The organism is Variovorax sp. Root473, from assembly GCF_001426505.1.
GTDB lineage: Bacteria > Pseudomonadota > Gammaproteobacteria > Burkholderiales > Burkholderiaceae_C > Variovorax.
This window is the reverse complement of the sequence record NZ_LMEV01000001.1, coordinates 57,502-257,785: the sequence shown is the minus strand read 5'-3', so window position 1 is coordinate 257,785 and position 200,284 is coordinate 57,502. Positions and strand designations below refer to the sequence as shown.

The window sequence follows — 200,284 nt, the reverse complement described above, 5'->3', positions numbered from 1 at the left end:
CGTGAGCAGCTTGTCGACCTCCACGTCGTCGGGTCTGAGCACGGCCACGAGCAGCATCGACAGCCTGTCGACGTCTACGTCGAGCGGCCTGAGCACTGCAACCAGTGGTATCTCGAGCCTGTCCACGGGCCTGAGCACGACGAACAGCAACGTCAGCAGCCTGTCGGCTTCGACGTCGTCCGGTTTGAGCACCGCCACGAGCAGCATCGATAGCTTGTCGACGTCCACGTCGAGCGGCCTGAGCACAGCGACCAGCGGGATCGCGAGCCTGTCTACGGGCTTGAGCACCACGAACAGCAACCTGGACAGCCTGTCGACCTCAACGTCGAGCGGTCTCAGCACGGCCACGAGCAGCATCGATAGTCTTTCGACTTCGACTTCGTCGGGTCTGAGCACTGCGACGAGCGGTATCTCCAGCCTCTCGACCGGCCTGAGCACGACCAACAGCAGCGTCAGCAGCCTCTCGACCTCGTTCTCGTCCGGCCTGAGCACCGCCACCAGCGGCATCTTCAGCCTGTCGACGGGCCTGAGCACGACGAACAGCACTGTGAGCAGCTTGTCGACGTCCACGTCGAGCGGCCTGAGCACGGTGAACAGCGGCATCGGCAGCTTGTCGAGCGGCTTGAGCACCGCCACCAGCGGGATCTCCAGTCTCTCGACCGGCCTGAGCACGACCAACAGCAACGTGAGCAGCCTGTCGTCCGGCCTGAGCACGACCAACAGCAACGTGAGCAGCCTGTCGTCCGGCCTGAGCACCGTCACCAGCAGCGTGAGCAGCCTGTCCACCGGCCTGAGCACGACCAACAGCAGTGTCAGCAGCTTGTCGACCGGCCTGAGCACGACGAACAGCAACGTCGACAGCCTGTCGACGGGCTTGAGCACGACCAACAGCAGCGTCAGCAGCCTGTCGACGGGCCTGAGCACGACCAACAGCGCCGTCGGCAGCCTGTCGACGGGCCTGAGCACGACGAACAGCAACGTGAGCAGCCTGTCCACCGGGTTGAGCACGACCAACAGCACCGTCAACAGCCTGTCGACCGGCCTGAGCACCACCAACAGCAACCTGGACAGCCTGTCCACCAGCGTGGGCGGCGCGGCCAGCGGGCTCTCCAGCCTGTCGACCTCGACGTCGACCGGCCTGAGCACGGCGATGAGCGGCATCGGCAGCCTGAGCACGACGGTCAGCTCGATCTACAACGGAGGCACCAAGTACTTCCACGCGAATTCGACGAACACGGACTCCAACGCCAGCGGCCAGGAAGCGGTGGCGATCGGACCGCGCACGGAGGCCAGCGGCGCCAACGCCTTCGCAGCCGGCAACGGCGCGAAGGCCACGGCCGACGGCGCGGTGGCGGTGGGCTTCGGGGCGCAGGCCACGGGCACCAACGCAATCGCGATCGGCACCGGGGCGCTGGCCACGGGCTCGCAGGCGATCGGTGCCAACGCCCGGGCGGGCGGCGGTGGCGTGGCGCTGGGCGACCGGGCGGATGCCGGCGGCACGCCGCTGAGCCAGGCGAAGAACGTGGCGCAAGGCACGGCCATCGGCTTCGGCGCGGTGGTGCAGCAGACCGGCGGCGTGGCACTGGGTGCGAACTCGGTGGCCTCGACGGCGGCGGGCATGGTCGGCTACGTGCCGGGCAGCGCGACCGCGGAGCAGGCCGCGGCCATCCGGGCCACGACCGGCACGCAGGGCGCGGTGTCGGTGGGTGATGCCGCCAGCAACCAGTTCCGCCAGATCACGGGCGTGGCCGCCGGCACGGCCGACAGCGACGCGACCAACGTGGCGCAGCTGAAGGCGGCGTCGGCAGCGTCGAAGGCCAGCAGCGTGCAGTACGCGACCAACCCCGACGGGTCGGTCAACTACAACCAGATCACGCTGGGCGCCGGCGAAGCGGCAGGCGGCACGCGCATCAGCAACGTGGCGCCGGGCGTGCTGCCGGGCGATGCGGTCAACCTGGGCCAGTTGCAGCAGGTGCAAAAGCAGGTGGGCGACGTGGCACGCATCGCCTACTCGGGCACGGCGATGGCCTTCGCGATGTCGGGCACCTACCTGCCCACGCTGTACCCGGGCGAGAAGACGATCGGCGTCGGCCTGGGTTCGTACCAGGGCTACAGCGCCGTGGCGCTGACCTTCAAGGCCCTGTCGGACGACGGCAAGATGTCCTGGGGCGCGGGCCTGACCTCCACCGGCAAGGAGTGGGGCGTGAACGCAGGCATCGGCTGGAAGTGGAAGTAAAAGGCCGCTAGGCCGACGCCTCCCGATCCGGTGGCTCCCGCGCCCTGCGCGCGGGAGCCCTTGTTTTTTGGTACACACTTCGGCCATGCGCATCGGTATTTCAGTCCTCTCCCACACGGGGCAGAACATCTGGGAAAACGGCATGGGACAGAACGTCCTATTCCTGGCCCGGCTGCTGCAACGCATCGAATTCGTCGAGTCCGTCACGCTCATCGACGCGGGCGACCAGCAGGCGATGCCGCCGCAGGTCGACCTGTCGGGCATGGGGCTCACGCTGGGCCGTGCCCGCGAGCTGACCGACGCGCTCGACGTGGTCATCGAAATGGCGGGTGCGCTCGACGTGCAGTGGCTGTCGTACTTCCGCGCCTGCGGCGGGCGCGTGGCCTTCCACGGCGTGGGGCAGCCCTTCGCGGCACTGGCCGAGCCGATCATCTTCAGCGACAAGGGGCACTTCGGCGCGACCGACCGCTGCGACGAGATCTGGCTGCTGCCCAAGGACGCGGGCTTTGCGCCGATGATGCGCACGCTGCACCGCTGCCCGGTGCAGGAGGTGCCGTACCTCTGGTCGCCGCAGTTCCTGGCGCAGCGCGTCGACGAAGTGCAGGCGCAGGGCTTTCGCTTTGGCTACCAGCCGCGCACGGCGCAGCAGCCGGGTTTTCGGGTGGCGATCTTCGAGCCCAACATCTCGGTGGTGAAGTCGTGCAGCATCCCGATGCTGATCTGCGACGAGGCCTGCCGCGCCAACCCGGAGAGCATCGCGGCAATGCATGTGCTCAACACGCTGCATCTGAAAGACCATCCGACGATGCTCTACCTGGCGAACTCGCTGAACCTCGTGCGCCAGCACAAGGCCACCTTCCACGGGCGGCACGACTTCGCGGGCTTCATGGTGCAGCACGCCGACGCGGTGGTGTCGCACCAGTGGCAGAACGACCAGAACTACAGCTACCTCGACGCGCTGTACGGCAACTATCCGCTGGTGCACAACTCGCCGTGGCTGCGCGACGCCGGCTACTACTACCCCGACTTCGACATCGCCGTCGGTGCCGAGCAGCTGGCCGCCGCCGTGCGCGGGCACGACGCGCAACTCGACGACTACCGCGCGCGCAGCCAGCGCGTGTTCGACGCGATCGATCCGATGCATCCCGCCAACATCGGCGCCTACGCGCAGCGGCTGCTGCACCTGGTCGGTGGCGACCCGGCGTTCCGTGCCGGCAACGCAAAGGTGGCCGCATGAGCGACGCACCTCACACCGCAAGCCCGCGCGCGGCCGCTTCACCGACCCGCCTGAAGGTCGGCGTCTCCATCTTCATCCGCAAGGGCGAGCAGAGCTTGTGGGAAAACGGCGTCTACCAGAACTGCCTGTTCCTCGTGATGCTGCTGCTGCGCTCACCCTGCGTCGAGCGCACGGTGCTGGTGGCCGGCGGCGGCGACGGCGGCCCGGCCGACGCCACCAACTTCCTGGCCGACTCGCCGGTGCCGATCATCGACATGGCCACCGCCGCGCAGGAGCTCGACCTCATGATCGAGATGAGCGCGCAGCTCGGTCGCGACTGGTCGGTGGCGTTTCGCGAGCGCGGCGGAAAAATCGTCTCGATGCGCGTGGGCAACGACTACGTGATCGACATCGAGCGCATGACCTTCAACAAGCCGCACGGCATGCTGGTCAGCGGCGCGCCCTACGACGAGGTGTGGACGCTGCCCGAATACGAAACCTCCTGCAAGCCGTACTTCACGAGCACCTTCCGCGCGGCCACCAAGCTCATGCCGCACCTGTGGAGCCCGATGGTGATCGAGAAGGCGATGGCGCGCGGCGCCGGGGGCAAGCGCTTTGCCTACGAACCGGGGCGCACGCAGTGGCGCGTGGCCATCTTCGAGCCCAACATCTGCATGGTGAAGACCAGCTTCATTCCGATGCTGGGCTGCGAGTCGGCGCACCGCGCGCAGCCGCGGCTCATCGAGAAGATGTGGGTCTACAACAGCTTTCACCTGAAAGAGAAGCCGAACTTCATCGCCTTTGCCCAGAGCCTGGATCTGGTGCGGCACGGCCTGGCGACTTTCGAGGGGCGCTTTCCGCTGTACCAAGTGCTGCCGGGCGCGATCGACGCGGTCTTTGCGCACCACTGGGAGAACGCGCAGAACTATCTCTACTACGAGGCGCTGTACGGCGGCTGGCCGCTCATCCACAACTCGCACCTCATCGGCGACTGCGGCTACCGCTACCACGGCTTCGACTGCGAGGAGGGCGGGCAGGCGCTGCGGCGCGCGTTCGCCGAGCACGACGCCAACCTGCCGGCTTACCGCGAGCGCGCCCGCGCGCTCATCGCGAAACTGGACCCGGAAGGCGAAGAGAACGTGCGCCTCTATTCCGCGGCCATCGAGAGCCTCTACGCATGAAGGCGACACCGATGAGCGTCCTTGCCCGATTCATTGCTGCGGCCTGTGTGCTCGCGACCGGCAGCGCGCTGGCGCAAGGCGTGCTGGCCCCGCCCGCGGCGCCGCAGGACACGCTCACGCGCGCCGCCGCCAGCGTGGGCGTGCAGCGCTGCCTGCCGGCCATCACGCGGCTGGCCACGCTCACCGTGCAGGGCAGCCGCGCGCACGACGTGCTGCTCGACTGGGACCGCAAGCGCCCCGACGCCGGCCCGGTGTTCTCGCTGGTCGGCATCCAGTACCCGAACGCCGGCGTGGCCGCATCGATCACCGCCATCCCCGACGACAGCGGCGCCTGCACCGTGGCGGCCGAGCGCATCTCGGTGGCGCCGTTCACCTGCGCCAGCGTGGCCGAGCAGGAACTGAAGAATTACAAGCGCACGCCGCTGCTGCCGATCTACACGGTCTACACCGACGACAAGGAGCCGACCTCGTCGGTCTCGCTGATCGATTCGCCTCCGGGCTGCCTCGTGATCCGCCGCTATATCGAGTACGGCTGGCGCGACCCCGCTGCGCCGATGCCCGCCGCCGCACCGGCCGGCCAGGCGCCCAGGCGCCGCTGATCCAGGGCTGATTCACGGGCTTGCGCGAGCCCGTCTCCGACACGCGCGAACGCCCTTGACCGGCCCGGCGTGGGCCCCTGCGGTCCAAGAATGGACGCATGCCGCGCGATGCTTTGGCGCTTGTCTTGTGGGCGCGGCCTCCCAAGGAGACCCCATGTCATTCGCGTCCCTGATCGGCCGATGGGCGATGCAGCCTTTCTCCAATGCCCTGCCACCGCTGGGCGACACCGAACGTGCCGCGCTCGAGGCCGGCACGGTCGGGTTCGAGGGCCGGCTCTTTGCCGGGCGCCCCGATTTCGACGTGCTCACGGCCGTCGGCCCCAACCGGCTCAGCGCGCGCGAAGAAGCCTTCCTGTTGAACGAGGTACCCACGCTGTGCCGCATGCTCGACGACCACGCCATCGACCAGGCGCACGACCTGCCGCCCGAGGTGTGGCGCTTCCTGCGCGAGAAGCGCTTCTTCGGGATGATCATTCCCGAGGCTTTCGGCGGCCTGGGCTTCGGTCACTTCGCGCATGCCTCGGTGGTGGCGCGCATCGCGAGCGTCAACGTGGCAACGGCCGTCACGGTGATGGTGCCCAACTCGCTCGGCCCGGCCGAGCTGCTGCTGCGCTACGGCACCGGCGCGCAGAAAGGCCACTACCTGCCGCGCCTGGCCGACGGCCGCGAGCTGCCGTGCTTCGGCCTGACCTCGCCGTACGCGGGTTCCGACGCGGCCGCCATTCCTGATCGCGGCGTGCTCGTCGAGCGCGAGTTCCAGGGCCGACGCACGCGCGGCTTCCTGGTCGATTTCGACAAGCGCTACATCACGCTCGCACCGGTCGCCACCGTGGTCGGCCTCGCGTTCCATGCCATCGACGACAGCCGGCCCGAAGGCCAGCAAGAGCTGGGCATCACCTGCGCGCTGATTCCCGTGCCGCACGACGGCATGGAGATCGGCCGGCGCCACCGCCCGATGGACAGCGCCTTCATGAACGGCCCGATCCGCGGCCGGCAGGTGTTCGTGCCGATGGACTGGATCATCGGCGGCGAGGCGCAGGTGGGCCAGGGCTGGCGCATGCTGATGGAATGCCTGGCCGCGGGCCGCGCCATCTCGCTGCCCGCGCTGGGCTCGGCCATGCAGCAGACCGCGCTGTACGTGAGCAACGCCTACGGCCAGATCCGCGAGCAGTTCGGCCTGCCGGTGGGCAAGTTCCATGCGGTGGCGGGGCTGGTCGCGCAGATGTCGGCGCAGTTGTATGCGAGCGATGCGGCGCGGCGCTTCACCGCTGCCGCGCTCGACGCGGGCGAGCGGCCCAGCGTGGCCAGCGCGATCCTCAAGGTGCAGCTCACCGAGGCCGGGCGGCGTGCGGTGAACCGGGGCATGGACATCCTCGGCGGCAAGGGGATCATCTCGGGCCCGTCGAACCTGCTCGGCGTGGCCTACCGGCAGGCGCCGATCGCGATCACGGTGGAGGGCGCGAACATCCTCACGCGCGCGCTCATCGTGTTCGGCCAGGGCGCGGTGCGTTGCCATCCGCACGTGCTCGACGAGATGGCGGCGGTGCAGGCGAAGGACGAGACGGCGCTGGGCAAGGCGCTCATCGCGCACGGCAAGCATGTGGCCGTCAACCTGTGGCACAGCCTGTTCGGTGCGCCGGTGTTCGGCGATCCGCCCGAGGCGCTGGCCCATGAGGCGCGGCTCATCGCGCGCATGAGCGCCAAGTACGCGCTCACGGCCGACCTGGCGATGGGGCTGCTCGGTGGCAAGCTCAAGCGCATGGAGTTGCTGTCGGCGCGCCTGGGCGACGTGCTGGCCCACCTGTACCTGGCGAGCGCCTGCGTGTGGCGCTACCGCGTCGATGCGGCGCCCGAACTGCTCCCGTTTGCGCAGGCGGCCATCCGGCTTCAGCTGGACGAGGCCGGCAAGATCCTGCGCGACCTGTACGCCAACCTGCCGACGCCGGGGCGGCGCCTGCTGGGCGCGCTGGTGCTGCGCCGCACCGCGCACCTGGCGCCGCTGCGCGACGTGCAGCTGATGGCATTGGCCGAACTGCTGCGCACGCGCCCGGACGTGGTCGCGCGCCTCGTGCCCGATCTGGCCGAGCCCGGCCCGGGCGGCCTGCGCGACCTGATGCAGGCGATGGCGCTCGGCGCGAAACTCGGCGACGAAACGGCCACGCTCAACAAGGTGCTGCGCCGCACGCGCTCGCTCGACGAGGCCGCGCGCTCGGCCGCCGACCCCGCGCTGGCACGGGCCTACCTGCAGGCGGCCGACAAGGTGATCCAGGTCGACGACTTCGACGGACCGGCGCGTGAAGCAGAGACTGCGGACCTCAGCCGCGCGCCTGCTGCGCCGCCAGCGCTGTCAGGGCCGCCGCCGTCTGCTCGTCCGCTGGAAAGAACGACTCCACCGCGAGTTCCTGCAACGTGACGTCCACCGGCGTACCGAAGATCGTGATGGTGCTGATGAAACTCAGCACGCCACTGGGCATGACCACCTGGAACGGCACGGCCACCGCCGACAGCGCGGTGTCGAGCAGCGGCGCGTCGTGGCTCACGGCCGGCGGCGGGTAGCCTTCCAGCTCGTCGTGCAGCGCCTGCAGCACGGTGTCGCCGGTGGCGGCGATCTGCTGCTGCAGCCGTTCGAGCAGGTGCGTGCGCCATTGCGCGAGGTTCGCGATGCGCGGTGCCACGCCGTCGGGGTGCAGGCTCAGGCGCAGCACGTTGATGGGCGGCTTCAGCAGCTCGGCCGAGCAGCCTTCCATGAGCAGCGGCACCAGCGCGTTGTGCGCGACCAGGTTCCAGTGGCGGTCCACGGCCAGCGCGGGGAAGGGTTCGTGGCCCTTCAGCACCAGGTCGATGGCGCGGCGCGCCGAGGCCATGGCGGGATCGTCGAGCGAGCGCTGGCGGTACATGGGCGCGAAGCCGGCGGCCACCAGCAGCGCGTTGCGCTCGCGCAGCGGCACGTCCAGGCGCTCGGCCAGGCGCAGCACCATCTCGCGGCTGGGTGCGGCGCGGCCGGTTTCCACGTAGCTCAGGTGGCGGGTCGAGACCTCGGCCTCCTGCGCCAGGTCGAGCTGGCTCAGGCGGCGGTGGGTGCGCCAGTGCCGCAGGTGGGCGCCGAACGGATCGCGTGCGCCGGGCAGACCGGGCAGGTTGCCAGCCTTGGACGAATGGGGGCGGGAGGTGTTCATGGAGCCGCATTCTGGCGCGGCGGCGGCGCATCGCCATGACCTCCCAGGTCATCGACGCGATCCACGCCCGGCGGAATCATCGACCCCAACGCAGCAGGACTGGCCTGCAGCGTACCCACCCAGGAGATCCACATGTCTGTCTTCGCTTCCCCCCGCTTCCTGTCGAACGTGATGTGGGCCGATGCCGCTTCGTGCGCCGCGACTGGCGCGCTGCAGGTCGCGTTCACCGACGTTCTTGCCCACCTGACCGGCCTGCCGGCGTGGCTGCTCATGGGCACCGGCGTGTTCCTGCTGGCCTATGCGGCCGCCGCAGCCTTCATGGCCAGCCGCGCCACGCCTCCGCGCACGCTGATCGGCCTCGTGATCGTCGGCAACTTCGCCTGGGCCGTGGCCTGCGTGGCACTGCTGGTGAGCGGTGTGTTCGCGGTCACCGCGCTGGGCATGGCCTGGGTGCTGGCGCAGGCGCTGTGCGTGGTCGTGCTGGCCGAGTTGCAATGGACCGGCTTGCGCCGTACGCGAGGCAGTGCCCGCATGGCGATGGCCTGAGCAGGTGTATTTTCTGAGCGCCTGACCGTCGAATACACGCCCGCCGCACCTCGTGCAGCGGGCGTTTTCGCTATGAGAACCATAGTTTTGAGAGAACCCGGCAGGGAAGACTGACTACAGCGATTGACATTGAACCTCGCTATCCTTGAGAGGCTTCCACGAACACACAGGAGTCTTCTCATGGCCAAAGCCCCGGCGCACGCGTTTGCGTCCACCCTCAAGACCTTCAAGACCGCGTCGGGCACCTCCGGCAAGTACTGGTCGCTGAAGGAGCTGGCCAAGCAATACCCGTCCGTGGAACGCCTGCCGGTGTCGATCCGCATCGTGCTCGAGTCGGTGCTGCGCAACTGCGACGGCCAGAAGGTGTCGGCCAAGCACGTCGAAGAGCTGGCCCACTGGGCGCCCAATGCCGAGCGCACCGACGAGATTCCCTTTGTCGTCACCCGCGTGGTGCTGCAGGACTTCACCGGCGTGCCGCTGCTGGCCGATCTGGCCGCCATGCGCAGCGTGGCCAGCAAGCTGGGCAAGTCGCCCAAGACGATCGAGCCGCTGGTGCCCGTCGACCTGGTGGTCGACCACTCGGTGATGGTCGACTACTACGGCACGCCCAAGGCGCTCGACCTGAACATGAAGCTGGAGTTCCAGCGCAACAACGAGCGCTACCAGTTCATGAAGTGGGGCATGCAGGCCTTCGACACCTTCGGCGTCGTGCCGCCGGGCTTCGGCATCGTGCACCAGGTCAACCTCGAGTACTTTGCGCGCGGCGTCTACAAGAGCCCGGCCGACAAGAGCGACACGCCGGTGTACTACCCCGACTCGCTGGTGGGCACCGACAGCCACACCACCATGATCAACGGCATCGGCGTGGTCGGCTGGGGCGTGGGCGGCATCGAGGCCGAGGCCGCCATGCTGGGCCAGCCGGTCTACATGCTCACGCCCGACGTGGTGGGCTTCGAGCTCACCGGCAAGCTGCGCGAAGGCGTCACGGCCACCGACCTGGTGCTGTACGTCACCTCCATCCTGCGCGCCGAGAAGGTGGTGGGCAAGTTCGTCGAGTTCTTCGGCCCCGGCGCCGCGTCCATCGCCGTGCCCGACCGCGCCACCATCGGCAACATGGCACCCGAGTACGGCGCCACCATGGGCTTCTTCCCGGTCGACGAGATGACCGTCGCGTACTTCGAAGGCACCGGCCGCACGAAGGAAGAAGTCGAGCGCTTCGCCGCCTACTACAAGGCGCAGGGCCTGTTCGGCATGCCCGCGCCGGGCGACATCGACTACACCAAGGTCGTCAAGCTCGACCTGGGCACCGTTTCGCCCAGCCTGGCCGGCCCCAAGCGCCCGCAGGACCGCATCAACCTGGGCGACCTGTCGACCAAGTTCGCCGAGCTGTACAGCAAGCCCAACGATGCCAACGGCTTCAACCAGCCGGCCGACAAGCTCAAGCTGCGCTATGCGCTGCCGCGCAATGGCCAGGACGGCGACACCGACGTCGCGCCGCCGCCACCCGGTTCGCCGCGCCCGGTGATCGAGATGGTGGCCAACCGCCCGACCAAGGAAGCCGCGCACGTCGCGGGCAAGCCGCTGTCGGCCTCGGAAAGTGAAGTCACCGTCGGCAACGGCGACGTGCTGATCGCGGCCATCACCTCGTGCACCAACACCTCCAACCCGAGCGTGATGCTCGCGGCTGGCCTCTTGGCCAAGAAGGCGGTGGAAGCGGGCCTGAAGGTCAAGCCGCACGTCAAGACCTCGCTGGCGCCCGGCTCGCGCATCGTCACCGAATACCTGGAGAAGGCGGGACTGCTGCCGTACCTGGAGAAGCTGGGCTTCTACCTCGCGGGCTACGGCTGCACCACCTGCATCGGCAATGCCGGCGACCTCACGCCCGAGATCAACGAAGCCATCACCAAGAACGACCTCATCGGCGCGGCCGTGCTCTCGGGCAACCGCAACTTCGAGGCGCGCATCCACCCGAACCTGAAGGCCAACTTCCTGGCCTCGCCGCCGCTGGTGGTGGCCTTCGCCATCGCGGGCAACGTGCTGACCGACCTCATGACCCAGCCCGTGGGCAAGGGCAAGGGCGGCAAGGACGTGTACCTGGGCGACATCTGGCCCACGCCCAAGGAAATCGACGACAACCTGCGCTTCGCGATGAACGCCAAGTCGTTCCGCGCGAACTACGAGAAGGTCAAGACCGATCCGGGCAAGTTCTGGACGAGCATCAAGGGCACGACCGGCCAGGTCTACGACTGGCCCACCTCGACCTACATCGCCGAGCCGCCGTTCTTCGACGGCTTCCAGATGCAGCCGCACGCGTCGGACGCGGGCATCCAGGGCGCGCGCGTCATGGCGCTGTTCGGCGACTCGATCACCACCGACCACATCTCGCCGGCCGGCTCCATCAAGGAAAGCTCGCCCGCGGGCATCTGGCTCAAGGCCAACGGCGTGGCCAAGGCCGACTTCAACAGCTACGGCTCGCGCCGCGGCAACCATGACGTGATGGTGCGCGGCACTTTCGCCAACGTGCGCATCAAGAACCTGATGATTCCGCCGGACGCCAATGGCACGCAGGAAGAGGGCGGCGTCACGCTGTTCCAGCCGGGCGGCGAGAAGATGTTCATCTACGACGCGGCCATGAAGTACATGGCAGCGGGCACGCCGACCATCGTGTTCGGCGGCGAGGAGTACGGCACGGGCTCGTCGCGCGACTGGGCCGCCAAGGGCACGCAGCTGCTGGGCATCAAGGCCGTGGTGGCGCGCAGCTTCGAGCGCATCCACCGCGCCAACCTCGTCGGCATGGGCGTGCTGCCGCTGCAGTTCCGCGGCGCCGACTCGTGGCAGACGCTGGGCCTCACGGGCGAGGAAAAGATCGACGTCGTGATCGGCGGCGAACTCAAGCCGCAGATGGACGTGAAGCTGGTCGTGCACCGCGCCGACGGCACCCACCAGGAGGTGACGGTGCGCCTGCGCATCGACACGCCGATCGAGGTCGATTACTACAAGCACGGCGGCATCCTGCCGTTCGTGCTGCGGCAGCTGCTCGCGGCCTGATCGCTTGATCCGCGTCGGGCTCATCTCCGACACCCACGGCCTGCTGCGTCCGCAGGCCGTGGCGGCCTTGCGGGGCAGCGACTTCATCGTGCATGGCGGGGACATCGGCGACGCCGGCATCCTCGACGCCCTCGTCGCCATCGCGCCTTTGACGGTGGTGCGCGGCAACAACGACCGCGAGGCCTGGGCCGGGGCCATTCCAGAGACGGCATTCCTGAAGGTCGGCGACGTGCAGGTCTACGCGATCCATGACCTCTCTCAAATCGACATCGACCCCGCCGGCGCCGGCGTGCGTGTCGTGATCTCCGGCCATTCGCACCAACCCAAGGTCGAGGAGCGCGGCGGCGTGCTCTACGTCAACCCGGGCAGCGCCGGCCCGCGCCGATTCAAGCTGCCTATCGCCGTGGCCGAACTGATCGTCGACGGCGACACCGTCAGCGCGCGCATCGTCGAACTGCCCCTGTGAGCGGGGCGGGGTCGAATACCCCTAATTGAGAATAAATCTTATTTGATGGGGTATCCTCGGGCCGTTCTTTGAAAAATGCACCACATCGGGGCATTTTCAAAGGACATTCTTCTGCTCCGAGATGCTTATTCCCTTTCTCATCATGCTGCGCGAAGGCATCGAGGCCGCGCTCATCGTCGGTATCGTTGCCAGTTACCTGAAACAAAGCGGTCGCGGCCGGCTGATGCCCGCGGTGTGGGTCGGCGTGCTGCTGGCCACCGCGCTGTCGCTGTTCGCCGGCGCCGGCCTGCAACTGCTGGCGGCGGAGTTTCCGCAGAAGCAGCAGGAGCTGTTCGAAGGCGTGGTCGGGCTCATCGCCGTGGTCATGCTGACCTCGATGGTGTTCTGGATGCGCAGGGCGGCCCGCTCCATCAAGGGCGAGCTGCACGCGTCGATCGACAAGGCGCTCGCGCAGCATGCCGACGGGCAGGGCTGGGCGCTGATCGGCATGGTGTTCCTGGCCGTGGCGCGCGAGGGGCTGGAGTCGGTCTTCTTCCTGCTGGCCGTGTTCCAGCAGAGCACCGGCTGGGAAGCGCCCGTGGGCGCGCTCGCCGGCATCGCGGTGTCGGTGGTGGTCGGCTGGGGCATCTACTCGGGCGGCGTGCGGCTCGACCTGCGCCGCTTCTTCCGCTTCACGGGCCTGTTCATCCTGCTGGTTGCGGCCGGGTTGCTGGCCGGCGTGCTGCGCAAGTTGCACGAGGCCGGCGTGTGGAACCAGCTGCAGACCGTGGTGTTCGACATGAGCGAAACCCTGCCGATGGACAGCCCCGTGGGCGCCGTGCTGTCGGGCCTGCTGGGCTACCAGGCCGCACCCGTGGTGGGTGAGGTGATCGTCTACCTGGCCTTCCTGGCCGTGGCCCTGTTCTTCTTCCTGCGCCCGGCTGCTGCTGCGGCGCCGCGCACGGCGACCGCCGGCTGATCTTTTTTCCCGATGTCTTCTTCCTCTTCTTCTTCATCGACGCTCATGCGCGTCGCCGTGGGCGCCTCGGCGCTGCTGGTCGTCGCCGGCCTCGCGGCCTTCTGGTACGCCTCGAACGAGGCGCGCAAGGCGCCGCCCAAGGCGGTCGACCACGCCGTCACGGTCACGATCCAGGGCAACGCCTGCGAGCCGAACGAGATCACCGTGCCCGCGGGGCGCACGACCTTCACCATTGTCAACAAGTCGAACCGCGCGCTCGAGTGGGAAATTCTCGACGGCGTGATGGTGGTGGAAGAGCGCGAGAACATCGCGCCCGGCTTCTCGCAGACCCTGACGGTCAAGCTCTCGCCGGGCGACTTTGCCATCACCTGCGGCCTGCTGAGCAATCCGCGCGGCAAGCTGCACGTCACGCCGTCGGCGGCGTCGCTGGCCGAGGAGGCGCGGCCCTCGCTCGTCAACTACGTGGGCGCGCTGGCCGAGTACCAGGTGTTCCTGCGGCTGGAGGCCGGCACGCTCGACGACGCGGTGCGTGGCCTGGCCGACGCGGTCAAGGCGGGCGACCTGAAGCAGGCGCGCTTGCTCTATGCGCCGGCGCACCAGGCCTACAAGCGCATCGAGCCGATGGCCGAGCTGTTCGCCGACCTCGACACGCGCATCAACGCCCGCGCCGACTACTTCGAGAAGCGCGAGGCCGATCCGGGCTTCAGCGGCTTCCACCGCATCGAGTACGCGCTGTACGGCCAGGGCGACGCGAAGGCGCTGGCGCCGGTCCTCGACCAGCTGCTAGCCGACACCGAGACACTGCAGGCGCGCCTGCGCGCGCTGAGCGTGCCGCCCGAGCGCCTGGCCAGCGCCGCCTCGAAGCTGCTGCGTCGCGTGGCCGACAACCTGCCCGCCGGCGGCGAGGACCACTACGGCCATGCCGAACTCGTGAACCTGCAGGGCAGCTACGAAGGCACCAAGAAGATCGCCGACCTGCTGCAGCCGCTGCTGGTGAAGGCCGCGCCCGCGCAGCAGAAGGCCGTGGACGAGCGCTTTGCTGCCTTCGACGAAGCGCTGGCGCCGTACCGCGCCGGCGAGGGCTTCCAGCCCGCACCGCTGGACGACGCGCAGCGCCAGGCGCTGGCCGTGCCGGTGCGCGCGCTGGCCGAGGAACTGGGCAAGGTCAACGCCGCGCTCGGTCTGGAATGAGTTGAGAGAGAACGACGACCCCATGGAACCGACGAAGAAGAACGACACCGCTCCTGCCTCGCCGCACCGCCGCCGCATGCTCGGCGCCGCGGGCGTGGCCTTTGCCGGGCTCGCCGCCAGCGCGCGCGCCGGCGCGGCCATGCCGGGCCCGCCCGATACGGGGGCGCAGGTCACCGATGCCCCGCAGAGCACCCACACGCAAGACCGCGTGCCCTTCCGCGGCAAGCACCAGGCGGGCGTGGTCACGCCGCGCCCGACGGCCGGCATGGTCGCCTCGTTCTACGTGCTGGCCGAGAACCGCGCCGACCTGGAGCGGCTGATGCGCACGCTCACCGAGCGCATCGCTTTTCTCACGCAGGGTGGCCCGCAGACCGACCCCGACCCCAGGCTGCCGCCCGCGGGCTCCGGCATCCTCGGCCCGGTGGTGCAGCCCGACGGGCTGACCGTGACCGTGTCGGTCGGTGCGTCGCTGTTCGACGAGCGCTTCGGCCTCGCCGCGAAGAAGCCCAAGCGGCTGAACCAGATGCAGCGCCACCCCAACGACGCGCTCGATGCCGCGCTGTGCCACGGCGACCTGTCGATCCAGTTCTGCGCCAACACGCCCGACACCAACATCCACGCGCTGCGCGACATCATCAAGAACACGCCCGACCTGCTGGTGCTGCACTGGAAGCAGGAGGGCTCGGTGCCGCCGATTCCGGCGGTGGCGGGCCAGCCCGCGGAGAGCGCGCGCAACTTCCTCGGTTTTCGCGACGGCTCGGCCAACCCCGACTCGGCGGACGACACGCTCATGAACCAGCTCGTCTGGGTGCAGCCGAACGGCGACGAGCCCGCCTGGGCCGTGGGCGGCAGCTACCAGGCGGTGCGGATCATCCGCAACTTCGTCGAGCGCTGGGACCGCACGCCGCTGCAGGAGCAGGAGGCCATCATGGGCCGCCGCAAGCCCAGCGGCGCGCCGCTGGACGGCGGCAAGACCGAGCACGACGTGCCCGACTACACGAAGGACCCCGAAGGCAAGGCGACGCCGATGGACGCGCACATCCGCCTGGCGAACCCGCGCACCAGGGCCTCGGACGCCAACCTGATGCTGCGCCGGCCCTTCAACTACTCGAACGGCGTCACCAAGTCGGGCCAGCTCGAGATGGGCCTGCTGTTCATCTGCTACCAGGCCGACCTTGAAAAGGGCTTCATCGCCGTGCAGACGCGTCTCGATGGCGAGCCGCTCGAGGAATACATCAAGCCCATCGGCGGCGGTTTCTTCTTCACGCTGCCCGGCGTGCAGGGCGCCGACGACTGGCTCGGGCGCAGCCTGCTGGCCGCCTGAGCGCTCCCTTTTTCATCACCACCGCACCGCATCCAAGGAGATCCATGACCGTGCAGTTCCGCCGCCGCTTCCTCGCCGCTTTCGTCGCAGGCTTTGCCGGCCTTTATGCCGTGGGCGCGCAGGCCGCCGTGTCGCCGCTCGAGCTGGTCGGTCCGATCTCGGACTACAAGATCTACGTGACGCAGAACGTGCGCAAGCTGGCGGCCGACGTGCGCGTGTTCACCGCCGCTGTGAAGGCCGGCGACATCGAGAAGGCCAAGAAGCTCTACGCGCCCACGCGCACCAGCTACGAGCGCGTCGAGCCCGTGGCCGAGCTGTTCACCGACCTCGACCAGTCGATCGACTCGCGCGCGGACGACCACGAGAAGGCCGAGAAAGATCCAGCCTTCATCGGCTTTCACCGCATCGAGTACAGCCTGTGGACGCTCAAGACCACCAAGGACCTGAACCCCGTGGCCGACAAGCTGCTGGCCGACGTGCTCGAACTGCAAAAGCGCCTGGGCGCGCTGACCTTCCCGCCCGAGAAGGTCGTGGGCGGCGCTGCCGTGCTGATGGAAGAGGTGGCCGCCACGAAGATCTCCGGCGAGGAAAACCGCTACAGCCACACCGACCTGTGGGATTTCCAGTCGAACTTCGAGGGCGCCTACAAGATCGTCGAACTGCTGCGCCCGCTGGTCGTGAAGCAGGACAAGCCCTTCGCCGAGAAGGCCGACGCCAACTTCAAGGTGGTGTTCGACACGCTGGCCAAGTACCGCACGGCCGACGGCGGCTTCGAAACCTACTCGAAGCTCACCGAGCGCGACCGCAAGATGCTGGCCGGCCGGGTGAATACGCTGGCCGAAGACCTGTCCAAGCTGCGCGGCATGCTGGGACTGAACTGAGTCCGACCCGGAGGCACTCATTTCCGGCTGACCCGGGACTTTTTGGGGTTGGTCAGGTTTTCGCGAGTGAGAATTGCTAGCATCTGGCTTTTGCTTACTGGCGTGCCCCGGGGTTTCCGGGGGCGCACCCCCCCACCGTGCGAAACAACGACCTCGGCGCAGCGCCGACCACCACCGCGCTGAGCCTCGATCAGCTTCCGTCCCATCAGTGGGCCACCGTGCTCGATGTGGCCCGTCCCGACAATGCGGACGACCGCGAGCTGGTGCTGCGCCTGACCGAAATCGGCTTTGTGCCGGGCGAGGCCGTGCGCATCGTCGCCACCGGCACCCCGGGCCGCGAGCCGCTGGCCGTGCGCCTGGGCCACACCACCTTCGCGCTGCGCCGCCACGAGGCCGCGCTGATCCACGTCACGCCGGGAGCCGCGAACCATGGTTGAAGCCGTCATCCAGGGGCCGGGCCGTCTCGGCGCCACCACGCAGCCCGCGCGCATCGCGCTGCTGGGCAACCCCAACTGCGGCAAGACCGCGCTCTTCAACCTGCTGACCGGCAGCCGCCAGAAGGTGGCCAACTACGCCGGCGTGACCGTCGAGCGCAAGGAAGGCACGTTGCGTACGCCGACCGGCCGCCGCGTCTTCGTGCTCGACCTGCCGGGCGCTTACAGCCTGAATGCGCTGAGCGCCGATGAGGCCGTCACGCGCGACATCGTCACCGGCCAGAGCAAAGAGGACCTGCCCGACCTGCTCGTGTGCGTGACCGACGCCACCAACCTGCGGCTGAACCTGCGCCTGGTGCTCGAAGCGCGCCAGCTGGGCCTGCCGATGGTGGTGGCGCTCAACATGACCGACATGGCCAGGAAACAGGGCATCGCGGTCGACACCGCCGTGCTCTCGCGCGAACTCGGCGTGCCGGTGATCGAGACCGTGGGCGTCCACAGCGGCGGTGCGAAGCATCTGCTCGAAGCCCTCGACCAGCCCGTGGCCGCCGCGGCGCCCCAGCCGTGGCAGGCGCCGGGCCTGGACGACGTGCTCGCCACGCAGCGCGAGGTGCGCCGCATCCTCGGCCTGGCCGTGAAGGAGCCCGTGGGCAGCCTGGACACCAGCGACCGCATCGACCGCGTCGTGATGCACCCGGTGTGGGGCATGCTGGTGCTGGCCGTCACCATGTTCCTGATGTTCCAGGCCGTGTTCAGCTGGGCCAACGTGCCGATGGACGCCATCAAGGCCGCCACCGAAGGGCTGGGCAACGTCATCAAGACGCACATGCCCGAAGGCATGTTGCAGAGCCTGCTGGTCGACGGCGTGATTGCAGGCGTGGGCGGCGTGGTCGTGTTCCTGCCGCAGATCCTGATCCTGTTCCTGTTCATCCTCGCGCTGGAAGATTCCGGCTACCTGCCGCGCGCGGCCTTTTTGCTCGACCGCCTGATGGGCACCGTGGGACTGTCGGGCCGCTCGTTCATTCCGCTGCTGTCGAGCTTTGCCTGCGCCATTCCGGGCGTGATGGCCACGCGCACCATCAGCAACTGGCGCGACCGCATCACGACCATCATGATCGCGCCGCTCATGACCTGCTCGGCGCGGCTGCCGGTGTATGCGCTGCTCATCGCGGCCTTCATTCCGGCGCGCGACGTGGGCGGCATCTTCAACCTGCAGGGCGTGGTGCTGTTCGCGCTGTATGTGTTCGGCATCGTCTCGGCGATGGCCGTGGCCTGGGTCATGAAGCGCTTTCGCGACAGCACGAGGCACTCGCCGCTGCTGATGGAACTGCCGGCCTACCGCTGGCCGAATCCGCGCAACCTGCTGCTCGGCTTGTACGAGCGGGCGTGGATCTTTCTCCAGCGCGTGGGCACGATCATCCTCACGCTCACGATCCTGCTGTGGTTCCTGTCGACCTTCCCGTCGCCGCCTGAGGGCGCGACCGGCCCCGCCATCCAGTACAGCCTGGCCGGCATCATCGGCCGCGGGCTGGAGCACATCTTTGCGCCCATCGGCTTCAACTGGCAGATTTCCATCGCGCTGGTGCCGGGCATGGCCGCACGCGAAGTCGCGGTGGGCGCGCTGGGCACGGTGTACGCGCTCTCGGCCACCGGCGACGACGTGGCCGGCGCGCTGGAGCCGCTCATCGCCGGCAGCTGGTCGCTGGCGACCGCGCTGTCGCTGCTGGTCTGGTATGTGTTTGCGCCGCAATGCATCTCGACGCTGGCGGCCGTCAAGCGTGAAACGGGCTCGTGGAAATACGTGTGGATCATGGCGGGCTACCTGTTCGCCCTGGCATACGTGGCATGCTTCTTGACCTATCGCATTGCACTCGCTTTCGGCGCGGGGTAAAACCACGGGGAAAGGGTTGAAGAAGACATGACACAGCAATTGATCGTCGGATTGATCGTCGCGGCCGCCGCGCTCTACGCGGTCTGGCGCTGGATGCCTGCTGGCTGGCGCCGCGGCGCGGCGCGCAAGCTCGCGGCGGGCACGCAGCGCGCGGGCCTCATCGATCAGACCCGTGCCGATCAGCTCGCCGCTTCGCTCGCCAAGACCTCGGGCTGCGGCTCGTGCGACAGCTGCGGCAGCTGTGCCCCCAAGAAACCTGCTGGCGCTGAGCCGGCCGACCGCCACAGCCCCACGCCCAGCACCGGACGCTGAGTCCGATGCCCGCGCACATCCTCGTCGCAGGCGGCGGGATCGCAGGCCTGGCCACGGCGCTGGCGCTGTCCCGCGCCCACCACCGCGCCGACGTCTTCGAGCAGGCCGCCGACTTCGGCGAAATCGGCGCCGGTGTGCAGCTCGGCCCCAACGCCACCCGCCGCCTTCAGCAACTCGACCTCGGCCGCGGCCTCGCGGCCATCGCGGCGCGCCCCGAGGCGCTGGTGGTCCACAGCGCCGGCAGCGGCGCCGAACTGGCCCGCATGCCGCTGGGCGACGCCATGCAGCAGCGCTACGGCGCGCCGTACTGCTGCGTGCACCGTGCCGACCTTCACACGCTGCTGCTCGATGCCGTGCGCGCGCGCGGCACGGGCTCGCTGATCACGGCCGCGCGCATCCGGCAGGTCGAGACCAGTGACGACCTCGTCTGCGTCTCGAGCACCGACGCGCGCGCGTGGGAGGGCGAGGCGCTGGTGGGGGCTGACGGCCTGTGGAGCCTGGTGCGGGCGCAGCTTGAATCCGAATCCGCCGAAGCGCCGCCGCGCGTGACCGGGCACACGGCCTGGCGTGCGCTGGTGCGGCAGGCTGACCTGCCTGCGGCGCTGCGTCGTTCGCGCGTCGATGTGTGGCTCGGGCCGCGTTTGCATGCGGTTGCGTACCCGGTGCGCGCGGGGGATGCGCTCAACGTCGTTGTCATTGCCGAATCTGCACCTGCGGGCGATGCGCGCGATTGGGATCAGGCCAGCAGCCTTGCGGCGTTGAAGCAGGCGATGGGTCGCAGCTGTGCGAGCCTTCAGTCATTGCTCGACGCGATGCCAAGCTGGCGTGCGTGGACGTTGAGCGATCGTGCGCCGGTCGCTGGTCCTGCCGACATGGCGCATGAGCGTGTCGCGTTGGTGGGTGATGCAGCGCATCCGATGGTGCCGTACCTCGCGCAAGGCGCTGGCATGGCGATCGAAGATGCGGTCGCACTGGCGGATGCCTTGGGCGATACCTCGGCGTTGGGCGTGCCGGCTGCGTTCGCGCGCTATGCCGAGGCGCGCTGGGAACGCAACGCGCAAGTGCAGGCGCGTGCGCGCCGCAATGGCGAGATCTTTCATGCCACCGGTGCGGTGCGCTTCGGGCGCGACATGGCGATGCGCTTGCTGGGTTCCCGGTTGCTCGATCAGCCCTGGCTGTACGGCGGTTGATCCAGGGCGCGTGCCCAGGCCACCGGGTACAAGACAGCTGCTGGTGCTCGCTGATCCGCGAGCCCTGAAAAGCACCTCAGAGCCGAAACGTCTGCAGATGCTCGATGCGCTCGGCGAGACCTTCCTGCCCCAGGTAATGCCCCTGCGTCCCATCGCGCATCTGCGCGAGCGTGGTCTCCAGCTCGACCAGCATCGCGTCGCGATCGGCCACGAAGGCCGGCGGCACGTCGATGCCGATCTGCGTGCAGGCATCGGCGATCAGGTGTGCGCTGGCGGGCGCACCGCAGGCCGCGCATTTCACGATGGCGGCGACGGTCGGCTCGGCGCCGTTGTCCAGCAGGGCGCGCGTGAGCTCGGGCGAAATCTGGCCGTCGATGTTGCGCAGCACGTCGGATGCCACGGGTGCGCCCGCGCGCACCAGCGCTGCTGCGGCGGCGAAGGCGCTGTGTCCCACGGCCACGTCGGTGGCGAGCGCGCTGCCTTCATGCGGGCCTTCGAAGTTCAGGCCCGCGGCAGCGAGTTCGGCGACCAGCGCGGCGTCGTCGGTGGCAATCGCGTGGCGCAGCGCAGCGCGTGCGAGCGCTGGGTGATGGCGCAGCGTGCCATCGGCGAGCGGCGTGCGCCAGTCGACGATGGCGCGGCAATAGAAGGTGACCAGCTTGTCCATCAGGTCGAGGTCCAGCCCGAACCCTTCGTGGCGGTCGTCGAGGTAGGCGAGCAGCGCCTGCCCCGAGAAGTAGTCGCTCGTCGGCGCCAGCGGATCTTCGTCGAGGTGCAGCGCCGCGAAGGCGCCGTACAGGTCGGTGGCGATAGGGCTCAGGCCGTCCTCGTGCAGCGCGTGGGTCCAGGCCGGCGGCAGGCCCTGCTTCCACGCAATGATCTGGCCGTGCGCCTCGCCGGGTTCCACCACGGCGTAGATGCGGTCGCAGTATTCGAAGCCGCCGATGGGCAGGTGCGTGAGCTTGCCGCTCCAGGGCGTGCCGCTGTCTTCGGCCGCTTCTTCGGCGAGTTCCTGCTCGTGCTCGATCCAGCCCTGCAGATCGCGGTAGCCGTCGCTGCCGTCCCAGAACAGCTCCGACCAGCTGACGCTTTCGACATTGCCGTTCATCGGCAATGCGAGGTCGTAGTCGAGGCGCCCGCCCGCGGTGTGCTGCCACAGCGCGACCAGTGCCGCGGGCAGCGGGCCGGCGCACAGCGCCTGCACGGCATCGATCTGCTGCTGCGGCATCGGCGGCTGCGCGTCGAAGATCACGCGATCGGCGAACAGCACGACGCCGTGTTCGCGCAGGGTGGAGAGCTCTTCGGCAGAGAACGAGGTGTCGTTGTTCATGGCAGCAGCCTCCGTGTTCTCCAAAATGTAGCGCTTTGCGCCGATGGAGCAACCCTCATTCGCCCGGGGCCACTGCGAGCCCCGCATGTCGCGCTACAGGTCGGTGCGCAGCTTCCAGATTTCAGGGAACAACACCACGTCGAGCATCTTGCGCAGGTAGCTCACGCCGCCCGTGCCGCCGGTGCCGCGCTTGAAGCCGATCACGCGTTCGACGGTGGTCACATGGCGGAAGCGCCAGAGACGGAAGGCGTCTTCGAGGTCGGTGAGTTTTTCGCCGAGCTGGTACAGGTCCCAGTGGTCGTGCGGGTTGCGATAGACCGCAAGCCAGGCGGCCTCGACGCCGTCGCTCGATTCGTAGGGCTGGGTCCAGTCGCGATCGAGCCGGTCGGCGGGCACGGGCAGGCCGTGGCGTGCGAGCAGGCGCAGCGACTCGTCGTACAGCGAGGGCGCGCGGTAGGCGGCATCCACCTGCGCGAGCAGGTCGGCGCGGTGCGCGTGCGGCTTGAGCATGGCGGCGTTCTTGTTGCCGAGCAGGAACTCGATGCAGCGGTACTGCGCGCTCTGGAAGCCGCTGGAGTTGGCGAGGTAGGGGCGCATCGCCGTGTACTCGGGCGGCGTCATGGTGGAGAGCACGGTCCATGCACTCACCAGCTGTTCCATGATGCGGCTCACGCGCGCGAGCATCTTGAAGGCGTCAGGCAGGCGCTCTTGCGCGATGCACTGCACGGCGGCGTGCAGCTCGTGCAGCATGAGCTTCATCCAGAGCTCACTGGTCTGGTGCTGCACGATGAACAGCATCTCGTCGTGCGCGGGCGACAGCGGGTGCTGCGCGTTCAGGATCTCGTCGAGGTGCAGGTAGTCGCCGTAGCTCATGGACTTGCTGAAGTCCAGCTGCGCCTTCTCTTCGTGGACGATGGACTCGGGGGTCTTGTTGTTGTCGTTGTCGGTGCTCATGTCACTGCGTTCTTGCGGTTGAATTCGGCGCGTCGCCACTCGCCGGTTTCGAGCACCTGCACGAGGTGTTCGACCGAATGCCACACGTCCTCGAAGCCGAGGTACAGCGGCGTGAAGCCGAAGCGCAGGATGTCGGGCATCTGCGAATCGCCGGCGCGGTAGTCGCCGATCACGCCGCGTGCGATCAGCGCCTGCACGATGGCGTAGGCGCCTTCCTCGCGGCTGAGGCACACCTGCGAGCCGCGCAGTGCGTGGTCGCGCGGGGTGACGAGCGAGAGGCCTTGTCCGGCGCAGCGTTGCTCGACCAACTGGATGAACAGGTCGGTGAGCGCGAGCGACTTGGTGCGCAGCGCGGCCATCGCGCCGCTGGTGCCGTTGAAGGCTTCGGCGGCGAGCACGGTGTCCAGGCCGCATTCGAGCCCGGCCAGCGCGATGACCGGCTGGGTGCCGCACAGGTAGCGGCCGACGCCGGGGGCGGGGCGGTAGTGCGGCGTGAACTCGAAGGGCGCCGCGTGGCCCCACCAGCCCGACAGCGGCTGCTCGAACTGGCCTGCGTGCCTGGTGTTCACCCAGGCGAAGGCCGGCGCGCCGGGGCCGCCGTTGAGGTACTTGTAGCCGCAGCCGATGGCGTAGTCGGCGTTGCTGTCGTTGAGCGCCACGGGCACGGCGCCCGCGCTGTGCGCCAGGTCCCACACGGTGAGCGCGCCCGCGGCGTGGGCGGCGGCGGTGACGGCCTTCATGTCGTGCATGGCGCCGGTGCGGTAGTTGACGTGCGTGAGCATCAGCACGGCGACCTCGTCGGTCAGTGCGGTGGCCAGCTCGCTCGCATCGATCAGCTTCAGCGTGAAGCCGCGTTCACGGCACAGCGACTCGGCGATGTACAGGTCGGTGGGGAAGTTGCTGCGCTCGCTGATCACCAGCGTGCGGCCGCTGGCCTTCTGCTGCGAGAGCGCGGCGAACAGCACCTTGTAGAGATTGACCGACGTGCTGTCGGTGCACACCACCTCGCCGGGCGCGGCGCCGATGAGCCGGGCCACCTTGTCGCCGAGGCGCTGCGGCAGGTCGAACCAGCTCGCGGTGTTCCAGGAGCGGATCAGGCCTTCGCCCCATTCCTTGGCGACCACTTCGGCGATGCGCGCGGGCGCGGCCGTGGGCAGCACGCCGAGCGAATTGCCGTCGAGGTAGAGCACGCCCTCGGGCAGGGTGAATTGGTCGCGCAGAGCGCGCAGCGGGTCTTGCGCGTCGAGGGCGCGGCAGTCGGCGAGGGTCGTCGTCATGGAAGGGAAGGTTTCAGCGGGGAAGTTCGCGCAGCACGGCGCGCACGGGGGAGGCATCGGCGCTCGTCAGCTTCAGCGGCAGCGCGATGAGTTCGTAGTCGCCCTCGGGCACGGTGTCGAGCACGAGGTTCTCGAGCACGCGCAGGTCGAGGTGGCGGATGCGCTGGTGGCTGTCGAGCGTCTTGCTGTCGGCCGGGTCGATGCTGGCGGTGTCGATGCCGATGAGCTTGACGCCCATGGCCGCCAGGCGCTCGACGGTGGCGGGTTCGTAGGCTGCGAGCTGCGGGTCCCAGTGGTCGATCGGCATGGCGGGGTAGGTGCGCACGAGCACGCGCGGCGGCAGCGTGTCGGTCACGGCATGCGCGATGTGCTCCCAGGTGACCAGCGGGCCGCGGCCGATCGCGTGGATCACGCGGCACGGGCCAAGAAAGGGCGTGAGGTCGACCTGGCCGATGGTCTGGCCTTCGGGGGCGTAGTGCAGCGGCGCGTCGGCATGGGTGCCCACGTGCGGCGACAGCGTGATCGCGCTCACGTTGACCGGGCAGCCGGGGCCGATGGTGGCGCACCATTGCTGCGAATACGGCGTGTCGCCCGGGAACACCGGGCTGCCGGCGTGCACGGGGGCGGAGATGTCCCAGAGTCGGAGCGGGGCGGTCATGGCGGGGCGGCAGGGCGAAGGAAGAAAAAGGGCAGTGTGGGCCGGTTGGAGTCGGCTCACAAGGGGCCGGCTGGTGCCGAATGCTATGCGCAGTGACTGCCTTGAGTCGAGAAGTTATCCATCAATCATCGAAAGATTGAATAATCTATTCATTCAGCGGGAATTGGAGAACAAATCATGCAAGCCGACCTCGACCGAACCGACCTCGAGCTGCTGCGCGCGCTGCAGGACAACGCCCGCCTGACCTCGGGCGAGCTGGCGCAGATGGCGCACCTGTCGCAGTCGCCGTGCTGGCGGCGGGTGAAGAAACTGGAAGACGACGGCGTGATCGGCGGCTACCACGCGGGCCTGAACCGGCGCGCGCTGGGCTTCGGCGTGCTGGCCTTCGTGATGGTCGGCATCGACCACCAGACCGAGATTTCGTCGCGCGCCTTCGAGGACGCGGTGTGCGCCATTCCCGAGGTGGTGATGTTCCACGGCATCTCGGGGCCGGCGGATTTCATTCTCGTGGTGGTCGCGAAGGACCTCGACGCCTATTCCGATCTGCTGCAGCGCAAGCTGCACCGCCTGCCGGGCGTGCGCCACGTGCAGACGCATTTCTCGCTGCAGGAGTTCAAGGGTCAGCTCGGCGGCCTGCCGGTGCCCGTCGCCTGAACGGCGCTGTCGTCAGTGCATCTCGTCGGACAGCACCGCGAGCCCATGCCGCAGGCGCGCGCGCTGGCAGGCGTCGCTGCCGGCCTGCAGTTCGTGGCAGGGGTTCGGTCGCCATTCGTAGATGCCGCAGGCCACCGACTGGCCGATCTTGCCGGTGAGCGCGGCGCAGCGCGGGGGCGTGTGGTCGGTGCCGCGCATGCGGCAGATGGCGTCGTTCACGTCGACCGCCAGGCCCGAGGGCACGCGGCCGCCGTTGTCGTCGAGTTCGTACACGCTGAAGTCGACGCGATAGCTGGCGCAGCAGGCGCCGCAGGTCTGGCAGGGGTTCATGAGGCCAGTGCGGTGTGGGGGCCGCAGGGGATCAGAGCCGACCCAACAGCAGGAACTCCATCAGCGCCTTCTGTGCATGCAGGCGGTTCTCGGCCTCGTCCCACACCACCGACTGCGGACCGTCGATGACTTCGGCCTGCACTTCCTCGCCGCGGTGCGCGGGCAGGCAGTGCATGAAAAGGGCGTCGGGTTGCGCGATGCGCATCATGTCCTCGTCGACACACCAATCGGCAAAGGCCTTGCGGCGCGCTTCGTTCTCGGCTTCGTAGCCCATGCTGGTCCAGACGTCGGTCGTGACGAGGTCGGCGCCGCGGCAGGCTTCCATCGGGTCCTTGAAGACCTTGTAGCTGTCGCCCGAACGGATGCCGGCGATCGACTGGTCGACCTCGTAGCCGCTGGGCGTGCTCACGTGTACGGTGAAGCCCAAAATTTCAGCGGCCTGCAGCCAGGTGTTGGCCATGTTGTTGCCGTCGCCGACCCACGCCACGGTCTTGCCCTGGATCGAGCCGCGGTGCTCGATGTACGTGAAGATGTCCGCCAGGATCTGGCAGGGGTGGAACTCGTTGGTCAAGCCGTTGATGACGGGCACGCGCGAGTGCGCGGCGAAGGCGTCGATCTTGGTCTGCTCGTAGGTGCGGATCATCACCAGGTCGACCATCCGGCTGATGACCTTGGCGCTGTCCTCGATGGGCTCGGCGCGGCCGAGCTGGCTGTCGCCCGTGGTCAGGTGCACCACGCTGCCGCCGAGCTGGTACATGCCGGCCTCGAAGCTCACGCGGGTGCGCGTGCTGGCCTTCTCGAAGATCATGGCCAGCGTGCGGTCCGTCAGCGGCTGGTGCTTTTCGTAGGTCTTGAACTTCTTCTTGATGATCGCCATGCGATCGAAGAGGTAGACGTATTCGTCGGCCGTGAGGTCCGAGAACTGCAGATAGTGGCGCAGGGCGTTCGGTGCGGCGGCGGTCGTCATTGCGCAACAGGCTCCGAGAGGAAGGTCTTGACGATGGGCGCGAGGATCGCAACGATCTCGTCGGCTTCGGCAATGCTCAGGATGAGCGGCGGCACGAGGCGGATCACCTTGTCGGCCGTCACGCTAAGGAGCAGGCCGGCGTCGCAGGCGCGGTTCAGGATCGCGCCGCAGGGGCGGTCGAGCTCGATGCCCAGCATCAGGCCCTGGCCGCGGATGTCCTTGACGCCCGGCAGGCCGCCGATTTCGCGTTCCAGCGCGGCCTTGAGGTGCGCGCCCACGGTGGCGGCGTTCTCGAGCAGCTTGTGCTCTTCCATGATGCGGATGGTTTCCACACCGGCGCGCATGGCCAGCGGGTTGCCGCCGAAGGTGGTGCCGTGGTTGCCCGGGCCGAAGATGTGGGCGGCCTTGGGGCCGGCCACGACGGCGCCGATCGGCACGCCCGAGCCCAGGCCCTTGGCCAGCGGCATCACGTCAGGCTTGATGCCCGCCCACTGGTGCGCAAACCACTTGCCGGTGCGGCCCATGCCGCACTGCACTTCGTCGATCATCATGAGCCAGTCGCGCTCGTCGCACAGCTGGCGCACCTGCTTGAGGTAGTCGACGCGCATCGGGTTGATGCCGCCTTCGCCCTGGATGGTTTCGAAGAACACGGCGACCACGTTGGGGTTGCCTTCGGTGGCCTTCTTCAGCGCCTCGATGTCGTTCAGCGGCACGCGGATGAAGCCCTCGACCAGCGGGCCGAAGCCGGCCTGCACCTTGGGGTTGCCGGTGGCCGACAGCGTGGCGATGCTGCGGCCGTGGAAGGCGGCTTCGTAGACGACGATCTCGGGGCGCTCGATGCCCTTGTCATGGCCGTACTTGCGGGCCAGCTTCAGGGCGGCTTCGTTGGCTTCCAGACCGGTGCAGCAGAAGAAGGCGTTGGTCAGGCCCGACAGCTCGGTGAGCTTGGTGGCGAGCTGTTCCTGGCCGGTCACGTGGTAGTAGTTGGAGCTGTGGATCAGCTTGGTCAGCTGGTCCTGCAGGGCGGGCACCAGCTCGGGGTGGTTGTGGCCCAGCGTGTTGACGGCGATGCCGCCCAGGCCGTCGAGGTAGGCCTTGCCCGTGGTGTCCCAGACTCGGCAGCCCTGGCCGTGCGACAGCGCGATCGGCAGGCGACCGTAGGTGTTCATGACGTGGGGCGAGGTGGGTTGCTGGGCGGTGGCGCTCATTCGGTTCTCCAGATAGGGAACACGAATTCTAGGCGTGCGGTTTGACGGCTTCGTTGAGGATTCCGCATCACAGCAATGCCCCCCGTTCAGGATGCAAAAAGGGCCGCGGATACAATCGCTTGCTGCACCGCAGCACCTGTTCCGGTCGCCTCACTTCACGATGATTTCCCCCAACGCCAAAGAAATCTTCATCCAGGGCATCACCCACGATGGCCGCACTTTTCGCCCCAGCGACTGGGCCGAGCGCCTCGCCGGCGTCATGTGCTCCTTCCGCCCCGGCGGCGCCTACCCGGGCAGCCACCTGAGCTACTCGCCCTGGTGCATTCCCACGACCATCAACGGCGTGAAATGCGTGGTGGTGAACCGTGCCCTGCGCGACGCGGAACCCATGGCCTGGGACTTCTGCGTGAACTTCGCGAAAGACAACAACCTCCAGGTGGCCGAGGCCTGCCTGGTGCCCGACCCGGCGGACACGCCGCCCCCTCCCGCAAAGACCTGACTCCCAGGTCTTTTTTTTTGGGTTGCGCGGGTTGCTCGCCGCGCCTGGATGCTTTTCGAGCGCCCATGAAAAAACCGCCCGAAGGCGGTTTTTCACTTTTGCTTGCTGCAGCGCACCCCGATCAAACGGCGGACCGGAGAATTCCGGTCCGGGCTTGCCTGACAGGTGTCAGGCGGCGGCCTTTTCAGGCGCGAGGGCGAGGGCCTTGACCTTGGCCGACAGGCGGCTCTTGTCGCGGGCTGCCTTGTTCTTGTGGAAGATGCCCTTGTCGGCGACGGTGTCGACGATGCTCTGGGCCTTCGCGAACAGTTCGCTTGCCTTGGTCTTGTCGCCAGCCAGAACAGCCTTTTCGACGTTCTTGACAGCGGTACGGTATTTGGAGCGCAGCGAGGTGTTCGCAGCGTTGAGCTTGACGTCCTGGCGGACGCGCTTGCGGCCCGACGCGAGGCGCGGGTTCTTCTTCTTGGGCTTGGCGGATGCCATATTTAGTGTTCCTTAGGTGTCTGAGGATGATGCAGCAAAGCCCTCCATTATAGGCTGGGTTCCGGTTTTCGGCGAATCGGCCATTTTTGACCGCTTTGCGGGCCCTACACTCGCCCCCGTGTCCCTGTTCAAATCCGCCTCCACCGTCTCCCTGCTGACCCTCGCTTCGCGGATCACGGGTCTCGTGCGCGACGTGCTGTTTGCCTCGGTCTTCGGCGTCAGCGCGCTCACCGACGCTTTCAACGTCGCCTTTCGCATTCCCAACCTGTTTCGCCGCGTGTTCGGCGAGGGCGCCTTCAGCCAGGCCTTCGTGCCGGTGCTGGCCGCGCGCAAGACCGAGGCCGGGCAGGAGGGCGCCCAGGCGCTGATCGACCACGTCGCCACGCTGCTGACCTGGGCCCTGGTGGTGCTGTGCGTGGCCGGCGTGGCCGGCGCGCCGCTGCTGGTCTGGGCCATGGCCAGCGGCCTGCAGGGCTTCGACGCCGCCGTGGTCATGACGCGCTGGATGTTCCCCTACATCGGCTTCATGTCGCTGGTGGCGCTGGCGGGTGGCATCCTCAACACCTGGCGCAAGTTCGCAGTGCCGGCGGCGTCGCCGGTGCTGCTCAACATCGCGCTGATCCTGTCGATCTCCATCGGCGCGCCGCTGTTTCGCCGCTACGGCATCGAGCCGATCTACGCCCAGTGCGTGGGCGTGATGGTCGGCGGCGTGCTGCAGCTGGCCCTGCAGATCCCGGCGCTGCGCGCGCTGGGGCTCATGCCGCGCATCGGCGCCAGCTTCAGGGCGCTGCGCGCCGCGTGGACCGATCCGACCACCCGCAAGGTCATGAAGCTCATGCTGCCGGCGCTGCTGGGCGTGAGCGTGGCGCAGATATCGCTGCTCATCAACACGCAGATCGCCTCGCATCTGGCCACCGGCAGCGTGACCTGGGTCACCAACGCCGACCGGCTGATGGAATTTCCCACCGCCATGCTCGGCGTGGCCCTGGGCGTGGTGCTGATGCCGCAGCTCGCGGGCGCGCGCGCTGCCAAGGACGACGCACGCTACTCGTCGCTGCTCGACTGGGGCCTGCGGCTCGTGGTGCTGCTGGCGGCGCCGTGCGCCGTGGCGCTGCTGCTGTTCGCCAGGCCGCTGGTGGCGGTGCTGTTCCACAACGGCGCCTACACCGGCGAAGACGTCGGCCGCACCACCATGGCGCTCATGGGCTATGGCGTGGGGCTCGTCGGCCTCGTGGCGGTGAAGGTGCTCGCGCCCGGCTACTACGCCAAGCACGACACGCGCACACCCATGCTGATCGCCGTGAGCGTGCTGGTGCTCACCCAGGTGCTCAACTTCTTCCTGGTGCCGCTGCTGCAGCACGCGGCGCTCACGCTGACGATCGGCATCGGTGCATTGGTCAACGCGCTGTGGCTGCTGATCGGCCTGGTCCGGCGCGGCAGCTACACCCCCGAGCCCGGCTGGGGCAAGTTCGCGCTGCAGGTGCTGCTGGGCACGTTGGTGCTCGCAGCGTTGCTGGCCTGGGGCGCGCACTATTTCGACTGGGTCGGCCTGCGCGCGCAGCGCCTGCACCGCATCGGCCTGCTGGCCGCGCTCATCGCTGGCGCCGCGCTGCTCTATTTCGCCGTGCTCACCGCCGCGGGCGTGCGCCTGCGCAGTTTCATGCGCCGCTGAAGCGCCGTTGGCGAGCCGGAAAACACTGCCTTGACGCTCCCTGCGGGCTCCTCTACAAAGCCATATGACGTTCAGCTACCAGGTTCCCACGGCACTGGAATATTTCGAGTCGCTCGTCAGCAGCGATGACCACTTTCCGCTGCTCGAAGCGGCCGCCAGCATCGCGCAGGACGAATACCCCGAACTCGACGTGCAGCAGGTGCTGGGCGACGTCGACCAGCTGCTCGCGCGCCTCAAGCGCCGCCTGCCGGCCGACGCCGCGCCGCTGGCCCGGCTGCGCGCGCTGAACCAGTTCTTCTTCAGTGACCTGAATTTCGGCGGCAACGTTAACGACTACTACGACCCCGACAACAGCTACCTGAACGCCGTGTTGCGCACCCGTCGCGGCATTCCGATCTCGCTGGCCGTGCTGTGGATGGAACTGGCGCAGGGCCTTGGGCTGCAAACGCGCGGCGTCAGCTTCCCGGGGCATTTCATGGTCAAGGTCACGCTGCCCAAGGGGCAGGTCGTGATCGACCCGTTCACCGGCAAGTCGCTCTCGCGCGAAGAGCTGGGCGAGCGGCTCGAACCCTACAAGCGCGGCAACGGGCTGGTCGGCGAGTTCGACGTGCCGCTGGGCCTGTACCTGCAGCCCGCGAGCCCGCGCGAGATCATTGCGCGCATGCTGCGCAACCTGAAGGAAGTGCACCACGCGCAGGAAGACTGGCCGCGCTACATCGCGGTGCAGAACCGGCTGATCGCGCTGCTGCCTACCGCCTGGGGCGAGCACCGCGACCGCGGCGTGGCGCATGCCGAGCAGGGCCATGCGGCGCTGGCCGTGCGCGACCTCGAAACCTACCTCGCCAACGCCGAAGACGCGCTCGACATCGACGCGATCGCCGAGCGCGTGGCGCTGCTGCGGCGCCTGGCCAGCTAGCCCCAACGCCCATGACCGACACCCGCACCGGCGTGAGCGCGGCGCCCGACCTGGGCACGCTGCACGAATTCCATGGCGTGCAGCCGGTGCTGCCGGTGTCCGACGTCTCGCGCGCCGCGCGCTGGTTTTCCGAGGTGCTGGGTTTCGAGATCGACTTCATCGCCGGCGAGCCGCCCAGCTATGCGCGGGTGATGAAGGGCGACCGCAGCTACGGTGACCCGGTCTACCTGCGCCTGTGGCAGTGCGGCAGCCGCGAGGCCCGGCCCTGGCGCGGCGAGATCGTGATCCACGTCGGCAAGGACATCGACGGCCTGCACGCCGCCTATGTGAAGCGCGGCGTGACCATCATCGAGCCGCCCACGTCCCAGCCCTGGGGCCTGCGCGAATTCGCGATCCGCGAACCCGACGGCCACGTGCTGCGGTTCTGCGGCTATCTCTGAAACGCAAAATTACAAGCAGATCGATGCGGCCGTGTCGATCCGTGGCCCGCTCGCGCGACGTGTGAACAGGAGCACGCAGATTCCGGCGTCTCCCGATCCCCACCCACTTTCAGGAGAAACGACATGCGATTCATGGTTCTGGTCAAGGCGAGCCCCGATTCCGAAGCCGGCGTGATGCCGAGCACCGAGTTCCTCACCGAGATGGGCCGGTTCAACGAAGAACTGGTCAAGGCCGGCGTGCTGCTGGCGGGCGAGGGGCTGCACCCGTCGTCCAAGGGCGCGCGCGTGCGCTGCGAAGGCAAGAAGCGCACCGTCATCGACGGCCCCTTCACCGAGACCAAGGAACTGCTGGCGGGCTTCTGGCTGCTGCAGGTCAAGTCGAAGGAAGAGGCCATCGAGTGGATCAAGCGCAGCCCGTTCCAGGAAGGCGAGATCGAGATTCGGCAGGTCTTCGAGGCCACCGATTTCGGCGAGGCCATGACGCCCGAGCTGCTGGCCCAGGAAGATCGCCTGCGCGCCGAGTCGGCTGCCAAGGTCGGCCGCTGAACTTCATCCATTCCTCGAAGGAGAAACGATCATGCGATTCATGTTGCTGATGATTCCCCACGGCTACGAAAACGCCGCGCCCGGCACCGTGCCCGACGACGTCGAGCGCGTGGGGTCGATGATGGCCTTCAACGAGTCCCTGCAGAAGGCCGGCGTGCTGATCGGCTGCGAAGGTTTGCATCCGCCGTCGATGGGGGCGCGCGTGAGCTTTCCGGGCGGCAAGCCGAAGGTGGTCGACGGCCCCTTCGCCGAGGCCAAGGAAGTGCTGGGCGGCTACTGGCTGATCGATGTCGCCTCGCGCGCCGAGGCCATCGAATGGGCCAGCCGTTGCCCGGGCAGCGAGGACGAGGTCATCGAGATCCGCCAGGTGCAGGAACTCGAAGACTTCTCGTCCGAGGTGCAGGACGTGGCGAGCGAGTTCACGTCGATGCAGCAGACCCTGAAGAAGTGAGCGGGGCCTAGTCTTCCCGCACCAGCCGGATGCCCACCAGCGTGTAGCGCGTGTCCGGCGCATTCCAGTTGCGGTACGACGAGCGGGCATAGAAGGCCCAGGTGTGCCAGGAGCCGCCGCGGCGCACGCGCACGGTGCCCGTGGCCGGGCCCTGGGGGTCGTCGGCCGGTGAGCGCGCGTAGTATTCGTCGCCATGCCAGTCGGCCACCCACTCCCACGCATTGCCGTGCATGTCGTAGAGGCCCCAGGCGTTCGGCGCGAAGCTGCCGACCGGGGCGGTGAAGGCAAAACCGTCGTCGCCCGCGAGCGCCATCGCGCGCCAGCGCGGCCAATGCGCGGCGCTGCGCGTGTCGAACACGTTGGCCCCGCGCAGCAGCGTGGCCGGACCGTCCCCCGTGCTGTAGCGCGTGCGCGTGCCGGCCCGGCAGGCGTACTCCCACTCGGCCTCGGTCGGCAGGCGGTAGCGCCGGCCCTCCGTCTTGCTCAGCCAGGCGGCCAGCGCCTGCGCGTCGTTCCAGCTCACGTTGACGACCGGGTGGTCGTCGCCCTGCGCGAAGCCCGGGTTGCGCCACGAGTAGCGCGGGTCGCGGCCCTCGAAGGCGTCGCCGCGCCGTGTGGTGGCGGGGTCGTAGTCGGCGCGCCAGCCGTAGCCGCCGGTGCCGTCGGCCACCGATTCGGGCACGTGGCCCGAGGCCTCGAGGAAGCGCCGGAACTGGCCCACCGTCACCTCGTGCCGGCCCATCCAGAACGCTCGCGTGATGCGCACCTTGTGCACCGGCCCTTCGTCGGCCAGCTGGGTGAAGCGTTCCTTCGGCAATTCGGGGTAATCGCGCGCCAGTGCCTCGGGCGGCTCGTCGCTGCCCATGAGGAATTCGCCGGCCGGCAATCTCACGAGGGCCATGCCCAGGCTGTTGCGCTCCACGGTGAGGTCGTCCGCCCGGGCGCCGCCGCTGGCGAGGCCGAACGCGAAACCCAGGCTCCACAAGACGAGGCGTGGTGTCATGGCCGCATGCTATCCGGCCTGCCGGGCCGGAGCGAGGCCGCATGAGCAGCGGACCGGACACCGCCGCCATCCACCGCGCCATCGAGGCGGTCTGGCGCATCGAGTCCGCGAAGATCATCGCCGCGCTCGCGCGCAAGGTGCGCGACGTGGGCCTGGCCGAAGAGCTGGCGCAGGACGCGCTGGTGGCTGCGCTCGAACAGTGGCCCGTCGACGGCGTGCCCGACAACCCCGCCGCCTGGCTCACGCAGGTGGCCAAGCACCGCGCCCTCGACCGCCTGCGCCACGTGCAACTGGCCGAGCGCAAGGCGCCCGAGATCGGCCGCGAGCTCGATGCGCTGCACGCCATGGCGCAGGCCGACTTCGCGCAGGCGGTGGATGCGGCGCTCGACGACGACATCGGCGACGACCTGCTGCGCCTGGTGTTCACCGCCTGCCACCCGGTGCTCTCGACCGAGGCGCGCGTGGCGCTCACCTTGCGGCTGATGGGTGGCCTGACGACCGACGAGATCGCGCGCGCCTTTCTCGTGCCCGAAGCCACCGTGGCGCAGCGCATCGTGCGCGCCAAGCGCACGCTGGCCGAGGCGCGCGTGCCCTTCGAGGTGCCGCGCCGCCACGAGCTCGAAGCCCGGCTGGCCTCGGTGCTCGAGGTGCTCTACCTGATCTTCAACGAAGGCTACTCGGCCACCGCCGGCGACGACTGGATGCGCCCCGCGCTGTGCGACGAGGCGCTGCGCCTGGGCCGCATCGTGGCCGAACTGGTGCCCGGCGAAGCCGAGGTGCACGGGCTGGTCGCGCTGATGGAAATCCAGGCCTCGCGCACCGCCGCGCGCGTCGGCGCCTCAGGCGAGCCGGTGCTGCTGCTCGATCAGAACCGCGCGCTCTGGGACCCGATGCTGATCCGCCGTGGCCTGGCGGCGCTGGCGCGCGCCGAAGCGCTGGGCGGCGCGCTCGGCCCCTACGCACTGCAGGCCGCCATCGCCGCCTGCCACGCCCGTGCGCGCACCGCGGGCGAGACCGACTGGGCCCGCATCGCGGCGCTGTACGACGCGCTGGCTGCGCTGTCGCCGTCGCCCATCGTCGAGCTGAACCGCGCGGTCGCGCTGTCGATGGCCTTCGGGCCGGTGGCCGGGCTGGAGGTGGTCGATGCGCTGCAGGACGAGCCCGCGCTGAAGGGCTACCACCTGCTGCCGACCGTGCGCGGCGACCTGCTCTTCAAGCTGGGCCGCTACGGCGAGGCACGCCGCGAGTTCCAGCGCGCCGCCTCGCTCACGCGCAACACGCGCGAACAGGCGCTGCTGCGGGCGCGCGCCGACACCTGCGGCGACGCTACGCCTTAACGGACGGGCGCCGGCGTGCCCGCGGAGGGCGACCCGGGCAAGCCGAACTGGTGCCAGGCGCGGCGCAGTTGCGTGTCCGAGCCGAACCCCGACAACTCGGCCGCCCGCGTCACGCTGGCGCCCGAGGCCAGCGCCAGTTGCGCGGCGGCCAACCGCAGCCGGCGCAGGTAGGCCAGCGGCGCCACGCCCGCATGCTCGACGAACAGGCGCGTCAGGTGCCGCGCCGAGGTGTGGGCAACCTCGGCCATGCGCGGCACGCTCCAGTCGGCCTGCGGTTGTTCGCTGACCGCGTCCTGCACGCGGTGCAGCGCGGCGTGCAGATGGTTGCGGTACGCGAGAAAGGGCGACAGCTCCGGGTCGTGCGGGCCGCGCCGCAGCGCCACCACCATCGTCTGCGCGACCTGGGCCGCCAGCGCCTCGCCGCAGGTGTCGGCGATGCGGTGCAGCATCAGGTCGATGCCCGTCGTGACGCCCGCGCTGCTGTAGACCGGCGGGTCGATCACGAACACGCGGTTGCTCACCACCTCGCAGCGCGGCTCCACGGCGCGCAGCTCGTCCAGGTGATGGTGGTGCGTGGTGACGCGCCGGCCCGCGAGCGCGCCCGCGTGCGCCGCGAGCAGGGCGCCCGCGCACACCGTGACCAGCTCGACACCGGCGTGTGTGAAGCGCTGGCCGCGCAGCCAGTGCAACAGGTCTTGTGCCTGAGGGTTGTCGGTCGCGATGGTGTCGCCCGGCAAGCCGACCAGCACCACCCAGCCCGGGCCGTCCCACCGCGTCGGCAGCGGTGCCAGCCCTGAAAGCGCGACGCCGACCGAGCCCTTCATGCTCGGCTGCGGCCCCGCGAATTCGATGACGAAGCGCTCGGGCTGGCCCGCCGCGCGCAGCCGCTGGTTGGCGATGCGCAGCGCCTCGGCCGGCCCGGCCCAGTCAAGCACGAGGCTGTCGGGCAGCAATACGAAGACTACGCGGACAGGGGCTCGTTGCGGGTCCATGCGTAGTCCATCTGGCGCGCCGTGCGCTCGGCCAGTTCGAGTCCGGCCAGGCGTTCGACGAGGTGCAGGCTCATGTCGATGCCCGCGCTGATGCCGGCCGAGCTGACGATGCGGCCGGTGTCGACCCAACGCACGCCTTCGCGCACGTCGAGCTGCGGGAATTGGGCGCGCAGGTCGGCGAGGTCTTCCCAGTGCGTGGTGACCGGTTCGCGCGTCACGACACCGCTTTGCGCGAGCAGGAAGACGCCGGTGCAGACCGAGGCGACGAGCTGCGCGCCGGCCGCGCACCGCGCGATCCAGCGCAGGGTGTCGGGGCTCGCCATCGGCGCATCGACCACGCCGCCAGGGACGATCAGCACGTCGGCGGCTGCACTGGCGTCGGCCAGCGTGTGGTCGGCGAGCAGCCGCAGGCCGGCGCGCGCCTGCACCGGTTCTCCGGCGCGGGTGTGGGCGGCCGAGGCGACCTCGAACGGCGCGGGCGCACCTGGCTTCAGGCGCTGGTGGACGCGCGCGGCGGTGGTGAAGACTTCGAAGGGGCCGGCGAAGTCGAGCGCCTCGACGCCGTCGTAGGCCAGGATGCGCACGCGCAATGGGGTCATGCGGCTGCGCCTTCCGTGGCGCGCTCAAGTGCCTGCGCCACGCCGCAGACCGTGGCGAAGCGCCCGTCCAGCACGGTCGCGGTGCGTGCCTTGATGTCGGCGGCAGACAGCGGTTGACCGTCGGGCTGCACCATGTCGAAGGTGAGGGTGGCGTCGGTCACGTAGTCGACCTCCCAGCCCAGGTCCGAGGCGTGGCGCGTGGTGGTCTCGCAGCACTGCTCGGTGCGGATGCCGCTCACGATCAGGCGGCGGATGCCGTGCTGCGTGAGCCACACGTCCAGGCCGCTGTTGACCAGCGCACTGTGGCGGTGCTTGGTGAAGGTGGCGGCGGCCTCGAAAGGCGCGAGGCCGTCGATCGGGCGCACATGGCCCGATTCGATCGCGAAGGGGTTCGATTCGGCCTGTGGCGCATCGACGTGGAAGACGCGCACCACCGGCAGCCCGGCCGCCACGGCGCCGACGATCAGCGCGTTCTGGGCGTCGAGGTAAGGCGCGAGCAGGGCGGCGTTCCAGTACGGGCGGTGACGGAACGATTCCTGGGCGTCGATCACAATCAGACAGGTGGTCATGGCGGCGGCGGGCAAGGCAAAGTGGATGATGCCGCCTATTCTTGGACGCCGCCAGCGCTTCGTCCGCGCCGATGCGGACCGGAACCGATCAGATCAGGACATCAGCCGGCCGCTAGACCAGGCCGCCTGCGTGCAGTTCTTTTTTCAGGTACGCGTAGTACAGCGGCGCCGCCACCAGCCCGGCGGGGCCGAACACCGCCTCGGCCACGAACATCACCGACAGCAGTTCCCAGACGCGCATCTGCGTGCGCGCGCCGACCACCTTGGCGTTGATGACGTACTCGGCCTTGTGGATCAGGATCAGGAACGCCAGGCAGGCCGCCGCCGTGACCGGCGACACCGACAGTGCCACCAGCGTGATCACCGAGTTGCAGACCAGGTTGCCCACGATAGGCACCAGCCCGGCCACGAAGGTCAGCGTGATGAGCGCGGGCGTGTAGGGCAGTTCGAGGCCCCACAGCGGCATCAGGAACAGCAGGAAGATCGCGGTCAGCAGCGTGTTGAAGGCGGCGATCCAGAACTGCGCCGCCACGATCTGGCCGAAGGCCTCGCCGAAGGTGGTGATGCGCAGGAACATCTGCTGCGCCAGCGGCCGGCGCTGGGCCGGCGCCGGCGCCACGGCGGCCAGCGCGCCGATGATCAGGCCCACGTAGGCGAACAGCAGTCCGCCCAGCCAGGCGCGTCCGGCCATGGCGAGAGAGCCGGCCTGCGTGCGCAGGTAGTTGGCGACGATGCGCTGCACCTCGGCCGCGCCCTCGGGCAGGTAGACGGCGATGTCGGGCGGCAGCTTGGAGCGCAGCTCGAGCACCGTGCGGGCCGTGTAGTCGAGCAGCTCGCGGTACTGGTCGGGCGCGTCGAGCACGTATTCACGCGCCTGCGAGAACCCCAGCGTGATCAGACCGATCGGGCCCAGCAGCACCAGCGTGACTGCCACCACCCGGGCCAGGCTGTCGGCACCGGAGCGCAGGGGCTTCAGGCGCGACAGCCAGCCGCCCAGCAGCCGGGCGAACCAGCGCGCAACGAGGAAGCCGATGCACACGCACAGCAATCCCGGCAGCAGGTGCTGCCACATCACGAGCATCAGCCCCGCGAGCATCAGCAGGTAGCTGGCTACGACCACGTGGCGGGAGGTTGCGGCCTGGGGCGGGGCGGCGAGGGTGGCGTCGGGCAGCGGCGTGGCCATCCGGGGAGCGGGGCGTGCGGTGAGGAAAAGAAAAAAGAACGGGCGCGTGGTCAGGCGACGACCACGGCCGCGCCGTCGCCGCGCTCGGCGATCACGCCGATCTCGTGCACCGACTCACCGGCGGCGCGCAGCGTGGCGGCGCAGGCGGCGGCTTCGGCCGCGTCGATCACCACGACCATGCCGATGCCGTTGTTGAAGGTGCGGTTCATCTCGATGTCGTCGATGCCGGCCACCTTCTGCAGCCAGGCGAACAGCTCGGTCTGGGGCCAGCTGCCCTTCTTGAGGTGGGCGGCGGTGCCTTCGGGCAGCACGCGGGGAATGTTTTCGAGCAGGCCGCCGCCGGTGATGTGAGCCAGCGCCTTGATCGGGTGCTTGCCCAGCGCTTCGAGCACGGGCTTCACGTACAGGTGGGTAGGTTCCATCACGGCTTCGCGGAAGGGCTTGCCGTCGAGGGTGGCGGGCAGGTCGGCGCCGGCGCGCTCGATCACCTTGCGCACGAGGCTGAAACCGTTGGAATGCACGCCGGCCGAGGCCAGGCCCAGCACCACGTCGCCGGGCTTGACGTTCTGCCCCGTGAGGATCTTCGACTTTTCGACCGCGCCGACTGCGAAGCCGGCCAGGTCGTATTCGCCGGCGGGGTACATGCCGGGCATTTCGGCGGTTTCGCCGCCGATGAGGGCGCAACCCGAGAGTTCGCAGCCGCGGGCGATGCCGCCGACCACGGCCGCGGCCGTGTCCACGTCGAGCTTGCCGCAGGCGAAGTAATCCAGGAAGAACAGGGGCTCGGCGCCCTGGACCAGCACGTCGTTGACGCTCATGGCCACGAGGTCGATGCCGACCGTGTCGTGCATGTTCCATTCGAAGGCCAGCTTGAGCTTGGTGCCCACGCCGTCGGTGCCGCTCACCAGCACCGGTTCCTTGTAGCGCTTGGGCACTTCGAACAGCGCGCCGAAGCCGCCGATGCCGGCCAGCACGCCTTCGCGCATGGTTTTCTTCGCCAGGGGCTTGATGCGGTCGACCAGGGCGTCGCCTGCGTCGATGTCGACACCGGCGTCCTTGTAGCTGAGCGGGGTGGGCGTGGAGGAGGTCATGGGCGGGCGGTGTCGAGAAGAAGGAGCGAAAGGGTCGCGAAGCGGCGAGGCAGGGCGGGCAGGGGAGGCGCCGGCGACCGAGGCGGCCGGGCCGATAGAATTCCTCACGATTTTAAGGGCCCTCCGGGCCCCCTCCATGAACCTTCCCGGGATGAAACAGCTCGCGCTCGATATCGGCATTGCGACGGGCCCCAGCTTCGACGCCTTTTTTGCCGGCCCCAACGAGGCGGCGCTGCGACACCTGCAAGTGTGGGTGGGCGGCGCCGACGGCAGCCCTGCGCTGCACTCGCCGGTGCCGACCTACCTGTGGGGCGACAGCGGCAGCGGCAAGACCCACCTGCTCGAATCCGTGCGCGTTGCACTGGCCGAGCAGGGCGCCAGCGTGGGCTGGCTGCACGCCGGTCTGCTGGAGCCGCCCGAGTTCGACGAGCGCTGGGGCGCCGTCCTGCTCGACGACGTCCACCTCTACACCGCGGTGCAGCAGCACGCGGCCTTCAACTGGTTTGTCAACGCCCAGACCCTGCAGCGCGGCGTGGTCGCCGCCGGCGCCTTGCCGCCGGCCGACCTGCCGCTGCGCGAAGACCTGCGCACCCGCCTCGGCTGGGGCCATGTCTTCCACCTGCAGGTGCTCAGCGAAAGTGAACGCCGCGCGGTGCTGCGCCAGGCGGCCGACGCGCGCGGCGTGATGCTGTCCGACGACGTGCTCGACTTCATGCTGCACCGCTTCAGCCGCGACCTGGGCAGCCTGATGGAGCTGCTCTCGCAGCTCGACGGCTACGCCCTGCAGACCCAACGCGCGATCACCATTCCGCTGATCCGCTCCATGCTCGAAAACGAATAAGCGAATAAATAAGAAGAAGCGCCTGCTTCTCCTCGAAAAACAACCAATGATCAAGAAATTCATCGACAAGCTGCTCGGCAAGTCCGCCGGCGGCACGCAGGGCAAGAGCCGCTTCGGCAAGCGCCAGGAGGTGCCGGCAGAGGTTCACAAGATCGATCCCGCCCTGGTCGACGAGCGCGCCAAGAACGTGGTCACCACGCTGCAGCAGGCCGGCTACGAGGCCTACGTGGTGGGCGGCGCGGTGCGCGACCTGCTGCTGGGCCTGCGGCCGAAAGATTTCGACGTGGCCACCAACGCCACGCCCGAGCAGGTCAAGTCGCTGTTCCGGCGCGCCTTCATCATCGGGCGGCGCTTTCGCATCGTGCACGTGGTGTACGGCCGGGGTCGCGAGCACGAGGTGATCGAGGTCTCGACCTTCCGCGCCTACATGGACAGCGCCGCCGCCGAGCAGGTGGCCGGCAACGAGCGCACCAGCAAGGGTGAGCTCGCAAGCATGAAGCACGCCGTGGATGCCAGCGGCCGCGTGCTGCGCGACAACGTCTGGGGCCCGCAGGAGGAAGACGCGGCGCGCCGCGACTTCACCGTCAACGCCATGTACTACGACCCGGCCAACCAGGTGGTGGTCGACTATCACAACGGCATCAAGGACGCCCAGAAGCTCACGCTGCGCATGATCGGCGACCCGGTCACGCGCTACCGCGAAGACCCGGTGCGCATCATTCGCGCCATCCGCTTCTCGGCCAAGCTGGCCGCGCTCGGCTTCAAGATGGAAGCCAAGACCGCCGCGCCGCTGATCGAGTCGAGCAAGCTGCTGGCCGACGTGCCGCAAAGCCGCATGTTCGACGAGATGCTCAAGCTGCTGCAGACCGGCCATGCCATCGCCACGATCGAGCAACTGCGCAAGCTCGGGCTCGCCACCGGCATCTATCCGCTGCTGGACGTGGTGGTGGAGCGCGCCGACCAGCCCTTCGTGAAGGCCGCCCTGCAGGACACCGATCGCCGTGTCGGCGAAGGCAAACCTGTGGCGCCCAGCTTCCTGCTGGCCTGCGTGCTGTGGGCCGACGTGCGCGACGGCTGGGCCCAGCGCCAGGAAGGCCGCCACGGCCAGCGCCCGCAGCCGCCGTTCCCGGCGCTGCAGGACGCCATCGACGATGTGTTCAATTCGCGCATCGGCGACGTGTCGGGCCGCGGCAAGCTGGCCGCCGACATGCGCGAGATCTGGATGATGCAGCCGCGCTTCGACAAGCGCACCGGTTCCACGCCCTACAGCCTGGTGGAGCAGGCGCGCTTCCGCGCCGCCTTCGACTTCATGCGCCTGCGTGCCGACGTGGGCGAGGTCGGCGAAGCCATCGCTGAGTGGTGGCAAGAGTTCAGCACCGCCGACGACCTGCGTCGCCAGGACCTGCTCGAACAGGTGCGCGAAGAACAGAAGGTGCGCCAGCGCGTGCGCCTGCGTGATCCGGCGGCGCCTGCGCCCAAGCCGCGCAGCGAACAACCGGCGCGCCAGAAGCAGGCTGCAGCCGAGTCGGACGATGGAGATGGGCCCGACATCGAGGCCGGCGTCGTGCCCCCGGACGGCGAAGTGGCGGCCCCGCGCAAGCGCAAGCGCCGGCGCAAACCGCGCCCGGCGGGCGGCAATAGCGGTGGTGGCGGCAGCGAGGGCGGCGGGAGCGCTGCAGGCGAATGAGCACGCCCGACCGGCCGAAGGACGGCAAGAAGAGCGCCCCGGCTGCCAAGGCCGCAAAAAGGGGCAAGCCCGCGCCGCGTGCCGGAAGCAAGCCGCCATCGGCAGGCAGCAAGAGCGGACCGCCCGCACGCCGCGCGCCTTCGCGTCCACGCGGTCCGCGCGAGGACTACCCGACCGTGCAGGCCTTCGTCGCCATCGGCGCCAACCTGGGCGATGCCGAGGCCACCGTGAAGGACGCCATGGCCGCCATCGGCGCGCTGCAACGCACCCAGGTCACGGCCCGCTCGTCGCTCTATCGCAGCGCGCCGGTCGATGCCGAAGGCCCCGATTTCATCAACGCCGTGGTAGCGGTACGCACCGGGCTGGATGCGGAGCAATTTCTCATCGCGCTGCAGCGCCTGGAAACGCTGGCCGGCCGCGAGCGGCCCTTTCCCAATGCGCCGCGCACGCTCGATCTCGATCTGCTGATGCACGGCAATTCGGTGATCGAAAGCCCCACGCTGACCCTGCCACACCCGCGCATGCGCGAGCGCGCCTTCGTGCTCAAGCCGCTGGCCGAGATCGCGCCCGACAAGGTGCCACGCGCCGCGCTGGCCCGCGTGACCGGCCAGGTCATCCAGAAAATCCGCTGACCGGGCCCGTTAAACTCGGGAAGTTTTCACGAAGGCGTCATGAAATTGTGATTGGCGCGTCCCAGGAGTTTTTCCATGTTCGGCAAGCTGCTGCCCCGAGAGGGCAATTTTTTTGAGATGTTCAACCAGCATGCCGAGCGCATCGTGGAGGCGGCGCGTGCTTTCGAGCAGCTCGTTACCCACTATGCGGACGTACACCTGCGCGAACAGTACAACCGCGACGTCGACAACGCCGAGCGCGCCGCCGACCGTGTGACGCACGACGTCAACCGCCTGATCCACAAGACCTTCATCACGCCCATCGACCGCGAGCAGATCCACAAGCTCATCAACACGATGGACGACGTGGCCGACCTGATCCAGGATTCGGCCGAGACCATGGCGCTGTACGACGTGCGCCACATGACCGACGAGATCGTGCGCCTCACGGCCCTGAGCGTGAAGTGCTGCGACCGTCTCAAGGATGCCGTCAAGTACCTCGGCAAGATCGCCGACCCGGCCGTGGCCGAGGCCACGCTCAAGACCTGCGAGGAAATCGACCGCCTCGAATCCGACGCCGACCGCGTGATGCGCAGCGCCATGAGCAAGCTGTTCCGCGAAGAGCCGGACGTGCGCGAGGTCATCAAGCTCAAGGCGATCTACGAACTGCTTGAGACGATCACCGACAAGTGCGAGGACGTGGCCAACGTGATCGAGGGCATCGTCCTCGAGAATTCCTGAACGGGTAGCAACCGATGACAACGGTGCAGGTCGCCCTCTGGGTGGTGGTGGTGCTGGTCGCGCTCGCGATCCTGTTCGACTTCATGAACGGCTTCCACGATGCCGCCAATTCGATCGCGACGGTGGTGTCCACCGGCGTGCTGAAGCCGGGGCAGGCCGTGGTGTTCGCGGCTTTCTTCAACCTGATCGCGATCTTCGTCTTCCACCTGAGCGTGGCGGCCACCGTGGGCAAGGGCATCGCCCAGCCCGGGGTGGTTGATGTGCACGTGGTGTTCGGGGCGCTCATCGGCGCGATCAGCTGGAACCTCGTCACCTGGTATTACGGCATTCCGAGCAGCTCGTCGCATGCGCTGATCGGTGGCATCGTGGGCGCCGTGATCGCAAAGACGGGCACCAGTGGCCTCGTGGCCTCCGGCATCTGGAAGACCGTGGCCTTCATCTTCGTGTCGCCGCTGCTGGGCTTTTTGCTGGGCTCGCTGATGATGATCGTGGTGGCCTGGGGCTTCCGGCGCGCCACGCCGTCGCGCGTGGACCGATGGTTCCGGCGATTGCAGCTGGTGTCTGCCGGCGCCTACAGCCTGGGTCACGGCGGCAATGATGCGCAAAAGACCATCGGCATCATCTGGATGCTGCTGATTGCCACCGGCTATGCCTCGACCAGCGACGCGGTGCCACCGACCTGGGTCATCGTGAGCTGCTACACCGCCATTGCGCTGGGTACCATGTTTGGCGGCTGGCGCATCGTGAAGACCATGGGCCAGAAGATCACGAAGCTCAAGCCCGTGGGCGGCTTCTGCGCCGAAACCGGCGGGGCGCTGACCCTGTTCCTGGCCACTGCGCTGGGCATTCCGGTGTCGACGACCCACACCATCACGGGCGCCATCGTTGGCGTCGGTGCCACGCAGCGCGCCAGCGCGGTGCGCTGGGGCGTGGCGGGGAACATCGTCTGGGCCTGGGTCCTGACCATTCCCGCCTCGGCCTTCGTCGCGGCAATGGCTTACTGGTTCAGTTGGCAGATCTTCTGAAGCACTGAAGCGGCGCGCGCCTCGTTCGCAGAGGCTGCCGCGCCCGATTTGGCTACTGTGAAATCTTGCGACCTTCTTCGATCTGGTGTTCGAAGTAATGCTGGAAGCTGTACACGATGCTCGCCATCAGGATCGAGCTGCCGAAGAACAAAGACGCCACCACGGCACCGATCGTGAGCCAGTTGGTCTGGCCCGGTGCGGCGTCGGGCGATGCGCCGGCGTTGAAGCGGGCATTCCACTTCTCGGGCGTCATCAGGCCGTAGATGATGGCCATCAATGCGCAGCCCGCGATCGTGAAACCTAGCAGCGGGATCAGCGCCCAGCTTACGCCGTCGTCCACGCCGTACATGCGCAGGCGCTCGATGCCGTAGATGCCCAGCGCCGTGGGAATGGGCAGCAGCCAGCCGAGCCAGTCGCCCATGCCGCGCAGGTAGAAGCGGTGCAGGCCCAGCGGGCCACCGAGGAAGGAGAGCCAGGCGGCCACGGTCTTGCTTTTCATTTTCTTCATCACATCATTCGGGTTTGGTGCGGCTGCCTTCGCCGAGTACTTTTTCCATCAGGACCACGTCGCGCCAGGCGTCGAACTTCCAGCCGCAGTCTTTCAGCACGCCCACGTGCGTGAAGCCCTGGCTGCGATGCACGCCGACCGAACCGGCGTTGGCCGAATCGCCGATCACCGCGATCAGCTTGCGCACGCCGACCGCTTCGGCCGCCTGCGAAAGCGCCGCCAGCAGCTGCGCGCCCACGCCCTTGCCGCGGGCGGCCTCGGACATGTAGATCGAGTCTTCGGCCGAAAACCGGTAGGCCGGGCGGGGCTTGAACCAGTTGCAGTAGGCAAAACCCAACACTTCGCCGTTTGCTTCGGCCACGAGGTAGGGCAGGTTCTTGCCCAGCACATCGGCGCGCCGGGCGGCCATGTCGACCTCGGACGGGGGCTCGGTTTCGAAGGTGCCGGTGCCGTGCAGCACGTGGTGGGCGTAGATGGCCGTGATGGCTGCGATGTCTTCGTCGCGGCTGGGGCGGAGGGTGAGGGTCATGCGGGTGGGACGGTCGGCGCGGGGCCGGAATTCGGAGAAAAAGCCGGGTCGGGCTATAATCGTGGGCTTTTCAGCGTGCGCTGGCCGGGTGGCCATGTCGCGTGTCTCGACGCTGGAAGAACATCGTGAGCGGGCCTCTTTCTATTTGAACTGGCTCGCTGACCACCCAAGGATAAATCATGGTCGTCATTCGACTCTCCCGCGGCGGCTCCAAAGGCCGTCCGTTCTTCAACATCGTCGTGTCGGACAAGCGCGTTCGCCGCGATGGCCGTTTCATCGAGCGCCTGGGTTTCTACAACCCGACCGCCAAGGAAAACGAAGAAAGCATCCGCATCGCCCAGGACCGCCTCGCGTACTGGACGGGCGTCGGTGCCCAGGCGTCGCCCACGGTGCTGCGCCTGATCAAGCAAGCCGCTGCCGCGGCCCCCAAGGCGGCCGCCTAAGCCGCCCGCACGGCGATGCTGCCCACACTCGAAGCCGCCGAACTGCCGGCGGATGCGATCGAGGTCGGACGCATCGCCGATGCCTGGGGCATCAAGGGCTGGTTCAAGGTCCTGCCCCACAGCGCCCAACCTGAGGCGCTTTTTTCTTCCAAGCGCTGGTTCCTGCAGGCGCCCGGAGCCTCCACACCTGCCGCTTTCCGGCTCGCGGTCCGCGAAGCCAAAGAACATTCCGACTGCATCGTCGCCTCGTCCGAGGAGGTGCCCGACCGCAATGCGGCCGAGGCGCTGCGCGGCGCGCGCGTGTTCGTGCCGCGCTCGAGCTTCCCGACCGCTGGCGACGACGAGTACTACTGGGTCGACCTGATCGGCCTGTCGGTCGTCAACCGCGAAGGCGTCGTGCTCGGTGCGGTGCGCGAGCTGCTCGCCACCGGCCCACAGACCACGCTGGTGCTGACGGCCGAGGAAGACGGCAAGACCATCGAGCGCATGGTGCCGTTCGTCTCGGTCTTCGTCGATAAGGTCGACCTGGCCGGCCGCCTCATCACGGTCGACTGGCAACCCGAGTTCTGACTCGGGCCGCGCACGCATGCGCTTCGACGTCCTCACGCTTTTTCCCGAACTGTTTGCGCCCTTCATGGCCAGCGGCGTGACGCGCCGCGCCTACGAATCGAAGCAGGTCGAGGTCGTGCTGTGGAATCCGCGCGATTTCGCCCAGGGCAACTACAAGCGCGTGGACGACCGCCCGTTCGGCGGCGGGCCCGGCATGGTGATGATGGCCGAGCCCCTGGCGGCCTGCCTCGATGCCGCGCTGGCGGCCCGCGGCGCACCGGCGCCGGTGGTGCTGTTCTCGCCCATCGGCGAGGCGCTGCGCCACGAGGCCGTCGAGCGCTGGTCGACGAGCGAAGGTGCGGTGCTGGTCTGTGGCCGCTACGAGGGCATCGACCAGCGCTTCATCGACGCGCGTGTCACGCACCAGGTCAGCCTTGGCGACTTCGTGCTGTCCGGCGGCGAGATTGCGGCGATGGCGTTGCTTGACGCCGTGGCCCGCCTGCAGCCCGGTGTGCTGGGCGACGAGGCCAGCCATGTGCAGGACAGCTTCAATCCCGCGCTCGACGGCCTGCTCGACTGCCCGCACTACACGCGGCCCGAGCAGTGGAACGGGCAGGGCGTACCGGCGCCGCTGATGTCGGGCCACCATGCGCAGATCGAGCGCTGGCGGCGCGACCAGCGCCTGGCCATCACGGCCGCGCGGCGCCCCGAACTGATCAACGTCGCAAGGGGCGCTGGCAAGCTGAACAAGACCGATGAGGCCGCGCTGAAAAAAAAGCTATAATCCGCGGTTCCCCGATCCTCTGTCCGGCCGCGCCCGGTTTTCTGGCGGTTCTTCCGCCAAGGCCACGGCGCCTTTAGTGCAGCCCGAAACGATCGACTATCAGGAAATCATGAACCTCATCCAGACCCTCGAGCAGGAAGAAATTTCCCGTCTCGGCAAGACCATCCCCGATTTCATGCCCGGTGACACGGTCATCGTCAGCGTGAACGTCGTCGAAGGCAGCCGCAAGCGCGTGCAGGCCTACGAAGGCGTCGTGATCGCCAAGCGCAACCGTGGCCTCAACAGCGGCTTCACCGTGCGCAAGATCTCCAGCGGCGAAGGCGTGGAGCGTACGTTCCAGACCTACAGCCCGCTGATCGCCGGCATCGAAGTCAAGCGCCGCGGCGACGTGCGCCGTGCCAAGCTGTACTACCTGCGCGAGCGCAGCGGTCGTTCGGCACGCATCAAGGAAAAGCTGCCGGGCAAGTCGCAGAAGGCTGCGTCGGCCGCTTAATCAGCCGCCGTCCTTTCTGCTCAAAAAGCCGCCGCTCTGGCGGCTTTTTGCGTTGGCGCTGCGCTTGAAGACAGTTTTCCATTTTTACGCTCTACTCCTTTCATTCCGCCACAGGCCGCATCCTCTCTTGACCTCATCCACCTCCGCCCCCACGCCCTCCGCCGTCGTCGAACCCGTCAATGCCGTGGTGCCGCCCGCGTTGCTGCAGATCGACCCGCGCCAGGCGCCCTTCGTGGACGGAAGCGATGGTCTGCCGGCGGTGGCGCCGGCGCAGCTGACGGCAACCGCCTTGCGTGCACGCTTTGCCTCGCCACCCGTATGGACGCCCGAACTGCGCCGCGAGCCGCGCATGAGCGACCGGGTGCCGGCGCAGGCCGCCGTGCTGGTGCCGATCGTGCAGCGCCCGCAAGGCGCGACTGTGCTGCTCACCGAGCGCACCACGCACCTGTCGACCCATTCGGGGCAGGTCGCGTTTCCCGGCGGGCGCGTTGATCCTGAAGACGCCAACATCCAGGCCGCCGCATTGCGCGAAGCCTGGGAAGAAGTGGGCCTGTCGGCACAGTTCATCGAAGTGCTCGGCTCCCTGCCGACCTACACGACCGTCACCTCGTTCGTGGTGACCCCGGTGGTCGCGCTGGTGCAGCCCGACTTCGTGCTGGACATCAACCCGTTCGAGGTGGCCGAGGCCTTCGAGGTGCCGCTGGCCTGGCTCATGGATCCGGCCAACCACCGCCGCCATGCCGTCAGCGCCACCGATGGTGTCCGTCGCACGTGGTACTCGATGCCGTACGTCGACGGTCCCCACGAGCGCTTCGTCTGGGGCGCCACGGCGGGCATGCTGCGCAACCTCTACCGCTTCCTCGCTGCCTGAGACGGATGCGGCGCAACCTGGGGCCGAAACCTTCAGGGGCTCTCGCTATCATCGAAGGATGAGCTTCTTTGCCATCCTGTGCGCGTTGCTGATCGAGCAGGTGCGGCCGCTGGGCCCGCACAACCCCGTGTACGGCGGCGTCCTGGCGTGGACGCGCTGGACCAGCCGCAACTTCGATGCGGGCAAGCCGCACCACGGATGGATCGCCTGGGGGCTCGCGGTGTTCGTGCCCACGCTGCTGTCGCTGGGCGTGCACTGGCTGCTGGTGCTCACGCTGGGCCTGCCGTTCGCCGTGCTGTGGAGCGTCGCGGTGCTCTACATGACGCTGGGCTTTCGCCAGTTCAGCCACCATTTCACCGACATCCGCGATGCGCTCGACGAGGGCGACGAGCCGCTCGCGCGCTCGCTGCTGGCGCACTGGCAGGGCGTCGATGCCGCCGAACTGCCGCGCAGCGAAATCGTGCGCCATGTGATCGAGCATTCGGTCATTGCGGCACACCGCCATGTGTTCGGCGTGCTGGCCTGGTTCTCGGTGCTCGCCGCGCTCGGCCTGGGGCCGGCGGGCGCGGTGTTCTATCGCATGAACGAGTTCGTCGCGCGCTACTGGGCCCACAAGAACGGCGCGCCCGTGCAGCCTTCGAGCGTGGCGGTGCAGGACGCCGCCGAGCGCGCCTGGCATGCCGTCGACTGGCTGCCCGCGCGCATCACGGCGCTTGGCTTCGCCGTGGTCGGCAGCTTCGAAGAGGCCATCGACTGCTGGCGCAATGACGCGCGGCGCTTCCCCAACGAGAACGACGGCGTGATCCTCGCGGCCACGTCCGGCGCGGTGAACGTGCGCCTGGGCGGCGGCTCGCTGAGTCCGATCCCGGTGGCCGATCCGCTGCCGCGCGCACAGGCCGGCGAGTCGCCGAGCGTCGGGCGGCGCCTGGACAGCGGCAGCACGCCGGGCCGCGAGCCCGAGCCCGGCCACCTGCGCAGCGTGGTCGGCCTGGTCTGGCGATCGGTCGTGATGTGGATGGTGCTGCTGGCCTTGCTCACGCTCGCGCGGCTGCTGGGCTGAGGCCATGACCACGCCGCCCGCACCGGCCTTCTGGAGCCCGCGCATCGGCGCGCTCGAGCCTTACGTGCCCGGCGAGCAGCCGCGCATCACCAACCTCGTCAAGCTCAATACCAACGAGAACCCGTATCCGCCATCGCCGGACGTCATCGCGGCGATCCAGCGCGCGGCCGCCGACGGCCTGGAGCGCTACCCCGACCCCACGTCGCTCGCGCTGCGCGAAGCCGTGGCACGCCGCCACGGCCTGCAGGTGGGCGAAGTGTTCGCGGGCAACGGCTCGGACGAAGTGCTCGCGCACGCGTTCTTCGCCTTTTTCCAGCAGGCGCAGCCGCTGCTGATGCCCGACGTGAGCTACAGCTTTTACAAGGTCTATGCCCAGCTCTATGGCATCGCTTGTGAGCAGGTGCCGGTCGATGCCGGCTTGCGCATCGACATCGACGCTTTCGCGGCGCGCGCCCGCCAGGGCTGCGGCGGCATCGTCATCGCCAACCCGAACGCGCCAACCGGCATCGGCCAGCCGCTGGCGCGCATCGAGCAGCTGCTTGCGGCGTGCCCCGATCGCGTGGTGCTGGTCGACGAGGCGTATGTCGATTTCGGCGGCGAGAGCGCACTGTCGCTGATCGGCCGTTATCCGAACCTGCTCGTGGTGCAGACCCTGTCCAAGTCGCGCTCGCTGGCCGGCCTTCGCGTCGGTTTCGCCTGCGGGCAGGCGCACCTGATCGACGCGCTCGTGCGGGTCAAGGACAGCTTCAATTCGTACCCCATCGACCGGCTGGCGTCCGCTGGCGCCGTGGCCTCGCTCGACGACGAGGCGTGGTTTCGCCAAACGCGCGACCAGGTCGTCGACACGCGCGAAGGCCTGACTCTGCAGCTCGAGGACCTGGGTTTTGAGGTGCTGCCGTCGCAGGCCAACTTCGTGTTCGCACGCCATCCGCAGCGCGATGCGGCCGAGCTGGCCGCCTTGCTGCGCGAGCGTGCCGTGCTGGTGCGGCATTTCAGGCAGCCGCGCATCGTGCAGTATTTGCGCATCAGCATCGGCACGCGGGAGCAGTGCAGTGCGCTGGTGCACGCGCTGCAGGCCATCCTCGAGCCAGACGCCGCTCAGTAGCGCGTCTGGCTCAACTCGGCGAACAGCTCGCCGTAGATCTTGTAGCGCGAAGCGCTGATCGGTCCGGGTTGCGTCGGCGTCTCGACGTTCGAAATCACGCCGCAGCTGGGTTCGTGCAGGTGGGTGCAGTTGTAGAACTTGCAGTCGCCCGTGTGCTCGGCGATGTCGGGCATGAGGCCAGCGAGCTGCATCGGCTCGATGTGGTTCAGGCCGAATTCCTGGAAACCCGGCGAGTCGATGAGGCCCGTGGTGCGGGCCTCGTCGATCCAGTACCAGGTGGTGCTGGTGGTCGTGTGCTTGCCCGAGTTGAGGGCCTGCGAGATTTCTTGCGTCAGCACGCTTGCGCCAGGCACCAGCAGGTTGGTGAGCGTGCTCTTGCCCGAACCCGACGGGCCGAGCACCAGCGTGGACTTGCCCGCGAGCAGCTTCATCAGCGAGGCGTAGTCCGCCTCGCCCGAGGCCTTGAGCGACAGCGGCAGCACGCCGTGGTGCATGCGGCGGTAGGGCGCCAGCTTGGTCCAGGCGCGCGCGAAAGGTTCGACGAGGTCGCTCTTGTTGAGCGCGATGATGGGCGTGATGCGTTGGGCTTCGGCCGCGATCAGCGCGCGCGCCAACTGGTGTTCGGAAAACTCCGGCTCGGCGGCGATCAGGATCAGCACGTGGTCGAGGTTCGCTGCGAACGACTTGGTGCGGATCTCGTCCTGCCGGTAGAAGAGGTTGCGCCGCGGCAGCACCTCTTCGATGGTGCCTTCGTCTTCGGTGGCCTGCCAGCGCACGCGGTCGCCGACCACGGCCTGGCTTTTCTTGCCGCGCGGATGGCAGATCAGCCGCTCGCCCGTGGGCGTTTCGACGAGGCAGTGACGCCCGTGGCTGGCGACGACGAGGCCGTCGTGGTGCGCCTTCCCCGTGTTGTGCGCAGCGGGGGTGAAGGCGGCGCGGCCCGGCTTAGCCACAGGCGCGTGCCCTCATGCGGCGGGGCTCGCAACCAGCGCGTCGGCCTGCCGAGCGCAATCGAAATCGGTGATCGACAGACCGTTCACATCGTGCGTGCTGAAGCGCACCACGCAGCGGTTGTAGTGCACCGACAGGTCGGGGTGATGGTCCTGCGTGTGAGCCACCATCGCCAGCGCATTCACGAAGGCGATGGTCTCGAAGTAGTTCGCGAAGGTGAAGGTCTTCTCGATCGCGACATCGGCGCCGTCGCCGGTGAGCTTCCAGCCGTCGAGCTGGGCCAGGCCCGAAACGATCTCGGTGGCGCTCAGGGCCTTGCGGGGCGGAAGGTTCTTCCAGTCCTTGGGTTTGAACATGCTGCTCATGAGGGGCTTCGCAGAAAAAGTGAATCGAGGATCACGCCGCACCCATGCGCGCAAGGCGCTCGGAGGCAGGCGGGTGGGAGTAGTAGAACTTGACGAACACCGGGTCGGGCGTGAGCGTTGATGCGTTGTCCTGGTACAGCTTGAGCAGGGCGGCCGACAGGTCGGCGCCGCTGGTCTGCGCCACGGCGTAGGCGTCGGCCTCGAACTCGTGCTTGCGCGACAGGCGCGCCGGCAGCGGGGCGACGAAGAAGCTGAACACCGGCACGGCCAGCATGAACAGCAGCAGCGCCAGCGCGTTGTTGGGCGCCGCGGGCGACAGGTTGGGCTGCACGCCGAGGCCGGCGTAGAACCAGACCTGCGTCGACACCCAGCCCAGGAGCGCGAAGCCCGCCAGGCTCAGCGCGAACATCGCGACGAGGCGCTTGACGATGTGGCGGTGCTTGAAGTGGCCCAGTTCGTGTGCGAGCACGGCCTCGACTTCGCCGGCGTTGAGCTGGCGCAGCAGCGTGTCGTAGAACACCACGCGCTTGCTGGCGCCGAAGCCGGTGAAGTAGGCATTGGCGTGTGCGCTGCGCGTGCTGCCGTCCATCACGAACAGGCCTTTGGCCGCGAAGCCGCAGCGCTTCATGAGTGCGGTGACGCGCGCCCTCAGCGTCGGGTCGTCCAGCGGCTTGAACTTGTTGAACAGCGGCGCGATGAAGGTCGGGTAGATCAGCATCAGCAGCAGGTTGAAGCCCATCCACGCGCCCCAGGCCCAGAGCCACCAGAGCGTGCCGGCCGCGCCCATGAGCCACAGGATGAGCGCCGCAATCGGCAGCCCGATCAGCGCGCCCAGCAGCGTCGACTTGAGGGTGTCGGTGAGCCAGAGCTTCCAGGTCATCTTGTTGAAGCCGAAGCGCTCCTCGAGCCGGAAGGTTTGCCACAGCGTGAACGGCAACTCCAGCAGGCCGCCGATGAGCGCAAAGGCCGCCAGCAGCACCAGCTGCTGCACCATGCCGCCGCCCAGCCACACCAGCAGCAGCTTGTTCAGCAGGTCGAGCCCGCCGAGCAGCGTCCAGCCCAGCAGCAGGGCGGCGCCCCACGCCATCTCGATGAGTCCGAAGCGCGCTTTGGCGATGGTGTAGTCGGCGGCCTTCTGGTGCGCAGTCAGCGTGATGGTCTGCGCGAAGGCGGCCGGTACGGCGCCGCGGTGGCGCGCCACATGGCGCACCTGGCGGGTGGCCAGCCAGAACTTCACGAGCAGGCCCGCGACGAGTGCAGCCGCGAAAGCGAAGGTGAAGATAAGTGAGTAGGACATCATGAAGCGGCGAGTTTAGTCCCCGGTATATCGGGGCGCAGGCCTTCGACGACAATCCTGCGATGCCCGAATCCCTTGACCCGACGCCCCCCGCTGCCGCCCCCACCCTGAAGAAAAGCGACCAGAACCTGGTCTGGCTCGACTGCGAAATGAGCGGCCTCGACCCCGAGAAAGAGCGCCTGCTCGAGATCGCCGTGGTCGTCACTGGCCCCGACCTCACGCCCCGCATCGACGGCCCCGTGCTCGTCATCCACCAGAGCGACGCCGTGCTCGACGCCATGGACGCCTGGAACAAGGGCACCCACGGCCGCAGCGGCCTGATCGACAAGGTCAAGGCCTCCACGCTGGACGAAGCCGCGGCCGAGCAGCAGTTGCTCGAATTCATCGCCAAGTACATCCCCCGCAGCGGCTCGCCGATGTGTGGCAACACCATCGGGCAGGACCGGCGCTTCCTGGTCAAGTTCATGCCCAGGCTCGAGGCGTACTTCCACTACCGCAACCTCGACGTCAGCACCCTCAAGGAACTGGCCAAGCGCTGGAAGCCTTCGGCCTACACCGCCTTCAAGAAGCAGCAGGCGCACACCGCGCTGGCCGACGTGCACGAGTCCATCGAGGAGCTGGCGCACTACCGGGAAACCTTCCTGCGCTTGGTGGATTGACAGCGATTAGGTAAAAACCCGAAGCCGTGCCATAATCGCAGGCTTCGCTGATTTGAACGTGTCTTTGGACACAGATCAGCGTCTCTTGCATCTCCCTATCTTGCACACCGCGCCCGATCGCATTCGCTGATCAAAAAGGGCCGCAGCCTCCGACGAAAGCCGGAAGTTGAATGTCGTTGGATGGTTGATGTTTTTAACCACCAACGGGGCGCCGCCTACGGCAGCGCTCGCGTTTGAGATTGATATTCATGACCGACGCTTTTGAAGCGCAGGGCGAACTCGCGCCTGTGCAATCCGCTACCCACAACGAATTCACCGCTGTCGCGGAAACCGTGTCCGAGGCCCCGATCCTCGACGCGCTGGACGCCGCAGCCCCCGAGGCCGCCGAAGCCGAAGCGCCCGCCGCGCCCAACGGTTTCATCAAGCTGGGCCTCGCCCCCGAACTGATCGCCGCCGTGGCCGACATGGGTTTCACCCAGCCGACCACCGTGCAGGAAAAGGTCGTGCCGATCGCCATGGGCGAAGCCGGTTCGGCCCGCTTCGTCGACCTGATGGTGTCGAGCCAGACCGGCTCGGGCAAGACCGCTGCCTTCCTGCTGCCGGTGCTGCACACGCTGATCAAGCGCCAGGCCGAAGCCGAAGCCGAAGCCAAGGCCGAGTTCCAGCGCCTGGCCGCTGAAGCTGCTGCCCGTGGCGAAGCGCCGCTCAAGAAGCCCAAGCGCAAGGACCCGACCAATGCCCGTCATTTCAAGGCCGCCACCCCCGGCGCCCTGATCCTGTGCCCGACGCGCGAACTCGCGCAGCAAGTCGCACACGACGCCATCGAACTGGTTCGCCACTGCCGCGGCCTGCGCGTCGCCAACGTGGTGGGCGGCATGCCGTACCAGCTGCAGATCGCCAAGCTGCAGAACGCCGACCTCGTGGTCGCCACGCCAGGCCGCCTGCTCGACCTGCAGCGTTCGCAGCAGCTCAAGCTCGACCAGGTCAAGTTCCTCGTCGTCGACGAAGCCGACCGCATGCTCGACCTCGGCTTTGCCGATGACCTGGCTGAAGTCAACCAGCTCACCATCGAGCGCCAGCAGACCATGATGTTCAGCGCCACCTTCGCGCCGCGCATCCAGCAGCTGGCCCAGCGCGTCATGCGCGAGCCGCAGCGCATCACCATCGACAGCCCGCAAGAGAAGCACGCCAACATCAAGCAGTCGCTGTACTGGGCCGACAACAGCCAGCACAAGCGCAAGCTGCTCGACCACTGGCTGCGCGACACCAGCATCAACCAAGCGATCGTGTTCGCCAGCACGCAAGTCGAGTGCGACGGCCTCGCCAACGACCTGCAGCAAGAAGGCTTCAGCGCCGTCGCGCTGCACGGCGCCCTGAGCCAGGGCCTGCGCAACCGCCGCCTGATGGCACTGCGCCAGGGCCAGGTGCAGATCCTGGTGGCGACCGACGTTGCCGCCCGCGGCATCGACGTGCCGACCATCACCCACGTCTTCAACTTCGGCCTGCCGATGAAGGCCGAGGACTACACCCACCGCATCGGCCGCACCGGCCGTGCCGGCCGCGATGGCCTGGCCATCACGTTTGCCGAGTTCCGCGATCGCCGCAAGATCATGGACATCGAGCACTACAGCCGCCAGCAGTTCAAGGCGGAAGTGGTTGCCGGCCTCGAGCCGCAACAGCGCATGCCGCAATCGCGTCCCCCGATGGGCGAGTACCGCGGTGGCCGTGGCGACAATTTCTCGCGCGATCGCAAGTTCGGCAACGGTGGTGCAGGCGGCGGCGGTGGCTACCGTGGCAACAACAACGGCGGCGGCTATGCCGGCGCCAGCGGCTTCAACGACCGCAATTCGCGCGGCCCGGCCCAGGGCCAAGGCCCGCGCGGCTTCCAGGGCGGCCAGAACGCCGGCTTCGGCGGCGGCCGTGACGAAGGCGGCAATGGTGGCAATGGCGGCGGCTACGGTCGCAAGCCGGGCTGGGGCGACAGCGCCCCGCGCGGCGGCCACGGCCATGGCGGCGGTCGCGGCGACGGCGGTTTCGCACCCCGTGAAGGCTTTGCGCCCCGCGAAGGTTTCGCACCACGCGGCAACGGCGCCGGCCACGGCGGCCCGGGCAAGGTGTTCGTGCCCCGCGACGCGCAAAAGCGCGCGTTCAAGCCCAGCCGCTGATCGCCCCCGCAAGCGGCCCTGAAAAGGGCTGCTTCCTCCCAAAAGCCCGCGCTTCTCACGAACGCGGGCTTTTTCGTTGTCGGGTTTCCGAGCAGTCCGGCGCTCATGAAGTTGGTTGACACCTGAATCGATGAAAAGTAATGTAATAGCGCATTGCTTCTCCCCGGTCCGTTCGCGGCTGCCGGTTCATCGACACCTGTTCTCGACTTTCGATCATGAAAATTGCGATCCTTGGGGGTGGCCACGGCGCCTATGCGGCCGCCGCGGACCTGTCTGAAACCGGCCATGAAGTACGCCTGTGGCGCCGTGACGCTGCGGCGCTCGAGCCGGTCGTGCAAGCCGGCGCGATCACGCTGAAAGACGCTGCCGGTGCGCGCGAGGTGCCCATTGCGCTCGCTACCGCCGACATCGGCGCCGCGCTGAAGGGCGCCGAACTCATCGTCATTCCCACGCCCGCCATCGCCCAGCACGACATCGCGCTGGCCATGGCGCCGCACCTGGTCGACGGCCAGGTCGTGTTCCTGCCGCCGGGCACCTTCGGCAGCTACGTGATGGCGCAGGCTGTGAAGGCCGCCGGCAACCGCGCCGACGTGGCCTGGGCCGAGACCGGCACCTTGCCGTACCTTGCGCGCAAGCACGGCGAGCGCGAGGTCAACGTCACCATCCGCGCCATCCGCCTGCCCACCGGCGTCTACCCGGCGCGCAAGGAGGCGCAGGCGATCGAGGTGATCCGCCGCGCCTACCCGGCCGTGCACGGTTGCGGCGACGCGCTCTCGGGCGCGCTGATGAACGCCGGCCCCGTCATCCACCCGCCGCTGATGGTGATGAACGCCGCGCCGCTGCAGCATTTCGAGCGCTGGGACATCCACAACGAAGGCACGCAGCGCGCCGTGCGCGACGTGACCGACCGCCTCGACCGCGAACGCATGGCCGTGCGCGAGGCCTTCGGGCAGGGCGCGCCGCACTACCCGCTGGCCGACCACTACAACAACGACCAGTGGATGTACGGCGATGCACACAAGCAGCTCGTCAAGTCGGGCGACTGGCGCGAGAACATCGACCTGCACACGCACCGCTACATCACCGAAGACACCGAACTCGGCCTGGCCTTCCTGGCCTCGGCCGCGCGCCATGCGGGCGTGGATGCGCCCATCGCCCACGGCCTGCTGGCCATCGTCGGCGGCTTCCTCGGGCGCGACCTGCGCCAGGGGCCGCGCACCTTCGAAAGCCTGGGCCTGGCCAGCCTGAGCGCGGCCCAGCTCAAGCAGAGGTTGCACGATGGCGAATGAGCCCGCGCCGCCGCGCTTTGCCGCCGTGGGCGCCGGCCGCATGGGGCGCGGCATCGCCATCGCGTTCGCCTATGCGGGCCACCGCATTTCGCTGATCGACCTGCGCCCGCGCACGCCCCAGGCGTGGCAGCGCCTGCGCGACGAGGCGCAAGCGGAAATCGCTGCGAGCCTTTCAGGCCTTGCACAGCTCGGTGTGATCGATGCCTCGCAGGTCGAGCGCATCGCCGCGCGCGTGGACTTCGTGAACGCAGCAGACGCACCGCGCGCATTGGCCGCCGCCGAGCTGGTGTTCGAAGGCGTGCCCGAAACCATGGAGGCCAAGCGCGAGGCCTTCGAGCACCTCAACCGCCATTGCCGCGACGACGCGATCCTCACCTCGACCACCAGCAGCATCCTCGTGACGCAGCTGGCCGCGCTGGTGCGCCGGCCCGAGCGCTTCTTGAACATGCACTGGCTCAACCCGGCCTACGTGATCCCCGTGGTCGAACTGAGTTGCCACCCCGGCACCGACGCCGGCGTGCTCGCACGCACCAAGGCACTGATGGAGGCCATCGGCAAGCTACCCGTGGTCTGCGGCGCGTCGCCCGGCTACATCGTGCCGCGCCTGCAGGCGCTCGTGATGAACGAGGCAGCCCGCATGATCGAAGAAGGCGCTGCCACGGCGGAAGAGATCGACAAGGCCACGCGCTACGGCCTGGGCCTGCGCTTCGCGGCACTCGGCGTGGTCGAGTTCATCGACTTCGGCGGCTGCGACATCCTGCATCACGCGAGCCGCGAGATGTCGGCCTCGCTCGACGCGGGGCGCTACACCGCGCCGGCCATCGTCGGGCGCATGGTCGAGGAAGGGCGGCTGGGCCTGAAGAGCGGCAGCGGCTTCTACGACTACGCGGGCCGCGACACCGCCGCCTACCGGCGCGACGTGCTCTCGCGCACGCTCGGCGAACTGAAGCACGCGGGCCTGTGGCGCGCGCCGGCCGACGAGACGCTGTCATGACGATCCGCCGCGCCTTCGCCGACCTGTCGGTGGGGCAGGTGCACCACGCCGTGTGCGGCGATGCGCAGGCGCCGGCCGTGCTGCTGCTGCACCAGTCGCCGCGCAGCTGGGCCGAGTACCGCGAGGTGCTGCCGCTGATCGCCGGCGCGGGCTACCGCGCCATCGCCATGGACACGGCGGGCTTCGGCGATTCGGCCGACGGCGGCGTGCCCGCGAGCATTGCGCAGTGGGCGCGCGTCGCGTGCGAGTTGCTCGATGCGCTCGGCATCGCGCAGGCCGACGTGGTGGGGCACCACACCGGCGGCGTGATCGCGATCGAACTGGCCGCGGCGTTTTCCGAGCGCGTGCGCAGCCTTGTGCTCTCGTCCACGCCGTACACCGACGAGGTGTTCCGCCGCGCCCGCGCGCAGCGTCCGCCCATCGACGAAGTGGCGCCCAGCGACGATGGCAGCCACCTCGCTGCGCTGTGGCAGAAGCGGCAGGCGTTCTATCCGCCGGGACGCCCCGACCTGCTCGAGGCCTTCGTGTGCGATGCGATGAAGGTCGGCCACCGTGTCGAAGAAGGCCACCGCGCCGTGGCCTCGTACCGCATGGAAGAGCGCATCGGCCGCGTGACGCAGCCGACGCTCATCGTGCGCGCCACGCTCGACCCGTTCGCCGCGCCGCATGCGGCAGAGCTGCAGCATCACCTGCCGCAGGCGCGCATCGTCGACATCGACGGCGGCATGGTGCCCGTGCCCGACCAGATGCCCGAGGCCTTCGCGCGCACGGTGCTCGACTTTCTGGCGACACGGCCATGAAGGCCGTTCGCATCCATGGCTTCGATGCCGCGCCGGTGCTCGAAGACGTGGCCGACCCCGTGGCGCGACCCGGCCGCACCCTCGTGCGCATGCAGGCCGCGACCGTCGGCCACATCGATCGCACCGTGTGGCAAGGCCGCTTCCTGCGGCATCCGCCGTTGCCGTACACGCCGGGTGTGGAAGCGGCGGGCGTGGTCGTCGCGAGCGAGCGGTATGCAGAAGGGCAGCGCGTGTGGTTGCGCGGCAGCGGCTTGGGCACGCTGTTCGACGGCACCTGGTGCGAGCTGATCGATGCGCCTGACGACGCACTCGGCGTGTTGCCCGATGCGGTGCCGATGCCACTTGGCGCGGCGTTCTTCTCGCCCACCACATCGGCGTGGGTCGCCTTGCACGAGGTCGCCCGATTGCAGTCTGGAGAGCAAGTTCTGGTGACGGGCGCAAGCGGCGCGGTGGGTTCGCTGGTGATGCAGCTGGCACGCGATGCAGGCTGCACCGCAACGCCCGTCGATCCGAAAGCCGCACCGCCTGACGTCGCCAGCGCCGATCTGCTCATCGACACCGTCGGCGGCGACGTGCTTGCCGCGGCCTTGCCTGCCGTGCGCCCCGGTGGTCGCGCCGTGCTGATCGGCTACACCGCCGGCCCGACGCTGCAGCTGGACATCGCGCACTTCCTGCAGCGCGATGTGGCGCTGCTGCCGCTCAACATGTTCAGGCGCGAAGCCGCAGGCCGTGCAGCCGCTCCAGAGTTGCTTGCGCGCCTGGCCGATGGCCGACTGCATCTCGAGGTGCAGCCCTTCGCGCTCGCCGATGCTGCGCTGGCACTCGACTGGATTGCGCAACGTGGCCATCGCGGCCGCGCGGTGCTCGTGGCTTAGTCAGGCCGTACGCGTCAGTCTTCGTCCGGCACCTCGACCGGCACGTGCACATGCAGGTCGATCATCTGCCGCAGCGTCTGCTTGAGTTCTTCGGCGCGGCGCAGGCCGAAGGGTTCAAGCACGCGGCGCTCGTGCTCGCGCGCCAGTTCCATCAGGTGCTCGACTGCCTTCAGTCCCGCGGGCGTGATGCGCACCAGCGTGATGCGGCGATCACTTTCATGGGGCAAACGCTCGACCTGGCCGCGCGCTTCCATGCGGTCGAGCAGCCGCGTCACCGTCGGCTGCTTGGTCACCGTCACCTGCGCGAGCTGGCCGATGCTGACCGCGTCGCTGCCCGCCAGCGACGCCATCACGCGCCACTCCGATACCGAGAAACCCTGCTGCCGCGCCACCTCGTGGAATTCCGAAGAGATCAGCTGGCTGGCCTGCGCGAGCAGCGCGGGAAGGTAGTCGTCGACGAAGCGATGCGTGTCCTCGAGCGGTTCAGACATGACGGTGCCTCCTGTTTGCCGCAGGCATGCGGATTGCATGGCTAGGGTAATTCATGATTGTGGATACATTCATTTCTAAACATTATAGGAACCGTGATGTGCCCCCTGGGCCGCATCCTCCCACGAGAAAGAAGAAGGACATCCATGGCTGAGCGTTCGTTCGTCGAAGAGGTCAAGAAGCTGCGACTTTCTGGTGGCGATGTCTTCCGCGGCGAAGGCATTCTGGCCGTCACCAAGGCCTTGCTGGAGTCGGGTGTGTCGTATGTGGCGGGCTACCAGGGCGCGCCCATCTCGCACCTGATGGACGTGCTGGCCGACGCGCAGGACATCCTGGCCGAGCAGGGCATCCGCTTCGAGAACAGCGCGAGCGAAGCCACCGCCGCCGCCACGCTGGCCGCCTCCGTCAACTATCCATTGCGTGGCGCAGTCACCTTCAAGGCGACCGTGGGCACCAACGTGGCGTCCGATGCATTGGCCAACCTGGCCTCGGGCGGCGTCACCGGCGGCGCGCTCATCATCGTGGGCGAGGACTACGGCGAAGGCTCGTCGATCATGCAGGAGCGCAGCCATGCGTTCGCCATGAAGTCGCAGATCTGGCTGCTCGATCCGCGGCCCAACCTGCCCAGCATCGTCGATGCGGTGAAGACGGGCTTCGAGCTCTCCGAGGCCAGCAACACGCCCGTGATGCTCCAGTTGCGCATCCGTGCCTGCCACGTGCACGGCCACTTCATCGCCGGCGACAACAAGCGCGCCAAGTTCACGCTGAAGGAAGCACTGGAGAACCCGCAGCGCGACGTTGGCCGCATCGTGCTGCCGCCCGCGAGCTTCGTGCACGAGCAGGAGAAGGTGAAGGACCGCTGGCCCGCCGCGGTGCGCTTCATCGAGGAGCGCCAGCTCAACGAGTTCTTCTGTGAAGACGCCGACGACATCGGCATCATCGTGCAGGGCGGCAGCTACAACACGCTGCTGCGTGCGCTCGAACGCCTGGGCCTGGCCGATGTGTACGGCAACACGCAGGTGCCGCTGTACGTGATGAACGTGGCCTATCCCGTCATCGAGAGCGAGGTGATCCGCTTCTGCGACGGCAAGCGCGCCGTGCTCATCGTGGAAGAAGGCCAGCCCAACTTCGTCGAGCAGAATCTCGCGACCATCCTGCGCCAGGCGGGCTCCACCACCGCGCTGCATGGCAAGGACATGCTGCCCGTGGCCGGCGAGTACACGACGCTCGAGCTGCTCAAGGGCACGCGCGCCTTCTGCGAGCGCTACGAGCGCCTCGCGCCGCTGCCTGTGCCCGCACCGGTGCGCAAGGTGATCCCGCTGAAGGAAGTGGCGGCGATCGGCGTCGATGCCGCGCCTGAGCCTGCGGAGCCGTCGAGCGCGCTTGGCGACGTGGTGCATTCGCGCCCACCGGGCTTCTGCACCGGCTGCCCCGAGCGCCCCATCTTCAGTGCCATGAAGCTGGTCGAGCGCGAACTCGGTGCGCACCACGTGAGCGCCGACATCGGCTGCCACCTGTTCTCGATCCTGCCGCCTTTCAACATCGGTAACACCACGATGGGCTACGGCCTCGGCGGTGCGGGCGCTTCGGCGCTGAATGCACCCGCGGGAAAGCGCGCGATCTCGATGATGGGCGACGGCGGCTTCTGGCACAACGGCCTGACGAGCGGCGTGGCCAACGCAGTCTTCAACAAGAGCGACAACCTCACCATCATCGTCGACAACAACTACACCTCGGCCACGGGCGGGCAGGACATCCTCTCGTCGAACGCCGTCAACAAGACGCGCAGCACCGGCCACGAGATCGAGCGCGCCGTGCGCGGCGTGGGCGTCGAGTGGGTGAAGACCATGCGCCGCACCTACGACGTCGCCGGCATGCGCGACGCGCTGAAAGAAGCACTCACCACGACGAAGAAGGGCCCCAAGGTCCTCATCGCCCAATCGGAGTGCATGCTCAACAAGCAGCGGCGCGAGAAGCCGCTGGTGCGCAAGGCCATCGCCGACGGCAAGCGCATGGTGCGCGACAAGTTCGGCGTCGATGCCGACACCTGCACCGGCGACCACTCGTGCATCCGCCTGTCGGGCTGCCCGTCGCTCTCGATCAAGCCCAACCCCGATCCGCTGCGCATCGACCCCGTCGCCACCGTGCTCGACAGCTGCGTGGGCTGCGGCAACTGCGGCGACGTCTCGCACGCCGCCGTGCTGTGCCCCTCGTTCTACAAGGCCCAGGTCGTGAGCAACCCGACCGCCTGGGACCGCTTCCGCCAGCGCGTGCGCACCACCGTCATCGGCTGGCTGCAGCGCGGCGACGCGCGCCGCCGTGACGCCTATGCCTTCTGAAGAGACCCCGATGCAACGCAGTCACACCACCCCATATTGCAAGGGATACCGCGGAACCGGCTTTGCCGGGCCGCTGGTATCGCCCCCGGTAGGGGGTTGGCGGCTACACGAAGTGAGCAAGACTGGGGGCGAGCCATGAGCCCGATAAAGATTGCCATCCTCGCCATGGGCGGGGAGGGCGGCGGCGTGCTTGCCGACTGGATCGTCGACATGGGCGAGGCCAACGGCTACGTCGCCCAGACCACCTCGGTGCCGGGCGTGGCCCAGCGCACCGGCGCGACCATCTACTACGTCGAGCTGTACCCCGACGCGCAAGCGCGGTCCGACGGCGGTCGCCCCGTGCTCGCGCTGATGCCGCTGCCGGGCGACGTCGACGTGGTGCTCGCCTCCGAGCTCATGGAAGCCGGGCGCGCCGTGCAGCGCGGGCTGGTCACGAAGGACCGCACCACGCTTATCGCCTCCACGCACCGTGTCTTCTCCATCGCCGAAAAAAGCGCCATGGGCGACGGCCGCGTCGACAGCGACCAGCTGCTCGCGCACACCGCGCGCGCCGCCAAGCGCTTCATCCGCTTCGACATGGCGCAGGCTGCCGAAGCCTCGGGCAGCGTGATCAGCGCCGTGCTGTTCGGGACGCTCGCCGGCTCGGGCGTGCTGCCCTTCGGCCGTGCGCAGTTCGAGGCCACCATCGAGCGTGGCGGCGTGGGCGTGAAGCCCAGCCTCAAGGCCTTCGGCGCGGCATTCGATCGCGCCCAGGACGGCGACGACGGCGAACCCGCCAAGGTGGCACCGGCCGCCACGCCCGCACCGCAACCGCGCCATCCGGCCGTGCGTGCCCTGGTCGAGCGCGTGCAGCGCGACTTTCCGCAGCCCGCGCAAGACTTCCTGCTCGAAGGCGTGCGCCGCCTCATCGACTACCAGGACCTGGCCTACGCCGGCCTGTACCTCGACCGCATGGCCGCCGTCGCGAAATTGCCCGACGACGCCCACCGCCTGCTGCGCGAAACCGCACGCCATCTCGCGCTGTGGATGTCTTATGAAGACACCGCCCGCGTCGCCGCCCTGAAGACCCGCGCCACCCGCTTCGAGCGCGTGCGCGGCGAGGCCGGCGTGCAGCCGGGCCAGCTGCTCGCCATCCACGAGTACATGCACCCGCGCCTGCAGGAAATCTGCGAGACGCTGCCCGGCGGCCTCGGCCGCTGGCTCATGCATTCCACGGTGCCGAAGAAGATCGTCGAGCGCTTCACGCAGCACGGCCGCGTGATCCGCACCAGCTCGCTGCGCGGCTACCTGATGCTGCGCATGGTCGCGGCCTGCAAGGGCTGGCGCCGCTCGACGATGCGCTACGCCGACGAAAACCGCCGCATCGAAGAGTGGCTGCAACGCATCGCCGCCACCGCGCCACGCAACCCCGCGCTGGCCGTCGAGCTCGCCCAGTGCCAGCGCCTGGTCAAGGGCTACAGCGACACGCACGAGCGCGGCCTGCGCAACTACGACACCGTGATGCGCGCGTTCGAGCGTGCGGGTGCCGCACTGGCGCCCGCCACCCTGCGCGAACTGCGCGACGCGGCCCTCGCCGACGAACACGGCCACAAGCTGCAGGCCGCGCTGGCGCAGCACGCCCTGGCCTGAAGAGACGAAGAGACCCGAACCATGACCGCCCTCACGCTCCAGCTTCGCGTCGTCGAAGCGCGCGCCCTCAACCCGCTGATCCGCCTGCTGCGCCTGCGTGCCGATGACGGCCGCGCGCTGCCCGGTTTCGCCGCTGGCGCGCACATCCGCGTGCAGGTGACACTGGCCGACGGCACCACCGACTGGCGCCACTACTCGCTCATCAACTTCGCGACCGAGCGCAACGCCACCAACGCCCCGACCGACTACGTGATCGCCGTGCGCAAGGAGGCCGAAGGCCGCGGCGGCTCGCGCTTCATGCACGAAGGGTTGGCCGAGGGCAGCGCGCTCACCATCGAGCCGCCGAAGAACGACTTTCCGCTGCACTCCGGCCCGGGCGGCACGGTGCTGGTGGCCGGCGGCATCGGCGTCACGCCGCTCGCGTCGATGGCAGCGCGGCGCCGCGCCGAAGGTGCGGCCGTGCGCATGCACTACGCCGGCCGCAGCCGCGACCTGATGGCCTTCCTGCCCGAGTTGCAGGCGCTGCTGGGCGACGACCTGCGCGTGCATGCCGACGCCGAGGCCGGCGCGCCGCTGGACATCGACGCGCTGCTCGACGCCGTGCCCGCCGGCGACCGCCTCTACGTCTGCGGCCCCAAGATCATGCTCGACGCCGTGCTCGCGTGCACCCAGGCCCGCGGCTGGGAACACGACCGCGTGCACTTCGAGCTCTTCACCGAACCCGCCGTGGAGGAGGGCGACCAGCCCTTCGAGGTGGAGCTTGCCCAGTCGGGCCAGCGCTTCACCGTGCCGGTCGGCCAGAGCATCCTCGACTGCCTCATCGAACACGGCTGCGACCCGATGTTCGACTGCAAGCGCGGTGAGTGCGGCGTGTGCGCCGTGCCCGTGATCGAGGGCGAGATCGACCACCGCGACTACGTGCTCACCGCCCGCGAGAAGGCGGAAGGCACCGTCATGCAGATCTGCATCTCGCGCGCCAAGGGAGCGCGCCTGGTGCTCGACCTCTGAGAAAAGCCAGCCAGGAAGGAGCCAGGAGAACCATGCCTTCGTACCGAGACAACCCCGATGCCGTTCGCGCGCTCGTGCAGAACGACCGCGTGCACCGCGACCTGTACACCAGCCAGGAGCTCTTCGAGCTGGAGCAGGAGCATTTCTTCGCCAACACCTGGAACTACGTCGGCCACGAGAGCCAGCTGCCGAAGTCGGGCGACTGGATCACCAACGAGATCGCGGGCCGTCCGCTGATCGTCGTGCGCCACAGCGACGGCAGCGTGCGCGTCATGATGAACCGCTGCGCCCACAAGGGCTCGCGCCTGGTCAATGGGCCCTGCGGCAACACCGGCAAGTTCTTTCGCTGCCCGTACCACGCCTGGACCTTCAAGACCGACGGCGCGCCGCTGGCCATTCCGCTGAAGACCGGCTACGAGCACACGCAGCTGCACGAGTGCGAGTCGGGCAAGGGCCTCACGCCCGTGAGGCATGTGCGCAGCCACCGCGGCTTCATCTTCGTGAAGATCAACGACGCGGGCCCCGACTTCGACGACTACTTCGGCGATTCGCTCAGCTCCATCGACAACATGGCCGACCGCTCGCCCGAGGGTGAACTCGAAATCGCGGGCGGCTGCCTGCGCTTCATGCACCAGTGCAACTGGAAGATGTTCGTCGAAAACCTCAACGACACCATGCACCCCATGGTGGCGCACGAATCGTCGGCCGGCACCGCCAAGCGCATGTGGGCCGACAAGCCCGAGGACGAGCCCAAGCCCATGGCGGTGGAGCAGTTCGTGCCCTTCATGTCCGACTACAAGTTCTTCGAAGACATGGGCATCCGCACGTACGACCACGGCCACAGCTTCACGGGCGTGCACTTCAGCATTCACAGCAAGTACAAGGCGATCCCCGCATATGACGACGCCATGAAGGCGCGCTACGGCGAAGAGAAGACGGCGCAGATTCTGGGCATGGCGCGGCACAACACCGTGTACTACCCGAACCTCACGATCAAGGGCGCGATCCAGGCGATCCGCGTGGTCAAGCCGATCTCGGCCAACCAGACGCTCATCGAGAGCTGGACCTTCCGCCTCAAGGGCGCGCCGCCCGAGCTGCTGCAGCGCACCACCATGTACAACCGCCTCATCAACTCGCCGTTCTCGGTGGTGGGCCACGACGACCTGCAGGCCTACCGCGGCATGCAGGCCGGCCTGCACGCCAGCGGCAACGAGTGGGTGAGCCTGCACCGCGACTACGACGAATCGGAACTGAAGGGCGGCGAGATCACCACGGGCGGCACCAACGAGCTGCCCATGCGCAACCAGTACCGCAGCTGGGTCGAACGCATGACGGAGACCATGTAATGGCCGCCGTCGACATCACCAAGATCACGCATCAGGACCTGATCGACTTCGTCGTGAACGAAGCGCGCCTGCTCGACACCCGTCGCTACGAAGAGTGGAACGCGCTCTTCACCGACGACGCGTTCTACTGGATTCCGCTCGTGCCCGACCAGGAAGACGGCTTGAACCACACCTCGCACCTGTACGAGGACAAGCTGCTGCGCGAGCTGCGCATCGAGCGCCTGAAGAGCCCGCGCGCGTTTTCGCAGCAGCCGCCCAGCCGCTGCCATCACCTGCTGCAGGTGCCCGTGGTCGAGACCTTCGAAGGCGAGGCCAACCGCTTCGTAGTGCGCACTTCGTTCCACTACACCGAGTCGCAGGGCGACGAACTGCAGTTCTATGTCGGCACCTTCTTCCACCACCTCACGGTGCAGGACGGCGCGCTGCGCATGACGCTCAAGCGCGTCGACCTGCTCAATTGCGACGCGGCCCTGCCGGCCGTGCAGCTCTTCATCTGACAGGGACGCGATGACCCACGCCACTGTCCACCAGGTGTTCGCCGCCACCGCCGCGCGCACACCGCAGGCCGAATTTCTCTTCACCGAATCGGTGACCGCTGCCGCCTACGGCATCGCCGCTGGCGCCATCCGCTGGGACGACGCCGCCGCGCAGATCGAGCGGCTGCGCACCGCCTACGCACAGGCTGGCTACGGCCACGGTCACCGCGTCGGCCTGCTGCTGGAGAACCGGCCCGCCTTCATCTTCCATTGGCTGGCGCTGAACGCGCTGGGCGCGAGCGTGGTGCCGATCAACGCCGAGATGCGCTCGGCGGAGCTGGTCTACCTCATCGGCCACAGCGAGATCGGCCTGGCCGTGACGCTGCCCGAGCGCGCCGCCGACCTGCAGGCCGCCGCCGCGCAGGCCGGCGTGGCCTTCGAGACCATGGGCCCCGACGATGCCGTGCCGCCCGCGAAGACCGCCGCGCCGCGCGCCGGCGAGCCTGTCGGCACCGACACCGAATGCGGCCTGCTCTACACCTCGGGCACCACGGGCCGACCCAAGGGCTGCATCCTGAGCAACGCGTACTTCCTGCGCGCGGGCGAGTGGTATGCCGCGCTCGACGGCGTGTGCAGCATCCGTCCCGACGCCGAGCGCGTGATCACGCCGCTGCCGCTCAACCACATGAACGCGATGGCGTTCTCGACCATGGTGGTGCTCGTGGCCGGTGGCTGCCTCGTGCAGCTCGACCGCTTCCACCCGAAGAGCTGGCTGGCCAGCGCGAAGGAAAGCGGCGCGACCATCGTGCATTACCTGGGCGTGATGCCCGCGATGCTGCTGTCGGCCCCTGCGTCGGCGGCCGACCGCGACCACGCGATCCGCTGGGGCTTCGGCGCCGGTGTCGACCGCAAGAACCACGCGCCCTTCGAGGAACGCTTCGGCTTTCCGTTGGTCGAGGCCTGGGCCATGACCGAGACCGGCGCGGCCGCCTGCATCATGGCCAACCGCGAGCCGCGCCTCGTGGGCACCAGCTGCTTCGGGCGGCAGGAAGACTTCGTCGAGATCCGCCTCATGGGCGAGGACGGCAGCGACGTGGGCACCGACATGCCCGGCGAACTGCTGGTGCGCTCGGCCGGTGCCGACCCGCGTCGCTACTTCTTCTCCGGCTACCTGAAGGACGAAGAAGCCACGCGCGAAGCCTGGGCCGACGGCTGGTTCCACACCGGCGACCTCGTGCGCCGCGACGCCGACGGCAACTTCTTCTTCGTCGACCGCAAGAAGAATGTGATCCGCCGCAGCGGCGAGAACATCTCGGCCGTCGAGGTCGAGAGCGTGCTCAACCAGCACCCGGCCGTGAAGACCTCGGCCGTGGCCGCCACGCCCGATGCGGTGCGCGGCGACGAGGTGCTGGCCTGCATCGTGCTGCGCGACGACAGCGATGCGTCGCAGCGCGAAGCGGTCGCAGCCAGCATCGTCCAGCATGCGCTCGCACAGCTGGCGTACTACAAGGCGCCGGGCTACGTGGCCTTCGTCGAGGCGCTGCCGCTCACGCCCTCGCAGAAGATCCAGCGCGGCCAGCTGCGCGAGATGGCGCAGTCGCTGCCGGGCCAGGGCCATTGCATCGACACGCGCTCCATGAAGAAACGACAAGTGGGGCAGGCATGACCAAGCGACGGCTCTCCTACGATGGCGTCGCGGTCGCGGTGCCCGTCACCGTGCCCTATGTGCGCTACTCCACGCGCACCGCGCACTGGTTCGTCGGCCAGGCCATCGACGCGCTGGTGCAGGCCAGCGGCGTGGCCAAGGAACAGATCGACGGCCTGTGCCTGAGCAGCTTCTCGCTGGCGCCCGACACGGCCGTGGGCGTCACGCAGCACCTGGGCCTGTCGCCGCGCTGGCTCGACCACATGCCCACCGGCGGCGCCTCCGGCGTGATGTGCCTGCGCCGCGCGGCGCGCGCCGTGCAGGCGGGCGATGCTGACATCGTCGCTTGCGTGGGCGCCGACACCAACCACGTCGACTCCTTCCGCCAGACGCTGGGCAGCTTCAGCAACTTCGCGCGCGACGCCAGCTACCCCTACGGCTCGGGCGGGCCGAACTCGATCTTCGCGTTCATCACCGCCAACTACATGCGCACCTACGGCGCCACGCGCGAAGACTTCGGCCGCATCTGCGTCGACCAGCGCACCAACGCGCTGGGCAACCCGAACGCCATGTTCAAGAAGGGCCTCACGCTCGACGAGTACATGGCCGCGCGGCCGATCTCCGACCCGATCCATCTGTTCGATTGCGTGATGCCCTGCGCCGGCGCCGACGCCTTCCTCGTGATGAGCGAGGAGCGCGCGCGCGACCTGGGCCTGGCGCACGTCGTGATCCGCGGCGCCATCGAGCGCCACAACGCCTACGCCGAAGACCCGGTGATGGTGCAGGGCGGCTGGCGCAAGGACCGCGACGATCTCTATGCACAGGCCGGCATGCAGCCCGCGCAGCTGGACTTCGTGCAGACCTACGACGACTACCCGGTGATCGTGATGATGCAGTTCGAAGACCTGGGTTTCTGCGAGAAGGGCGAGGGCTCCGCCTTCGTGCAGGCGAACACCATGACCTTCGACGGCAGCTTTCCGAACAACACCAGCGGCGGCCAGCTCTCCGCCGGGCAGGCCGGTGCGGCGGGCGGCTTCCTCGGCATGGTCGAGGCGATCCGCCAATTGACCGACCAGGCCGGTGCCCGCGCCGTACCCAATGCCCAGCTGGGCCTCGTCGCCGGCTTCGGCATGGTGACCTACGACCGCTGCCTCTGTACAGGCGCCGTCATTCTCGGGAGACCCGCATGACGATGCCCATGATGCGCCCCCCGCGCAAGAACCCCGTGCTGCGCACCCGGCAGATGAACCTGCCGCCCGGCGCGCGTGGCCGCGTCGCGCTCGGCCTCACGGCTGCCGCTGCCGAAGGTCGCTTCGAGCTGCAGACCTGCGAGGACTGCGGCACGGTGCAGTACCCGCCGCGCGAGGTCTGCCACAAGTGCCTGTCTGCTGCGTTGCGCTGGCGCACGCAGAGCGGCGAGGGCGCGCTGCTCGGCAGCACCACGCTGCACCACAGCAACGACCTGTTCTTCCGCGAGCGGCTGCCCTGGCGGCTGGGCCTGGTGCACCTGGATGCCGGTCCGACGCTCATGGTCCACCTGCATGGCGAGGTCGGCGAAGCGCCACAACGTGTGCGCGTCGGCGCCCGGCTCGACCGCGCAGGCCAGGCCGTTCTCATTGCTTTTCCGAATGAAGGGAGTCCCCACATGGCCGACGACAAGATGCTGCGCGAAATGACCAGCGACCCGAAGTTTCGCAAGGTGCTGGTGACCGACGGCAAGACCGAAACGGGGCAGGCCCTCGTGCGTGCGCTCGTGAAGGCCGGCGCCGACATCGTCTGGGTCGGCCACGCCGAGCCCTGGAAGAAGATGGGCGAGGGGCTCGATGACATCTCGGCGCTGCCGCAGGTCACGCTCGTGCCGCTGGACCTGACCAACGGCCGCCAGGTGACCGAGCTGGCTGGCTCCATCGGCGGCAAGGTCGACATCGTGATCAACAACGCAGAGGTGCACCGCACCTTTGGCATCGGCGCGCGGCGCGGCACGGACGTGGCCAAGGCCGAGATGGACATCAACTACTTCGGCCTGCTGCGCCTGGCGCAGGAGTTCGGCCCCGCGCTCAAGGGCCGTTCGGCCGATGGCGCGACGGGTGCGACCGCGTGGGTCAACCTGCTGTCGATCTACGCGCTGAGCAACTTCCCACCGCACGGCACCTTCAGCGCCTCGAAGGCCGCGGCGCATTCGCTCGCGCAGTGTTTGCGCGCCGAGATGCGGCCGGCCGGCATCCGCGTGATCAACGTGTTCCCAGGCCCCATCGACGACGAATGGAACCAGCACACGCCGCCGCCCAAGCTGGCCCCCACCACGCTGGCCAACGCCATCGTGAAGGCGCTGCGCGACGGCGTGGAAGACGTGTACCCGGGCGACGTGGCGCAGGAGTGGCTGGAGCGCTGGCGCGACAACCCCAAGGTGCTCGAACGCGAACTCGCGGCGGGCGGCTGAGCAGAGGAATCACACAATGACCACGACCACCAACGAACTGATGTCCGCCGCCGAAGTCCTCGGCAGCCTCGTGACCGCGATGGCCAGCGGCCGCATCCGCGTGATCGACCTCACGCAGACGCTCACGCCCGAGTTCCCGCAGATCGCGCTGCCGCCCGAGATGGGCCAGTGCTGGCCCTTCCGCATCGAGGAAGTGTCGAAGTACGACGAGCGCGGCCCGGGCTGGTACTGGAACAATTTTTCCTGCGGCGAGCACACCGGCACGCACTTCGACGCGCCGATCCACTGGATCTCGGGCCGCGACCTGCCGAACAACTCGGTCGACACCATTCCCGTGCAGCACTTCGTGGCGCCGGCCTGCGTGATCGACTGCTCGCCGCAGGTGAAGGACGACCCCGACTACCTGCTGACGCTCGAGGACATCGAGGCCTACGAGGCCGCGCACGGCCGCATTCCCAAGGGCGCGTGGGTGCTCATGCGCACCGACTGGTCCAAGCGCACAGACCCCGAGGCCTACCAGAACTTCGATGAAACGGGCCAGCACACGCCTGGCCCGAGCACCGAGGCCGTGCGCTTCCTGGTCGAGCAGCGCGACGTGCTGGGCTTCGGCTCCGAAGCCATCGGCACGGACGCCGGGCAGGGCTATCACCTGCGGCCGCCGTATCCGTGCCACTACTACATGCATGGCGCGGGGCGCTACGGCCTGCAGTGCCTGAGCAACCTCGACCTGCTGCCGCCGTCGGGCGCGGTGCTGATCTGCCCGCCGCTGAAGATCGAGAAGGGCAGTGGCAGCCCGCTGCGCGTGCTGGCCCTGGTGGGAGCCACGGCATGAGTGCGAGCGCCCCCCAGGTCGCGGCCGTCACCGGCGGCAGCGCCGGCATCGGCAAGGCCATCTGCGAAGACCTGCTCGCGCAAGGCTACGAAGTGGTCTCGCTCGCGCGCCGCAAGGCCGAGATCGACCACCCCAAGATGCACAGCCTCGAGGTCGACCTGGCCGACCGCGCCGCCACCGGCCAGGCCGTGCGTGAACTGGTCGAGCGCTTCGCACCGACCACGATCGTCCACAACGCCGGCGTGATCCGCGCCGCGCTGCTGCCCGAGGTGAAGCTCGACGACCTCGATGCACTGGTCGACCTGCACCTGGGCTGTGCGATCCAGCTCGTGCAGGGGGCGCTGCCCGCGATGCGTGCGCAGCGCTTCGGCCGCGTGGTGCTGTTGTCGTCGCGCGCCGCATTGGGCCTGGCCACGCGCACCAGCTATTCGGCCACCAAGGCCGGCATGCTGGGCATGGCGCGCACCTGGGCGCTCGAACTCGCGGCCGACGGCATCACGGTGAACGTGGTGGCGCCGGGCCCGATCCGCACCGACATGTTCTACGACGTCGTAGAGGCCGGCAGCGAGAAGGAGCGTGCGCTCGCAGCCTCGGTGCCCGTCCAGCGCCTGGGCGAATCGACGGACGTGGCACGCGCCGTGCGTTTCTTTGCCGCGCCCGAGAACAGCTTCGTCACCGGCCAGGTTCTTTATGTCTGCGGCGGCACCAGCGTCGGCAGCCTTGCCCTCTAGTTTTTTCAGCGTTCGTTTCGTTCCGTTCCGTTCAAAAACATCACCTCTGGAGCACCGCCATGAAAGTCCTGAACCGCATTCGCACCCTCGCCGCCCTGGTCGCGGGCCTCGGCGCGCTGAGTGCCACCGGCGCCTGGGCCGCCGATCTCAAGGTCGGTTTCATCACGTCGCTGTCGGGGCCGGTGTCGTCGCTCGGCATTCCCTACGAAAAGGGCATGAAAGCCGCGCTGGCGTACAAGGCCGACCTCGGCGGCCGCAAGATCCAGCTGGTGCAGCTGGACGATGCGTCCGACCCCACCACGGCCGCGCGCAACGCACGCAAGATGATCGACGAGGACAAGGTCGACGTCATCATTGGCACGGCCGGCTCGCCCGGTGCGCTGGCCATTGCCGGCGTGGCGCGCGAAACAAAAACGCCGCTGATCTCCATCGCCAACGCCAACCTGCCGGGCGAGGAGGGCGCGTGGATGGTCACGCTGCCCCAGCCGGCGCCGCTCATGGTGAGCGCGGTGGTCGAGCGCATGAAGAAGTCGGGCGTGAAGACGGTCGGCTACATCGGCTTCTCCGACGCCTGGGGCGACCTGGTGTACGGCGCGCTGCAAAAGAGTGCCGAGCCGGCGGGCATCAAGATCGTGTCGAACGAGCGCTATGCGCGCGGCGACTCGTCGGTGACGGGCCAGGTGCTGAAGATCGCGGCGCTGCGCCCCGATGCGGTGATCACCGGCACCTCGGGCACGCCCGGTGCGCTGCCGTACCTGGCGCTCGCGGAGCGCGGCTACAAGGGCCAGATCTACGGCATGCACGCGCTCATCAACCCCGACTTCGTGCGCGTGGGTGGTGCCTCGGTCGAAGGCCTGCTGGCCCCCACGGGCCCGGTGATCGTGGCCGAGCAGCTGCCCAGCGACAACCCGATCCGCAAGGTGTCGATGGACTTCCGCGCGGCCTACCAGAAGGCCAACGGCGCACCGCCGACCGACGCCTTCTCGGCCTACACCTTCGATGCCTGGCTGGTGTACCTGGACGCCGCCCAGCGCGCGCTCGCCACCAAGGCCGAGCCCGGCACGCCGCAGTTTCGCCTGGCGTTGCGCGACGCCATCGTGAGCACCAAGGAGCTGGTGGGCACGCACTCGGTCTACAACTTCAAGCCGACCGACCGCTACGGCTCGGACGAGCGTTCGCGTGTCGTGGTGAAGCTCGAGAAGGGCCAGTGGAAGCTGGTCCCCTGAAACAACACACGCTGGAGCCACCCCCCATGAAAAAGAACATGACCCGGATTCTCGGTCTCACCGCGCTTGCACTGGCGGCTGCCCAAGCCATGGCGGCCGATCTCAAGATCGGCTTCATCAGCTCGCTCTCCGGCCCCGTGGCCGCACTGGGCGTGCCGTACGAGAAGGGCATCCGCGCGGCCATTGCCGAGCGGCCCGAGATCGGCGGGCGCAAGGTGCAGCTCATCGTGCTCGACGATGCATCGGACCCGACCACGGCCGGGCGCAACGCGCGCAAGCTGGTGACGGAAGACAAGGTCGACGTGCTCATCGGCACCTCGGGCGTGCCCGGCGCGATGGCCATCGCCTCTGTGGCGCGCGAGCTCAACACGCCGCTCATCTCGCCCACGCCGGTGACCATTCCGGGCGCGGAAGGCGCGTGGACCGTCACGGTCTCGCAGCCGTTCCCGCTCATGGTGGCGGGCGTGGTCGAGCGCATGCAGAAGTCGGGTGTGAAGACGGTCGCCTTCATCGGCTTCTCTGACGCGCTGGGCGACCTGGCCTATGACTCGCTCACGAAGAGCGCCGCGACCGCCGGCATCAAGGTGGTGGCGAACGAGCGCTATGCGCGCAGCGATTCGTCGGTGGCCGGCCAGATCCTGAAGATCGTCGCGGCGCGGCCCGACGCGGTGTTCGCGGGCAACTCGGGCACGCCGGGCGCGCTGCCCTACCTGGCACTGGCCGAGCGCGGCTACAAGGGCAAGATCTACGGCACGCATGGCCTCATCAACGCCGACTTCGTGCGCGTGGGCGGAGCGGCCATCGAAGGCCTGCAGGTGCCCAGCGGCCCCGTGCTCGTGGCTGACCAGCTGCCCGACAGCAACCCCATCAAGAAGGTCTCGATGGGCTTTCGCAACGCCTACCAGAAGGTGAACGGCGCGGTGCCCACCGATGCGTTCTCGTCGTACACCTACGACGCCTACCTGTTGCTGGCCGATGCGGCCTCGCGCACCAAGGGCGAGCCCGGCACGCCGCAGTACCGCACGGCGCTGCGCGATGCCATCGTGGGCACGAAGGAGCTGGTGGGCACGCACGGCGTCTACACCTTCAAGCCCGACGACCGCTACGGTTCGGACCAGCGCGGCGTGGTCATCGTGCAGATGAACAAGGGCCAGTGGAAGCTGGTCCCCTGACCTCGGTTCAACCGAAGCCCTCCGCCATGACTGCCTACCGCAACCGCCCCGATCTCGTCGCGGCGCTGGTCCGCGACGACCGGGTGCACCGCGACCTGTACCTCAGCGACGAGCTGTTCGCGCTGGAGCAGGAGCGCCTGTTCGCCCGCACCTGGGTCTTCCTGGGCCACGCGAGCCAGGTGCCGGCGGCGGGCGACTTCGTCACGCAGGAGATCGCGGGCCGCCCGTTGCTCATGGTGCGCCAGCCCGACGGCGCGGTGCACGTCATGTACAACCGTTGCGCCCACAAGGGCACGCAGCTGGTGACCGACGAGAGCGGCAACACCGGCCGCTTCTTCCGCTGCCCGTACCACGCCTGGACCTACAAGCTCGACGGCGCACCGCTCGGGCTGCCGCTGAAGAACGGCTACGAGGGCACGCAGCTCAAGGCCTGCGAGTCGGGGCAGGGGCTGTCGGTGGTAAAGCACGTGAAGGTGTACCGCGACTTCGTGTTCGTGCGCCTGTCGGACACAGGCCCGTCGTTCGAGGACTACTTCGGCGACGTGCTCGGCGCGCTCGACAACATGGTCGACCGATCGCCCGAGGGCAAGCTCACCGTGGGCGGCGGTGTGCTGCGCAACATCGTCCATTGCAACTGGAAGATGTACCTGGAGAACATCAACGACACGGTGCATCCGATGTCGACGCACGAGTCGGCCACCAAGGCCGCCGAGGCGCTGTGGGAAGGGCACGCGCCCACCGACCCCAAGCCGATGGCGATGGAGCAGATCCTGCCCTTCGGCTCGGGCTACGAGTTCTTCGACCAGATGGGCGGGCGCGTGTTCGCCAACGGCCACAGCGTGCTGGGCGTGAACTTCAGCATCCACTCCAACTACGCGCAGCTGCCCGAGTACGAGGCCGCGATGCAGGCCGCGCACGGCGCGCAGCGCGCCGCCGACATCCTGCAGCGCTCGCCGCAGAATTCGGTGCTGTACCCGAGCCTGTCGGTCAAGGGCTCGCCGCAGGCCATCCGCGTGATCCGCCCGCTGGCGGCCAACCGTACGCTCATCGAGGCCTGGAGCTTCCGCGCGGCCGGTGCGCCCGCGCTCTTGTTCGAGCGCGCCATGAGCTACAACCGGCTCGTGTTCTCGCCCATGTCGGTGGTGGCGCACGACGACGTGCACCTGTTCGAAAGCATCCAGCAGGGCCTGCGTGCCGGCGGCAACGAGTGGATCAGCCTGCACCGCAACCACGATCCGGCCGAGACACAGCAGGCCACGGTGACCACCAACGGCACCAACGAGCTGCTCATGCGCAACCAGTTCCGCGCCTGGGCGAAGGCGATGACGGCGGAGGCGGCGGCATGAACGATCCACGCGACTTCATCGCCCACGAGGCGGCCCTGCTCGACGCGCGCCGCTTCGACGACTGGCTGGCCCTGTTCGCCGACGGCGGCCACTACTGGGTGCCGCTGCTCGGCGCGGCGCAGGCCGATCCGTTCTCGCACAACTCGCTGGCGTACGAAGACCGGCTGCTGCTGCAGCTGCGCGTGGAGCGGCTGAAGAACCCGCGCGCCCATTCGCAGCACCCGGCCAGCCACAGCCAGCACGTGCTGCAGCCGCCACGCATCGAGGAAGAGACGGGCGAGGAAGTGCGCCTGCGTACGCCGTTCCTCTACATCGAGGCGCGAGGCGACGACCAGATCCTGCTGAGCGGCACTGCACGCCACCACCTCATCCGCACACCGACGGGCTGGTCCATCCGCGAGAAGCGCATCGACCTGCTCAACGCCACGCGCGCGTTGCCCGCGATCCAGTTGTTCATCTGAGTTGCCTGTCCTTCTAACCATCCTCACTGGAGCTACGACATGAAGAACCCGATGCAGACCTTGACGCGCGGTGCCCTCGCCGCGGCGCTGACCGCCTGTGGTGTGGCGAGCGCGCTGGCGGCCGACCTCAAGGTCGGTCTCAGCGTGTCGCTGTCGGGGCCCAACTCCTCGCTGGGCGTGCCCTATGCCAAGGGCATGCAGGCCGCGCTGGCCTACAAGGGCGAGGTCAACGGCCGCAAGATCCAGCTCGTGGTGCTGGACGACGGCTCCGACCCGACCACGGCTGGGCGCAACGCGCGCAAGCTCATCGAGGACGAAAAGGTCGACGTGCTCATGGGCACCTCGGGCGTGCCGTCGGCCATCGCGATGGCGCAGGTCGGCAAGGAGGCGAAGACGCCGATGATCGGCCTCACGCCCATCCTGCTCGACCCGAGCGAGAACCCGTGGGTCATGACGGTGGCGCAGCCTACGCAGCTCATGATCGATGCGGTGGTTGAGCGCATGAAGCGCAACAACGTCAAGACCGTGGGCTACATCGGTTTCTCCGACGCCTGGGGCGACCTGGTGTACGAGGCCCTCAACAAGGCCGCGCCCGCTGCAGGCATCAAGGTGGTGAGCAACGAGCGCTATGCGCGCGGCGATTCGTCGGTGACGGGTCAGGTGCTGAAGATCGTGGCGCTGCGCCCCGACGCGGTGATGACCGGCGGTGCCGGTACGCCGGGCGCGCTGCCGTTCCTGGCGCTGCAGGAGCGCGGCTTCAAGGGCGGCGTGTATGGGCAGCACGGCCTCATCAACCCCGACTTCGTGCGCGTGGTCGGCGCGGCCGGCCAGAACGCGCTCATGCCCACGGGCCCGGTGATCGTCGCCGAGCAGCTGCCGGCCGACTACCCGACCAAGAAGATCGCGACCGACTTCCGCGCCGTGTTCCAGAAGGTCAACAACGCACCCACCAGCGACGCCTTCTCGGCCTACTCGTTCGACGGCTGGCTGGTGTTCGTCGATGCCGCCTCGCGCGCCATGAAGAAGGCCGAGCCGGGCACGCCCGACTTCCGCGTGGCACTGCGCGACGCCATCTTCAGCACCAAGGAAGTGGTCGGCACGCATGGCGTCTACACCTTCAAGCCCGGCAGCCTGTACGGCGTGGACGAGCGCGCCCGCGTGATCGTCAAGCTCGACAACGGCCAATGGAAGCTCGCCCCTTGAATCTCCTGTTTCCCTTCACGACAACGACAACGACAACGATGACTCCGACAGAGGTTTTTCTATGAACTGGGACGTGGCGCTGATCCTCGTCACCGATGGCCTGGCCAACGGTGCCGTCTATCTGCTCGCCGGCCTCGGGCTGGTGCTGATCTTCTCGGTCACGCGGGTGGTGTTCGTGCCGTTCGGCGACATCGCGGCCTTTGCCGCCCTGTCGCTGGCGGCCTTCGAGACCGGCCGCGTGCCGCCGACCATCGGCATGGTCGCGGTGCTGGCCGCGCTGGCGCTGGCCACCGAAGTCGGCAGCCTGCTGCGGCGCGGCGAGGCCGCGCGCATTCCCAAGGCGGTGCTGATGTGGGGCGTGCTGCCCGCCATTCCGTGCGTGCTCGCCTGGCTGGCGGCGAGGCCGGGCGTGCCGGTGGCTGTGCACATCGCGGTGGCCGTGCTGCTGGTGGTGCCCCTCGCGCCGCTGCTGGCGCGCGTGGTGTTCCAGCCGATCGCCGATGCCTCGGTGCTGGTGCTGCTGATCGTGTCGCTCGCGCTGCACTTCCTGCTGTCGGGCCTGGGCCTGCTGTTCTTCGGCCCTGAAGGCTCGCGCACCACGCCGCTCACGAGCGCGGTGTTCACGCTGGGCGACGGCTTCACGGTCAGCGGCCAGGTGGTGCTGATGGTGGGGGCGGCCGTGGTGCTGAGCGGGCTGTTCTTCCTGGTGTTCGAGCGCACGGTGGCCGGCAAGGCGCTGCGCGCGACGGCCGTGAACCGGGTGGGCGCGCGGCTGGTCGGCATCCGGCCGGTGCGCACGGCGCTGCTGGCCTACGGCTGCGCTTCGCTGCTGGCGGGGCTCATCGGCGTGCTGATCGCGCCGGTGACCACCATGTACTACGACTCGGGTTTCATCATCGGCCTGAAGGCCTTCGTGGCCGCGATCATCGGCGGGCTCGTGAGCTACCCGATGACGGCCATCGGCGCGCTGGCAGTCGGCGTGGTCGAGAGCTTCGCGTCGTTCTGGAGCGGTGCGCTGAAAGACGTGATCGTGTTCAGCCTCCTGATCCCGGTGCTCATGCTGCGCTCCTTCATGGCGGCCCATTCGGAAGAGGAAGAAGACGAGGTGGAGCAATGAACGGCAACCGCAAACGCATGGCCTGGATCGCGGGCGTCGTCGTCGCGCTGGCGCTGGTGCCGGCCGTGGCGGGCAGCTTCACGGTCTCGCTGCTCAACGACATCGGCATCGGCGCGCTGGTGGCGCTGGGCCTGGTGCTGCTCACCGGCGTGGGCGGCGCCACCTCGTTCGGGCAGGCGGCCTTCGTGGGCATCGCGGCCTACGCCACGGCGTGGCTCACCACGGCGCAGGGCCTGTCGCCGTGGCTCGGCCTCTTGTTCGCGCTGCTGCTTACCGGCCTGTCGGCGCTGGCCATCGGCATGCTCACCTTGCGCCTGGGCGGGCACTTCCTGCCGCTGAGCACCATCGCCTGGGGGCTGTCGATCGCGATGCTGTTCGGCAACGTCGATGCGCTCGGGCGCCACACGGGCCTGTCGAACATTCCGGCGCTGCAGATTGGCGGCTGGTCGCTGGCCGATCCGCGCGCGATGTACTACCTGATCTGGGTGGTGGTCGGGCTGGCTTGCCTGTTCAGCCACAACCTGCTGCAGTCGCGCCCCGGCCGCGCCATCCGCGGGCTGCGCGGCGGCGCCACGCTGCTGGCGAGCGTAGGGGCGGACGCATACCGCGTGCGGCTCACGTTGTTCGTCACGGCCGCGCTGTTCGCAGGGCTGGCGGGCTGGCTCTATGCGCACATGAACCGCTTCGTGAGCCCGTCGCCGTTCGATGTGCGCATGAGCATCGAGTACCTGCTGATGGCCGTAGCTGGCGGGCTCGGCCAGCTCTCGGGGGCGCTCGTGGGCGCGGCCCTGGTGCTGGTGCTGAAGAACGGCCTGCAGGATGTGCTGCCGCTGCTCACGCAGCGCGCGGGCCAGCTGGAGGCCGTGGCCTTCGCCGCGCTGTTCATCCTGCTGCTGCACTTTGCGCGCGGCGGCGTGATGGGCCTGCTGCGTCGCTGGACGCGCCGGCGCGGCGCGACGCAGGGCGCTTCGCGCTACGAAGGGGCACCGGTCGAACCGCTGGCGCACCGGCAACTGCCGGCACGCGGCACGCCGGTGCTGTCGGTCAACGGCGCCGTGAAGCGCTTCGGCGGGCTGGTGGCGGTGAACGACGTGAGCTTCGACGTCAAGGCGGGCGAGATCGTCGGCCTCATCGGGCCCAACGGCGCGGGCAAGTCGACCATGTTCAACCTGCTGACCTGCACGCTGCCGATGAGCGCGGGCCAGGTGCGTTTCCTCGAGCACGACATCGCCGGCATGCCGCAGCGCGCGGTGGCGCGGCTCGGGCTGGCGCGCACCTTCCAGCACGTGAAGCTGCGCCCGCACATGAGCCTGCTGGACAACGTGGCGCTGGGCGCGCACTCGCGCACGCGCTCGGGCATCCTGAAGGCGGGCCTGCGGCTCGATCGCACGGAAGAAAGCCAGATCCTGCAGGAGGCGCAACGCCAGCTCGACCGCATCGGCCTGGGCGACCGCGCGCACGAGCTCGCGGGCAGCCTGCCGCTGGGCACGCAGCGCATCCTGGAGATCGCGCGCGCGCTGGCTGCCGACCCGGTGCTGCTGGTGCTCGACGAGCCCGCGGCCGGCCTGCGCCGCAAGGAAAAGATGGCCTTGGGCGACCTGCTGCGCAAGCTGCGTGAGGAGGGCGTGACCATCCTGATCGTCGAACACGACATGGACTTCGTGATGAAACTGGTAGACCGTCTGGTGGTGATGAACTTCGGCTCCAAGCTCGTGGAGGGCGTGCCGTCGGCGGTGCGCGCCGACGAGCGCGTGCAGGCGGCGTACCTGGGGAGCGTTGTATGACCGCGATGCTGGAGATTGGCGATCTGCATGTGTCGTACGGGCAGGTCGAGGCGGTGCGCGGCGTGTCGCTCGACGTGCAGCGGGGCCAGATCATCTCGGTGATCGGCCCCAACGGCGCGGGCAAGACCACGCTGCTGGCCGCGGCCATGGGCCTGCTGCCGTGCAAGGGCACGCTGCGCTTCGAGGGCGAAGACCTGCAGGGGCTCGATGTGGAGTCGCGCGTGGAGCGCGGCCTGTGCCTCGTGCCCGAGCGGCGCGAGCTGTTCGGCGAACTCACCGTGCTCGACAACCTGCAGCTCGGCGCCTACGCCAAGCGGCTGCGCGGCGACGCGATGAAGAAGCAGCTGCAATCGGTGTACGACCGCTTTCCGCGCCTGGCCGAGCGCCGCGCGCAGCGCGCCGACACGCTCTCGGGCGGCGAGCGGCAGATGCTGGCGGTGGGCCGCGCGCTCATGTCGGCGCCGCGCCTGCTGATGCTCGACGAGCCCAGCCTGGGCCTGGCGCCGCTGATCGTGCGCGACATCCTCACCATCGTGCGCAAGCTGCGCGACGACGGCGTGTCGATCCTGCTGGTGGAGCAGAACGCGCGCGCCGCGCTCGAAAGCTCCGACGAAGGCTATGTGCTGGAGACCGGCGAGATTGCGCTCTCGGGCGCCTCGGCCGAACTGGCCAGTGACCCGCGCGTGCAGGCCACCTACCTCGGCGGAGGCACGCACGATGACGAGTGACCCGCGCGCGGTGCCGCCGGCGCAGCGCACGCTGCCCGCCATGCTGCAGCGGCAAGCGGCGATGTTCGGCAACCGTCCGCTGCTGCGCATCGCAGGCCGGCAATGGACGCACGCCGATGCGGCCGATGCTGCGGCCATGCGCGCCGGTGCATTGGCCCAGCATGGCGTGGCGCGCGGCGACCGCATCGCGGTGATGTGCGGCAACCGCATCGAGTTCCTCGACACCTTTCTCGGCGCGGGCTGGCTCGGCGCGTCGGTGGTGCCGGTCAACACGGCGTCGATGGGGCCGCAGATCGAATACTTCCTCGCGAACAGCGAGGCGAAGCTGCTGGTGATCGAGGCGGGCTTTCTGGAGCGGCTGGCGACGGCCGACCTGGCCCGCACGGCGCTGCGCGAGGTGTGGGTGGTGGGAGACGTTGAGGCCGAAGCCCCGTGGACGCCCCCCGCCGGCGTGCGCGTGTCGGCCTACCCGGCGGGCGCACAGGCCCTGCCGCCCGCCGCAGTGCAGCCGGGCGACCCGCTCGCCATCCTCTACACCTCGGGCACCACGGGCCCGGCCAAGGGCGTGATCTGCCCGCAGGCACAGTATTTCTGGTGGGGCGTCAACAGCGCCGAAGTGCTCGGCGTCGGCCGCGACGATGTGCTGTGCACCACGCTGCCGCTCTTTCACATCAACGCGCTCAACACCTTCGCGCAGGCCGCACTCACCGGGGCCGAAGTGGTGTTCGAGTCGCGCTTCTCCGCCTCGGGCTTCTGGCCGTCGATGCGCGCCAACGGCGCGACGGTGGTCTACCTGCTCGGCGCGATGGTGCCCATCCTGCTGGCCCAGCCCGAAGGCGAGGGCGAGCGCAACCACCGCGTGCGCACCGGCCTCGGGCCTGGCGTGCCCGCGGCGGCGGGGCAGGCCTTCCAGGCGCGCACGGGCGTGGTGCTGCTCGAAGGCTACGGTTCGACCGAGACCAACTTCGCCATCGCCACCGCGCCCGATTCGCCGCGCGGCGGCGTCATGGGCTGGCTGCGCCCCGGCTTCCAGGCCTGCGTGGCCGACGAAGACGACGTGCCGCTGCCGCCCGGCGAGGCCGGCGAACTGCTGTTGCGCGCCGACGAGCCCTATGCCTTTGCCAGCGGCTACTTCCACATGCCCGAGAAGACCGTCGAGGCCTGGCGCAACCTGTGGTTCCACACGGGCGACCGCGTGGTGCGCGATGCCGACGGCGCGTTCCGTTTCGTCGATCGCATCAAGGACGCGATCCGCCGGCGCGGCGAGAACATCTCGTCCTTCGAGGTCGAGCAGGTGCTGCTGAGCCACCCGGGCGTGGCCTCGTGCGCGGTGTACCCCGTGCGCTCCGAACTGGCCGAAGACGAGGTGATGGCCGCACTGGTGGCGCGCGAGGGCGTGGTCATCGACCCGGCCGAGCTGGCACGCTTCTGCGAAGGCCGCCTGCCGTATTTCGCGGTGCCGCGCTACATCGACCTCGTGCCCGACCTGCCGCGCACCGAGAACGGCAAGGTGCAGAAGTTCAAGCTGCGCGAGCGCGGCGTGGGGCCGCAGACCTGGGACGGTCGGCTCGCGAAGGCCGGATGACGCACACCACCGCGCTTCCGCTGGCAGGGCGCGTGGCCTTCGTGACGGGCGCCGGTCAGGGGCTGGGCGCGGCCATCGCGCGCGGGCTGGCGCAGGCCGGTGCGCGCGTGGCGGTGGCCGACATAGACGAAGCCAATGCACAGGCCGTTGCCGCCGAGGTGAACGGCCTCGCACTGCCGCTCGACGTGCGCGACGAGCAGGCCTTCAGCGACCGCTTCGCGCAGGCCGTGACGCACTTCGGCGCCGTCGACATCCTGGTCAACAACGCGGCGCGCACGCCGACCACCTCGCTGTGGGACATCACGCCCGCCGAGTGGGACGACGTGCTCGCCATCAACCTTCGCGGCAGCTTCTTCGGCTGCCGCATTGCAGGTCGTCACATGCGCGCGCGCGGCGCGGGCCGCATCGTCAACTTGGCCTCGCTGGCGGGGCAGCAGGTCAGCAGCGCCACCGGCGTGCACTACGCGGCCAGCAAGGCCGGCCTGCTGGCGCTGACGCGTGCCTTTGCGCAGGAGCTGGCGTCGCACGGCGTGACCGTGAACGCGCTGGCACCGGCCGCCATCGACAGCCCCGCGCTCGCTGCGCTGGCGCCCGAGCGGCAGCAGGCGCTGAAAGCCGGCATCCCGCTCGGCCGCTTCGGCCTCGCCGACGAGGTGGCCGCTGCCGTCGTCTACCTGGCCTCGCCGGCTGCGGCCTTCATGACCGGGGCGACGCTCGACCTCAACGGCGGCCGTTTCATGCGGTAGCACTGCGCCGGGCGCAAATGGCTAAAATGATTCAGAACTAAAACATTCAGGTATGCACACAAATTCGCTCACTGGCCGTCATGCCCTCGTCACCGGCGCCGCTCGCGGCATCGGCGCGGAGATCGCCCGCACCCTCGCCGCGCAGGGGGCCGTGCTGACCTTGCTGGGCCGCGATGCGCAAGCCCTGCAGCGCGTGGCCGAGACCCTGGCCGGCAGCGGCCACGGCGTGGTGGCGGCCGACGTGGCCGACCCGCAGGCCGTGCAGTCGGCGTTTGCGAAGGCGCGGGCCGAGCGCGGGCCGGTGACCGTGCTGGTCAACAACGCGGGCGCCGCCGAGAGCGCACCGTTCCTGAAGACCTCGGTCGAGCTGTGGCAGCGCATGCTGTCGGTCAACCTCACCGGCAGCTTTGTGTGCGCGCAGGCCGCGCTGCCCGACATGCTCGACGCCGGCTGGGGCCGCATCGTCAACATCGCCAGCACGGCGGGGCAGAAGGGCTATGCCTACGTGTCGGCCTACACCGCCGCCAAGCACGGCGTGATCGGCCTCACGCGCGCGCTGGCGCTCGAAGTGGCGCGCAAGGGCATCACCGTGAACGCCGTGTGCCCGGGCTACACCGACACCGACATCCTGCGCAACAGCGTCGCCAACGTGGTCGGCAAGACCGGCCGCAGCGAAGCCGATGCGCTGGCCGAGTTCTCCAGCGTGAATCCGCAAAAGCGCATCGTGCAGCCCGCCGAAGTGGCCGATGCCGTGCGCTGGCTGTGCGGCGAAGGCGCCGCGTCGGTCACGGGCCAGTCGATCTCCGTTTCCGGGGGAGAAGTCACATGAGCCGCAACGATGCCTCGCATGCCGTGCTGAGCGATGCCGAAGAACTCGGCCACGAAGCCCGCGCCGGCCATGAAGACCACGCCATGCTCAAGCTATGGCTGCGCATGCTCGCGAGCACCACGCAGATCGAGGCCGAGATCCGGCGCCGGCTGCGCGAGCGCTTCGGCATCTCGCTGGCGCGCTTCGACTACATGGCGCAGCTGTACCGCTACAAGGAGGGCCTGAAGATGCGCGTGCTCTCGCGCTACCTCATGGTGACCGGCGGCAACGTCACCGGCCTGACCGACGAACTCGAGCGCGAAGGCGTGGTGGCGCGCGCTCCCAGCCCCGACGACCGCCGCGCCTGGATCGTGAGCCTCACGCCCGAGGGCCGCAGCGCCTTCGAAGCCATGGCCAACGAACACGAGCAGTGGATCCTCGAGATGTTCTCGGGTCTCGACATGAAGACCGTGAAGCAGATGTACAACCAGCTCGGCCTGCTGCGCGTGCACGTGATGCGCGGCGACGGCGCGGGCGAGGAAGCGCGCGCATGAGCGGCGAGGGCGGTGGTGGTGTGGAGTTCCAGCGCCCGCGCCTGATCCGCTTTTCCGACTGCGACCCGGCGGGCATCGTCTTCTATCCGCAGTACTTCGTGATGCTCAACGGCCTGGTCGAAGACTGGGTGAGCGACGGGCTCGGTGTGGGCTACCACGCACTCATCGGCGAGCGCCGCGTCGGCCTGCCGACCGTGAAGCTCGACGCCGACTTCCGCGCCGTGAGCCGCATGGGCGACCGCGTGACGCTCGGCCTCTCGGTCGCGCAACTGGGCTCGCGCTCGATCACGCTGTCGTTGCGCTGCTTCGAGCCCACCTCGGGCGAGCTGCGCATGCAGGTGCGGCAGGTGCTGGTGACGACCTCGCTCGACACCCACCGCGCCATTGCCGTGCCGGACGACATGCGCGCGGCCATCCTGCGCGATGCGCCGGCGCTGGCTGCTGCCGAGGTGTGATGAAAGTCAGGGCACCGGCGCAGTGCCGTCGGCAGGCGCGAGCGCCTTCTTCTTCGCCTGCGCGTGTTTCTTCAGCCAGCCGCTGAGTTCCCGCTTTCCCTTCGCATTGGCCTGGCGCCACGCCTCGCGCGCGGCCGCCACGAAGCGCTCTTCCGTGGCATCGGGCGGCGCTTCCGAAGGCGGTGTGTTGTCTTCGTCGAGCCAGCCTGCGGCCACGTCGCAGTGCCGTTCGATCTGCCGTGCGAGCTTGTCGCCGATGGGCCGCGCACTCTTGATCTGGCTCCACATGCTCGGAGAGATTTCAAGCTTGCGTGCAAAGGCCTGGTCGAGCCCCTTGGCGGGCAGGCCCGCCGCGACGGCGTCCTCGAGAAAGCGGCGATGCAGCACAAGCGCATTGCGGCGGCGCGCGACGGTGGGATGGGGCACTGTTCAAAAACAACAACAAGACAAGAAAAGATTGTCCCGGTTGTTGACGTCGCCGTAAACACTCTTTACAGTCGCCGCCAATTCACGGCATCAGCCGTCCTTTTTTTTCAACCCCTTACAGCCGACAGCGGCAATTTTTGAGCAGGAACCATCGTGAACACCGCACTGACCCTCACCAGCATTCGACCCGTCTCGGGTCGACCGCTCGTGCGCGTCGGGTTCTGCCATGGTTTCGACATGCCGTCGCCCCAGTCGTTCTCTTCGCACCTGAACATCGCATGCGCCGCCCAAGCCGCAGCCCGTCTGCGCGTCGGTGGTCAGTTCGAGGTTCATCAGGTGCCCCCGGGTGGAGGTCGCGCGTAGGCGCGCATCTCTCAAGCTCTCTCGCAAAGAGGCCCGGACACCGCAAGGTTCCGGGCCTTTTTGTTCTTGCCGCTTTCCATTTCGGGTGTGCCTTCACCCCACCGCCAGAAATTGCCGCGTCGACGGTCTGGCGGGATGTGCATGAGTTGATCACTCCTGTGCAGCGACGTTCGACGGGGCCGCGCCCAGCGCGCGGTCCGTCGCGTGAGGACACAACCGAAATGGAAGAGGCACGCGTTTCGTACCGCTGATCGCCCGCGGTTCGATCGCGCCACTGCGAATGAGTTGGAGCGACGAGGCCGCGTCAGTCCAGCCGATGGGAATCACGCCGCCCATCAGATCCGAGAGGTCGACCTTGACCGCCTGATCAACAGCGAGAAGACGCGCGACCCCGTGGCTTGGGGCCTGGCGCCGGCGTTGCTCTGTCGGCCGATGCCGCTTCGGCCTCGTGGTCTGCGATGTTGCGAATCACGTCCATGAACGCCAGCACGGCCGTGTTGGGGGGCTTGCCTTGCAGCGTGATCAAGCCGAAATGGGGCATGCGGCTGGGGAGCTCGGCCGCGATGCGCGTCAGCAGCCCGTGCCGTACATACTTGTCCACCAGCGCGGCGGGCTGCAGCGACAGCATGGTCGTGCTCTGCATCAGCTCCAGCGCGAACAGAAACGACGGCGTCTCGACGATGCCCGAGGTGAGCGACAGGCCTGTGCTGCTGAAGATGTCGTCCGACACCTTGCGCAACGCCGTGGATGTCGGATAAAGAATCCACGGCCAGTTCGACAGTTCTCTCAGCCCGGGTGCATTCAGTCCGCGCAGCGGGTGGTGCACGCCTGCGGTGATCTGCAGCCTTTCACCGGTCAGGTTTTCGTAATGGAACTGGTCGCGCTGGGATTCGTCGGTGAAACGGCCGATCATCACGTCGATCTTGCGCTCGGCCAGCCACACGATCAGTTGGTCGCTGCTCTGTTCCAGCACCTTCACCACCAGCAGCGGCCGCAGGCGCTGTAGCTCGGCCACCGCCGCAATCAGCAGATGCGCCGCCGCACCCGAGATGGCGCCGATTGACAAGTGGCCGTGCCCCCCTTGTTTCAGGGTGCTGAACTCGTCCACGAACTTGCGGTGGCTGTCCAGTGCCGAGTGCGCATAACGCAAGGTGAACAGTCCCAGCTCATTCGGTTGCATGCCGCGCGGCAGGCGATCGAACAGGCGCGCTTCCAGCATCTCCTCGATGTCCATCAACACCTTGGTGGCCGCCGGTTGCGTGATGTACATCTGCTCGGCAGTCAGGCGCAAATTGCGCGTCTTTCCCAGGATGTCGAGGAACTGTAGATGCCGGAAACGCAGACGCGAGACTTGCGCCAGCATCAGGGGTTTACCAGCGGGTTCGCCTGAACTCATCAGCATTTGGAATGGATGCTAGCGAAAAAGTCAGTGGACCGGCAGGGGGCCGTCACCTAGCCTTCGGGTCCATCAAGCACGGCTGCGCAGAGAGCCGGCGACTCGCGGCAAGGTCATCGCACCCCGCATGTTCCATTCCGGAGACATCATGAAAATCAGATCGTTGGGTCTGGCGACTGCACTGCTGGCCGCATGGGCCGGCCCCGCCTTGCGCACGGGGCGGTGGGCTGCGCTGGCTGCACACCGGTGACGTGATCCGCGTCGACCGCAAGGCCCGCCACTGCGACGCGTGGGAGTCCGGTGAAGAGATCGCCTGCCGCCAGCACGTCTTGCCCGCGCTGCAGGTGCCGCCCAGCCCATCCCCCAGAAGTGCCGCCGCATCGCCAAACGCACGCCGCACCACCATTGATCAAGCCCCAGGGAAATCCGAATGACTGCAACAACGACGGCCATGCCGGTGCGCACCGATGGCCTGCACCGGGCGCTGCCGCAGGACGGCCTGGCCGGAACGCTCGTGGGCCGCGCCTGGCGTCCGGGCACGCTCGCCGGTCCGGCCGTGGTGGTGCTGCGCCACGATGGCGTGTTCGATCTGAGCAAGCACTTCGCCACCGTGAGCACGCTGCTGGAGACCGACCAGCCGGCGCAAGCCGTGCGTTCGGTGACCGGCGAGTTCCTGTGCAGCGTCGATGCGCTGCTCGACAACAGCAAGGCGCAAGGCCAGGACCCTGCCATTCCCTGGTTGCTGGCGCCCTGCGACCTGCAGGTCGTCAAGGCCGCTGGCGTGACCTTCGCCGCCAGCATGATCGAACGCGTGATCGAGGAGCAGGCCGGCGGCGACGCCAGTCGTGCGCTCGCGCTGCGCAGCCAGATCACGGCGCTGATCGGCACCAGCCTGTCCGACATCCGCCCCGGTTCGGCCCAGGCACTGGCGCTGAAGAACCTGCTGCAGCAGAAGAAGCTGTGGTCGCAATACCTGGAGGTCGGCATCGGGCCCGATGCCGAGGTCTTCACCAAGGCGCCGGTGCTGGCATCGGTGGGGCATGGCCAGGACATCGGCATCCGCGCCGAATCGACCTGGAACAACCCCGAGCCCGAGGTGGTGCTGGCCGTCAACAGCCGCGGTGACATCGTGGGCGCCGCGCTGGGCAACGACGTCAACCTGCGCGACATCGAAGGCCGCAGCGCGCTGCTGCTTGGCAAGGCCAAGGACAACAACGCGTCCTGCGCCATTGGCCCCTTCATCCGCCTGTTCGATGGCCACTTCGGCCTGGACGCGTTGCGCCGCGAGACCGTGCACCTGCACGTGACCGGCGACGACGGCTACACGCTGCGCGGCATCAACACCATGGCCAGCATCAGCCGCGACCCGCTCGACCTGGTGGCGCAGACGCTGGCCTGCCACCAGTATCCCGACGGCTTCATGCTGTTCCTGGGCACGCTGTTCGCGCCCACCGAAGACCGGGACGAGCCGGGCGGCGGCTTCACCCACAAGCTGGGTGACGTGGTCACCATCCACAGCCACTGGCTGGGCAGCCTGAGGAACCGGGTGACGCATTGCGAGACCGCGCCGCCCTGGCATTTCGGCCTGCGCGCCTTCATCGGCAACCTGGCCGAGCGCGGCCTGCTGCAGGGAGCGCGGCTGTGACGGCCGGGCGCCTCATGGGGACCCCGCACTCGCCGTGATGGAGGTGCTGGTGTTCGGCGATGTCCATTGAAGTCCGGAGCGCGTTCCCGCCCGGGAGTGATTCCTTTCAACCCAAGGAGACAAGCATGCATCTGACCATCGAACGTCGATCTGCGATATGCGCAAAGGTGTCTGCCGCAGAGCCACCCCACGAGATATCTCCGATCGTCGGAATCACGAGGAGGATCGGAATCATGTTCAGCAGACTGGACGTCAAGCGTCTGTTGATTGCGCTGCCCACCGGACTTGTGATCGCGAACGCCGCCCTGGCGGCCGAGCGGCCTGCGAACCCTGCCGATTGGCCGGCGCTGAAGGATGTGTACAAGAACTACTTCCTGATCGGCAGCACGAATCTCGACGCGCGCAACTTCGGCACCGACGTGGTGCCGGGTGAAAACTCGGTCGCCGCCATGACCTTGAAACACTTCAATGCGGTGACGCCCAGCAACGCGATGAAGCCGGATTTCTGGAATGGAGGGATCAGCAATCCAACCCCGAATTTCCTCACCAACTTGACCTCGGGCATCAACGCCGACATCAGCGCAGCCAATGCGCGCGGCGTCAAGGTCACCGGGCACGTGCTGCTCTGGCACAACCAGTCGGCGCAATGGCCCGCCCCCAACGTTCTGACTGCGAGTGGCGGATGGGAAACTCCGTGGGACCACGCAACGGCGAAGACGAACCTGGAGCATTACGTCCGGACCGTGGCCGGCCATTTCGATCGGGAACCCTTCAAGGCCTACGCCTGGGACGTCGTCAACGAGGCGTTCAAAGACAACCCCGACAATCCCGCCGACTGGCGGAACGCCCTGCGAACCGGCTACAGCCCCGAGGAGCGGCCGTCCCGGTGGGCCCAAGCCTATTCCAAGGGTGGAAAAAGCTGGGATTACATGTACGACGCGTTCTACTACGCACGCCAAAACACAACAGCGATCCTGAACTACAACGACTTCAACGACAACGAGCGAGCCTCCAAGGCAACCGCGATCGCTGCGATGGTCAAGGAGTTCAATGAGCGGTACGCGGCAGAATCGGCCGCAGGTAAAGGGCGGGTACTTCGAGATGCCAAGGGAAATCCCAGGCCGCTGATCGACGTCATCGGCACGCAGGGGCACTGGGACATGAGGCTCAATATGGACGCCTTCGAGAGGACCATCAAGGCCTATCTCGAAGCCGGGGTGAATGTCGATCTCACCGAGCTGGATCTCGCGCCAACCCTGGGCCTGGACAAAGGCCAGCGGATTCAGAATGGCCCTGAAATGGAGGCCCTGTTCATGGAGCAGGGCATCCAGTACGCGAAGCTTTTCAGCCTGCTCAAGGAATACGCTGCGGGCCCGGGAGGTCGTCACCCCGAGTACAAAGGGGGCGTGCACCGGGTCACATGGTGGGGGATGACGGACCCGGGCTATCACATCAACGGGTATCCATGGTCTGGGGTCGGCCGACCGAAGGAGGCGTACTGGGCCACGACGAATCCGGAGCAGTACCTCATCGATGCGGGCTTGCCGCCGAACGGCGTCACCGCGACTTTCAGCTACGGCGGCGAATCCTTCAAAGCCCGGACCTGGGGCGGCAAGAACGCTCAGGCGATGCTCGACATCAATGTGCCGGTCGAAACGAAGAACGTCGTTTTCACCGCTGCCAACGTCTCCCTGCCCTCGGGATTTGCCGTTGAGAGCATGAAGTTCAACCCGCCCGACTGCGCTGTGGTTCCCGGCAAGCCCTGCCATGTCACGGTGACCGCGAGGGGGCCCGCCCCGGCAACCGCCTATGCGGAGAACACGGCGACGTTCGTGCTGTCCTTTGGAAAGATGACTGTCGGGTGGATGGAGGCCGCCAACGCGCTGGAGGCACCCCTTTCCTACGCGGAGGTTCGCTTCAGTGACGGCGTGACCCCCTTCAAACAGTACAAGACCTCCTATGGCAGCGACGGCATGGCGAGAGCGTCCGGTGTCACGGAAATGAGGGCTGTGCCGAAACATGGTCGCAACACGCTCATCCTGTCGCCACGTGACCCGGTAGCCAACCCGTTCGGATTGCGGTTGCACAAGCATGCGGCGACGGAGAAAGCCTGGCGACCTGTCACGAGATTTGAACCCGGGAGAACGTACATGGTCGTGTCGGGGGAGACGGATCTCAATGGACAGAAGCACGCTGCTGCTTTGACCAACCGAAGCAAGCCCGCGACGGCGGCTTCGCCGGAATCGCTGTCGCGCACGCCCGTCATCGTCCGTGGCGGCATCCTTGTGCCATTGCCCAATTCGAATGCGCCCGCGAATGAACCCGCCCTGGCCCAGGACAACCTCAAGTTCGTCTTCGAAGAGGCGAAGAGTCCTGCCGCAGGACCTTACGCCGCTCAGGAAGGACACACGATGCAGAGCTTCATCCATGGCACCAATGCCTACCCGCATGTCATGTTCAGGGGCAATGGAGCGAATGGCACCGTCGTGGCGGGTCAGCATTCGCTGATCACGCGACAGACGAACGGCCAGGAGGGCTCGCAGATCGCTGAGAGAGCGCTGGATCAGGCGGTGTGGTTCAACACGCCCATCGACCCGAAGACCGGCGAGATGAAGATGTTCCTGTATACCGACAGGGACGGTGTCAAGCAACATCATGTTCTGAAGGAAGTGGTCGATGGCGAGACCCCGAACAGGGACGCCGGGAACGCCATCAGTCAGCGGCAGGCGTCTGTTGGCGGGTTCGTCGCCATGCAGGCAGAGAGCCCCAAGGAGGGGACGAGTGTCAAGCTCTACGCCTACGACATCGAGCCCTACGCGCCGGACAACGGACCGCCGCCGACGACGACGGAGCCTCCGCTGCCGCCGCCAGCGATGTCGATCGCCTTCCCGTTCAGCAGAAGCGGCGGATCGCTGGACGCGGGCGATCTTGCACTGGTGCTGGCCGGCCTCGCGGCGTTTGCGGTCGCCCGCCGCCGTCGGCCCTGAGAGCGATGTAGCCGGCACCGAAAACCGCCTGCGAAGGTCGTGATATCGCCAGCGGGCGTGAGCTTGCGCAGGAGGTTTTCCGCGCCCCGCAACGAACAGCTTCCCTTCTTGTCGAGGACGATGCCCAGCGGGAAGGCGAACGACGCAGCATGGCCGTTGCCATTGGCGGGGTCTTGAGTACCGGAGCAGCGTCTCGTGAGAGTGGGAGGAAGGCGTCGACGAGGGACGTGAAGACAGGCTCGGAGCGGCGCCAGCTCAAGCCCGCCGCAAGTGCGGCCACGCACCCTGCCAGAGGCAGAGGACCAGTGCGCACAGCGCACCGTACAGGTGGGCCTCGACCATCACCTCCCCACCGATCAGCACGCGCTGCGCGTGCGAGGGCGGATGGAACATCTGCCAGCCGATGCGTGCAACGACGGCGATCAGAACGATCCAGGCCGTGCGATCGCCGCGCAAGGCGCGCGGCATCAGCACCCAGATGAACAGCCCGTAGAGCACGCCTGAGAGGCCCGCGTAGTTCGTGGCCTGGGGCGATGCGACCACCAGCAGAATCCCCACGCCGAAGGCCAGCACAAGGATCGCGGCGGCCCAGGCGCGCCAGCTGCGGGTGCCTGCCGCGAGCGCGGCGCACAGCGCCAGCCCACCCGCGTTCATCAGGCCGTGCGCCCAGCCGAGATGCACCGCATGCGCCGAAAGCAGGCGCCAGGGCTGTCCGCCGAGCACGGCCACGCGTTCGTAGCGCAGCGCTTCGTACACCGGTTCACCGCCCGCCTGCAAGACCAGTACCAGGCAAGCCAGCGCGATGGGAACGAGCCAGTTGACGAAGGACCGCTTGGGGAGAGCGCGCATGCGGGACGCGGCCCATTCAGAGATTCGGGTCATTGCCCATGAGGGAAAGTGTGTCCGCAGCCAGCTGCGGGCGCCCAAGTGTATCCATAGGGAAGGAGATTCATGCGCTCTCACCACCGCATCGCCCGGCTCGCCGCACCGCACGCGTTCCCCCACTGCGGCAGCGCCCGCGAGGTACGCCAGTCGACGTGTTCATCATCCCGGTGATGGATGGCATTGGGCGCCAAGTCAGTCGGATCAAATACCTGACAACAGGCAGCTTGCGGCCACTGCTCAAGTTCATGTGTCACAACCTGATGTCCATCGGAACAATGGCAGGCCGCGGGTCGTGGTCCCGCTGACAACGGTTCAATTTCGCGCACAGGGAAAAAGCCCGCTGCCCGTTGGATCAACGGACAGCGGGCTTTGTCTCGTGCGGCTCGCGATGCGCGAGCGATGCGTATGTGTGGGTGACGAATGAAGGGGAGTGGCTTGCTTGTGTTCAGCGCCCCGCGCCGAAGAAGCTGTAGGCCACCGCGGTGGCTGCTGCGAGGCCCCCGATCAAGATGAAGAGCACCTTCGTCGTACGGCGAGGGCCGCGCCGTGAACGGGTCCAATGCTCCGGCCCGATGAGATCGATCGGAACCGTGGGTTTACCTATGTCGGATGCCTTTTCCATGCGAAGAAATATAGCGCAGGCGCCAAGGCAAGAAGTTACAACGGCCTTTTGGCCTGTTCGCAACGTGGCTGCTTGCCGACACCCGATAGAACCGGATGAAATATTCCCCATGAACCAACAGATCATTCTCGAGAGCCTGGTCCGCGCGCTGGAGAGCTGGGTCCGCAACGCCTCCGCTGCCGAGTTGTGGCGCGTGCACCGCGAAGGTGGCCTGGGTGCATCGATCCGCACCGAAGGCGAGGGCGTCGTGCACGTGCGCATCGCGCTCGATGGCCCGCCCGATGCACTGTCGAGCATCGGCAAGACCGATGGCCGCCTGCCCATGACCGAGGCCTTTCGAGGTGCTGCTGGAGAAGCAGGGTGGGGCACGCCACCGCCGCAAGGCAGTGCCGAGCGCGAGCATTGGTTTCGGTCGAACGACGTGGCGCAGGAGCAGGCGCGGCAGTACCTGCTGGCGGAGGTGGCGGCGCGGCGGGATACGTTAGTGCAGCGAGTGGAGGCGTGGGCGGCAGCGACTGATTGAACATAGGCGAGCTACTCGCAGAGTGGCCGCCATGCATTCCGCACAACGAAAAAAGCCCGCTACCTTTTGGATAGCGGGCTTTTCAATTGGTGCCGGAGAGATGAATCGAACACCCGACCTTCTCATTACGAATGAGCTGCTCTACCGACTGAGCTACACCGGCGAAGCCTCAGATTATAGCCAAGAAATCAAGGCTTCTCGGCGTGGTACTGCGTCAAACGCTCGACTTCGTGACGCGAACCCAACATTACGCTCACGCGCTCGTGCAGTTTGGTGGGCTTCAGGTCGAGGATGCGCTGCTTGCCGTTGGTGGCTGCGCCGCCGGCCTGCTCGACGAGCCAGCTCATGGGGTTGGCCTCGTACATCAGGCGCAGCTTGCCGGCCTTTTCAGGCTCGCGCTTGTCCCACGGGTACATGAAGACGCCGCCGCGCATCAGGATGCGGTGCACGTCGGCCACCATGCTGGCAATCCAGCGCATGTTGAAGTCCTTGCCGCGCGGGCCTTCCTTGCCGGCCAGGCATTCGTCGATGTAGCGCTTCACGGGCTCGTCCCAGTGGCGCATGTTGCTCATGTTGATGGCAAATTCCTTGGTGTCGGCCGGAATCTGGATGTCTTCCTGCGTGAGCACGAAGCTGCCTTGCTCGCGGTCGAGCGTGAACATGGCCACGCCGTTGCCCACGGTGAGCACGAGGGTGGTCTGCGGGCCGTAGATGCAGTAGCCGGCCGCCACCTGCTGGGTGCCGGGCTGCAGAAAGTCGGCTTCCTGCACGCCGGGGGTGTCGTCGGGCTTCTTCAGCACGCTGAAGATGGTGCCGATGCTCACGTTGACGTCGATGTTGCTGCTGCCGTCGAGCGGGTCGAACATGAGCAGGTATTCGCCTTGCGGGTAGCGGTTGGGCACCACGTGGATGGTTTCCATCTCCTCGCTGGCCATGGCCGCGAGGTGGCCGCCCCATTCGTTGGCCTCAATGAGCACTTCGTTGGCGATGATGTCCAGCTTCTTCTGGATTTCGCCCTGCACGTTCTCGCTCTCGGCCGTGCCGAGCACGCCGCCCAGCGCACCCTTGTTGACGGCCTGGCTGATGCTCTTGCAGGCGCGGGCGACCACTTCGAGCAACAGGCGCAGCTGGCCGGGAATGAGGCCGTCGGCGCGTTGCTGCTCGACGAGGTAGCGGGTGAAGGAGATTTTTTGCTGTGCCATGGGATCTGTCCTATCCAAATGAGAGGGTCTGTTCGTGGAACACCGCGGAACCGGCTTTGCCGGGCCGCTGGTGTTGCCCCCGGTGAGGGGGTTGGAGAAGCGACACGAAGTGCGCGAAGCCTGGGGGAGAGCTCAATTACCGGCGAGGGCGCGGGTGACGACTTCGTGGGTGTCTTTGCTGAGGTCGGGCTTGGCGGCCACGCGGGCAATCGCTTCGCGTGCGGCGCTGCGGTAGGGCTCGGCCAGCTTGCTCCAGCGGTCGAGCGCGCGCGCCAGGCGTGCGGCCACCTGGGGGTTGATGGCGTCGAGTTCGATCACGCGATCGCTCCAGAACACGTAGCCGGCGGCGTCGGCGCGGTGGAAGGCGCCGGGGTTGCCGCTGCAGTAGCTGAAGATCACGCTGCGCGCGCGGTTGGGGTTCTTCAGCGAGAAGTCGGGGTGCTTCATGAGCTGCTTGACCAGCGGCAGGATGTCGCCGCCGCGGTCGCTGGCGCCGGCCTGCAGCGAGAACCACTTGTCGATGACCAGCGCCTCGTCCTTGAACATGGCGTGGAAGCGCGCAAGCGCCTGCGCGGCCAGGGTGTGGCCCGAGGACACGAGGGCGTTGAGCGCATTGAAGCGGTCGGTCATGTTGCCCGCGTCCTTGAAGCGCTGCAGCGTCTTGCCCGGCCACACGGTGTCGCCCGAGGCGCGTGCCGCCAGGCACAGGAAGTTCAGCGCCATGCCGGCCAGCGCGCGGCGGCCCGACGAGGTCGGGTCGGGCGTGTAGGCGCCGGTGTCCTTGTTGTCTTCGTAAGCCTGTTCCCAGTCGGCGAAGAGGGCGGTGGCGAGCTGGGCGCGCATGGCTTCGCGCACGAGGTGCACGCGCTGCGGATCGACCACGTCGAGCTGTTCGGCGATGTAGGTTTCCGACGGCAGCGTGAGCACCAGTTCCTTGAAGGCGGCGTCGAGCTGCGGGTGGCGCAGCACGCCGCGCATGGCGTCGAGGTAGGCGTCGTTCAGCACCGGCGTGGTGTCGGTGGCGTGCGCGGCAATGGCTTGCAGCGCGGCGCGCAGGCCCAGGCGCTGGCCGGCCTCCCAGCGGTTGAACGGATCGGGGTCGTTGGCCAGCAGGGTGAGCAGCTGGGCGTCGGTGTACGCAAAGTCGAGGATCACCGGCGCGCTGAAGCCGCGCAGGATCGACGGCACGGGCTCGGCGTCCAGGCCCACGAAGGTGACCTGCTCGCCGGCGCGCGACAGCACGATGGTGCGCGTACCGCGCGCGACGTCGCTTTCGCCCTCGAGCTGCATGGGCAGCTCGCGGCCGGTGGTGGCGTCGAGCAGGCCGATGTTCAGCGGGATGACGAAGGGTTCTTTTGTCTGCTGGCCCGGCGTGGGCGGGCAGCTTTGCACCACGCTCAGGGTGTAGCTGCGGTTCTGCGCGTCGTACACGCCGTGCGCGGCCAGGCGGGGCGTGCCGGCCTGGCTGTACCAGCGCTTGAACTGGGGCAGCAGGCGGGCCAGTTCGGAGTCGGGGTTGGCATCGGCAATGGCCTGGGCGAAGTCGTCGCAGGTCACGGCCTGGCCGTCGTGGCGCTCGAAGTACAGGGTGATGCCCTTTTCGAAGCCTGCGCGGCCGACCAGCGTCTGCATCATGCGAACGACCTCGGCACCCTTTTCGTAGATGGTGACGGTGTAGAAGTTGCTGATCTCGATGTAGCTGTCGGGCCGCACCGGGTGGGCCATGGGGCCGGCGTCTTCGGGGAATTGGGCGGTGCGCAGCACGCGCACGTCCTCGATGCGCTTGACGGCGCGGGCCGAGGCGTCGGCGCACAGGTCCTGGCTGAACTCCTGGTCACGGAAGACGGTGAGGCCTTCCTTCAGCGAGAGCTGGAACCAGTCGCGGCAGGTCACGCGGTCGCCGCTCCAGTTGTGGAAGTACTCGTGGCCGACCACGCTTTCGATGTTGCTGTAGTCGGCGTCGGTGGCGGTGGCCTGGTTGGCCAGAACGTACTTCGTGTTGAAGATGTTCAGGCCCTTGTTCTCCATGGCGCCCATGTTGAAGTCGCTGGTGGCCACGATCATGAAGCGGTCCAGGTCCAGCGGCAGGCCGAAGCGGGCTTCGTCCCACAGCACGGAGTTGACGAGCGAGTTCATGGCGTGCTCGGTCTTGTCGAGGTCGCCGGCGCGCACGTACACCTGCAGCAGATGCTCCTTGCCGCTGCGCGCGGTGATGCGCTGCTCGCGCGCCACGAGCTTGCCCGCCACCAGGGCGAACAGGTAGCTGGGTTTCTTGAAGGGGTCGACCCACTTGGCGAAATGGCGGCCCTCGGGCAGCTCGCCCTGGTCGACGAGGTTGCCGTTCGACAGCAGCACCGGGTAGGCGGCCTTGCTGGCGCGCAGCGTGACGGTGTACATCGCCATCACGTCGGGACGGTCGAGGAAGTAGGTGATGCGGCGGAAGCCCTCGGCCTCGCACTGCGTGAAGAAGGTGTCTTCGCTCACGAACAGGCCCATCAGCTTGGTGTTCTTGATGGGGCAGCAGGTGGTGAAGATTTCGAGCTCGAAGGCCCCTTCTTCCGCGGTCGGCAGGCCGTCCAGGACGAGCTGGTCGCCTTCCATGCGGAACGAGGCGCCCTGGCCGTTCACGAGCACGCGCGCCAGGTTGAGCTCGTCGCCGTCCAGGCGCAGCGGCTGGGCCGGCACCTCGGGGTTGCGGCGCAGCTGCATGCGGTTGAGCACGCGGGTCTTGGCGGGGTCGAGGTCGAAGGTCAGGTCGACGGTGTCGATCCAGAACGCCGGCGCGGCATAGTCTTCGCGGCGGATGGCAATGGGTTGCCCTTGGGCGTCACGCTGAAGCAGCATCGAGGGTCTCCAGAAAATTCGAATGGGCCAGTTCGTTGTAGTCGCGAACGGCGGCGATCACGTGGGGGCCGGCCAGCTCGGCGGCCGTATGGGTGCTGCACACGGCCACGGCGCGCATGCCGCCGCGGCGCGCCGCTTCGATGCCGAAGGGTGCGTCTTCGAAGACGATGCAGCGCTCGGGCGCCACGCCGATGCGGCGCGCGGCTTCCAGGAAGATCGCGGGCGTGGGCTTGCCCGAAAAGCCTTCGTCGCCGCCGACGACGGCCAGCGGCAGCGGGTCCATCTTCAGGCGCGACATGGCGAACGCGATGTTGTGCCTGTCGCCGGCCGTGCCCACCGCCACCTTCAGGCCGCGTGCCACCGCGGCCTTGGCGAAGGCGGTGAAGCCCGCCACCTCGGTGAAGTTGTCGTGGAAGAGCTCGCGGTAGATCTCTTCCTTCTCGTGCACCATCGCCTGGCACTCGGCATCGGACAGCTCGCGTTCGAACAGCTCGCGCATGCTTTCGGTGCCGGTGCGGCCCGTGGTGCGCGCGAGGATCTCGCTCACGTCGAGCTGCACGCCGTGGCGCTGCGCGAAGGTCACCCACGAGCGCGCATGCCAGGGCATGGAGTCGATCATGGTGCCGTCCATGTCGAAGATCAGGGCTTCGACCCTGCCGGTGTTCAGGCTCATCGCTCAGACGCCTTGCTTGAGCGAGGCTTCGATGAACACGTCGAGGTCGCCGTCGAGCACCTTCTGCGTGGCCGAGACTTCGACGTTGGTGCGCAGGTCCTTGATGCGGCTGTTGTCCAGCACGTAGCTGCGGATCTGGTGGCCCCAGCCCACGTCGGTCTTGCTGTCCTCGAGCTTTTGCTGCTCTTCCTGGCGCTTGCGCATCTCGTGGTCGTACAGGCGCGAGCGCAGGCGCTTCCACGCCACGTCGCGGTTGCTGTGCTGGCTGCGGCCGTCCTGGCATTGCACGACGATGCCGGTCGGGATGTGCGTCAGGCGCACGGCCGAGTCGGTCTTGTTGATGTGCTGGCCGCCGGCGCCCGAGGCGCGGAAGGTGTCGGTGCGCACATCCGATGGGTTGATCTCGATCTCGATCGAATCGTCGATCTCGGGGTACACGAAGATCGAGGCGAAGCTGGTGTGGCGCCCGCCCGACGAGTCGAACGGCGACTTGCGCACCAGGCGGTGCACGCCGGTCTCGGTGCGCAGCAGGCCGAAGGCGTAGTCGCCCTCGACCTTGATGGTCGCGCCCTTGATGCCGGCGGTGTCGCCGGGCGTTTCGTCTTCGATCTGCGTCTTGAAGCCCTTGCGCTCGGCGTACTTCAGGTACTGACGCAGCAGCATGCTGGCCCAGTCGCAGGCCTCGGTGCCGCCGGCGCCGGCCTGGATGTCGACAAAGGCGTTCATCGGATCGGCCGGGTTGTTGAACATCCGGCGGAACTCGAGCTGCTTGATGTCGGTTTCGAGCGTGGCGGCGTCATCGGCAATGGCCTGCAGGCCGTCGAGGTCGCCTTCTTCCTTCGACATCTCGAAGAGCTCGGTGTTGTCCGACAGGCCGCTGGTGAGCCGGTCGAGCGTGACGACCACGTCGTCGAGCGACTTCTTTTCCTTGCCCAGTTCCTGGGCCTTCTTGGGGTCGTTCCAGACGTTCGGGTCTTCGAGCGATGCGTTGACTGTCCTCAGTCGTTCAGCTTTGGCATCGTAGTCAAAGATACCTCCGTAAATCGACCGTACGGACGCTCAGGTCCGCGAGCATTGCGCCGATTTGGTTGATCTGTTCTGCGTCCATGGGGTGTCCTGACTGTGTGAGGTTGGTGTTCGGGAGAGCCCGTCATTTTCTCACGGTCCGCCAACCCGCCAGGCAGCGCCCCTGTATTGCGCCTTCCCTCTCGGGGGGAAGGCGCGGATGCCGAAATCAGAACGCCGGAATCAGCGACCCCTTGAACTGCGTCTCGATGAAGCTCTTCACCTCCGGCGACTGGTAGGCGGCCACGAGGCGCTTGGCCCAGGGCTTGTCCTTGTCGGCGCGGCGCACGGCGATCAGGTTGGCGTAGGGGCTCTGGGCCGACTCCTTGATGACGGCGTCCTTGCTGAACGACAGGCCGGCCTTCTCGGCGTAGTCGTTGTTGATGGCCGAAATGGCCAGGTCGTCGAGCGAGCGCGGCAGCTGGGCGGCGTCCAGCGACACCAGCTTGAGCTTCCTGGGGTTGGTCACCACGTCCAGCGGCGTGGCGTTGTTGTTCTTCACGGCCTCGGGCTTGAGGGTGATGAGCTTGGCCTGTTGCAGCAGCAGCAGGGCGCGGTTGCCGTTGGACGGGTCGTTCTGGATGCCGACCGAGGCGCCGTCGGCCAGCTGGTCGATCGACTTGATCTTGCGCGAGTAGAAGCCCAGCGGCGCGGTGATGGTCAGGCCCACGGGCACGAGGTCGAAGCCGCGCGCCTTGATCTGGTTGTCCAGGAAGGGCTGGTGCTGGAAGGCGTTGGCGTCGAGGTCGCCGGCGGCCAGCGCCGCGTTGGGCAGCTGGTAGTCGTTGAACACCACGACCTGCACGGTCAGGCCGTCCTTGGCGGCGACCTTCCTGACCACCTCGAACACCTGCTCGGCGCTGCCGACGGAAATGCCGACCCTGACGGTGTTCCTGTTGTCCTGCGCAAAGGCCGCATTGCCCGCGAAAGCGGTGAGAAGGGCGGTGGCCAGGGTGGCGAGCACGAGGCCGCGGCGGCGGAAAGTGGAATGCATGGTGGCGCGAAATCGAAGAAATGAAGGCGCCGAATGTGGCATTGCCGCCGCGGATCGGGAACGAACCAATCCTCATATCGATATGGCATCCACTTAACCCATGAGGTCTTTCTTATCTGTTTTTTCATATAAGCACGAGCCGATTTGTTCGTTCCCTTTCGGCTTGTTTCTTTTCATACTCGGCACCTTTTTGCGAACCTGCGCGATCGCGCCCTTGCGGCCCGCGCCTTCTTTCATGACCTTCCCTTCGCCTGATGCGGCCCGCGGCAACGCGGCGCCGGTCATCCGTCTTCAATCGGTGCAGAAGTCCTTTGCCTTGCCCAGTGGCGAGGTGTTCGATGCCGTGCAATCGCTGTCGCTCGATATCCAGCAGGGCGACGTGTTCGGCCTGATCGGCAAGAGCGGCGCCGGCAAGTCGACGCTGCTGCGCCTCATCAACCTGCTGGAGCGGCCCGACGCGGGCCGGGTGTTCGTCGGCGGGCGCGACCTCACGACGCTTTCGCGCCGCGAGCTGCGCGACACGCGCCAGAACATCGGCATGATCTTCCAGCAATTCAATCTGCTGCAGAACGCCACGGTGTTCGACAACGTGGCCTTCCCGCTGAAGATCCACGGCCGCCACTCCAAGGCCGAGATCAACGAGCGGGTGCGCGAGTGCCTCGACCTCGTCGGCCTGGCTGAAAAGATCGACACCTACCCGGCCCAGCTTTCGGGCGGCCAGAAGCAGCGCGTGGCCATTGCGCGCGCGCTGGCGCCGCGTCCGCAGGTGCTGCTGTGCGACGAGCCCACCTCGGCGCTCGACACCGAAACCACCCGCGCGCTGCTCGAAACGCTGCGCGACATCAACCAGAAGATCGGCGTGACGATCGTGATCGTCACGCACGAGCTGTCGGTGGTCGAGGTGCTGTGCCGCAACGTGGCCATCCTCGAAAAGGGCCGCCTCATCGAGCAGTTCGCCGTCGATGCCCCGAGCGAGGAACGCAAGACCGCGCTGGGCCGCGAGATCGACGAACTGGTGCGCCGCCGCGAACGCGAGGCGCGCGAAGCCGTGGCGCCGCGCGTGGCGTCGGTGGAGCGCAACGCGCAGGAGCTGGCCTATGTTTGAGAACATCACCCCCATCCTTCCCGAGCTGTGGACGGCCACGGGCCAGACCTTCCTGATGCTGGCCATCGGCCTGTCGGCGGCGGTGCTCATCGGCGGGCCGCTGGGCATCCTGCTGTTCCTGCTGGGCCCGGGCCAGTCGCTCGAGAACAAGCCCGCGTTCCACATCCTCAACTGGATCGTGAACACGGTGCGGTCCTTCCCGTTCATCATCCTGCTGGTGGCGCTGGTGCCGTTCACGCGGATCATCGCCGGCACCTCCATCGGCCCGCTGGCGGCCGCCGTGCCGCTGTCGTTCGCGGCCATCCCGTACTTTGCGCGGCTGGTCGACCAGTGCCTGCGCGAAGTGCCGCGCGGCGTGATCGAGGCGGCCCATGCCATGGGCGCGTCGGAGCTGCAGATCGTCTGGCGCGTGCTGGTGGTCGAGGCGCGCTCGGGCCTGGTGCTCGCGCTCACCGTGCTGGCCGTGAGCTTCCTGTCGTACTCGGCGATTGCCGGTGTGGTGGGCGGCGGCGGCATCGGCGACCTGGCCATCCGCTACGGCTACTACCGCTTCCAGACCGACGTGATGGTGCTCACCGTGGCGCTGCTCGTGGTGCTGGTGCAGATCCTGCAGTTCGTGGGCAACACCACGGCGCGCCGGCTCGACAAGCGTTGATCTCTCTTTCTTCTTTTCCTTTCTCTTTCTCTGCTCATTCCATGAAAACCGCACTGCTGCGCCGTTCCGTCCTCGCCGTTTCCCTCATCGCGCTGTCGCTTGGCGGCCTCTCGCTGTCGGCGCAGGCGCAAGACGCCAAGAAGAACCTCGTGATCGGCGGCACCGCCGGCTCGAACGCCGACCAGCTCAAGGTCGGCATCATTCCGATCCTGGAGAAGAAGGGCTACAAGGTGAAGCTGGTCGAGTTCAACGACTACGTGCAGCCCAACCTCGCGCTGGCCCAGGGTTCGCTCGACGCCAACTTCTTCCAGCACCGGGTCTACCTGCAGAAGTTCTCAGCCGACCAGAAGCTCGACCTCGCCGAGCTGGTGCAGGGTCCGATCGCGCCGATGGGCGTGTACTCGACCAAGCGCAAGACGCTGGCCGACGTGAAGGAAGGCGACCGCGTGACGCTGCCGAACGACCCGAGCAACCTGGCGCGTGCGCTGGTGCTGCTGGAGCAGAACAAGCTCATCACCATCAAGACCGGCATCGACCCGTTGCGCGCGTCGGAGCGTGACGTGGCCGAGAACCCGAAGAAGCTGAAGTTCATTCCGCTCGAAGCCGCGCAGCTGCCACGTTCGCTGGGCGACACCGAGTACGCCATCGTCAACGGCAACTTCGCGATCTCGTCGGGCCTGAAGCTCACCGAGGCCGTGGTGCTCGAGAAGACGCCCGACTACTACCTGAATGTGGTCGCCGTGAAGAGCGCCGACAAGAACGCCGCCTGGGCCAAGGACCTCGCCGACGCCTACCGCTCGAAGGAATTCAAGGCGGTGGTCGACAGCAAGTTCCAGGGCTACGCCAAGCCCAGCTTCCTGCAATAACCCGGACGCTGCCCATGCCCGTGCTGGCCGTATTCGATGCGCAAGGCAGCTGGCGCGACACGCATGTGTGCGACGGCTGGATCACCGATCACCTGGCGCACCACGGTGTGCGCTGGGGGCGCGGCGAGGCCGAAGGCCAGCGCACGCTCGACAGCGCGGGACTGTTCTATCTGCCGACGGCGGAGGGGTATCTGGGGTTGTTGTTCGAGGCCGGGGAGTGGGTTTCCATTGCCGCCGGCACGCCGCATTTCTTCGATGCGGGCGAGGGCGCGTCACTTGACGGGCTGCCCGGCGCGTTGCCGCGCTTCGAGGCCTTTGTCGAAGAAGTGCTCGCCATGACGGGCGACGACGCCGACGACGGCGGTTGAAGCCCGTTCAGGGCGCGTGCGCAGGCCACCGGGTACTTCCCTCCGCGAATGTCCCCCGGCCTGCGGCCTCCTCCTTTATTTCGCTGCGGGAAGCACCCAGTGTCCTGGGCACAAGACACGTTGCTGGTGCTCACCGATGAATGACCGACGCGGCAATGCTCAAGCCGCGAGCCGCTGCGCCGCCCGGCCTGCAGGCCGGGCCAACCCGAGGTGATCGCGCAACGTGCGCCCCTCGTATTCAGTGCGAAAGATCCCGCGCTTCTGCAGGATCGGCACCACGCCCTCCACAAAGTCCTGCAGCCCCTGCGGCAGCGCATCCGGCATCAGGTTGAAGCCATCCGCTGCGCCCCCCTTGAACCAGTGCTCGATGTCGTCGGCGATCTGCTCGGGCGTGCCCACGATCACGCGGTGCCCGCCGCCGCCAGCGAGTTCGCGGATCAGCTGGCGCACCGTGTAGCCGTGCGTGCGGCCGGCCGCGACCACGGCGTTGAAGAAGGTGTGGTTGCCGTTCCCATTGCCGGGCAGCGGCAGGTCGTCGGGCAGGCGCTCGTCGAGCTTCAGGCGGTCGGGCGTGATGCCCAGCGTGCCGGCCAGGCGCGTGAGGCTGTAGTCCCAGGGAATCAGGTCGACCAGTTCGTCGCGCCGGCGTCGGGCCTCCGCCTCGGTGCTGCCGACGATGGTGGTGAGGCCGGCCAGCACCTTCACCGCATCGGGGCCCCGGCCCAGCTCGGCGGCGCGGGTCTTGAGGGCGCGTGCGTAGGCCTGCGATTCCTCGAAAGACTGCGAGGCCGAGAACACGGCCTCGGCATGGCGCGACGCCAGCTCGCGCCCGTCGGCCGAGGCGCCGGCCTGCACCAGCACCGGATGGCCCTGCGGCGCACGTGGCAGGTTGAGCGGGCCGTGCACCGCGAAGTGCTCGCCGCGGTGCGAGAGCGCGTGCACCTTGGCGGGATCGATGAAGCGGCCGGTGGCCTTGTCGCCGACGAAGGCGTCGTCTTCCCAGCTGTCCCACAGCGCCTTGACGATGTCCGCGAACTCCGAGGCGCGGGCGTAGCGCCTGGCGTGGTCGGGCGTGGTGTCCAGGCCGAAGTTGCGTGCGGAGGGCAGGTCGGCCGTGGTCACCATGTTCCAGCCGGCGCGGCCCGCGCTCACGTGGTCGAGCGTGGCGAAGCGGCGCGCGAGGTTGTAGGGCTCGTTGTAGCTGGTGGAGGCGGTGGCGATCAGGCCGATGTGCGTGGTCGCGGCGGCCACGCAGGCCAGCAGGATGGTGGGCTCCAGCGCGGTGATGGGCCGGAAATGGATCTGGTCGACGATGGCCGCGTTGTCGGCCAGGAACACGGCGTCGAGCTTGGCGGCTTCGGCGATCTGCGCGGTGCGGATGTAGTGGTGGACGTCGGCGAACGCCCACGGGTCGCTCTCCGGCAGGCGCCAGGCCGAGGGCACGAAGCCCGAATGCAGGATGTTGACGTTCAGGTGCAGCTGCCTGCGGGTCGTGCTGCTGGTATGGCTCATGAGGGTGGGCGGGAGAAAGAACGCATGAGGGCGGCTCAGGAAAGCCGCGAGGAACCACGTACTTTGGGGCGCGCGCCGCGCGGCGCGAACGAAGATTTGCGCGCTTGCATATCCGCACGCCGGATAACCCGCCGCGGCTTTTGTAGGATGCGGCGCATGACCCTGCACATCGGAATCGTCGGCTGCTCCGCCGAAGGCGCGGCCCTTTGCTACAAGACCATCTGCATCGAGGGCGCGGCGCTGCTCGGCCCGCATGCGCACCCCGAGGTGTCGATGCACACGCCGTCGCTGGCCGAGTACACGCGCTGCCTGGACGCGGGCGACCTGGCGGGCGTGGGCGCGCTGATGCTGGGCTCCGCGCACAAGCTCGCGGCGGCGGGCGCGGACTTTCTGATCTGCCCCGACAACACGATCCACCAGGCCTTCGACCATGTGGCGCCGCGTTCGCCACGGCCCTGGCTGCACATCGCCGAGGTGGTGGCCGAGGAGGCCGTGCGCCGGGGCTTTCGCCGCATCGGCATCACGGGCACGCGCTGGCTGACCGACAGCGAGGTGTACCCCGAAAAGCTCTCGGCGCGCGGCCTTGAATACGCCCGCCCCACCATCGAAGAGCGCGCGGAGATCGGCCGGATCATCATGGACGAGCTGGTCTGCGGCATCTTCAGGCCCGAGGCCGTGGCCACGTTCCAGCGCGTGATGCGGCGCCTGAAGGACGAGGAGGGCTGCGATGCGGTCGTGCTCGGCTGCACCGAGATCCCGCTGATCATGAGCGACGCGAATTCGCCGCTGCCGACGCTCGATTCGACGCGGCTGCTGGCGCGCGCGGCGTTGCGCCGCGCAACGCAGCCGTAAGAACTAGGCGAGGAAGTCTTCGATCAGCTGCGCCACGCGCTGCGGCTGGTCGTGGTGCAGCATGTGGCCCGCGTCGTCGAGCCGCTCGATGCGCACGGAGGGCACGGACTTCAGGCGCTCGTGGAATTCATCGAGCGTGTAGCGGGCCTTCCACCAGCCTTGCAGGCTGTCGTCCGAGGCTTCGACCATCAGCGTGGGCGCGGTGATGCGCGCATACAGCGCCAGCGTCTCATCGACGCGGAAGATGTTGGCGTTGACGATCTTGTGCGCGGCCTCGCCGAGGATCTGCCAGCGCATGCTGCCGTCGGGCTGGGCCTGCTGCGCCGACCAGTGGCTGGCCAGCCAGTCGGCCTTGTCGGGCGTGAGGCGCGGGTTGGTCTTCATGAGGCGGCGCGCGACGCCGTCCAACGCCGAATAGCCCGCGAGCGCTTTCTCGCCGCGGTGCAGGCCCTTGAGCTCGTCGATCCACTGGCCGTAGCGCGCGGGCGCCTCGCCGGGCTGGCGCGCGGGCATGCCGAAGCCTTCGAGGTTGACGAGGCGGCGGATGCGCGCGGGCCGCACGCCCGCGTAGTGCATGGCGACGTTGCCGCCCATGCTGTGGCCCACGAGGTCGACCGGGCGCGCATCCTCGCCTTCACCGGCGTAGTGGTCGAGCAGCCATTCGAGGTCGGCCAGGTAGTCGGGCAGCCAGTAGTTGTCGACGCCGCCGCCGTCGGTGAGGCCGAAGCCGCGCCAGTCGGGCGCGATGATGAAGCGGTCGTCCTTCAGTGCATCGACCACGAACTGCCAGGAGGCCGCGACGTCCATCCAGCCATGCACCAGCACCAGCGGCGGTCGCTCGCTCGACGGCTGGCCCCAGAGGCGGACGTGATAGTTCAGGTTGCGCACGGGCACGAATTCGCTGCGCGAGGGGCGGAGGGCTTGGTACATATGGCGGCCGATGATACGGAGAGGCCGGGCCACGCGCAGTCCGCCACAGGACAGGGCGACGCCCGGTTTCTTGGTGGCGGGGCAGCGCCTGCCGCGCGGGCGCGCTAGCATTCCGCGCATGAAAAAGATTCCACTCGGTCAGAGCGACCTCCACGTCACCCCGATCTGCCTCGGCACCATGACTTTCGGCGAACAGGTCGATGAGCCCACCGCCCACGCCGTCTTGAACCGTTCGCTCGAGCGCGGCGTCGACTTCATCGACACCGCCGAGATGTACGCGGTGCCGGCGAGCAAGGAAACCTGCGGCGCGACCGAAACCATCATCGGCAACTGGTTTGCCGCCAATCCCGGCACGCGCCAGAAGATCACGCTGGCGACCAAGGTGGCCGGCCCCTCGCGTGGCATGCCCTGGGTGCGCGAAGGCACGGGCATGACGGCGGCCGACATCGAGGCCTCGTGCCACGGCAGCCTGCGCCGCCTGCAGACCGACGTGATCGATCTCTACCAGATCCACTGGCCCGAGCGCCACGTGCCGGTGTTCGGCAACATCCACTACAACCCCGAGAAGGAAACCTCGCAGACGCCGATCCACGACCAGCTCGAGGTGCTGGGCAAGCTGGTGAAGGCGGGCAAGGTGCGCACCATCGGCCTGTCGAACGAGACGCCCTACGGCGTGCACGAGTTCGTGCGGCTGGCCGAGCAGCACGGGCTGCCGCGCGTGGTGTCGGTGCAGAACGTCTACAACCTGGTGAGCCGCGCGCACGAGAACGCGCTCGACGAGACCATGCACCGGCTGGGCGTGTCGCTGCTGGCGTACTCGCCGCTGGCCTTCGGCCTGCTGACGGGCAAGTACGACCAGAGTGGCATCGAGGGCCCCGACGCGCCCAAGGGCGCGCGCATCTCCAGCTACGAATCGGTGCGCAAGCAGCGCTGGGGCAAGCCCGACGCGCTGCGTGCAGCCAAGCGCTACAACCAGCTCGCGCGCGACCACGGCCTGACTCCGACGCAGCTCGCGCTGGCCTTCTGCTACACCAAGTGGCAGGTCGCGAGCACGATCATCGGCGTGACCTCGGTGGCGCAGCTCGACGAAGACCTGGACGCGTACGGCACCACGCTGTCGGCCGAAGTGCTGGCCGAGATCGACAAGATCCGCTGGGACATCCGCGACCCCGCAGCGTGAGCAAGAAAGCGCACGTTTCCGAAACGCCCGCGACCCAGTGGTTGCGGGCGAACCAGGTCGCCTTCACCGAGCATCCGTACGAGTACCTGGAGCACGGCGGCGCGCAGCACAGCGCGCAGGTGCTGGGCTTCGATCCGTTCACGGTGGTCAAGACGCTGGTGATGCAGGACCAGGACGCCAGGCCGCTGATCGTGCTGATGCACGGCAACCGCACGGTCTCGACCAAGAACCTCGCGCGGCAGACCGGCGCCAAGTCGGTCGAGCCCTGCAAGCCCGAGGTGGCGCAGCGCCACAGCGGCTACATGGTGGGTGGCACCTCGCCCTTCGGCACGCGGCGCGAGATGCCGGTCTACATCGAATCGACCGTGCTCGAACTGCCGAAGATCGCCATCAACGGCGGGCGGCGCGGCTATCTCGTGGGCATCGATCCGCAGGTGTGCGTGAAGCTACTGGGCGCCAAGCCCGTGCAATGCGCGCTGGCAGAATAGCCGGCGTTTGCTTTTTCCCGCCGGGCACGCCGCCGGCGGCGCACAACAACAATCCGTTCCCCGGAGACCCGCCTTGAGTTTCGATCTGCCTTCCATCCTTGCCATCGTGGCGTCGTACCTGATCGGTTCGCTGTCGTTTGCGGTCATCGTGAGCAAGTCGCTCGGCATGGCCGACCCGCGCAGCTACGGCAGCGGCAACCCCGGCGCCACCAACGTGCTGCGCTCGGGCAACAAGGGCGCGGCGCTGGCGACCTTGCTGCTCGATGCGGCGAAGGGCTGGCTGCCGGTGTTCCTCATTCGCCAGTTCGGCGCGCAGTGGGGACTGGGCGAAGGCGTGGCGGCGCTGGCGGGCCTGGCGGCCTTCCTGGGCCACCTGTACCCGGTGTTCTTCGGCTTCCAGGGCGGCAAGGGCGTGGCCACGGCGGCCGGCGTGCTGGTGGGCATCGCGCCCTGGCTGGGGCTCGCCACGGGCGCGACCTGGCTGATCATCGCGATCTTCTTCCGCTACTCGTCGCTGTCGTCGCTGGTGGCGGCGTTCTTTGCGCCGGCCTACTATCTGATCGGCGGCAACATCGCGTGGCCGCTCGACCGCACGGTGCTCGTCGCGATCATCGCCATGAGTCTGCTGCTGATCTGGCGGCACCGCGAAAACATCCGCCGGCTCGCGGCCGGCACGGAGTCGAAACTCGGCTCGAAGAAAAAGGCTTGAACCTCACCATGGCATCCATCACCCGCTTCCACGTCGGCCCGCGTCTGTCCGAGACCGCGGTGCACAACGGCACCATCTACCTTGCGGGCCAGGTGCCCGACGACACCACGCAGGACATCCGCGGCCAGACGGCCCAGGTGCTCGGCATGGTCGACCGCCTGCTGGCCGAGGCCGGCAGCGACAAGTCGCGCATCCTCATGACGCAGATCTTCCTGGCCGACATCGGCGATATTGGCGCCATGAACGAGGTGTGGGACGCGTGGATTCCGGCCGGCCACACGCCGCCGCGCGCGACCGTGGAGGCCAAGATGGCCAACGCGGCCTACAAGATCGAGATCGTGGTCACGGCCGCACAGGCCTGAGACCAGATCGGGCGCGGTCTCAGTACCGCTTCTCGAGGATCATCTCGTCGGCGTCGCGCCGCATCGAGAAGCGATTGAGAAAGCTGTTGCCCAGCAGCACGTACGGCATGGGCTGTTGCGAGACGATGGCGTCGATGTCGTAGACCTCGACGTCGCCCACACGCACGCTCTGCAGGCGCAGCTTGTAGCCCGCGGCGTTGCCGTTGGCTGTGCGCATCTGCACCATTTGCCCCTTGCTGTAGTCCAGCCCGATGCGCTGGGCATCGACCGCGGACAGTGCGATGGTGGTCGCGCCGGTGTCGAGCATGAAGGTGACGGCGCGGCCGTTGATCTGGCCCTGCGTCATGTAGTGGCCCCGGCTGTCGGCGGGCAGCACGATGCGGTTGCCGCTGCTGGCGACGCCGCCACGGCCGATGCTCACGGGCGAATCCATGCGCAGCGAAAAGCGCTTGCCCGCCGATTCGACCACCGCCTGATCAGCCTGCAGCGACACCAGCCTGACGCCCTGGAAGGTTTCCCCCACCGCGACCGTCTTGGGAGGCGCGCCGTTCACGATGAGGATGGCCCGGCTGCCGATGGAGCCGGTCAGCGTGACCGAGTCGGCGGCGTGCGCCCCCATGGCCGCCGCCGAGCACAGCGCCGCGGCGAGGAGCGCCTTCATCTGTGGGTCAGTCGCGGAAGTTGTTGAAGGACAGCGGCATGTCCGGCACGTCCTTCTTGATGAGGGCCATGGCGGCCTGCAGGTCGTCGCGCTTGGCGCCGGTGATGCGCACGGCGTCGCCCTGGATCGCGGCCTGCACCTTGAGCTTGCTGTCCTTGATGATGCGGGTGATCTTCTTGGCCTGCTCGGTCTCGATGCCGTTCTTGATCTTGATGACCTGCTTGACCTTGTCGCCGCCCATCTTCTGGACGTCGCCCTTGTCGAGAAAGCGCACGTCGACGCTGCGCTTGGTGAGCTTGTTGCGAAGGATGTCTTCGACCTGCACGAGCTGGAACTCGGCGTCGCCGATCATGGTGATCTCCTTGTCCTTGAGCTCGACGGCAGCGGCGGTGCCCTTGAAATCGAAGCGTGTGCCGATTTCCTTGGCGGTGTTTTCCACCGCATTCTTCACTTCGGGCAGATTGGGCTCGCAGACGGTATCGAAAGACGGCATGGGCACTCCTGGACGCACGGGGACTGAATGCGACAATTCTCCCATGATCGTGGAGTCCAATGTCCCGCTGCAGCCCTACAACAGCTTCGGCATCGTCGCGCGTGCGCAGCATCTGGCGCGCATCGCCAGCGAGGCCGACCTGGCCGCGCTGCACGCCGACCCCGCCTGGCGCGACGAACCCCGTTTCGTGCTCGGCGGGGGCAGCAACATCGTGCTCACGGGCGACGTCAAGCCGTTGGTGCTGAAGGTCGAAATCAAGGGCCTGCGGCTGGTCGAAGAGACGCCGCGCGCCTGGATCGTCGAGGCCGGTGCCGGCGAAACCTGGCACGACACCGTCGAATGGATGGTGCGCAGCGGCTACCCGGGGCTGGAAAACCTGGCGCTCATTCCCGGCACCGTGGGCGGCGCGCCCGTGCAGAACATCGGCGCGTATGGCGTCGAGCTGCAGGACCGTTTCGACTCGCTCGACGCCTTCGACCTCGAAACCGGCCGCGCCTTCACGCTCGATGCGGCGCAGTGCGCCTTCGGTTACCGCGATTCGGTCTTCAAGCACGTGCGCAGCGGCCCGAACGATTTCGGCCTGGCGGGTCGCGCGGTCATCATGCGGGTGCGCTTCCGGCTGCCCAAGCCCTGGAAGCCGGTGGTCGGCTACCTCGACCTCGAACGCAAGATGGAAGAAACCGGCAACTTCACGCCCAGCCCGGTCGACATCTTCGAATGGATCTGCGCCATCCGCCGCGCCAAGCTGCCCGACTGGCGCGTGCTGGGCAACGCCGGCAGCTTCTTCAAGAACCCGACGGTCACGCCCGAGCAGTGCGCCGACATCATCGCGCGCGATCCCAAGATCGTGCATTACCCGATGGACGACGGCAGCATCAAGCTCGCGGCCGGATGGCTCATCGACGCCTGCGGCTGGAAGGGCAAATCGGTCGGCAACGCCGGCGTGTACGAAAAGCAGGCGCTGGTGCTGGTCAACCGCGGCGGCTCGGCCAACCCTGTGACCGGCGGCGAGGTGATGACGCTGGCCAAGGCGATCCAGACCAGCGTGTATGAGCGCTTCGGCATCCGGCTGGAGCCGGAACCCGTGGTGGTCTGAGGCGGTGATGGTCTGACGCGGTGGATCTCGACTTCCTGCATCTGAACTACCGCCGGCGCATCGACGCGCTGGTCTGGGCGCGTCGCGCGGTGATCGCCGGCGCCGCGGTGGGCGTGTTCCTGGCGTCGCACTACTGGGGCCGGGTGGTGGCGCTGATCCTGGCGGCGGCGCTGATAGCGGCCCTGCTGAAGTTTCTCGAAACCAGCCTGCGCCGCCAGTTCATCCGCGAGGCCCGGCTGCCGCCGTTCCTGATCGGCAAGCTGCAGGCGGCGCATCCGCAGCTGAGCCGGCGCGACGCCGAGCTGGTGCTGCGCGGCCTGCGGCAGTTCTTCATGGCGCACCTGCGCAGCGACCGCAAGTTCGTGGCCATGCCCTCGCGGGTGGTCGACACGGCGTGGCACGAGTTCATCCTGCACACGCAGGGCTACCAGAACTGGTGCCATGCCGCCTTCGGGCGCATGCTGCACCACAGCCCCGCCGAAGTGTTGGGCAAGGACGCCAAGCGCAACGACGGCCTGCGCCGCACGTGGTACTGGGCGTGCAAGGAAGAAAGCATCGACCCGCGCAATCCGGCCCGGCTGCCGCTGCTGTTCGCGCTGGACATCAAGTTCGCGATCGCGAACGGCTTCCACTACATCCCCGATTGCCGGGCGGTCGAGCGCGAGATCGGCTCCGACGCGCACTGCGGCACGAGCTTCGGCGATTCGTCGTCCGATGGCGGCAGCTCGGGCGATGCCGGGGGCTTCGGCGGCAGCGAGTCGGGTGGGGGCGGCGATGGCGGCTCCAGCGACGGCGGTGGCGCGTCCGACGGCGGTGGGGGTGGATGCGGCGGCGGTTGCGGAGGAGGGGGCGGCGGCGACTGACGCGGCTGGCGCTGCTGCTGGCGCAATTCCGAAAGAAAAAACGGGCCGCGAGGGCCCGTTTGTCATTGCCGCCCTGGCGCGTGTCAAGGGCAGGGGAATCGACGGATCAGCTGGCGTCGCCGTCGTTCGCCAGCTTCGGCAGCGAGGCGCCTTCGCCCGACGACAGCAGGCCGACCTGCGTGTAGATGGCGAGCTTCTCGCGCGTGTCGACGATGTCCAGGTTGCGCATCGTGAGCTGGCCGATGCGGTCCAGCGGCGTGAACGCGCCTTCGACCTTTTCCATGCTCAGGCGCTCGGGCTTGTAGGTGAGATTGGCCGATTCCGTGTTCAGGATCGAGTAGTCGTTGCCGCGGCGCAGCTCGACCGTCACTTCGCCGGTGATGGCGCGTGCCACCCAGCGCTGTGCCGTCTCGCGCAGCATGATGGCCTGCGGGTCGAACCAGCGGCCCTGGTACAGCAGGCGGCCCAGGCGGCGGCCGTTGTCGCGGTACTGCTCGATGGTGTCCTCGTTGTGGATGCCGGTGACCAGGCGCTCGTAGGCGATGAACAGCAGCGCCAGGCCGGGCGCCTCGTAGATGCCGCGGCTCTTGGCCTCGATGATGCGGTTTTCGATCTGGTCGCTCATGCCCAGGCCGTGGCGGCCGCCGATGCGGTTGGCTTCGAGGATCAGGTCGACCAGGTTGGCGTAGCGTACGCCGTTCAGCGCAACGGGCACGCCTTCTTCGAAGCGCACCGAGACGGTTTCGCGCTTGACCTCGACTTCGTCCTTCCAGAAGGCCACGCCCATGATGGGCTGCACGATCTGCATGCCGCTGTTCAGGTGCTCGAGGTCCTTGGCTTCGTGCGTGGCGCCGAGCATGTTCGAGTCGGTCGAATAGGCCTTCTCGGACGACATCTTGTAGGCGAAGCCGGCCTTCTGCATGAACGCCGACATTTCGGCGCGGCCGCCCAGCTCGTCGATGAAGACCTGGTCGAGCCAGGGCTTGTAGATCTTCAGCGCGGGGTTGGTCAGCAGGCCGTAGCGGTAGAAGCGCTCGATGTCGTTGCCCTTGTAGGTGCTGCCGTCGCCCCAGATGTGGACGTCGTCTTCCTTCATGGCCGACACCAGCATGGTGCCCGTCACGGCGCGGCCCAGCGGCGTGGTGTTGAAGTAGGTGACGCCGGCGGTGGTCACGTGGAAGGCGCCGGCCTGCAGGGCCGCGATGCCTTCGTTGGCCAGCTGCACGCGGCAGTCGATGAGGCGGGCGTTCTCGGCGCCGTAGAGCATCGCCTTGCGCGGGATCTCGTCGTAGTCGGGCTCGTCGGGCTGGCCGAGGTTGGCGGTGTAGGCGTAAGGGACGGCGCCCTTCAGCTTCATCCAGTGCAGCGCCGCGCTGGTGTCCAGGCCGCCAGAGAATGCAATGCCGACCTTCTGGCCGGCGGGAACGTTTTGGAGAATGGTCGACATGGTGGGTGTTCCGTTTGTGGGGGCGCTGATCAATGACTCACGGCATACGTGGCGCGACTCTGTGCCAGAGATACCGTGGAACCGGCTTCGCCGGGCCACTGGTATCGCCCCCTGCAAGGGGGTTGGCGAAGCGACACGAAGTGCGCGAAGCCTGGGGGTTTATCCAAAATGGCAGATGTAGCTGTAGGGCTCGCCAGTCACGCGGATCTGGAAGCTCGAATTGCCGGGAATGCTGAACTTCTGGCCGGGGCCCGAGGCGATCCATTCGCTGGTGCCTGCGAGCTGGTACTCGCAGTTGCCACCGGCGCCTTCCATGATTTCAGGCGCGCCGGTGTTGAAGGTGAGGGTGGACGGCAGGATCACGCCGACCGATTTCTTGGTGCCGTCCGCCAGCGTGAGGTTGTGGCTCACGCACTTGCCGTCGAAATACACATTGGCCTTGGTGGCCACTGCGGCGCTGTTGATGGTGTCGGTAGTCGTCGTCATTGGGATGGATGGCGCCGGCGCCTGCGCGTTCGGCGGATCGAGGGACGCGCCGCGGCAGCAGCACCCCCGGGGTTGGAGAAGCCCTCGATTTTAGGGGCTCGGGCGAGCCGGCCCGCCGTGGGGGAACTCAGTAGCGCCAGCCGTGGCGGTGACCGCCCCATCCGCGATGGCCGCGGTAGTAGCCGCCACCGCCCCAGCCGCGCGAGTAGCCCAGGTTCAGCGAAATGCCGACCGGCGGGTAGACGTAGGGCTGCGCATAGGGGTAGGTGTAGGCGGGCTGCACGTAGACGGGCGGGGCATACACCGGGGCCGGCTGCGCGTAGGCCGGCGTCGGCGCGTTGGACACCACCACGCCGGGTTCCGGCACGACGCTGTCCCACGGGGAGTTGGCACCCTGTTGATACTGCCCCTGTGGGTATTGCTGGTACTGCTCCTGGTACTGCGGGCCGTTGTTGGCCTCGACCGGATAGGGCTGCAATTGCGACTGGGGCTGGACCGGTGCGGTGATCGCGCCCGATGTGGTCACCCCGTAGGCGCTGGCCTGGATCGGAATGGTGGCGCCGGGCCGGCTGGTGGTGCGGGTCGTGTACTGGCGGCCCTGGTATTCGTAGGTGACGTTGTAGCTGACGTCGCTGCCGGTCGTTTCGCGGATCGGCGTGGCGGAGATCACGCGGGCCTGGACCACTTGCTGGGCCTGCGCGACGCTGGCGCCCGTGGCCAGCAGGCCGGCCGCCGAAAGCCCCGTGAGGATGCGAAAAACGTGTCTGTTCATGGTGTTCTCTCCTGCAGATCGGGGTTGGAGGCCGGCCGGCGGGGTGGGGTTCCGGGGTTTACAAGGCGTTCACAGCCCAGCTATCGGCATCGAAACCGGTCGTTACGCCCGTCTTCGGGCCCCAATCGACCACCGGCCGCTTGATCAGGCTGGGGTTGGCCAGCAGCACGGGGCGGGCCGAGGCGGCGTCGACCACCGCGTCGCGCGTGGCCTCGTCCAGCTTGCGCCAGGTGGTGCCCTTGCGGTTCACCAGCGCCTCCCAGCCGGGGGCCTGGAGCCAGCGGTCGAGCTCGGCCTCGGGCACGCCCTGTTTCTTGAAATCGTGGAAGGCGTAGGCCACGCCATGGTCGTCGAGCCAGGCGCGGGCGCGCTTGACGGTGTCGCAGTTCGGGATGCCGTATAGGGTTGTCATGGCCGCCATGATGCCGCGAGCGGCGGGTCGGCGACAATGCCGGCCTCCATGGAAACCCTGAACGACTGGCTCGCGCGCGCCGAGCACCTTCACCCCGACAAGATCGAACTCGGGCTCGATCGCGCCAAAGAAATGGCGCAGCGTCTGGGCCTGCGTTTCGACTGCCCCGTCATCACGGTGGCGGGCACCAATGGCAAGGGCTCGACCTGCGCCATGCTCGAATCGATCCTGACGCACGCGGGTTACCGCACGGCCGTGTTCACCTCGCCGCACCTGGTGCGCTTCGAGGAGCGGCTGCGGCTCAAGGGCGAGGCGGTCGATGCTTCCAAACTGATAGCAAGCTTCGAGGTGGTGGAAAAGGCCCGCGGCGACATGGCCCTGACCTATTTCGAGTTCACCACGCTCGGCATCCTGCATTGCATGATCCAGGAGAAGCCCGACGTGGCGATCCTCGAGGTCGGCCTGGGCGGCCGGCTCGACGCGGTGAACATCATCGACGCCGACTGCGCGGTCATCACCAGCATCGACCTGGACCACATGGAATACCTCGGTCCCGACCGCGAGAGCATCGGCTTCGAGAAGGCCGGCATCCTGCGCGCCGGCAAGCCCGCCATCGTGAGCGACCCGGTGCCGCCGCAAAGCGTCATCGACCACGCCAACGCCATCGGCGCCGACCTGTGGCGCTTCGGGCACGACTTCAACGTCTCGGGCGACAAGCAGCAGTGGGGCTGGTCGGGCCGCGGACGGCGCTACAGCGGTCTGGCCTACCCGGCGCTGCGTGGCGCCAACCAGTTGCTCAACGCGGCGGGCGTTCTCGCGGCACTCGAGGCGCTGCGCCCGCAGCTGCCGATCACGGCGCAGGCGGTGCGCAACGGGCTCGCGATGGTCGAGCTGCCGGGCCGCTTCCAGATCGTGCCGGGCGAGCCGACGCTGGTGCTCGACGTGGCGCACAACGCGCACGCTGTCGCGGCGCTGGCCGAGAACCTCGACGCCATGGGTTTTTCGCCCACCACGCACGGCGTGTTCGGGGTCATGGCCGACAAGGACCTCGCGCCCATCCTCGCGCGCATCGGGCCGCTGATCGACCGCTGGTACTTCACCGACCTGCCCACGCCGCGCGCCGCCAAGGCGGTCGATCTGCTGGCCGCGTGGCAGGCGCAGAACACGCGCGCCGACGCCTCGGGCAGCGTGCATGCGAGCCCGATGGACGCCCTGCGCGCGGCCATCGAGCAGGCAGGTGCCACTGATAGAATCGTGGTCTTCGGATCGTTCTTCACCGTGGGTGGCGTCCTCGAAAACGGCACCCCCCGGCTGCAAGCCAAACACCTGCTGCCAGGCGGCTGATCGTCGGGGCTGTCCACACCCATCCGGCACCATCGGGCACCACCTCGCTGCACTCCTTCAGGGATCGAACTTCATGGCGTTTTTCAAGTTCCGCGCGCGCGGCCCACAAGGCAACGAAGGACGCAGCGCCCCCGCGGCGGTGCCGGCGGAAAGTGTCGAAACCATGCGCCGGCGTGCGCGCCATCGGCTGCTCGGTGCGGCCGTGCTGGTGCTGGTCGGCGTGATCGGCTTCCCGCTGCTGTTCGATACGCAGCCGCGCCCCGTACCGGTCGACATTCCCATTGAGATTCCTGATCGCAACAAGGCCAAGCCGCTGCCCGTGCCCGCCACGCCGGCGCCCGCGACGAGCAGCGCGCCTTCTTCGTCATCCGACGGCAGCGCCCGCGTGGCCGCGGCCTCGTCGGCCGGCGGCATGATCACCGAGACCGCCGACGGCACCGTGATCGAACCGGGCGCCACCGTGCCTGCCACGCCAGCGACGCCCAAGCCCGCCGTGGAGCCGAAGAAGCCCGAACCCAAGACGGAACCCGAGCCAAAGCCCGAGCCCAAACCGGAACCCAAGCCAGAGCCGAAGAAGCCTGAGCCGAAGCCCGAGGCCAAGCCCGCCGCAAACGCCGACGACGGCGCCCGTGCCCGTGCGCTCCTCGAGGGCAAGCCGCCCGCCGCCGCGCCCAAGCCGGCCGCCGACGACAACGGCCGCTTCGTCGTGCAGGTCGGCGCTTTTGCCGATGCCGACAAGGCGCGTGAAGTGCGCCAGAAGCTCGAGCGCGCTGGCCTCAAGACCTATGCGCAGGTCGCCAAGACGGCCGATGGCGAACGCACGCGTGTGCGTGTCGGACCGTTCGCCTCGCGTGCCGAGGCCGAGAAGGCCGCGGACCGGGTCAAGGGCTTGTCTTTGGCCGCAGCCATCCTCACGTTGTAAGCACCGTCATCGCCTGCTGCCTCTAGTTCATTGCCGTGGCCTTGCTCGACTGGATCGCCATCGCGCTCATCGTGCTGTCGATGCTGTTCGGGCTGGTGCGCGGCCTCGTCTTCGAAGTGATTTCGCTGATCGGCTGGGTGGCCGCCTTTCTCGTGGCCCAGTGGGTGGCCTCCGACGTGGCGGCCTGGCTGCCGTTCGGCGACCCGCAGGCGACCTGGCGCTATCCGCTGGCCTTCGTGCTCGTGTTCGTGGCGGTGGCATTCGGCGTGGGGCTGGCGGCAGCGCTCACGCGCAAGCTGATCGCCGCGGTCGGCCTGCGGCCGGTGGACCGGATTTTGGGAGCAGCGTTCGGCGCGGCACGGGGGGCGGTGGCCCTGCTCGTGCTGGCGGTCGTTGTTCATTTGCTGGCGTTGAGCGACAGTGCCTGGTGGCACGAATCGCGCAGCGCCATTGTTCTCGATGCGGCATTGCAGGGCCTCAAACCCTCGCTGCCTGAAAAGTTGGCAAGCTACCTGCCCTGAGAGGAATCGTTCATGTGTGGAATCGTCGGCGTTGTCAGCAACGCACCCGTCAACCAGCTACTCTATGACGCGCTGCTGCTCCTGCAGCACCGCGGCCAGGACGCGGCCGGCATCGTGACCTTGCTGGAACGCAAGTTCTTCATGCACAAGGCCAAGGGCATGGTGCGCGACGTGTTCCGCACCCGCAACATGCGCGCGCTGCCGGGCAACGTCGGCCTGGGCCAGGTGCGCTACCCGACCGCGGGCAACGCCTACAGCGAGGAAGAGGCGCAGCCCTTCTACGTGAATGCGCCCTTCGGCATCGTGCTGGTGCACAACGGCAACCTGACCAACGCGCACGCCCTGCGCGCGGAGCTGTTCTCCACCGACCACCGCCACACCAACACCGAGAGCGACTCCGAAGTGCTGCTCAATGTGCTGGCCCATGAAGTCGAGCGCTCCTCGCGCGGCGTGCCGCTGCACCCGGCCGAAGTGTTCGCCGCCGTCAAGAACGTCTACAAGCGCCTGCGCGGCTCCTATGCGGTGGTCTCGCTGATCGCCGGCCACGGCCTGCTTGCCTTCCGCGACCCCTACGGCATCCGCCCGTTGTGCATGGGCCGCAGCGCCGACGGCACCGTCATGGTGGCCAGCGAATCGGTCGCGCTCGAAGGTTCGGGCCACGTGTTCGAACGCAACATCGAGCCGGGCGAAGCCGTGTTCATCGACCTCGAAGGCAACGTGCACTCGATGCAGTGCGCCGAGGGCGCATCGCTCAACCCGTGCATCTTCGAGTTCGTGTACCTTGCGCGTCCCGACTCGGTGCTCGACGGCATCTCGGTCTACCAGGCGCGCCTGAACCTGGGCGAGACGCTGGCCAAGCGAGTGGTCTCGACCGTGCCGCCGAACCAGATCGACGTGATCATCCCGATCCCCGAATCGAGCCGCCCGAGCGCCACGCAACTGGCGCACCTGCTGGGCATTCCGTACCGCGAAGGCTTCGTGAAGAACCGCTACGTGGGCCGCACCTTCATCATGCCGGGGCAGGGCGTTCGCAAGAAGTCGGTGCGCCAGAAGCTCAACGTGATCGCCAGCGAGTTCAAGGGTCGTAACGTGCTGCTCGTCGACGACTCCATCGTGCGCGGCACCACCAGCCGTGAGATCGTGCAGATGGCGCGCGACGCCGGTGCGCGCAAGGTCTACCTGGCCAGCGCCGCGCCGCCGGTGCGCTACCCCAACGTCTACGGCATCGACATGCCGACCAAGGACGAACTCGTGGCGCACGACCGCACGGTCGAGGAAATCCGCGAACTCATCGGCTGCGACGCGCTGATCTACCAGGACGTCGACGCCATGAAGCGCGCCATCGGCTCGCTCAACCCGAAGCTCGCCGGTTTCGATGCCTCGTGCTTCGACGGCGTGTACGTGACCGGCGACATCGACACCGAAGCCATCTCGCGCATGAACGGCAACCGTCCGCGCATCGAGGAAAACGAAGAAGACGCTTCGCGCCTCGCCCTGCCGAACCCCAGCGAGTAAGAGAAAGAAGAGAGGGCCGACGTGAGCCAAGACGAACGCACCTTGCCACCCGGCCTGCACCGCGACACCCTCGCGCTGCGCACCGGCCTGGCACCCAGCCAGCACGGCGAGCACTCGGAGGCCCTGTTCCTCACGAGCGGCTTCGTGCAGCCCGACGCCGAAACCTCGGCCCGCCGCTTCGCCGGCACCGAGGCCGGCTTCACCTACTCGCGCACGTCGAACCCGACGGTCGCCAGCTTCGAGCAGCGCCTGGCCGCGCTCGAAGGCACCGAGGCCGCCATCGGCGCCTCGACCGGCATGGGCGCGATCCTCATGATGTGCATGGGTCTGCTCAAGGCTGGCGACCACGTGATCTGCTCGCGCTCGGTGTTCGGCTCCACGCTGAACCTGTTCGGCAAGGAGTTCGCCAAATTCGGCGTCGAGACCACCTTCGTCTCGCAGACCGACGTGGCCGAATGGCGCGCGGCGCTCAAGCCCAACACCAGGCTGCTGTTTGCAGAAACGCCGACCAACCCGCTGACGGAAGTCTGCGACATCCAGGCACTGGCCGACCTGGCCCACGGCGCGGGCGCGCTGCTCGCGGTCGACAACTGCTTCTGCACGCCGATCCTGCAGCGGCCGGCCGAACTGGGTGCTGACCTCATCATCCATTCGGGCACCAAGTACCTCGACGGCCAGGGCCGTGTGATGGCTGGCGCGATCTGCGGTCCGTCGAAGCTCATCGTCGATGTCTTCGGCCCCGTGGTGCGCACCGCCGGCATGGCGCTGTCACCGTTCAATGCGTGGGTCGTGCTCAAGGGCATGGAAACGCTCGGCATCCGCATGAAGGCGCAATGCGCGAATGCGCTGGCCGTGGCGCAGTGGCTCGAGCAGCAGCCCGGCATTGCACGCGTGTACTACCCCGGTCTTGCCTCGCATGGACAACACGAACTCGCGATGCGCCAGCAGTCGGGGCAGGGCGGGGCGGTGGTGTCGTTCGACGTGGTCGGCGACACGCCCGAAGCCGCGCGCGCCAACGCCTTCCATGTGATCAACAGCACGCGCGTTGTGAGCATCGCCACGAACCTGGGCGACACCAAGACCATCATCACGCACCCCGGCACGACCTCGCACGGCCGTCTCACCGAAGTACAGCGCCAGGCCGCGGGCATCAGCCAGGGGCTGATTCGCCTTGCGGTCGGCCTTGAATACATCGACGACATCACGGCCGACCTTTCGCGCGGCCTGAGCACCCTGACTTCCTGATTTTTCATTTCATGACCGGCAAAGTTCGCACCCGCATCGCACCGTCTCCCACCGGCTTTCTTCACTTGGGCACGGCGCGCACCGCACTCTATTCGTGGGCCTACGCGCGCCACCACGGCGGCGAGTTCGTGCTGCGCATCGAGGACACCGACGTGGCCCGTTCCACGCAGGACTCGACCGACCAGATCCTTGCGTCGATGCACTGGCTCGGCCTCGACTACGACGAGGGGCCGATCTACCAGATGCAGCGCCTCGAGCGCTACCGCGAAGTCATCGCGCAGATGCTCGCGGCCGGCACGGCGTACCACTGCTATTGCACGCCCGCCGAGCTCGACGAAATGCGCGAGGCCCAACGCGCGCGCAACGAGAAGACGCTGTACGACCGCCGCTGGCGTCCGGAGCCGGGCAAGGTGCTGCCGCCTGTACCGGAGGGCGTGCCACCCGTGGTGCGCTTCTGCAATCCGCCCGAAGGCGACGTGACGTGGAGCGACCTCGTCAAGGGCGAGATCACCATCAACAACCGCGAGATCGACGACCTGATCATCTTGCGGCCCGACGGTGTGCCGACCTACAACTTCGCCGTGGTGGTCGATGACTGGGACATGAACATCACGCACGTGTTCCGCGGCGACGAGCACATCAACAACACGCCGTGGCAGATCAATATCTTCCGCGCTCTCGGCGCACCGCTGCCGCAATTCGGTCACGTGCCCGTGATCCTCGGAGACGATGGGCAGAAGCTCTCGAAGCGCCGCGGTGCCGTGAGCGTCACCGCGTACGAAGACAACGGCTACCTGCCCGAAGCCATGCTCAACTACCTCGCGCGCCTCGGCTGGAGCCACGGCGACGACGAGCTGTTCACGCGCGAGCAGATGGTGAGCTGGTTCGATGGCACGCACCTCTCGAAGAGCCCTGCACAGTGGGACGCAGCCAAGCTCGCATGGGTGAACGCGCAGTACATCAAGGCCAGGAGCGGCGACGAGCTCGCACCGCTTGTTGCAGCGCAGTTGCAAAAGCGAGGCATCGTCGCCGACACACGTTTGCCGGCAATCTGCGCGCTGTTCAAAGATCGTTGCGACACGACTGTGGCACTCGCTGGTTGGGCTGCGGCCTTCTACGCAGACATCGAAGTGACCGATGCGGACCGCGCGCAGCACATCACTGATGCAGTGAAGCCTGCAATCGCAACACTCGTTGAAAAATTGACGACGGTCGCCTGGGAGAGGGCCTCAATCGCAGTTATGATCAAGGAAGTCCTCGCGACACACGCGCTGAAAATGCCCGTGTTAGCGATGCCAGTACGAGTGCTTGTGATGGGAACATCGCAGACACCGTCCCTCGATTCAGTGCTCGAAATTTTTTCCCGCGAAAAAGTTATCGAGCGATTGAAAAAGGCCTGAAAAATCGGGCTATAATTCGAGGCTCGACACCCACACGGGGGTATAGCTCAGCTGGGAGAGCGCTTGCATGGCATGCAAGAGGTCATCGGTTCGATCCCGTTTACCTCCACCATCAAAGTGTCGAGTAGGTTAGAGATGCTGATCGCAGCACGTCCAAGGTTTTGACCCTATCGTCTAGAGGCCTAGGACACCACCCTTTCACGGTGGCTACCGGGGTTCGAATCCCCGTAGGGTCGCCAGTTTCACTTCGGTGAATCAGGCACGAGTTGTCAACACTCGGTTCCGCAAGGAGCGAACGTTGATCTACCAGGAGTGGTAGTTCAGTTGGTTAGAATACCGGCCTGTCACGCCGGGGGTCGCGGGTTCGAGTCCCGTCCACTCCGCCATTTTGCTAATAAAATCAACAACTTACGTTGGTTTTGGGACTTGGTCCCACATAAAAGCCCACATAAAGCCGCAGTCCGAAAGGGTTGCGGCTTTTGTTTTTGTACGCGGGTTCATCGATGCCGCGTCTCAAGCTGAACTGGCACTGAGTCTTGTGCTGCATGAAGGTGGAGTGTGGACGTTGTGGCCAACGATGTCCGTGCTCTTGCCGGACTGAAGCATTGAGCGCGCGTCTGGATCCGCTAACGAGCGCTGCTGGGCCGGTTCAGTCTTGAGTTGCTCCCTCGTCTCATCGAACTGCCGCATCTGTTCGCGCAGCTTGCCGAGCTTCTCTTGCAGGCGCTCGGGTTTGGCTTCGAAGTCGGCTGGCTGGACGCGGTCTCCAGCGCATCGAGGTAGCGCTGAATACTTTGCTCAATCTGCTCCTTGCGTGCGTCGATCTTGCCCCGGGGAGAAGTTGCGGTCGCGGCTGTTGACCGCTTTGAACTTGCTCCCGTCGATGGCCGCCACGGCTTGAGAGAAGAGCTTCATTTGACGGCACAGCACGATGAAGCTGCGGCACACATTACGGATGCCCTTGCCTTGCCCTTGTCGCGACGGAAGTCGGCAATGGTCTTGAAGTCGGGAGTCAGGAGGCCGGTAAGCCACATGAGTTCAACGTTGCGTTGAGCTTCGCGCTCCAGCCGACGACTGGACAGAACCGATGGGTGGTATCCAGGGCGGCCGGTGATTGCAGGGTCTACACCCTCGAAGCCGAGAGCGCCTAGATTCAATTCGTTGACGAACGCATCGACGATGCGCGCCGGGATGTCTTTGCCAACATAGTCGTCAAGGCATTCCGGCAACAACTTGACCTGGTATCGGGCTGCGCCTTCGATGAATCGCTTTATGGGCCACGTCGCTGGAAACTGGTGACCTCACTTTATTTTTTGTACTGGCGTTTGGGGGCACACAGCCTCGGCCGATAGCACCCATTCGCGCGAGGCCGAGGGATGTCGGCTTCCGCGTAGCTGCCTTTCGGTAGTCCGCGATGGTCTTGAAATCAGGGAGGCAGACGCCCGGTCAGCCTCGGGCGCAGTCACAGCAATGGGTGCGGTTCGCGCCAGCAACCGGATCTGCTCAAAGTCCAGTTGCTCCAACCCGCCTGACTGCCCCCGACCAGAGAGGCATGGTGCGGGTTGTCGGCCAACTGGTTGGCCCATGCATGCAAATCGCTCCAGCGTCTGTCGCGTGCCAACTGTTCGAGGTCTGCGTGCAGGGAAGGCGAGAGAGGGTTGATTGTTGGGAGCGGCCACGAACGTCGCTGGGTCTGGCGCTGCGGCTTCGGCCGGCGCGAAACGGGCGCAGCGGGAAGAAGAGCCTCCGGGGCATTCCTGGCCGTCAGCGAGAGGCTGACGCGCGTGCCTTCACCGACTGTGCTCTTCAACACCAGATGTCCGTCCATGTGCTAGACGATCCGGCGCGCGATCACCAGTCCCAAGCCGTCGCCAGTGGTGCTCGGCGCATCTTCGGCNGGGGGGGGGGGGGGGGGGGGCCTGTCAAAGGCGATTGACGGTTCACAATCTCTCGGCAATAATTGGTCCAACCATTGATACTATTGCCATGAAAATCATTGTTCCAGTCAAACGGGTCGTCGACTACAACGTGAAGGTGCGCGTCAAGAGCGACGGCACCGGGGTGGACATTGCCAACGTCAAGATGAGCATGAACCCCTTCGACGAGATCGCTGTGGAAGAAGCGGTTCGCCTGAAGGAAAAGGGCGTGGTCACGGAAGTGATCGCGGTGTCGTGCGGCGATGCCAAGTGCCAGGAAACCCTGCGCACGGCGATGGCCATCGGTGCCGATCGCGGCATCCTCGTCGAGACCGACGCCGAGCTGCAGCCCCTGGCCGTGGCCAAGCTGCTCAAGGCCCTCGTCGACAAGGAACAGCCCTCGCTCGTGATCTTGGGTAAGCAAGCCATCGACGATGACGCCAACCAGACCGGCCAGATGCTGGCTGCACTGGCCGACCTGCCCCAAGCCACCTTCGCCTCGAAGGTCGACCTGGCGGCTGACAAGGTCACCGTGGCTCGCGAAGTCGACGGCGGCATGGAAACGCTGACCCTCACGCTGCCCGCAGTCATCACGACCGACCTGCGCCTGAACGAGCCGCGCTATGTGACCTTGCCCAACATCATGAAGGCCAAGAAGAAGCAGCTGGACACGGTCAAGCCCGACGAGCTGGGCGTGGACGTGGCGCCGCGCCTGAAGACCCTGAAGGTCGCCGAGCCCCCGAAGCGCGGTGCCGGCATCAAGGTGCCCGACGTTGCCACCCTGGTGGACAAGCTCAAGAACGAAGCCAAAGTGATCTGAGGAGAAATGAAATGACCGTACTCGTCATTGCGGAACACGACAACGCCCTGATCAAGGGCGCCACGCTCAACACGGTCGCGGCCGCCCGCCAGATCGGCATGTTTGGCGACGGACAGGTGCACCTGCTCGTGGCCGGCGTCCAGAGCACGGCTGCCGCTGCAGCGGCCGCGCAGATCGAGGGCGTGGCCAAGGTATTGCACGCCGATGGCGTCAGCTTGGCCCATGCGCTGGCCGAAAATGTGGCGGCGCAGGTGCTGGCCATCGCACCGGCATACAGCCACATCCTGCTCGCGGCCACTGCCAGCGGCAAGAACATCGCGCCGCGCGTGGCGGCCAAGCTGGACGTGGCGCAGGTGAGCGACATCACCCGCGTCGTTGCCGCCGACACCTACGAGCGCCCGATCTATGCCGGCAACGCGATTGCCACCGTCCAGAGCACGGACGCGACCCAGGTGATCACCGTGCGCACTACGGGCTTCAACCCCGCGCCCGCCACGGGTGGCAGTGCCACCGTCGAGACGTGCGAGGCCGTGCCGGCGGCCACCGCGATCCGCTTCGTCGATGCCCAGATCGCCAAGAGCGACCGTCCGGAACTGACAGCCGCCAAGATCATCGTCTCGGGTGGACGAGCGCTGGGCAGCGCCGAGAAGTTCACCGAAGTGATGACGCCGCTGGCCGACAAGCTCAACGCGGGCCTGGGTGCCAGCCGCGCGGCCGTCGACGCAGGCTATGCCCCGAACGACTGGCAAGTGGGCCAGACGGGCAAGATCGTGGCACCGCAGCTGTACATCGCTGCCGGCATTTCGGGCGCCATCCAGCATCTGGCCGGCATGAAGGACTCGAAGGTCATCGTCGCGATCAACAAGGACGAAGAAGCACCGATCTTCTCGGTGGCCGACTACGGCCTCGTGGCCGACCTGTTCACGGCCGTGCCGGAACTGGTGGGCCTGGTCTGACGCCGCGTTCGCTTGAATGTGTGTCAAACATAGGTAGAATGGTAGAACCAAATAAGCGTAGCAACATTGACCAGGAATCGTGCCGTGTTTGATCAATCCAAAATCAACGAACTGCCCGAGCAGCAGCCCGCTCCCGCCGCGAGCGTCGGCATTCTTGCGGGCGTGCGCATCGTCGATTTCACCCACTTCGTCGCCGGGCCGCTCGCCACGATGACGCTGGCGGACTTCGGTGCCGATGTCATCAAGGTTGAGGCGCCCAAGGGTGACGACTTTCGCTTCTATCCGCCGACGGACCCGGAGCTGGAGGCCCAGGGCGCTCCCTATCTCTGGACGAACCGCAACAAGCGCAGCATCGCGCTCGATATGAAGTCGCCGCAGGGACTGGCGGTGGCCAAGGCCCTCATCGAGTCGGCGGACGTGCTGGTCGAGAATTTCTCGACCGGTGTCATGGACCGGTTCGGGCTCGACTACGAGGCCTGCAAGAAGATCAATCCCCGCCTGATCTACTGCTCGGTGTCCGCCTACGGCCGCACGGGCCCCTACGCCGACCGCCTGGGCTTCGACCCGATCGCGCAGGCTGAGAGCGGCTTCATCTCGATGAACGGCTACTCGGACCGTCAGGGCGTGCGCACCGGCTCCGCGATCATGGATATCAGCACGGCCATGGTGGCGACCAACGCCATCCTGCTCGCGTTGATGGCGCGCCAGAAGGATGGCGCGGGCCAGGCCATCGAGGTGGCCTTGTTCGATACCGCCATCCTGATGACGGGCTTCGCCGCCATGCAGCACCTCACCACGGGCTACGAGCCGCAGCGCAACGGCAACACCAGCCCGGACACCTGCCCCTCCGGCGTGTTTCAGTGCGAGGACGCACCTTTCTATATCAACTGCGGCAACGACGGCATCTTCGTGCGGTTGTTCGAGCAGGTTCTGGAGCGTCCCGACATCGCACATGATCCGGTGCTGTCCAAGCGTGCCAACCGCCTAGCCCGGCGCGACTTCCTCTTCGAGTTGATGAGCGAAGCCTTCGCCAAGCATCCTTGGCAGTACTGGCAGCCCAAGCTGCGGGCCGCGGGCGTGCCCAGCGGGCAGGTCCGCACGCTGGCGCAGGCGCTGGCTTCCGACGAGGCCCGTTCGCGGAACCTGGTCAGCCGCATCCCGCATCCCGTGAAGGGCTGGATTCCCAACATCACGACGCCCATCCGCCTGTCGCGCACGCCCGCGGCAGTGTCCCGGGCGGCTCCTGCTGTCGGCGCGGACACGGACGAGGTGCTGCGCGAGGCGCTGGGTTTCGATGAGGAGCGCATTCGCCAGTTGAGGGGTGAGGGTGCCTTCGGTCCGGCACCGCAGCCAAAGGCCGTGCAATGACCCGCGCGGTCGCCATCATCGGCGTCAGCGCGATTCCCGTCGGCCGGCATCAGACGGTCGATGACGCTGCGCTCCAGACGCTGGAGCACGAGATCATGACGCGCCTCGTCGTCGAGGCCGTGCGCGACGCGGGCGTGCACAAGCAGGACATCCAGAGCATCGTCTTCACGCTGCCGCGGCCCTATACGCGCCAGAAGTACTTCCATACCTTTCTCATGGGGCAGCTGCGCCTGGCATGCCGTGGCAATGTCATGGAGGTGATGGGCAACGGGATGACGGCGGCACTGGCATTCGACCAGGCGTGCAACGACATCCTGCTCGGCCGGGCGGACGTTGCGCTGGCCCTGGGCATCAACATGGAAAGCTCGGTGTCCGCCGCAGAGCACATGATGAGCAGCATGCGCACGACGGGCGACGTCGACTTCCACGTGCCCTCGGGCTTCACGCCCATTGCCTGGTACGCGATGGATGCGATGCGCTACATGCACGAGCACGGCGCGACGCGCGAGCAACTGGGAGCGGTGGCGGTGAAGAACCGCTGGCACGCGGGCATGAACCCGCTGGCCCAGTACCGCAAGCCGATCAGCCTGGAAGAGGTGGTGGCGCAGCGTCCCATCGTGGAGCCGCTGGGCCTTTACGACGTGCCTCCGCGTGGCGACGGTGCCGCCTGCCTGGTGCTTGCCACGGAGGAGGTCGCCAAGGCCACCGGAAAGCCCTACGTGCTGGTGAAGGGGCGTGGCTTCTGTCACGACGGCACTCACCAGATCAGCGACGTGCCCAACGACATGATCGGATTCGAGTCCGCCCGGATGGCGGCGCAGACCGCGTATGAACAGGCAGGCATCCAGGCCGCGGATATCGACGTGGCTGAGTTGTATGCGCCCTGCACGATCGTGGAGGTGCTGGTGAGCGAAGCGACCGGCCTCGTGCAGCGAGGCCAGGGCGCCCGCGCGGCCGCCGAGGGTGAAACGAAGCTCGGCGGGCGCATTCCCATCTCCACCTCCGGCGGGCTGACTTCCCGTGGCCATCCGGCGTACGTGACCTCGCTCTACAACTATGTGGAGCTGGCCGATCAACTGCGGGGGAGGGCAGGCGAGCGTCAGGTGAAGAACGCCCGCTTCGGCCTGGCCACGGGCGAACTGGGCAACTACAACGCGGCACTGATCCACGTGCTGGAGGCAAAGCAATGAGCTTGTCGCATGTCGACATGGAGACCGCGCGCGCTTACCCGCCCCGCGTGTCGGCGTTCACGCAGACGTTCTGGAACGCGCTGGGTGAAGGACGCTGGATCACCACCTGCTGCAAGGGCTGCGGGCGCAGCACCTTTCCCCCCAAGCCCGTCTGCCCGCACTGCTGGTCGCCGGATGTGCAGTGGACCGAGCTGAGCACGCGTGGCACCCTCTATTCGTGGACGCGTGTGCATGCCGCGCCCGCCGTCTTCGGCGCGGAAGCGCCGTACGCCGTCGGTATCGTCGACCTGAGCGACGGCGTTCGACTGGCCTGCCGCTTGGTGGAGACACAGGGGCAGCCGCTGCGTGTCGACCAGCCGGTGGAAATGCTGGTCCTGCGATACAGCGACGGCCCTCTCTTTGCCGCGCGGCCGGCTTCCTGAACGTATCCATTCCTTTGGGCCTCGTCCGAGTGCCCGCCATACCTAGCCCGGAGAAACCTATGTCACTGATCAATACTGTCGGCCTTACCGAAGACCAGCGCATGATGCGCGAGGGCGTGCTGGACCTGCTTGCGCGCCACCTGCCGTGGGAGAAGGTGCGCAAGATGGACGAAGAGCGTGCCTTCCCGATCGAGGCCTACGAGGCCCTGGCCGACGCGGGATACATCGGGCTGTTCTACCCCGAGGAACTGGGCGGCACCGGCGGCTCCTACCGCGACATCGCGGTACTGCTGGAGACCATGGGCTACTACTACACCGGCATCGCCCAGGCGATCACCACGTCGGCCGTGTATGCCGGCATGCACATCGCGAAGTTCGGCACGCCCGAGCTGAAGAAGGATCTGGTGCCCAAGATCATCGCGGGCAAGGCCAAGCTGGCGCTGTGCATGTCCGAACCGGGCACGGGTTCCGATGTTGCGGGCCTGAAGACGTTCGCCGAGCGCCAGGGCGATGAGTATGTGCTCAACGGCAACAAGGTCTGGATCACCTGCGGCCACGTGGCGGACTACCTGGTTGTGATCACGCGCACCGACCGTGACGGGGTCAGTCGCCACCAGGGCATCAGCACGCTGCTGGTGGATGCCAAGGCGCCGGGCGTGACGATCCGTCCGCTGCAGATGCTGGGCCGCCGCACGTCCCACGCCAATGAGATCTTCTTCGATAACGTGCGCGTCCCGGCGACCAACCTGTTCGGTGGCGAAGGCAAGGCCTGGAAGAACATCATGAGCTGCCTGGGGCTGGAGCGTCTGGGTCTGGCCGGGATCTCGGCGGGCCACTGCTTCAAGATCACCGAGTACGCTCGCGACTACGCCAAGGAGCGCGTGCAGTTCGGCAAGCCCATCTCCGACTTCCAGGTGATCCAGCACAAGCTGGCTGACATGCTGATCCTGTCGGAGACGGCGCGGCAGATGGTGTATCGCGCCGCCGATGTGCTCGACCAGGGGCTGCCGGCCGTGACGGAGGCATCGATCGCCAAGGTCGTCGCCACCGAGAACAACTTCAAGTGCGCCGACATCGGCATGCAGATCATGGGCGGTGCAGGCTACTCCATGGAGTACGACATGCAGATGTTCTTCCGCGACTCGCGCGTGGGCCCCATCGGCGGCGGCACCAACGAGATTCAGCGCAACATCCTGGCCAAGCAGATGGACCTGCTCTGATCGCGCAACAGGCGCCCAGACAAATAAAAAACCGGGCGCCTGGCGCCCGGCTTTTTCATTGGGGGACGCCGTGCTTCACGTCACTGCGCCAGCGGGCGGCAGCGGTACATCAGCGTCGTGACCATGGAGTGGACGGTTTCGCCGCGCTGGTTCTTGATCTTGCGATCGAAGACCACGATGCCCTGATTGCCCTTGCTGGTCAGCTTCTTCTCGGTCGGCGTGATGACCACGTGCAGAGTGTCGCCATGCTTGACGGGCAGGTGCATGCGCCATTGGTCGTTGCCCAGCATGGCGACGATGGTTCCGTCGTTGATGCCGCTGAGGCATTGCAGGCCGCCGGCAATCGCCAGCACCAGGGGGCCGTGCGCGATCGGCTCGCCGTAGGGCTGGGTCTTGCAGAACTCGTGGTCGATGTGCGGCGCGTTGTGGTCGCCGGAGAGGCAGGCGAAGTTGACGATGTCGGTCAGCGTCACCGTGCGGCGCGAGGTCACGATCGTCTGGCCGATCTCGAAGTCCTCGTAGTACATGCCGCGAGGCTTGGAAATTTCTGCTTGTGTCATGAGGACTCCTGCTTTGCACCGGGGGCGGTGCCGGGGTTGGTGGATGGTGAAAGAGGTTGGTGAAAGCGCGGCAAGTGCAGCTTGACCACGGGGCTGTCCAGCCGCCATGAATGGCACTGGCCCAGATAGTGGGGGCGTTGCCCGTCCGGCGTCCGGTCCTGGCCCGTCTGCATGCGCTGCTGGGCGAGCCATGTCGGGATGGTCTGCAGCGCGGCGGTGGCCATATTCAGCAGCAGTTCGCGCAAGTGGGTGCAGCTTTCGCCCGCCTGCACGCGCTCGCTGATGGCGCGGCGCCATCCCGTGGCCATGCGCGCGCCGACCATTGCCTGCAGGCTGTTCTCGACCTGCGTGCAGTACCCGAAGGGCGTGGCGAGCATCCGGCTTTCGAGCGCGCGCACCTCCATGTGGGCATCGACCGTGGCGGTGATGGTCATGTGGTGAACGGGCTCGCCCGCAGGCAGAACGCCTTTCTCCGGCACGGTGGTGTCGTAGCCGCGAACATCCTTGAGCTGGGCCTCGACCTCGAACAGGCCGTCTTCCCGTCGGAAGGTCTGGAAGGAGACGGTGCGGGTATGAAGCGGTTGGCGTTTCACGGATGGCGTGCGGCAAGGAAAGTAGGGATCAAGCGGCGAGATGCTATCGACATCAATGGTAGGGCCATTGTATAGTTGGCGCATGAATCAAGGCAACCCGGGTCCCTCGCCCGATCTGGCGGCAAGGACGGTCTGGGTCGGCGCGGCACAGGGCGCGCTGGTGGCGTTCACCGTGCTGGATCTGCTGTGGCCCCGGCCGTGGCTCGTGGGCGCATTCACGTCGGCGGCCGTGCTTTTCATCGGCATGCTCTGGCGCGGCGCGCCCGTCGGCCTGCGCCGCACGTGCACGCTGCTGATGCTCATGACGGCCCTGCTGTTGCCCCTGGTCCCGGACGCCGCCGGGACCCTGGTCAAGGGTCTGCGGATCGGCGGGCTGATCGGCTCGCTGCTGCTGTCGATCGCCACGCTGTCGCGGGCGGCGCAGCGGGTCGGGCCCTTGCGCCGGTTGATGGGGGCCGTGCTCAAGGTGCCGCCCGGGCGCCGCTTCAGCACGGTGACGGTGACCAGCCAGTTCTTCGGCGGCTTCCTGGGCCTGGCAGGAATCACCATGATGATGGAGGCCGCGTCGCAGGCCGAGTTCGACAGCCAGCAGGAGCGCGCGGCCTGCTTCGGCGCCATCGCGCGCGGCTATGCCGCGGCCAACCTGTGGAGTCCGATGTTCAGCAATCTCAGCATCCTGCTGGCGGTGAATGCGGGCCTGGCCTGGACGCGGGTCTTTCCGGCCGCCGTGGGCCTGGCCGCCATCAGCTTGGTGCTGACTTTGTCGCTGCAGAAGCTGAAGGCCTGGCGTTCGCCGGCCGCGCCCGGGTCTGACGCCAGCGTCGGCTGGTGGGCGCTGCTGCGTGTCGGCTGGATGGTGCTGGCGGCGATGCTGGCCTTCCTGGTGTGCGTGCTGGCCATCAGCCACGGGAGTCAGCAGCCGGTCGCGGGCGTGGTGATCGTGCTGGCGCCGCTGGCTGCGTGGCTGCTGGCGTTGTGCGCCGAGGGCGAACGGGTCGATGCCGGCGAGGCGGCCCGACGTGTCCTGCGCGACTTCGCGGGTTTCAGGTCGATGGTGGGCGAGGTGATGTTGTTCTTCGCCTCGGGGTGCGCGGGCACAGTGATCGCCTCGGCCCTGCCTTCGTCCTGGACGCAGCCCGTGGCGACGGCTCTGCTGCCCTTCCCCGTGCTGGGCTGCCTGTTTCTCGCGGCGGGCGTGGTGCTGCTGTCTTGCACGTCGGTGCATCCCATGCTGTCGGGCATCGTGCTGGCAGTCGCGTTTCCCGCCGCCTCGCTCGGCCTGAACCCGGTCGCGCATGTGCTCGCCGTGCTGGCGGGCCTGGGCGTGGCGGTGATCCTCACGCCGTTCTCCGTGATCAGCCTGATGGCGAGCCGGTTGTCCGGGTTGCCGCTGTTCAACGTGAGCGTGCGGGCGAACTTCGGCTTCGCCTTGCTCAACCTCCTGCTCGTTGCCCTGATCCTGGGCCACGCTTCTTCGCATCTTCTTCGCTGAAAGGAACATCGTGAGCGCTCCCTCTGTCACCACCTCCACCACCACCGCATCCGGGCCTCTGAAGGGGCTGAAGGTGATCGAGTTCGCGGGCATCGGCCCCGGCCCTTTCGCCTGCATGCTGCTGTCCGACATGGGGGCCGAGGTGGTCCGCATCGACCGGCCCGGCGCGCGCCTGGGCGATGCGCACGACATCATCGGACGCGGACGCCAGACCGTGCTGCTGGACCTCAAGAAGGCCGACGACATCGCGCAGGTCCTCGACCTGCTGTCCAGCGCCGACGTGCTGGTCGAGGGCTTTCGTCCCGGCGTGATGGAGCGCCTGGGCCTGGGACCCGACGCGGTGGCCGCGCGCAACCCGCGACTGGTCTATGGGCGCATGACGGGCTGGGGGCAGGAGGGGCCGCTGGCTCAGGCAGCCGGCCATGACATCAACTACATCTCCGTGGCCGGCGCGCTGGCCGCGATCGGCGAGCCCGGACGCGCACCGGTGCCGCCGCTGAACCTGGTCGGCGACTACGGCGGCGGCAGCCTCTACCTCGTCACCGGCATCCTGGCTGCGGTGCTGGAGGCGCGCACCAGCGGCCGGGGGCAGGTGGTGGACGCGGCCATCACCGACGGCGTGGTCTCGCTGATGAGCCTGTTCCAGACGATGGCCTTGCGCGGTTCGCATGTCGAGGCGCGCGGCAGCAACATGCTTGACGGCGGCGCCCCCTACTACGGCGCCTACGAGACGGCCGACGGCAACCATGTGTCGCTGGGGCCGATCGAGCCGAAGTTCTTCGAGCTGCTGTGCGTGAAGCTGGATCTTCCGCAAGCGCTGCGCGATGCGCAGAACGACCGCAGCCGCTGGCCCGCGCTGCGCGAGGCCATCGCGCAGCGCGTGAAGGCGCGAAGCCGTGACGCGTTGTGTGCGTTGCTGGAAGGCACCGACGTGTGCTTCGCCCCCGTGCTGACGCTCAGCGAGGCGGCGCAGCATCCGCACAACCAGGCGCGCGGGGCGTTCGTCGATGTCGACGGGGTCCGCCAGGCGGCGCCCGCGCCGCGCTTCTCGCGCACGCCTTCGCGCATCCAGGGCGCGGCGCCGCGCAGCGCCGTGCGGGCGCAGGCGGTGCTGCAGCGCTGGCGCGGCGCGTAGCGCGCGCGGGCTCGCTCACACTTCTCAGAGGTCCAGGACCAGCACCGGGGTCCGGGCCCCGGAGCAGCAGGGCATCACCACCTGGGCGCTCTTGCGCTCTTCTTCGCTGAGGCATTCGTCGCGGTGATCGGGGAGCCCGTCGAGCACCCGCAGGCTGCAGCTGCCGCAGATGCCCTGCATGCAGGAGTAGGGAATGTCCAGGCCCGCGGCCAGCAGCGTGTCGAGCATCGACTGGCCCGGCGGCACGTCGAACTGCCGGCCGTCCCGCGCGAGGCGCACCGCGTAGCCGCCGGCCGAGGGCGCTTCCGACGCTGCGAATCGTTCCAGGCTCACGTGCCGCGGGGCAATGCCTTGCGTCGCTTCGGTGAAGGCGTCGATCAGGCCCGCAGGTCCGCAGCCGTAGAAGTGGCTGTTCGCGGGCGAGCCGTCGACGATCTCGCGCAGCTTCATCCGCTCGCCCTGCGCGGTGAAGTAGCGCATGACCTTGGCGCCCGCATGGCACGCGAGGCTGCGCAGTTCTGCATCGTGCGCCATCTGGCCGGGGGTGCGCGCCGAGTAGTGCAGCGTCCAGGAGCGCTGCAGCGCATTCAGGCGCCACAGCATGGGCAGCAGCGGCGTGATGCCGATGCCGCCCGCGATCAGCACGTGATGCCGTGCGCTTTCGTCGAGCGCGAAGTTGTTGCGCGGCTCGCCCGCGACGATGTGCATGCCCACGCGTGCGTTGTCGTGCAGCCAATTGGAGCCCCCCCGGCTGGCGGCGTCGCGCTTGACCGTGATCCGGTAGTGCGAGCGGATGTCCGGCGCACTGGAGATCGAGTAGCTGCGGCGCAGCCCGTTCGGCAGGTGGATGTCCAGGTGCGCGCCGGCGGTGACGGCCGGCAGGGCCTGGCCGTCGGGCCTGGCCAGCTCGAAGGAGGCGATGCCTTCTGCCTCCAGTCGGATCTGGCGCAGTTGCAGTTCGAGGGTTTCCATGCGAAGCCTTTCTGAAGGTGGGCGGGCTGACGCCAAGGGGTCAGCCCGCGTTGACGCGACCTGTTTCGGGTGGTATTGTTCAATGGTACTACCAAATTTGAGGTGCAAGAAGATGCTCACGCATGAAGACAACGAACGCCTGGTCCGCGTGGGGCCGGGCACGGAGATGGGGCGGCTCATGCGCCTTTACTGGATTCCGTTCCTGCGCGCGAGCGATGTTCAGGCCGACGGGCAGCCTTACCGCGTCCGGCTGCTGGGGGAGGACCTGGTGGCGTTTCGCGACACCGAGGGCCGCTTCGGCCTGGTCGACCATGCCTGTCCGCATCGCGGCGCGCCCATGGTGCTGGGGCGCAACGAGGAAGGGGGCCTGCGGTGCATCTACCACGGGTGGAAGTTCGGCACCGACGGCCGGTGCCACGAAATGCCGGCCGAGCCCGCGAACTCGCGCATGTGCGCGGCCATGCGCATCAAGTCCTATCCCGTGCAGGAGCGCAACGGCATGCTGTGGACTTACATGGGGCCCGAACCCGCCAGCGCACCGCCTCTGCCCAGCGTTGAATGGAACATGGTGGCGCCGCAGCAGTGCGCCATCTCGATGCGCGTGCAGGAGTGCAACTGGCTGCAGGCGCTGGAAGGGGAGATCGACTCGGCCCACGCCGCCATCTTGCACGGCCGTGTCGATACCTCGGGCGTGATCAACCAGTGGAAGCAGGCGCAAGACCTGGCGCCGACCTTCGAGAGCGAGATCCACGATGCCGGCGTCAGCATCGCGTCGCGGCGCAAGGCGGGGGAGGGCGAGCACTACATCCGCGTGAACCAGTTCCTCATGCCCTTCTGGACGCTGGTTCCGCCGCAGAGCCAGTTCCCGGAGCTCAGCGGGCATGCCTGGGTGCCGATTGACGACGAGCACACGCTGTGCCTGATGTTCTCGTACCACCCGAGCGAGCCTTTCTACGAGAAGACGCGCAAGGTCTTCAAGACCGGGCACGCCGGTCGCGAAACCGGCCACGCCTCAGAGGACTCGTTCGAGCAGCGCCCGGTGACGGACCCGTATCACACCTGCTGGAGCAAGTTCAACCGCGGCAACGCCTACCGTTTCGACGGCGCGCTGGGCGACAAGTACAACGCGGCCCTGCCCGGACTGTGGGTGCAGGACGCCGCCTGCCAGTCGGGAGTCTCGGCGATCTACGACCGTGCGAAGGAACACCTGGGGACGACCGACGCCGGCATCGTGCGCGCGCGGCGCCTGCTGCTGGAGTCGCTGAACAAGCTGGCCGCGGAGGGCCAGGCCCCCAGCTCTGCGAGCGAGCCCGACAAGTTCCTGTGGCGTGCCATCTCCATCACCGTGCCGGAAGGCGCCAACTGGCGCTCCGAGGGGCAGGAGTTCATGCGCGCGGAGCCCGGCAAGGGCTTTGGCTACACGCCCTGAGCGCGGGGCGCCCCGCCATTCACCGATCGACGACGGAGGTCTCCCCATGAATGCTCCTCATCTCACGCGCCGCTGTTTCCTGACCGCGGCGTCCCTCGCGCTGACCGCGCCCTTGTCCGCCATGGGGCAGGGCGCGCCCTTCCCATCGCGGCCCATCCGCATGGTGGTGCCCTACCCGGCGGGCGGCTCGACGGACCAGGTCGCCCGGGCGATCCAGCAGCCGCTCTCCGAGTTGCTGGGCCAGCCCATCGTCATCGACAACAAGCCGGGTGCGGGCGGCACCATCGGCGTGGACACGGTGGCGAAGGCACAACCCGACGGCCACACGCTCGTGTTCGGCAACACGGGGCCCAATGCGGTGGTGTCGCTGCTGCGCAAGGTGCCCTATGACCCGATCAAGGACCTGAAGCCGGTCTCCACGGTGGCCTTCACGCCCATGATCCTTGCCGTGCCCGTGGACAGTCCCGCCCGCACGCTCAAAGAGTTCCTGGCCTACGCCAAGGCCAAGGGCGGCGCGCTGAACTACGGCTCGGTCGGCAACGGATCGCTGTCGCACCTGACGGGCGAGCACTTCAACCACATGTCGGGGCTCAAGCTGCTGCATGTGCCTTATGCGGGCGGCGCGCCGATGCTGGCGGCGTTCGCGGGAGGCCAGCTCGACGCCGCCTTCGTCACGGGCCTCGACGGCGCCGCGATGCTGGCTTCCGGCAAGGTCCGCTACCTGGCGGTCGCGACGCCCGCGCCCACGGACGTCGTGCCGGGCCTTTCCGCGATCGCACAGGAGGTGCCCGGTTTCGAGAGCACGGCGTGGTTCGGTGTGCTGGCCCCGCACGGCATACCGGCCGATGTGCTCGCCAGGGTCCACGCTGCGGTGGTCGCCGCCGTGGCGCGGCCCGAGGTGCGCAAGCAGTTCGCTGAGCGCCGCGTTGAGGCGCGCAGCTGTTCGTCCGAAGAGATGGCCAGGGTGATCGCGGCGGAGCAGGCGCACTGGGGCGCGGTGATCAGGCGCGCCGGGATCACGGCATGACAAAGCGCACGCTTCGCGGACGCGTCGCCGTGGTGGGCATCGGCGAGACGCCGTACTACAAGCACGGGCAGTCGCCCGATGCCGAGTTCAAGCTGGCGCTGAAGGCCATCCTGGCCGCATGCGGGGATGCGGGAATGGACCCGCGCCAGATCGACGGCTTCGCCTCCTACAGCGATGACCGCAGCGACGCCACCCGGCTGGCCGCCGCGCTCGGCCTGCGCCAGCTGCGTTCGGCCACCATGCAATGGGGCGGCGGAGGCGGCGGGTGCTGCGCCGCCGTCGCGAACGGTGCGGCCGCGATCGTGTCGGGGCAGGCCGACTGCGTGGTCGTGTTCCGCTCGCTCGCGCAGGGGCAGTACGGCCGCTTCGGGCAGACCGGCGGCATTGCCACGGTGTCCGGCGAGAAGTCCTACCTCATGCCTTACGGTGTGCTGTCGCCGCCGCAGCGATTCGCGATGCGCGTGCGGCGCTTCATGCACGAGCACGGCGTGCGGCAGGAGGCGATGCGCGCCATCGCCCTGGCGTCCTACCACCACGCGCAGGCCAATCCGCGGGCCGTGATGCACGGCCGGCCACTGGATGCGCAAGGCTACGACGCCTCGCGCTGGATCGCGGAGCCCTTTCATCTGTACGACTGCTGCATGGAGAACGACGGCGCGGCGGCGATCGTGCTGATGGATGCCGAGCGCGCGCGCGATTTCGCGCAGAAGCCGGTTTACCTGCTGGGCGCCGCGTCGGGGTCCGGCCCCCGGTTCGGCACCCATGCGCACAACTCGCCGGCCTACGCATCGGCCAACTTCGGCACCGTCGCGCCGGACCTGTACCGCATGGCGGGTGTGGGCCCACAAGACGTGGGCGTGGTGCAGAGCTACGAAAACTTCACCGGCGGCGTGCTGATGGCGCTGGTGGAGCACGGGTTCTTCGCGCCGGAGGAAGCCAACGAGTTCCTGACCCTCGAGAACCTCCTGGCACCTTCGGGCCGCCTGCCGCTGAACACCAGCGGCGGCAATCTGGCGGAGTGCTACATGCACGGCTTCGAGCTCGTGCTGGAGGCCGTGCGGCAAGTGCGGGGCATCTCTACCAGCCAGGCCGCGCGCAGCGACGTCGCGCTGGTCGTCGGCGGCCCGATGGTGTCGCCGGTCAGTGATCTTCTTCTGGGTTCGGAGGCAGTGCTGTGAAAGACGCGTCTGGCGCTGTTGCGCATCATTTGCCGCCGGGGTTGCCGATACCGGTGTCCGAGCCTGACGGCCTGGCCGAGCCCTACTGGGCCGGGCTGCGCGAGGGGCGCCTGCGGGTCCAGCGCTGCGCCCATTGCGGCACCTGGCAGTTCGGCCCGGAGTGGATCTGCCACGGTTGCCATGCGTTCGACCCCGCATGGGTCGAGGTGGTGCCGCGTGGGCGCATCTACAGCTGGGAGCGTGTCTGGCACCCGGCCCATGCCGCGCTGAAGAACCACGGCCCCTACCTGGCCGTGCTGGTGGAGCTGCCCGATGCGGGCGGTGTCCGCATGGTCGGCAACCTGCTGGGCGATCCGATGCAGGAGGTGGCGATCGGCGCGCAGGTGCAGGGCGTGTTCGAGCCCCATCCCGATGCGCAGCCGCCCTATGCGTTGCTGCAATGGCGGTTGGCCGTGCCCGCGGACGCGGCGGATCTGTGAGGCGGCCGGGCGCCGTGGCGTCTGTCGAACCGGTGGACCTGATCGTCGTCGGCGGGGGCGCGGGCGGCATGACCGCCGCGCTGGTGGCGGCGCTCGAAGGCCTCAAGGTCGTGCTGTGCGAGGCCACGGAACAGGTCGGCGGCACCACCGCGACATCGGCCGGAACGCTCTGGGCGCCGGGCAACCGCCATGGGGCGGAGGCCGGGCACGGCGACACCGTCGCCGATGCGGCGCGCTACCTCGACGCCTTGATCGGCCCCGACGCGAGCGAAGGCGAGGGCGGGTGGCGCCGCGCATTCCTCGACAGCATCGGCCCGGCGCTGGACGACCTGGAGCGCCGTTCGGCCGTCGCCTTCGCGAGCTCGGGCCGGCACCCGGACTATCTTCCCCTGCCGGGTGCCGCGCTCAGTGGACGTGCGGTGTCGCCCCTGCCTTTCGACGGCCGGCTGCTGGGCGCCGACTTTCTTCGCGTCAGGCCGCCCCTGCCCCACTTCATGCTGCTGGGCGGAATGATGGTGGGCAAGACCGATGTGCAGAGCCTGCTGGGGCGCTACCGCTCATGGTCGAACTTCTCCCGGAGCGTGGCGCTGGTCCTGCGCCATGCGCGGGATCGGCTTTTCCATCCGCGAGGCACCCGCCTGGTGATGGGCAACGCCCTGGTGGCGCGGCTGCTCTACAGCCTGCGACGGGCTGGCGTGGACATCCGCTTCGGCTGGCGCATGTCGCGCCTCGTGCAGGAAGAAGGCCGGGTCGTCGGCGCGTGCTTCGAGGTGCGCGGCATCGGCGAGCGCCGGCTGGACAGCCGTGCAGGCGTGGTGCTGGCCACCGGTGGCGTGGGCCATGGCGAGCCGTTGCGGCGGGAGCTCGCGCCGGCGGATTTCGCGTTCGAGTCGCTGGCCGCCGACGGCGTGAGGGGCGAGGGCATCCAGGCCGCGCGCCACGCCGGTGGGCACCTGCAGGGTTTTGCCGAGAGCTTCCTGTGGCAGCCCGTGTCGCGCGTTCCTGGAGTGCGCGGCGCGGCGCCCAGCCTGTTTCCTCACCTGTACCTGGACCGGGCCAAGCCCGGCCTCATCGCCGTGAACCGTCAGGGGCGGCGCTTCGTGAACGAGGCTTCTTCGTACCACCACTTCGTCGACGGCATGCTCCGTGCGAGCCGCGAGGGCGAGGGCGCACCTTTCTGGCTGGTGTGCGATGCGGACTTCGTACGACGCTACGGCCTGGGCGCCATCCCTCCGGGCACGCGCAACCTGCGGCGATGGACGCAACGCGGCTACCTCGTCACCGCGCCCACGCTCGCCATCCTGGCGCGCAGGCTCGGCCTGGAGGACGACGCGCTGGCGCGCACGGTGGCGCAACACAATCAATTCGCAGCGACGGGCATCGACGCCGAATTCGGCAAGGGCGATGCCGCGCTGGATCGTTTCAACGGCGACCCGTCGCGGGCTGGGAACCCCTGCCTGGGGCCGATCGGCACGCCGCCGTACTGCGCCCTGGCCATCTGGCCGGCGGATGCGGCCTCCAGCGCAGGCATCCGCACGAACCGCGACGCCCAGGCCTTGCAGGCTGGCGGCGCGCCGATACCGGGCCTGTACGCCTGCGGCAACGATGCCGCGTCCGTCATGCGGGGCGCCTATCCGGGGCCGGGGGCCACGCTGGGTCCTGCTGTGGCGGCCGGATGGCGGGCGGGCCGGCATGCCGCCGCCTGTCTGGCGACACGCGCACCCGACCCGATCGATCCGTAGACTGTGCCCACGCCTGATCGTTCCACCTCTTTTTTCGCAAGAACCCCAAGAAATGCAGACCTCCCTGACAGACTCCGACGCCCGCGCCGATCAGCTGGCGCAACTGCTCGACACGCGATTCAGCTGCCGGGCGTTCCGCCCCGATCCCGTGCCGCGATCCATCATCGATCGCATCGCCGCGATGGCCCAGCGCAGTGCGTCCTGGTGCAATGCGCAGCCCTGGCAGGTGGTGATCACCTGCGGCGACGAGACCGAGCGTTTCAGGCAGGCCATGCGCGCGCCCGCGCAAGCGGACGAGGCCGGGCCGGATTTCCAATGGCCCATCGAGTACCGGGGCGCCTACCAGGAGCGCCGGCGCGAATGCGGGCTGGCGCTCTACGACGCCGTGGGCGTGGCACGCGGCGATCGCGAGGCCTCCGCGCGCCAGGCGCGCCAGAACTTCGAGCTGTTCGGCGCGCCGCACGTCGCCATCATCACGAGCGACGAGCAGCTGTCGACCTATGGGGCCGTCGATTGCGGCGGCTATGTCGCGAACTTCCTGCTGGCGGCCACGAGCCTGGGCGTGGCGACCATCGCACAGGCCGCGCTGGCGTCACGCCCTCAGCGCGTGCGCGACGCCCTGGGCTTGCCGCCGGATCGCCGGATCGTGTGCGGCATCTCGTTCGGCTACGCGGACACCGCGCATCCGGCCAACCAGTTCCGCACCAGCCGCGCCGATGTGCAGGCGGCCGTGAGCATTCGCGGCGCCAACTGAATCAGGCGGCCGCTTTCTTCTTGGTTGCAGCCCGTGTCTTCGGCGCCGCAGCTGCTGTAACGGCCGCCGTGGCCTTGGCTTGCGCAGGCGCCGGGGTGATGCGGGAAAGGTAGCCCCGCTCCAGCCGCTTCAGGCTGTTTTCCATCTCGGCCATCGCGGCCGCGGTGTTCTTTTCTTCCAGGTGCTTGATGAAGCGCTTGCGCGAGGCAAAGACGAACGCATTGTCGTGGTCGCCGATGCTCTGCACGAACTGCTCCAGCACCGTGAGCAGGCCGTCCATCACGATCACCATGATCGGGTTGCCGGTCATGCGGGCGATGATGCGGTGGAAGTCCAGGTTCAGCTGGACACGGCGCGGGAAGTCGCCTTCCTGCGACGCCTGCAAGACCTGGTCGAGGTTGTCCTTGAGGGCCTGCACGTCTTCGGGGCGCACCCGGGCGCAGGCCTCGCGGACCGCCACGGCCTCGATCCAGATGCGCGCTTCGGTCAACTGGCTCGGGCTGAGGGTGCCCATGTGGTACAGGTCCACCATGCCGTTGACGATCACGCCGGCGGAGCCTTCGCTGATGAACGCGCCGCCGCTGGCGCCCTTTTGCAGGCGGATGAGCCCGGCATGCTCGAGCGAGCGAAGCGCTTCGCGCAGCGTGTTGCGCGAGACGCCGAACTGGACGGCCAGCGCACGCTCGGCCGGCAGCCGGCTGCCGACCTTGAGGCGGCCCTTCGCAAGCTCGGCGCGGATCTGTGTGGCGATTTCCTCGAAGGCGCGCGGCGACCGGACGGCTTCAAAGCGCGGCAGCACGGGCGCAGCGGCGTCCTCGGTGCTCTTCTTGGTTGTTCTCGGCATTCTTGAAACTTTCTTCGATGTGGTGCCCACGGCCTCGGGGGCCGTCATGGTGCGCTGCGCGGTGCGCTGCGTGTTTTCTCGTATTCGCTTTCCAGGTAGTCGTTGACCCGGCGCAGATGCAGGGCCATGGCTTTGGCGGCGCCCTCAGCATCGCGGGCGCGCATGAGGGCCAGCACCTTGCGGCGAACCTGCATCAGGTCCTTGCGGGGTTGCGGGTCCACGCGTGCGAGCAGCGTGCGGATGATCTCCGACAGCGCATCGACCATCATCACGATCACCGCATTGTGGGTAGCGCGGGCGATGAGCCGATAGAACTCGATCACCGACTTCGTGTTGCGCGAACCCCCGCCCGTGCGAAACAGCTCCGTGTGATGCCGGATGTCGGCATCGATGGCGCCGAAGTCTTCTTCGGTGCCGCGCACGCTGGCCAACCGGATCGCCACGCCCATCAGCTCGATGCGGGCCTCCGTGACATCGGCGATCGACACCTGGCCCAGTGACACCATGTCCTGAACGGTTTGCGCGAATCCGTCGGAGCTGATTGCCGTGGGCTTGCGGATAAAGAAGCCGCCGTGCACGCCGGTGCGCGCCTCGACAAGGCTCGCGGCCTCCAGGCTGCGCAAGGCCTCGCGCACGCTGCTTCGGCTGATGTCGAACTGCTCGGCCAGATCCTTTTCGGCGGGAAGCCTGTCCCCGGGGCGCAGCTCGCCGCTGGCCAGTTGCTTGCGAACCTGATCGCAGATGGCCTCGAAGCCCCGGCGCGTGCGCACCGGTTGAAACACGGGCGCTGAATCCTGACTCTGAGCCTGGGCTGTGTGAATGGGCGCTGAATGTCGCACAGTGCTCCCTGATGTGGATGGGACGTTGATCGTAATACAGCCAGTACGGCGAAAAGCCCATGAAGAAGCGCTTGCATTAAATAATGGTTGAACCATAGAATGCAAAAGATGCCTGCAGCGTGTGCAGGCGTTGGCCGCTGGAGTAATGCATGAATTTGAATCTGACCCAGGCGCAAAGTGGGTTTCGAGATGAGGTGCGGGCCTTCGTGGCCGAGCGTTTGCCGGTGGAGATCCGGGACCGCCTTCGCGCCGGCCATCCGCCGGGCAAGCAGGACACCGTGACATGGCAACGCATCCTCAATGAGCGCGGCTGGGCCGCGCCGCATTGGCCCCGGCGCTACGGCGGCGCCGAGCTGGGGCAGATGGAGCGGCTGATCCTCATGGATGAGCTCTACCAGGCTCCCGCGCCGCTGCCGCAGGTCTTCAACATCACGATGTTGGGGCCGGTGCTCATGAAGTTCGGAACGCCCGCGCAGTGCGAGTACTTCCTGCCCAAGCTTGCCAACCTGGACCTGTGGTTCTGCCAGGGTTTCTCGGAGCCCGGGTCGGGCTCCGACCTGGCTTCGCTGCGCACGGCGGCGCGCCGCGAGGGCGACCACTATGTGGTCAACGGACAGAAGATCTGGACGACGACCGCGCATTGGGCGGACTGGACCTTCGCGCTGGTGCGCACCGACCCCGACGCGCGCAAGCAGGAAGGCATTTCCTTCCTGCTCATCGATCTCAAATCGCCGGGCATCACCATCCGCCCGATCACTTCGATCGACGGGGAGCATCACCTGAACGAGGTGTTCTTCGACGAGGTGCGCGTGCCGGTGGACAACCTGGTCGGCCAGGAGAACAAGGGCTGGGACTGCGCCAAGTTCCTGCTCGGCAACGAGCGCACCGGCATCGCGAACGTGGGCCTGTGCCGCGAACGGCTGGCGCACGCACGCGCGGTGGCGATGCGCACGCGGCAGGGCGGCGGCTATCTCCTGGACGATCCCAAGCTCCAGGCGGAGTTCGCGGCAATGGACGCGGAAATCCGCGCGCTGGAGGTGACGAACTGGCGCTTCCTGCTCACGCCGTCGCAGCAGCAGGCCCTTCCGGCCTTCGCCTCGGTGCTCAAGCTCAAGGGCGTGGAGCTGCAGCAGGAGGTCAATGCCTTGCTGGCCCGTGTCGCGGGTCCGCAGGGGCTGGAGCGCCGCGACAGCGGCGAGACGGTACACGGGCCGTTGACGCCGCGCTATTTCTACTCGCGAGCCGCGAGCATCTATGGGGGAACCAGTGAAGTGCAAAAGGACATCCTGTCCAAGTTCATCCTGGGCTGAGGAGCAGACATGGAATTTGAACTGAACGACGAACAACGTGCGCTGCGCGAGAGCCTCTCGCGACTCTTGTCGGACCGCTACGGCTTTGAAGCCCGGCGCGCGCTGGCGGCGAGCCCGCAAGGCCACGACCCGAAGACCTGGCAGCACATGGGCGAACTGGGCCTCCTGGGCCTTCCGGTCCCGGACGCGCATGGCGGCTTCGGCGCGCGCGCCGAAGACCTGCTGCCCGTCATGCAGGAGCTGGGCGCGGCGCTGTCGCTGGAGCCCTTCCTGCCGCTGGTGCTGGGCGCCACCGCCGTGCGCCTGGCGGGCGATGCCAGCCAGTGCGCGGACATCCTTGCGCGCGTCGCCACCGGCGAACTGCAGCTGGCCTGGGCACACGACGAAGCCGTGGGGCGCCATGCGCCGTGGTGGGTGCAGACGCAGGCGCGCCGTGAAGGCGACGGCTGGGTGCTCGACGGCGCCAAGTCGCCGGTGCTGGGCGCGGGCTTCGCGCACCGCATCGTCGTGAGCGCGCGGTTGACGGGTGACGCCGGCCAGCGCGAGGGCTGCGCGCTGTTCCTGGTCGACCCCCAGGCGCCCGGCGTGCAGGTGCGAAGCTTCCGGCTGGTCGACGACAGCGCGGCGGGCGAGCTGGTCCTGAGCAAGGCCCATGCACAGCCCCTGGGGCCCGTCGAAGACAGCGCGCATGCCCTTGCCGCGATCGACGGCACGCTGGCCATGGGCATCGCGGCCATCTGCGCCGACATGACCGGCGCCATGCGCGCCGCGTACCAACTGGCTGTGGACTACCTCGGCACGCGCCAGCAGTTCGGCCGCCTCATCGGCCAGAACCAGGCCCTGCGGCATCGCACGGCGGAGATGCTCGTCAGCCTCGAACTGGCCAAGAGCATGGCGATCGCCGCGGCGGTCGCGGTGGACACGGGCGAGGGCAAGGCGGCGCGCATCGAGCTGCATCGCGCCAAGCTGTCGGTGGCGCGCCATGCGCGTCAGCTGGCGCAGCTTGCGATCCAGTTGCATGGCGGCATCGGGATGACCGAGGAGTACGCCGTCGGCCACTACCTTCGCCGCATCCACGTGCTGGACCAATGCCTGGGCGACGCCGACGCGCATGCGATGCAGCTGGCCGAAGCGCTGGCCGACTGATGAACACAGGCGCTTGCATGCGCCGAAGAGACGGAGACAAGAGATGACTTCAGCCAAGATTTTTCTGGATGAGCGCGGTGTCGCGCGAGACGAACTGGTCCAGCGCGGCGCGCGCGCGGCCACCGGTTTCGTCAGCCTGGGCCTGCAGGAAGGAGACACCGTCGCGCTGCTGCTGCGCAACGACTTCGCCTTCTTCGAGGTGCTGCAGGCCACGGCCGCCGTGGGGGCCTATGCGGTGCCGCTGAACTGGCACGGCAAGGCCGAGGAGGCCCGCTACATCCTCGAGGACAGCAAGCCCAAGGTGCTGGTCGCCCACGCCGACCTGCTGGCGTCGATTCGTGATCAGATTCCCGCGGAGATCCGGGTGCTCGTGGTGCCCACGCCGCACGAGGTGCGCACGCGCTACGGACTGGCGGACGCGGCCTGTGCGCCGCGCCCGGGCGACATGGCCTGGCCCACGTGGGCCGACGGCTTCGAGGCCTGGACGCAACCGCCCAAGCGCAGCCGGGCCACGATGATCTACACATCGGGGACCACCGGCCACCCCAAGGGCGTCAAGCGCAATCCGGCCTCGCCCGAAGAGACGCTGATCTACGCCGATCTGCTCAAGCGCGTCTATGGCATCGAGCAGGGGGTGCGCGCGCTGGTCACCGGCCCCCTGTACCACGCGTCGCCCAATGCCTACGGCCGCCAGGCCTTCGGGCTGGCCGATGTGCTGGTCATGCAATCGAAGTTCGATGCCGAGGAGACGCTGGCGCTCATCGAGAAGCACCGCATCACCAACGCCGTGATGGTGCCGACCATGTTCGTGCGCATCCTCCGGTTGCCAAAGGAGGTGCGCGAACGCTACGACCTGAGTTCGCTCAAGTGGGTCACGCACACCGGGGCCCCCTGTCCGCGGGAGGTGAAGCAGGAACTGATGGCATGGTGGGGTCCGATCATCTACGAGACCTACGGCGGCACGGAGGTCGGCACCGCCACCCTGGCCACGCCGCAGGATTGGCTGGCGCATCCGGGGTCGGTGGGCGTGCCGACACCCGGCACGCGCATCGCCTTTTATGACGAAGACGGCAAGCCCGCGCCTGACGGCGAGCCCGGCGAGATCTACATGCGCGTGCCGGCCTACGCGGACTTCACCTACCTGAACAACGCGCACAAGCGTGCGAGCGTGGAGCGCGACGGCCTGATCAGCGTGGGCGACGTCGGCTACCTGAAGAACGGTCGTCTGTACCTGTGCGATCGCCGCTCCGACATGGTGATCTCCGGCGGCACCAACATCTACCCGGCCGAGATCGAGATGGTGCTGACCCAATGCCCGGGCGTGCAGGACTGCGCGGTCTTCGGCATCCCCGACGACGATTTCGGCGAGTCGCTCGCCGCGGCGGTGGAGCTCATTCCCGGCGCGCAGGTCACGGCCCGCGAGATCCAGGCTTACCTTGAGTCCCATCTGGCGAAGTACAAGGTGCCCCGGCGCATCGACTTCCATGCGTCGCTGCCGCGCGAAGACAGCGGCAAGATCTTCAAGCGACGCCTGCGGGACCCCTTCTGGCAGGCGACAGGCCGCAAGATCTGATGGCGGCGGCCGATTCTGTCGACGCGGTGGCCCGGGCCCTGGCCGCGGCGCTGTCCCGCCATGAAGGCAAGGCGGGCCGCGTCCAGGCACTGCGCAGGCTGACGGGGGGCGCGACCAAATGCACCTGGGCCTTCGAGTGGGTCTGCGGCGGATCGGCGCAGGCGTTGATTCTTCAGCAGACACCGGGTACGAATGGCCCGCGCGGACGTGTCCCGAAGCTCGATGCCGGCGAAGACGCCACGCTCATGCGGGTGGCGCGCGCGCACGGCGCCCTGGCGCCCGTGGTGCGCTTGCTGCTGTGCGAGCAAGACGGCCTCGGCGCAGGCTACGTCACCGAAGCCGTCGAAGGCGAAACGCTGGGCAAGAAGCTGGTGCGCGATCCCGCCTTCGCGCAAGCACGCAGCCGCATGGCCGCGCAGTGCGGACAGATCCTGGCCGCCATCCATGCCACGCCGGTCGCGCAGACAGCTTTTCTGCAGACGCTCTCGCCCGCCGACGAGTGGGCGGTGTACGCCGACCTGCTGGCCGCGTGCGGGGTGCGGCACCCAGCATTGAGCTACGCCCTGCGCTGGGTGCGCGAGCGACTGCCGGCGCAGTGGGAGCCCGCCCTCGTGCATGCGGACTTTCGCACCGGCAACCTGATCGTGGGGCCGGAAGGCATCCGCTGCGTGCTGGACTGGGAGATCGCCCGCATCGGTGATCCGATGCAGGACCTGGGCGTGCTGTGCATGCGCTCCTGGCGCTTCGGCGGCGCGGGCGAGGTCGGCGGCTTCGGCGACCGCGAAGCGCTGTATGCGGCCTATGAAGCGGCCAGCGGACGCGCGATCGATTCCGAGCGGGTCCGGTTCTGGGAGGCGTTTTCCAACCTCAAATGGGCAATCGCCTGCGCCAGGCGCGGGTCGGCGCGACGCGCCGACGGTCGTCCCGCGAGCGTGGAGTTGAGTGCCGTCGGGCGCCGCCTCGAAGAACCCCTGTGGGACTTCTTCAGCCTCGTGGCCCCCTCGCATGCAGGAGTGACGCAATGACGGTTTTCGTTCCCGACATGCCAGATCTCATCCGTGCCACGGTCGACTACCTGGAGCAGGACCTGCTGCCGACGTTGACCGGCTATCAGCGCTTTCACACGCACGTCGGCGTGAACGTGCTGCACATCGTGCTTCGCCAGCTGACGCAGGGCGAGGCGCTGCAAGCGCAGGAGTGGTTGCGCCTGCGCGAGCTGCTGGACTCGCAGGATGCGCTGGCCGAGCTGAACCGGCAACTCGCGGATGCGCTGGACGATGGCAGCCTGCCGCTCGATGCCCCCGGGCTGGTGCCGCACCTGCGCGCCACCTTGCATGGGGCGCTGCAGATCAACAATCCTCAATGGACCGTGGGCCATGAACCGACCGCTGCTTGAGTCCCTGCCTTCCCCTCGTGCGCGCCCTTCGGGGGCACCGCTGGCGCTGGAGGGCCTCAAGGTTGTCGACTTCAGCCATTTTCTTTCCGGCCCTTACTGCACGCAGATCCTCGCGGACTTCGGCGCCGAGGTCTGGAAGATCGAGAAGCCCGCCGGCGGCGACGACTTCAGGTCGCACAAGCCGCCTGCGCTGGGTGGAGAGTCGCTGGGCTACCTGTGGACCAACCGCAACAAGCAGGGGTTGTGCATCGACCTGTATTCGCAGGCCGGCCGCGAGCTGGCTCTGAAGCTGATCGATCAGGCCGATGTGCTGGTCGAGAACTTCTCCACCGGCGTCATGCAGCGGCTCGGGCTGGACTACGACAGCGTCTCGCGGCGCAATCCCCGGCTGATCTATTGTTCGATCTCCGCGGCGGGGCGCGAAGGTGAACTCGGCCAGCGCGTCGGCTTCGATCCGATCGCGCAGGCCGAAAGCGGGCTGATGGCGCTCAACGGGCATCCCGATGCGGGGCCGGTGGTGGTGGGCTCGCCCATCATCGACATCACCACCGGCATGATGGCCGGCAATGCGGTCCTGGCCGCCCTGGCGGCCCGCGCGCGCGACGGCCAGGGCCAGCTCGTCGAGGTCGCGATGATGGACCAGGCCGCCCAGATGGTCGGATACCGGCCGATGACTTACGTCGCGACGGGCAACGAGCCGCCGCGCGTGGGCAACTCCAGTCCTGTGGTCGTGGCCATCGGCATGTTCGCGACGGCCACGGGGCCGATCTACCTTTGCTGCGCGAACGAGCGCAGCTACCAGCGCCTCATGCGCGACGTGCTGTTCCGGCCCGACTTGTGCGAAGGCGTCTACGCCGATCCCCGGACCCGCATCGCCCATCGGGACGCGCTGCGCGCCGCGCTACTGGAGGAACTGAGTGTCCGGCCCCGTGAGGAGTGGCTGCCGCTCATGAGTGCGGCGGGTGTGCCGGCGGGCGCCGCGCGCACCGTCGCCGAAGCCATGACGAGCGAAGACATGCGCCAGCGCGGCCTGCTGACGGCCATCGATCACCCGGTCGCGGGAACGGTGCCCAACCTTGCGCCGCCGTACCGGCTCAGCCGCACGCCCGTGGCCGACCCGAAAGCCGCACCCACGCTCGGGCAGCACACGGTCAGCGTGTTGCGCGACGTGCTGGGGCTGGGCAGCGAAGACATCCAGGTGCTGGTCCGGCAGGGCGTGCTCGGGCAGGCAGAGGCATCGCCATGAAGGAGATGGAAGCCGCCGAGGGCTTTCTCGCCCATGTCGGCCCCATCACGCATGACGCGCATGACACGCAGGACGGGGCTGGCAGCACGGTGCTCCCGCTGGGGCCGCATCATCTGAACATCGGTGGTCGCTTCCATGGCGGCATGGTTATGACTTTGGCCGTCGCCGCGCTCGAGCGCGCGGCCGGCGAAGCGGCCGCCAGGGGCGGGGGTGGCGCCGATGTTCGGATGCTGTCGATGGACGTGCAGTTCATCAGCGCGGCGCTCGGCGGCGCCCGTGTCCGCGCCGACGTCGAGCGCACGCGCGTCACGCGCACGATGGTTTTTCTGACGGCACGCCTGTCCGCCGACGGCGAGTGCCTGGCCACCCTGGGCGCGGTGTACCGCATCGTCGCGCCCGGTGCCGAGGCCGAAGAGCCGCCGGCCGCCCCGGCGCGGCCGGACACCGCCGGCTGGGCGCAAGCCGTGTGGCGCGAGCCGTTCTCCAGGCACGTGGGTTCCGTCTACGAATGCACCACGCCCGAAGGCGGGATGTCGGCCTTGTTTGAAGTCGATGCCAGCAGGGCGTGCGCGCGGCGGCCGGTGATGCATGACGGCATGGCCCTGTTCATTGCCGATGTGTTCACCGGGCGAGCGTCGGCCCGGGCCTCCATGGGGCGCTGTGTCACGCTCGGCATGCAGGTGCGGCGCCTGGGTGACGTGGCGGCGGGCGCGTGGCCCCGGTTCGAGACGCACGTGCGCAAGGTGTCGCCCTCGGTCGTCTTCACCGACGGCGTGCTCAGTTGCGGGGGCCAGCCCGTGATGACGGTCGCCTCGGTCTGGAAGATCCTGGGCGCGTCCTAGCCCTCGGGCGCGGGGCGAATGGCGGGAAGATCGCGGCGCATGGCGCGCAGCCATGCGCCATCGATCACATCACTCGAACACCTGCGCCGCTTGCAAGGCGCGGAACGCCTCGGCGCCGATGCCCCATGCATCGAGCGTGCGCTCGTCATCCACGCCGGCCGGTATCCAGGCCTTCGGCGCTTCGGGCGAGGTCCGGCTGAACCGCGGGGCCGGCGCCGGCTGCACCACGCCATCGAGTTCAACGAAGGTGCCACGGGCTTTCAGGTGCGGGTGCCCGGGCGCTTCCGACAAGGGCATGACGGGTGCGAAGCAGGCGTCGGTGCCTTCCAGCCGTTCTCGCCATTCGGCCTGCGTGCGGCTGCGGAACACTTCCGTCAGCCGGGCCTGCAGCCGCGGCCATCCCGCGCGGTCGTGCTGGCCCGGAAGCGCCTCTGCGTCCAGCCCCAACCGGCGCAGCAGTTCGGCGTAGAACTGCGGCTCGGCGGCGGCTACCGTGACGTAGCGCTCGTCCGCCGTGGTGTAGACGTGATACCAGGGCGAGGCGCCGTCCAGAATGTTCTCGCCGCGCCCGTCCCGCCAGCGCCCGTTCGCGCGCGACGCATGGAGGTATGCGGTGAGCGAGGCCACCCCGTCGACCATCGCCGCGTCCACCACCTGGCCCTTGCCGGAGCCGCGCGCTTCGAGCAGCGCGCAGACCAGGCCGAAGGCCAGGTACATCGCACCGCCACCGAAGTCGCCCAGCAGGTTCAGAGGCAGCGGCGGCGGCGTGCCCGGCGTGCCCAGCGGATGCAGGGCGCCGGCCAGCGCGATGTAGTTGGCATCGTGGCCGGCCGCCTGCGCCAGCGGCCCGTCCTGCCCCCAGCCTGTCATGCGGCCGTACACCAGGCGCGGATTCGCCTCGAGGCAGGTGTCCGGGCCCAGGCCCAGCCTTTCCATGACACCGGGGCGGAAGCCCTCGATGAGCGCATCGGCCGACGCAACAAGGTTGTGCAGCAGATCGACCGCGGCGGGCTTCTTGAGGTCCAGTGCGAGCGAGCGCCGATTGCGCTGCAGGATGTGCGCGGCCGGGCGCTGCGTGCGCGCGCCCGCCGGTGCCGGGCGTTCGATGCACAGCACCTGCGCGCCCATGTCCGCCAGCATCATGGATGCGAAGGGTCCGGGCGCAAGGCCCGCCATCTCGATGACTTTGATTCCGTGCAGCGGGCCCATGGTGTGTGGTGCTTGATCCGGCGGAGTGGTTGGGGTTGGAATGGCTTGCCGTCAATCGGCGTGCCGGGCGTGTTCCGTGTCAGGTTCCGTGTCAGGTTCCGTGTCAGGTTCCGTGTCAGGCGTACCCGGTGCCAGGCACGCAGGTGGGCGCGGCCTCACTCGGGTCGAATGCCCGCCTGACGCACGGCCTCGCCCCACGGCGGGCAACCTTGCACGAGCGCGCGCGTCATGTCGGCGGTGCTGCCCGTGCCGGCGAGCACGCCCATGCGCAGCAGGGTGTCCTTGTTGGCGGCAGTGGCTGTGATCTTGCGCAGCTCTTCGTTCAGCCGCTCCAGCACCGCGGCGGGCGTGCCCGCCGGCGCCATGAGGCCGACCCAGCCCACGAGGTTGATGGAGTGCCCGCTCTCGATGAAGGTCGGCACGTTGGGCAGGCGCGGCCAGCGCTGCTCGCCGGCAACGGCCAGTGCCACGAGCTTGCCGGAGTTGACCTGCGATTCCACGAAGGACATGTCGGCCATGGTCATGGCGGCTTCGCCGGTATGCATCGCCTGGATGGCAGGGGCGCCGCCCTGGTAGGGCACATGCAGCATGCCCAGGCCGCGCTGCGCGTTGAAGACCTCGCTGTACAGATGGCCTGATCCGCCGATGCCCGGCGTGGCGTAGTTGACCTTGCCAACGTTGGCCTTGGCATAGGCCAGGAACTCGGGCAGCGTCCGAACGCCCAGCGACGGCGAGACCAGCATCATCAGCGGCGCGCTTCCGATCATTCCCACGGGCGCGAAGTCGCGCTGCGCCGAGAAGGGGAACTCCTTGCGCAGGTACGGGTTGACGCAGGCGACTGACGACGACATCAGCACCAGGGTGTATCCGTCGGGCGTGGCCTGCTTGACCTGCAAGGAACCGACCACGCCTTGCGCACCGGCCTTGTTGTCGACGATCACACTCTGGCCGAGCGCCTTGCCCAGGTCGTTGGCCACCAGGCGGGCGGCCACGTCCGACACGCCGCCGGGCGCGAATGGAACCACGAGGCGCACAGGCCGCTGCGGCCACCCTTGCGCCGCGGCGGGTTGAACCGCGAAGCCGATGAGTGCGAGCGCCGCCGCAGCCAGCGCACGCAGGCGTTTCGGTCCGTAGGGGCTCATCTCGTCTCCAAATATTAATGGTTGATCCAATGATATTTGGCGACAAGAGCTGCGTCAACGCGGGAGGACTGGTGGTCAACCCCTAGGAAGTCATGCGCTCACCCCGTTGACTTTTCATGTGTGCGTGCAATAAGGTTCAACCAATAAAAATTGGAGACAACACAACCATGAATCTCAACCGTAGACAAGTCATGGCGGTCGGTGCCGCCGCACTGGGCGGCGTGCCCCCCGCCGTTCATGCCCAGCCGGGCGGCAGCTATCCCACCGGACCCATCCGCTTCGTGATTCCCACGGCGGCCGGGGGTGGCCACGACATCATGATGCGGCTCATCGGCCAGAAGCTCAGCGAGCGGCTGAAGCAGCCTTGCATCGTGGACGCGCGCCCGGGTGCCAGCGGCGCGCTGGCGGCCTCGGCGGTCGCCAACGCCCCGGCAGACGGTCACACGCTACTGCTGGCCTACAGCGCCTTTCTCAGCAACACGGTGCTGCTGGAAAAGGTGCCCTACAAGGTGGAAGACTTCGCCCCGATCAGCATGCTGGCGCTCACGCCCATTGCGCTGGGCATCAGCGAGTCGATCGCGGCTTCCACGCTCAAGCATTTCGTGGCGCTGGCGAAGACGCGTCCCGGCGAGCTGTTCTACGCTTCCTATGGGCCCGGCAGCGGTGGGCACTTCGTGGGCGAGCTGTTCAACATGGCCGCGGATATCAACGTGGTGCACGTGCCCTACAAGGGCGAGACACCCGCGTTGATGGACGTGCTCGCCGGTCAGGTGCAGGCGTCGTTCACCTCGGTGGGCGGGGCGCGCCGCTATCCGGGGCGCATCCGCGCGCTTGCCGTGGCCACCAAGGAGCGCTCGCCCAGCTACCCGGACGTTCCGACATTCGCCGAACTCGGCTACCCCGCGGTGGATATGCCCGGATGGGCGGCCCTGATGGCCCCGGCGAAGACGCCGCCCGCCATCATGCAGACACTGACGCGCGAGATCAACGCCGTCGTCATGCTGCCTGAGGTGAAGGCCAAGCTGTCGGAGCTGGGCTTCGATGCGGTGGGTTGGGATGTGCCGCCCACCAAGGCCTTTATGACGGAGCAGCTGGCCGCCNGGGGGGGGGGCGCCGCGCGCCTTCCCCGTGCCGCATGAAGCGGCCGGGATTCCCGCCTTCTCAGATGAAGGAGTCCGGAATCAGGTCGTCTTCCGGGCAATCGCTGTACCCGGAGAAGTCAGTGACGCCGGTGTCCCGCAGCACCTGCTCGTCCAGGCAGAAGTTGCCGCTGAAGGAGCGGTCGCGCGTCAGGATGGCGTGCGCGGCGTCCGCGACGATGTCGGGGCGGCGCGTGCGCTTCATGGTGGTGTCCCCGCCGAGGATGTTCTGCACCGCGGCGGTTCCGATAAAGGTCCTGGGCCACAGCGCGTTGACGGCCACGCGGTCGCGGAACTCGCCCGCCATCCCCAGCACGCACATGCTCATGCCGAACTTGGCGATGGTGTAGGCCACGTTCGGCTTGAACCAGCGTTCCTCCATGTTCAGCGGCGGCGAGAGCATCAGCACATGGGGGTTCTCGGCCTTGAGCAGGTGCGGCAGGCAACTGCGCGTGACCAGATAGGTCCCGCGCGTGTTGATGCCGTGCAGCAGGTCGAAGCGCTTCATGTCGGTTTCGAGCGTGCCGGTCTTGCTGATCGCGCTGGCGTTGTTCACGCAGATGTCGATGCCGCCGAAGCGCGCGACGGCCTGCTCGACCGCCGCCTGAACCTGGTCTTCGTGACGGATGTCGACCACCAGCGCAAGTGCCTTCCCGCCCGCGGCTTCCACAGCCGCCGCCGTCGTGTGGATGGTGCCCGGCAGCTTGGGATGCGGATCGCCCGACTTGGCGGCGATCACAATGTTCGCGCCGTCGCGCGCGGCGCGCACCGCGATGGCCAGGCCGATGCCCCGGCTGGCCCCGGTGATGAACAGTGTCTTGCCTTGGAGTGTGCTCATCTTTTCACCTTGGGAAAGCCGCGATAGGGTGGGGACGTCTTGGCCAGCATGGCCTCGATCGCCACGCGCGGCTCGGGAGCGCTGAAGGCGGCGGCCTGGCTGCTCGCCTCGAGCGTGAACATGGTCTGCTGGTCGGCGTCGAGCGATGCGTTCAGCGCCGCCTTGGTCAGCGCCAGCGCGGTCGGCGCGGCGTTCGTCAGGCTCTCGGCGATCTGCCGCACGCGTTCTTCCAGCAGCGCGCTGTCGTGGACCTCCATCACCAGGCCCAGGCGAAGCGCCTCCTCGGCGTCGACGTCGCGGGTGGAGAACATCAGTTCCTTGGCGCGCTGCATGCCCACGGCGCGCGGAAGCAGGTACAGCGCGCCGAGGTCGGGCACCAGGCCCAGGCGAAGGTAGGCCATCGAGAAGCGGGCGTTGGATGAGGCAACGACCATGTCTGCGCTGAGGGCCAGGGCGAAGCCGGCGCCCATGGCCGGGCCGTCCACCGCCGCGATCACGGGGCGGCCGATGTTCATCAGGTCCTGGACGAAGCGCAGGCCGGTCTTGATGCGCTGCTGCCAGTACTGCGGGCCGGCGTCCAGGTGCTCCTGCAGGACATGCAGATTCCCGCCGGCGCAGAAGACGCCGGGGCTGCCCGCGAGCACGAGCACGCGGATGTCCAAGTCTTCGCGCACCTGCGCCAGCACCTCCATCAGGTCGGCGCGCAGTTCGGCATCGAACGGGTTGTGCTTTTCGGGACGGGCCAGGCGGATCCAGCCCACGCGATTCACGACCTCGAAGTGGAGTGTCTTCATGGCGGACTTCAGGCCGGGGCGAACATGGGAACGGGTTGACCGTCTTCGGCGGACTTGAACACGACCTTGACGCGTTGCCCGATCCGGACCGTGTCCAGGTCGCAGTCCACGATGTTGCTCAGCACGGTGATGCCCTCGTCCAGCGTCACATAGGCAATGGCGTAGGCATGGGGGCCCGCCTTGCGGGTCACGCTGACGCTGTAGACGCTGCCCAGGCCGCTGAGCGCTTCCCAGTCGGTGTCGCCCTGGCAGTAGGGGCAGATCGGCCGGGGATACCAATGCAGCTTGCCGCACGACTGGCAGCGGCGGGTCGTCAGGCGGCCGTCGCGCGCGGCCGACCAGAAGGCTTCGCTGGAGGCGTCGACCAGCGGGGCGGCCAGGGGGCGTTCAACATAGGGTGTCGTCATTCCTCATTCCCTTTCCATGATCAGAGTGGCGCTGCCGTGGCGCGAGCCGAGCAGGCCGCCGGTGCCTTGCGCGAGCGCGAGGTGGCAGCCGGGAACCTGCACCTTGGGGTGCGCTTCGCCGCGAAGCTGGCGCACGGCCTCGATCACCTTGGTGATGCCGCCGCGGTTGGCCGGGTGGTTGTTGCACAGCCCGCCGCCGTCCGTGTTGAATGGCAGCTTGCCCACGCCGGAGATGAGATTGCCGTCCGCCACGAAGCGGCCGCCTTCGCCCTTCTTGCAGAAGCCAAGGTCTTCCAGCTGCATCAGCACGGTGATCGTGAAACTGTCGTAGATCGACGCGTACTGGATGTCCGAGGGCTTGACGCCGGCCTCGGCGAAGGCCGCGGGGCCCGTGACGGCCGCACCCGACCAGGTGAGGTCGACCTGGCCGCCGGCCTGCCCCTTGATGGTCTCGGCGGCCCCGAGCACCTTCACCACGGGCCGCTTCAGCCTGCGCGCGATCTCGGGGCGGACCACCACCAGCGCGCCACCGCCGTCGCTGACGACGCAGCAATCGAGCTTGCGCAGCGGGTCCGCGATCAGGGGCGAGGCCAGCACGTCGGCCACTGTGACGGGGTCGCGCAGCATGGCGTGGGGGTTGTGCTGCGCGTGGGCGGCGGCCGCGACCTTGATCCAGGCGAGCTGCTCGGAAGTGGTGCCGAACTCGTGCATGTGGCGCGCGGCGGCCAGGGCATACATGTTCACCGTGACGGGGCTGTACGACATCTCCCAGGGCACATCGGGGGTGGACGCGGTGACCAGGCGCTGGCCGACGCCCACGCCGCTGCCCCCTTCGGTGCGCGGCCGGCCGGCCAGCGTGATCAGCGCCACGTCGCACTTGCCGGCGGCGATGGCCTGCGCGGCATGCGCCACGTGGATCAGGTACGCCGAGCCGCCGGTGTCGGTGTTGTCGATGTGGCGCAGCCGCGTCAGGCCGAGGTAGTCGGCCATGCTGTTGGCGCCCAGCCCGGGGGCGTCGCCGGCGCAGAAATAGCCGTCCACGTCGGCCAGCGTGAGGCCGGCGTCCTGCAGCGCGCCGCGCGCGCACTCGGCGTGCAGCTGCGCGACCGTTTTGTCCGGCGCCTTGCGCGTCGGATGTTCATAGGCACCTGCGATGCAGGCCTGACCCTTGATCGTCATGACTTCTCCAATTGACGGGAAACAGGTACCTAGAATATCATTGGTTCAACCATCAAACAAGGAGTATCGAATGCATCCCATCGTTTCCCTCGAAGGCCGCACCATCGTCGTCACCGGCGCGGGGCAGGGCATTGGCAAGGCGATCGTCGAGACGGTCGTCGCGCTCGGCGGCAACGCCATTGCGGTCGACCTCAATGGCGACACGCTGAAGGCGGTCGCGGCGCAGCAGCCCGAGGGACGCGTGCTGGCGGTCCAGGGCAGCGTGGCGGATGCGGCGCTGGCCGACCGCGCCGTGGCCGATGGCGTGGCCCGCTTCGGGGCGGTGCACGGGCTGGTGAACAACGCGGGCATCATCCGTCCGGCAATGATCGAGAAGATGACCGATCCGCAATGGCAGGACGTCATCGACGTGCACCTGACCGGTTCGTTCTACTGGACGCGCGCCGCCGGCCGCCACATGGTCGAGCGCGCCAAGGCCGGCGACACGACGGGCGGCTCCATCGTCAACATCTCGTCGGACGCCGGCCGCAAGGGCTCCATCGGACAGATCAACTATGCCGCGGCCAAGGCGGGCCTGCTGGCCATGTCGATGACGGCCGCCCGCGAATGGGGGCGCTACAACATCCGCGCCAACTCGGTGTGCTTCGGCGTGGTGGAAACCCCGATGACCGAGGTGGTGCGCGGCGAGAAATTCCGCGACGGCATGCTGGCGCAGATCCCCATGGGTCGCTGGTCGACGCCCGACGAAGCGGGCAAGGCGGTCTGCTTCCTGCTGTCCGACGGCGCCAGCTACGTCACCGGCCAGCACCTGGGCGTGAACGGCGGCTTCCACATCAGCCTCTGAGCGGCGGATGGAAGCGGCAGCCCACGACCTCGACACCGCCCGCCTGGGCGAGCTCATCGGCCGGGAGGTCGAGCCCTTCGCCGGCGCGCTGACGGTGCAGCGCATCCAGGGCGGGCAGTCGAACCCGACCTACATCGTCGGCGCCGGCGACCGGCGGTATGTGCTGCGCCGCAAGCCCTTGGGGCCGATCCTGCCCTCGGCGCACGCCATCGAGCGCGAGTACCGCGTGATGCACGCCCTCGGGCCGAGCGACGTGCCCGTGCCGCGCGTGCGCCTGCTGTGCGAAGACTCGGCGCTGCTGGGCAGCGCGTTCTACCTGATGGACTTCGTGGACGGCCGCATCCTGGACGACCAGACCCTCCCGGGAATGACGCCGGCCGGCCGCCGCGACCACTACGCTGAACTCAACCGCGTGCTCGCGCGGCTGCATGCGCTGCAGCCCGACGCGCACGGACTGGGCGACTACGGGCGCACCGGAAGCTATGCGCAGCGTCAGCTCGAACGCTGGATGCGCCAGTACCGCGCGAGCGAGACCGGGCGCATCGAGGCCATGGAGAACCTGATGGCCTGGCTCGCCGAACGCATTCCCGTCCAGGAGAGCACGACCGTGGTGCACGGCGACTACCGCCTGGACAACGTGGTGTGGCATGCGCACGAGCCGCGCATCGTGGCGGTGCTGGACTGGGAACTCTCGACGCTCGGCGATCCCCTGCTGGACTTCGCCTACCACTGCATGACCTGGCACCTGAAGCTGGGAACGCACCGCACCCTGGCCGGCGTGGCGCTGGCGCCGCTGGGCATCCCCGAGGAGCCGGGCTATGTGGCCATGTACGCCGAGAACACGGGGCGCCGGGCCGACGCGATCCTGGCCCACTGGCCTTTCTACATGGCGTTCAACATGTTCCGCCTGGCCGCGATCCAGCAGGGCGTGGCGAAGCGGGCCCTCGATGGCAATGCGGCAAACACGCGCGCACGCGACGTGGCCGCGCGGGTCCACGCGACCGCCGAAGCCGGGTGGGCGCAAGCCTGTCGCGTGCTGGCCTGAGGCGCCGACCGGACGTGCGATCCGACAGAAATTTTCCCAGGAGACCTCTGATGTATATGCCCCCGAACTCGCGGCTGCGCCTGGACCCCCGGGACGAGTACACGCACGACCCCGAAGCGGCATCCAACTACAACGAGAGCATGTACTTCAACGTGTTCGACACGCGGCAGGGCGTGGGTGCGTGGATGCGCATCGGCAACCGGCCCAACGAAGGGCACGCGGAGATGAGCTGCTGCGTCTACCTGCCTGACGGGCGCGTCGGCTTCATGTTCGCGCGCCCCGCGATCACCGGCAACCGAGAGATGGCGGCCGCGGGCATGCGCTTCGAGGTGCTCGAGCCCTTTCGCCGCCTGCGGGTGTCGTACGTGGGCGAGCTGCTGGTCATGGACGACCCGCATGCCATGGCCGATCCGAGCGCGGCTTTCAAGCGCTACCCCAAGCGCCGTGCCGAGCTGCAGCTGGAGTTCGAGGGCGTCTCGCCCATGCACGGCGGAGAGATCGTCGGCATGGACGGCGCCCCGATCGCGCTGGATCCGGAGCAGGCCGTCTACCGCGGCCATACGGAGCAGCACATGGCCGTGCGCGGCCGGATCGTCGTCGACGACCAGCACTTCGAGCTGATCGACGCCACCGGCTACCGGGACAAGTCGTGGGGCCCGCGCCACTGGCACAGCTTCTACTGGTACAAGTGGTTGCCCGTGGCTTTCAGCCGCGACTTCGGCGTGCTGCTGTCCGTCAAGGGGCGGCCCGAAGGCGGCCCGAACCGCATCAGCGGCAACGTGCTGCGCAACGGCGTCTACGAGCCGGTGCTCGACGGACGCATCGACGCGGACTACGACGCGCACTGGTATCCCCGCCGGTTCAGCGCCTGGATCAAGACCAGCGAACGTACCTACGAGCTGCAAGGGCGCATCCTGGCCACGCTGCCGCTGCGCCACAAGCGCAAGGATGCGTCGGACCCGGACAGCTACACCCGCATCACCGAGAGCATGAGCACCTACACGTGCGAAGGCCACACCGCCCTGGGCATGACCGAGTTCTGCGACGTGATGCAGCGCGGCACACCCATTTCGACACTGAAACAGGAGACTGCCCGATGAGCGACACCGTCGTGCTGGAGCGCCGCGCGGGCGTCCTGCTGATCACCTTGAACCGTCCCCAGGCCAAGAACGCCCTGGATGCGGCCACCACCGACGCGCTGACCGCCGCCTTGCGCGCCGCGCGCGACGACGAGACCGTTCGCGCCGTCGTGCTGACCGGCGCGGGCGGCGACTTCTGCGCGGGCGGCGACGTCAAGGGCATGGGGCAGGGCGGTGCGCGCACCCCCGAGCAGCGGCGCGCCGGCATGGGGCGCTACCGCGACCTCACAACGGCCATGGCCGGACTGGACAAGCCGGTGATCGCCGCCGTCGACGGCGTGGCTTTCGGCGCGGGGCTGAGCCTGGCGCTGTGGGCCGACATGGTGCTGGTGAGCGACCGCGCCCGCATGGCCATGGTGTTCCACCGCATCGGGCTCGTGCCGGATGTCGGTGCCTGGTACACCTTGCCGCGCGTCGTCGGCTTGCAGCGGGCCAAGGAACTGGTGTATTCGGCCCGCGAGTTCGGCGCGCACGAGGCGCTGCGCATGAACCTGGCGCTCGAGGTGCACGCGCCGGAGCAACTCCTGGCGCGCGCACTCGAGATCGCGCACAGCCTGGAAGGCGCATCGCCGCTGGCCCTGAGTCTCTCGAAGCAGGCGCTTCACGCATCGCTGCAGTCCGACCTGACGACCATGCTCGACATGGAAGCCACGGGCCAGGCCATGGCCGGTGCCAGCGACTACGCCCGCGAATCGATACGCCGCTTCGCATCCCGTGAGCCGGCGCAGTTCCGCTGGGCCGCACTTCCTTCTTCCCATCCATCGAAATCATGATCGACTACGACAAGACCAAGGCCTGGCGCTCCGGCGCCGTTCATCACGCCTATGCCGCGCGCGACACCATCCTCTATGCGCTGGGACTGGGCATCGGCAGCGACCCGGTGGACGCGCGGCAACTGCGCTACGTGTACGAGAAAGAGCTGGTCATCCTGCCCACGATGGCTGCGGTGCTGGCCTCGCCCGGGGCCTGGATGCGCGAGCGCACCGAGCTCGGAATCGACTTCCTGAAGCTGGTGCACGGCGAGCAGGGCGTGGTCATCCATGCGCCGCTGCCCGTGGCCGGCGCGGTCGTGGGCGAGAGCCGCGTCACCCGCATTGTCGACAAGGGCGAGGGCAAGGGCGCCGTGATGCATGTCGAGAAGACGCTCAAGGATGCGCAAAGCGGCGTGCTGCTGGCCACCGCGGAGCAGGTCCTGTTCCTGCGGGGCGATGGCGGGTTCTCCGGCGGCAGCGGCGGCGACGCACCGGCGCCCGCGGCGCCCGGCATGCCGCAGACCCCGCCCGGGTGCGTGCTCGAGATGCCCACCCGCCCCGAGGCGGCGCTGGTCTACAGGCTCAGTGGCGACCTCAACCCCTTGCATGCCGATCCGGCCATGGCCGCGAAGGCCGGCTTCCCGCGTCCGATCCTGCACGGGCTGGCGACCTGGGGCATGGCGGGGCGCGCGCTGGTCCAGGCCTTCTGCGACCAGCAGCCGTCGCGCTTGCGTGAGTTGCGCGCGCGGCTGACGGCGCCCGTCTATCCCGGCGAGACGCTGGTCTTCGAGGCTTGGCTGCGTGATGGGGCCGATGGAGGCGATGCGGGCGAGGCCGCGTTCCGGGTCCGCGTCAAGGAGCGGGACGTGGTCGTGCTCAACAACGGTCTGGCGCGGTTCACGGCCGCATGAGCGGCCCGCGTATGCGCGCCTGGCAGGTCGCGGCGCTGACGGAGCCGCCCAGCCTGGCACTGTGCGAGGTCGAACGCCCCGTGCCCGGGGCGCACGAGTACCTGATCCGGGTGGAAGCCTGCGGCCTGGCTTTCGGCGACACGCTGATCGTGCGCGGGCGTTACCAGATCAAGCCGCCGCTGCCTTTCGTTCCAGGCTCGGAAGTGGTCGGCGTGATCGTCGAAGGCCCTGCAGGTGGCTTGCCCGTTGGCACGCGCGTCGCCAGTTCCTGCCAGCAGGGTGGATGGGCCGAGTTCGCGCGGGTGCCGGCCCGGTTCGCGCTCGCGCTGCCGTCGGGCCTGGCACCCGGCGTGGCACTGGCGCTGCGGAGCAACTTTCCCACCTCGTTGTACGCCCTGCGGGAAGTGGCGCGGCTGCGGCCGGGGGAAACGGTGCTGGTCCATGCGGCGTCCGGCGGCGTCGGCAGCGCGGCCGTGGCCCTTGCGCGCTGGCTGGGTGCCCGCGTCATTGCCACGGCGGGCGGCGCGGCCAAGGTCGCGGCCGTGAAGGCGTTGGGCGCGGATCAGGTCATCGACTACCTGGCCGGCGATTGGGTGGACGCCGTTCGCCGCCATGCGCCCGAAGGGGTCGACGTTGTGTTCGATCCGGTCGGCGGCGACGTGGGTGTCCAGAGCCTGCGCTGCCTCGCCTTCGGGGCGCGCTACCTGATCGTCGGATTCGCAGGCGGCGCGATCACCGCCTTGCCTGCCAACAAGCTGCTGCTGCACAACGCCACGGCCCACGGCGTTCTCTGGGGCGAGGTGCGCAAGCGCGACGCGGCGCTGGCGAACCGGCTGACCTCGGATGTGTACGAGGCCCACGCCCGGGGCGCGCTGGCTTTGCTGGAAGGGCAGGGCTTTGCGTTCGAGGCAGCCCCGCGGGCCCTGAGCGCGCTGCACGAACGCCGAAGCATCGGCAAGCTCTGGCTGGAGACGACGGGCGCGGCGTGAAGCGCCGTGCCTTGAGGGCGCGTCAGGGCGCCAGGCGAATCACCACCCGTCCCAGCGTCTCGCGCCGGCGCACCTGCGCGAAGGCCTGCGCCAGTTGCGCGGGTGCCAGCACCTCCTGGATGCGCGGGCGGACCAGGCCCTGGGCATGCAGCCGAAGGACATCCGCCTGCACTTGCCGCGTGACGCTGCTGTCGCGCGCGGCGGCCTGGCGGTAGTCGACCCCGATCAGCGAAGCGCCCTTGACGATCGCGAGGTTGGTTTTCAGGGCATGGATGGTGCCGCTGGTGAAGCCGACAACCAGGTGGCGCCCGTTCCAGCCCAGCGTGCGAAAGGCCGTGTCGGTGGCGTCGCCACCGACCGGATCGAACACCACGCCGACACCCGGTTCGCCGCAGAGGGATTTCACCTCGTCCTTCCATGCGCCGCTGCTGCTGTCCACCGCAACATCGGCGCCGGCGGCCATCGCCGCGGCCCGCTTGTCGGGCGAGGACGCGGCTGCGATCACCCGTGCGCCCAGCGCCTTGCCGACCTGCACCGCCGCATGCCCGACGGCACCGGCCGCGCCGAGGACCAGCAGGTTCTCCGAAGGCCGCAACTGCGCGCGCTCGCGCAAGGCATACAGCGCCGTGGCGCCGGGCGCCATGAGGGCCGAGGCCTCGGTGTCCCAATCCGCACCGGCTCGTTGCATCGCGGTGGCCGAGAGCTTGTGCACGGCCGTGGCGGGGAGCGCGAGCGTTTCGGCCCAGGCGCCCTGGCGCACGCCGCACACCGGATCGCCGACGTGGAGGCCGTGAGTGTCGCCTGCGCCGCAGGCTTCCACCACGCCGCTGAATTCAGATCCGGGCACGAAGGGCGTGGGCGGCTTCCATTGGTAGCCGCCTTCGATAAGCAGCAGGTCCACGAAGCTGATCGCGAAGGCCCGCACGCGCACGCGGACCTCGCCCGGCCCGCAGGCCGGCGTGGCGACGGTGTCCAGGCGCGGAATGGCGCCCGGCAAGGCGTTGTGCACCCGCCAGGCGCGATGAAGCGAGTCGGTGGCCATGTTCAATTGACCAGGATCGCGCTCTGCTTCTTGATGGCGGTCCACTCCTCGGCGGACTTGCGCATCACCCCGGCGAACTGCTCGGGCGTGAGCGGCGGCGCCACTTCGAGGCCGTACCTGAGCATCTGTTTCTGGAACTCCGCCTGCGACGTCACTTGCTGGATGGCGGTGTAGAGCTTGTCGACCACGGCCTTTGGCGTCTTCGCGGGCGCGAAGATGCCGCAGAAGCTCTCGGTCGTCATGCCGGGGATTCCCAGCTCCAGGAAGGTGGGCAGGTCGGGCAGCGCTTTCCAGCGGCGAGGGCCGGACACGGCCAGGTTGCGCAGGCGGCCATCGGCGCCGAACGTGACGGCGCTGGCGCTGGAGATGACGGCGGCGTCGAGCCGGCCGGCGTTCAGGTCGGGCAGGATCGGCGCCTCGCCCTTGTAGGGCACATGGTTGAGTTCGATGTGTGCGCCGCGCGCGAAGACCTCGCCGAAGTAGTGCGAGCTCGACGCATGGCCCGTGGTGGCGAAGTTCAGCGGGGCCTTGCTCGCCTTGGCGTTCTTCACGAACTCGGCCAGCGTCCTGGGCCCATTGCCCGGCACGGCCCAGATCGCCGGCAACTCATACAGCCGCGCCACCGGCGCGAAGTCCTTGTGCGGGTCGTAGGTGATGTTGGGCAGCAGGATCGGGTTGCTGACCAGCGCAGTCATGTTCAGCAGCAGCGTGTAGCCGTCGGGCGCCGAGCGGGCCACCATGTTGGTGCCGATCAGCGAGTTGGCGCCGGGCCGGTTGTCGATCACGACCGGCTGGCCCAGGACCGGCTCGAGGCTGCGCGCGAGCATGCGCGCCACGCCGTCGGTCTGGCCGCCCGCCGGAAACGGCAGGACGAGGGTGATCGGGCGGCCCGGCCATGCGGCCTCCTGGGCCCGGGCGGGCACCGAGCTGAGGCCAGCGAAGCCGGCGGCGGCCAGTGCCAGCGTCTGACGGCGATTCATCATGAAGTTGTCTCCTTGTAGTGATGTGAGGGGAGCGCCAGCCGATGCGCGCCGGCGCGCCGTATCGATCAGACGAAGCGTTCCTCGCGCCGTGCCATGTCCAGCAGCATGTCCGGCGGCGCGAAGCGTTCGCCGTAGCGCGCGGCCAGGGCCGAGGCGCGCCTTGCGAAGGCGTCCAGTCCGACCATGTTCACGAACTGCAGCGTCCCGCCGGTCCAGCGCGGGAAGCCGATGCCCAGCACCGAGCCGATGTTCGCGTCGCGCGCATGGTCGATCACGCCTTCTTCCATGATCCGAATCGATTCGATCGCCTGGATGTAGAGGATGCGGTCGCGCAGATCGGCCAGCGGCACGTCGACGCCGTCCCGGCCGAACTCCTGCACCAGCCCGGGCCACAGCCGCTTGGGCGCGCCTTCGGGATAGTCGTAGTACCCGCCGCCGCCCGCGCGGCCAGGGCGGCCGAGGCCGTCGGCCATGCGCGTGATCACGTCCCAGCCCGGGTGCGCGGCCATGGCCCTGCCTTCGGCGGCGAGGTCCGATTCGGTCTGCCGCTTCACCGACAGGCTCAGTGCCATCGAGGTCTCGTCCATCACGGCCAGCGGACCGACCGGCATGCCCACGCCGAGCGCCGCGTTCTCGATCAGTGCGGCGGGAACGCCTTCACCCAGCATGGCCGCGCCTTCCTTGGTGAAGGTGCCGAACACGCGGCTGGTGAAGAAGCCGCGCGCGTCGTTGACCACGATCGGCGTCTTGCCGATCTGCCTGACATAGTCGAGTGCGCGCGCCAGCGTCTCGGGCGAGGTTTCGCGGCCCTTGATGACCTCGACCAGCGGCATGCGGTCCACGGGCGAGAAGAAGTGCAGGCCCACGAAGCGGTCCGCGTTGCGGCTGGCCTGGGCCAAGCCGGTGATCGGCAGCGTCGACGTGTTGGAGGCGAAGATCCCGTTGCCGGCCAGCAGCGGCTCGGCTTCGGCGGTCACCCGCGCCTTGAGCTCCCGGTTCTCGAAGACGGCCTCGATGATGAGCTCGCAGCCGGAGAGATCGGCGGCGTCGGCGGTGGGAACGATGGCCTGCAGGACCTCGTCGCGGCGGGCCTCGGTCAGCGCGCCCTTGGCGATGCGCCTGGCCATCAGTTTCTCGCTGTACGCCTTGCCCTTGCCGGCCTGCTCGACGGACACGTCCTTCAGCACGGTGGTGATGCCGCGCATGGCGTTCACGTACGCGATGCCCGCGCCCATCATGCCCGCGCCGAGCACGCCCACGCGCTGGAACTTCGCGGGCGGGAAGCCGGCCGGGCGGCCCTTGTCGGACTTGATCTCGTTCATCTGGAAGAAGAACGTGGTGATCAGGTTCTTGGCGACCGGCCCGGGGGCCAGGCGTGCGATGTAGCGGCTCTCGATGGTGCTGGCGGTGTCGAAGTCCACCACCGCGCCTTCGACCGCGGCCGAGAAGATCGCCTGCGGCGCGGGATAGCAGCCGCGCGTCTTCTTCATGAGCTGGACCGGCGCGGTGCGCAGGAAGGTCAGAGAGGCCGGTGCCAGCGCCGTGGCGCCGGGCAACTGCCAGCCCTTGCGGTCCCACGGCTGCACGGCTTGCGGGTTGGCGAGGATCCAGGCGCGGGCTTTTTCAAGGAGCGTGCCGCTGTCGGCGGCCACGTCGTCGATCAGGCCCAGCGCCACGGCCTTGCGGGGGGCGAAGGTGGTTCCTTCCATCAGGTAGGGCATGGCCGCTTCCAGTCCCATCATGCGCACCAGCCGCACGATGCCGCCGCCGCCGGGAAGCAGGCCCAGGCCCACTTCGGGCAGGCCCAGGGCGATGCGCTGGTCGTCCAGCGCGAAGCGGGCGTGGCAGGCCAGGCACAGCTCGAAGCCGCCGCCCAGCGCGGTGCCGTTGATGGCCGCCACGACCGGCTTGCCCAGTTTCTCGAGGCGGCGCATCGTGGCCTTCATGCCCTGCGCGCGCTCGAAGAGCGCACCGGCCTCGTCCGCCTGCACGGCCAGCAGGCTGTGCAGGTCGCCACCGGCGAAGAAGGTCTTCTTTCCCGACGTGACGATCACGCCCGTGATGCGGTCGCGCTCGGCCTCGATCCGATCGACCGCGGCCGCATGATCGGTGCGGAAGACCGTGTTCATGGTGTTGGCCGACTGGCCGGGCATGTCGATCGTCAGGGTGACGATGCCGTCGGCGTCTTGCTGGTACTGAATGCTGCTCATGTCTGTCTTAAACCCGTTCGATGATGGTGGCGATGCCCATGCCGCCTGCCACGCAGGCCGTGACCAGTCCGCGCCGGAGCTGGCGGCGCTCGAGTTCATCCAGCAACGTGCCGATGAGCATCCCGCCCGTGGCGCCCAGCGGATGCCCCATGGCGATCGCCCCGCCGTTGACGTTCACCCGCTCGGGGTCCACGCGCATTTCGCTGATGAAGCGCAGGACGACGGACGAGAACGCTTCGTTCACCTCGATGAGGTCGATGTCGTCGATGGCCAGCCCGGCTCTTCGCAGGGCCAAGCGGCTTGCGGGCGCCGGGCCTGCCAGCATCAGCGTCGGCTCAGTGCCGATCGCCGCCACCGACACCACGCGGGCGCGCGGCGTGAGGCCAAGCGCCTGGCCCTTTTCTGCTGTGCCCAAAAGGAGCAGCGAAGCCCCGTCCACGATGCCCGATGAGTTGCCCCCGGTGTGCACGTGGGTCAGCCGCTCCAGCTGCGGGTACTTCATCAGCGCGAGCGCGTCGAAGCCGCCCAGTTCGCCCATGGCCTGGAACGAGGGCTTGAGGGCACCGAGCTTCTCGGCCGTGGAGTCCGCGCGGATCAGCTCGTCTTCCGCCAGCAGGGTGAGGCCGTTGATGTCCTTCACCGGCACGATCGATCTGGCGAAGTGGCCGTTGGCGCGTGCGTGCGCGGCGCGCTGCTGCGAGCGCAGCGCGTAGGCGTCGACGTCGTCGCGGGTGTGGCCGTCCAGGCTGGCCAGCAGGTCGGCCGCCACGCCTGTCGGAACCGGCTGGAGCTGGAACACCAGCTCGGGCTTGGTGTCGCGGGGACCGGGCGCGCCGCCCATGGCCACGCGCGACATCGATTCCACGCCGCCCGCGACGATCAGGTCTTCCCAGCCGGAGCGCAGCTTCGCGGCGGCGATGTTGACCGCCTCGATGCCCGAGCCGCAGTAGCGGTCGAGCTGCACGCCCGGCACCTGCCAGTCCCAGCCGGCGCGCAGCGCGGCCGTCTTGGCGATGCATCCGCTTTGCTCGCCCACCGGCATCACGCAGCCGATCAGCGCGTCCTGGATCTGCGAGGTGTCGAGCCGGTTGCGCACCTGCAGTGCCTGCATCAGGCCCGCAAGCAGGTCGACGGGGTTGACTTCGTGAAGGCGTCCGTCGGGACGGCCCTTTCCGCGCGGCGTGCGCAGCGCGTCGTAGATGAATGCTTCTTTCATTCGAGCTCGTTGGTTGGGGAGAAAGGAGGAGTTCAGTGCGCCGGCAGCGGACTCAGTGCGTCGGCCGAGGCGTCGCCCAGGCGCATGCCGCCGTCGCAGTCGAGCACCGTGCCCGTCACGTAGCGCGACAGGTCGCTGACCAGGAAGAGCGCGGCGTTCGTGATGTCTTCGAGATCGCCGTAGCGGCGCAGCGGCAGGCGGGCCTTCATGGCCTGTTCGCGCTCGGGCGACGCGGCCAGCTTGGCCATCCCGGGCGTGCCGCAGATCGGGCCGGGCGACAGCGCATTCACGCGCACGCCCGCGGGTCCCCACTCCATGGCCAGGCAGCGCACCGTCATGTCGATGCCGGCCTTGCCGCATTGGCATGGACCTGGAACATGCCCGCGACCTGCGCGCCGGGCGCGGTGATCGACAGCAGCGAGGCGCCGGGCTTGCGCAGGTGATCGAAGCTCGCGCGCAGGACATTGAAGTTGCCCAGCAGGTCGATGTCGGCCACCGTCTTGAATCCGTTGGCGCTCAGGTGCGCTGCGGGGGCGTGGAAGTTTCCGGCCGCGCCCGACACCACGATGTCCAGCGGGCCGAAATGCCGGTGGGTCTCTTCCATGACGGCGGCCACGCCGGCGTAGTCGCGCACATCGGCGGCGCGCGCGAGCACCTCGTGCCCGTCGCGGCGAAAGCCCTGCGCCGCCGCCTCGATGCGCTCGGGGCTGCGACTCAGGATGGCCACGCGTGCGCCCGCCCGGGCCAGGCGTTGCGCGATCGCGAGATTGATGCCGCTGGAGGCGCCGGCCACCAGTGCCGTCTTTCCCGCCAGGAGGTTGGGAGCGAAACCCGCGTGATCCATGAAGCGCTGCCTCTGATTCTTATTGGTTGATCCTTTCGATGCTATGACTTAAGAAATGCGACGTCAACAATAAAGGTTGAACCTTTAATTGATGGCGGATAACATTCGCTCCGATTCCTGCCCCGAGCGAGCGCCCGGGGCGCGGCCGACAGACCCCACTCCAGCGTCCGGATCCATCCATGAGCACTGCATCGCCTGCTTCCCCCTTCTGGCCCAAAGGCCTGGCCACCAGACTGGATCTGCCCCAGACCACGCTGGTGAGCAATCTGGAGATCGCCGCCCGTCGGTATCCGGACAAGGCGGCCTACCGTGTCTACGGTCACGACGTCACCTTCGCCGCGGTCTGGCGCGATGCGCAGGCCGTGGCGGGTTGGCTGCAGAGGCACGCCGGGGTTCGCGCCGGCGACCGCGTGCTGCTCTCGGGCCAGAGTTCGCCCCAGTTCGCCACCGCGTACCACGGCATCCAGCGCGCGGACGCCGTCGCCGTGCCGGTCAACCCGATGAACCTGCGCGAGGAGTTCGAGCATGCGGCGCAGGACAGCGGCGCGCGCGTGGCGATCGTTGCGCAGGAACTCTGGCCGCAACTGCAGCCGATCGTGGGCACGCTTGTCGACCACGTGGTTCTCTTCGCCTACAGCGAAGGGTTGCCGGATCTCGAGGCGGACACCCCGGACTGGTTCATGGCGCCGCCCCGGTCCGTGGACCACGCCGCGGTCTCGGCGTGGACGGCGGTGGTGGACGCGGCGCTCAGCCCCGACCCGGCGAGCGCGGGGCCCGACGACCTGGCGCTGATCGCGTTCACCTCCGGCACCACGGCGCGGCCCAAGGGCTGCACGCACACCCATCGCACGCTCATGGCGGCGGCGGTCACGCCCTGCGTCTGGCGCGGCGATGGTCCTCAAGACACCTTCCTCGGCGCATCGCCGATGTTCCACATGCAGGGGCTGCAGGCCCTCATCAACACGACCACCTACCTTGGCGCCACCGTGGTGCTGCTGCCGCGCTGGGACGCGGCGCGTGCGGCGAAGCTGATCGTGGCGCACCGCGTGAACCGCTGGGGCGTCGCGCCGCCGATGCTGCTGGACCTGCTCGCGCTGCCGGGTCTTCGCCCCGAGACGCTCGCAAGCGTCGCCGTGATCACCGGCGGCGGCTCGGCATTGCCGCAGGCCGTGAACGAGCGCCTGACCGAAGAGCTGGGCATTCACTACATGGAGGCCTACGGCATGACCGAGACCGCGTCCATGCTGATGGCCAACCCGCTGCATCGGGGCAAGCGCCAGTGCCTGGGCATCCCGCAGTTCGGCGTGAGCGCGATGGTGGTGGACCCGGTCACGCTCGAACCCTACCCGGACGGCGAGACCGCCGAGATCGGCGAACTCTGGGTCGCGGGCGAGCAGGTGTCGCCGGGGTACTGGAACAACGACGCGGCCAATGCCGCCTCGTTCGTGACACGGGACGGCGCGCGCTGGCTGCGCACCGGCGACCTGGTCCGGCGCGATGCCGACGGTTATTACTTTCTTGTGGACCGCCTCAAGCGAATGATCAATGTCGGCGGCTACAAGGTGTGGCCGACCGAGGTCGAGTCCCTGCTGCACCGGCACCCGGCCATCCAGGAGGCCTGCGTGATCTCCGTGCTGCACCCCAGCCGGGGCGAGCAGGTCCGGGCCGTGGTGGTGGTGCGGGAGGGCCAGCAGCTGGCGCGGGATGAGCTCATGGAATGGTCCCGAGGCCAGATGGCCACCTATAAGTGCCCTCGCGAGGTCGACTTCGTCGAGCGGCTGCCCCGCTCGGGCACCGGAAAGATCGATTGGCGCACCCTGCAGGACGCCGCGCGCGCGGCGTCGCGCTGAGCGGACACAAACCTCTTCACACACGAACCACGGAACGACCCCACATGCGTCAACCTGCCTGGCTGGACAGCGAACTCGAAACCCTGCGCGACAGCGCCCGCCGCTTCTACGAGACCGAACTCCTGCCCCACGAAGAGCGCTGGGGACATCAGCAGGTCGTGGACCGGGACGTCTGGTACAAGGCCGGTGAAGCGGGGCTGCTGTGCCCGGGCATCAGCGAAGCCTTCGGCGGCGGCGGCGGCAACTTCAAGCACGAGATCGTGCTGTTCTCCGAGCAGGGCCGCATGCTGTGCCCGGGCCTGGGGAACTCGCTGCACAGCGGCATCGTCGCGCACTACATCGAGAACTTCGCCAGCGAATCGCAAAAGCACGCGTGGCTGCCGAAGATGGCCAGCGGCCATCTGGTCGGCGGCCTTGCGATGACGGAGCCCGGCACGGGCTCCGACCTGCAGAGCATCCGCACCACCGCACGCCGTGAAGGCAACGAATACGTCATCAACGGCACCAAGACCTACATCACCAACGGCAGCACCGCGAACCTGATCTGCCTGGTGGCGAAGACCGACCCGGCGCAGGGCGCGCGCGGTATCTCGATCATCGTGGTGGAGACGGACAAGGTGAAGGGCTTTCGCCGCGGCCGCACGCTCGCGAAGGTGGGCCTGCATTCGCAGGACACGGCCGAGCTGTTCTTCGACGACATGCGCGTGCCGTGCGAGAACCTGCTCGGCCCCGAGGAGGGACAGGGCTTTCGCCAACTGATGAAGGAGCTGTCCCGGGAGCGCGTGATCACCGCGGCCATGTCGCTCGCCTGCATGGAGCGCGCCATCGAGGAGACGCTGCGGTTCGTGGCCGACCGGAAGGTGTTCGGCCAGAGCCTGCTGCAGATGCAGAACACGCGCTTCAAGCTCGCGGAATGCCAGACCAAGGCGGCCCTGGCGGGCGCCTTCCTCGACGAGTGCGTCGACAAGCTGGTGCGCGGCCAGCTCGATGGCGCGACCGCCGCCATGGCCAAGTGGTGGATCACCGAGGCCTGCGGCCAGGTGGTGGACGAATGCGTGCAGCTCCATGGCGGCGCGGGCTACATGCTGGAATATCCGATCGCGCGCCTTTATCAGAACGTGCGCATCCACCGCATCCTGGCAGGCACCAACGAGATCATGAAGGAACTGATCGCGCGCGACATGGAGAAAAGCCTGGGCTGAGCCGCGGGGTGAGGCCTGCATGCGGCAGGGCGGCCCGGTCTGCGTCCACCGGGCGGCCTTGCTCTTGCTAGAGGAGGGCTGCCGACGCCGCCAGCCGCTCGCGGCATTGCCGCATCATCCGGTCCACCAGGTCCTGGCAGCTGGGAATGTCGTCGATCAGGCCGACCACCTGGCCCGCCCAGACGACCCCGTCGTCGACCGTGCCGCTTTCCAATGCGGCGCGGCCGCGCGCGCCGGCCACCAGCGGGCGAAGCTCCTCGAAGCTGCAGCCGCCGGGGCGGCGTTCGAGCGAAAGCACTTCATTCGAGATCGGGTTGGACAGCACGCGCGCCGTGTTGCCCAGCGTGCGGAACATCAGGCGCGTGTCGGTCTCGCGGGCGCGTACCAGGGCGGTCTTGATGTTCTCGTGCACGGGCGCTTCCTGCGTGGCCACGAAGCGGGTTCCCATGTTGACGCCCTGCGCGCCCAGGGCCAGCGCCGCCGCCATGCCCCGGCCGTCGGCGATGCCGCCCGATGCGATGACCGGGATCGAGAGTGCCGACACGGCGGCGGGGATGAGCACCAGGCCCGGGACATCTTCCTCGCCGGGGTGGCCCGCGCACTCGAATCCGTCGATGCTCACGATGTGAACGCCGCGTTTTTCCGCCGCCAGGGCGTGGCGCACGGAGGTGCATTTGTGGATCACCGTGATGCCCGCCCGGATCAGGCGCTCGAACACCTCGGCCGGCACATTGCCGGCGGTCTCGACCACGGGCACCGCCATGTCGATGATGGCGGCGAAGATCTCGTCGTACGGCGGCGGCGTGACCGTGCGCAGCATGGTCACGTTGACGCCGAAGGGCTGCCCGGTCAGGGCGCGGCACCGGGCGATCTCGGCGCGCAGCGCATCCGGCGTGGGCTGCGTCAATGCGCTGAGCATGCCCAGCGCGCCGGCATTCGAGACGGCCGCAGCCAGTTCGGCGCGGCCGACCCATTGCATGCCGCCCTGGACGATGGGAACTCGGATGCCGAGCCTGGAGGTGATTTTTGGGGGGTTCAAGGCGGGGGTCTCCACTCAGTCGAGCTTGATGTTGTTTTCGCGAACGATCTTCCCCCAGGCCTTCAGGTCGGCCTCGACGACGCCGGCGAATTCCTTGCTGGAGTTGCCCACCGGCTCGAAGCCCATCTCGTAGATCTTGGCCTGCACGTCCGGCATGGCGACGATCTTGCGGATCTCGTTGGAGAACTTCTCGACCACCGGCGCGGGTGTGTTCGCGGGCAGGAAGACGGCGCCCCAGCCCGGCAGGTTGATCTCGGGGAAGCCGGCCTCGGCGAAGGTGGGCACATCGGGGAACTGCTTCAGCCGGCGCGCGCTCGCGACCGAGATGAGCTTGACCTTGCCGCCGCTGAGCTGGCGGGCATAGAAGCCGACGGACCCGTAGGCCAGGTCGATGTCCCCGCCCACGAGGTCGATGAACGAGGCGGCTTCGCCCTTGTAGGCCAGGTGTTTGATGCGGATGCCGGCCGCCTTGTTCAGGCCTTCGCCAATGATGTGGCCGCCCGAGCCGACGCCGTAGCTGCCGAAGCTGAGCTTGTCGGGTGCTTGCTGGGCCAGCTTGACGACGCCCTTCAGGTCGTTGGCGGGCAGCGCGGCCTTGGCGGCGAGCGCGATGGGAAAGGACGCGACCAGCGACACCGGAACGAAGTCCGCCGCGCGGTATTGCGGGTTGGGGTGCATGGCCAGGTTCTGCACGAAGCCGCTGATGGTGAACAGCGCGGTATGGCCGTCGGCGGGCGACTTGGCCACGGCCGTGGTCGCAAGGATGGTGTTCGCGCCGGGGCGGCCTTCCACGATCACCTGTTGGCCCCAGGCCTCGCCGAGCTTCTGGGCGACGACGCGCGCCAGCAGGTCCAGGTTGCCGCCCGGGGCGGTGGGGATGATGAAGCGCACCGGCTTCGTCGGGAAGGCCGGCTCGGCACGGGCGGGCGCGAGCGCGAACAGCATCGATGCCGCCGTGGCCGTCGCAAGCAGGAGGCAACGGCGCTGGAACATGGGACGAGAGCGTGGGGTCATGGGGCGGTCCTGGAAGAAGTGAAGGAGTCGGGCCGGTGCCTGCGCAGCGCCGGGGAGGAAAGAGGGAAGGCGTTCACCAGCTCGGGCGCACGGTGCCGTCGCCGAAGGGTTCGTCGCGGCGCTTGGCGGCGGCCTTGAAGCCCATGGCGGCGACGTCGCGGTCGAAGTCCTTCTTGGCCTGCGTGAGGTGCGCGCGGGCGTCCATCTCGGCGGCGATCCGGGCCACGGCGGCAGCTCCGGCGACTTCGAGCGCGATGTTGACGATGCGCTTGTTCGTGGCCAGCAGCTCGGCATCGACGGTCGCCATGCGTGTGGCCAGCGACACGACTTCGTGTTCCAGCTGCTGCGGCGCCACCGAGGCGACGACCAGGCCGATCTTGGCGGCGTCGCTTCCACTCACGACGTCGCCGCTCAGCAGCAGCCGCTTGGCCCACTGTGGCCCAACGTGGTAGAGCCACATGTGGTTGGGCGGCGAGCCCATCGCGCGCGTCGCGGGAAAGCCGATCCGCGCGTCGTCGGCGGCGATCACGAAGTCGCAGTACAGCGCCAGGTCGGTCCCCCCTGCCACGCAGTGGCCGTGAACCTTCGCGATGACAGGCTTGTGCAGCGAGAAGGGCGTGCGGACCAGCTCCTGGAAGCGCTCGAGCTTCCAGGCGTCGTCGTCGAACGAACCGCTGCCGGTGCGATAGGGCGAGTCCGCGCCGCCCTCGGCGGCGTAGCGGGCGTAGGCCGACTGCATGTCGTAGCCGGCACAGAAGTCGGGCCCCGCGCCTTCCAGCACGATGGCGCTGACGCCGCGCAGGTCGTCGGCTTCCAGCAGGGCGCCCCTGAGCTCCGTCAGAAGCTCCCAGGACAGCGCGTTGCGACGTGCCGGATGGTTCAAGGTCACGCGCGCCACGCGGTCCTTGACGGTGAACGAGACGAACTGCGTTGTGGTGAGCCACTTGCCCATGAGAAGCGATCCTTGTCAGGAAATATTCTTTGGTTCAACCATTATATATTTGTGATTGTTGAATCGTCAACGGCAAGGCGGTGCAGCCGCGCGCGCGAGCACGTGCCCGCCCGTGGGACATTCGCTCGTGGATGTGCTGCGGCGCGGGAACGACAGCAGCGCGCCGACTGCCGCGGGCGCGCGTGAAAGGTAGGGTGTCGTGGTGCCGCTGTGTTGGTGCGCCCCCGCGCTCGATGACGGGGCGCGGCGTGCGGCGTTGCCGGGGCGGGGGTTCGCTCAGGCCCTGGCCGGCGGCAGGGTGCAGGTCCGGATCAGGCGGGTTTCCTGGGCCGTGATGAGATGGCCCGAGGCGGCCAGGTAGGCGGGGAAGGCCGGGTGCGTGTCGCGCGCCTGGCTGCGGCGCTCGTAGTCGGCCAGGTTGTCATAGCCCCAGAGGTGGACGAACTGGTTCTGCGGACCCACCAGGCTCGTGTAGAAGCCCAGCGGATGCCCCAGCGTCTCCATCAGCACGGGCATGGCGAGGCGGTTGAACACCTCCAGGAACTCGGGCATCTTGCGAAGCGCGATCGTGTAGATCCGGTGATCGACCAGGGCCTTGGCGTTGGCGGGGAGGTGCATGCGGGCGGGTCCTTCGTGCGTGGCCGTCAGGCGGCGGCGCGCTGCGCCGCGCCGGCCCGGTCCGCGATGTGGTGTGCCGTGACGTAGCCAAAGGTCATGTTGGGGCCGTGCGTGATGCCGGCTCCGGGGTAGTTGCCCCCCATGACGCTCGCGCGGTCATTGCCCACGGCGTACAGCCCGGCGATCGTGGAGCCGTCGCGCTTCTGGACCTCGCCGACCACCGTCGTTTGCAGGCCGTCGAAGGTGCCGAGGTCGCCCATGAGGACTTTCACGGCGTAGAAGGGGCCGTGCTCGACGGGCGCGACGCAAGGGTTCGGCTTGTGGTCGGGGTCGGCCAGGTAGCGGTTGAATGCGGTGGTGCCGCGTCCGAATTCGGGGTCTTCTCCGCGAACGGCATGTTCGTTGTACGCCCGGACCGTTTGCTCCAGCCCCGCCGCATCGATGCCCGTCGCGCGGGCCAGGTCGGCGAGGGTGCGCCCTTCGTAGAGATAGCCCTTGCGGATCAGCCCGCCGATCGGCAGGGGCGCGGGCTTGACGTAGCCCAGCCCGTACTTGCGCAGCGTCTGCTTGTCGCAGACCAGCCACATGGCGGTCTCGGGCATGTCGGCGCACGCCTTGGTGAGCGCGGCGCCGACGTCGTGGTACGAGTTGGACTCGTTGGTGAAGCGCCGGCCGTTGCCGAGCACCCCGATGACGCCAGGCTTATAGCGATCGAGCAGATGGGGAAAGACGCCGATCTCGCCGTTGCCGAAATCGACGCGCGTCACGGGCATCCAGGCCGCGGGCTCGGTGAAGCGGATGTCCGCGAAACCGCCCGCCGCTTCGGCCATGTTCACGCCGTCGCCGGTGTTCGAGGTGGGGGTCGGCGAGAGGTGGGCGTGGCCGCGCTTGACGTGGGGATAGGCCTGCGCGATGCGCTTGAGGTCATGTGGAAACCCGCCGCACGCGAGCACCACGCCGTGGCGCGCGCGCAGCTCGACGGGTTGGCCCCCGGCTTTGGCCTGCACGCCTTCGACGCGCTCGCCGTCCATCTTCAGGCCGGTGACGGGCGTGCCCGTGGCGATCGGAATGCCCAGGTCCAGGGCCGACTTGGCGAGCCGGGCGGCCAGCGCGTTGCCGCTGGTGACCCAGACCGCGCGCTTGTACAGCGCCAGTTCCTTGAGGTGGCTCGCCAGGCGCCGCAGGACGTAGAGGGCGGACGTCAGCGACTTGGTCGCGCGGAAGAAGTGCTTCAGATCCGCATTGGACGAGTTGAACATCATGCCGATGAAGGTGATGGTCTTCAGCGGCGGCTTCAGCCGCGCCATGTCCTTGCCGAGCTCACGGATGTCGAAAGGGGCCGCGAGGATGGAGCGGCCCACATCGACGCCGCCCGGCGAATCCGGGTGGTAGTCGGGATAGAGCGTGGGCACGAACTGCATGGCCGTCTCGCGCTCGAAGAACTCGACCATGCGCGCCCCGTTGTCGATGAAGGCCTCGACGGCCGCCTCGTCATAGAAAGCGCCGGTCTCGTGCATCAGGAACTGCCGTGCCGTCTCGGCGGTGTCCGAGGGGTTCTGCCGGAGGCCGTGATGGTTCATCGGAATCCACAGCACACCGCCCGAGAGTGCGGTGGTGCCGCCGAAGACAGGCTCCTTTTCCAGCACGAGGACATCGAGTCCGCGTTTTCTGGCAGTGATGGCGCAGGCGAGGCCTGCGGCCCCGGAGCCGACCACGATCAGGTCGTATTCGGGTTTCAAGTTCATGGCGACGGTGAGAGCAATGTGACGGGGCGCTGGGGCCGGGAGGGTGACGGGGCCGGCTTTCGCTCAGTCCACCTTGATGTGATGCTTCTGGATGACCTCGCGCCATTGTTTGGTCTCGCGTTCCAGCAGGGCCTGGAACTCGGTCGGAGTCGACGTCCGGGGCAGGGCGCCGGTCGGGAGCAGCTTTGCGCGGATGGCGTCCTCGGCCATGACCTGTTTCAGGGCGCCATTGATCTTCTGGACGATTGCATCCGGCGTGCCGGCCGGGGCCAGAAGCCCGAACCATGCTTCGGAGATGTAGCCGGGCACCTGCTTGTCGATGGTCGGGACCCCGGGGACCACCGGCGACTCCTTCTCCGTCGCCACGCCCAGCATGGTGAGCGTGCCCTGGTTGACCAGGCCCAGCATCACCGACGACGGCGTTGTCAGCAGCATCTGCACTTCGCCCGTGCGCGCGGCCATGGTCGTCGCTGCCTCCCCCTTGTACGGCACATGCTCGACCTTCAGGCCGGCCATGGCCGCCAAGCGGGCAGAAGCCAGATGGCCGTAAGAGGCTGTGCCAGCCGAGGCGTACATCAAGCCCTGGGGTTGCTTCTTGGCGTAGGCAAGGAAATCCGTGAGGTTCTTGGCGGGCACTTTGCTGTTGGTCACCAGGACCATTGGCACGCTGGTGGTCAGCGTGACCGGCTTGAAGTCTTTCAGGGCGTCATAGCCGGCCTTGTCGTTGAGAAGGGGGGTGATCACCACGCCGTTGTTCGGGTAAAGCAGCGTGTGGCCGTCCGCCTTGGCGCGCGCGACAAATTGGGCCGCGATGGCGCCAGAGGCGCCGGGCTTGTTGTCCACGATCACCGGCTGGCCCAGCAGCTTGCCCAGTTGATCCTGGAACATGCGCACCTGGTTGTCGCTCGTTCCACCGGCGGGGTAGGGAACGACGATGGTGATTGGGCGCGAGGGAAAAGTCTCTTGCGCGAATGCGGCAAACGCCGAAAGGCCGGTCAGGGCGAGAGCGAGCGAGGTACGCAGCAGTGTCACAGTTTGTCTCCTGGATTATCAATGGTTGGGCCAATTATCATCCAGGATGCGATTCTGCTCAAGACATGCTCTTGATAGGCGAGTCCTGCGCCGCCGCGCACTGAGGTTGGTGCGACCTTCGAGTGCGTGGTCGACGGCCAAAGCCGAGGCGCGGCGTCGAACTGAACCGGCGCCGCAGGTGCAAGAGGCGCTACACAGGCGGCTCGGTCTGTGCCTCATCGCAGACCCACGGCAATGCGCAATCCGCAATCGACGAGATCGCGGGATCGAGCATCCGGTGGCGCTGGGGGCGCGTCGCCTCAGACCTGCACTTGCGGCAACTGAACAACGATGCCGTCCAGCGCGGCTTGCATCTTGATCTGGCAGCACAGTCGGCTGTTCGCGCGCGGCTCAGGCACCCCCTCGAGCATGAAGGTCTCCGTCTCTGATATCCCGGGCAGTTTGTCGGTCCAGCGCGGGTCGACATAGGCGTGGCAGGTGGCGCAGCTGCAAGACCCGCCGCAGTCGCCCAGGATGCCCGGCACTGCGTTGTCCAGGGCAATCTGCATCAGCGTGCGCTCGGGTGGGGCGGACACCAGGTGCGTGGTGCCATCGTGCTCGATGAATGTCACTTGGAGCATGGGTTTCTTTGCATCTCATAGAGGTTGATCGGGTCCCGCAAGAGCGGGACTGTGACGGCCAAATTGGTCGTTTTGTCGTGTTGACATAGACCGTCCAGTCGGACTATTATCGATCCAACAACAGCGCATCGCAATGCTTTTGCGTCTTGCAGAAACCTCTTTGTGAAGGTGACAACATGAGTACCTGTGCCCCGGTGATTCCCATTGCCCGCGCCAACCCCGAGCCCCATGCATGGGGCGATCTGGTCCGAGAGAACGAGGTGCACGGCTCGCTCTACACCGACCCCACGATCTTTCAGGAAGAGCTGCGCAAGATCTGGTTTCGCACCTGGGTCTATGTCGGTCACGAAAGCGAAGTGCCAAAGCCGAATGACTACGTGATGAAGTCGATCGGGCCCGAGCCGATCCTCATGACGCGTGACCGCGAGGGCCAGATTCACCTGCTGCACAACCGCTGCCCGCACCGCGGCAATCGGGTGTGCATGACCGAGAAGGGCTCGGCACGTTCGTTCACATGCCCGTACCACGGTTGGACGTTCACCAACGACGGTGCGCTGCGCGGCTATCCGTTTCCGTCGGGCTACGAAGGTGTCGATCGCTCGGAGCTGGGACTTGGCAAGGTGGCGCGTGTCGCCTCCTACAAGGGCTTTGTCTTCGGATCGATGGCGCAGGAAGGGCCTTCACTGGAAGAGCACCTCGGCGCGGCGATGGCGGCCATCGATGCGTTGTGCCTGACCTCGCCCGAGGGCGAAGTGGAGGTCACGGCCGGCTTCCTGAAGCACAAGGTCAAGTCGAACTGGAAGTTCCTGGTCGAGAACGAAACCGACGGCTATCACCCGTCGTTCGTGCATGCCTCGATCTTCGAAGTCGCGAAGAGCGGTATCGGCTCGCTCTACAGCAGCGATTCGACGGCGGTGTCGCGCTACTTCGGCCAGGGACATTCCGAGAACGACCTGCGGCCCGAGTTCCGCAAGCGCGATGTGCCCATGAGCTGGTTCAACACCACCGCCGATCGCCTGCCCGAGTACACGCAGCGCATGGAAGCCGCCTACGGCGTGGAGCAGGCCCGCAAGATCATGATCGACGGCACGCCGCACATCATGATCTACCCGAATCTCTTCATCGCGGAGATCCAGATCTTCGTGATCCAGCCGCTGGCACACAACGAGTCCGTGCAGCACGTCACGGCCCTGCAGTTCAAGGGCGCACCCGATCTGAACCGCCGCCTGCGCCAACAGACCATGGGGTCGGTCGGTCCCGCCGGCTTCCTGCTGGCGGACGACGCCGAGATGTACGAACGAACCCAGCTCGGTGTTCAGGCGAAGAGTCCGGAGTGGCTGTATCTGGGGCGCGGCAAGCATCGCGAGCGCACGGACGAAAACGGCTATCTGATCGGCGACGCCACGGACGAGACGCCGACGCGCGGCATCTGGCGGCACTACCGCTCGCTCATGGAGGCGGCGTGAACATGAATGTCGAAGACCTGCTGCTTCACCACGAGGTGTCGCAGTTCATCTACCGCGAAGCGCGCCACCAGGACAACCACGAGTACGACGCCTGGGAGGCCCTGTGGACCGACGACGGCGTCTACTGGATTCCCGCCAACGGCGAAGCCGGCGATCCGGAGCTGGAGATGTCCATCATCTATGACAACCGCTCGCGCATCGCGCTGCGGGTGCGCCAGTTCCACACGGGCAAGCGCTACAGCCAGTCGCCGCGCTCGCCGCTGCGGCGGGTGATCTCCAACGTGGAGATTCTCGAGAACGACGGCAACGAACTGCTGGTCACGGCCAACGCGATCGTGTTCGAAGCGCACGCGCGCGGCGACACGATCTGGGGTTCGCGCAACGAATACAGGCTGCGCCGCGAAGGCGGCGTGCTGCGCATGGCCGGCAAGAAGGTCGTGCTGACCAACAACGAACGGGCCCTGTATTCCATGGCCTTCCTGATCTAGAGCCTTGGGCCTGAGCCCGTAGACCCCACGCCGCGAGGCAGGAGAAGAAGGATGACTGCAGAAAAGCAAAGCGACAGCCCCTCGACAGAGGTGCTGGTCCCCGAAGGACCGGTGCGCCTGGCGCTGCATGCCGACGGCGTGGCCCACGTGCGGCTGAACCGGCCCGAAGCCTCGAACGGGCTGAACATGGAGTTGCTCAAAGCGCTGCATGAGGTGCTGATGCAGGTGCACGGCGACGGCCGCGTGCGCGTCGTGTTGCTCACGGGCGAGGGTAAGAACTTCTGCGCCGGCGGCGATGTCCACACCTTCCTGTCGAAGGGCGAGGCGTTGCCCGACTACATCCGCATGGCGACCTCCTACCTGCAGTTGGTGGTGTCGCTGCTGATGCGGCTCAACGCGCCCGTCGTCTGTGCCGTGCAGGGCTTTGCGGCCGGCGGTGGCGGCATGGGACTGGTGTGCTCGTCCGACGTCGTTGTGGCGGGTGAATCGAGCCGCTTCCTGGCCGGCGCGACGCGCGTGGCGATGGTGCCCGATGCCGGCGTCTCGGTGACGCTCACGCACCTGGTGGGCTTTCGCAAGGCCATGGACATCCTGTTGTTCAACCCGGTGATCGACGCCGCTGAGGCGCTGCGCATGGGGCTGATCTCGCGCGTGGTTCCCGACGCCGCGTTGGCCGGCGAAGCACTGTCGCTGGCGCGTCAGCTGGCGGCCGGTGCACCGGCCGCGCTTGCGGCGACCAAGCGCCTGTTGTGGAACGGACTCGGGCTCGGCGCCGAGGCCGCGATGCCCGAGGAGAACCGCACCCAGGCCCAACTGGCGGGCATGAAGGACGCGCTCGAAGGCCTGGCGGCGGTGATCGAGAAGCGCGCGCCGCGCTTCACCGGGCAATGAGCGCGATGCGCAGCGTGTTCCTCACTGGCGGCGCCAAGGGCATCGGCGCCGCCATCGCGCGCCGCCTGGCGGCCGATGGCGCACGCGTGACCATCGCAGACCTCGACATCGAGAGCGCGAAGGCCTTGGCCGCGGAGATCGGTGCCATTGCGGTGGAACTCGACGTGGCCGACCTCGAACGCGCGCATCGCATCGTGCTGGAGACCGGGCCGCACCAGATCCTGGTGAACAACGCCGGCATCGATCAGCACGCCTATTTCACGCAGACCCAGGTCGCCGACTGGCGCCGGCTGCTGGCGGTCAATCTCGAGTCGGTGTTCGCCACCACGCACGCGGCCTTGCCTGCGATGCAGGCGGCGGGTTTCGGCCGCATCATCAACATCGCCTCCGAGGCCGGTCGCATGGGATCGCGCGGCGCGGCGGTGTATGCCGCAGCCAAAGGCGGCGTGATTGCCTTCACACGTTCCATCGCGCGCGAGAACGGCCGCAAGGGCATCACGGCCAACGTGATCGCGCCGGGGCCGATCGACACGCCGCTGCTGCGCGACGCCGTGGCCGCAGGCGGCGACAAGCTGCTGGACGCCATGAAGGGTGCCACGTTGACCGGCCGACTGGGCACGCCCGAAGAGGTGGCCGCCGCGGTCGCTTTCCTGGCTTCGGACGCTGCGGCGTTCATCACCGGCGAGACCTTGGGGGTTTCCGGCGGCATGGGGTGCGGTCAATGAGCGAGCACAAGACCACCGCTTCCGACGAGCAACTCGACGCCGTCATCGCGCGCGTGCTGTCCGTGTACCGAAGCTGGGGCCGCAGCACCACGGTGGCGCAGATGCGCGCCGATTGGGATGCGCTCTTCGGTAGACAGCCCGTGGACGCCGGGGTGCAGCCCGTGACCATCGGCGGCCTCGGCGCCGAGTGGATCGCCGCACCGCTGGCCGACCCGCAGCGTGCGGTGCTCTACTTTCATGGCGGGGGCTTCCAGGTCGGCTCGGTGCATTCACACCGCGAGCTGATGGCGGGCATTTCCGAAGCGGCAGGTTGCCGCGTGCTGGGCCTGGACTACCGCCTCGCCCCCGAGCATCGCCATCCAGCGGCGCTCGAGGACGCCTGTGCCGCCTACGACTGGCTGATTGCGCAGGGCACGCAGCCTGCCGACATCGTCTTCGCAGGCGATTCGGCTGGCGGCAGCCTCGTGCTGGCCGCCTTGATCAAGCTGCGCGACGCCGGCCGTGCGCTGCCCGCGGGCGCGGTGCTGATGTCTGCCTGGACCGACATGACGGCCTCGGGCGAGAGCTATGTCTCGCGCGCGCAGAGCGACCCGATCCACCAGCGTCCGATGATCCTCGCCATGGCGCGCAACGCCCTGGGCGCCGAGGGCGATCCCCGGCATCCGTGGGTGTCGCCGCTGTTCGCCGAACTGCACGGCCTGCCGCCGCTGCTGATCCAGGTCGGCGACCGCGAGACGGTGCTCAGCGACTCGGTCGACTTCGCCGCGAAGGCGACGGCGGCCGGCGTCGATGTGCGTCTGCAGGTGTGGGACCGAATGATCCACGTCTTCCAGCAATTCCCCAACGACCTGCCCGAGGCGCGCGACGCCCTGCGTGCCATCGGCGCCTTCGTTCGAAGCCTTTTTTCCACCCCTTCCCTCACGAGAAAGTCCTGACCATGTTCGGAATCGTCGGATACGGCGGCTACGTGCCCCGCTTGCGGCTTGTTCGCCGCGCCGCGGCCGAGGCCAATGCCTGGTACGCCCCCCAGTTCGTCAACGCAGCGAAAGGCACGCGTGCCTTTGCCAACTGGGACGAAGACAGCATCACGATGGCGGTGGCCGCGGCGCGCGACTGCCTTGGCACGGCGGACGATCGCTCGCGCATCGCCGGCGTGCTGCTGGCGTCGGGCACGCTGCCTTTTGCCGAGCGGCTGAACGCCGGCGTGGTGTGCGAGGCGCTGACCCTGCGCGACGACGTGCAGGCCGCCGATGTCACGGGTTCGCAGCGCGCGGGCCTGTCTGCGCTCGCGCAGGCCGTGGCGCAGGTGCGCAGCGGCGGCGGCGATGTGCTGGTGCTGGCATCCGACAACCGCAAGACACGCGCCGCCAGTTCGCAGGAATTGGACTTCGGCGACGGTGCCGCCGCGCTTCAGATCGGCTGCGACAAGGTGCTGGCCGAGTACCTGGGCGCTGGCACGGTCACGGTCGATTTCGTCGACCACTTCCGCGCCGCGGGGGAAGACATCGACTACGCCTGGGAAGAACGCTGGGTGCGCGACGAGGGCATCACCAAGCTGGTGCCGCGTGCCGTGAAGGCCGCGCTGGCCGAGGCGAAGGTCGAGGCCGCGCAGATCGACCACTTCATCTTCCCGACCACCTTCCAGAAAATGGACCAGCAACTGGCCAAGACCTGTGGCGTGCGCGCGGAGGCCGTGGTCGATTCGCTGGCCTCGCGCGTGGGCGACACCGGTCTGCCGCACGGCATGCTGCTGCTGGCCCATGTGCTGGAGCGCGCCGAGCCCGGCCAGCACATCCTGCTGGCCCAGTTCGGCAGTGGGGCGCAGGCGATGGTGTTCCGCGTCACCGACGAGGTCCGCAACTTCCGTCCGGCCAAGGGCGTGGGCGAGTGGATCCGCCGGGGCGTTGAAGAGACGGCCTACACCCGCTTCCTGTCCTTCAAGGAGCAACTGGACCTCGAGCGCGGCATGCGCGGCGAGCAGGACCGCAAGACTGCGCTGTCCACCGCCTACCGCCATCGCAGCGCAATCCTGGGCCTGGTCGCCGGGCGCTGCGAGGTGACCGGCAGCGTGCACTTCCCGCCGTCGCGCATCTCGTACGACCAGGGCAAGCCGCTGCAGGACACGCAAAAGCCCCACAAGCTCGCCGAACGCTGCGGCACCGTGCTGAGCTGGTCGGCGGAGTTTCTGTCGTTCCACCGCTCGCCGCCGCACCGCTACGGCCAGGTCGACTTCGACGGCGGCGGCCGCGTGCTCATGGAGTTCACCGACACCGGCGAGGGCGAGATCGACGCCGGCAGCGCGGTCGAGATGACGTTTCGCATCAAGGACATCGACGACCGCCGCGGCTACACCCGCTATTTCTGGAAAGCCACCCCGGTGCGCGCCGCCGCAACGGAAAAAGGATCGGAGTAAATCATGGCCGCAGGTATCAAGGACAAGGTCGCCATCCTCGGGATGGGATGCAGCAAGTTCGGCGAGCGCTGGGACGCGAGCCCCGAGGACCTCATGGTCGAGGCCTACAACGAGGCCATGGCTGATGCCGGCATCGCGCCCGAGCAGCTCGACGCCGCATGGTTCTCCACCCACATGGACGACGTCGGCACCGGCCGGGGCGGCACGCCGATGGGCATTGCGCTGCGCCTGCCCAACATCGGCGTGACGCGCGTGGAGAACTTCTGCGCCGGCGGTTCCGAAGCCATCCGCGCAGCGGTGTACGCGGTGGCCGCCGGTGCCTGCGACATCGCGATCGCACTGGGCGTGGAAAAGCTCAAGGACACCGGCTACGGCGGCCTGCCGGTCGCCACGGTCGGCACCTACATTCCGCAGTGGTATCCCAATGCGGTGGCGCCGGCCAACTTCGCGCAGCTGGCATCGGCCTACCGCAGCAAGCACGGCGTTGATGCGGCGCTGCTCAAGCGGGCGATCGCGCATGTCTCGGTCAAGAGCCATGCCAACGGCGCGAAGAACCCCAAGGCACATTTCCAGAAGGCCGTGAGCGAAGAGACGGTGCTGAAGGCGCCGATCATCGCCGAGCCGCTGGGCCTGTTCGACTGCGCGGGCGTGTCGGATGGTGCCGCCGCCGTGATCGTCACGCGGCCCGACATCGCACGCGGCCTGGGCAAGCGCGACCTCGTGACCTTCAAGGCGCTGCAGATCGTGACGTCCAATGGCTGGGAGCTGCAGTCGAACGAATGGGACGGCAGCTACGTGCACACCGCGCGCATCGCGGCGCAGCGCGCTTATGCCGAGGCCGGCATCACCCGGCCGCGCGAACAGGTCAGCATGACCGAGGTGCATGACTGCTTCTCGATCACCGAGCTGGTGACGATGGAAGACCTGGGCCTGTCCGAAGTGGGCGGCGGTGTGAAGGACGTGCTCGACGGCATGTTCGATGCCGACGGAAAGATCCCGTGCCAGATCGACGGCGGCCTCAAGTGCTTCGGCCACCCGATCGGCGCCAGCGGCATCCGCATGCTCTACGAGATGTACCTGCAGCTGCAGGGCAGGGCGGGCCAGCGTCAGCTGAGCAACCCCTCGGTGGGCCTGACGCACAACCTGGGCGGCCAGCCTTCGCAGAACGTGTGCTCGGTTTCCATCGTCGGCCTGGAAGGCGCCTGACATCGTCGGCAGCAGATCATGACCGTCAGCATCACCCAATCCATCCACCGTGCCCTGCAGCAGAACCCGCAGCGCATCGCGACGATCGCCTGCGGACGCCGCCAGACCTATGCCGAGTTCGTCGGCCGGGTCCAGCGGTTGGCCGGGGGCCTGCGCAGCCTCGGGGTCAAGAAGGGCGACCGGGTCGGCATCCTGTCGCTCAATTCGGACCGCTACCTTGAAGTCTTCATGGCGGTGTTCTGGATGGGTGCGGCCATCAATCCGGCCAACACGCGCTGGAGCGCGAAGGAGCTCGCCTTCTCGTTCAACGACTGCGAGACCACGCAGCTCTTCGTGGACGACGCCCATCTGCCGTTGATGGACGAGGTGCGTGCCGAATCGCGCACGTTGCGCGAGATCATCTATGTCGGCAATGAAGCCTGTCCCGCAGGCATGGTCGACTACGAGCAGCTGATCGCGCAGTCCGATCCCGTGGACGACGTGGGCGCGGGCGGCTCCGATCTGGCGGCGGTGTTCTACACCGGCGGCACCACCGGCTTTCCCAAGGGCGTGATGGCCTCCCACGACAGCCTGGTGGGCGCAGCCCTGAACCGGCTGGCCATGGGCTACCCCGTGGGTCCGGTGTACCTGCACGCCGCACCCGTCTTCCACCTCGCGGGCGCCATGGGTGTCTGGTGGCAGTTCATTGCCGGCGGCACGCATGTGCTGCTGCCGACCTTCAACCCGCTGCAGTTCATGCAGACGGTCCAGAACGAGCGGGTGACCGACACGCTGCTCGTGCCGACCATGATCCAGATGGTGCTGGACCACCCTGAGTTCAGCACCTTCGATTTGGGCAGCCTGAAGTTCATGGTGTACGGCGCATCGCCCATCGCCGAAACGCTGCTCGATCGCCTGACCGCTGCCTTTCCGCAGCTGTCACTGATGCAGGGCTACGGCATGACCGAGCTCTCGGGTTGCGTGAGCTACCTGCCGCCGTATTACCACACGGCCGACGGGCGCGCCCTGGGCAAGCTGCGTTCGGCCGGGCGTGCGGCGGCGTTGGCCGAGGTCAAGATCGTCGGCGCCGACGGCCAGGAGCTGCCACGCGGCACGGTGGGCGAGATCGCCGCACGCGGCATGTCCGCCATGACGGGCTACTGGAACCGCCCGGCAGACGATGCCAGCACCTTGCGCGACGGCTGGGTGCACTCCGGCGATGGCGCCTACATGGACGACGAAGGCTTCATCTTCATCGTGGACCGCATGAAGGACATGGTGGTCAGCGGCGGCGAGAACGTCTATTCGGCCGAGGTGGAGAACGCCGTCCTCAAGCACCCGGCCATCGCGGCCTGTGCCGTGATCGGTGTCCCGAGCGAGAAGTGGGGCGAGAGCGTGCACGCAGTCGTGGTGCTCAAGCCGGGCCAGGACGTATCGGCGGCGGAGCTGATCGCCCATTGCAAGACGCTCATCGCGGGCTACAAGTGCCCGCGCAGCGTCGAGGTGCGCGCTGAACTTCCGCTGTCCGGCGCAGGAAAGATCCAGAAGAACAAGCTGCGCGAGACGCACTGGGCCGGTCGCGGTCGCCAGGTCGCCTGACCGGGCATGCCGATCCTTTCATTTGAAACGCCAAGGCCTATGACTGTCCCTGCGAATCCGAATCCCGTGGTGTTGCTGGACCGGCCGGCTCCTCATGTGGCACGCCTCCTGATCAACCGCCCCGACAAGCGCAACGCGATCGATCATGGCGTGCGGCAGGCCCTCGCCGCCGCGATCACCGGGATCCGGGACGACGCCAGCGTGCGCGCGCTGGTGTTCGGTGGAACGGCGGGCGTGTTCTCGGCCGGCGGCGACGTGCCGAGCATGGTGGGGCTGGACGAGGCCGGCGCGCGCACACGCATGCAGCACGTCGCGGCGCTGTGCCGCATGGTGGCGGCATTGCGCATTCCGGTGGTCAGTGCCGTCGAGGGCATCGGTGCCGGCGCGGCCGTCGGCCTGGCACTGCTGGGCGATCACATCGTCGTGGGGCCCGGGACCCGCATCCTGTTTCCTTTCCTCAAGCTCGGACTGGTGCCGGACTGGGGGCAGATGCTCACGCTGCCGCGACGTGTCGGCGTGCGTGAATCCCGGCGCATCCTCACGGCGGGTGAACCCGTGCAGGGCGAGGAAGCATTGCGCATCGGCCTGGCCGACGTCCTGGTGGCCGACGATCAGGTGATGGCCCGCGCCATCGAGAAGGCGAGCGAACTCGCGCGCCTTCCGATGGGCGCCTTCGCGCGAATGAAGGACCGGCTCACCCGTGTTTCGTCCTCGCTCGATTTCGAGTTGCAACGCGAGGAAGACGACCAGGCGGTGAGTCTGACGGGCGATGAATTTCGCGAAGGCTACGACGCCTTCAAGAACAAGCGGCCCGCCGATTTCATCGCAATGCCGGGAGCGAAAGCATGACGGACATCACCAGCGGACCGGCACCGGAGGGCGTGCGCATCGAGCGCGATGGCGCTGTCGGCATCGTCGTGTTGAACCGGCCGGAGAAGCGCAATGCGCTCGACATTGCGATGCGCCGCGCGATCGCCCAGGCGGTCACGGCGTTGGACCATGACGACACGGTCCGCGCCATCGTCATCACCGGTGGCACCGTGTTCGCGGCTGGCGCCGACCTGAATCTGCTGGTCGACAAGGGCGCACAGGAGGTGGCCGACATCGACCTGGGCCAATACTGGGCGCCCGTGGCGCAGTGCGGCAAGCCGACCATTGCGGCGGTCGCCGGTTTCGCGCTCGGTGCCGGCTGTGAGCTGGCCATGATGTGCGACTTCATCGTGGCCGACCCGACGGCGCGCTTCGGTCAGCCGGAACTGGCGGTGGGCATCATGCCCGGCGCCGGCGGCACCCAGCGCTTGCTGCGTGCCGTGGGCCGGCCGGTGGCCGCGATGCTGCTGTTGACCGGTGAGCAACTGATGGCCGAGCGTGCGTTCCAGCTCGGCCTGGTGGCCGAACTGGCCGAAGAAGGGCAGGCACTGGCGCGTGCGATGGCATTGGCCCGCAAGGTGGCGCGCATGCCGCCCAAGGCGGTGGTCGCCACGCGCCGGATGTTGCGCCAGGGCTCCGACTTGCCACTCGACGCGGCCCTCGCACTGGAGAACCGCGAGTTCCTGCTGCTCTTCGATACCCCAGACAAGACCGAGGGCATGCGTGCCTTCCTCGACAAGCGACGCCCGGAATTCACGGGCAAATGACCATGACAGAAAAACTCAAGATCGCCGTCATCGGCGCCGGCACCATGGGACGCGGCATTGTTCAGCTCTTCGCCCAGGCCGGGCACCGGGTGCATTGCTTCGACAGCTTCGAAGGCGCTGCGGACAAGGCGGTGGAATTCGTCGTCGGCATGATCGGTCGCGGGGTCGCCAAGGGCCGCATCGACGCCGATGAATTCGAGCGCATCCGCGGACAGATCCATGCCGCGGCGACGATGCAGGACCTGGCGGATTGCGACGTCCTGATCGAAGCCATCGTGGAAGACCTGGAAGCCAAGCGCGCGTTGTTCCGCAGCCTCGAAGCGATCGTGTTGCCACAGGCGATCCTCGCGAGCAACACCTCGTCGCTCGTCGTGGCCGAGATCGCGGCTGCGTGCGCCCATCCGCAGAGGGTGGCGGGGCTGCACTTCTTCAACCCGGTGCCTCTCATGAAGGTGGCCGAAGTGATTGCCGCCGTGCGCACCGCGCCGGAGGTGGTGACCACCTTGCGCGAATTGGTCGCGGGGGCGGGCCATCGCGCGGTGGTCGCGGGGGACCAACCGGGGTTCCTCGTGAACCATGCGGGCCGCGGCTTGTACACGGAGGGGCTTCGCGTGCTTGAGGAGCAGTCGGCCAGCGTGGACCAGATCGACCTTGTGCTGCGCGAGGCGGCCGGGTTTCGCATGGGGCCTTTCGAGCTGCTCGATCTCACGGGGCTGGACGTGTCGAGCAAGGTGATGAGTTCGATCTACGAGCAGTTCCAGCAGGAGCCGCGCTTTCGTCCCTCCTCGCTGGTGCCACCCCGGGTGGCGGCTGGGCTGTTTGGCCGCAAGACGGGCCAGGGCTGGTATGCCTACGAGGGGGAAGCGCGACAGGAGCCGCCTGCGCAGCCAGTGCCGGCGCTGCCCGCCGGACTCCAGGTCTGGGTCGCGCCGCAGGCCTCGGAGCGCGAGGCATTGAAAGCGCTGGTGGAGGCGGCTGGCGCGCAGTGGGTCGAACACCCCACACCCGACGCGCTTCTGATCGTGCAGCCCTGGGGCGGGGACGCCACCGGCGAGGCCGTGGCCCTCGGGCTCGATGCCACGCGTTGCGTCGCGATCGACCCGCTGCCCGGCCTGGCTCGCCATCGCACCCTCATGCTCACGGCAGCCACCGCGCCGGCGATGCGCGACGCCGCGCATGCGCTGTGCGCACACGACGGCGTGGGCGTCACGGTGATCAACGACAGCCCCGGCTTCATCGTGCAGCGTGTGCTGGCGACCATCGTCAACATCGCCGCGCAGATCGCACAGCGCGGCATCGCATCGGTGGAAGACATCGAAGACGCGGTGAAGCTGGGCCTGGGCTATCCGCAGGGCCCGCTGTCCTGGGGGGACCGCATCGGCGGCGCGCAGGTGCTCGCGATCCTGCGGCGCATGCAGGCGGTGACCGGCGATCCGCGCTACCGCCCCAGCCCGTGGCTCGAGCGGCGCGCGGCGCTGGGCCTGTCCCTGCGCACGGCGGAGGCGCCACGCCGATGAGCGCTGTGCCCCTCCCAACGAATCCATCCACAGGAGAAAAATCATCATGAGCGAGACCGTGATTCACCCCATCAGCTACGACGCCGTCGTGATCGGCGCCGGCGCCGGAGGCCTCAGCGTGGCCGCGCGCCTTGTGGCCGCAGGCAAGAAAGTGCTGGTGGCCGAGAGCCTGGGCCGCGTCGGCGGCCGGGCCTCGAGCGAGCAGATCGACGGTTTCACCGTCAACATCGGCGCCATCGCGATCGAGAAGGGCTCGACCTTCGAAGAGACCTTTGCCTTGCTCGATGTCGAGCTCGACCTGCGCGAGCCGAACCCCGCGACCGTCTTCCTGATCGACGGCAAGATCATCAACGTCGCCAAGGGCGGCTGGGGCATGCTGCTGGGCGGCTTCACCAAGCAGGCGGCGAAGATCGGTGCCAAGTTCGCGGACGCGCGCGGCGGCGACCTGCCAGAGGCCAAGCTCACCACCAAGGAGTGGTTGTCGCAATACACCAAGAACGAGACCGTGCATGCGATCTTCCGAAACCTGTGCGCGGCCATTTTCGCGGCCAACTCGGACGAACTGCCCGCGCGCGCCTTCCTGACCTACTTCGCGGTCAAGGGTGCGTTCAAACGTTTCGGTTTCTGCCCGCGTGGCACGGTCGGCCTGTGGAACGACCTGACCGATGCCATCCGCCGCCGTGGCGGCGAGGTCTGGCTCGACGCGCCGGTGGCGGCGCTGAACATCGAGAACGGCCGCGCGACGGGCGTCGATCTGGTCAAGGACGGCGTGACGCTGCGCGTCAACGCGCGCACCGTGATCAGCAACATCGGCCCGCACGCCACGGCCCTGCTGCCGGGGGCGGAAGCCTTTGGCGATGAGTACATCACCCTGGCGACCACCGGACCGAAGCCGGCCGCCAACATCGTCATCAACTTCGCCACGCGCGAACGTCTCTATGACGCGCCGGGCCTCGTCACCTTCGGCCGCACGCGCCGCCTGTGCAACATCGGCGAGCTGACGGCCACCTGCCCCGAACTGGCGCCTGCGGGCTGGCACCAGTACGTGGCTTATGCCGTGCCGCACCCGGCGCTTGGCGACTTCGACAACGACGCCGAGATCGAGGCCTCGCTGCAGGACCTGCGCGATCTTTTCCCGGGCTTCGCGGACGCGAAGATGCTGTCGATACGTGTCATGCGCGACGGCTGGCCGGCGCAGCGTTCCTGCGGCGGCTACGACCTGCCGCAAACCACGCCGCTGCCGAACTTCTGGCATGTGGGCGATGCGGTCAAGCCCTACGGCGATGGCGGCACGCAGGCCTGCGCGGACACGGGTCGTTCCGTTGCCAAGCTGACGCTCGACGCGCTGGCTGCGGCTTGAGGCGCCACGCCATGGCCGCCCACAAGGACATCCAAGTCTGCGCGTCGTTGCTGGCGCGCCTGCGTCCGCTCTTCGAGCAGGCCACGCAGGCGCTGGCGCAGTCCTGCGTTGAAGCCGGCACCTTCAGTGCGCGCCGTTTCGATGCACGGCAGGTCGCAAGCTACGAACTGGCCTGGGCCAGCGCCGATCTGCTCGCGGCAGAAACGGCCATCCAGGGTGTCGGGAGCGAGGCGAACGCGCTCGAGACGGGCCTGGCGCTGGTCTTCGGCATCGATGCCATCGCCGCGGTGCTGGCGCGCACGGAAATGCTCTTTCTGGAGCTCGGCCTGGACATCGCGCTGGTCCAGGCCTTTGCATCGGATGCCGCGTGGGCGGGCTTGCGCCGCTCGGCCGGCAGTGCGGCTGCGCTGCAGGCGACGGGCCGGGCGCTGGCCGATGCCGGCGGAGAAGTCGGCGGCGTGGTGCTCGACGAGGCGCATGCGATGGCGCAGGACGCCTTTCGCCGCTTTGCCGCCGATGTGGTGGCACCGCAGGCAGAAGCTTTGCACCGCCACGACCTCACGGTGCCCGAGAGCCTGCTGCAGCCGCTGCGCGAAATGGGCGTGTTCGGCCTGTCGGTGCCCGAGCGCTTCGGCGGCCACGCGCCGAACGACCGCGACGACACGCTATTGATGGTGCTGGTCACCGAAGCCCTGTCCGAGGCCTCGCTGGCGGGCGCCGGCAGCCTGATCACGCGACCCGAGATCCTGAGCCGCGCACTGATGGCCGGCGGCACCGAGGAACAGAAATCCCATTGGCTGCCGCGCATTGCAGCAGGCGATCCGCTGTGCGCGATTGCGATCACCGAGCCCGACTACGGCTCGGACGTCGCCAGCCTGATGCTGCGCGGCACGCGCGTCGAAGGCGGGTGGCGCCTGGACGGTGCCAAGACCTGGTGCACTTTCGCCGGCAAGGCGGGGCTGCTGATGGTGGTGGTGCGCACCGATCCCGACCGCTCGGCGGGCCATCGCGGGCTGAGCCTGATGCTGGTGGAAAAGCCTTCGGACGATGGCCATGCGTTCGCCTATCGCCAAAGTGAAGTGCAGGGCGGTGGTGGATTGACTGGCAAGGCGATCGCGACCATCGGTTATCGCGGGATGCATTCCTTCGAGCTGTCGTTCGACAACCTGTTCGTGCCGGACAGCCATGTGATCGGCGGCGCTGCGGGCCTGGGCAAGGGCTTCTATTTCACGATGGCCGGCATGATGGGCGGCCGCATGCAGACCGCGGGACGGGCTTCGGGTGTGATGCGCGCCGCCATTCGTGCTGCCTTGCGCTACACCGAAGATCGCAAGGTGTTCGGCGCACCGTTGCTCGACTGCCCGTTGACGCTCGCCAAGCTGGCGCGCATGGGCGCGCGCTACGCCGCCTGCCAGCGGCTGGCCTATGCCGTGGCGCAAACCCTCGACGAGGGCGGCGGCCGCATGGAGGCCAGCCTGGTCAAGCTGCTGGCCTGCCGCTCGGCCGAATGGGTGACCCGCGAGGCGCTGCAATTGCACGGCGGCAACGGCTATGCGGAGGAGAGTCCGGTCAGCCGCTACTTTGTCGATGCACGCGTGCTGTCGATCTTCGAGGGCGCGGAGGAAACGCTGGCGCTGAAGGTCATCGCACGCAGCCTGCTTGAGCAGGCGCTGGCCGACGCCGCCGCCGTCCGAACCGCAGCCCCGGCACATTGAGGAGCGACACGATGGACAACGGCAACCTGCTGGAGGGCATGCGCGTGATCGAGGCCGCCGCCTTCGTGGCGGCGCCGCTCGGCGGCATGACGCTGGCCCAGATGGGGGCGGAGGTAATCCGCATCGATGCGCTGGGCGGTGGCCTGGACTACCAGCGCTGGCCAGTCACTCAGGACGGGGCCAGCTTGTTCTGGGCCGGGCTCAACAAGGGCAAAAAGTCCGTCGCGCTCGACCTCGGTTCCCCCGAAGGCCGCGAGTTCGCCATGGCACTCATCGCCGCGCCCGGCGAGGACGCCGGCATGCTGCTCACCAACTTCCCGCCGCGCGGTTGGCTGGACCACGAAAGTCTTCGCCAGCGGCGCAGCGACCTGATCCAGTTGACGGTGCAAGGTGACCGCCATGGCGGCTCGGCGGTGGACTACACGATCAACCCGCGCATGGGCTTGCCCTATCTCACCGGCCTCGGTGAGGCCGACGCGGCCGTCAATCATGTGCTGCCAGCTTGGGACCTCGTCACCGGCCAGATGGCCGCCGCCGGCCTGCTGGCGGCGGAGCGACACCGGCGCCGCCGGGGTGTGGGGCAGCATGTGAAGCTGGCGCTCGAAGACGTGGCGCTTGCTGCCGTGGGCAGTCTGGGTTTTCTGGCGGAGGCGCAACTGGGGCAGGCGCGGGGTCGACACGGCAATCATCTGTTCGGCGCGTTCGGCCACGACTTCTCGACTTCGGACGGCGTGCGTGTGATGGTGGTGGGCCTCACAGGCAAGCAATGGCGGTCGCTGTGCGATGCGCTTGCGATGGGCGACGAGATCGTCGCGATCGAACAGCGCACCGGACTCGACCTTGCGCGTGAGGGCGACCGTTTCCTCGCGCGTCAAGAAATTGCGGCCGTGGTCGCGCGCTGGATGGGCGCCTGCTCGTTCGCGGACGTGGCTGCGCAGCTCGATCGCCACGGCGTCTGCTGGGGCAAATACCAGACGGTGACCCAGTTGGTGAACGAAGACGAGGCCTGTTCGCTGGCCAACCCGATGTTCGGCGAGATCGCGCAGCACGGCGTGGGCTCCCTGATCGCGCCGGGGTTGCCGCTCGACTTCTCCGCCGTGCCGCGGCGTGCGGTGCAGCCGGCGCCGCGGTTGGGAGCGGAGACGGAGCAGGTGCTGTGCTCGGTGCTTGGCGTGGACAGCGCCGAGTTCGGTCGTCTGCACGACAGGGGGGTGGTCGGCGCATGATCTCCGACACCCTCGCATGCGCCGCCCAAACCCCACGAAGAACTGAAGGGGACGAAAGCGGCGAAGCGGGCGGCTGACCCCGCCGCTCAGCCTTTGGACGTGGCCGGTGGCACGAAGCGCTGCCCCTTGAACCCGTGCACGAACAACTGCGAGATGCGCGCAGCCAATTCGCGCGGCGGGATCGCGCCGCTCTTCTCGTACCAGGTGAAGGTCCAGATGATCATGCCGAACAGCAGCATCGCGTAGGGACCGCGTGGCGAGCGCGCGGGCATCAGCTCGGGATTGATCTCGTGCAACACGCCCACCAGCAGGTCCACGATGCGTTTCTCGAGCTTTCGCACTTCACGACGCTGCGCGTCGGGCAGGAACTTGATGTCGTTCATCAGCACCAGGTGTTCGTTGCGCGAGTTGGCCCCGCGCGCAACGAAGGTCTCGACGTATCGGTTGAAGCGCTCCTCGGCCGGCAAGGCCTGGGTCACGACGGTCTCGAGCTCGGCGAGTTGTGCCGTGATGTGCACGCGCACGATCTCGAAGAGCAGGTCTTCCTTGCGGGCGAAGTAGTGATAGAGGTGCGACTTCGAGGCGCCGCAGGCTTGCGCGACCTCGATCATGGTGGAGCCTTCGAAGCCCTTGCGCGCGAACAGCGCCGCGGCCTGATCCAGGATCGACTGCCGTTTGTCGTCGTAGTCGTCTGCGCGTACCCGTGTCATGGCTTGGTCCTGTGATGTGTGGATGCAGTGGTCGTGCCTGCGGCGAGTCCTCTGACCGTGCGCGGGCACTCCTTGTCAATTGTCTGCTGCAAGTCTATTATTAGACCGACAAGACGGTCTATATGCGAGTTATTTGGATGTGGATGGTCACAATTCTTCGGGGACAGCATGCGTGAAAACGAAACTCTTCTGATCGTGGGCGCCGGCCATGCCGGCGCCGAACTGGCGGTGGCGGCGCGGCAGCAAGGCTGGCTGGGTCGCATCGACTTGATCGGCGATGAGGCCATGCTGCCGTACCAGCGACCACCGCTGTCCAAAGCATACCTCCATGGTGCAGCGAGCTTTGAATCGCTCGCGCTGCGGCCGGCGTCGGCCTATGAGGCGGCAAGGGTCCACGTGCATACGGGCGCGCATCTCGTCCGGATCGATCGGGAGGGCCATTGCATCCATCTGAAAGATGGCCGGGTCATGCCCTACACGAAGCTTGCCTTGTGCATGGGCGGGCGTCCGCGCACGCTCGCATTGCCCGGGCTGGACGCGGTGGCCAGGCCGCGCAATCTGCACTACCTTCGCACACTCACGGATGCCGATGCGATCCGCGCGGGGCTGAAAGAGGGCACGCGCCTGGTCGTCGTGGGCGGCGGCTATGTCGGGCTCGAGCTGGCGGCGTCGGCGCGCAAGTTCGGCGCCGAGGTGACGGTGATCGAGGCGCTGCCGCGCGTGCTCGCACGCGTGACCGGCGCGCAGGTGGCGGCCTTCTACGAAGCTGTGCACCGCGAGGCAGGTGTGCAATTGCGCACGGGGCTTTCCGTCGAACGCGTGGAACTGGCGGACGACGGCGCGATCGCGGCGCTGGTGTGCACTTCGGGCGAGCGCATCGTCGCCGACATCGTGGTGGCCGGCATCGGCATGCTCCCCAACATTGAACTGGCGCAGGCGGCCGGACTCGCCATCGATGGCGGGATCGTGGTCGACGAGTTCTCGCAGACCTCGGACCCCGACATCTTCGCTGCGGGCGATTGCACCGCGCATCACAGCGTGCTCTACGACCGGTGCATCCGTCTCGAGTCCGTACCAAACGCACTGGAACAGGCCAGGGCCGCCGCCTTCGCGTTGTGCGGCAAGCCCAAGCCCAACCACGCCGTGCCCTGGTTCTGGTCCGATCAGTACGACCTCAAGCTGCAGATGGTTGGCTTGTCACAGGGGCACGACGTCTGCGTGCTGCGAGGCGATCCCGCATCGCGACGCTTCATCGCCTTCTATCTCAAGGAGGGGATCGTGATCGCGGCCGATGCAGTGAACCGGCCTGCCGAATTCATGCTCGCCAAACGGCTGGTTGCCGCCGGCGCGATGGCCGAACCTTCCGTGCTGGGAGACGAATCTTCGCCTCTCAAGGATCTGTTGCCCGCTTCACCAATGCCACCTGCGACTGTCGCTGCCTGAAATGAACGTCCTGATCGTCTACGCCCATCCGGAACCGAAGTCCTTCAATCGCGCCTTGCTGGATCGATCGATGCAAGTGCTGCAGGAAGAAGGGCACGAGGTCGTGGTCTCCGACCTCTATGCCATGGGCTTCAATCCTGTCGCCAGTGCCGAGGACTTCGCCGAAAGGCGCTTCCCGGACGCGCTGCAGTACGACCGTGAGCAGAAGTACGCTCACGAGCATCAGGCCTTTGCGTCGGACATCCAGGTGGAGATCGACAAGCTGCTCGCTTGCGATGTGCTGATCCTGCAGTTCCCGCTATGGTG

The 200,284-nt window shown here is 67.9% G+C and carries 192 protein-coding genes, 4 tRNA genes and 3 pseudogenes (1 of these 199 cut by a window edge); 134 read left to right on the top strand and 65 right to left on the bottom strand.

Annotated elements, in window-relative coordinates; all coding sequences use genetic code 11:
- The 5 genes from ASD34_RS28560 to ASD34_RS01200 all read left to right on the top strand — a co-directional run.
- A partial coding sequence (locus ASD34_RS28560; RefSeq protein ID WP_414929860.1) for a YadA family autotransporter adhesin occupies positions 1-2,236 on the top strand: 2,236 nt, incomplete at its 5' end.
- Between the two features lie 85 nt (positions 2,237-2,321).
- Positions 2,322-3,473: a DUF2827 domain-containing protein gene (locus ASD34_RS01215; protein WP_056572000.1), complete on the top strand. Its 1,152-nt coding sequence runs from the start codon at positions 2,322-2,324 to the stop codon at positions 3,471-3,473.
- Positions 3,470-4,633 carry a DUF2827 domain-containing protein gene (locus ASD34_RS01210; protein WP_056571998.1) on the top strand — a complete coding sequence of 388 codons (1,164 nt, stop codon included), beginning with the start codon at positions 3,470-3,472 and terminating at the stop codon, positions 4,631-4,633. The genes ASD34_RS01215 and ASD34_RS01210 overlap by 4 nt, the downstream gene beginning before the upstream one ends.
- Before the next feature lie 11 nt (positions 4,634-4,644).
- Positions 4,645-5,232: a hypothetical protein gene (locus tag ASD34_RS01205; protein ID WP_235509930.1), complete on the top strand. Its 588-nt coding sequence runs from the start codon at positions 4,645-4,647 to the stop codon at positions 5,230-5,232.
- A 154-nt stretch (positions 5,233-5,386) separates the two neighbouring features.
- Entirely contained in the window at positions 5,387-7,645 is a 2,259-nt protein-coding gene (locus ASD34_RS01200) for an acyl-CoA dehydrogenase (protein ID WP_056571994.1), read from the top strand.
- On the opposite strand, the gene ASD34_RS01195 is transcribed toward ASD34_RS01200, so the two are convergent.
- On the bottom strand, positions 7,548-8,408 hold the full coding sequence (locus tag ASD34_RS01195) for a helix-turn-helix domain-containing protein (RefSeq protein ID WP_056571992.1): 861 nt from the start codon (positions 8,406-8,408) through the stop codon (positions 7,548-7,550). The genes ASD34_RS01200 and ASD34_RS01195 overlap by 98 nt on opposite strands.
- 132 nt (positions 8,409-8,540) lie before the next feature.
- Between ASD34_RS01195 and ASD34_RS01190 the strand changes: the two genes are divergently transcribed.
- The 11 genes from ASD34_RS01190 (at position 8,541) to ASD34_RS01140 (ending at position 20,649) form a co-directional block, all read left to right on the top strand.
- Positions 8,541-8,954, top strand: coding sequence for a hypothetical protein (locus ASD34_RS01190; RefSeq protein ID WP_056571990.1), 414 nt, complete (start codon positions 8,541-8,543; stop codon positions 8,952-8,954).
- A 180-nt stretch (positions 8,955-9,134) separates the two neighbouring features.
- Entirely contained in the window at positions 9,135-12,002 is a 2,868-nt protein-coding gene (locus ASD34_RS01185; protein WP_056571988.1) for an aconitate hydratase, read from the top strand.
- 4 nt (positions 12,003-12,006) lie between these two features.
- Positions 12,007-12,468, top strand: coding sequence for a metallophosphoesterase family protein (locus tag ASD34_RS01180; RefSeq protein ID WP_056571986.1), 462 nt, complete (start codon positions 12,007-12,009; stop codon positions 12,466-12,468).
- Positions 12,469-12,589: 121 nt separating this feature from the next.
- A complete protein-coding gene (gene efeU, locus ASD34_RS01175) occupies positions 12,590-13,426 on the top strand; it encodes an iron uptake transporter permease EfeU (RefSeq protein WP_056571984.1) in 837 nt (278 codons plus the stop codon).
- 12 nt (positions 13,427-13,438) lie between these two features.
- On the top strand, positions 13,439-14,617 hold the full coding sequence (efeO, locus tag ASD34_RS01170; RefSeq protein ID WP_056571981.1) for an iron uptake system protein EfeO: 1,179 nt from the start codon (positions 13,439-13,441) through the stop codon (positions 14,615-14,617).
- A 22-nt stretch (positions 14,618-14,639) separates the two neighbouring features.
- Entirely contained in the window at positions 14,640-15,941 is a 1,302-nt protein-coding gene (gene efeB / locus ASD34_RS01165) for an iron uptake transporter deferrochelatase/peroxidase subunit (RefSeq protein ID WP_056571979.1), read from the top strand.
- Positions 15,942-15,985: 44 nt separating this feature from the next.
- The gene (gene efeO / locus ASD34_RS01160; RefSeq protein WP_082548456.1) at positions 15,986-16,822 is read left to right on the top strand and encodes an iron uptake system protein EfeO; all 837 of its coding nucleotides are present in this window, start codon (positions 15,986-15,988) and stop codon (positions 16,820-16,822) included.
- A 137-nt stretch (positions 16,823-16,959) separates the two neighbouring features.
- Positions 16,960-17,259, top strand: a complete 300-nt coding sequence (locus tag ASD34_RS01155) for a FeoA family protein (RefSeq protein ID WP_056571977.1) — start codon at positions 16,960-16,962, stop codon at positions 17,257-17,259.
- Entirely contained in the window at positions 17,252-19,147 is a 1,896-nt protein-coding gene (gene feoB / locus ASD34_RS01150; RefSeq protein ID WP_056571974.1) for a ferrous iron transporter B, read from the top strand. Before ASD34_RS01155 ends, feoB begins: the two co-directional genes overlap by 8 nt.
- A gap of 27 nt (positions 19,148-19,174) precedes the next feature.
- Positions 19,175-19,459 (top strand): DUF6587 family protein, encoded by a 285-nt coding sequence (locus tag ASD34_RS01145; RefSeq protein WP_056571971.1) that lies wholly within the window; start codon positions 19,175-19,177, stop codon positions 19,457-19,459.
- Positions 19,460-19,464: 5 nt separating this feature from the next.
- On the top strand, positions 19,465-20,649 hold the full coding sequence (locus ASD34_RS01140; RefSeq protein ID WP_056571967.1) for an FAD-dependent monooxygenase: 1,185 nt from the start codon (positions 19,465-19,467) through the stop codon (positions 20,647-20,649).
- A gap of 76 nt (positions 20,650-20,725) precedes the next feature.
- On the opposite strand, the gene ASD34_RS01135 is transcribed toward ASD34_RS01140, so the two are convergent.
- From ASD34_RS01135 to kynB, 4 genes are all read right to left on the bottom strand, one after another.
- Positions 20,726-21,979, bottom strand: coding sequence for a hypothetical protein (locus tag ASD34_RS01135; RefSeq protein WP_056571964.1), 1,254 nt, complete (start codon positions 21,977-21,979; stop codon positions 20,726-20,728).
- Positions 21,980-22,072: 93 nt separating this feature from the next.
- Entirely contained in the window at positions 22,073-22,933 is an 861-nt protein-coding gene (kynA, locus tag ASD34_RS01130; RefSeq protein ID WP_056571961.1) for a tryptophan 2,3-dioxygenase, read from the bottom strand.
- Positions 22,930-24,210: a kynureninase gene (kynU, locus tag ASD34_RS01125; RefSeq protein ID WP_056571959.1), complete on the bottom strand. Its 1,281-nt coding sequence runs from the start codon at positions 24,208-24,210 to the stop codon at positions 22,930-22,932. The genes kynA and kynU overlap by 4 nt, the downstream gene beginning before the upstream one ends.
- Positions 24,211-24,223: 13 nt before the next feature.
- Positions 24,224-24,868 (bottom strand): arylformamidase, encoded by a 645-nt coding sequence (gene kynB / locus ASD34_RS01120; RefSeq protein WP_056571957.1) that lies wholly within the window; start codon positions 24,866-24,868, stop codon positions 24,224-24,226.
- 177 nt (positions 24,869-25,045) lie between these two features.
- Between kynB and ASD34_RS01115 the strand changes: the two genes are divergently transcribed.
- Positions 25,046-25,522, top strand: coding sequence for an Lrp/AsnC family transcriptional regulator (locus ASD34_RS01115; protein ID WP_056571954.1), 477 nt, complete (start codon positions 25,046-25,048; stop codon positions 25,520-25,522).
- A 12-nt stretch (positions 25,523-25,534) separates the two neighbouring features.
- Here ASD34_RS01115 and ASD34_RS01110 read toward each other — a convergent pair whose 3' ends face one another.
- Genes ASD34_RS01110 through ASD34_RS01100 form a run of 3 tightly spaced genes read right to left on the bottom strand, consistent with a single transcriptional unit; the run spans position 25,535 to position 28,027 of the window.
- Positions 25,535-25,852, bottom strand: a complete 318-nt coding sequence (locus tag ASD34_RS01110) for a YkgJ family cysteine cluster protein (RefSeq protein ID WP_056571951.1) — start codon at positions 25,850-25,852, stop codon at positions 25,535-25,537.
- A gap of 31 nt (positions 25,853-25,883) precedes the next feature.
- Positions 25,884-26,819: an ornithine carbamoyltransferase gene (gene argF, locus ASD34_RS01105; protein ID WP_056571947.1), complete on the bottom strand. Its 936-nt coding sequence runs from the start codon at positions 26,817-26,819 to the stop codon at positions 25,884-25,886.
- Positions 26,816-28,027: an aspartate aminotransferase family protein gene (locus ASD34_RS01100; RefSeq protein WP_056571944.1), complete on the bottom strand. Its 1,212-nt coding sequence runs from the start codon at positions 28,025-28,027 to the stop codon at positions 26,816-26,818. The genes argF and ASD34_RS01100 overlap by 4 nt, the downstream gene beginning before the upstream one ends.
- Before the next feature lie 160 nt (positions 28,028-28,187).
- Here ASD34_RS01100 and ASD34_RS01095 point away from each other — a divergent pair, with 160 nt between their 5' ends.
- Positions 28,188-28,526, top strand: coding sequence for a DUF3579 domain-containing protein (locus ASD34_RS01095; RefSeq protein WP_056571940.1), 339 nt, complete (start codon positions 28,188-28,190; stop codon positions 28,524-28,526).
- Positions 28,527-28,694: 168 nt separating this feature from the next.
- On the opposite strand, the gene rpsT is transcribed toward ASD34_RS01095, so the two are convergent.
- Complete coding sequence (gene rpsT / locus ASD34_RS01090) at positions 28,695-29,009, bottom strand: 30S ribosomal protein S20 (protein ID WP_056571937.1); 315 nt, start codon at positions 29,007-29,009, stop codon at positions 28,695-28,697.
- A 118-nt stretch (positions 29,010-29,127) separates the two neighbouring features.
- Between rpsT and murJ the strand changes: the two genes are divergently transcribed.
- From murJ to ASD34_RS01065, 5 genes are all read left to right on the top strand, one after another.
- Entirely contained in the window at positions 29,128-30,681 is a 1,554-nt protein-coding gene (murJ, locus tag ASD34_RS01085) for a murein biosynthesis integral membrane protein MurJ (RefSeq protein WP_056571934.1), read from the top strand.
- 64 nt (positions 30,682-30,745) lie between these two features.
- A complete protein-coding gene (locus ASD34_RS01080) occupies positions 30,746-31,597 on the top strand; it encodes a SirB1 family protein (RefSeq protein ID WP_056571931.1) in 852 nt (283 codons plus the stop codon).
- An 11-nt stretch (positions 31,598-31,608) separates the two neighbouring features.
- Entirely contained in the window at positions 31,609-32,037 is a 429-nt protein-coding gene (locus ASD34_RS01075) for a bleomycin resistance protein (protein ID WP_056571928.1), read from the top strand.
- 123 nt (positions 32,038-32,160) lie between these two features.
- A complete protein-coding gene (locus ASD34_RS01070; RefSeq protein ID WP_056571925.1) occupies positions 32,161-32,583 on the top strand; it encodes a YciI family protein in 423 nt (140 codons plus the stop codon).
- Positions 32,584-32,614: 31 nt separating this feature from the next.
- Positions 32,615-33,034: a YciI family protein gene (locus ASD34_RS01065; RefSeq protein WP_056571922.1), complete on the top strand. Its 420-nt coding sequence runs from the start codon at positions 32,615-32,617 to the stop codon at positions 33,032-33,034.
- Positions 33,035-33,041: 7 nt separating this feature from the next.
- Here ASD34_RS01065 and ASD34_RS01060 read toward each other — a convergent pair whose 3' ends face one another.
- Positions 33,042-34,037, bottom strand: a complete 996-nt coding sequence (locus ASD34_RS01060) for a formylglycine-generating enzyme family protein (RefSeq protein WP_056571918.1) — start codon at positions 34,035-34,037, stop codon at positions 33,042-33,044.
- Between the two features lie 41 nt (positions 34,038-34,078).
- On the opposite strand from ASD34_RS01060, the gene ASD34_RS01055 reads away from it, so the two are divergent.
- The gene (locus ASD34_RS01055) at positions 34,079-35,374 is read left to right on the top strand and encodes an RNA polymerase sigma factor (RefSeq protein WP_056571915.1); all 1,296 of its coding nucleotides are present in this window, start codon (positions 34,079-34,081) and stop codon (positions 35,372-35,374) included.
- Here ASD34_RS01055 and ASD34_RS01050 read toward each other — a convergent pair.
- From ASD34_RS01050 to purM, 5 genes are all read right to left on the bottom strand, one after another.
- Positions 35,371-36,366 carry a GlxA family transcriptional regulator gene (locus ASD34_RS01050; RefSeq protein WP_056571912.1) on the bottom strand — a complete coding sequence of 332 codons (996 nt, stop codon included), beginning with the start codon at positions 36,364-36,366 and terminating at the stop codon, positions 35,371-35,373. The two genes, ASD34_RS01055 and ASD34_RS01050, sit on opposite strands and share 4 nt — an antisense overlap.
- Entirely contained in the window at positions 36,336-36,965 is a 630-nt protein-coding gene (locus ASD34_RS01045) for a DJ-1/PfpI family protein (protein ID WP_056571910.1), read from the bottom strand. Before ASD34_RS01045 ends, ASD34_RS01050 begins: the two co-directional genes overlap by 31 nt.
- Positions 36,962-37,534: an isochorismatase family protein gene (locus ASD34_RS01040; protein ID WP_056572443.1), complete on the bottom strand. Its 573-nt coding sequence runs from the start codon at positions 37,532-37,534 to the stop codon at positions 36,962-36,964. The genes ASD34_RS01045 and ASD34_RS01040 overlap by 4 nt, the downstream gene beginning before the upstream one ends.
- A 112-nt stretch (positions 37,535-37,646) precedes the next feature.
- Entirely contained in the window at positions 37,647-38,717 is a 1,071-nt protein-coding gene (locus ASD34_RS01035) for an AI-2E family transporter (protein WP_056571906.1), read from the bottom strand.
- A gap of 50 nt (positions 38,718-38,767) precedes the next feature.
- Positions 38,768-39,808, bottom strand: a complete 1,041-nt coding sequence (purM, locus tag ASD34_RS01030; protein WP_056571902.1) for a phosphoribosylformylglycinamidine cyclo-ligase — start codon at positions 39,806-39,808, stop codon at positions 38,768-38,770.
- A 151-nt stretch (positions 39,809-39,959) separates the two neighbouring features.
- Between purM and hda the strand changes: the two genes are divergently transcribed.
- From hda to ASD34_RS01005, 5 genes are all read left to right on the top strand, one after another.
- Positions 39,960-40,649, top strand: coding sequence for a DnaA regulatory inactivator Hda (gene hda, locus ASD34_RS01025; protein WP_056571899.1), 690 nt, complete (start codon positions 39,960-39,962; stop codon positions 40,647-40,649).
- A 46-nt stretch (positions 40,650-40,695) separates the two neighbouring features.
- The gene (pcnB, locus tag ASD34_RS01020) at positions 40,696-42,336 is read left to right on the top strand and encodes a polynucleotide adenylyltransferase PcnB (protein ID WP_056571896.1); all 1,641 of its coding nucleotides are present in this window, start codon (positions 40,696-40,698) and stop codon (positions 42,334-42,336) included.
- Positions 42,333-42,968, top strand: a complete 636-nt coding sequence (gene folK, locus ASD34_RS01015) for a 2-amino-4-hydroxy-6-hydroxymethyldihydropteridine diphosphokinase (RefSeq protein WP_082548454.1) — start codon at positions 42,333-42,335, stop codon at positions 42,966-42,968. The genes pcnB and folK overlap by 4 nt, the downstream gene beginning before the upstream one ends.
- A 75-nt stretch (positions 42,969-43,043) precedes the next feature.
- Complete coding sequence (locus tag ASD34_RS01010) at positions 43,044-43,688, top strand: DUF47 domain-containing protein (RefSeq protein WP_056571891.1); 645 nt, start codon at positions 43,044-43,046, stop codon at positions 43,686-43,688.
- Positions 43,689-43,702: 14 nt separating this feature from the next.
- Entirely contained in the window at positions 43,703-44,713 is a 1,011-nt protein-coding gene (locus ASD34_RS01005; RefSeq protein ID WP_056571888.1) for an inorganic phosphate transporter, read from the top strand.
- A 52-nt stretch (positions 44,714-44,765) separates the two neighbouring features.
- Here the strand turns inward: ASD34_RS01005 and ASD34_RS01000 are convergent, their stop codons facing one another.
- Both ASD34_RS01000 and ASD34_RS00995 read right to left on the bottom strand, forming a co-directional pair.
- On the bottom strand, positions 44,766-45,212 hold the full coding sequence (locus ASD34_RS01000) for a TM2 domain-containing protein (protein ID WP_056572440.1): 447 nt from the start codon (positions 45,210-45,212) through the stop codon (positions 44,766-44,768).
- Positions 45,213-45,225: 13 nt separating this feature from the next.
- Positions 45,226-45,750: a GNAT family N-acetyltransferase gene (locus ASD34_RS00995; RefSeq protein WP_056571885.1), complete on the bottom strand. Its 525-nt coding sequence runs from the start codon at positions 45,748-45,750 to the stop codon at positions 45,226-45,228.
- A gap of 179 nt (positions 45,751-45,929) precedes the next feature.
- Between ASD34_RS00995 and rpsP the strand changes: the two genes are divergently transcribed.
- The 7 genes from rpsP (at position 45,930) to hisC (ending at position 51,055) form a co-directional block, all read left to right on the top strand.
- Positions 45,930-46,193 carry a 30S ribosomal protein S16 gene (gene rpsP, locus ASD34_RS00990; protein ID WP_056571881.1) on the top strand — a complete coding sequence of 88 codons (264 nt, stop codon included), beginning with the start codon at positions 45,930-45,932 and terminating at the stop codon, positions 46,191-46,193.
- Between the two features lie 15 nt (positions 46,194-46,208).
- Complete coding sequence (gene rimM / locus ASD34_RS00985; RefSeq protein WP_056571879.1) at positions 46,209-46,763, top strand: ribosome maturation factor RimM; 555 nt, start codon at positions 46,209-46,211, stop codon at positions 46,761-46,763.
- Positions 46,764-46,779: 16 nt separating this feature from the next.
- A complete protein-coding gene (gene trmD / locus ASD34_RS00980) occupies positions 46,780-47,526 on the top strand; it encodes a tRNA (guanosine(37)-N1)-methyltransferase TrmD (protein WP_056571876.1) in 747 nt (248 codons plus the stop codon).
- A gap of 109 nt (positions 47,527-47,635) precedes the next feature.
- Positions 47,636-48,019: a 50S ribosomal protein L19 gene (gene rplS, locus ASD34_RS00975; protein WP_056572437.1), complete on the top strand. Its 384-nt coding sequence runs from the start codon at positions 47,636-47,638 to the stop codon at positions 48,017-48,019.
- A gap of 127 nt (positions 48,020-48,146) precedes the next feature.
- Positions 48,147-48,890: a CoA pyrophosphatase gene (locus ASD34_RS00970; protein WP_200937491.1), complete on the top strand. Its 744-nt coding sequence runs from the start codon at positions 48,147-48,149 to the stop codon at positions 48,888-48,890.
- Between the two features lie 58 nt (positions 48,891-48,948).
- Positions 48,949-49,950 (top strand): CobD/CbiB family protein, encoded by a 1,002-nt coding sequence (locus ASD34_RS00965; RefSeq protein WP_056571873.1) that lies wholly within the window; start codon positions 48,949-48,951, stop codon positions 49,948-49,950.
- A gap of 4 nt (positions 49,951-49,954) precedes the next feature.
- A complete protein-coding gene (gene hisC / locus ASD34_RS00960) occupies positions 49,955-51,055 on the top strand; it encodes a histidinol-phosphate transaminase (RefSeq protein ID WP_056571870.1) in 1,101 nt (366 codons plus the stop codon).
- On the opposite strand, the gene rsgA is transcribed toward hisC, so the two are convergent.
- The 3 genes from rsgA to ASD34_RS00945 are packed head-to-tail and all read right to left on the bottom strand — an operon-like array spanning position 51,049 to position 53,668.
- A complete protein-coding gene (rsgA, locus tag ASD34_RS00955) occupies positions 51,049-52,008 on the bottom strand; it encodes a ribosome small subunit-dependent GTPase A (RefSeq protein WP_056571867.1) in 960 nt (319 codons plus the stop codon). The genes hisC and rsgA overlap by 7 nt on opposite strands.
- Positions 52,009-52,020: 12 nt before the next feature.
- Positions 52,021-52,371: a 4a-hydroxytetrahydrobiopterin dehydratase gene (locus ASD34_RS00950; RefSeq protein WP_056571864.1), complete on the bottom strand. Its 351-nt coding sequence runs from the start codon at positions 52,369-52,371 to the stop codon at positions 52,021-52,023.
- A gap of 31 nt (positions 52,372-52,402) precedes the next feature.
- Positions 52,403-53,668: a M48 family metallopeptidase gene (locus tag ASD34_RS00945; protein ID WP_056572433.1), complete on the bottom strand. Its 1,266-nt coding sequence runs from the start codon at positions 53,666-53,668 to the stop codon at positions 52,403-52,405.
- Between the two features lie 62 nt (positions 53,669-53,730).
- On the opposite strand from ASD34_RS00945, the gene orn reads away from it, so the two are divergent.
- The 6 genes from orn (at position 53,731) to ASD34_RS00915 (ending at position 60,450) form a co-directional block, all read left to right on the top strand.
- Positions 53,731-54,327, top strand: a complete 597-nt coding sequence (gene orn, locus ASD34_RS00940) for an oligoribonuclease (RefSeq protein ID WP_200937489.1) — start codon at positions 53,731-53,733, stop codon at positions 54,325-54,327.
- A 248-nt stretch (positions 54,328-54,575) separates the two neighbouring features.
- Positions 54,576-56,492, top strand: a complete 1,917-nt coding sequence (locus ASD34_RS00935) for a DEAD/DEAH box helicase (RefSeq protein WP_056571859.1) — start codon at positions 54,576-54,578, stop codon at positions 56,490-56,492.
- Between the two features lie 215 nt (positions 56,493-56,707).
- Complete coding sequence (locus ASD34_RS00930; RefSeq protein WP_056571854.1) at positions 56,708-57,781, top strand: NAD/NADP-dependent octopine/nopaline dehydrogenase family protein; 1,074 nt, start codon at positions 56,708-56,710, stop codon at positions 57,779-57,781.
- Positions 57,771-58,775: a 3-hydroxybutyryl-CoA dehydrogenase gene (locus ASD34_RS00925; RefSeq protein ID WP_056571851.1), complete on the top strand. Its 1,005-nt coding sequence runs from the start codon at positions 57,771-57,773 to the stop codon at positions 58,773-58,775. Before ASD34_RS00930 ends, ASD34_RS00925 begins: the two co-directional genes overlap by 11 nt.
- Entirely contained in the window at positions 58,772-59,575 is an 804-nt protein-coding gene (locus tag ASD34_RS00920) for an alpha/beta fold hydrolase (RefSeq protein WP_056571848.1), read from the top strand. Before ASD34_RS00925 ends, ASD34_RS00920 begins: the two co-directional genes overlap by 4 nt.
- Positions 59,572-60,450: a quinone oxidoreductase family protein gene (locus ASD34_RS00915; RefSeq protein ID WP_056571845.1), complete on the top strand. Its 879-nt coding sequence runs from the start codon at positions 59,572-59,574 to the stop codon at positions 60,448-60,450. The genes ASD34_RS00920 and ASD34_RS00915 overlap by 4 nt, the downstream gene beginning before the upstream one ends.
- A gap of 14 nt (positions 60,451-60,464) precedes the next feature.
- On the opposite strand, the gene ASD34_RS00910 is transcribed toward ASD34_RS00915, so the two are convergent.
- The gene (locus tag ASD34_RS00910; RefSeq protein ID WP_056571842.1) at positions 60,465-60,941 is read right to left on the bottom strand and encodes a MarR family winged helix-turn-helix transcriptional regulator; all 477 of its coding nucleotides are present in this window, start codon (positions 60,939-60,941) and stop codon (positions 60,465-60,467) included.
- Positions 60,942-61,085: 144 nt separating this feature from the next.
- On the opposite strand from ASD34_RS00910, the gene ASD34_RS00905 reads away from it, so the two are divergent.
- The 23 genes from ASD34_RS00905 (at position 61,086) to ASD34_RS00795 (ending at position 86,570) form a co-directional block, all read left to right on the top strand.
- Positions 61,086-63,278 carry an indolepyruvate ferredoxin oxidoreductase subunit alpha gene (locus ASD34_RS00905; protein WP_056571839.1) on the top strand — a complete coding sequence of 731 codons (2,193 nt, stop codon included), beginning with the start codon at positions 61,086-61,088 and terminating at the stop codon, positions 63,276-63,278.
- 96 nt (positions 63,279-63,374) lie between these two features.
- The gene (locus ASD34_RS00900) at positions 63,375-64,907 is read left to right on the top strand and encodes an indolepyruvate oxidoreductase subunit beta family protein (protein ID WP_268810562.1); all 1,533 of its coding nucleotides are present in this window, start codon (positions 63,375-63,377) and stop codon (positions 64,905-64,907) included.
- 21 nt (positions 64,908-64,928) lie between these two features.
- Positions 64,929-65,915, top strand: a complete 987-nt coding sequence (locus ASD34_RS00895) for a PDR/VanB family oxidoreductase (RefSeq protein ID WP_056571833.1) — start codon at positions 64,929-64,931, stop codon at positions 65,913-65,915.
- A 32-nt stretch (positions 65,916-65,947) separates the two neighbouring features.
- The gene (locus ASD34_RS00890; protein ID WP_056571830.1) at positions 65,948-67,261 is read left to right on the top strand and encodes an aromatic ring-hydroxylating dioxygenase subunit alpha; all 1,314 of its coding nucleotides are present in this window, start codon (positions 65,948-65,950) and stop codon (positions 67,259-67,261) included.
- The gene (locus tag ASD34_RS00885; protein ID WP_056571827.1) at positions 67,261-67,758 is read left to right on the top strand and encodes an aromatic-ring-hydroxylating dioxygenase subunit beta; all 498 of its coding nucleotides are present in this window, start codon (positions 67,261-67,263) and stop codon (positions 67,756-67,758) included. Before ASD34_RS00890 ends, ASD34_RS00885 begins: the two co-directional genes overlap by 1 nt.
- Positions 67,759-67,768: 10 nt before the next feature.
- Positions 67,769-69,403, top strand: a complete 1,635-nt coding sequence (locus ASD34_RS00880; RefSeq protein ID WP_056571825.1) for an AMP-binding protein — start codon at positions 67,769-67,771, stop codon at positions 69,401-69,403.
- A complete protein-coding gene (locus ASD34_RS00875; RefSeq protein WP_056571822.1) occupies positions 69,400-70,572 on the top strand; it encodes a thiolase family protein in 1,173 nt (390 codons plus the stop codon). Before ASD34_RS00880 ends, ASD34_RS00875 begins: the two co-directional genes overlap by 4 nt.
- Entirely contained in the window at positions 70,569-71,822 is a 1,254-nt protein-coding gene (locus ASD34_RS00870) for an SDR family NAD(P)-dependent oxidoreductase (RefSeq protein WP_056571820.1), read from the top strand. Before ASD34_RS00875 ends, ASD34_RS00870 begins: the two co-directional genes overlap by 4 nt.
- A gap of 16 nt (positions 71,823-71,838) precedes the next feature.
- A complete protein-coding gene (locus ASD34_RS00865; RefSeq protein ID WP_056571816.1) occupies positions 71,839-72,654 on the top strand; it encodes a cyclase family protein in 816 nt (271 codons plus the stop codon).
- Positions 72,651-73,385 carry an SDR family oxidoreductase gene (locus ASD34_RS00860; protein ID WP_056571813.1) on the top strand — a complete coding sequence of 245 codons (735 nt, stop codon included), beginning with the start codon at positions 72,651-72,653 and terminating at the stop codon, positions 73,383-73,385. The genes ASD34_RS00865 and ASD34_RS00860 overlap by 4 nt, the downstream gene beginning before the upstream one ends.
- Positions 73,386-73,444: 59 nt before the next feature.
- Positions 73,445-74,611, top strand: coding sequence for an ABC transporter substrate-binding protein (locus ASD34_RS00855; RefSeq protein ID WP_056571809.1), 1,167 nt, complete (start codon positions 73,445-73,447; stop codon positions 74,609-74,611).
- A gap of 26 nt (positions 74,612-74,637) precedes the next feature.
- Complete coding sequence (locus ASD34_RS00850; protein ID WP_056571806.1) at positions 74,638-75,783, top strand: ABC transporter substrate-binding protein; 1,146 nt, start codon at positions 74,638-74,640, stop codon at positions 75,781-75,783.
- A 26-nt stretch (positions 75,784-75,809) separates the two neighbouring features.
- Positions 75,810-77,129, top strand: coding sequence for an aromatic ring-hydroxylating dioxygenase subunit alpha (locus tag ASD34_RS00845; RefSeq protein WP_056571802.1), 1,320 nt, complete (start codon positions 75,810-75,812; stop codon positions 77,127-77,129).
- Entirely contained in the window at positions 77,126-77,590 is a 465-nt protein-coding gene (locus ASD34_RS00840; RefSeq protein WP_056571799.1) for an aromatic-ring-hydroxylating dioxygenase subunit beta, read from the top strand. The genes ASD34_RS00845 and ASD34_RS00840 overlap by 4 nt, the downstream gene beginning before the upstream one ends.
- A 39-nt stretch (positions 77,591-77,629) precedes the next feature.
- The gene (locus tag ASD34_RS00835; RefSeq protein ID WP_056571796.1) at positions 77,630-78,793 is read left to right on the top strand and encodes an ABC transporter substrate-binding protein; all 1,164 of its coding nucleotides are present in this window, start codon (positions 77,630-77,632) and stop codon (positions 78,791-78,793) included.
- Between the two features lie 61 nt (positions 78,794-78,854).
- The gene (locus ASD34_RS00830; protein ID WP_056571793.1) at positions 78,855-79,910 is read left to right on the top strand and encodes a branched-chain amino acid ABC transporter permease; all 1,056 of its coding nucleotides are present in this window, start codon (positions 78,855-78,857) and stop codon (positions 79,908-79,910) included.
- A complete protein-coding gene (locus ASD34_RS00825) occupies positions 79,907-81,694 on the top strand; it encodes an ABC transporter permease subunit (RefSeq protein WP_056571790.1) in 1,788 nt (595 codons plus the stop codon). Before ASD34_RS00830 ends, ASD34_RS00825 begins: the two co-directional genes overlap by 4 nt.
- On the top strand, positions 81,691-82,422 hold the full coding sequence (locus ASD34_RS00820) for an ABC transporter ATP-binding protein (protein WP_056571787.1): 732 nt from the start codon (positions 81,691-81,693) through the stop codon (positions 82,420-82,422). Before ASD34_RS00825 ends, ASD34_RS00820 begins: the two co-directional genes overlap by 4 nt.
- Positions 82,412-84,007: an ATP-dependent acyl-CoA ligase gene (locus ASD34_RS00815; protein WP_056571784.1), complete on the top strand. Its 1,596-nt coding sequence runs from the start codon at positions 82,412-82,414 to the stop codon at positions 84,005-84,007. The genes ASD34_RS00820 and ASD34_RS00815 overlap by 11 nt, the downstream gene beginning before the upstream one ends.
- A complete protein-coding gene (locus tag ASD34_RS00810) occupies positions 84,004-84,753 on the top strand; it encodes an SDR family NAD(P)-dependent oxidoreductase (RefSeq protein ID WP_056571781.1) in 750 nt (249 codons plus the stop codon). Before ASD34_RS00815 ends, ASD34_RS00810 begins: the two co-directional genes overlap by 4 nt.
- A gap of 52 nt (positions 84,754-84,805) precedes the next feature.
- Entirely contained in the window at positions 84,806-85,582 is a 777-nt protein-coding gene (locus ASD34_RS00805) for an SDR family NAD(P)-dependent oxidoreductase (RefSeq protein ID WP_056571776.1), read from the top strand.
- Positions 85,579-86,115 carry a MarR family winged helix-turn-helix transcriptional regulator gene (locus tag ASD34_RS00800; RefSeq protein ID WP_056571772.1) on the top strand — a complete coding sequence of 179 codons (537 nt, stop codon included), beginning with the start codon at positions 85,579-85,581 and terminating at the stop codon, positions 86,113-86,115. The genes ASD34_RS00805 and ASD34_RS00800 overlap by 4 nt, the downstream gene beginning before the upstream one ends.
- Positions 86,112-86,570, top strand: a complete 459-nt coding sequence (locus ASD34_RS00795) for an acyl-CoA thioesterase (RefSeq protein ID WP_056571769.1) — start codon at positions 86,112-86,114, stop codon at positions 86,568-86,570. The genes ASD34_RS00800 and ASD34_RS00795 overlap by 4 nt, the downstream gene beginning before the upstream one ends.
- Positions 86,571-86,576: 6 nt before the next feature.
- On the opposite strand, the gene ASD34_RS00790 is transcribed toward ASD34_RS00795, so the two are convergent.
- The 3 genes from ASD34_RS00790 to ASD34_RS00785 all read right to left on the bottom strand — a co-directional run bounded on the left by ASD34_RS00790 (position 86,577) and on the right by ASD34_RS00785 (position 88,722).
- Positions 86,577-86,996, bottom strand: a complete 420-nt coding sequence (locus ASD34_RS00790) for a transcriptional regulator (RefSeq protein WP_056571766.1) — start codon at positions 86,994-86,996, stop codon at positions 86,577-86,579.
- A gap of 90 nt (positions 86,997-87,086) precedes the next feature.
- On the bottom strand, positions 87,087-87,329 hold the full coding sequence (locus tag ASD34_RS27350; RefSeq protein WP_157609600.1) for a hypothetical protein: 243 nt from the start codon (positions 87,327-87,329) through the stop codon (positions 87,087-87,089).
- 397 nt (positions 87,330-87,726) lie between these two features.
- Positions 87,727-88,722, bottom strand: coding sequence for a LysR family transcriptional regulator (locus ASD34_RS00785; protein WP_056571763.1), 996 nt, complete (start codon positions 88,720-88,722; stop codon positions 87,727-87,729).
- A gap of 463 nt (positions 88,723-89,185) precedes the next feature.
- Between ASD34_RS00785 and ASD34_RS00780 the strand changes: the two genes are divergently transcribed.
- Together ASD34_RS00780 and ASD34_RS00775 are read left to right on the top strand one after the other, a co-directional pair.
- Positions 89,186-90,400 carry a fumarylacetoacetate hydrolase family protein gene (locus ASD34_RS00780; RefSeq protein WP_056571760.1) on the top strand — a complete coding sequence of 405 codons (1,215 nt, stop codon included), beginning with the start codon at positions 89,186-89,188 and terminating at the stop codon, positions 90,398-90,400.
- A 125-nt stretch (positions 90,401-90,525) separates the two neighbouring features.
- Positions 90,526-93,387 (top strand): endo-1,4-beta-xylanase, encoded by a 2,862-nt coding sequence (locus ASD34_RS00775; protein ID WP_200937487.1) that lies wholly within the window; start codon positions 90,526-90,528, stop codon positions 93,385-93,387.
- Positions 93,388-93,642: 255 nt separating this feature from the next.
- On the opposite strand, the gene rrtA is transcribed toward ASD34_RS00775, so the two are convergent.
- Positions 93,643-94,269: a rhombosortase gene (rrtA, locus tag ASD34_RS00770; protein ID WP_082548452.1), complete on the bottom strand. Its 627-nt coding sequence runs from the start codon at positions 94,267-94,269 to the stop codon at positions 93,643-93,645.
- 734 nt (positions 94,270-95,003) lie between these two features.
- Between rrtA and ASD34_RS27695 the strand changes: the two genes are divergently transcribed.
- Positions 95,004-95,417 carry a hypothetical protein gene (locus tag ASD34_RS27695; protein WP_056571751.1) on the top strand — a complete coding sequence of 138 codons (414 nt, stop codon included), beginning with the start codon at positions 95,004-95,006 and terminating at the stop codon, positions 95,415-95,417.
- Positions 95,418-95,504: 87 nt separating this feature from the next.
- On the opposite strand, the gene ASD34_RS00760 is transcribed toward ASD34_RS27695, so the two are convergent.
- The 7 genes from ASD34_RS00760 to ASD34_RS27335 all read right to left on the bottom strand — a co-directional run bounded on the left by ASD34_RS00760 (position 95,505) and on the right by ASD34_RS27335 (position 102,432).
- Positions 95,505-95,580, bottom strand: a tRNA-Thr gene (locus tag ASD34_RS00760).
- A 25-nt stretch (positions 95,581-95,605) separates the two neighbouring features.
- A complete protein-coding gene (locus ASD34_RS00755; protein WP_056571748.1) occupies positions 95,606-96,619 on the bottom strand; it encodes a class 1 fructose-bisphosphatase in 1,014 nt (337 codons plus the stop codon).
- Positions 96,620-96,751: 132 nt separating this feature from the next.
- Positions 96,752-99,463: an aminopeptidase N gene (pepN, locus tag ASD34_RS00750; protein ID WP_056571746.1), complete on the bottom strand. Its 2,712-nt coding sequence runs from the start codon at positions 99,461-99,463 to the stop codon at positions 96,752-96,754.
- On the bottom strand, positions 99,447-100,136 hold the full coding sequence (locus ASD34_RS00745; RefSeq protein WP_056571742.1) for an HAD family hydrolase: 690 nt from the start codon (positions 100,134-100,136) through the stop codon (positions 99,447-99,449). The genes pepN and ASD34_RS00745 overlap by 17 nt, the downstream gene beginning before the upstream one ends.
- 3 nt (positions 100,137-100,139) lie before the next feature.
- Positions 100,140-101,244, bottom strand: a protein-coding gene (gene prfB, locus ASD34_RS00740; protein WP_157609597.1) for a peptide chain release factor 2 whose coding sequence is annotated in 2 segments (ribosomal slippage) — positions 100,140-101,162 and positions 101,164-101,244 — 1,104 coding nt in all. Because the reading frame shifts where the segments join, the coding sequence is not laid out codon by codon here.
- A 126-nt stretch (positions 101,245-101,370) separates the two neighbouring features.
- Complete coding sequence (locus ASD34_RS00735) at positions 101,371-102,195, bottom strand: MetQ/NlpA family ABC transporter substrate-binding protein (RefSeq protein WP_056571736.1); 825 nt, start codon at positions 102,193-102,195, stop codon at positions 101,371-101,373.
- A gap of 93 nt (positions 102,196-102,288) precedes the next feature.
- Complete coding sequence (locus ASD34_RS27335) at positions 102,289-102,432, bottom strand: hypothetical protein (protein WP_157609596.1); 144 nt, start codon at positions 102,430-102,432, stop codon at positions 102,289-102,291.
- On the opposite strand from ASD34_RS27335, the gene ASD34_RS00730 reads away from it, so the two are divergent.
- Genes ASD34_RS00730 through ASD34_RS00715 form a run of 4 tightly spaced genes read left to right on the top strand, consistent with a single transcriptional unit; the run spans position 102,431 to position 105,189 of the window.
- Positions 102,431-103,300: a methionine ABC transporter ATP-binding protein gene (locus ASD34_RS00730; protein WP_056571733.1), complete on the top strand. Its 870-nt coding sequence runs from the start codon at positions 102,431-102,433 to the stop codon at positions 103,298-103,300. The genes ASD34_RS27335 and ASD34_RS00730 overlap by 2 nt on opposite strands.
- Complete coding sequence (locus ASD34_RS00725) at positions 103,293-103,955, top strand: methionine ABC transporter permease (protein WP_056571730.1); 663 nt, start codon at positions 103,293-103,295, stop codon at positions 103,953-103,955. The genes ASD34_RS00730 and ASD34_RS00725 overlap by 8 nt, the downstream gene beginning before the upstream one ends.
- Before the next feature lie 41 nt (positions 103,956-103,996).
- Positions 103,997-104,821: a MetQ/NlpA family ABC transporter substrate-binding protein gene (locus ASD34_RS00720; RefSeq protein WP_056571728.1), complete on the top strand. Its 825-nt coding sequence runs from the start codon at positions 103,997-103,999 to the stop codon at positions 104,819-104,821.
- Between the two features lie 14 nt (positions 104,822-104,835).
- A complete protein-coding gene (locus tag ASD34_RS00715) occupies positions 104,836-105,189 on the top strand; it encodes a hypothetical protein (protein WP_056571725.1) in 354 nt (117 codons plus the stop codon).
- 159 nt (positions 105,190-105,348) lie between these two features.
- On the opposite strand, the gene ASD34_RS00710 is transcribed toward ASD34_RS00715, so the two are convergent.
- Positions 105,349-106,701 (bottom strand): LLM class flavin-dependent oxidoreductase, encoded by a 1,353-nt coding sequence (locus ASD34_RS00710; protein WP_056571723.1) that lies wholly within the window; start codon positions 106,699-106,701, stop codon positions 105,349-105,351.
- Between the two features lie 156 nt (positions 106,702-106,857).
- Between ASD34_RS00710 and ASD34_RS00705 the strand changes: the two genes are divergently transcribed.
- Positions 106,858-107,553: an aspartate/glutamate racemase family protein gene (locus ASD34_RS00705; protein ID WP_056571720.1), complete on the top strand. Its 696-nt coding sequence runs from the start codon at positions 106,858-106,860 to the stop codon at positions 107,551-107,553.
- A gap of 3 nt (positions 107,554-107,556) precedes the next feature.
- Here the strand turns inward: ASD34_RS00705 and ASD34_RS00700 are convergent, their stop codons facing one another.
- Positions 107,557-108,483 carry an alpha/beta fold hydrolase gene (locus ASD34_RS00700; RefSeq protein WP_056571717.1) on the bottom strand — a complete coding sequence of 309 codons (927 nt, stop codon included), beginning with the start codon at positions 108,481-108,483 and terminating at the stop codon, positions 107,557-107,559.
- A 118-nt stretch (positions 108,484-108,601) separates the two neighbouring features.
- Here ASD34_RS00700 and ASD34_RS00695 point away from each other — a divergent pair, with 118 nt between their 5' ends.
- The 4 genes from ASD34_RS00695 (at position 108,602) to ASD34_RS00680 (ending at position 111,222) form a co-directional block, all read left to right on the top strand.
- Complete coding sequence (locus ASD34_RS00695; RefSeq protein ID WP_056571714.1) at positions 108,602-109,663, top strand: aldo/keto reductase; 1,062 nt, start codon at positions 108,602-108,604, stop codon at positions 109,661-109,663.
- On the top strand, positions 109,660-110,151 hold the full coding sequence (locus tag ASD34_RS00690; protein WP_056571711.1) for an aminoacyl-tRNA deacylase: 492 nt from the start codon (positions 109,660-109,662) through the stop codon (positions 110,149-110,151). Before ASD34_RS00695 ends, ASD34_RS00690 begins: the two co-directional genes overlap by 4 nt.
- Before the next feature lie 73 nt (positions 110,152-110,224).
- A complete protein-coding gene (plsY, locus tag ASD34_RS00685) occupies positions 110,225-110,860 on the top strand; it encodes a glycerol-3-phosphate 1-O-acyltransferase PlsY (RefSeq protein WP_056571708.1) in 636 nt (211 codons plus the stop codon).
- A gap of 8 nt (positions 110,861-110,868) precedes the next feature.
- The gene (locus ASD34_RS00680) at positions 110,869-111,222 is read left to right on the top strand and encodes a RidA family protein (RefSeq protein ID WP_056572431.1); all 354 of its coding nucleotides are present in this window, start codon (positions 110,869-110,871) and stop codon (positions 111,220-111,222) included.
- Positions 111,223-111,241: 19 nt separating this feature from the next.
- Here ASD34_RS00680 and ASD34_RS00675 read toward each other — a convergent pair whose 3' ends face one another.
- On the bottom strand, positions 111,242-111,883 hold the full coding sequence (locus ASD34_RS00675; RefSeq protein ID WP_056571705.1) for a TIGR02281 family clan AA aspartic protease: 642 nt from the start codon (positions 111,881-111,883) through the stop codon (positions 111,242-111,244).
- A gap of 7 nt (positions 111,884-111,890) precedes the next feature.
- Positions 111,891-112,376: a YajQ family cyclic di-GMP-binding protein gene (locus tag ASD34_RS00670; RefSeq protein ID WP_056571702.1), complete on the bottom strand. Its 486-nt coding sequence runs from the start codon at positions 112,374-112,376 to the stop codon at positions 111,891-111,893.
- Positions 112,377-112,419: 43 nt separating this feature from the next.
- Here ASD34_RS00670 and murB point away from each other — a divergent pair, with 43 nt between their 5' ends.
- Both murB and ASD34_RS00660 read left to right on the top strand, forming a co-directional pair.
- Positions 112,420-113,472: a UDP-N-acetylmuramate dehydrogenase gene (gene murB, locus ASD34_RS00665; protein ID WP_056571699.1), complete on the top strand. Its 1,053-nt coding sequence runs from the start codon at positions 112,420-112,422 to the stop codon at positions 113,470-113,472.
- A 20-nt stretch (positions 113,473-113,492) separates the two neighbouring features.
- Complete coding sequence (locus ASD34_RS00660; protein WP_056571696.1) at positions 113,493-114,335, top strand: glycine-rich domain-containing protein; 843 nt, start codon at positions 113,493-113,495, stop codon at positions 114,333-114,335.
- 106 nt (positions 114,336-114,441) lie between these two features.
- Here ASD34_RS00660 and argG read toward each other — a convergent pair whose 3' ends face one another.
- From argG to ASD34_RS00640, 4 genes are all read right to left on the bottom strand, one after another.
- The gene (argG, locus tag ASD34_RS00655; protein WP_056571693.1) at positions 114,442-115,782 is read right to left on the bottom strand and encodes an argininosuccinate synthase; all 1,341 of its coding nucleotides are present in this window, start codon (positions 115,780-115,782) and stop codon (positions 114,442-114,444) included.
- A gap of 159 nt (positions 115,783-115,941) precedes the next feature.
- Entirely contained in the window at positions 115,942-116,268 is a 327-nt protein-coding gene (locus ASD34_RS00650) for a pyrimidine/purine nucleoside phosphorylase (protein WP_056571690.1), read from the bottom strand.
- Positions 116,269-116,395: 127 nt separating this feature from the next.
- Positions 116,396-117,040 (bottom strand): hypothetical protein, encoded by a 645-nt coding sequence (locus ASD34_RS00645; RefSeq protein WP_056571687.1) that lies wholly within the window; start codon positions 117,038-117,040, stop codon positions 116,396-116,398.
- A 58-nt stretch (positions 117,041-117,098) separates the two neighbouring features.
- Positions 117,099-117,452, bottom strand: a complete 354-nt coding sequence (locus tag ASD34_RS00640) for an ArsC family reductase (protein WP_200937485.1) — start codon at positions 117,450-117,452, stop codon at positions 117,099-117,101.
- Between the two features lie 36 nt (positions 117,453-117,488).
- Here ASD34_RS00640 and folC point away from each other — a divergent pair, with 36 nt between their 5' ends.
- The 9 genes from folC to ASD34_RS00595 all read left to right on the top strand — a co-directional run bounded on the left by folC (position 117,489) and on the right by ASD34_RS00595 (position 124,785).
- Positions 117,489-118,796 carry a bifunctional tetrahydrofolate synthase/dihydrofolate synthase gene (gene folC / locus ASD34_RS00635; protein WP_056571681.1) on the top strand — a complete coding sequence of 436 codons (1,308 nt, stop codon included), beginning with the start codon at positions 117,489-117,491 and terminating at the stop codon, positions 118,794-118,796.
- 73 nt (positions 118,797-118,869) lie between these two features.
- Entirely contained in the window at positions 118,870-119,718 is an 849-nt protein-coding gene (locus ASD34_RS00630; protein WP_056571678.1) for an SPOR domain-containing protein, read from the top strand.
- A 35-nt stretch (positions 119,719-119,753) separates the two neighbouring features.
- Positions 119,754-120,239, top strand: coding sequence for a CvpA family protein (locus ASD34_RS00625; protein WP_056571675.1), 486 nt, complete (start codon positions 119,754-119,756; stop codon positions 120,237-120,239).
- A 12-nt stretch (positions 120,240-120,251) separates the two neighbouring features.
- A complete protein-coding gene (gene purF / locus ASD34_RS00620; RefSeq protein WP_056571670.1) occupies positions 120,252-121,754 on the top strand; it encodes an amidophosphoribosyltransferase in 1,503 nt (500 codons plus the stop codon).
- Between the two features lie 21 nt (positions 121,755-121,775).
- Positions 121,776-122,999: an O-succinylhomoserine sulfhydrylase gene (locus ASD34_RS00615; protein ID WP_056571667.1), complete on the top strand. Its 1,224-nt coding sequence runs from the start codon at positions 121,776-121,778 to the stop codon at positions 122,997-122,999.
- An 11-nt stretch (positions 123,000-123,010) separates the two neighbouring features.
- Positions 123,011-124,399, top strand: coding sequence for a glutamate--tRNA ligase (gene gltX, locus ASD34_RS00610; RefSeq protein ID WP_056571664.1), 1,389 nt, complete (start codon positions 123,011-123,013; stop codon positions 124,397-124,399).
- Positions 124,400-124,435: 36 nt separating this feature from the next.
- Positions 124,436-124,511 (top strand) — tRNA-Ala (locus ASD34_RS00605).
- 51 nt (positions 124,512-124,562) lie between these two features.
- Positions 124,563-124,638: transfer RNA gene (locus tag ASD34_RS00600), tRNA-Glu, on the top strand.
- A gap of 70 nt (positions 124,639-124,708) precedes the next feature.
- Positions 124,709-124,785 (top strand) — tRNA-Asp (locus tag ASD34_RS00595).
- A gap of 175 nt (positions 124,786-124,960) precedes the next feature.
- Here ASD34_RS00595 and ASD34_RS26865 read toward each other — a convergent pair.
- Positions 124,961-125,673 (bottom strand): annotated as a pseudogene (locus tag ASD34_RS26865) (transposase); the annotation flags it as partial.
- 712 nt (positions 125,674-126,385) lie between these two features.
- Between ASD34_RS26865 and ASD34_RS00590 the strand changes: the two are divergent.
- The 6 genes from ASD34_RS00590 (at position 126,386) to ASD34_RS00565 (ending at position 132,291) form a co-directional block, all read left to right on the top strand.
- On the top strand, positions 126,386-127,135 hold the full coding sequence (locus tag ASD34_RS00590; protein ID WP_056571661.1) for an electron transfer flavoprotein subunit beta/FixA family protein: 750 nt from the start codon (positions 126,386-126,388) through the stop codon (positions 127,133-127,135).
- Positions 127,136-127,146: 11 nt separating this feature from the next.
- The gene (locus tag ASD34_RS00585; protein WP_056571658.1) at positions 127,147-128,091 is read left to right on the top strand and encodes an electron transfer flavoprotein subunit alpha/FixB family protein; all 945 of its coding nucleotides are present in this window, start codon (positions 127,147-127,149) and stop codon (positions 128,089-128,091) included.
- Positions 128,092-128,175: 84 nt separating this feature from the next.
- Entirely contained in the window at positions 128,176-129,459 is a 1,284-nt protein-coding gene (locus tag ASD34_RS00580; RefSeq protein WP_056571654.1) for a CaiB/BaiF CoA transferase family protein, read from the top strand.
- Positions 129,456-130,649 (top strand): thiolase family protein, encoded by a 1,194-nt coding sequence (locus ASD34_RS00575; protein WP_056571651.1) that lies wholly within the window; start codon positions 129,456-129,458, stop codon positions 130,647-130,649. The genes ASD34_RS00580 and ASD34_RS00575 overlap by 4 nt, the downstream gene beginning before the upstream one ends.
- Positions 130,646-131,071 carry a Zn-ribbon domain-containing OB-fold protein gene (locus ASD34_RS00570; protein ID WP_056571648.1) on the top strand — a complete coding sequence of 142 codons (426 nt, stop codon included), beginning with the start codon at positions 130,646-130,648 and terminating at the stop codon, positions 131,069-131,071. Before ASD34_RS00575 ends, ASD34_RS00570 begins: the two co-directional genes overlap by 4 nt.
- Before the next feature lie 59 nt (positions 131,072-131,130).
- Positions 131,131-132,291, top strand: a complete 1,161-nt coding sequence (locus ASD34_RS00565) for an acyl-CoA dehydrogenase family protein (protein WP_056571645.1) — start codon at positions 131,131-131,133, stop codon at positions 132,289-132,291.
- An 80-nt stretch (positions 132,292-132,371) separates the two neighbouring features.
- Here ASD34_RS00565 and ASD34_RS00560 read toward each other — a convergent pair whose 3' ends face one another.
- Complete coding sequence (locus tag ASD34_RS00560) at positions 132,372-132,851, bottom strand: MaoC/PaaZ C-terminal domain-containing protein (RefSeq protein WP_056571641.1); 480 nt, start codon at positions 132,849-132,851, stop codon at positions 132,372-132,374.
- Positions 132,848-133,444: a DUF2889 domain-containing protein gene (locus ASD34_RS00555; RefSeq protein WP_056571637.1), complete on the bottom strand. Its 597-nt coding sequence runs from the start codon at positions 133,442-133,444 to the stop codon at positions 132,848-132,850. The genes ASD34_RS00560 and ASD34_RS00555 overlap by 4 nt, the downstream gene beginning before the upstream one ends.
- An 82-nt stretch (positions 133,445-133,526) precedes the next feature.
- On the opposite strand from ASD34_RS00555, the gene ASD34_RS27330 reads away from it, so the two are divergent.
- Together ASD34_RS27330 and ASD34_RS00545 are read left to right on the top strand one after the other, a co-directional pair.
- Complete coding sequence (locus ASD34_RS27330) at positions 133,527-134,936, top strand: hypothetical protein (protein WP_056571634.1); 1,410 nt, start codon at positions 133,527-133,529, stop codon at positions 134,934-134,936.
- Positions 134,937-134,946: 10 nt separating this feature from the next.
- Positions 134,947-136,071: a CaiB/BaiF CoA transferase family protein gene (locus ASD34_RS00545; protein WP_200937484.1), complete on the top strand. Its 1,125-nt coding sequence runs from the start codon at positions 134,947-134,949 to the stop codon at positions 136,069-136,071.
- Between the two features lie 24 nt (positions 136,072-136,095).
- Here the strand turns inward: ASD34_RS00545 and ASD34_RS00540 are convergent, their stop codons facing one another.
- Entirely contained in the window at positions 136,096-137,043 is a 948-nt protein-coding gene (locus tag ASD34_RS00540; protein WP_056571630.1) for a PDR/VanB family oxidoreductase, read from the bottom strand.
- Between the two features lie 112 nt (positions 137,044-137,155).
- Here ASD34_RS00540 and ASD34_RS00535 point away from each other — a divergent pair, with 112 nt between their 5' ends.
- From ASD34_RS00535 to ASD34_RS00510, 6 genes are read left to right on the top strand one after another with little or no spacing between them, the layout of a single operon-like run.
- The gene (locus ASD34_RS00535; protein ID WP_056571627.1) at positions 137,156-138,472 is read left to right on the top strand and encodes a Rieske 2Fe-2S domain-containing protein; all 1,317 of its coding nucleotides are present in this window, start codon (positions 137,156-137,158) and stop codon (positions 138,470-138,472) included.
- Positions 138,473-138,518: 46 nt separating this feature from the next.
- Complete coding sequence (locus tag ASD34_RS00530; protein ID WP_056571624.1) at positions 138,519-139,499, top strand: Bug family tripartite tricarboxylate transporter substrate binding protein; 981 nt, start codon at positions 138,519-138,521, stop codon at positions 139,497-139,499.
- Positions 139,496-140,677, top strand: a complete 1,182-nt coding sequence (locus tag ASD34_RS00525) for a thiolase C-terminal domain-containing protein (protein ID WP_056571621.1) — start codon at positions 139,496-139,498, stop codon at positions 140,675-140,677. Before ASD34_RS00530 ends, ASD34_RS00525 begins: the two co-directional genes overlap by 4 nt.
- A 53-nt stretch (positions 140,678-140,730) precedes the next feature.
- Entirely contained in the window at positions 140,731-141,156 is a 426-nt protein-coding gene (locus tag ASD34_RS00520; RefSeq protein ID WP_235509929.1) for a Zn-ribbon domain-containing OB-fold protein, read from the top strand.
- 14 nt (positions 141,157-141,170) lie between these two features.
- The gene (locus tag ASD34_RS00515) at positions 141,171-142,898 is read left to right on the top strand and encodes an FAD-dependent oxidoreductase (RefSeq protein WP_321164602.1); all 1,728 of its coding nucleotides are present in this window, start codon (positions 141,171-141,173) and stop codon (positions 142,896-142,898) included.
- 52 nt (positions 142,899-142,950) lie between these two features.
- On the top strand, positions 142,951-143,652 hold the full coding sequence (locus tag ASD34_RS00510) for a nitroreductase (RefSeq protein WP_056571616.1): 702 nt from the start codon (positions 142,951-142,953) through the stop codon (positions 143,650-143,652).
- Position 143,653: 1 nt separating this feature from the next.
- Here ASD34_RS00510 and ASD34_RS00505 read toward each other — a convergent pair whose 3' ends face one another.
- Entirely contained in the window at positions 143,654-144,496 is an 843-nt protein-coding gene (locus ASD34_RS00505) for a FadR/GntR family transcriptional regulator (RefSeq protein WP_056571612.1), read from the bottom strand.
- A 44-nt stretch (positions 144,497-144,540) separates the two neighbouring features.
- Positions 144,541-145,335: a FadR/GntR family transcriptional regulator gene (locus ASD34_RS00500; protein ID WP_235509928.1), complete on the bottom strand. Its 795-nt coding sequence runs from the start codon at positions 145,333-145,335 to the stop codon at positions 144,541-144,543.
- 149 nt (positions 145,336-145,484) lie between these two features.
- On the opposite strand from ASD34_RS00500, the gene ASD34_RS00495 reads away from it, so the two are divergent.
- Genes ASD34_RS00495 through ASD34_RS00465 form a run of 7 tightly spaced genes read left to right on the top strand, consistent with a single transcriptional unit; the run spans position 145,485 to position 152,848 of the window.
- Positions 145,485-146,645 (top strand): acyl-CoA dehydrogenase family protein, encoded by a 1,161-nt coding sequence (locus ASD34_RS00495; RefSeq protein WP_056571607.1) that lies wholly within the window; start codon positions 145,485-145,487, stop codon positions 146,643-146,645.
- A 9-nt stretch (positions 146,646-146,654) separates the two neighbouring features.
- Positions 146,655-147,791: an acyl-CoA dehydrogenase family protein gene (locus ASD34_RS00490; RefSeq protein ID WP_056571603.1), complete on the top strand. Its 1,137-nt coding sequence runs from the start codon at positions 146,655-146,657 to the stop codon at positions 147,789-147,791.
- A gap of 43 nt (positions 147,792-147,834) precedes the next feature.
- Positions 147,835-149,364 (top strand): acyl-CoA synthetase, encoded by a 1,530-nt coding sequence (locus ASD34_RS00485; RefSeq protein ID WP_056571601.1) that lies wholly within the window; start codon positions 147,835-147,837, stop codon positions 149,362-149,364.
- Positions 149,364-150,389 carry a phosphotransferase family protein gene (locus ASD34_RS00480; protein WP_056571598.1) on the top strand — a complete coding sequence of 342 codons (1,026 nt, stop codon included), beginning with the start codon at positions 149,364-149,366 and terminating at the stop codon, positions 150,387-150,389. The genes ASD34_RS00485 and ASD34_RS00480 overlap by 1 nt, the downstream gene beginning before the upstream one ends.
- Entirely contained in the window at positions 150,386-150,760 is a 375-nt protein-coding gene (locus ASD34_RS00475; RefSeq protein ID WP_056571595.1) for a DUF6285 domain-containing protein, read from the top strand. The genes ASD34_RS00480 and ASD34_RS00475 overlap by 4 nt, the downstream gene beginning before the upstream one ends.
- Positions 150,741-152,006 carry a CaiB/BaiF CoA transferase family protein gene (locus tag ASD34_RS00470; RefSeq protein WP_056571592.1) on the top strand — a complete coding sequence of 422 codons (1,266 nt, stop codon included), beginning with the start codon at positions 150,741-150,743 and terminating at the stop codon, positions 152,004-152,006. Before ASD34_RS00475 ends, ASD34_RS00470 begins: the two co-directional genes overlap by 20 nt.
- Complete coding sequence (locus ASD34_RS00465) at positions 152,003-152,848, top strand: PaaI family thioesterase (protein WP_056571589.1); 846 nt, start codon at positions 152,003-152,005, stop codon at positions 152,846-152,848. The genes ASD34_RS00470 and ASD34_RS00465 overlap by 4 nt, the downstream gene beginning before the upstream one ends.
- 69 nt (positions 152,849-152,917) lie before the next feature.
- Here the strand turns inward: ASD34_RS00465 and ASD34_RS00460 are convergent, their stop codons facing one another.
- Positions 152,918-154,057 carry a CaiB/BaiF CoA transferase family protein gene (locus ASD34_RS00460; RefSeq protein WP_056571586.1) on the bottom strand — a complete coding sequence of 380 codons (1,140 nt, stop codon included), beginning with the start codon at positions 154,055-154,057 and terminating at the stop codon, positions 152,918-152,920.
- Positions 154,058-154,212: 155 nt separating this feature from the next.
- On the bottom strand, positions 154,213-155,199 hold the full coding sequence (locus ASD34_RS00455; protein WP_056571583.1) for a Bug family tripartite tricarboxylate transporter substrate binding protein: 987 nt from the start codon (positions 155,197-155,199) through the stop codon (positions 154,213-154,215).
- A 116-nt stretch (positions 155,200-155,315) separates the two neighbouring features.
- On the opposite strand from ASD34_RS00455, the pseudogene ASD34_RS28555 reads away from it, so the two are divergent.
- A pseudogene (locus ASD34_RS28555) lies at positions 155,316-156,299 on the top strand (Bug family tripartite tricarboxylate transporter substrate binding protein); the annotation flags it as partial.
- 61 nt (positions 156,300-156,360) lie between these two features.
- On the opposite strand, the gene ASD34_RS00445 reads toward ASD34_RS28555, so the two are convergent.
- Genes ASD34_RS00445 through ASD34_RS00430 form a run of 4 tightly spaced genes read right to left on the bottom strand, consistent with a single transcriptional unit; the run spans position 156,361 to position 159,556 of the window.
- Complete coding sequence (locus tag ASD34_RS00445; RefSeq protein WP_056571577.1) at positions 156,361-157,176, bottom strand: SDR family oxidoreductase; 816 nt, start codon at positions 157,174-157,176, stop codon at positions 156,361-156,363.
- Positions 157,173-157,970 carry an enoyl-CoA hydratase/isomerase family protein gene (locus ASD34_RS00440; protein ID WP_056571573.1) on the bottom strand — a complete coding sequence of 266 codons (798 nt, stop codon included), beginning with the start codon at positions 157,968-157,970 and terminating at the stop codon, positions 157,173-157,175. Before ASD34_RS00440 ends, ASD34_RS00445 begins: the two co-directional genes overlap by 4 nt.
- Positions 157,971-157,978: 8 nt before the next feature.
- Positions 157,979-158,377, bottom strand: coding sequence for a Zn-ribbon domain-containing OB-fold protein (locus ASD34_RS00435; protein ID WP_056571569.1), 399 nt, complete (start codon positions 158,375-158,377; stop codon positions 157,979-157,981).
- Positions 158,378-158,380: 3 nt separating this feature from the next.
- Complete coding sequence (locus tag ASD34_RS00430; RefSeq protein ID WP_056571566.1) at positions 158,381-159,556, bottom strand: thiolase domain-containing protein; 1,176 nt, start codon at positions 159,554-159,556, stop codon at positions 158,381-158,383.
- 70 nt (positions 159,557-159,626) lie between these two features.
- Between ASD34_RS00430 and ASD34_RS00425 the strand changes: the two genes are divergently transcribed.
- Genes ASD34_RS00425 through ASD34_RS00400 form a run of 6 tightly spaced genes read left to right on the top strand, consistent with a single transcriptional unit; the run spans position 159,627 to position 165,236 of the window.
- Entirely contained in the window at positions 159,627-160,400 is a 774-nt protein-coding gene (locus tag ASD34_RS00425) for an SDR family NAD(P)-dependent oxidoreductase (RefSeq protein ID WP_056571564.1), read from the top strand.
- Positions 160,401-160,407: 7 nt separating this feature from the next.
- Complete coding sequence (locus tag ASD34_RS00420) at positions 160,408-161,445, top strand: phosphotransferase (protein WP_056571562.1); 1,038 nt, start codon at positions 160,408-160,410, stop codon at positions 161,443-161,445.
- Positions 161,446-161,495: 50 nt separating this feature from the next.
- A complete protein-coding gene (locus ASD34_RS00415) occupies positions 161,496-162,545 on the top strand; it encodes a hypothetical protein (protein WP_056571559.1) in 1,050 nt (349 codons plus the stop codon).
- Positions 162,542-163,357 (top strand): enoyl-CoA hydratase/isomerase family protein, encoded by an 816-nt coding sequence (locus ASD34_RS00410; protein ID WP_056571556.1) that lies wholly within the window; start codon positions 162,542-162,544, stop codon positions 163,355-163,357. Before ASD34_RS00415 ends, ASD34_RS00410 begins: the two co-directional genes overlap by 4 nt.
- Complete coding sequence (locus ASD34_RS00405) at positions 163,354-164,247, top strand: MaoC/PaaZ C-terminal domain-containing protein (protein ID WP_056571551.1); 894 nt, start codon at positions 163,354-163,356, stop codon at positions 164,245-164,247. Before ASD34_RS00410 ends, ASD34_RS00405 begins: the two co-directional genes overlap by 4 nt.
- The gene (locus ASD34_RS00400) at positions 164,244-165,236 is read left to right on the top strand and encodes an NADPH:quinone oxidoreductase family protein (protein ID WP_082548445.1); all 993 of its coding nucleotides are present in this window, start codon (positions 164,244-164,246) and stop codon (positions 165,234-165,236) included. The genes ASD34_RS00405 and ASD34_RS00400 overlap by 4 nt, the downstream gene beginning before the upstream one ends.
- A gap of 22 nt (positions 165,237-165,258) precedes the next feature.
- Here the strand turns inward: ASD34_RS00400 and ASD34_RS00395 are convergent, their stop codons facing one another.
- The 5 genes and pseudogenes from ASD34_RS00395 to ASD34_RS00375 all read right to left on the bottom strand — a co-directional run bounded on the left by ASD34_RS00395 (position 165,259) and on the right by ASD34_RS00375 (position 171,531).
- Positions 165,259-166,278: an NADPH:quinone oxidoreductase family protein gene (locus ASD34_RS00395; RefSeq protein WP_056571546.1), complete on the bottom strand. Its 1,020-nt coding sequence runs from the start codon at positions 166,276-166,278 to the stop codon at positions 165,259-165,261.
- 2 nt (positions 166,279-166,280) lie between these two features.
- Positions 166,281-167,261 carry a Bug family tripartite tricarboxylate transporter substrate binding protein gene (locus tag ASD34_RS00390; RefSeq protein ID WP_056571543.1) on the bottom strand — a complete coding sequence of 327 codons (981 nt, stop codon included), beginning with the start codon at positions 167,259-167,261 and terminating at the stop codon, positions 166,281-166,283.
- Positions 167,262-167,326: 65 nt separating this feature from the next.
- On the bottom strand, positions 167,327-169,471 hold the full coding sequence (locus tag ASD34_RS00385; RefSeq protein ID WP_056571540.1) for a 3-hydroxyacyl-CoA dehydrogenase NAD-binding domain-containing protein: 2,145 nt from the start codon (positions 169,469-169,471) through the stop codon (positions 167,327-167,329).
- 7 nt (positions 169,472-169,478) lie between these two features.
- Positions 169,479-170,687, bottom strand: a complete 1,209-nt coding sequence (locus ASD34_RS00380) for an acetyl-CoA C-acetyltransferase (RefSeq protein ID WP_056571537.1) — start codon at positions 170,685-170,687, stop codon at positions 169,479-169,481.
- A gap of 32 nt (positions 170,688-170,719) precedes the next feature.
- Positions 170,720-171,531, bottom strand: a pseudogene (locus ASD34_RS00375) (SDR family oxidoreductase).
- Positions 171,532-171,710: 179 nt separating this feature from the next.
- Here ASD34_RS00375 and ASD34_RS00370 point away from each other — a divergent pair.
- Together ASD34_RS00370 and ASD34_RS00365 are read left to right on the top strand one after the other, a co-directional pair.
- Positions 171,711-173,381 (top strand): AMP-binding protein, encoded by a 1,671-nt coding sequence (locus ASD34_RS00370; protein WP_056571534.1) that lies wholly within the window; start codon positions 171,711-171,713, stop codon positions 173,379-173,381.
- Positions 173,382-173,425: 44 nt separating this feature from the next.
- A complete protein-coding gene (locus tag ASD34_RS00365; RefSeq protein WP_056571531.1) occupies positions 173,426-174,583 on the top strand; it encodes an acyl-CoA dehydrogenase family protein in 1,158 nt (385 codons plus the stop codon).
- 67 nt (positions 174,584-174,650) lie between these two features.
- Here ASD34_RS00365 and ASD34_RS00360 read toward each other — a convergent pair whose 3' ends face one another.
- The 7 genes from ASD34_RS00360 to ASD34_RS00330 all read right to left on the bottom strand — a co-directional run bounded on the left by ASD34_RS00360 (position 174,651) and on the right by ASD34_RS00330 (position 181,603).
- Positions 174,651-175,622 (bottom strand): NAD(P)H-dependent flavin oxidoreductase, encoded by a 972-nt coding sequence (locus tag ASD34_RS00360; protein ID WP_268810561.1) that lies wholly within the window; start codon positions 175,620-175,622, stop codon positions 174,651-174,653.
- Between the two features lie 15 nt (positions 175,623-175,637).
- Positions 175,638-176,636 carry a Bug family tripartite tricarboxylate transporter substrate binding protein gene (locus tag ASD34_RS00355; RefSeq protein ID WP_082548444.1) on the bottom strand — a complete coding sequence of 333 codons (999 nt, stop codon included), beginning with the start codon at positions 176,634-176,636 and terminating at the stop codon, positions 175,638-175,640.
- A 73-nt stretch (positions 176,637-176,709) separates the two neighbouring features.
- Positions 176,710-177,588, bottom strand: a complete 879-nt coding sequence (locus tag ASD34_RS00350) for a crotonase/enoyl-CoA hydratase family protein (protein ID WP_056571521.1) — start codon at positions 177,586-177,588, stop codon at positions 176,710-176,712.
- Positions 177,589-177,864: 276 nt separating this feature from the next.
- A complete protein-coding gene (locus ASD34_RS00345; protein ID WP_056571518.1) occupies positions 177,865-178,206 on the bottom strand; it encodes an NIPSNAP family protein in 342 nt (113 codons plus the stop codon).
- A gap of 26 nt (positions 178,207-178,232) precedes the next feature.
- A complete protein-coding gene (locus ASD34_RS00340; protein ID WP_056571516.1) occupies positions 178,233-179,951 on the bottom strand; it encodes an FAD-dependent oxidoreductase in 1,719 nt (572 codons plus the stop codon).
- Positions 179,952-180,014: 63 nt separating this feature from the next.
- On the bottom strand, positions 180,015-180,983 hold the full coding sequence (locus ASD34_RS00335; RefSeq protein WP_056571514.1) for a Bug family tripartite tricarboxylate transporter substrate binding protein: 969 nt from the start codon (positions 180,981-180,983) through the stop codon (positions 180,015-180,017).
- Positions 180,984-181,282: 299 nt separating this feature from the next.
- Positions 181,283-181,603, bottom strand: coding sequence for a 2Fe-2S iron-sulfur cluster-binding protein (locus ASD34_RS00330; RefSeq protein WP_056571511.1), 321 nt, complete (start codon positions 181,601-181,603; stop codon positions 181,283-181,285).
- Between the two features lie 176 nt (positions 181,604-181,779).
- Here ASD34_RS00330 and ASD34_RS00325 point away from each other — a divergent pair, with 176 nt between their 5' ends.
- The 14 genes from ASD34_RS00325 to ASD34_RS00260 all read left to right on the top strand — a co-directional run bounded on the left by ASD34_RS00325 (position 181,780) and on the right by ASD34_RS00260 (position 197,825).
- Positions 181,780-183,069: an aromatic ring-hydroxylating oxygenase subunit alpha gene (locus ASD34_RS00325; protein WP_056571510.1), complete on the top strand. Its 1,290-nt coding sequence runs from the start codon at positions 181,780-181,782 to the stop codon at positions 183,067-183,069.
- A 2-nt stretch (positions 183,070-183,071) separates the two neighbouring features.
- The gene (locus ASD34_RS00320) at positions 183,072-183,557 is read left to right on the top strand and encodes an aromatic-ring-hydroxylating dioxygenase subunit beta (RefSeq protein ID WP_056571507.1); all 486 of its coding nucleotides are present in this window, start codon (positions 183,072-183,074) and stop codon (positions 183,555-183,557) included.
- 51 nt (positions 183,558-183,608) lie between these two features.
- Positions 183,609-184,448 (top strand): enoyl-CoA hydratase/isomerase family protein, encoded by an 840-nt coding sequence (locus ASD34_RS00315; RefSeq protein WP_200937482.1) that lies wholly within the window; start codon positions 183,609-183,611, stop codon positions 184,446-184,448.
- Complete coding sequence (locus tag ASD34_RS00310; RefSeq protein WP_056571505.1) at positions 184,445-185,173, top strand: SDR family NAD(P)-dependent oxidoreductase; 729 nt, start codon at positions 184,445-184,447, stop codon at positions 185,171-185,173. The genes ASD34_RS00315 and ASD34_RS00310 overlap by 4 nt, the downstream gene beginning before the upstream one ends.
- A complete protein-coding gene (locus ASD34_RS00305; protein WP_056571503.1) occupies positions 185,170-186,108 on the top strand; it encodes an alpha/beta hydrolase in 939 nt (312 codons plus the stop codon). The genes ASD34_RS00310 and ASD34_RS00305 overlap by 4 nt, the downstream gene beginning before the upstream one ends.
- A gap of 2 nt (positions 186,109-186,110) precedes the next feature.
- Positions 186,111-187,586, top strand: coding sequence for a hydroxymethylglutaryl-CoA synthase family protein (locus ASD34_RS00300; RefSeq protein WP_056571500.1), 1,476 nt, complete (start codon positions 186,111-186,113; stop codon positions 187,584-187,586).
- Between the two features lie 3 nt (positions 187,587-187,589).
- A complete protein-coding gene (locus ASD34_RS00295) occupies positions 187,590-188,792 on the top strand; it encodes an acetyl-CoA acetyltransferase (RefSeq protein ID WP_056571497.1) in 1,203 nt (400 codons plus the stop codon).
- 18 nt (positions 188,793-188,810) lie between these two features.
- Positions 188,811-190,370 (top strand): acyl-CoA synthetase, encoded by a 1,560-nt coding sequence (locus ASD34_RS00290; protein WP_056571494.1) that lies wholly within the window; start codon positions 188,811-188,813, stop codon positions 190,368-190,370.
- Between the two features lie 66 nt (positions 190,371-190,436).
- Positions 190,437-191,219, top strand: a complete 783-nt coding sequence (locus ASD34_RS00285; protein WP_162248671.1) for an enoyl-CoA hydratase/isomerase family protein — start codon at positions 190,437-190,439, stop codon at positions 191,217-191,219.
- A complete protein-coding gene (locus ASD34_RS00280; RefSeq protein WP_056571489.1) occupies positions 191,216-192,007 on the top strand; it encodes an enoyl-CoA hydratase-related protein in 792 nt (263 codons plus the stop codon). The genes ASD34_RS00285 and ASD34_RS00280 overlap by 4 nt, the downstream gene beginning before the upstream one ends.
- A 2-nt stretch (positions 192,008-192,009) precedes the next feature.
- Entirely contained in the window at positions 192,010-193,524 is a 1,515-nt protein-coding gene (locus tag ASD34_RS00275) for a 3-hydroxyacyl-CoA dehydrogenase (protein ID WP_056572426.1), read from the top strand.
- A gap of 46 nt (positions 193,525-193,570) precedes the next feature.
- Positions 193,571-194,884, top strand: a complete 1,314-nt coding sequence (locus ASD34_RS00270) for a phytoene desaturase family protein (RefSeq protein WP_056571486.1) — start codon at positions 193,571-193,573, stop codon at positions 194,882-194,884.
- An 11-nt stretch (positions 194,885-194,895) separates the two neighbouring features.
- Positions 194,896-196,599 (top strand): acyl-CoA dehydrogenase family protein, encoded by a 1,704-nt coding sequence (locus tag ASD34_RS00265; RefSeq protein WP_056571483.1) that lies wholly within the window; start codon positions 194,896-194,898, stop codon positions 196,597-196,599.
- An 11-nt stretch (positions 196,600-196,610) separates the two neighbouring features.
- The gene (locus ASD34_RS00260; RefSeq protein WP_056571480.1) at positions 196,611-197,825 is read left to right on the top strand and encodes a CoA transferase; all 1,215 of its coding nucleotides are present in this window, start codon (positions 196,611-196,613) and stop codon (positions 197,823-197,825) included.
- A gap of 86 nt (positions 197,826-197,911) precedes the next feature.
- Here the strand turns inward: ASD34_RS00260 and ASD34_RS00255 are convergent, their stop codons facing one another.
- Positions 197,912-198,535 (bottom strand): TetR/AcrR family transcriptional regulator, encoded by a 624-nt coding sequence (locus ASD34_RS00255; protein ID WP_056571477.1) that lies wholly within the window; start codon positions 198,533-198,535, stop codon positions 197,912-197,914.
- 168 nt (positions 198,536-198,703) lie between these two features.
- Between ASD34_RS00255 and ASD34_RS00250 the strand changes: the two genes are divergently transcribed.
- Together ASD34_RS00250 and ASD34_RS00245 are read left to right on the top strand one after the other, a co-directional pair.
- Positions 198,704-199,978: an NAD(P)/FAD-dependent oxidoreductase gene (locus ASD34_RS00250; RefSeq protein ID WP_056571475.1), complete on the top strand. Its 1,275-nt coding sequence runs from the start codon at positions 198,704-198,706 to the stop codon at positions 199,976-199,978.
- 1 nt (position 199,979) lies between these two features.
- On the top strand, positions 199,980-200,284 hold the 5' end (the start) of the coding sequence (locus tag ASD34_RS00245) for an NAD(P)H-dependent oxidoreductase (protein ID WP_056571473.1). The gene runs 448 nt beyond the window's last position; only the first 305 of its 753 coding nucleotides appear in the window; its start codon is at positions 199,980-199,982; its stop codon lies off the right edge, out of view.

What these genes read in the sequence shown, in the direction of transcription:
- ASD34_RS00280 (WP_056571489.1), top strand. Translation starts at nt 191,216, where the DNA reads ATGACGGACATCACCAGCGGACCGGCACCGGAGGGCGTGCGCATCGAG.
- ASD34_RS00865 (WP_056571816.1), top strand. Translation starts at nt 71,839, where the DNA reads ATGACCACGACCACCAACGAACTGATGTCCGCCGCCGAAGTCCTCGGC.
- rpsP (WP_056571881.1), top strand. Translation starts at nt 45,930, where the DNA reads ATGGTCGTCATTCGACTCTCCCGCGGCGGCTCCAAAGGCCGTCCGTTC.
- ASD34_RS00535 (WP_056571627.1), top strand. Translation starts at nt 137,156, where the DNA reads ATGCTCACGCATGAAGACAACGAACGCCTGGTCCGCGTGGGGCCGGGC.
- kynB (WP_056571957.1), bottom strand. Translation starts at nt 24,868, where the DNA reads ATGACCGCCCCGCTCCGACTCTGGGACATCTCCGCCCCCGTGCACGCC.
- ASD34_RS00590 (WP_056571661.1), top strand. Translation starts at nt 126,386, where the DNA reads ATGAAAATCATTGTTCCAGTCAAACGGGTCGTCGACTACAACGTGAAG.
- ASD34_RS00455 (WP_056571583.1), bottom strand. Translation starts at nt 155,199, where the DNA reads ATGAGCCCCTACGGACCGAAACGCCTGCGTGCGCTGGCTGCGGCGGCG.
- ASD34_RS00425 (WP_056571564.1), top strand. Translation starts at nt 159,627, where the DNA reads ATGCATCCCATCGTTTCCCTCGAAGGCCGCACCATCGTCGTCACCGGC.
- ASD34_RS00380 (WP_056571537.1), bottom strand. Translation starts at nt 170,687, where the DNA reads ATGAAAGAAGCATTCATCTACGACGCGCTGCGCACGCCGCGCGGAAAG.
- ASD34_RS00695 (WP_056571714.1), top strand. Translation starts at nt 108,602, where the DNA reads ATGAAAAAGATTCCACTCGGTCAGAGCGACCTCCACGTCACCCCGATC.
- ASD34_RS00405 (WP_056571551.1), top strand. Translation starts at nt 163,354, where the DNA reads ATGATCGACTACGACAAGACCAAGGCCTGGCGCTCCGGCGCCGTTCAT.
- orn (WP_200937489.1), top strand. Translation starts at nt 53,731, where the DNA reads ATGCCCGAATCCCTTGACCCGACGCCCCCCGCTGCCGCCCCCACCCTG.
- ASD34_RS00440 (WP_056571573.1), bottom strand. Translation starts at nt 157,970, where the DNA reads ATGAAGACACTCCACTTCGAGGTCGTGAATCGCGTGGGCTGGATCCGC.
- ASD34_RS00465 (WP_056571589.1), top strand. Translation starts at nt 152,003, where the DNA reads ATGAAGGAGATGGAAGCCGCCGAGGGCTTTCTCGCCCATGTCGGCCCC.
- ASD34_RS00485 (WP_056571601.1), top strand. Translation starts at nt 147,835, where the DNA reads ATGACTTCAGCCAAGATTTTTCTGGATGAGCGCGGTGTCGCGCGAGAC.
- ASD34_RS00800 (WP_056571772.1), top strand. Translation starts at nt 85,579, where the DNA reads ATGAGCCGCAACGATGCCTCGCATGCCGTGCTGAGCGATGCCGAAGAA.
- ASD34_RS00570 (WP_056571648.1), top strand. Translation starts at nt 130,646, where the DNA reads ATGAGCTTGTCGCATGTCGACATGGAGACCGCGCGCGCTTACCCGCCC.
- ASD34_RS00410 (WP_056571556.1), top strand. Translation starts at nt 162,542, where the DNA reads ATGAGCGACACCGTCGTGCTGGAGCGCCGCGCGGGCGTCCTGCTGATC.
- ASD34_RS00675 (WP_056571705.1), bottom strand. Translation starts at nt 111,883, where the DNA reads ATGAAGGCGCTCCTCGCCGCGGCGCTGTGCTCGGCGGCGGCCATGGGG.
- ASD34_RS00435 (WP_056571569.1), bottom strand. Translation starts at nt 158,377, where the DNA reads ATGACGACACCCTATGTTGAACGCCCCCTGGCCGCCCCGCTGGTCGAC.
- ASD34_RS00260 (WP_056571480.1), top strand. Translation starts at nt 196,611, where the DNA reads ATGGACAACGGCAACCTGCTGGAGGGCATGCGCGTGATCGAGGCCGCC.
- argF (WP_056571947.1), bottom strand. Translation starts at nt 26,819, where the DNA reads ATGACGACCGCCGCCGCACCGAACGCCCTGCGCCACTATCTGCAGTTC.
- ASD34_RS00420 (WP_056571562.1), top strand. Translation starts at nt 160,408, where the DNA reads ATGGAAGCGGCAGCCCACGACCTCGACACCGCCCGCCTGGGCGAGCTC.
- ASD34_RS00855 (WP_056571809.1), top strand. Translation starts at nt 73,445, where the DNA reads ATGAAAGTCCTGAACCGCATTCGCACCCTCGCCGCCCTGGTCGCGGGC.
- ASD34_RS00585 (WP_056571658.1), top strand. Translation starts at nt 127,147, where the DNA reads ATGACCGTACTCGTCATTGCGGAACACGACAACGCCCTGATCAAGGGC.
- ASD34_RS00480 (WP_056571598.1), top strand. Translation starts at nt 149,364, where the DNA reads ATGGCGGCGGCCGATTCTGTCGACGCGGTGGCCCGGGCCCTGGCCGCG.
- ASD34_RS01080 (WP_056571931.1), top strand. Translation starts at nt 30,746, where the DNA reads ATGACGTTCAGCTACCAGGTTCCCACGGCACTGGAATATTTCGAGTCG.
- ASD34_RS01035 (WP_056571906.1), bottom strand. Translation starts at nt 38,717, where the DNA reads ATGGCCACGCCGCTGCCCGACGCCACCCTCGCCGCCCCGCCCCAGGCC.
- ASD34_RS00930 (WP_056571854.1), top strand. Translation starts at nt 56,708, where the DNA reads ATGAAAATTGCGATCCTTGGGGGTGGCCACGGCGCCTATGCGGCCGCC.
- kynA (WP_056571961.1), bottom strand. Translation starts at nt 22,933, where the DNA reads ATGAGCACCGACAACGACAACAACAAGACCCCCGAGTCCATCGTCCAC.
- ASD34_RS00730 (WP_056571733.1), top strand. Translation starts at nt 102,431, where the DNA reads ATGACCTTCCCTTCGCCTGATGCGGCCCGCGGCAACGCGGCGCCGGTC.
- ASD34_RS00630 (WP_056571678.1), top strand. Translation starts at nt 118,870, where the DNA reads ATGGCGTTTTTCAAGTTCCGCGCGCGCGGCCCACAAGGCAACGAAGGA.
- feoB (WP_056571974.1), top strand. Translation starts at nt 17,252, where the DNA reads ATGGTTGAAGCCGTCATCCAGGGGCCGGGCCGTCTCGGCGCCACCACG.
- ASD34_RS00325 (WP_056571510.1), top strand. Translation starts at nt 181,780, where the DNA reads ATGAGTACCTGTGCCCCGGTGATTCCCATTGCCCGCGCCAACCCCGAG.
- ASD34_RS00320 (WP_056571507.1), top strand. Translation starts at nt 183,072, where the DNA reads ATGAATGTCGAAGACCTGCTGCTTCACCACGAGGTGTCGCAGTTCATC.
- ASD34_RS00965 (WP_056571873.1), top strand. Translation starts at nt 48,949, where the DNA reads ATGAGCTTCTTTGCCATCCTGTGCGCGTTGCTGATCGAGCAGGTGCGG.
- ASD34_RS00505 (WP_056571612.1), bottom strand. Translation starts at nt 144,496, where the DNA reads ATGCCGAGAACAACCAAGAAGAGCACCGAGGACGCCGCTGCGCCCGTG.
- ASD34_RS00820 (WP_056571787.1), top strand. Translation starts at nt 81,691, where the DNA reads ATGACCGCGATGCTGGAGATTGGCGATCTGCATGTGTCGTACGGGCAG.
- ASD34_RS00385 (WP_056571540.1), bottom strand. Translation starts at nt 169,471, where the DNA reads ATGAGCAGCATTCAGTACCAGCAAGACGCCGACGGCATCGTCACCCTG.
- ASD34_RS00700 (WP_056571717.1), bottom strand. Translation starts at nt 108,483, where the DNA reads ATGTACCAAGCCCTCCGCCCCTCGCGCAGCGAATTCGTGCCCGTGCGC.
- ASD34_RS00895 (WP_056571833.1), top strand. Translation starts at nt 64,929, where the DNA reads ATGACCGCCCTCACGCTCCAGCTTCGCGTCGTCGAAGCGCGCGCCCTC.
- ASD34_RS01070 (WP_056571925.1), top strand. Translation starts at nt 32,161, where the DNA reads ATGCGATTCATGGTTCTGGTCAAGGCGAGCCCCGATTCCGAAGCCGGC.
- ASD34_RS00270 (WP_056571486.1), top strand. Translation starts at nt 193,571, where the DNA reads ATGAGCGAGACCGTGATTCACCCCATCAGCTACGACGCCGTCGTGATC.
- ASD34_RS00935 (WP_056571859.1), top strand. Translation starts at nt 54,576, where the DNA reads ATGACCGACGCTTTTGAAGCGCAGGGCGAACTCGCGCCTGTGCAATCC.
- ASD34_RS00830 (WP_056571793.1), top strand. Translation starts at nt 78,855, where the DNA reads ATGAACTGGGACGTGGCGCTGATCCTCGTCACCGATGGCCTGGCCAAC.
- hisC (WP_056571870.1), top strand. Translation starts at nt 49,955, where the DNA reads ATGACCACGCCGCCCGCACCGGCCTTCTGGAGCCCGCGCATCGGCGCG.
- ASD34_RS01010 (WP_056571891.1), top strand. Translation starts at nt 43,044, where the DNA reads ATGTTCGGCAAGCTGCTGCCCCGAGAGGGCAATTTTTTTGAGATGTTC.
- ASD34_RS00645 (WP_056571687.1), bottom strand. Translation starts at nt 117,040, where the DNA reads ATGAACAGACACGTTTTTCGCATCCTCACGGGGCTTTCGGCGGCCGGC.
- ASD34_RS00860 (WP_056571813.1), top strand. Translation starts at nt 72,651, where the DNA reads ATGAGTGCGAGCGCCCCCCAGGTCGCGGCCGTCACCGGCGGCAGCGCC.
- ASD34_RS00805 (WP_056571776.1), top strand. Translation starts at nt 84,806, where the DNA reads ATGCACACAAATTCGCTCACTGGCCGTCATGCCCTCGTCACCGGCGCC.
- ASD34_RS00995 (WP_056571885.1), bottom strand. Translation starts at nt 45,750, where the DNA reads ATGACCCTCACCCTCCGCCCCAGCCGCGACGAAGACATCGCAGCCATC.
- ASD34_RS00400 (WP_082548445.1), top strand. Translation starts at nt 164,244, where the DNA reads ATGAGCGGCCCGCGTATGCGCGCCTGGCAGGTCGCGGCGCTGACGGAG.
- ASD34_RS01095 (WP_056571940.1), top strand. Translation starts at nt 28,188, where the DNA reads ATGATTTCCCCCAACGCCAAAGAAATCTTCATCCAGGGCATCACCCAC.
- ASD34_RS00510 (WP_056571616.1), top strand. Translation starts at nt 142,951, where the DNA reads ATGCAGACCTCCCTGACAGACTCCGACGCCCGCGCCGATCAGCTGGCG.
- ASD34_RS00315 (WP_200937482.1), top strand. Translation starts at nt 183,609, where the DNA reads ATGACTGCAGAAAAGCAAAGCGACAGCCCCTCGACAGAGGTGCTGGTC.
- ASD34_RS00875 (WP_056571822.1), top strand. Translation starts at nt 69,400, where the DNA reads ATGACCAAGCGACGGCTCTCCTACGATGGCGTCGCGGTCGCGGTGCCC.
- rimM (WP_056571879.1), top strand. Translation starts at nt 46,209, where the DNA reads ATGCTGCCCACACTCGAAGCCGCCGAACTGCCGGCGGATGCGATCGAG.
- ASD34_RS00950 (WP_056571864.1), bottom strand. Translation starts at nt 52,371, where the DNA reads ATGAGCAGCATGTTCAAACCCAAGGACTGGAAGAACCTTCCGCCCCGC.
- argG (WP_056571693.1), bottom strand. Translation starts at nt 115,782, where the DNA reads ATGTCGACCATTCTCCAAAACGTTCCCGCCGGCCAGAAGGTCGGCATT.
- ASD34_RS00265 (WP_056571483.1), top strand. Translation starts at nt 194,896, where the DNA reads ATGGCCGCCCACAAGGACATCCAAGTCTGCGCGTCGTTGCTGGCGCGC.
- ASD34_RS00705 (WP_056571720.1), top strand. Translation starts at nt 106,858, where the DNA reads ATGACCCTGCACATCGGAATCGTCGGCTGCTCCGCCGAAGGCGCGGCC.
- ASD34_RS00460 (WP_056571586.1), bottom strand. Translation starts at nt 154,057, where the DNA reads ATGGGCCCGCTGCACGGAATCAAAGTCATCGAGATGGCGGGCCTTGCG.
- ASD34_RS00475 (WP_056571595.1), top strand. Translation starts at nt 150,386, where the DNA reads ATGACGGTTTTCGTTCCCGACATGCCAGATCTCATCCGTGCCACGGTC.
- ASD34_RS00255 (WP_056571477.1), bottom strand. Translation starts at nt 198,535, where the DNA reads ATGACACGGGTACGCGCAGACGACTACGACGACAAACGGCAGTCGATC.
- ASD34_RS00775 (WP_200937487.1), top strand. Translation starts at nt 90,526, where the DNA reads ATGCATCTGACCATCGAACGTCGATCTGCGATATGCGCAAAGGTGTCT.
- ASD34_RS00680 (WP_056572431.1), top strand. Translation starts at nt 110,869, where the DNA reads ATGGCATCCATCACCCGCTTCCACGTCGGCCCGCGTCTGTCCGAGACC.
- ASD34_RS00390 (WP_056571543.1), bottom strand. Translation starts at nt 167,261, where the DNA reads ATGATGAATCGCCGTCAGACGCTGGCACTGGCCGCCGCCGGCTTCGCT.
- folC (WP_056571681.1), top strand. Translation starts at nt 117,489, where the DNA reads ATGCCGGCCTCCATGGAAACCCTGAACGACTGGCTCGCGCGCGCCGAG.
- ASD34_RS00755 (WP_056571748.1), bottom strand. Translation starts at nt 96,619, where the DNA reads ATGGCACAGCAAAAAATCTCCTTCACCCGCTACCTCGTCGAGCAGCAA.
- ASD34_RS00920 (WP_056571848.1), top strand. Translation starts at nt 58,772, where the DNA reads ATGACGATCCGCCGCGCCTTCGCCGACCTGTCGGTGGGGCAGGTGCAC.
- ASD34_RS01195 (WP_056571992.1), bottom strand. Translation starts at nt 8,408, where the DNA reads ATGAACACCTCCCGCCCCCATTCGTCCAAGGCTGGCAACCTGCCCGGT.
- ASD34_RS00530 (WP_056571624.1), top strand. Translation starts at nt 138,519, where the DNA reads ATGAATGCTCCTCATCTCACGCGCCGCTGTTTCCTGACCGCGGCGTCC.
- ASD34_RS00720 (WP_056571728.1), top strand. Translation starts at nt 103,997, where the DNA reads ATGAAAACCGCACTGCTGCGCCGTTCCGTCCTCGCCGTTTCCCTCATC.
- ASD34_RS00825 (WP_056571790.1), top strand. Translation starts at nt 79,907, where the DNA reads ATGAACGGCAACCGCAAACGCATGGCCTGGATCGCGGGCGTCGTCGTC.
- ASD34_RS27350 (WP_157609600.1), bottom strand. Translation starts at nt 87,329, where the DNA reads ATGAACCTCGAACTGACCACCGACGCGCAGACGGGCTGCGGCTTGGGC.
- ASD34_RS01140 (WP_056571967.1), top strand. Translation starts at nt 19,465, where the DNA reads ATGCCCGCGCACATCCTCGTCGCAGGCGGCGGGATCGCAGGCCTGGCC.
- ASD34_RS00735 (WP_056571736.1), bottom strand. Translation starts at nt 102,195, where the DNA reads ATGCATTCCACTTTCCGCCGCCGCGGCCTCGTGCTCGCCACCCTGGCC.
- ASD34_RS00525 (WP_056571621.1), top strand. Translation starts at nt 139,496, where the DNA reads ATGACAAAGCGCACGCTTCGCGGACGCGTCGCCGTGGTGGGCATCGGC.
- ASD34_RS00745 (WP_056571742.1), bottom strand. Translation starts at nt 100,136, where the DNA reads ATGAGCCTGAACACCGGCAGGGTCGAAGCCCTGATCTTCGACATGGAC.
- ASD34_RS01145 (WP_056571971.1), top strand. Translation starts at nt 19,175, where the DNA reads ATGACACAGCAATTGATCGTCGGATTGATCGTCGCGGCCGCCGCGCTC.
- ASD34_RS01065 (WP_056571922.1), top strand. Translation starts at nt 32,615, where the DNA reads ATGCGATTCATGTTGCTGATGATTCCCCACGGCTACGAAAACGCCGCG.
- ASD34_RS01005 (WP_056571888.1), top strand. Translation starts at nt 43,703, where the DNA reads ATGACAACGGTGCAGGTCGCCCTCTGGGTGGTGGTGGTGCTGGTCGCG.
- ASD34_RS01100 (WP_056571944.1), bottom strand. Translation starts at nt 28,027, where the DNA reads ATGAGCGCCACCGCCCAGCAACCCACCTCGCCCCACGTCATGAACACC.
- ASD34_RS01055 (WP_056571915.1), top strand. Translation starts at nt 34,079, where the DNA reads ATGAGCAGCGGACCGGACACCGCCGCCATCCACCGCGCCATCGAGGCG.
- ASD34_RS00430 (WP_056571566.1), bottom strand. Translation starts at nt 159,556, where the DNA reads ATGACGATCAAGGGTCAGGCCTGCATCGCAGGTGCCTATGAACATCCG.
- ASD34_RS01060 (WP_056571918.1), bottom strand. Translation starts at nt 34,037, where the DNA reads ATGACACCACGCCTCGTCTTGTGGAGCCTGGGTTTCGCGTTCGGCCTC.
- rrtA (WP_082548452.1), bottom strand. Translation starts at nt 94,269, where the DNA reads ATGACCCGAATCTCTGAATGGGCCGCGTCCCGCATGCGCGCTCTCCCC.
- pcnB (WP_056571896.1), top strand. Translation starts at nt 40,696, where the DNA reads ATGATCAAGAAATTCATCGACAAGCTGCTCGGCAAGTCCGCCGGCGGC.
- ASD34_RS01115 (WP_056571954.1), top strand. Translation starts at nt 25,046, where the DNA reads ATGCAAGCCGACCTCGACCGAACCGACCTCGAGCTGCTGCGCGCGCTG.
- ASD34_RS01110 (WP_056571951.1), bottom strand. Translation starts at nt 25,852, where the DNA reads ATGAACCCCTGCCAGACCTGCGGCGCCTGCTGCGCCAGCTATCGCGTC.
- ASD34_RS00925 (WP_056571851.1), top strand. Translation starts at nt 57,771, where the DNA reads ATGGCGAATGAGCCCGCGCCGCCGCGCTTTGCCGCCGTGGGCGCCGGC.
- purF (WP_056571670.1), top strand. Translation starts at nt 120,252, where the DNA reads ATGTGTGGAATCGTCGGCGTTGTCAGCAACGCACCCGTCAACCAGCTA.
- hda (WP_056571899.1), top strand. Translation starts at nt 39,960, where the DNA reads ATGAAACAGCTCGCGCTCGATATCGGCATTGCGACGGGCCCCAGCTTC.
- ASD34_RS00575 (WP_056571651.1), top strand. Translation starts at nt 129,456, where the DNA reads ATGACCCGCGCGGTCGCCATCATCGGCGTCAGCGCGATTCCCGTCGGC.
- ASD34_RS00670 (WP_056571702.1), bottom strand. Translation starts at nt 112,376, where the DNA reads ATGCCGTCTTTCGATACCGTCTGCGAGCCCAATCTGCCCGAAGTGAAG.
- ASD34_RS00445 (WP_056571577.1), bottom strand. Translation starts at nt 157,176, where the DNA reads ATGAGCACACTCCAAGGCAAGACACTGTTCATCACCGGGGCCAGCCGG.
- trmD (WP_056571876.1), top strand. Translation starts at nt 46,780, where the DNA reads ATGCGCTTCGACGTCCTCACGCTTTTTCCCGAACTGTTTGCGCCCTTC.
- ASD34_RS00490 (WP_056571603.1), top strand. Translation starts at nt 146,655, where the DNA reads ATGGAATTTGAACTGAACGACGAACAACGTGCGCTGCGCGAGAGCCTC.
- ASD34_RS00540 (WP_056571630.1), bottom strand. Translation starts at nt 137,043, where the DNA reads ATGGAAACCCTCGAACTGCAACTGCGCCAGATCCGACTGGAGGCAGAA.
- ASD34_RS00840 (WP_056571799.1), top strand. Translation starts at nt 77,126, where the DNA reads ATGAACGATCCACGCGACTTCATCGCCCACGAGGCGGCCCTGCTCGAC.
- ASD34_RS00365 (WP_056571531.1), top strand. Translation starts at nt 173,426, where the DNA reads ATGCGTCAACCTGCCTGGCTGGACAGCGAACTCGAAACCCTGCGCGAC.
- ASD34_RS01190 (WP_056571990.1), top strand. Translation starts at nt 8,541, where the DNA reads ATGTCTGTCTTCGCTTCCCCCCGCTTCCTGTCGAACGTGATGTGGGCC.
- ASD34_RS00795 (WP_056571769.1), top strand. Translation starts at nt 86,112, where the DNA reads ATGAGCGGCGAGGGCGGTGGTGGTGTGGAGTTCCAGCGCCCGCGCCTG.
- ASD34_RS00640 (WP_200937485.1), bottom strand. Translation starts at nt 117,452, where the DNA reads ATGACAACCCTATACGGCATCCCGAACTGCGACACCGTCAAGCGCGCC.
- ASD34_RS00250 (WP_056571475.1), top strand. Translation starts at nt 198,704, where the DNA reads ATGCGTGAAAACGAAACTCTTCTGATCGTGGGCGCCGGCCATGCCGGC.
- ASD34_RS00845 (WP_056571802.1), top strand. Translation starts at nt 75,810, where the DNA reads ATGACTGCCTACCGCAACCGCCCCGATCTCGTCGCGGCGCTGGTCCGC.
- ASD34_RS00310 (WP_056571505.1), top strand. Translation starts at nt 184,445, where the DNA reads ATGAGCGCGATGCGCAGCGTGTTCCTCACTGGCGGCGCCAAGGGCATC.
- ASD34_RS00415 (WP_056571559.1), top strand. Translation starts at nt 161,496, where the DNA reads ATGTATATGCCCCCGAACTCGCGGCTGCGCCTGGACCCCCGGGACGAG.
- ASD34_RS01200 (WP_056571994.1), top strand. Translation starts at nt 5,387, where the DNA reads ATGTCATTCGCGTCCCTGATCGGCCGATGGGCGATGCAGCCTTTCTCC.
- ASD34_RS00890 (WP_056571830.1), top strand. Translation starts at nt 65,948, where the DNA reads ATGCCTTCGTACCGAGACAACCCCGATGCCGTTCGCGCGCTCGTGCAG.
- ASD34_RS01135 (WP_056571964.1), bottom strand. Translation starts at nt 21,979, where the DNA reads ATGAACAACGACACCTCGTTCTCTGCCGAAGAGCTCTCCACCCTGCGC.
- ASD34_RS00905 (WP_056571839.1), top strand. Translation starts at nt 61,086, where the DNA reads ATGGCTGAGCGTTCGTTCGTCGAAGAGGTCAAGAAGCTGCGACTTTCT.
- rplS (WP_056572437.1), top strand. Translation starts at nt 47,636, where the DNA reads ATGAACCTCATCCAGACCCTCGAGCAGGAAGAAATTTCCCGTCTCGGC.
- ASD34_RS00275 (WP_056572426.1), top strand. Translation starts at nt 192,010, where the DNA reads ATGACAGAAAAACTCAAGATCGCCGTCATCGGCGCCGGCACCATGGGA.
- ASD34_RS00810 (WP_056571781.1), top strand. Translation starts at nt 84,004, where the DNA reads ATGACGCACACCACCGCGCTTCCGCTGGCAGGGCGCGTGGCCTTCGTG.
- folK (WP_082548454.1), top strand. Translation starts at nt 42,333, where the DNA reads ATGAGCACGCCCGACCGGCCGAAGGACGGCAAGAAGAGCGCCCCGGCT.
- ASD34_RS27695 (WP_056571751.1), top strand. Translation starts at nt 95,004, where the DNA reads ATGAACCAACAGATCATTCTCGAGAGCCTGGTCCGCGCGCTGGAGAGC.
- ASD34_RS01185 (WP_056571988.1), top strand. Translation starts at nt 9,135, where the DNA reads ATGGCCAAAGCCCCGGCGCACGCGTTTGCGTCCACCCTCAAGACCTTC.
- rpsT (WP_056571937.1), bottom strand. Translation starts at nt 29,009, where the DNA reads ATGGCATCCGCCAAGCCCAAGAAGAAGAACCCGCGCCTCGCGTCGGGC.
- ASD34_RS00295 (WP_056571497.1), top strand. Translation starts at nt 187,590, where the DNA reads ATGGCCGCAGGTATCAAGGACAAGGTCGCCATCCTCGGGATGGGATGC.
- ASD34_RS01205 (WP_235509930.1), top strand. Translation starts at nt 4,645, where the DNA reads ATGAGCGTCCTTGCCCGATTCATTGCTGCGGCCTGTGTGCTCGCGACC.
- ASD34_RS01050 (WP_056571912.1), bottom strand. Translation starts at nt 36,366, where the DNA reads ATGGACCCGCAACGAGCCCCTGTCCGCGTAGTCTTCGTATTGCTGCCC.
- ASD34_RS00915 (WP_056571845.1), top strand. Translation starts at nt 59,572, where the DNA reads ATGAAGGCCGTTCGCATCCATGGCTTCGATGCCGCGCCGGTGCTCGAA.
- efeB (WP_056571979.1), top strand. Translation starts at nt 14,640, where the DNA reads ATGGAACCGACGAAGAAGAACGACACCGCTCCTGCCTCGCCGCACCGC.
- ASD34_RS00495 (WP_056571607.1), top strand. Translation starts at nt 145,485, where the DNA reads ATGAATTTGAATCTGACCCAGGCGCAAAGTGGGTTTCGAGATGAGGTG.
- ASD34_RS00395 (WP_056571546.1), bottom strand. Translation starts at nt 166,278, where the DNA reads ATGGCCACCGACTCGCTTCATCGCGCCTGGCGGGTGCACAACGCCTTG.
- ASD34_RS01040 (WP_056572443.1), bottom strand. Translation starts at nt 37,534, where the DNA reads ATGACCACCTGTCTGATTGTGATCGACGCCCAGGAATCGTTCCGTCAC.
- ASD34_RS00565 (WP_056571645.1), top strand. Translation starts at nt 131,131, where the DNA reads ATGTCACTGATCAATACTGTCGGCCTTACCGAAGACCAGCGCATGATG.
- ASD34_RS00300 (WP_056571500.1), top strand. Translation starts at nt 186,111, where the DNA reads ATGTTCGGAATCGTCGGATACGGCGGCTACGTGCCCCGCTTGCGGCTT.
- ASD34_RS00835 (WP_056571796.1), top strand. Translation starts at nt 77,630, where the DNA reads ATGAAGAACCCGATGCAGACCTTGACGCGCGGTGCCCTCGCCGCGGCG.
- ASD34_RS27330 (WP_056571634.1), top strand. Translation starts at nt 133,527, where the DNA reads ATGAATCAAGGCAACCCGGGTCCCTCGCCCGATCTGGCGGCAAGGACG.
- ASD34_RS00785 (WP_056571763.1), bottom strand. Translation starts at nt 88,722, where the DNA reads ATGCTGGCGCAAGTCTCGCGTCTGCGTTTCCGGCATCTACAGTTCCTC.
- ASD34_RS00880 (WP_056571825.1), top strand. Translation starts at nt 67,769, where the DNA reads ATGACCCACGCCACTGTCCACCAGGTGTTCGCCGCCACCGCCGCGCGC.
- murB (WP_056571699.1), top strand. Translation starts at nt 112,420, where the DNA reads ATGATCGTGGAGTCCAATGTCCCGCTGCAGCCCTACAACAGCTTCGGC.
- gltX (WP_056571664.1), top strand. Translation starts at nt 123,011, where the DNA reads ATGACCGGCAAAGTTCGCACCCGCATCGCACCGTCTCCCACCGGCTTT.
- ASD34_RS00870 (WP_056571820.1), top strand. Translation starts at nt 70,569, where the DNA reads ATGACGATGCCCATGATGCGCCCCCCGCGCAAGAACCCCGTGCTGCGC.
- ASD34_RS00885 (WP_056571827.1), top strand. Translation starts at nt 67,261, where the DNA reads ATGGCCGCCGTCGACATCACCAAGATCACGCATCAGGACCTGATCGAC.
- ASD34_RS00470 (WP_056571592.1), top strand. Translation starts at nt 150,741, where the DNA reads ATGAACCGACCGCTGCTTGAGTCCCTGCCTTCCCCTCGTGCGCGCCCT.
- ASD34_RS01000 (WP_056572440.1), bottom strand. Translation starts at nt 45,212, where the DNA reads ATGAAAAGCAAGACCGTGGCCGCCTGGCTCTCCTTCCTCGGTGGCCCG.
- efeO (WP_056571981.1), top strand. Translation starts at nt 13,439, where the DNA reads ATGTCTTCTTCCTCTTCTTCTTCATCGACGCTCATGCGCGTCGCCGTG.
- purM (WP_056571902.1), bottom strand. Translation starts at nt 39,808, where the DNA reads ATGACCTCCTCCACGCCCACCCCGCTCAGCTACAAGGACGCCGGTGTC.
- efeO (WP_082548456.1), top strand. Translation starts at nt 15,986, where the DNA reads ATGACCGTGCAGTTCCGCCGCCGCTTCCTCGCCGCTTTCGTCGCAGGC.
- pepN (WP_056571746.1), bottom strand. Translation starts at nt 99,463, where the DNA reads ATGCTGCTTCAGCGTGACGCCCAAGGGCAACCCATTGCCATCCGCCGC.
- ASD34_RS00945 (WP_056572433.1), bottom strand. Translation starts at nt 53,668, where the DNA reads ATGTCCTACTCACTTATCTTCACCTTCGCTTTCGCGGCTGCACTCGTC.
- efeU (WP_056571984.1), top strand. Translation starts at nt 12,590, where the DNA reads ATGCTTATTCCCTTTCTCATCATGCTGCGCGAAGGCATCGAGGCCGCG.
- ASD34_RS00850 (WP_056571806.1), top strand. Translation starts at nt 74,638, where the DNA reads ATGAAAAAGAACATGACCCGGATTCTCGGTCTCACCGCGCTTGCACTG.
- ASD34_RS00370 (WP_056571534.1), top strand. Translation starts at nt 171,711, where the DNA reads ATGAGCACTGCATCGCCTGCTTCCCCCTTCTGGCCCAAAGGCCTGGCC.
- ASD34_RS00355 (WP_082548444.1), bottom strand. Translation starts at nt 176,636, where the DNA reads ATGACCCCACGCTCTCGTCCCATGTTCCAGCGCCGTTGCCTCCTGCTT.
- ASD34_RS00725 (WP_056571730.1), top strand. Translation starts at nt 103,293, where the DNA reads ATGTTTGAGAACATCACCCCCATCCTTCCCGAGCTGTGGACGGCCACG.
- ASD34_RS01045 (WP_056571910.1), bottom strand. Translation starts at nt 36,965, where the DNA reads ATGACCCCATTGCGCGTGCGCATCCTGGCCTACGACGGCGTCGAGGCG.
- ASD34_RS00330 (WP_056571511.1), bottom strand. Translation starts at nt 181,603, where the DNA reads ATGCTCCAAGTGACATTCATCGAGCACGATGGCACCACGCACCTGGTG.
- ASD34_RS00305 (WP_056571503.1), top strand. Translation starts at nt 185,170, where the DNA reads ATGAGCGAGCACAAGACCACCGCTTCCGACGAGCAACTCGACGCCGTC.
- ASD34_RS00345 (WP_056571518.1), bottom strand. Translation starts at nt 178,206, where the DNA reads ATGCACCTCCCCGCCAACGCCAAGGCCCTGGTCGATCACCGGATCTAC.
- ASD34_RS00340 (WP_056571516.1), bottom strand. Translation starts at nt 179,951, where the DNA reads ATGAACTTGAAACCCGAATACGACCTGATCGTGGTCGGCTCCGGGGCC.
- ASD34_RS01210 (WP_056571998.1), top strand. Translation starts at nt 3,470, where the DNA reads ATGAGCGACGCACCTCACACCGCAAGCCCGCGCGCGGCCGCTTCACCG.
- ASD34_RS00650 (WP_056571690.1), bottom strand. Translation starts at nt 116,268, where the DNA reads ATGACGACGACTACCGACACCATCAACAGCGCCGCAGTGGCCACCAAG.
- ASD34_RS01075 (WP_056571928.1), top strand. Translation starts at nt 31,609, where the DNA reads ATGACCGACACCCGCACCGGCGTGAGCGCGGCGCCCGACCTGGGCACG.
- ASD34_RS00815 (WP_056571784.1), top strand. Translation starts at nt 82,412, where the DNA reads ATGACGAGTGACCCGCGCGCGGTGCCGCCGGCGCAGCGCACGCTGCCC.
- ASD34_RS00560 (WP_056571641.1), bottom strand. Translation starts at nt 132,851, where the DNA reads ATGACACAAGCAGAAATTTCCAAGCCTCGCGGCATGTACTACGAGGAC.
- ASD34_RS00910 (WP_056571842.1), bottom strand. Translation starts at nt 60,941, where the DNA reads ATGTCTGAACCGCTCGAGGACACGCATCGCTTCGTCGACGACTACCTT.
- ASD34_RS01215 (WP_056572000.1), top strand. Translation starts at nt 2,322, where the DNA reads ATGCGCATCGGTATTTCAGTCCTCTCCCACACGGGGCAGAACATCTGG.
- ASD34_RS00780 (WP_056571760.1), top strand. Translation starts at nt 89,186, where the DNA reads ATGACTGCAACAACGACGGCCATGCCGGTGCGCACCGATGGCCTGCAC.
- ASD34_RS00710 (WP_056571723.1), bottom strand. Translation starts at nt 106,701, where the DNA reads ATGAGCCATACCAGCAGCACGACCCGCAGGCAGCTGCACCTGAACGTC.
- ASD34_RS00290 (WP_056571494.1), top strand. Translation starts at nt 188,811, where the DNA reads ATGACCGTCAGCATCACCCAATCCATCCACCGTGCCCTGCAGCAGAAC.
- ASD34_RS00715 (WP_056571725.1), top strand. Translation starts at nt 104,836, where the DNA reads ATGCCCGTGCTGGCCGTATTCGATGCGCAAGGCAGCTGGCGCGACACG.
- ASD34_RS27335 (WP_157609596.1), bottom strand. Translation starts at nt 102,432, where the DNA reads ATGAAAGAAGGCGCGGGCCGCAAGGGCGCGATCGCGCAGGTTCGCAAA.
- ASD34_RS00350 (WP_056571521.1), bottom strand. Translation starts at nt 177,588, where the DNA reads ATGGGCAAGTGGCTCACCACAACGCAGTTCGTCTCGTTCACCGTCAAG.
- kynU (WP_056571959.1), bottom strand. Translation starts at nt 24,210, where the DNA reads ATGACGACGACCCTCGCCGACTGCCGCGCCCTCGACGCGCAAGACCCG.